Source organism: Staphylococcus sp. GDY8P196P (assembly GCF_017891705.1).
Classification (GTDB): Bacteria; Bacillota; Bacilli; order Staphylococcales; family Staphylococcaceae; genus Staphylococcus; species Staphylococcus ureilyticus.
The window spans coordinates 173015-403700 of the sequence record NZ_JAESJS010000003.1 but is presented as its reverse complement, the minus strand read 5'-3'; the positions used below and the strand labels follow the sequence as shown (position 1 = coordinate 403700).

208 protein-coding genes and 2 pseudogenes (2 of these 210 cut by a window edge) are annotated in these 230686 nt (G+C 32.4%); 71 read left to right on the top strand and 139 right to left on the bottom strand.

Annotated elements, in window-relative coordinates:
- Window positions 1-147: the start of an HlyD family secretion protein gene (locus KA814_RS01895; protein ID WP_046208531.1), read on the bottom strand. It extends 501 nt beyond the left edge of the window; the window shows 147 of its 648 coding nt (coding positions 1-147); its start codon is at window positions 145-147; its stop codon lies off the left edge, out of view.
- Window positions 148-273: 126 nt separating this feature from the next.
- Here KA814_RS01895 and KA814_RS01890 point away from each other — a divergent pair, with 126 nt between their 5' ends.
- Window positions 274-822, top strand: coding sequence for a TetR/AcrR family transcriptional regulator (locus tag KA814_RS01890; RefSeq protein ID WP_046208532.1), 549 nt, complete (start codon window positions 274-276; stop codon window positions 820-822).
- A gap of 361 nt (window positions 823-1183) precedes the next feature.
- Here the strand turns inward: KA814_RS01890 and KA814_RS01885 are convergent, their stop codons facing one another.
- The 3 genes from KA814_RS01885 to KA814_RS01875 form a co-directional block, all read right to left on the bottom strand.
- Window positions 1184-2386: a putative multidrug effflux MFS transporter TcaB gene (locus KA814_RS01885; RefSeq protein WP_107521820.1), complete on the bottom strand. Its 1203-nt coding sequence runs from the start codon at window positions 2384-2386 to the stop codon at window positions 1184-1186.
- Between the two features lie 268 nt (window positions 2387-2654).
- Window positions 2655-4040, bottom strand: a complete 1386-nt coding sequence (locus KA814_RS01880; protein WP_046208534.1) for a membrane-associated protein TcaA — start codon at window positions 4038-4040, stop codon at window positions 2655-2657.
- Window positions 4041-4405: 365 nt separating this feature from the next.
- Window positions 4406-4870 (bottom strand): MarR family transcriptional regulator TcaR, encoded by a 465-nt coding sequence (locus KA814_RS01875; RefSeq protein ID WP_019468867.1) that lies wholly within the window; start codon window positions 4868-4870, stop codon window positions 4406-4408.
- A 224-nt stretch (window positions 4871-5094) separates the two neighbouring features.
- Between KA814_RS01875 and KA814_RS01870 the strand changes: the two genes are divergently transcribed.
- On the top strand, window positions 5095-6066 hold the full coding sequence (locus KA814_RS01870) for a YdcF family protein (RefSeq protein WP_019468866.1): 972 nt from the start codon (window positions 5095-5097) through the stop codon (window positions 6064-6066).
- Between the two features lie 160 nt (window positions 6067-6226).
- On the opposite strand, the gene KA814_RS01865 is transcribed toward KA814_RS01870, so the two are convergent.
- Entirely contained in the window at window positions 6227-6895 is a 669-nt protein-coding gene (locus KA814_RS01865) for an ABC transporter ATP-binding protein (protein ID WP_019468865.1), read from the bottom strand.
- Window positions 6895-7947 carry an ABC transporter permease gene (locus tag KA814_RS01860; protein WP_064209335.1) on the bottom strand — a complete coding sequence of 351 codons (1053 nt, stop codon included), beginning with the start codon at window positions 7945-7947 and terminating at the stop codon, window positions 6895-6897. Before KA814_RS01860 ends, KA814_RS01865 begins: the two co-directional genes overlap by 1 nt.
- A gap of 155 nt (window positions 7948-8102) precedes the next feature.
- Here KA814_RS01860 and KA814_RS01855 point away from each other — a divergent pair, with 155 nt between their 5' ends.
- Both KA814_RS01855 and KA814_RS01850 read left to right on the top strand, forming a co-directional pair.
- Window positions 8103-8777, top strand: coding sequence for a response regulator transcription factor (locus KA814_RS01855; protein ID WP_019468863.1), 675 nt, complete (start codon window positions 8103-8105; stop codon window positions 8775-8777).
- Entirely contained in the window at window positions 8770-10134 is a 1365-nt protein-coding gene (locus KA814_RS01850) for a sensor histidine kinase (RefSeq protein WP_064209407.1), read from the top strand. The genes KA814_RS01855 and KA814_RS01850 overlap by 8 nt, the downstream gene beginning before the upstream one ends.
- 208 nt (window positions 10135-10342) lie before the next feature.
- On the opposite strand, the gene mqo is transcribed toward KA814_RS01850, so the two are convergent.
- On the bottom strand, window positions 10343-11821 hold the full coding sequence (gene mqo, locus KA814_RS01845) for a malate dehydrogenase (quinone) (protein WP_046208536.1): 1479 nt from the start codon (window positions 11819-11821) through the stop codon (window positions 10343-10345).
- Between the two features lie 393 nt (window positions 11822-12214).
- Between mqo and KA814_RS01840 the strand changes: the two genes are divergently transcribed.
- Window positions 12215-13366 (top strand): glycosyltransferase family 4 protein, encoded by a 1152-nt coding sequence (locus KA814_RS01840; RefSeq protein WP_064209334.1) that lies wholly within the window; start codon window positions 12215-12217, stop codon window positions 13364-13366.
- Window positions 13367-13488: 122 nt separating this feature from the next.
- On the opposite strand, the gene KA814_RS01835 is transcribed toward KA814_RS01840, so the two are convergent.
- Window positions 13489-15093, bottom strand: a complete 1605-nt coding sequence (locus tag KA814_RS01835) for an L-lactate permease (protein WP_019468859.1) — start codon at window positions 15091-15093, stop codon at window positions 13489-13491.
- 274 nt (window positions 15094-15367) lie between these two features.
- On the opposite strand from KA814_RS01835, the gene KA814_RS01830 reads away from it, so the two are divergent.
- On the top strand, window positions 15368-17071 hold the full coding sequence (locus tag KA814_RS01830) for a CDP-glycerol glycerophosphotransferase family protein (protein ID WP_210122651.1): 1704 nt from the start codon (window positions 15368-15370) through the stop codon (window positions 17069-17071).
- A 236-nt stretch (window positions 17072-17307) separates the two neighbouring features.
- Here KA814_RS01830 and KA814_RS01825 read toward each other — a convergent pair whose 3' ends face one another.
- Together KA814_RS01825 and KA814_RS01820 are read right to left on the bottom strand one after the other, a co-directional pair.
- Window positions 17308-18108: a hypothetical protein gene (locus tag KA814_RS01825; RefSeq protein ID WP_046208539.1), complete on the bottom strand. Its 801-nt coding sequence runs from the start codon at window positions 18106-18108 to the stop codon at window positions 17308-17310.
- 269 nt (window positions 18109-18377) lie between these two features.
- Window positions 18378-18896, bottom strand: a complete 519-nt coding sequence (locus KA814_RS01820; protein ID WP_064209332.1) for a GNAT family N-acetyltransferase — start codon at window positions 18894-18896, stop codon at window positions 18378-18380.
- A 255-nt stretch (window positions 18897-19151) separates the two neighbouring features.
- Here KA814_RS01820 and KA814_RS01815 point away from each other — a divergent pair, with 255 nt between their 5' ends.
- Both KA814_RS01815 and glcP read left to right on the top strand, forming a co-directional pair.
- The gene (locus KA814_RS01815; RefSeq protein WP_046208541.1) at window positions 19152-20141 is read left to right on the top strand and encodes an acrylyl-CoA reductase family protein; all 990 of its coding nucleotides are present in this window, start codon (window positions 19152-19154) and stop codon (window positions 20139-20141) included.
- A 215-nt stretch (window positions 20142-20356) separates the two neighbouring features.
- Window positions 20357-21721, top strand: coding sequence for a glucose transporter GlcP (glcP, locus tag KA814_RS01810; protein ID WP_176745319.1), 1365 nt, complete (start codon window positions 20357-20359; stop codon window positions 21719-21721).
- Window positions 21722-22036: 315 nt separating this feature from the next.
- Here the strand turns inward: glcP and KA814_RS01805 are convergent, their stop codons facing one another.
- From KA814_RS01805 to KA814_RS01765, 9 genes are all read right to left on the bottom strand, one after another.
- Complete coding sequence (locus tag KA814_RS01805; protein ID WP_064209331.1) at window positions 22037-22438, bottom strand: GNAT family N-acetyltransferase; 402 nt, start codon at window positions 22436-22438, stop codon at window positions 22037-22039.
- A 33-nt stretch (window positions 22439-22471) separates the two neighbouring features.
- Window positions 22472-23503: an NAD(P)/FAD-dependent oxidoreductase gene (locus tag KA814_RS01800; protein ID WP_064209330.1), complete on the bottom strand. Its 1032-nt coding sequence runs from the start codon at window positions 23501-23503 to the stop codon at window positions 22472-22474.
- Window positions 23504-23708: 205 nt separating this feature from the next.
- Window positions 23709-24122, bottom strand: a complete 414-nt coding sequence (locus tag KA814_RS01795) for a DUF2871 domain-containing protein (protein WP_019468851.1) — start codon at window positions 24120-24122, stop codon at window positions 23709-23711.
- A 119-nt stretch (window positions 24123-24241) separates the two neighbouring features.
- Complete coding sequence (locus KA814_RS01790) at window positions 24242-24826, bottom strand: YcnI family copper-binding membrane protein (RefSeq protein WP_019468850.1); 585 nt, start codon at window positions 24824-24826, stop codon at window positions 24242-24244.
- A gap of 11 nt (window positions 24827-24837) precedes the next feature.
- A complete protein-coding gene (locus KA814_RS01785; RefSeq protein WP_046207593.1) occupies window positions 24838-26094 on the bottom strand; it encodes a copper resistance CopC/CopD family protein in 1257 nt (418 codons plus the stop codon).
- A gap of 370 nt (window positions 26095-26464) precedes the next feature.
- On the bottom strand, window positions 26465-26908 hold the full coding sequence (rpiB, locus tag KA814_RS01780) for a ribose 5-phosphate isomerase B (protein WP_064209329.1): 444 nt from the start codon (window positions 26906-26908) through the stop codon (window positions 26465-26467).
- Between the two features lie 32 nt (window positions 26909-26940).
- Window positions 26941-27573, bottom strand: a complete 633-nt coding sequence (gene dhaL, locus KA814_RS01775; protein WP_064209328.1) for a dihydroxyacetone kinase subunit DhaL — start codon at window positions 27571-27573, stop codon at window positions 26941-26943.
- A gap of 12 nt (window positions 27574-27585) precedes the next feature.
- The gene (locus KA814_RS01770; protein ID WP_064209327.1) at window positions 27586-28584 is read right to left on the bottom strand and encodes a dihydroxyacetone kinase subunit DhaK; all 999 of its coding nucleotides are present in this window, start codon (window positions 28582-28584) and stop codon (window positions 27586-27588) included.
- Between the two features lie 48 nt (window positions 28585-28632).
- Window positions 28633-29715, bottom strand: coding sequence for an MDR/zinc-dependent alcohol dehydrogenase-like family protein (locus KA814_RS01765; RefSeq protein WP_064209326.1), 1083 nt, complete (start codon window positions 29713-29715; stop codon window positions 28633-28635).
- Window positions 29716-29889: 174 nt separating this feature from the next.
- On the opposite strand from KA814_RS01765, the gene KA814_RS01760 reads away from it, so the two are divergent.
- A complete protein-coding gene (locus KA814_RS01760) occupies window positions 29890-30651 on the top strand; it encodes a DeoR/GlpR family DNA-binding transcription regulator (RefSeq protein WP_019468844.1) in 762 nt (253 codons plus the stop codon).
- Window positions 30652-30746: 95 nt separating this feature from the next.
- Here the strand turns inward: KA814_RS01760 and KA814_RS01755 are convergent, their stop codons facing one another.
- The 4 genes from KA814_RS01755 to KA814_RS01740 form a co-directional block, all read right to left on the bottom strand.
- Window positions 30747-32219 carry a Na+/H+ antiporter NhaC family protein gene (locus KA814_RS01755; protein WP_040030123.1) on the bottom strand — a complete coding sequence of 491 codons (1473 nt, stop codon included), beginning with the start codon at window positions 32217-32219 and terminating at the stop codon, window positions 30747-30749.
- Between the two features lie 29 nt (window positions 32220-32248).
- Window positions 32249-33580 (bottom strand): LLM class flavin-dependent oxidoreductase, encoded by a 1332-nt coding sequence (locus tag KA814_RS01750; protein WP_064209325.1) that lies wholly within the window; start codon window positions 33578-33580, stop codon window positions 32249-32251.
- Complete coding sequence (locus KA814_RS01745) at window positions 33577-34593, bottom strand: MsnO8 family LLM class oxidoreductase (RefSeq protein WP_064209324.1); 1017 nt, start codon at window positions 34591-34593, stop codon at window positions 33577-33579. Before KA814_RS01745 ends, KA814_RS01750 begins: the two co-directional genes overlap by 4 nt.
- 339 nt (window positions 34594-34932) lie before the next feature.
- A complete protein-coding gene (locus tag KA814_RS01740; protein WP_046207587.1) occupies window positions 34933-36600 on the bottom strand; it encodes a Na/Pi cotransporter family protein in 1668 nt (555 codons plus the stop codon).
- A gap of 298 nt (window positions 36601-36898) precedes the next feature.
- Between KA814_RS01740 and KA814_RS01735 the strand changes: the two genes are divergently transcribed.
- Window positions 36899-37837, top strand: a complete 939-nt coding sequence (locus KA814_RS01735) for a magnesium transporter CorA family protein (RefSeq protein ID WP_046207586.1) — start codon at window positions 36899-36901, stop codon at window positions 37835-37837.
- Between the two features lie 347 nt (window positions 37838-38184).
- On the opposite strand, the gene KA814_RS01730 is transcribed toward KA814_RS01735, so the two are convergent.
- On the bottom strand, window positions 38185-38760 hold the full coding sequence (locus KA814_RS01730; RefSeq protein WP_064209323.1) for a peptidoglycan recognition protein family protein: 576 nt from the start codon (window positions 38758-38760) through the stop codon (window positions 38185-38187).
- 213 nt (window positions 38761-38973) lie between these two features.
- Between KA814_RS01730 and rsp the strand changes: the two genes are divergently transcribed.
- Window positions 38974-41073, top strand: coding sequence for an AraC family transcriptional regulator Rsp (rsp, locus tag KA814_RS01725; protein ID WP_210122650.1), 2100 nt, complete (start codon window positions 38974-38976; stop codon window positions 41071-41073).
- Between the two features lie 146 nt (window positions 41074-41219).
- Window positions 41220-41561 carry a DUF4889 domain-containing protein gene (locus KA814_RS01720; RefSeq protein ID WP_019468837.1) on the top strand — a complete coding sequence of 114 codons (342 nt, stop codon included), beginning with the start codon at window positions 41220-41222 and terminating at the stop codon, window positions 41559-41561.
- Between the two features lie 225 nt (window positions 41562-41786).
- Here the strand turns inward: KA814_RS01720 and KA814_RS01715 are convergent, their stop codons facing one another.
- The gene (locus KA814_RS01715; RefSeq protein ID WP_210122649.1) at window positions 41787-43061 is read right to left on the bottom strand and encodes a cation:dicarboxylate symporter family transporter; all 1275 of its coding nucleotides are present in this window, start codon (window positions 43059-43061) and stop codon (window positions 41787-41789) included.
- A gap of 475 nt (window positions 43062-43536) precedes the next feature.
- Window positions 43537-43893 carry a DUF3139 domain-containing protein gene (locus KA814_RS01710; RefSeq protein WP_019468835.1) on the bottom strand — a complete coding sequence of 119 codons (357 nt, stop codon included), beginning with the start codon at window positions 43891-43893 and terminating at the stop codon, window positions 43537-43539.
- 394 nt (window positions 43894-44287) lie between these two features.
- On the opposite strand from KA814_RS01710, the gene KA814_RS01705 reads away from it, so the two are divergent.
- From KA814_RS01705 to KA814_RS01695, 3 genes are all read left to right on the top strand, one after another.
- Window positions 44288-44728, top strand: coding sequence for a MarR family winged helix-turn-helix transcriptional regulator (locus tag KA814_RS01705; RefSeq protein ID WP_046207582.1), 441 nt, complete (start codon window positions 44288-44290; stop codon window positions 44726-44728).
- Window positions 44729-44955: 227 nt separating this feature from the next.
- Complete coding sequence (locus tag KA814_RS01700) at window positions 44956-45327, top strand: Hsp20 family protein (RefSeq protein WP_064209320.1); 372 nt, start codon at window positions 44956-44958, stop codon at window positions 45325-45327.
- 41 nt (window positions 45328-45368) lie between these two features.
- Window positions 45369-45800, top strand: a complete 432-nt coding sequence (locus KA814_RS01695; protein ID WP_019468832.1) for an Hsp20/alpha crystallin family protein — start codon at window positions 45369-45371, stop codon at window positions 45798-45800.
- A gap of 59 nt (window positions 45801-45859) precedes the next feature.
- On the opposite strand, the pseudogene KA814_RS01690 reads toward KA814_RS01695, so the two are convergent.
- The 12 genes and pseudogenes from KA814_RS01690 to KA814_RS01635 all read right to left on the bottom strand — a co-directional run.
- Window positions 45860-46054, bottom strand: a pseudogene (locus tag KA814_RS01690) (MFS transporter); the annotation flags it as partial.
- A 59-nt stretch (window positions 46055-46113) separates the two neighbouring features.
- A complete protein-coding gene (locus tag KA814_RS01685) occupies window positions 46114-46650 on the bottom strand; it encodes a GNAT family N-acetyltransferase (protein ID WP_064209319.1) in 537 nt (178 codons plus the stop codon).
- Between the two features lie 179 nt (window positions 46651-46829).
- Window positions 46830-47648 carry a formate/nitrite transporter family protein gene (locus KA814_RS01680; RefSeq protein WP_064209405.1) on the bottom strand — a complete coding sequence of 273 codons (819 nt, stop codon included), beginning with the start codon at window positions 47646-47648 and terminating at the stop codon, window positions 46830-46832.
- A 243-nt stretch (window positions 47649-47891) separates the two neighbouring features.
- Window positions 47892-48068 carry a hypothetical protein gene (locus KA814_RS01675; RefSeq protein WP_046207579.1) on the bottom strand — a complete coding sequence of 59 codons (177 nt, stop codon included), beginning with the start codon at window positions 48066-48068 and terminating at the stop codon, window positions 47892-47894.
- Between the two features lie 76 nt (window positions 48069-48144).
- Window positions 48145-48618: an SRPBCC family protein gene (locus KA814_RS01670; RefSeq protein WP_046207578.1), complete on the bottom strand. Its 474-nt coding sequence runs from the start codon at window positions 48616-48618 to the stop codon at window positions 48145-48147.
- 15 nt (window positions 48619-48633) lie between these two features.
- Window positions 48634-49212: a helix-hairpin-helix domain-containing protein gene (locus tag KA814_RS01665; RefSeq protein ID WP_037539911.1), complete on the bottom strand. Its 579-nt coding sequence runs from the start codon at window positions 49210-49212 to the stop codon at window positions 48634-48636.
- Window positions 49213-49336: 124 nt separating this feature from the next.
- Window positions 49337-49852: a YceI family protein gene (locus KA814_RS01660; RefSeq protein WP_019468826.1), complete on the bottom strand. Its 516-nt coding sequence runs from the start codon at window positions 49850-49852 to the stop codon at window positions 49337-49339.
- Between the two features lie 183 nt (window positions 49853-50035).
- A complete protein-coding gene (gene adcA / locus KA814_RS01655; protein WP_064209318.1) occupies window positions 50036-51574 on the bottom strand; it encodes a zinc ABC transporter substrate-binding lipoprotein AdcA in 1539 nt (512 codons plus the stop codon).
- Between the two features lie 215 nt (window positions 51575-51789).
- On the bottom strand, window positions 51790-52398 hold the full coding sequence (locus tag KA814_RS01650; RefSeq protein WP_064209317.1) for a DsbA family protein: 609 nt from the start codon (window positions 52396-52398) through the stop codon (window positions 51790-51792).
- Window positions 52399-52427: 29 nt separating this feature from the next.
- Window positions 52428-52796: a DUF4467 domain-containing protein gene (locus tag KA814_RS01645; RefSeq protein WP_019468823.1), complete on the bottom strand. Its 369-nt coding sequence runs from the start codon at window positions 52794-52796 to the stop codon at window positions 52428-52430.
- A gap of 238 nt (window positions 52797-53034) precedes the next feature.
- Window positions 53035-53364, bottom strand: coding sequence for an ASCH domain-containing protein (locus tag KA814_RS01640; protein WP_019468822.1), 330 nt, complete (start codon window positions 53362-53364; stop codon window positions 53035-53037).
- 119 nt (window positions 53365-53483) lie between these two features.
- Window positions 53484-54932, bottom strand: coding sequence for an MDR family MFS transporter (locus KA814_RS01635; RefSeq protein ID WP_019468821.1), 1449 nt, complete (start codon window positions 54930-54932; stop codon window positions 53484-53486).
- Between the two features lie 221 nt (window positions 54933-55153).
- Between KA814_RS01635 and KA814_RS01630 the strand changes: the two genes are divergently transcribed.
- Window positions 55154-55258, top strand: coding sequence for a putative metal homeostasis protein (locus KA814_RS01630; protein ID WP_017722768.1), 105 nt, complete (start codon window positions 55154-55156; stop codon window positions 55256-55258).
- Window positions 55259-55437: 179 nt separating this feature from the next.
- Here KA814_RS01630 and KA814_RS01625 read toward each other — a convergent pair whose 3' ends face one another.
- Window positions 55438-56124, bottom strand: a complete 687-nt coding sequence (locus KA814_RS01625; RefSeq protein WP_040030126.1) for a 2,3-diphosphoglycerate-dependent phosphoglycerate mutase — start codon at window positions 56122-56124, stop codon at window positions 55438-55440.
- Window positions 56125-56481: 357 nt separating this feature from the next.
- On the opposite strand from KA814_RS01625, the gene KA814_RS01620 reads away from it, so the two are divergent.
- Window positions 56482-56844, top strand: coding sequence for an aggregation-promoting factor C-terminal-like domain-containing protein (locus KA814_RS01620; protein ID WP_064209316.1), 363 nt, complete (start codon window positions 56482-56484; stop codon window positions 56842-56844).
- A gap of 340 nt (window positions 56845-57184) precedes the next feature.
- Here the strand turns inward: KA814_RS01620 and KA814_RS01615 are convergent, their stop codons facing one another.
- Both KA814_RS01615 and KA814_RS01610 read right to left on the bottom strand, forming a co-directional pair.
- Window positions 57185-58054: a cation diffusion facilitator family transporter gene (locus KA814_RS01615; protein ID WP_019468818.1), complete on the bottom strand. Its 870-nt coding sequence runs from the start codon at window positions 58052-58054 to the stop codon at window positions 57185-57187.
- A gap of 244 nt (window positions 58055-58298) precedes the next feature.
- The gene (locus tag KA814_RS01610) at window positions 58299-58679 is read right to left on the bottom strand and encodes a GtrA family protein (protein WP_019468817.1); all 381 of its coding nucleotides are present in this window, start codon (window positions 58677-58679) and stop codon (window positions 58299-58301) included.
- 257 nt (window positions 58680-58936) lie between these two features.
- Here KA814_RS01610 and KA814_RS01605 point away from each other — a divergent pair, with 257 nt between their 5' ends.
- On the top strand, window positions 58937-60142 hold the full coding sequence (locus KA814_RS01605; protein WP_064209315.1) for a putative multidrug effflux MFS transporter TcaB: 1206 nt from the start codon (window positions 58937-58939) through the stop codon (window positions 60140-60142).
- Window positions 60143-60434: 292 nt separating this feature from the next.
- On the opposite strand, the gene KA814_RS01600 is transcribed toward KA814_RS01605, so the two are convergent.
- Window positions 60435-60905, bottom strand: coding sequence for a GyrI-like domain-containing protein (locus KA814_RS01600; RefSeq protein WP_046207573.1), 471 nt, complete (start codon window positions 60903-60905; stop codon window positions 60435-60437).
- Window positions 60906-61069: 164 nt separating this feature from the next.
- Here KA814_RS01600 and KA814_RS01595 point away from each other — a divergent pair, with 164 nt between their 5' ends.
- Window positions 61070-61684 (top strand): C39 family peptidase, encoded by a 615-nt coding sequence (locus KA814_RS01595; protein WP_064209314.1) that lies wholly within the window; start codon window positions 61070-61072, stop codon window positions 61682-61684.
- On the opposite strand, the gene KA814_RS01590 is transcribed toward KA814_RS01595, so the two are convergent.
- The gene (locus KA814_RS01590; protein ID WP_046207572.1) at window positions 61685-62497 is read right to left on the bottom strand and encodes a metallophosphoesterase; all 813 of its coding nucleotides are present in this window, start codon (window positions 62495-62497) and stop codon (window positions 61685-61687) included.
- 236 nt (window positions 62498-62733) lie between these two features.
- On the opposite strand from KA814_RS01590, the gene yidC reads away from it, so the two are divergent.
- Both yidC and KA814_RS01580 read left to right on the top strand, forming a co-directional pair.
- On the top strand, window positions 62734-63534 hold the full coding sequence (gene yidC / locus KA814_RS01585) for a membrane protein insertase YidC (protein WP_019468812.1): 801 nt from the start codon (window positions 62734-62736) through the stop codon (window positions 63532-63534).
- 143 nt (window positions 63535-63677) lie between these two features.
- Complete coding sequence (locus KA814_RS01580; protein WP_046207571.1) at window positions 63678-64178, top strand: GNAT family N-acetyltransferase; 501 nt, start codon at window positions 63678-63680, stop codon at window positions 64176-64178.
- A gap of 119 nt (window positions 64179-64297) precedes the next feature.
- Here KA814_RS01580 and pcp read toward each other — a convergent pair whose 3' ends face one another.
- The 6 genes from pcp to KA814_RS01550 all read right to left on the bottom strand — a co-directional run bounded on the left by pcp (window position 64298) and on the right by KA814_RS01550 (window position 70666).
- Window positions 64298-64939: a pyroglutamyl-peptidase I gene (gene pcp / locus KA814_RS01575; protein WP_046207570.1), complete on the bottom strand. Its 642-nt coding sequence runs from the start codon at window positions 64937-64939 to the stop codon at window positions 64298-64300.
- 44 nt (window positions 64940-64983) lie between these two features.
- Window positions 64984-65910 carry a DUF979 domain-containing protein gene (locus tag KA814_RS01570; RefSeq protein WP_019468808.1) on the bottom strand — a complete coding sequence of 309 codons (927 nt, stop codon included), beginning with the start codon at window positions 65908-65910 and terminating at the stop codon, window positions 64984-64986.
- The gene (locus KA814_RS01565) at window positions 65903-66607 is read right to left on the bottom strand and encodes a DUF969 domain-containing protein (RefSeq protein WP_019468807.1); all 705 of its coding nucleotides are present in this window, start codon (window positions 66605-66607) and stop codon (window positions 65903-65905) included. The genes KA814_RS01570 and KA814_RS01565 overlap by 8 nt, the downstream gene beginning before the upstream one ends.
- Window positions 66608-66910: 303 nt before the next feature.
- Window positions 66911-67351 carry a DUF805 domain-containing protein gene (locus tag KA814_RS01560; protein ID WP_064209313.1) on the bottom strand — a complete coding sequence of 147 codons (441 nt, stop codon included), beginning with the start codon at window positions 67349-67351 and terminating at the stop codon, window positions 66911-66913.
- 98 nt (window positions 67352-67449) lie between these two features.
- Window positions 67450-69045: a M20/M25/M40 family metallo-hydrolase gene (locus KA814_RS01555; protein ID WP_174894783.1), complete on the bottom strand. Its 1596-nt coding sequence runs from the start codon at window positions 69043-69045 to the stop codon at window positions 67450-67452.
- A 229-nt stretch (window positions 69046-69274) separates the two neighbouring features.
- A complete protein-coding gene (locus tag KA814_RS01550; protein WP_064209311.1) occupies window positions 69275-70666 on the bottom strand; it encodes an MFS transporter in 1392 nt (463 codons plus the stop codon).
- 346 nt (window positions 70667-71012) lie between these two features.
- Here KA814_RS01550 and KA814_RS01545 point away from each other — a divergent pair, with 346 nt between their 5' ends.
- The 9 genes from KA814_RS01545 to KA814_RS01505 all read left to right on the top strand — a co-directional run bounded on the left by KA814_RS01545 (window position 71013) and on the right by KA814_RS01505 (window position 79451).
- A complete protein-coding gene (locus KA814_RS01545) occupies window positions 71013-72770 on the top strand; it encodes a sensor histidine kinase (protein ID WP_064209310.1) in 1758 nt (585 codons plus the stop codon).
- A complete protein-coding gene (locus KA814_RS01540; protein ID WP_064209309.1) occupies window positions 72767-73531 on the top strand; it encodes a response regulator transcription factor LytR in 765 nt (254 codons plus the stop codon). Before KA814_RS01545 ends, KA814_RS01540 begins: the two co-directional genes overlap by 4 nt.
- Window positions 73532-73651: 120 nt before the next feature.
- Entirely contained in the window at window positions 73652-74095 is a 444-nt protein-coding gene (lrgA, locus tag KA814_RS01535) for an antiholin-like murein hydrolase modulator LrgA (protein ID WP_064209308.1), read from the top strand.
- Window positions 74092-74793, top strand: coding sequence for an antiholin-like protein LrgB (gene lrgB, locus KA814_RS01530; RefSeq protein ID WP_019468801.1), 702 nt, complete (start codon window positions 74092-74094; stop codon window positions 74791-74793). The genes lrgA and lrgB overlap by 4 nt, the downstream gene beginning before the upstream one ends.
- A gap of 363 nt (window positions 74794-75156) precedes the next feature.
- Window positions 75157-75669 carry a DUF4242 domain-containing protein gene (locus KA814_RS01525; protein WP_064209307.1) on the top strand — a complete coding sequence of 171 codons (513 nt, stop codon included), beginning with the start codon at window positions 75157-75159 and terminating at the stop codon, window positions 75667-75669.
- Between the two features lie 250 nt (window positions 75670-75919).
- On the top strand, window positions 75920-76660 hold the full coding sequence (locus KA814_RS01520) for an ABC transporter ATP-binding protein (protein ID WP_064209306.1): 741 nt from the start codon (window positions 75920-75922) through the stop codon (window positions 76658-76660).
- A 13-nt stretch (window positions 76661-76673) separates the two neighbouring features.
- Window positions 76674-77633: an ABC transporter substrate-binding protein gene (locus KA814_RS01515; RefSeq protein WP_046207560.1), complete on the top strand. Its 960-nt coding sequence runs from the start codon at window positions 76674-76676 to the stop codon at window positions 77631-77633.
- A gap of 5 nt (window positions 77634-77638) precedes the next feature.
- Window positions 77639-78400 carry an ABC transporter permease gene (locus KA814_RS01510; RefSeq protein ID WP_046207559.1) on the top strand — a complete coding sequence of 254 codons (762 nt, stop codon included), beginning with the start codon at window positions 77639-77641 and terminating at the stop codon, window positions 78398-78400.
- A gap of 13 nt (window positions 78401-78413) precedes the next feature.
- Window positions 78414-79451, top strand: a complete 1038-nt coding sequence (locus tag KA814_RS01505; RefSeq protein ID WP_064209305.1) for an acyl-CoA dehydrogenase family protein — start codon at window positions 78414-78416, stop codon at window positions 79449-79451.
- A 199-nt stretch (window positions 79452-79650) separates the two neighbouring features.
- Here KA814_RS01505 and KA814_RS01500 read toward each other — a convergent pair whose 3' ends face one another.
- From KA814_RS01500 to KA814_RS01455, 10 genes are all read right to left on the bottom strand, one after another.
- Window positions 79651-80412, bottom strand: coding sequence for an alpha/beta hydrolase (locus KA814_RS01500; RefSeq protein WP_064209304.1), 762 nt, complete (start codon window positions 80410-80412; stop codon window positions 79651-79653).
- Window positions 80413-80427: 15 nt separating this feature from the next.
- Entirely contained in the window at window positions 80428-81120 is a 693-nt protein-coding gene (locus tag KA814_RS01495; RefSeq protein ID WP_064209303.1) for an ABC transporter permease, read from the bottom strand.
- Window positions 81120-82061, bottom strand: coding sequence for an osmoprotectant ABC transporter substrate-binding protein (locus KA814_RS01490; protein WP_064209302.1), 942 nt, complete (start codon window positions 82059-82061; stop codon window positions 81120-81122). Before KA814_RS01490 ends, KA814_RS01495 begins: the two co-directional genes overlap by 1 nt.
- 15 nt (window positions 82062-82076) lie before the next feature.
- Window positions 82077-82712, bottom strand: coding sequence for an ABC transporter permease (locus KA814_RS01485; RefSeq protein ID WP_019470115.1), 636 nt, complete (start codon window positions 82710-82712; stop codon window positions 82077-82079).
- Window positions 82712-83896: a betaine/proline/choline family ABC transporter ATP-binding protein gene (locus KA814_RS01480; protein ID WP_019470114.1), complete on the bottom strand. Its 1185-nt coding sequence runs from the start codon at window positions 83894-83896 to the stop codon at window positions 82712-82714. The genes KA814_RS01485 and KA814_RS01480 overlap by 1 nt, the downstream gene beginning before the upstream one ends.
- Before the next feature lie 289 nt (window positions 83897-84185).
- Window positions 84186-84653, bottom strand: coding sequence for a thioesterase family protein (locus KA814_RS01475; protein ID WP_064209301.1), 468 nt, complete (start codon window positions 84651-84653; stop codon window positions 84186-84188).
- Between the two features lie 12 nt (window positions 84654-84665).
- A complete protein-coding gene (locus KA814_RS01470; protein ID WP_019470112.1) occupies window positions 84666-85619 on the bottom strand; it encodes a 3-hydroxyacyl-CoA dehydrogenase NAD-binding domain-containing protein in 954 nt (317 codons plus the stop codon).
- Entirely contained in the window at window positions 85619-86506 is an 888-nt protein-coding gene (locus tag KA814_RS01465; RefSeq protein ID WP_064209300.1) for a beta-keto acid cleavage family enzyme, read from the bottom strand. Before KA814_RS01465 ends, KA814_RS01470 begins: the two co-directional genes overlap by 1 nt.
- Window positions 86507-86685: 179 nt before the next feature.
- Window positions 86686-87246 carry a TetR/AcrR family transcriptional regulator gene (locus KA814_RS01460; RefSeq protein WP_064209299.1) on the bottom strand — a complete coding sequence of 187 codons (561 nt, stop codon included), beginning with the start codon at window positions 87244-87246 and terminating at the stop codon, window positions 86686-86688.
- 235 nt (window positions 87247-87481) lie between these two features.
- Window positions 87482-88078, bottom strand: coding sequence for a YdeI/OmpD-associated family protein (locus tag KA814_RS01455; RefSeq protein WP_019470109.1), 597 nt, complete (start codon window positions 88076-88078; stop codon window positions 87482-87484).
- Between the two features lie 407 nt (window positions 88079-88485).
- Between KA814_RS01455 and KA814_RS01450 the strand changes: the two genes are divergently transcribed.
- Window positions 88486-89856, top strand: coding sequence for a CitMHS family transporter (locus tag KA814_RS01450; protein ID WP_046206812.1), 1371 nt, complete (start codon window positions 88486-88488; stop codon window positions 89854-89856).
- 152 nt (window positions 89857-90008) lie between these two features.
- Here the strand turns inward: KA814_RS01450 and KA814_RS01445 are convergent, their stop codons facing one another.
- The 4 genes from KA814_RS01445 to KA814_RS01430 all read right to left on the bottom strand — a co-directional run bounded on the left by KA814_RS01445 (window position 90009) and on the right by KA814_RS01430 (window position 93757).
- Window positions 90009-91190 (bottom strand): MFS transporter, encoded by a 1182-nt coding sequence (locus tag KA814_RS01445; protein ID WP_019470107.1) that lies wholly within the window; start codon window positions 91188-91190, stop codon window positions 90009-90011.
- Window positions 91191-91447: 257 nt separating this feature from the next.
- Window positions 91448-92221, bottom strand: coding sequence for an ABC transporter permease (locus KA814_RS01440; RefSeq protein ID WP_046206977.1), 774 nt, complete (start codon window positions 92219-92221; stop codon window positions 91448-91450).
- Window positions 92221-92868: an ABC transporter ATP-binding protein gene (locus KA814_RS01435; RefSeq protein ID WP_064209298.1), complete on the bottom strand. Its 648-nt coding sequence runs from the start codon at window positions 92866-92868 to the stop codon at window positions 92221-92223. Before KA814_RS01435 ends, KA814_RS01440 begins: the two co-directional genes overlap by 1 nt.
- 115 nt (window positions 92869-92983) lie before the next feature.
- Complete coding sequence (locus KA814_RS01430; RefSeq protein WP_046206809.1) at window positions 92984-93757, bottom strand: CPBP family intramembrane glutamic endopeptidase; 774 nt, start codon at window positions 93755-93757, stop codon at window positions 92984-92986.
- Between the two features lie 178 nt (window positions 93758-93935).
- Here KA814_RS01430 and KA814_RS01425 point away from each other — a divergent pair, with 178 nt between their 5' ends.
- Window positions 93936-95519 carry an FMN-binding glutamate synthase family protein gene (locus KA814_RS01425; RefSeq protein ID WP_210122648.1) on the top strand — a complete coding sequence of 528 codons (1584 nt, stop codon included), beginning with the start codon at window positions 93936-93938 and terminating at the stop codon, window positions 95517-95519.
- A gap of 144 nt (window positions 95520-95663) precedes the next feature.
- Here KA814_RS01425 and KA814_RS01420 read toward each other — a convergent pair whose 3' ends face one another.
- Window positions 95664-96179, bottom strand: coding sequence for a thioredoxin domain-containing protein (locus KA814_RS01420; RefSeq protein ID WP_019470102.1), 516 nt, complete (start codon window positions 96177-96179; stop codon window positions 95664-95666).
- Window positions 96180-96378: 199 nt separating this feature from the next.
- Here KA814_RS01420 and KA814_RS01415 point away from each other — a divergent pair, with 199 nt between their 5' ends.
- On the top strand, window positions 96379-97455 hold the full coding sequence (locus KA814_RS01415; protein ID WP_019470101.1) for a M42 family metallopeptidase: 1077 nt from the start codon (window positions 96379-96381) through the stop codon (window positions 97453-97455).
- A 115-nt stretch (window positions 97456-97570) separates the two neighbouring features.
- Here KA814_RS01415 and KA814_RS01410 read toward each other — a convergent pair whose 3' ends face one another.
- Entirely contained in the window at window positions 97571-98389 is an 819-nt protein-coding gene (locus KA814_RS01410; RefSeq protein WP_064209297.1) for an SDR family oxidoreductase, read from the bottom strand.
- 193 nt (window positions 98390-98582) lie between these two features.
- Between KA814_RS01410 and KA814_RS01405 the strand changes: the two genes are divergently transcribed.
- From KA814_RS01405 to hisIE, 13 genes are all read left to right on the top strand, one after another.
- Window positions 98583-100124, top strand: a complete 1542-nt coding sequence (locus tag KA814_RS01405; RefSeq protein WP_064209296.1) for an AbgT family transporter — start codon at window positions 98583-98585, stop codon at window positions 100122-100124.
- Between the two features lie 162 nt (window positions 100125-100286).
- On the top strand, window positions 100287-101816 hold the full coding sequence (ppx, locus tag KA814_RS01400) for an exopolyphosphatase (RefSeq protein ID WP_064209295.1): 1530 nt from the start codon (window positions 100287-100289) through the stop codon (window positions 101814-101816).
- Between the two features lie 67 nt (window positions 101817-101883).
- Complete coding sequence (locus tag KA814_RS01395; protein ID WP_019470097.1) at window positions 101884-104043, top strand: RNA degradosome polyphosphate kinase; 2160 nt, start codon at window positions 101884-101886, stop codon at window positions 104041-104043.
- Between the two features lie 438 nt (window positions 104044-104481).
- Window positions 104482-105780 (top strand): D-serine ammonia-lyase, encoded by a 1299-nt coding sequence (locus KA814_RS01390; protein ID WP_046206803.1) that lies wholly within the window; start codon window positions 104482-104484, stop codon window positions 105778-105780.
- Window positions 105781-106172: 392 nt separating this feature from the next.
- Window positions 106173-106988 carry an ATP phosphoribosyltransferase regulatory subunit gene (locus KA814_RS01385; protein ID WP_046206802.1) on the top strand — a complete coding sequence of 272 codons (816 nt, stop codon included), beginning with the start codon at window positions 106173-106175 and terminating at the stop codon, window positions 106986-106988.
- A gap of 16 nt (window positions 106989-107004) precedes the next feature.
- On the top strand, window positions 107005-107622 hold the full coding sequence (hisG, locus tag KA814_RS01380; protein ID WP_019470094.1) for an ATP phosphoribosyltransferase: 618 nt from the start codon (window positions 107005-107007) through the stop codon (window positions 107620-107622).
- Complete coding sequence (gene hisD / locus KA814_RS01375; protein WP_064209404.1) at window positions 107612-108874, top strand: histidinol dehydrogenase; 1263 nt, start codon at window positions 107612-107614, stop codon at window positions 108872-108874. The genes hisG and hisD overlap by 11 nt, the downstream gene beginning before the upstream one ends.
- Complete coding sequence (locus tag KA814_RS01370; RefSeq protein ID WP_210122647.1) at window positions 108867-109862, top strand: pyridoxal phosphate-dependent aminotransferase; 996 nt, start codon at window positions 108867-108869, stop codon at window positions 109860-109862. Before hisD ends, KA814_RS01370 begins: the two co-directional genes overlap by 8 nt.
- Entirely contained in the window at window positions 109849-110427 is a 579-nt protein-coding gene (gene hisB / locus KA814_RS01365; RefSeq protein ID WP_046206801.1) for an imidazoleglycerol-phosphate dehydratase HisB, read from the top strand. The genes KA814_RS01370 and hisB overlap by 14 nt, the downstream gene beginning before the upstream one ends.
- On the top strand, window positions 110424-110996 hold the full coding sequence (gene hisH, locus KA814_RS01360; RefSeq protein WP_019470090.1) for an imidazole glycerol phosphate synthase subunit HisH: 573 nt from the start codon (window positions 110424-110426) through the stop codon (window positions 110994-110996). The genes hisB and hisH overlap by 4 nt, the downstream gene beginning before the upstream one ends.
- Entirely contained in the window at window positions 110996-111700 is a 705-nt protein-coding gene (gene hisA, locus KA814_RS01355; protein WP_064209294.1) for a 1-(5-phosphoribosyl)-5-((5-phosphoribosylamino)methylideneamino)imidazole-4-carboxamide isomerase, read from the top strand. The genes hisH and hisA overlap by 1 nt, the downstream gene beginning before the upstream one ends.
- Window positions 111697-112455, top strand: a complete 759-nt coding sequence (gene hisF, locus KA814_RS01350; RefSeq protein WP_064209293.1) for an imidazole glycerol phosphate synthase subunit HisF — start codon at window positions 111697-111699, stop codon at window positions 112453-112455. The genes hisA and hisF overlap by 4 nt, the downstream gene beginning before the upstream one ends.
- Window positions 112452-113081, top strand: a complete 630-nt coding sequence (gene hisIE / locus KA814_RS01345) for a bifunctional phosphoribosyl-AMP cyclohydrolase/phosphoribosyl-ATP diphosphatase HisIE (RefSeq protein ID WP_064209292.1) — start codon at window positions 112452-112454, stop codon at window positions 113079-113081. Before hisF ends, hisIE begins: the two co-directional genes overlap by 4 nt.
- Before the next feature lie 129 nt (window positions 113082-113210).
- Here the strand turns inward: hisIE and KA814_RS01340 are convergent, their stop codons facing one another.
- Complete coding sequence (locus KA814_RS01340) at window positions 113211-113711, bottom strand: GNAT family N-acetyltransferase (protein ID WP_064209291.1); 501 nt, start codon at window positions 113709-113711, stop codon at window positions 113211-113213.
- A 73-nt stretch (window positions 113712-113784) separates the two neighbouring features.
- The gene (locus KA814_RS01335; protein ID WP_064209290.1) at window positions 113785-114492 is read right to left on the bottom strand and encodes an SDR family oxidoreductase; all 708 of its coding nucleotides are present in this window, start codon (window positions 114490-114492) and stop codon (window positions 113785-113787) included.
- A gap of 189 nt (window positions 114493-114681) precedes the next feature.
- Between KA814_RS01335 and KA814_RS01330 the strand changes: the two genes are divergently transcribed.
- The gene (locus tag KA814_RS01330; RefSeq protein ID WP_019470084.1) at window positions 114682-114951 is read left to right on the top strand and encodes a DUF1413 domain-containing protein; all 270 of its coding nucleotides are present in this window, start codon (window positions 114682-114684) and stop codon (window positions 114949-114951) included.
- 181 nt (window positions 114952-115132) lie between these two features.
- On the opposite strand, the gene KA814_RS01325 is transcribed toward KA814_RS01330, so the two are convergent.
- Both KA814_RS01325 and KA814_RS01320 read right to left on the bottom strand, forming a co-directional pair.
- A complete protein-coding gene (locus tag KA814_RS01325) occupies window positions 115133-115324 on the bottom strand; it encodes a hypothetical protein (protein WP_019470083.1) in 192 nt (63 codons plus the stop codon).
- Window positions 115325-115639: 315 nt separating this feature from the next.
- Entirely contained in the window at window positions 115640-116281 is a 642-nt protein-coding gene (locus KA814_RS01320) for a beta/alpha barrel domain-containing protein (protein ID WP_064209289.1), read from the bottom strand.
- 474 nt (window positions 116282-116755) lie between these two features.
- On the opposite strand from KA814_RS01320, the gene KA814_RS01315 reads away from it, so the two are divergent.
- Both KA814_RS01315 and KA814_RS01310 read left to right on the top strand, forming a co-directional pair.
- Entirely contained in the window at window positions 116756-117601 is an 846-nt protein-coding gene (locus KA814_RS01315; protein ID WP_064209288.1) for an HAD hydrolase-like protein, read from the top strand.
- A gap of 4 nt (window positions 117602-117605) precedes the next feature.
- The gene (locus KA814_RS01310; protein WP_064209287.1) at window positions 117606-119330 is read left to right on the top strand and encodes a glycoside hydrolase family 3 protein; all 1725 of its coding nucleotides are present in this window, start codon (window positions 117606-117608) and stop codon (window positions 119328-119330) included.
- A gap of 390 nt (window positions 119331-119720) precedes the next feature.
- Here the strand turns inward: KA814_RS01310 and uidA are convergent, their stop codons facing one another.
- From uidA to KA814_RS01260, 10 genes are all read right to left on the bottom strand, one after another.
- A complete protein-coding gene (gene uidA / locus KA814_RS01305; protein ID WP_064209286.1) occupies window positions 119721-121514 on the bottom strand; it encodes a beta-glucuronidase in 1794 nt (597 codons plus the stop codon).
- 36 nt (window positions 121515-121550) lie between these two features.
- Window positions 121551-122954 (bottom strand): MFS transporter, encoded by a 1404-nt coding sequence (locus KA814_RS01300; RefSeq protein WP_046206794.1) that lies wholly within the window; start codon window positions 122952-122954, stop codon window positions 121551-121553.
- A gap of 522 nt (window positions 122955-123476) precedes the next feature.
- Window positions 123477-124691, bottom strand: coding sequence for a helix-turn-helix domain-containing protein (locus KA814_RS01295; RefSeq protein WP_046206793.1), 1215 nt, complete (start codon window positions 124689-124691; stop codon window positions 123477-123479).
- 134 nt (window positions 124692-124825) lie between these two features.
- Window positions 124826-125896 carry a YkvI family membrane protein gene (locus tag KA814_RS01290; RefSeq protein ID WP_019470076.1) on the bottom strand — a complete coding sequence of 357 codons (1071 nt, stop codon included), beginning with the start codon at window positions 125894-125896 and terminating at the stop codon, window positions 124826-124828.
- 492 nt (window positions 125897-126388) lie between these two features.
- Window positions 126389-127747, bottom strand: a complete 1359-nt coding sequence (locus KA814_RS01285) for a gluconate:H+ symporter (RefSeq protein ID WP_019470075.1) — start codon at window positions 127745-127747, stop codon at window positions 126389-126391.
- A 192-nt stretch (window positions 127748-127939) separates the two neighbouring features.
- A complete protein-coding gene (gene gntK, locus KA814_RS01280) occupies window positions 127940-129490 on the bottom strand; it encodes a gluconokinase (protein WP_019470074.1) in 1551 nt (516 codons plus the stop codon).
- Between the two features lie 34 nt (window positions 129491-129524).
- Window positions 129525-130208: a GntR family transcriptional regulator gene (locus tag KA814_RS01275; protein ID WP_019470073.1), complete on the bottom strand. Its 684-nt coding sequence runs from the start codon at window positions 130206-130208 to the stop codon at window positions 129525-129527.
- 156 nt (window positions 130209-130364) lie between these two features.
- Complete coding sequence (locus KA814_RS01270; RefSeq protein ID WP_064209285.1) at window positions 130365-131090, bottom strand: MerR family transcriptional regulator; 726 nt, start codon at window positions 131088-131090, stop codon at window positions 130365-130367.
- Window positions 131091-131183: 93 nt separating this feature from the next.
- Window positions 131184-131879, bottom strand: a complete 696-nt coding sequence (locus KA814_RS01265; RefSeq protein ID WP_064209284.1) for a GTP pyrophosphokinase — start codon at window positions 131877-131879, stop codon at window positions 131184-131186.
- Between the two features lie 297 nt (window positions 131880-132176).
- A complete protein-coding gene (locus tag KA814_RS01260) occupies window positions 132177-132590 on the bottom strand; it encodes a DUF2188 domain-containing protein (RefSeq protein WP_019470070.1) in 414 nt (137 codons plus the stop codon).
- A 178-nt stretch (window positions 132591-132768) separates the two neighbouring features.
- On the opposite strand from KA814_RS01260, the gene KA814_RS01255 reads away from it, so the two are divergent.
- Together KA814_RS01255 and KA814_RS01250 are read left to right on the top strand one after the other, a co-directional pair.
- Window positions 132769-133947, top strand: coding sequence for a hypothetical protein (locus KA814_RS01255; protein WP_064209283.1), 1179 nt, complete (start codon window positions 132769-132771; stop codon window positions 133945-133947).
- Window positions 133928-135139 carry a hypothetical protein gene (locus KA814_RS01250; protein ID WP_064209282.1) on the top strand — a complete coding sequence of 404 codons (1212 nt, stop codon included), beginning with the start codon at window positions 133928-133930 and terminating at the stop codon, window positions 135137-135139. The genes KA814_RS01255 and KA814_RS01250 overlap by 20 nt, the downstream gene beginning before the upstream one ends.
- Window positions 135140-135282: 143 nt before the next feature.
- Here KA814_RS01250 and KA814_RS01245 read toward each other — a convergent pair whose 3' ends face one another.
- From KA814_RS01245 to KA814_RS01230, 4 genes are all read right to left on the bottom strand, one after another.
- On the bottom strand, window positions 135283-137199 hold the full coding sequence (locus KA814_RS01245; protein ID WP_107521710.1) for an FUSC family protein: 1917 nt from the start codon (window positions 137197-137199) through the stop codon (window positions 135283-135285).
- A gap of 434 nt (window positions 137200-137633) precedes the next feature.
- Window positions 137634-138332 (bottom strand): acetolactate decarboxylase, encoded by a 699-nt coding sequence (gene budA, locus KA814_RS01240; protein ID WP_064209281.1) that lies wholly within the window; start codon window positions 138330-138332, stop codon window positions 137634-137636.
- A 393-nt stretch (window positions 138333-138725) separates the two neighbouring features.
- On the bottom strand, window positions 138726-139010 hold the full coding sequence (locus KA814_RS01235) for a putative quinol monooxygenase (protein ID WP_046206786.1): 285 nt from the start codon (window positions 139008-139010) through the stop codon (window positions 138726-138728).
- 49 nt (window positions 139011-139059) lie between these two features.
- Window positions 139060-140337 (bottom strand): pyruvate MFS transporter, encoded by a 1278-nt coding sequence (locus tag KA814_RS01230; protein ID WP_046206974.1) that lies wholly within the window; start codon window positions 140335-140337, stop codon window positions 139060-139062.
- A 378-nt stretch (window positions 140338-140715) separates the two neighbouring features.
- On the opposite strand from KA814_RS01230, the gene uptA reads away from it, so the two are divergent.
- Window positions 140716-141327 (top strand): undecaprenyl phosphate transporter UptA, encoded by a 612-nt coding sequence (uptA, locus tag KA814_RS01225; protein ID WP_046206785.1) that lies wholly within the window; start codon window positions 140716-140718, stop codon window positions 141325-141327.
- Window positions 141328-141588: 261 nt separating this feature from the next.
- On the opposite strand, the gene putP is transcribed toward uptA, so the two are convergent.
- Window positions 141589-143130 (bottom strand): sodium/proline symporter PutP, encoded by a 1542-nt coding sequence (gene putP, locus KA814_RS01220; RefSeq protein ID WP_064209280.1) that lies wholly within the window; start codon window positions 143128-143130, stop codon window positions 141589-141591.
- Window positions 143131-143598: 468 nt separating this feature from the next.
- Here putP and KA814_RS01215 point away from each other — a divergent pair, with 468 nt between their 5' ends.
- Together KA814_RS01215 and KA814_RS01210 are read left to right on the top strand one after the other, a co-directional pair.
- Window positions 143599-145551: a fructose-bisphosphatase class III gene (locus tag KA814_RS01215; RefSeq protein WP_040029774.1), complete on the top strand. Its 1953-nt coding sequence runs from the start codon at window positions 143599-143601 to the stop codon at window positions 145549-145551.
- A 414-nt stretch (window positions 145552-145965) separates the two neighbouring features.
- Window positions 145966-147027: a YkvI family membrane protein gene (locus KA814_RS01210; RefSeq protein WP_064209278.1), complete on the top strand. Its 1062-nt coding sequence runs from the start codon at window positions 145966-145968 to the stop codon at window positions 147025-147027.
- A gap of 122 nt (window positions 147028-147149) precedes the next feature.
- On the opposite strand, the gene mhqD is transcribed toward KA814_RS01210, so the two are convergent.
- The 4 genes from mhqD to KA814_RS01190 form a co-directional block, all read right to left on the bottom strand.
- The gene (mhqD, locus tag KA814_RS01205) at window positions 147150-147746 is read right to left on the bottom strand and encodes a methylhydroquinone degradation carboxylesterase MhqD (RefSeq protein ID WP_064209277.1); all 597 of its coding nucleotides are present in this window, start codon (window positions 147744-147746) and stop codon (window positions 147150-147152) included.
- Between the two features lie 26 nt (window positions 147747-147772).
- A complete protein-coding gene (locus KA814_RS01200; RefSeq protein WP_064209276.1) occupies window positions 147773-148678 on the bottom strand; it encodes a VOC family protein in 906 nt (301 codons plus the stop codon).
- A 52-nt stretch (window positions 148679-148730) separates the two neighbouring features.
- Window positions 148731-149693: a ring-cleaving dioxygenase MhqE gene (mhqE, locus tag KA814_RS01195; RefSeq protein WP_019470059.1), complete on the bottom strand. Its 963-nt coding sequence runs from the start codon at window positions 149691-149693 to the stop codon at window positions 148731-148733.
- Window positions 149694-149760: 67 nt separating this feature from the next.
- Window positions 149761-150198 (bottom strand): MarR family winged helix-turn-helix transcriptional regulator, encoded by a 438-nt coding sequence (locus KA814_RS01190; RefSeq protein ID WP_046206973.1) that lies wholly within the window; start codon window positions 150196-150198, stop codon window positions 149761-149763.
- A 192-nt stretch (window positions 150199-150390) separates the two neighbouring features.
- On the opposite strand from KA814_RS01190, the gene aldA reads away from it, so the two are divergent.
- Complete coding sequence (gene aldA, locus KA814_RS01185; protein ID WP_064209275.1) at window positions 150391-151815, top strand: aldehyde dehydrogenase; 1425 nt, start codon at window positions 150391-150393, stop codon at window positions 151813-151815.
- 137 nt (window positions 151816-151952) lie between these two features.
- Here the strand turns inward: aldA and KA814_RS01180 are convergent, their stop codons facing one another.
- Window positions 151953-152924, bottom strand: coding sequence for a metal ABC transporter solute-binding protein, Zn/Mn family (locus tag KA814_RS01180; RefSeq protein WP_064209274.1), 972 nt, complete (start codon window positions 152922-152924; stop codon window positions 151953-151955).
- Between the two features lie 198 nt (window positions 152925-153122).
- On the opposite strand from KA814_RS01180, the gene KA814_RS01175 reads away from it, so the two are divergent.
- A complete protein-coding gene (locus tag KA814_RS01175; protein ID WP_019470056.1) occupies window positions 153123-153401 on the top strand; it encodes a GNAT family N-acetyltransferase in 279 nt (92 codons plus the stop codon).
- 310 nt (window positions 153402-153711) lie between these two features.
- On the opposite strand, the gene KA814_RS01170 is transcribed toward KA814_RS01175, so the two are convergent.
- On the bottom strand, window positions 153712-155475 hold the full coding sequence (locus tag KA814_RS01170; protein WP_064209273.1) for an ABC transporter ATP-binding protein: 1764 nt from the start codon (window positions 155473-155475) through the stop codon (window positions 153712-153714).
- A complete protein-coding gene (locus tag KA814_RS01165) occupies window positions 155468-157249 on the bottom strand; it encodes an ABC transporter ATP-binding protein (protein WP_210122646.1) in 1782 nt (593 codons plus the stop codon). The genes KA814_RS01170 and KA814_RS01165 overlap by 8 nt, the downstream gene beginning before the upstream one ends.
- 186 nt (window positions 157250-157435) lie before the next feature.
- Here KA814_RS01165 and KA814_RS01160 point away from each other — a divergent pair, with 186 nt between their 5' ends.
- Window positions 157436-158245, top strand: a complete 810-nt coding sequence (locus KA814_RS01160) for a VOC family protein (RefSeq protein ID WP_064209272.1) — start codon at window positions 157436-157438, stop codon at window positions 158243-158245.
- Between the two features lie 181 nt (window positions 158246-158426).
- Here the strand turns inward: KA814_RS01160 and KA814_RS01155 are convergent, their stop codons facing one another.
- The 4 genes from KA814_RS01155 to KA814_RS01140 all read right to left on the bottom strand — a co-directional run bounded on the left by KA814_RS01155 (window position 158427) and on the right by KA814_RS01140 (window position 162728).
- Window positions 158427-159086, bottom strand: coding sequence for an NAD(P)H-dependent oxidoreductase (locus KA814_RS01155; RefSeq protein ID WP_064209271.1), 660 nt, complete (start codon window positions 159084-159086; stop codon window positions 158427-158429).
- A 118-nt stretch (window positions 159087-159204) separates the two neighbouring features.
- Window positions 159205-160002 (bottom strand): Cof-type HAD-IIB family hydrolase, encoded by a 798-nt coding sequence (locus KA814_RS01150; protein ID WP_040029771.1) that lies wholly within the window; start codon window positions 160000-160002, stop codon window positions 159205-159207.
- A 274-nt stretch (window positions 160003-160276) separates the two neighbouring features.
- A complete protein-coding gene (locus KA814_RS01145; protein ID WP_064209270.1) occupies window positions 160277-161821 on the bottom strand; it encodes a sodium:solute symporter family protein in 1545 nt (514 codons plus the stop codon).
- 25 nt (window positions 161822-161846) lie between these two features.
- Window positions 161847-162728, bottom strand: coding sequence for an N-acetylneuraminate lyase (locus KA814_RS01140; RefSeq protein ID WP_064209269.1), 882 nt, complete (start codon window positions 162726-162728; stop codon window positions 161847-161849).
- A 225-nt stretch (window positions 162729-162953) separates the two neighbouring features.
- On the opposite strand from KA814_RS01140, the gene KA814_RS01135 reads away from it, so the two are divergent.
- The gene (locus tag KA814_RS01135) at window positions 162954-163826 is read left to right on the top strand and encodes an ROK family protein (RefSeq protein WP_064209268.1); all 873 of its coding nucleotides are present in this window, start codon (window positions 162954-162956) and stop codon (window positions 163824-163826) included.
- A 358-nt stretch (window positions 163827-164184) separates the two neighbouring features.
- Here KA814_RS01135 and KA814_RS01130 read toward each other — a convergent pair whose 3' ends face one another.
- Window positions 164185-164982 carry a MurR/RpiR family transcriptional regulator gene (locus tag KA814_RS01130; RefSeq protein ID WP_019470049.1) on the bottom strand — a complete coding sequence of 266 codons (798 nt, stop codon included), beginning with the start codon at window positions 164980-164982 and terminating at the stop codon, window positions 164185-164187.
- A gap of 165 nt (window positions 164983-165147) precedes the next feature.
- On the opposite strand from KA814_RS01130, the gene KA814_RS01125 reads away from it, so the two are divergent.
- On the top strand, window positions 165148-165816 hold the full coding sequence (locus KA814_RS01125) for an N-acetylmannosamine-6-phosphate 2-epimerase (RefSeq protein ID WP_019470048.1): 669 nt from the start codon (window positions 165148-165150) through the stop codon (window positions 165814-165816).
- A gap of 87 nt (window positions 165817-165903) precedes the next feature.
- Here the strand turns inward: KA814_RS01125 and srtA are convergent, their stop codons facing one another.
- Entirely contained in the window at window positions 165904-166503 is a 600-nt protein-coding gene (gene srtA / locus KA814_RS01120) for a class A sortase SrtA (RefSeq protein ID WP_019470047.1), read from the bottom strand.
- Between the two features lie 162 nt (window positions 166504-166665).
- On the opposite strand from srtA, the gene KA814_RS01115 reads away from it, so the two are divergent.
- Window positions 166666-167835, top strand: coding sequence for an ArgE/DapE family deacylase (locus tag KA814_RS01115; protein ID WP_064209267.1), 1170 nt, complete (start codon window positions 166666-166668; stop codon window positions 167833-167835).
- A gap of 257 nt (window positions 167836-168092) precedes the next feature.
- Here the strand turns inward: KA814_RS01115 and KA814_RS01110 are convergent, their stop codons facing one another.
- Window positions 168093-168767 (bottom strand): haloacid dehalogenase type II, encoded by a 675-nt coding sequence (locus tag KA814_RS01110; protein WP_064209266.1) that lies wholly within the window; start codon window positions 168765-168767, stop codon window positions 168093-168095.
- A 216-nt stretch (window positions 168768-168983) separates the two neighbouring features.
- Between KA814_RS01110 and KA814_RS01105 the strand changes: the two genes are divergently transcribed.
- Window positions 168984-169247 (top strand): hypothetical protein, encoded by a 264-nt coding sequence (locus tag KA814_RS01105; protein WP_019470044.1) that lies wholly within the window; start codon window positions 168984-168986, stop codon window positions 169245-169247.
- A 351-nt stretch (window positions 169248-169598) separates the two neighbouring features.
- On the opposite strand, the gene KA814_RS01100 is transcribed toward KA814_RS01105, so the two are convergent.
- The 4 genes from KA814_RS01100 to KA814_RS01085 all read right to left on the bottom strand — a co-directional run bounded on the left by KA814_RS01100 (window position 169599) and on the right by KA814_RS01085 (window position 174710).
- Window positions 169599-170669, bottom strand: a complete 1071-nt coding sequence (locus KA814_RS01100) for an NAD(P)-dependent alcohol dehydrogenase (protein ID WP_064209265.1) — start codon at window positions 170667-170669, stop codon at window positions 169599-169601.
- A gap of 19 nt (window positions 170670-170688) precedes the next feature.
- Window positions 170689-172173 carry a xylulokinase gene (gene xylB / locus KA814_RS01095; RefSeq protein ID WP_064209264.1) on the bottom strand — a complete coding sequence of 495 codons (1485 nt, stop codon included), beginning with the start codon at window positions 172171-172173 and terminating at the stop codon, window positions 170689-170691.
- Between the two features lie 16 nt (window positions 172174-172189).
- A complete protein-coding gene (locus KA814_RS01090) occupies window positions 172190-173485 on the bottom strand; it encodes an MFS transporter (protein ID WP_226857780.1) in 1296 nt (431 codons plus the stop codon).
- Window positions 173486-173684: 199 nt separating this feature from the next.
- Window positions 173685-174710, bottom strand: a complete 1026-nt coding sequence (locus tag KA814_RS01085; RefSeq protein ID WP_064209263.1) for a LacI family DNA-binding transcriptional regulator — start codon at window positions 174708-174710, stop codon at window positions 173685-173687.
- A 462-nt stretch (window positions 174711-175172) separates the two neighbouring features.
- Between KA814_RS01085 and KA814_RS01080 the strand changes: the two genes are divergently transcribed.
- Window positions 175173-177152, top strand: coding sequence for a helix-turn-helix domain-containing protein (locus tag KA814_RS01080; RefSeq protein ID WP_157947919.1), 1980 nt, complete (start codon window positions 175173-175175; stop codon window positions 177150-177152).
- 85 nt (window positions 177153-177237) lie between these two features.
- Here KA814_RS01080 and KA814_RS01075 read toward each other — a convergent pair whose 3' ends face one another.
- From KA814_RS01075 to KA814_RS01065, 3 genes are read right to left on the bottom strand one after another with little or no spacing between them, the layout of a single operon-like run.
- Complete coding sequence (locus KA814_RS01075; protein WP_064209261.1) at window positions 177238-178698, bottom strand: ABC transporter ATP-binding protein; 1461 nt, start codon at window positions 178696-178698, stop codon at window positions 177238-177240.
- 9 nt (window positions 178699-178707) lie between these two features.
- On the bottom strand, window positions 178708-179427 hold the full coding sequence (locus KA814_RS01070) for an energy-coupling factor transporter transmembrane component T (protein WP_046206766.1): 720 nt from the start codon (window positions 179425-179427) through the stop codon (window positions 178708-178710).
- Between the two features lies 1 nt (window position 179428).
- Window positions 179429-180013 (bottom strand): MptD family putative ECF transporter S component, encoded by a 585-nt coding sequence (locus tag KA814_RS01065; RefSeq protein WP_210122645.1) that lies wholly within the window; start codon window positions 180011-180013, stop codon window positions 179429-179431.
- Window positions 180014-180572: 559 nt separating this feature from the next.
- Between KA814_RS01065 and KA814_RS01060 the strand changes: the two genes are divergently transcribed.
- Both KA814_RS01060 and KA814_RS01055 read left to right on the top strand, forming a co-directional pair.
- A complete protein-coding gene (locus KA814_RS01060; protein WP_064209400.1) occupies window positions 180573-181910 on the top strand; it encodes an aspartate aminotransferase family protein in 1338 nt (445 codons plus the stop codon).
- Between the two features lie 17 nt (window positions 181911-181927).
- Window positions 181928-183016 carry a YkvI family membrane protein gene (locus tag KA814_RS01055; protein ID WP_064209260.1) on the top strand — a complete coding sequence of 363 codons (1089 nt, stop codon included), beginning with the start codon at window positions 181928-181930 and terminating at the stop codon, window positions 183014-183016.
- A gap of 82 nt (window positions 183017-183098) precedes the next feature.
- Here the strand turns inward: KA814_RS01055 and KA814_RS01050 are convergent, their stop codons facing one another.
- The 5 genes from KA814_RS01050 to pgsB are packed head-to-tail and all read right to left on the bottom strand — an operon-like array spanning window position 183099 to window position 187538.
- Entirely contained in the window at window positions 183099-184691 is a 1593-nt protein-coding gene (locus KA814_RS01050) for a gamma-glutamyltransferase (protein ID WP_046206763.1), read from the bottom strand.
- Window positions 184692-184693: 2 nt separating this feature from the next.
- Window positions 184694-184852, bottom strand: a complete 159-nt coding sequence (locus KA814_RS01045; RefSeq protein WP_019470031.1) for a hypothetical protein — start codon at window positions 184850-184852, stop codon at window positions 184694-184696.
- Complete coding sequence (locus KA814_RS01040) at window positions 184842-185912, bottom strand: CapA family protein (RefSeq protein WP_064209259.1); 1071 nt, start codon at window positions 185910-185912, stop codon at window positions 184842-184844. Before KA814_RS01040 ends, KA814_RS01045 begins: the two co-directional genes overlap by 11 nt.
- A 14-nt stretch (window positions 185913-185926) precedes the next feature.
- Window positions 185927-186379: a poly-gamma-glutamate biosynthesis protein PgsC gene (pgsC, locus tag KA814_RS01035; RefSeq protein WP_046206761.1), complete on the bottom strand. Its 453-nt coding sequence runs from the start codon at window positions 186377-186379 to the stop codon at window positions 185927-185929.
- 1 nt (window position 186380) lies between these two features.
- Complete coding sequence (pgsB, locus tag KA814_RS01030) at window positions 186381-187538, bottom strand: poly-gamma-glutamate synthase PgsB (RefSeq protein WP_046206760.1); 1158 nt, start codon at window positions 187536-187538, stop codon at window positions 186381-186383.
- A 425-nt stretch (window positions 187539-187963) separates the two neighbouring features.
- Between pgsB and KA814_RS01025 the strand changes: the two genes are divergently transcribed.
- From KA814_RS01025 to KA814_RS13815, 3 genes and pseudogenes are all read left to right on the top strand, one after another.
- Window positions 187964-188296 carry a hypothetical protein gene (locus tag KA814_RS01025; RefSeq protein WP_081254270.1) on the top strand — a complete coding sequence of 111 codons (333 nt, stop codon included), beginning with the start codon at window positions 187964-187966 and terminating at the stop codon, window positions 188294-188296.
- A gap of 142 nt (window positions 188297-188438) precedes the next feature.
- Complete coding sequence (locus KA814_RS01020) at window positions 188439-189596, top strand: ArgE/DapE family deacylase (RefSeq protein ID WP_064209257.1); 1158 nt, start codon at window positions 188439-188441, stop codon at window positions 189594-189596.
- A gap of 329 nt (window positions 189597-189925) precedes the next feature.
- Window positions 189926-190111 (top strand): annotated as a pseudogene (locus KA814_RS13815) (IS5/IS1182 family transposase); the annotation flags it as partial.
- Window positions 190112-190121: 10 nt separating this feature from the next.
- Here KA814_RS13815 and KA814_RS01015 read toward each other — a convergent pair.
- The 15 genes from KA814_RS01015 to KA814_RS00945 all read right to left on the bottom strand — a co-directional run bounded on the left by KA814_RS01015 (window position 190122) and on the right by KA814_RS00945 (window position 206598).
- Entirely contained in the window at window positions 190122-191090 is a 969-nt protein-coding gene (locus KA814_RS01015; protein ID WP_064209256.1) for an alpha/beta hydrolase fold domain-containing protein, read from the bottom strand.
- A gap of 104 nt (window positions 191091-191194) precedes the next feature.
- Window positions 191195-191716 carry a GNAT family N-acetyltransferase gene (locus tag KA814_RS01010; protein ID WP_046206756.1) on the bottom strand — a complete coding sequence of 174 codons (522 nt, stop codon included), beginning with the start codon at window positions 191714-191716 and terminating at the stop codon, window positions 191195-191197.
- 225 nt (window positions 191717-191941) lie between these two features.
- The gene (locus KA814_RS01005) at window positions 191942-192271 is read right to left on the bottom strand and encodes a thioredoxin family protein (RefSeq protein ID WP_064209255.1); all 330 of its coding nucleotides are present in this window, start codon (window positions 192269-192271) and stop codon (window positions 191942-191944) included.
- Between the two features lie 115 nt (window positions 192272-192386).
- Complete coding sequence (locus tag KA814_RS01000) at window positions 192387-193370, bottom strand: D-cysteine desulfhydrase family protein (RefSeq protein WP_064209254.1); 984 nt, start codon at window positions 193368-193370, stop codon at window positions 192387-192389.
- Window positions 193371-193398: 28 nt separating this feature from the next.
- On the bottom strand, window positions 193399-193914 hold the full coding sequence (locus KA814_RS00995; RefSeq protein ID WP_046206753.1) for a VOC family protein: 516 nt from the start codon (window positions 193912-193914) through the stop codon (window positions 193399-193401).
- A 139-nt stretch (window positions 193915-194053) separates the two neighbouring features.
- Window positions 194054-194623, bottom strand: coding sequence for a GNAT family N-acetyltransferase (locus tag KA814_RS00990; protein ID WP_064209253.1), 570 nt, complete (start codon window positions 194621-194623; stop codon window positions 194054-194056).
- A 184-nt stretch (window positions 194624-194807) separates the two neighbouring features.
- The gene (locus tag KA814_RS00985; protein WP_064209252.1) at window positions 194808-196202 is read right to left on the bottom strand and encodes a YfcC family protein; all 1395 of its coding nucleotides are present in this window, start codon (window positions 196200-196202) and stop codon (window positions 194808-194810) included.
- A 459-nt stretch (window positions 196203-196661) separates the two neighbouring features.
- Window positions 196662-198404, bottom strand: coding sequence for a pyruvate oxidase (locus tag KA814_RS00980; protein WP_046206750.1), 1743 nt, complete (start codon window positions 198402-198404; stop codon window positions 196662-196664).
- A gap of 81 nt (window positions 198405-198485) precedes the next feature.
- Window positions 198486-199172, bottom strand: a complete 687-nt coding sequence (locus KA814_RS00975) for an LrgB family protein (RefSeq protein WP_046206749.1) — start codon at window positions 199170-199172, stop codon at window positions 198486-198488.
- Window positions 199173-199559 (bottom strand): CidA/LrgA family protein, encoded by a 387-nt coding sequence (locus tag KA814_RS00970; RefSeq protein ID WP_046206748.1) that lies wholly within the window; start codon window positions 199557-199559, stop codon window positions 199173-199175.
- A 422-nt stretch (window positions 199560-199981) separates the two neighbouring features.
- Window positions 199982-200857, bottom strand: coding sequence for a cidABC operon transcriptional activator CidR (gene cidR / locus KA814_RS00965; protein WP_046206747.1), 876 nt, complete (start codon window positions 200855-200857; stop codon window positions 199982-199984).
- 246 nt (window positions 200858-201103) lie between these two features.
- Entirely contained in the window at window positions 201104-202564 is a 1461-nt protein-coding gene (gene nhaC, locus KA814_RS00960; RefSeq protein ID WP_081254269.1) for a Na+/H+ antiporter NhaC, read from the bottom strand.
- Window positions 202565-202992: 428 nt separating this feature from the next.
- Window positions 202993-203967 carry an SMP-30/gluconolactonase/LRE family protein gene (locus KA814_RS00955; protein WP_046206746.1) on the bottom strand — a complete coding sequence of 325 codons (975 nt, stop codon included), beginning with the start codon at window positions 203965-203967 and terminating at the stop codon, window positions 202993-202995.
- A gap of 196 nt (window positions 203968-204163) precedes the next feature.
- The gene (locus KA814_RS00950) at window positions 204164-205444 is read right to left on the bottom strand and encodes a hydroxymethylglutaryl-CoA reductase, degradative (RefSeq protein ID WP_046206745.1); all 1281 of its coding nucleotides are present in this window, start codon (window positions 205442-205444) and stop codon (window positions 204164-204166) included.
- On the bottom strand, window positions 205444-206598 hold the full coding sequence (locus KA814_RS00945) for a thiolase family protein (protein ID WP_064209250.1): 1155 nt from the start codon (window positions 206596-206598) through the stop codon (window positions 205444-205446). Before KA814_RS00945 ends, KA814_RS00950 begins: the two co-directional genes overlap by 1 nt.
- Window positions 206599-206700: 102 nt before the next feature.
- On the opposite strand from KA814_RS00945, the gene KA814_RS00940 reads away from it, so the two are divergent.
- Window positions 206701-207873: a hydroxymethylglutaryl-CoA synthase gene (locus KA814_RS00940; protein WP_210122644.1), complete on the top strand. Its 1173-nt coding sequence runs from the start codon at window positions 206701-206703 to the stop codon at window positions 207871-207873.
- Between the two features lie 236 nt (window positions 207874-208109).
- Here the strand turns inward: KA814_RS00940 and KA814_RS00935 are convergent, their stop codons facing one another.
- The 9 genes from KA814_RS00935 to KA814_RS00895 all read right to left on the bottom strand — a co-directional run bounded on the left by KA814_RS00935 (window position 208110) and on the right by KA814_RS00895 (window position 221934).
- Window positions 208110-209669 (bottom strand): BCCT family transporter, encoded by a 1560-nt coding sequence (locus KA814_RS00935; RefSeq protein WP_046206742.1) that lies wholly within the window; start codon window positions 209667-209669, stop codon window positions 208110-208112.
- Window positions 209670-209834: 165 nt separating this feature from the next.
- Complete coding sequence (locus KA814_RS00930; protein ID WP_046206741.1) at window positions 209835-210368, bottom strand: methylated-DNA--[protein]-cysteine S-methyltransferase; 534 nt, start codon at window positions 210366-210368, stop codon at window positions 209835-209837.
- Window positions 210369-210639: 271 nt separating this feature from the next.
- The gene (locus KA814_RS00925) at window positions 210640-212025 is read right to left on the bottom strand and encodes an MFS transporter (RefSeq protein ID WP_064209248.1); all 1386 of its coding nucleotides are present in this window, start codon (window positions 212023-212025) and stop codon (window positions 210640-210642) included.
- Window positions 212026-212239: 214 nt separating this feature from the next.
- Window positions 212240-212932 carry an alpha/beta hydrolase gene (locus tag KA814_RS00920; RefSeq protein WP_210122643.1) on the bottom strand — a complete coding sequence of 231 codons (693 nt, stop codon included), beginning with the start codon at window positions 212930-212932 and terminating at the stop codon, window positions 212240-212242.
- A 45-nt stretch (window positions 212933-212977) separates the two neighbouring features.
- Window positions 212978-213442 (bottom strand): hypothetical protein, encoded by a 465-nt coding sequence (locus KA814_RS00915; protein WP_064209246.1) that lies wholly within the window; start codon window positions 213440-213442, stop codon window positions 212978-212980.
- A gap of 329 nt (window positions 213443-213771) precedes the next feature.
- A complete protein-coding gene (locus tag KA814_RS00910; RefSeq protein ID WP_064209399.1) occupies window positions 213772-214947 on the bottom strand; it encodes a M20 family metallopeptidase in 1176 nt (391 codons plus the stop codon).
- A gap of 76 nt (window positions 214948-215023) precedes the next feature.
- Window positions 215024-216421, bottom strand: coding sequence for an MFS transporter (locus tag KA814_RS00905; protein WP_064209245.1), 1398 nt, complete (start codon window positions 216419-216421; stop codon window positions 215024-215026).
- A gap of 335 nt (window positions 216422-216756) precedes the next feature.
- On the bottom strand, window positions 216757-219039 hold the full coding sequence (gene aryK, locus KA814_RS00900; RefSeq protein WP_064209244.1) for a transcriptional regulator AryK: 2283 nt from the start codon (window positions 219037-219039) through the stop codon (window positions 216757-216759).
- A 357-nt stretch (window positions 219040-219396) separates the two neighbouring features.
- Window positions 219397-221934 (bottom strand): MMPL family transporter, encoded by a 2538-nt coding sequence (locus KA814_RS00895; RefSeq protein ID WP_064209243.1) that lies wholly within the window; start codon window positions 221932-221934, stop codon window positions 219397-219399.
- 148 nt (window positions 221935-222082) lie between these two features.
- Between KA814_RS00895 and KA814_RS00890 the strand changes: the two genes are divergently transcribed.
- Window positions 222083-222637: a TetR/AcrR family transcriptional regulator gene (locus KA814_RS00890; protein ID WP_064209242.1), complete on the top strand. Its 555-nt coding sequence runs from the start codon at window positions 222083-222085 to the stop codon at window positions 222635-222637.
- Between the two features lie 108 nt (window positions 222638-222745).
- On the opposite strand, the gene pruA is transcribed toward KA814_RS00890, so the two are convergent.
- Together pruA and KA814_RS00880 are read right to left on the bottom strand one after the other, a co-directional pair.
- Complete coding sequence (gene pruA / locus KA814_RS00885) at window positions 222746-224290, bottom strand: L-glutamate gamma-semialdehyde dehydrogenase (RefSeq protein WP_064209241.1); 1545 nt, start codon at window positions 224288-224290, stop codon at window positions 222746-222748.
- A gap of 343 nt (window positions 224291-224633) precedes the next feature.
- A complete protein-coding gene (locus tag KA814_RS00880; protein WP_064209240.1) occupies window positions 224634-225065 on the bottom strand; it encodes a DUF4064 domain-containing protein in 432 nt (143 codons plus the stop codon).
- A 172-nt stretch (window positions 225066-225237) separates the two neighbouring features.
- Here KA814_RS00880 and KA814_RS00875 point away from each other — a divergent pair, with 172 nt between their 5' ends.
- Window positions 225238-226932, top strand: a complete 1695-nt coding sequence (locus KA814_RS00875) for a BCCT family transporter (RefSeq protein ID WP_210122642.1) — start codon at window positions 225238-225240, stop codon at window positions 226930-226932.
- 224 nt (window positions 226933-227156) lie between these two features.
- Window positions 227157-227942 carry a putative hydro-lyase gene (locus KA814_RS00870; protein WP_064209238.1) on the top strand — a complete coding sequence of 262 codons (786 nt, stop codon included), beginning with the start codon at window positions 227157-227159 and terminating at the stop codon, window positions 227940-227942.
- A 190-nt stretch (window positions 227943-228132) separates the two neighbouring features.
- On the opposite strand, the gene KA814_RS00865 is transcribed toward KA814_RS00870, so the two are convergent.
- The 3 genes from KA814_RS00865 to KA814_RS00855 form a co-directional block, all read right to left on the bottom strand.
- On the bottom strand, window positions 228133-229149 hold the full coding sequence (locus KA814_RS00865; protein WP_064209237.1) for a PTS sugar transporter subunit IIC: 1017 nt from the start codon (window positions 229147-229149) through the stop codon (window positions 228133-228135).
- Window positions 229150-229526: 377 nt separating this feature from the next.
- Entirely contained in the window at window positions 229527-230099 is a 573-nt protein-coding gene (locus KA814_RS00860) for a sugar O-acetyltransferase (RefSeq protein ID WP_210122641.1), read from the bottom strand.
- Window positions 230100-230182: 83 nt separating this feature from the next.
- Window positions 230183-230686, bottom strand: partial view of a DUF819 family protein gene (locus KA814_RS00855; RefSeq protein ID WP_064209235.1) — the 3' end only. It continues 693 nt past the right edge of the window; the window shows 504 of its 1197 coding nt (coding positions 694-1197); its start codon lies off the right edge, out of view; its stop codon occupies window positions 230183-230185.

Sequence of the window (230686 nt, the reverse complement as noted above, 5' to 3'; positions counted from 1 at the left end):
AGCTGATATTTTAATTTGTTCTCCATCCACTTTAGCATTATCCGTACTTACAAAAGATGTTGCTTGATTATAAAAATGGAATCCTACGACACCAATAATTACAAGTACAACAATGGTAATGACATTGATTAATACCATTTTCTTCATAATACTTTCCTCCTATTTGCATTTAAAATTCACCTTGTATATTATAAAGAGATGAAATTTAAAAGTATACCGACACTTAAATAAAATGTGTTGGGTACGTTATTTATGTTCTATGAAGGAGTTATTATGAAACAAAATGCTAAACGTAAAATCATCCATAATATGATTGCATTACTAGAGCTACATCCGTTTGAAAATATAACTATCAAAATGTTATGTGCATATAGTGATATAAATAGGACAACTTTTTATGATTACTTCGTAGATAAATATGATCTTTTAGCTACAATACAGTCACACCATATTCAGAAATATAAAAAACTATTAGAAAATCTATATAAAAGTTCTGAAGAGATTGCAGATAATTATTCGAAACTATATCAGTTTTTCAAAATCATTTTACGCTATATTAAACGCCATTATGGCTATTTCCATGCTATTTTAGTCACATATCCTAATCGAGACTTGTTTTTTGAATATATGCATGCCACGCGTGATACCTATATTAAAATTTTGGATGACTATACCAGTGTTATAAATAAAAAACAATTTGTAATTTACGCACTAGGTGGCCAAATGGGTCTTGTTTATACTTGGATTAAAGAAGGATGCAATCAACCGGTAAATGATTTAGCTCAAATTTTATTAGCTAATACAATTAAGTTGAATCGTTAAGTCATTTCCTAATAAATGATCTAATTAAAAAGACTACTAAATTTCTACAAAATAATAGAAGTTTAATAGTCTTAGATTATTTCTAATTCAAATATATAGAACAGCTTGATACCTACCATGCAACATCATGTCAATGCTATACTTCACCTTGGTTTAGCAAAACTCTAGCCTTCGCCACTTCGAATCATTCCTGCAAAATAAATTAGCTTGGGATAAAAATCTAATTTGTTTAAAATGACATTATTGCTACATCCATAAATGTAAGCGCATGTTTAAATCAACTTAAAGTACTTGACTTGAAACACATGCACCAGCTACTTACCAAAATACTAAAAAGATTTTATTTCATCCTCTCTTAGGCTCACTTGCTTGTTCTAAATACAAAATAACTCATCACTTGCAACACTATGAGTAATATACCTGCAATTAGGATAATTGTGACATAAGGTACATAATTTTCTTCTCCCATTAAACCTACGAGAGGTGAAATCACCCCACCTAATAAGTATTGGATAAGTCCAAGTAAACTTGATGCGCTTCCATTACCCCCAGTACGTTCATCCATTGCTATAGAAAATCCCAGTGTTGCTACACCAGTAACCGGTGCAACAAGAATAATAAAACCAAAGCATAAAATCCATATTGACAAGTGATTTACTAAAGTAAACGTTACACTCAGAATTCCTACTAATTGAATCAATGTCAAAATTCGTAATAACATTTGCCTATTTATAAAATCAACCAACTTACCAGTCAATTGACTTGAAACAATCAGACTTATACCAACAACTGCAAACATAATACTAAATTGCTGTGGAGACATACCATAAATATGTTGAGTAATAAATGGAGAAGCTGAAATATAACTAAACAATATGATAAACGTAACCCCTTGAATCAACATTGGTAATACAAAACGTGGTGCTTCTAATAATTGTAAGAAATTCTTAAAAATACTTCCCATATGAGGGCTATCCCTATGTTCAATTGATAATGATTCTTCCACTTTAAACATTGTTCCAAAAAACATGAACATGCCAAATATGGTAAGTACGACAAACACCATATGCCAAGTTGAAAATGATAAGATCACACCACCTAAAGCGGGTGCTAATACAGGTGCGACGCCATTGACTAACATGAGTAAAGCTAAAAATTTCGTTAATTGTTTGCCACTGTATAAATCGCTTGATATTGCTCTAGAAATAACTGCGCCTGCGCCTCCACAAAAACCTTGCACAAATCTTAAAATGATCATCCACCAAATATTGTTTACAAAAATAATTCCTAAACTTGCTAATGTAAATAACAACATCGCAATCATAAGTGGTTGTTTACGTCCGATGGAATCAGAAATAGGACCAGTAAATAAATTCCCAATAGCTAAGCCAATCATAAATAAAGATAAAGTTAATTGTGCATTTGAAGTTGTCGTATTAAAATCAGTCTGAATTTGAGGTAAACCAGGTAAAAACATATCTATAGATAAAGCACCAATTGCAGTTAATGCACCTAGAATTAAAATAAAAATAAGTGATTGCTTTTGTTGTTGATTGTCTGACATCTTATAACTCCTTCAAATATTACTTAAAATACTCAATTCGACGATAACTACATTTAATTATGTATTTCTTACTGACTTATTACAATATTATGAATAAGCATTATTACCATTATAGCTTTAGCTCAAAAACAAAGAAAGCGTCAATTTCTACTAACTGTTATAGAAATTGACGCTTATACATGAGTCAGAATGAGTTTATTCTCAAATTGCTCTATTTTTCTACTACTACATTTATCAAAGTGATATTGACAAGCATTTCACTACATTACTATTCCGAATATTTCACTACCTTGAGATTACTGGCATCATCATCGCCTTCAAGTTGATAGTTCACTTCGCCATACTGTCCGTCTTCTTTGACGGTTTGAGCAGTAATATAAAATGTTTCACCTTGTCTCACAATTTCAGTGATTTGTGGCTGTGGTAAATAAAAAATAGCATTTTCTTTCACTTGATTTTTTGTAGACTTGTAGTTATTGCTATTCTTTTTCAGATAAGATGAAACTAAATTAAAATTACTTTGGCTATGCGCGTTATTCATTGCAGCAGTATAATTACCGAAAAAACGAACCACCTTATTTCTGAAACTATTTTCTTCTTTTTCTTTTTTATCAACATAATCTTGAATTTCATCACCATCAAAATTCAATGTTACATATGTTTTATCTTTCAAGTTATCCGTTTTAACAGTCGTTTCAGCTGATTTAAATGTCTTTTTCTTCGCTTCACCTTCGGCAGAAACTGTTAATTCTTGTGTTTTTGGATATGGTCCTATTTCTTTATTATTATTATAGTCATATGTTTTATCATTTACTTTCACTTTAACCGTATCTTTATCAATTTCTGATGCGCCTTTTAAATCTAAGACAATATAAGCTTCATTAAAATCTTCTGAAACGTCAACTGTTTCATGATTACTATTATTAAAATTAAATTTGAGTTCACCACTAAACTGTCCGTTAGCCATTTCCTTTTTAGACTCGATAACGTAATCACCTGGTATGAATTCACCAAGTACCGTCGTCTTATTCTTCTGTGCGTGAACAGTTCTTTGCTTATCATTTGCTTTAAATTTATATGTTGCATCGTACTTAGGCTTTACAATCGCTTCTTTTGTAGGTGCTGTAAAACTCATGTTATCAAATATCAAATAACGTCGCCCATTTTTACTGATACGCAAAACTTTTTCACCATTTTTGGCTGTTACAAAGTCTTCCTCACTCGTCTCATTATTATTTAAAGAAGCTATTTTTTGTTTAATATCTTTTGTATATTGTTTCATGCCAACTTCTTTTTTTATATATTTAATATAAGCTTTAGCCTCATTTTCATCCACACTATTATTTTGTGTGCTTAATAAGGTTGATAATTTTTGAGTATCATTATTATCTACAGCATTAATTAATATTTCCGATTGTGCTTCCGGAGAATTAAAATTTTTCAATAAGATAAATATAATCACCAGTAGAATAATGATAAAAGCTGCAATACCCCAGGGAATAATTTTCCTTGCTTTGTTATTAACAGTTTTTTTGTTTTCTTTTGAAGTTCGAGTCATTTTTTCGTTACTTGTCGACTCTATACGATAGCCACAATGACTACATCTTCGTTGTCCTATCCTTATATTTCCCCCACATTTAGGGCACTTTTGCATTTTATCACCACGCTCAGTCCTTATTTTTTACATTATCCCGTTATTTTAACATAATATATTTATAAACTATATGGCTTTATCAAGCCATTTCCACCAATTTTTTGTAGTTTTTTAATTAAGTGAAATTTATTTTTACGCTACCTTATTTCTATTATATGTATATAAATCAGTAAAAGATATACATCATTAGTCCAATGTCTTCTTATATCTTCTATGATTTTTTCTTTCATCTTATATAGCTTAAGCTTTTAATTATGCACTTCAAATGAATCATTTTAATTTGGGTACGTCATTCCGGTTGTTGAAGCATGATTTTAATTAAATGTATTTAGCTTTGCTTTTAAATACTTTCATTGCTTATACTATTAAATACTGTGCTTCAAATTGAAATTTTTTAATCTTTGGTCAATAATTTCTAAAACATAACGTGCTTGTTCGATTTGTTCATCAGACAAGTCGTGTAAAATATCACTAACAATCGTATTGATAATTTCCTTACTTTGTTTATTAAATTGTTTGCCTCTTTCTGTTAATTTAATATATTTTAATCTTTGATCTGTATTTTCTTCTGCTTTCTCCCATTGAACTACTTCTGCTTGTATTAATTTTTTGATTCTCCGGCTAACGGCAGCTTTATTTACGCCTTGTCTTTCAGTTATTTCAGTTAACGTCATGGTTTTTTCGTTTTCTAACATTAATATAACATTGGCCTGCTCTTTTGATACGTTATAGTCTTCTCTTAATTCTTTTAACAATTTAGCTAACAAAGTATTCACATCATTTATAAATTCACCCATAAAATCAATATGACTACTTAAATTTTTAACCATAACTTCTCGCACCTCTACTATTCTAGCTCACATAAGTAAACGTTATTTTTTTTATATTATGTTTATAATATCAATATTCGAGATGGTATAAAAGCAGAAATTTGTATTCACTGCGTTTTTTAATTGTTAAATCTAGCAAAATTACAAAATACAATACCATTAAAATTTGATTAATTTTAATAATTGCTCTACATTTAAAATATTATAAACTTTCGGGGTGAACCATGTATACGTTGTCTTTAATTATAAGTTTAATTATTTTATGTGGTTTTATTGCTATGATTAAAAATTTCAAATTCACTACTAATTTAACTTTTTTTGTAATTCAAATTATTTTAGGTTACTTTGTAATCATCTTACATGTAGGTAAGTTATCTTTGCCTATGCCACTCATATTCACTATGTTTGTTGGCGTGTTGTTAATACACATCAAACATCATCATTTATTTAAACATAGATTAAGCGCACTTTTTTTGCGCCGTTTGTATGCTATTGCATATAGAGTATTACTGTTTATGATTGCTTGTGCTTATATTAGTCTAATACCTGTAGGTATCAATGTGATTTTTTATTGGTTAGCTGCTATTGCATTTAGTGCATGTTTCACCTTCATTTGTTATGCGCTTTGCACATCTGCATTTTCAAATGTTACATACAAAGAAGACTTTGATGTCATATTGGTATTAGGCGCAGGTATTTTTACTGATCAAGTAACACCTATGCTAGCTAAAAGATTAAACAAAGCTATAGCATTACACCATTTAAATCCAAATGCTCGACTCATTGTAAGTGGTGGACAAGGTCCTGACGAACCAATTTCAGAGGCCTTGGCTATGTATCGATACTTAGTCCAAAGAAATATTAATCCTTCAATGATAGTACTTGAAGACCAGTCTACGAGCACTTTAGAAAACCTTAAATATACAAAAGTGCTCATTCAACAATTATATAGATATGAACCAAGTATCCTATGTGTCACAAGTCAATTTCATATTATGCGCGCTTTAAGGTTTGGACAAAAATTAAACCTCAACTTAAAAGGTGTCGGCAGTCATACACCTTATCATTTCTTTGAAATTGCATTAATTAGGGATTTTTTAGCAATCATGTACCAATATAAGCTTTTACTAACTTGTTACTTTGTAGTGTTATTTTGGGCAAGTATGATGGCGTTGTGGCATATTCCATCCATTTAAAGCCACTATACACAAAATAAATTGTGCATCCTTTTTACAATAGAACATAGTGTTTTCTTCATAGAAAAAGAGTGGGACAGAAGTCTAATTTTATTAAAAGATTTCTGTCCCACTCCATTGATTTAGGAATCATAATTATATTACGGTTCATTTAATTATACTATTGATCAACGATGACACCATCATCTAATTCGATGACTCTATCAGCATAATCAAATAGTCTTTTATCGTGCGTTATCATAATACCAATCATATTTTTACTTTGAATTTGATTTTTAATCATATCTATCACTTCTGTGGCACGTTCAGCGTCTAAACTTGCAGTTGGTTCGTCAGCTAAGATTATTTTCGGATGATTCATCAATGATCTCATGATGGCAACACGTTGCTTTTGTCCGCCTGAAAGTGTGTGTGGAAATACGTTTAGCTGTTCTGCTAAACCGATTTGTGTTAATAGTTTTTCTGATCTATCAGTGGCTTCTTTTTTAGACATACCTGCTTCTTTACCTATTGTTGTTAACTGATCTTTAACTTTTAAATAAGGTACTAAGTGTGAAGATTGAAATATAAAACCAATTTCATTAAGTCTTAGCTCAGAAGCTTTTTTATCACTATCATATAAATGCTCACCATTATATAATATTTCACCACCACTTTGTGACAATAGCCCACCTAAAATAGTTAAAAGCGTTGTTTTACCTGAGCCTGAAGCACCGTTTAAAATTACAAATTCTCCTTCATTCACTTCAAAATTAATCCCTTTTAAAACTTTAGTTTCGGAAGAACCTTTCCCAAAGGATTTTTTTATATCTTTAACTTGTAAACTCATTATTCTCCACCTCCGATAGCTTCAATAGGATCTACTTTAAATAATTTAATAAATGATAGTGCTGCGCCAACAATTGCAACAACGATGAAAATGCCTACGACTAATAATATATTCGCAACAGTTACGTGGAAAGGCATAGAAATTGGCATTATTAATGATAAACCACTAATTAATGCAACAGCAATTATCACTGCAACCATTGTAGTTATTAATATTTGTAATACTAAAGCACTTAGTAAATGTCTTGTCTTGATACCAATTGCTTTTAAAATACCGATTTCTGGAATTTTTTGTATCGTCATAACATAGAAGAATGCACTGAGAACTATAGCAGAAATGACAAACAAGCTAACTATCATCATATTAAGTGGTGCTTGTTCTGCTTGATAACTCGGTATTTCACTTGTGATATCGTCTTCCGTAAATACATCGATACCATTAATATCTTCTAATTTATTTATCTGTTTTTGTGACATATCTTGAATTGGATAAACGGTACTTACATTTTTATTCAATTTATCAAATCCACTATTATTCATCATAACCACTGAACTATGAGCATACATTGTGTCATCCAAAATACCTGATACTTTTAACGTTTCACCGTCTTTAATTTTAATGTTGTCTCCAACATCTACCCCACTTGCAGTTAATTTACTATTAATTGCAACTTCATTGTCTTTTTTAGGATAATGTCCTTCTGACAATTCTGGTTTTTCATTTTTCACTGTATTCGTCATAACAACATCTTCTTCATCTTTATCAATTTTCAAAGTTTGAGATGCTATTTTTAAAGGTGACTGTCCACTAATATCTTCAATTTTCTCTTGCTGTTCTGGTTTAATAATTGATTTTTCGATTTGTGGTGTTTTGTTATTTTGCATCACATATTTTTCTGACTTCATATTATCTAACATAGAAATATTCTCTCTTGCTAAACCTTGTGCCAAACCACTAATAAATAAAACCATAACACCTAATAACAATATAATTAACATGATTAATATATAACGAAATTTATAATATTTTATCTCTTGCCATGCCAATTTCATAGTGTTTCACTCCCTTTCAAGAACTTATATTTAAAGTTTAAGGTCTTTATATGAACTCAATATGAACTATGATTAACTTTTTAAATTATTTCCTATTTGTTAAGTTAAATTTTTCCATATATAATGTCTGTAAAATGATTAAGGAGATTTTGAGCATGACAACTTGTTTAATTGTCGATGATGACAGTAAAATTTTAGAATATGTTTCAAATTATATTTCACGAGAAGGACTAGATGTTGTGACACAATCAAGTGCTGAAAACGCACTGTCGTATTTAGATACACATCAGGTTGATATTGCTATCGTCGATGTAATGATGCCTGGCATGAGTGGTTTTGAACTATGTAAAGTTTTAAAAGAAGATTTTGAAATGCCTGTCATTATGTTAACAGCAAGAGACGCACTTAGTGATAAGGAACAAGCCTATTTAACTGGTACAGACGATTATGTTACTAAGCCATTTGAAGTAAAAGAGCTTATCTTTAGAATAAAAGCAGTATTAAAACGGTATAATATAAATGCTAATAATGAATTGAAAGTTGGAAATCTCACGCTCAATCAAGCTTATTTAGAACTTCAATCTTCTACTAAATCAATGAACTTACCAAATAAAGAGTTTCAACTCTTATTCTTACTTGCTTCACATCCAAAACAAGTATTTAACCGTGACGATTTGATTGAAAAAATTTGGGGCTTTGACTATGAAGGTGATGAACGGACTGTTGACGTACACATTAAGCGTTTGAGAAAGCGATTGTCAAAGTTAGGAGCTACGATTACGATTCATACAGTACGTGGCTTAGGATACAAGGTTGATGACAATGTTTAAATCACTATATTCACGTATTGCTATTTATACTGTCGTCATTTTACTATCGAGTGCATTGCTTAGTTTTCTATTAACTAACATTATTTATCACAATCATTTAAAAGAGAATAATGATGCAAAAATAATGAGAACATTAAAAGATGCTATTTCCTATGAAAAAGAATCTAAGATACAAATGCCAAAACCCTTTTTCAAACATCTTGGACAAATGAATTATCAAGTGATGACCGTCTCAGAAAATGGCAAAAAGGCTTATTATGGCACTGCATTTAGAAAAGATAATGTTGACTCTAAAAACATTAAATCTGTGTTAAATGGCCATGATTATCATGGGATAAGAAATTTGCCCTACAACCCTTTTATCACTGGTTTTTTTGAAAATACTACTCAAAATACTGTGGGTGTGCAATTTCAATCCAATGGTCAAAATTATGCTGTTTTTATGAGACCAGACATCGGAAAAACTTTTAGTGAATTTAGAATTTTCTTAGTCATATTAATTACACTCTTATTAGTCATCTCAATCATTTGGGTTATTTCTTCAACTTATATGATTATTAAACCGATACAACAGTTAAAACAAGCGACTGAAAGGTTAATGGAAGGCAATTTTGATGTACCGATAGACATTAAACGTAATGATGAATTTGGCACATTACAATATCGATTTGATAAAATGAGACTCTCTTTAAAACAAGTCGATGACATGAGACAGCACTTTGTTCAAAATGTTTCACATGAGATCAAAACACCATTAACACATATTCATCATTTACTTGATCAATTAAAATTCGCTAAAGACGCAACAGCTCGTGAACAATATATCGATGAAATATACCAAATTACAACACAGCTCAGTGAATTAACCAAAGAACTTTTATTATTATCAGAAATTGATAATGGCGAACATCTAGAATTAACTGACAACATCGAACTTAATAAACTGATTAAACAGATTATACGCCATGAACAATTTGCGACGAATGAAAAAGATTTGATCATTATGTCTGATTTAGCTAATGTATCTATAATTGGGAATGAGCGCTTACTAAACCAAGCTTTTCAAAACTTAATAACGAACGCGATCAAATATTCTGAACAAGGGGGTACAATTGACATTACACTCACACATGATACCGATCAAATTCGTTTTAATATCACTGATGATGGTCAAGGCATGTCACCAGAAACCCAATCTCGTCTATTTGAACGTTTCTATAAAGCAAGCAATCATGATAATAGCAATGGCTTAGGCTTAGCTATTGCGAAAGCAATTTTTGAATTACACAATGGTACAATTGAAGTAACAAGTACGAAATATGAAGGTACAACATTCACTGTTACCATCCATAAATAACAATATAACAAGTGAGCTGATACCTGTGAATTTTATGAATTAAAGCTCGTAATAGGTTACAATATTTTCTAGCAAACATAGACAATTAAAACCTTGAGATTTTAATTACAAAAAGAGCGCTAATCCTTTGCGGATTGGCGCTCTTATTTTGACTATGGTTATTTATCTCCTAAGCTTCTCATTTGTTAAAATGAGTGCACTATATCTATTAATTAATCTTTAAGTTTTTAGTTATTTCTTTATTAATTTGAGTGTATAGAGCTTCATTTTCCGATAATTTCATACCGAATGAAGGCACTATTTCTTTAACTTTTTCTTCCCAATTGTTAAATTCTTGTTTATAACAACGTTGAAGTACATCTAACATGATGTCAACAGCAGTTGAAGCACCTGGAGAGGCACCTAACAATGCTGCTAAAGAACCATCTTCAGAAGTAATGACTTCTGTACCAAATTGTAACGTGCCTTTTCCTTTATCTGTATCTTTAATGACTTGTACACGTTGTCCAGCAACCACAATTTCCCAGTTTTCGCTTTTTGCATTTGGCACAAATTGACGTAAATCTTCCATTCTCTCTTCATTTGATAATGTGAGTTGAGAAATTAAATATTTAGTTAAGTTCATTTCTTTAATTCCTGCCGATAGCATTGTAATAAGGTTGTTTGGTTTCACTGATTTTATTAAATCCATATTTGAACCAGTCTTTAAAAATTTAGGTGAAAAACCAGCAAATGGCCCAAACAATAATGTACGTTTGCCATCAATATAGCGTGTATCTAAATGTGGTACTGACATTGGTGGCGCACCAACAGCTGCTTTTCCATAAACTTTAGCAAGATGTTTTGATGTGATAGCCTCATCTCTACATACTAAGAACAGACCACTTACTGGGAATCCACCAATATGTTTAGATTCCTTGATACCTGTTTTTTGTAATAAAGGTAAACTAGCACCACCGGCACCAATAAACACAAAATCACTTTCCACTATTGTCACTTCATCCGTTTTCAAATCTTTCACTTTAACTTCCCAAGTGCCATCCTTACGTTGACTTAGGTTTTCTACTTCATGTTCGTAATTAAGTTCTACATGTTTATCTTCTAAATTTGAAAATAATTTTTTTGTTAACGCACTAAAATTCACATCTGTCCCCGTTTTATCATATGTAATAGCCATTGGTATATTGGATGTACGCCCTTCCATAATCAACGGTGCCCATTCAGAAATTTGCGCTTTGTCATCTGTAATTTCCATATTACTAAATAAAATATTTTTATTTAATCTTTCTACACGTCTTCTTAAAAAATCTACATTGCGTACACCCTGTACAAAACTCATATGCGGCACAGGCTTAATAAAGGCTTCAGGTTTTGATAATTGACCTTGCTTAACAAGATAATTCCAAAATTGCTTTGTAATTTGAAACTGTTCATTAATTTTAACAGCTTTAGAAATATCGATTGATCCATCTTTGTTTTCGTTTGTATAATTTAATTCGCATAATGCAGAATGCCCTGTTCCTGCATTATTCCACGCATTTGAACTTTCTTCTGCTGGTGTAGATAATCTTTCAAACATTTTAATATCTTTCTCAGGTGCAAGTTCTTTTAATAACGTTCCTAGTGTTGCGCTCATGATACCGCCGCCAATTAATATGACATCTGTTTTGCTATGTTGTTTACTCATAACAAACACAGTCCCCCTTTTATATATGTTTATAGACACGTTATCTTTATCTAGGAAAATCACAGCCATGATAAAGCGTTTTCTATAGTGAATAATTTAAATCTTAATCTACTATAATTATACTAAATGTTAAAAAAATAGCAGAATCTTTTGTCACACTTCTAATTATATACGTTATTGTCCTATGAAAAAAGGGCTTTCAGTAATTCTACTCAAATTATGTTAATACCTGTTAACTATAATAGCTATGAGACGACTTAAATTGCAATTAACATTAGACACTTAAAATCAAATTACATTGTGTCACACATAACATTCATTACTTTATCACTCTCTTAAATTTCATGCTATAATAAATTTTAATTTAATTCTTATACTTTTGGAGGTATTCCAATGAAATCTATCACTTTTTTTACGCATAATGTTTATGCTATGGGTGGTACTGTTAAATCTATTTCTCAATTAGCTAATGTTTTAGCCGAAAAAGGTCATAAGGTTGAAATCATTTCCGTTTTCAAGGGGGCTTCTAAACCTTATTTCAAACTACATAAATCTATTAAAGTTCGTGCTTTAACAGACTATCAGTTACATTTTTTAAATATTAAAGCTATATTTTTTAATAGAATCCGCAAATACACTCCGTTTTCTAGACCAAAATTAATTTCACAATATGAACCAGGTCTTTATCAGTTTTCACATTATATAGAAAAGAAAATGATTCAAGCAATACGTAATGTTTCCACTGATATGCTCATTGGTACACGTGCGAGTTTTAATATATTAATTGCTCACTATGGTCCACAAAATGTAGAGAAAATAGGTATGGAACATATGAATTTTGAAGCACATAACGATGCCCTACAACAAGAAATCTTAGATGCTTATCAATATTTAGACAAAATAACCACACTAACAGAAAGTGATAAAAGTAAATATGAATCTTTTGTTCAAACTCCTGTTTATGTCATACCCAACATTTTAAATGAGCCCCGTCTCTCAATATCAAAAGAAAAAATCATTACTGCCGCAGGACGACTAGAATACGAAAAAGGGTTCGACCTATTAATTCAAAGTATCATACCTATTCAACAAGAAGTCAGACGTTTTAAATATCAAATACACATCTATGGTGACGGAAAAGAGCATGAGCTTTTACAACAATTAGTCATAGAGCACCAACTAGCAGATATCGTAAAACTTTATGGTTCAACTCAGCAATTAAACGAAAAATTAGCTAAAAGTGATATTACAGTCGTCCCTTCTCGTAATGAAGGGTTCGGAATGGTAATTTTAGAAGCTATGAATCAAGGTAATGTCGTGGTTAGTTTTGATGGTAATGCAGGACCAGACGCTCTGATACAAAATAACGTCAATGGATACCTCGTATCGCATGGAAATGTAAAAGATCTTTCTAATAAACTACTCAGACTTATCAATCAGGAATTTAATAAACAATCCATCATAGAAAATGGGTATCAAACCGTCCAATTATTTTCATCAGATTCAGTCTACCATTACTTTCAAATGATGATTGCATCGAAATAAAAAAAGAAGCCAAACGGCTTCTTTTTTATTTCGATCTTTATATTTTATTACAATAAACTTAATCATCTGTAATATGCCATAATCACAGGCATCTTACTAACAACCATAACCACGATGATGCTTTAATGAATGATAAAGTTCAACATGAAAGTCCATAAACATATAAAGATAATAAATGCAAAACTATAGCGTAACGTCATTTTTAATAACTCTGATTCTTTACCTACTTGTTGTACAGATGCAGTTGCAATCGCAATGGATTGTGGTGAAATTAATTTCGCTGCTACACCACCTACTGTATTTGCAGATACAAGCAATGCACCGCTTGTACCAATATTATTAGCTACCGCTGACTGTATCGGAGCAAATAGTGTATTATTATTTGTCACAGAACCAGTTAAAAATACGCCAATCCAACCTAAGATAGGTGACAATAGCGGGAAGATTGATCCTGCTTTAGCAATACCTTCACCTAAAGCATTACTTAAACCTGCATAAGTCATCAATTTAGAAATAATTAAAATAATACAAATTGTAATAATAGGTAACCATAATTCTTTAAAAGTTAATTTTAATAAGCGTGTTGCATCAAGCATGTTCACTTGTTTTGACATTAATATAGTTATTAAAATTACTAATAAAATCGCTGTACCAGTTTGTCCAATGATATTGAGTGGTAATGTAATTGCCTTGTCAGCAATGTCACTATACGTACCTGGTAGTTGAATATTAAATACTAATGCGCTCAACGCACCATTAGGTGAGAACAACGCTTTAAATTGTGGTGCACTCCAAATCATAACTAATGCTGTTAAAATCACAAATGGACTCCATGCATATATTAAAGTTTTAAAATTATGTTTTACAATAGACTTAGGTTCTCCACTATCTTTCAACCTAAATATATTTTTAGGCTGATGTTTTTTAGAATATAAGGCTAACGCTAACATTGATACTAACGGTGGGATAATATCAGCTAGTTCTGGTCCAATAAACACCGTAATCAAAGCTTGTAATATCGTAAAAGTTCCACCAACAATAAGGATTGCTGGTAACGTTTCTTTAATACCTTTAAAACCGTCAATAATCCATACTAATAAAAATGGGATAAACATATTCATAATCGATAAAGTTAAAGCAGACATTTGAGAAACCGCAAATCCTGTAACATCACTTGGTAAACCAAGTGTATCAATCACTGTTACAGGCAAGCCAATTGCTCCAAATGCACCAGCTGAAGCATTAGCAATTAAACATAACATTGCAGCTTCTAAAGGTTTAAAGCCTAATTGAGTTAATAACAAGGCACATATGGCAATCGGCACACCAAAACCTGCTGCACCTTCTAAAAATCCATTAAACGCAAAACCTATGAGCAATAATTGAATACGATGATCTTGCGATACACTCGCAATACTATCTTGAATCTTATCAAATTGCCCAGTTTCATTTGTAACCTTATATAACAGCACTGCCATAATCACAATATAACCAATTGGAATGATGCCTTGGAAAAATCCTTCAATTGATGCACCTGTTGCGATATTCATAGGCAATTTGAATATCGTTATTGCAAGTATCAATGTAACTACTAATGTCGTAATTGACGCATATATCCCTTTCATTTTGAAAATGGTTAAGCATAATAAAAATAAAATGATAGGGATAGCGGCTACAATACTGGATAATAATACATTGTTAAAGGGGTTAATACTTTCTACAAACATTTATACTCACTTCCTATACTTAAATTAATTAATCATCTTCCATTTGTGAATTATTTCACATAAATTATAACATCTACTTTAAGTAAAATACAATAATTTTCAAAAAATTAATAGCCTAAAATTAAAGTTTTTTATTTTTCTAATAAACTCCAATTGAATATACATCATCTCAAACGCAATTCTTCAATCCTAATATGAATATTGAAGTTTCTTTTATCTATGACGTATTAAATGATAAAATAAGGATAATAATATTTAAATCGAGGGATTATAAATGATAAAGCAAATAGAAGTTTCAACGTGGGACCTTTTCGTAAAGGACCTTGAGAAAGCTACAGCACAAGGATATACTCACTTTGTATATATAGATCAAAATAGTGAAATTTATCAATCGATGTTAGACGCAGTTACACTAAAACCGGTCACTATCGTTGCAGATTATACAATCAATCAACAATATTTAAATGATTGCCGATATTTTGGTAAACCCGAAATCACTTTTAATGATTGGATGGATAATCTAAATCATTTTCCAAATATTATTTTCCATATAGAAACCACTCAAAAAATAATAAACAATTATACCATTAATAATATATTTGACTTAGCATTATTATCACTATTGCAAGATGATGTAGCAACAGATAGCCATGTCGTTTTCAATTTCAAACATGCTTTTACAACCAGTAGTGCTATATGGGATTATATTCAAGCATTCACGCCATTAAACACTACTAAATTCAATTTAAACAAATTAGCCTTTGAACATAAACACTCGATACCATTTAAAAATAGTGAAACACTAGCGCCTAATCACGACGACATTCGATTTACAGATAAAGTGCTTAAAAATACTAAATTCAAACTTCCACATTGGATTTATACTTTATTTCATCGTCATTACGAAAAAAAACATTATGAAAGCAGTTATATTTATAAGAAAGATAAATCGAAAGTTAAAAATCATATCGTCTTTTTAGGTTTTGATTATGGATTTCGAGGTAATTCTCGCTATTTATTTAATCATTTTGCAAAGTACTTTTCTAAATTACCTATATTTTTTATAACGAATGATGTAAATGGCCCTAATTTTATCGATCCAAATGACGCGAAATCAAAAAATCTAATAGAAACAGCAAGTGTGGTTATTTTAGAAAACGATATCCCTGATGATATCCAACCAAATGGTACAATTATACAACTATGGCATGGCACACCTATTAAAAAACTATTTTTAGATAGTCATGAACCTAATGAGAATCTCAATACCTATAATTATCGTGCACGCAAATATAATAAATGGTTGCAACAAGATTACTTCATCAGTGATTCCGGAGCCATTATGGAACATTTCAAGTCTGCGTTTCCCCAACAACACACACACTTATTAAATTGTGGGTATCCGAGAATTAGATATCTGTTAGATAAACAATCTGGTCAACCATATATCTCATTTATAAAAAAAGAATTAAAACTAGATCCTCAAAAACAAACATTACTTTATGTTCCTACATGGAAAGCAGCAAATGAAGCAACCGATTTGTTACCAATGAGTGATGGCTTATTGAATAAATATAATGTTATCTTTAAAGGACATATCAACGACCAATCTAACTATATACCTGAAAATGCTATCATTGCGCCATCACATATTGAAGTTCAAGATTTATTGTTAGTATCAGATACAGTATTAACAGATTATTCTTCACTTATTTTTGATGCACTTACGATTGATAAAACTGTCTGTCAATATACGCCTGACCATGAAAAATATGTGAGTGAACGCGGTGTTTATGAAGATGTTATGCATTCTCTTTCTACAGTTAGATATAGTGATTCAAAAGCGCTCTTAAATGATTTAATCAGTCACCAAATGAAAGATATACATGCTAATCCGTTTATAAATAAAGACAACCATGCCTTTGAAACGATTTCACATATTATTCAAAAGTCGATTAATTCCAATAAATTAAACTAATCATCACATATACAACCAACAATTTGTTATTCTAATTTAAATTCAAAGTTTTAAATTATGAATATTGGCTTTGGTGCTTTTATTTAAATATAAAATGCATTTAAAGGAATCATACTCGAACGATTCGCACATAAAGAAAATTTTACCAAAATAAAAAGTGGCAAGTTAGAAGTTAATGCTTTCTACTTGCCACTTTTTTATAATACGTATAAAAATCACGTTATTTTATGATGCTTTTATTGTTGGTAAGCTGGATCAACTACTCTAACAGTTCCTTGTTGGTCAACAGTTACAATTGAATAACTACCAGGTTGTGCTTGGTTTTGGAAGCTAAAGATATAGCTATAATTCCCTTCGCTTCCTTCAATAGCATAATCATTATAAGGATTTGATTGGCCATTTAACGCATTGACTTCAGCAGTTGCATTGTCTAAAGCGTTTTGGAAATTAGGCAATGACTGTAAAGCTGTTTGTGCGTCAGTGCTACCTGAAGTAATGTTTTGTGCGACTGGCACTGCATTTTGACCTTGATAAGGTGCCACATATTGAGAAGCACCACTGTTACCTGTGTTGCCCGCATTTGAATTACTTGCACTATTAGATGCTTGATCAGCATTACTATTTGCATTACTTGCTGTACTCTCATTGCTATCCGCATTGCTTGAATTGTTATCATTATTTGAATTATCGCTATTGCTATCACTGCCGTTGGAACCGTTAGTCGAACTATCATTGGCATTGTCACTGTTTCCAGAATTGCTGCTATCATCAGAGTTAGAACTAGAGTCTGAGTCAGAACTATTTTTATCAGCATCACTGTCTGATTTGTTGTCCGAATTACTATCTGAATCTTTATCGGAACTATCATTGTCCTTTTTGTCATCGCTCTTAGAATCTTTTGAGTCTTTTGATTTGTCATCGGAAGACTGTTTGTCTTTCGAACTATCGTCTTTACTACCGCCATTGTCATCACTACCATTAGAACAAGCAGCAAGTGCTAATGTAAGTGTAAGAAAACCTGCTAATAACTTCTTCATATAATAAGCCTCCTTAGTTGTGTCCTTCCCATTGCCTAATTTAAAATTATGTAATGTGTTTAATAATTAGGATAAATGAGAATTATTATGTTATTCACTATTATTATTAAAATAAACACCTTTTATCAAAACTTTTTTTGAAATAAATATAATTTTTACAAAAACTTAAAAAATAGAAACTTTAATTTAATATCTAGCTTTTGCAATAGGAATACAATGCGCCAAGATAATTGAACAGATTACAGGATAAATGACTTTTTCAAAAGCTGCTATATGGTTTTTTCCATTATTAAATCTGTATCTACCACGTTACCAGTATGAAATTCATGGGAACCTGTTATACGTAGGCCTTGTTTTTTATAAAAGTTTAATGCTTTTTCATTATATTCCCATACACCTAACCAAATTTTTGTTTTATACAACTCGCGTGCTTTTTTAATTGCAAAATCAAAAACATTTTTCCCTTTTCCTCCACCTTGTGATTGAGGTAAAAAGTATATTCTTTGAATTTCTAAGTAGGATTCACCCATTGCCTCAGTTTGTGCATCGTCTATATTTAATTTAAAATAACCTACAATTTCATTATTGCTGAGATAAAAATATGTGAATGAATGTTTATTATTCAATTCGTCTTTTAACGTTTCCACATTATATGCCTGTTTAAAATAGGTTTCAAAATCTTCCTGTGTATATCCACCTTCTTTGAATGTATGTTTAAATGTTGTAATACAAATTTCTCTTAACCGATGTACTTCCGATTGTTTTACCAATTCAATATTATCTGTCATACTGCATGCCCCCTTTTTGCCATCTTGTCAATTAGTATACTAAAATGTTAAATATGTTACTATACGACTTAATATATTTTTTTGACAACTTAAAGTATAGTCAAATGACATAAAGTTTACGATTGTTAAAATTAAAACGCTTACTTTTAAATCAGCGCTTTTACACTTATTGTGAAATTCACAATATCATGATAAAGTAGTTCTAGTTTTTTAATTGTTCATAAATATATATACATAAGGGAGTGCCATAAGGCAATGACGAAAACATTTAAAGCTTTTGTGGTCAATGAACAAGACGGCAAAGTAACAAGCGAATTTAAAGATATGACAATAGATGATCTTCCAGAAGGTGAAGTGTTGATTAAAACGAAATACTCTGGAATTAATTATAAAGATGCATTAGCTACATTAGACAATTCAAAAATTGTTAACAGTTATCCAATGGTGCCAGGCATCGATTTAGCAGGTGTGGTAGCTCACTCTGACACACATGCTTTTGAACCAGGAGATGAAGTCATCGTTACAGGGTACGGTTTAGGAACAGACCATTTCGGAGGTTTTAGTGAATATGTTCGCGTAAAAGAAGAATGGATTGTACCTTTACCTAAAGACCTCACACTTGAAGAAGCTATGATATATGGGACAGCAGGTTACACAGCTGGTTTAGCAATTGAAAAATTAGAGCATAATGGACTATCTGTAGAAAAAGATCAAGTGCTTGTAAGAGGTGCAACAGGTGGTGTAGGAACATTAGCGATTATGATGTTAAATGGCATTGGATATGATGTGATCGCTAGTACAGGTAAGACTGAAGCTACTGAAACACTTAAAACCATAGGTGCAAAAGATGTTATTTCTAGAATTGACAAAGAAGATAATAAACCTTTAGGTAAACGCACATGGCAAGCAGTCATCGATCCAGTTGGTGGTGACAGTTTTTCACAAATCATTAAGCAACTTAATTATAATGGTAGCGTTGCGCTCATTGGCATGACAGGAGGCGCTACATTCGATAGTTCAGTCTTTCCTTTCATATTAAGAGGTGTAAACGTTATAGGTATTGACTCTGTATATACAGAAATGAGACAACGGAAACATATTTGGCGTCGTCTATCAAAAGATTTAAAACCAGATCAATTACATGATATAAAACATAATATAAACTTTAAAGATATTAAAAACAGCATAGATGAAGTGCTTCAACATAATAATTCTGGTAGAATTGTTATCGAATTCGACGCATAAGATGATTTTATAAAACTCCGCACATCAAACAAAAATTGATGTGCGGAGTTTTATTTGATATCAACTTATATAACTATACATTTTTATTTAAACTACAAAAATATTACAATTCATATAAATATATATCAATAGATAAATTTATTATACTTTAACATTTACAATTAAAATATGAAAGCGTATACTTATTATTATTGAATATTATCAGGAGGGTTAATATGGGAATCAAAGTGAATAAAAAGCTCATCTTTTTCCTTGGTGCATTGGGAGGATTACTCTATGGTTATGACATGGGGGTTATATCAGGTGCACTGTTATTTATAAAAGATGACATACCGTTAAATAGTTTTACTGAAGGACTTGTCGTTGCATCGATGTTAGTCGGCGCTATCTTCGGCTCCGGTGCGAGTGGACCTATGTCTGATAGATTAGGTCGTAGACGTGTTGTATTTATTATCGCTATTATTTATATTGTCGGTGCATTAATTTTAGCCTTAGCACCATCAATGCCAGTATTAGTAATTGGTAGACTTGTTATCGGATTAGCTGTCGGTGGCTCAACAGCAATCGTACCAGTATATTTATCTGAAATGGCACCTACCGAACAACGTGGTTCGTTAAGTTCCTTAAACCAATTAATGATTACAATTGGTATTTTATCTTCATATTTAATTAACTATGCTTTCACTCCAATCGAAGGATGGAGATGGATGCTCGGTTTAGCAGTATTACCTTCACTCATTCTATTAATCGGTGTAGCATTTATGCCTGAAAGCCCTAGATGGCTACTTGAACACAGAAGTGAAAAAGCTGCTCGTGACGTTATGAAATTAACATTTAAAGAAAGCGAAATTGATAAAGAAATTGCTGATATGAAAGAAATAAATGCTATTTCTGAAAGCACTTGGAATGTATTAAAATCACCTTGGTTAAGACCAACATTGATCATTGGTAGTGTATTTGCTTTATTACAACAAATTATAGGTATTAACGCTATTATTTATTACGCACCAACGATATTTAGTAAAGCTGGTCTTGGAAATGCAACTTCTATATTAGGCACAGTTGGTATTGGTACCGTAAACGTCCTTATTACGATTGTAGCAATTATGATTATTGATAAAATAGATCGTAAGCGATTATTAGTCATCGGTAATATTGGTATGGTTGCTTCACTATTAATCATGGCAATATTAGTTTGGACAGTTGGTATCCAATCTTCTGCATGGATTATGGTTGCTTGTCTAACGCTTTTCATCATCTTCTTTGGTTTTACTTGGGGACCAGTACTTTGGGTTATGTTACCAGAATTATTCCCAATGCGTGCACGTGGTGCTGCAACAGGAATCGCTGCTTTAGTACTATCTATTGGTAGTTTACTAGTTGCGCAATTATTCCCTATTTTGACTGATGTTTTATCAGTAGAACAAGTTTTCTTAATCTTTGCAGCTATCGGTGTCTGTGCTTTAATCTTTGTTATTAAATACTTACCAGAAACACGCGGACGTAGTTTAGAAGAAATAGAAGCTGATTTAAGATCTAGAACAAATGCAACTGATGTCAATGTTAAAGAATCCAAATAAACATTACATTGCTAAAACAAAATTAATGTGAGTTTTTAGGGTATAAAACCTATGCTCAAAATAAGAGAGCTAATCCGTTCTGGATTAGCTCTCTTTGCATCTCGCAAATTAATCCGTATAGTTTTCTAAAAGATGGTTTGGTATCACTCACTCTGAATGTGAACGCGTTGTATTATCATTAAAAAATGATATCAATTAGCACAACATCACACACGTCAGATTCTATCTTTATGATAGAGCAATGGACATGTGTTTCATAGATAACTATCTTTAAACTACTGCTTCGCATTTAAACATTCTTCAACATATTTAAATTTAGTATTTGATATACATCCCACAAGAATGAGGTTCCGTAGTCGTAAATCCGAATTGTTCATACAATTGATCTGCAGGATAATCTGCCATTAAACTCACATAAGTACCATCTTCTGCAACAGATGATATATATTTCATAATATTAGTCATAACCTGTTTACCATAACCCTGACCTTGATAACGTGGTTCTACTGCTATGTCAATAATTTGAAAAGCAGTACCGCCATCTCCAATTACTCTGCCCATCGCTATTAATAAGTCATCATCATATATTGTAATGTCAAAGCATGCATTTGATATCCCTTTTTCTGTCGCCTTTTGTGATTTTTCACTTAACCCAGCTTTTTTTCTCATATTTCTATAATCTTGTACTGTTGGCGCTTCGTACTTTATTTTAACCATGTATTTTCATCCCCCAGACTGCTAAACCATGATTTATAAATATTTTTTCATCACTACTTTATTAGATTCTTTGAATGCATCATTATGACTCGATACATAACCTTCAGGAGCCGCTTCTGGTTCAACATAAAGCTTTGCTAGATTAGCTGCGTTTGCTGCGTCGCTAAAAGCACTCGCGATTAAGTGTGCTTTTGCTTCATGATAAATAATATCACCACAAGCGTATAGACCTTCAATACTCGTTGCAGTGTTACCAAACCCTTTAATATTATATTCACTATGCATATCAACTTGAGTTGTAGATTGTTCTAATAATGTATTTTCTCTATCGAATCCATGACTGACGATGACTTCGTCAAAAGCACGTACCTCTTGTTCCCCTGTTTCAATATTTTCCAATATCACTTGTTCTATACGCGACTGGGTAACGTCTCCTATTAATTGATAGATATGTGTGTTGGGTAACTTTTCTACTGACAATCCATCTAATATATTTTTCATTGCTTCATAACCCTTGATATCCGCTTTTCGATAAATTAATGTCACACTTTTAGCATAGCCACTTAAATCATTTGCCCAATCTAGAGCAGAGTTACCTGCCCCTGAAATCAATACGTTTTTGTTTTTAAAATGTTTTAAAGATTGCACAACATAATGTAAGTTTGTTAATTGATATCTTTCTGCTCCCTTGATATCAAGTTGTTTTGGATTAATGATGCCACCACCAATGGCGATAATAACAGATTTGGATTTATATATAATTCCTTTATTGGTCTCTACTTCAAAATGACGTTCAGCCAATTTCCTAATATCTATCACACGTTCCTCTAAATTTACTTTAGGATTAAAATGTAGTCCTTGATTAACAGTATCTTGTATAATTTCATAGCAAGGTTTCGGTGCCAATCCCCCGATATCCCAAATAATCTTTTCAGGATACACGTGCATTTTACCTCCTAGCTTATCTTGAATATCAATAATTCTTACATTCATCCCTCTTAATCCAGAATAAAAGCTCGCGAACAGACCGGCTGGTCCACCACCGATAATGATTACATCATCCATAATAATCCTCCTACATGTACTACTTATTAATACCTATTATCCTATTATTGATAATGCTTATCAATTAAAAAGGGTGACTTTTTAATAATTAATTACTTTATATGTATAATGGCTTTAAAATAAAATAAAAAGACGATCAAATTCGTATCGATCGTCTGCTATATCTATGATTGCTATATTTGTTTTAAAAATCTATTTAGAGAAATTATTTTTCTGATTTTTTGACAATGGCGTTTTTAAGCAAGAAGAATAATAAAATAAAACCAGCTGTAATCACTGTATGCCCCATTCCTGCATAGCCAGCAAATGATTCTGGAACTTTAAGTCCCATCACTTGGTAAGTGCCTTTCGTAAACATCATACCAATCGTTACCAATACACCTATATTATACACGATAAAGAACCAATTAAATAAATAATAACTACTCAAATTAAATACTTTTGTTACTGGTAATAAAATGAGATGCATAAACATTCCTAATATTAACGTATGCGTATGTACTACTACTAATTGTGTATCACCTGTAAAGTCATAAGCAAGTGTTAATTCACGATAATAAAAACCACTAAGCAATCCTAAGATTGTATAAATTAAAAAAGCGTATAATATTCTGCGCATTCAAAATCCTCCTTAAAAATTATTATAAAATAAATTTAATTAAAATACAGTGACAATTCACCAAACTTCACAAAAAAGCCAGTAATCAAAATCTGATTACTAGCTTAATCACTTATACTTTATCTTTCTTTACGAGACTTTTTAAAAATTGCTATGAGCGCTAAAATAATAGCTATGATAGATACAATCCATAAAGCGATAGAATCATTGCCCGATTGATTATTTTCAGAATCAACATCAGCTTTTTTGGATACTTTAGTCATAGGTGATGGTTTTTCTGCGTCTTCATCACCATTCCATTTTACAGTTTCTCCATCGTCATAAGTTTGATAAGCATCCCATTTAAATTCGCCTTCTTTATCAGGATTTGCTACTTGAATAGGTAAATCGACAAATTCATTGGGTCCAATACCTTTATCTTTAGCTGTCCAAGTGATTTTGGTAATATTACCATCGTCATCTTTAGTTAATTTATGATCAAATGTTTCCTGTGGTGCAACACCTACAACATTTACACCTTTGGGTACTTTCAACTCTATTTTTGTCGTGTTCGCTTCTTTTTCTACTGGAACTCTAACATCATATTTTTCATAAGAACCTGGTTCACTTGTGTCAGGATTCATAGTCACATGTGCATGAGCACTTTTGGAAAATACTAAAACAGTAAAACAAACTGCGATGGCTAAAATAAATTGTCTTTTCATCTTTTAAACTCCTATCCTGGGATATTTAATTGACTCATAATTACACCTGCTAATATGAGTAAAATACCTATACTTAGTTCTATGATTAATGCAAATCTATTTGTCTGACGATGCTTACCAAGCGCTCTAGTTGTTTGATAAAATCCTAACGTCATCATCACAAATGTTAGCAAAATCTTAATAAGTAATAAAACGCTCCACGTTTGAATATTTTTCCACAATGTTAAGACATTCGTTTGGTCAATTGACATAAGGACACCTGATATGACAATTAACATGACAGCGCTAATATTTACTTTTAATAAAAAAGGTCTCATTTGATTTACTGCAAATTGTTTTTTACCCAATACCATCACCACTAAGTATATCAAAGCGCCTAACCAAAATGAGATTCCAGTAATATGGATCACTCTGATAAAAATCGACCATATTGGTACAGATTGAGACCAAGCATGTCCAGACATACTAAGCGCAATTAATATTAGACTTGGAATGAATATATACCAACTTGTAGCCATATTTTTCAAAGTGAAAAGCAATAATAATATGATAACTGCAATCATTGTTAATATGAATGGTGTTTGCAATAAAGTTGCTTTTTGTAGACTTAACACATCTGACACAACATCAGAAGATAAAGTCATCATATAAATTAAAACTGTGATAACGGAAATCATGACCAACGTCAAAATGGTTGGCATCGTGTATGTTTTAAAATTTAAATGAGGTAAACTTTGTCTTTTAGCTAAGCGGTTGACAAAATAAAGGCCGGTAAGTGTAATCAATAATCCTTCTATTATAAAGCGCGTAACCCCAAACCAAAAATCTGCCTTTTCATAAAACGGTGGTGCTGTATCAATTCCATTTGCTGTCTGTTTTCCAACTGAAAATTCAAAACTATCATTGATCTCATGGCCATCTGCAGACATTGTATGCCATTTTATACTGTGCGTACCTTTATTTAAATTTTCAATAGGAAATGTCAATGTTTGAGAGGAACCTGTTGTACTTGGTTTTACTTCAGTCAATTCAGAACCATTGTCATCATAAATCTTTATGCTTGAATACTTTGAATGGACTGGTTCATTAAATTGTAATGTTATTTCTTTTGGCGCGTTTTCAACCACACTATTTTGTGCTGGAGTAACTTTTTCTAAAGTTGCATGTGCTGAAACTTGCTGAGAACAAGTAACTATCCCAATGATCAACGAAATTATAAATATAACATAAGAAAACTTATGAAGTTTAAATGTTAATTGCACTTTCATCCCCCTTTTTCAAAAAGTTTATATTATCAATGATATTAAATGAAATATATATTCACAATATAAATTTCATTTTGTCATTTTTTGGACAAATAATTATAAATTAAATATTATTGTTCAAATTAATTAGAAATAAAAGATTAGTTTTGTTACCATTAAAAATATTTATAATGTGTTGTTATAAAAATAAGTATTAAACTAATGCTAAATTTGTTTTTATTAGAAATGCTAAGTTACAAATTATGTATAAATTTAAATAGCAAAGGACTAATCCGTCGACTCTCACACGGACTAGTCCTTTGCTTTAATTATGCGCTTTAGGCCTCAACTTCTTATTCTTCAAGAATGATATGGTTTACATAAATATAACGCATTAAAATTCATCTTGTTCAACTTGCACAATTTTATCTACTTTACGTTGAGAACCGCCTTCCCAACTTACATTTAAGTATGCTTCAACATTTTTTTTAGCAACTTCTATACCAATAATTTGTGCACCCATAGTCAGTATTTGGGCATTGTTACTTAACTGTGCACGCTCTGCAGAATAGTAATCATGCGCCAAAGCAGCGCGTATGCCTTTTAATTTGTTGGCTGTTATCGCAACGCCAATGCCAGTTCCACAAATAAGAATACCACGTTCATTATCTCCTTGTTGGATGCTTTTACCAACTTTAGCAGCAACATCTGGATAATCCGTCTCTGCACAATGATAACAACCAAAATCTTCTACTTCATGGCCGAGTGTTTCTATATGCGTTTTCACTGCTTCTTTTAAGTCGTAACCATTGTGGTCTGCACCGATTGCTATTTTCATTCTAACTCCTCCTTATATACTTATCACTTCACTTATACATATGATTTAAATGTATTTAACATCAGATACGCTGACATCGCGCCAGGATCTACATGACCTTGCGAACGATAGCCTAATCGCTTAGAACGGCCTTTATTTGAAACAATATCCTTTGTACTTTCCATACCTTTTTTAGCCTCTAAAAGTGCAATCTCAAATGCTTCCTTGAAATTAATAGTTTGAGATTTAGATGTTTCTAATGAAAGATAGAATGGTTCAAGTGTATCAATCATCGTTTTATCACCTATTTCAGCTTTACCTCTTGCCTTAATTCCTTTACTGAATGCAATCCAAAATTGATATAAATCTGTATCATCTAATTCAGTTTTATTTTTCACTGCAACTGCTGACTTTAAAAAACCTGAAGCATATAAAGGACCTACAGATGACCCGACTGCATCCAAAAAGCTTTTACCAACAGCAACACTGATTTTTGCAATATCATCTTGTACTTGTAACTCGTTATGAATCGTACTTTTTACAGCTTGATAACCAATATTCATCGTCACACCATGATCACCATCACCTATTTTTCTATCTAATTCACATAAGTTATCTTTTTGTTCTTCAAACAACTCAGCTAATGCTAGGATGAATGATTTATATGTTTCACTTGTTAATGTCATTACAATTTCCTCCTAGACTTCTTTAAAATTTGGACAATCGACAGGATGATCTATACATGACTTTAAAGTCTCGTCCACCTTCATCAATGTTACTGAGAAGCCACCCATTTCCATTGATGTAATAAAATTACCAATATACGATTTGTACGTCTTTATATTATTTTCATTTAATATTGCATCAACTTCTTTATTGATAATATATAATTCCATTTGTGAGGTTGCACCCAACCCATTTACTAACACAACCACTTCATCATCTGATTGATAAAGACCTTCTTTCAAAATGTTTTTCATAATAACTTGGACGGTTTCTTTTGCTGTGCGAATCGTTGTTTTTTCAATGCCTGGTTCACCATGATGTCCTAATCCAATTTCCATCTCATTATCTTCAAGATCAAAACTTGGTTTTCCTGTTTGCGGTAAATAACAAGGACTTAACCCAATGCCCATCGAACGTGTATAATCATTTGCCAGTTGTGCAATACGACGTACTTCCTTCAAATCATAGCCAAAATCAGCAGCAGCACCTGCAGCTTTATAAACCAGTAATTCACCTGCTATGCCACGTCTCTCTTCAATTTCCTTCGCTGAAGCAACATCATCATTTCCTATTACTACTGCTGTTTCAATATCATCTTCGACTTCTGTCATTTCGCTGGCCATTTCAAAATTCATTAAATCTCCTGCATAATTTCCATAAATATATAACACACCATTGCCGTCATGAATTTCTCTAGTTACAGCTTGTATAGGAATTGGTGAGGGTGAAGCGAAAATATTACCTACTGCCACACCATCAGCCATACCTTGACCAACATATCCGATAAAAGCTGGCTCATGTCCTGATCCTCCACCAATTAAAACACTCACTTTACGATTAGGGTGTCGTTTTTTTCCAATTAATGCTCTTGGATGCAAGTTTGAACGTCTAATATATTTAGGATAAGCAATTAAATATCCGGCCATTAATTCTTCTATAACGTCATCAGGATGATTAATCATCTTTTTCATTTAAAGTCTCTCCTTTTAACTATCTATGTTATCTATCACTTTGCTGTTTTAAGGTACAAGCACAATTTTCAATGACTTATCTCCTTTTTTCATCAATTCAAAGCCTTCTTCAAAATCTTGCAGTGGCAATTGATGTGTTACTACGCCTTCAGTTGGATAATCACCATTTTGTATACCATTTATCACAAGCGGATAACAGTAAGGTCCTAAATGACTACCCATTAAATCTAGTTCTTTACGATCAGAAATGATGCTCCAATCAACAGTTACTGGATCCCCAAATACAGAAAATTCGACAAATCTTCCTAGTTTTCTAATTGCACTCAAACCCTGTTCAACAGATTTAGGATGTCCTGTCGCTTCAATGTAAGTATCACAACCATAGCCCTCAGTCATATCCTTAATTTCTTTTACTATGTCAACTTTTGCTGGATTCATTACAATGTCTGCACCAAACTGTTTCGCTAATTCTAAACGATCATCTTTCATATCTAGTACAACCAAAGTTTCAGCGCCAGATTTTTTAGCAGCTCCTATCATGCCAAGCCCCAGTGTTCCAGCACCAGATAATACAACGAAATCTCCTAATTTGATGTTTGCACGTTGCACTGCATGTAAACTACAAGCATATGGTTCAATTAGAATTGCTTTTTCTATAGGTAGATCTTCAGGAACTTTATAATTTATTGCTTCTTTAGTGAATTTCATGTATTCAGCCATACCGCCATTGACATTATTTTGGAAACCGTATAAATCGTGTTTTTCACACATCCAATACTCTCCACGTTTACAAAATCTACATTCCCAACAAGGTACAATCTGTTCAGAAATGACACGATCACCTATTTCAAAATCAGTCACATCTTCGCCTTTCTCAACAATACGTGCAATAAATTCGTGGCCCGGTATCATCGGTGCTTTAATATAAGAAGGTTGCGTTTCATCACCCCAAAAACTTGGTGCTCCGCCATACGCTTTAATATCTCCTGCACAAATACCACATGCTTCAACTTTCACTATAATTTCTTTTGAATTCTCAATTGTTGGCGTCTCTACTGTTTCATATTTATAATCCCCTGGCGCATATGCTACAACTGCATTCATTTTGTCTGGATAATTTTTATTTGTCATTTTCAACAACCCCTTCTCTTATTAGAAAACGCTTTCATTTATAACTATAATTCTAATATATATTTTCATTTCTTTCAAATATTTTTTCATTTATTTTCGTTTTGCTTTTGTTTTGTTATTTTTATAAAAAATTGTGTTAAACTAAATTATGAACATAAGGAGGTTGCGAATCATATGAAAATGTATGCAGATGAACGACGAGAGCACATATATACTTATATAAAGTCACATAAAAGAGCTACTGTAAAACAACTTTCAGATTACTTAAGCGTGACAGAAGCAACAGTTCGGAGCGATTTAAGGCTTTTAGAAAGTGAAAATAAGATTACACGTACACATGGCGGAGCAAAAGTAAATGATACGATGACTTCTAAATTAAACTTTTCTTACCGCTTAACACAAAAGCATCGTGAAAAACATAAAATAAGTGAGCATGCATTAAATAAAATCGAACCGCAACAATGCATACTCATCGACGCAAGTTCAACTACATATGAGCTTGCAAAATTAATATCTGAGACAACAATGGAACTTACGATTATTACAAATGGATTGGAAAATGCAGTACTCTTAAAAGAAAATCCTAACTTAACAGTGCTCGTAGTTGGAGGGTTTGTATCACAAGATTCAAATGCAATTACTGGAAACATTGATTCACAAATTTTAGAAATGTATCATATTGATTATTTCTTTTTATCTGCAAACGGTTTCACCTTAGAAAATGGTTTGACTGATTTTTCATTACCTGAAGTTCAACTCAAAAAGCAGATGGTTCAAGAAAGTGAAAAAGTAATTGCTCTGATAGACCACAGTAAATTTGATATTTCATCTACTTTATCATTTGCTAAAATCACTGATATTACTGAAGTTATTACTGATGAACCCCCCCAAAAAAAATGGCTACAAAACATGCCATTTAAGTTAACTGTTGTTTAATTTTAAAATTAACAATTTAAAAAGCTGTATCAATTAGAATAATTTAATACCTAATTGATACAGCTTTTTTTACTTAAAATAATTATCCAATCTTTTTATATACCACCTGACCATCCAACAGTAGTGAAGATATACAACACAATTGAACCTACGATGACCCAAATTAAAAACAATGGTGCCATAAATTTAAACCATGAACTAAAATTAGCTTTCGCAATAGCAATCGCACCTACTGTCGCACCCAATGTTGGCGTAATTAAATTACCTAATCCACCGCCAAAAGATAGTGAAGTTAACAGTATTTGGTCATTCACACCAAGTGTATGCGTAACTGGTTGTAATATTGGAACCATGACACTCATTAAACCTGAACCAGATGGTACTAAAAAATTAAATACTGTTGCTACTAAAAATATTAATATTGAAACGACACCGGCTGAAGAACCATCAAGTTGTGTCGTTAATCCGTTGACAATCGTACTTAAAATCTTACCTTTTTCTAGAATGACGCTGATTGTGTTTGCCATGATAATAGCAAAAGCAACCACTAGCATTGGTTTAGCTCCTGCTAGAAATCCATCCACCATTTCACTAGGCCGTTTACTTTTTATTAAGTAAGCAAGCACAAAACTAATACCAAAAACAGTAATGAATACACCATTTCCATATTTCTCAGTCCAACTTAACATGCCGTTACCTATTGCTAATACTATAGGTGTAAAAATCACTAATCCTACTACAACCAAATCTCTCCAATTAATTGTTCTATCTTTCAAATCAATTTCTGTATTTGTTGTTTGCACATTATTTTGTTGCCAAGATGTAGTATTCATCAAACTTTTATTTGGTGATTTAATAACCCTTCTCGCATACCAGATAACATATAATAAAGTGACCAATAAAAACACCGTATACATAATTGCTCTTCCACCATATCCTGAATATAAAGTGACTTCCGGATAAACGATTTGACCAATTTTAGCCATACCTGAAGGAGAAACTGAAAATGCCATATACAAAGGTAGGAAGGTCATGCCAAGGGCAATAATTGGATCTAATTTTAACCTATTCGCTAAAATGACACCGAGCGTAACAAAAACAATCATCTGATCGCCACCTACAAAAAAACCTATAAACGCCATTAAAGAAAATAATCCTATAATGAGTGGTAAAGCACCTGCGTGTTCAAATCTATATATCATATAATTAGTTAACTTTGTCACTGAGTCCAATTGCAACATACCTCCAATTGCCCCACCAACAAATAGCAATAAAGTTACAGTTTGAGCTGATTGTATACCCCCATTTAATATTAAGGTAATTGCATAAAACGGATTAACTGGATTTTGTGAAATAGCATGATAAGTTCCTTGTACAATTTCACCACTTTTTGTCGTGTCAAATTCACCAGCTGGAATGACATATGTCAGTAAACATGCAAACATCATCATCATCAACATCATTAATAACACGTGTGGCAATTGAAATTTTCTTTTTTCTTTTATTTTTAATTGGTCTTGTTCAACATCTGTTTGCGAATGATGTGAAGTTGCACTATATTCAGACATTCTATTTCACTCCTTAAAAATCATTTAAATTAGATATGCTCTACTTTTGTGTTTCGATATCGATTTTCTTTAAACGGAATACCAAGATGATCACGTAATGTACTACCTTCATAAGATTTCGAATAATAACCTTTTGTTTCTAATATAGGTAACACTTCTCTTAAAAATTCATCATATATTTCACCATAGACATGTGGTCCAAAGATAAAGCCATCTGCTGCACCTTGTTCAAACCATTCAATTATTAATGCTGCTACTTCTTCATAAGTGCCTGTAAATGGTGAACGTCTTACAGTTTCTTCTAGAGCAACTTCTCTTAACGTTAAATTTTGTGATTTCGCACGTTCAGCAATTGCATCAGTAGTTGCACGAAAACTATTTTTCCCTACGTCACCTAACTCTGGAAATGGTGCATCTAATTCGTATTGAGTAAAGTCATGGTGATCATAATATCTTCCCAAGTAGTCTAAAGCCTCTTCAATTGTTGCTAATGATTTAAGTTCATTTAATCGTCGCTCTACTTCGGCTTTATCTTTTCCAATGACTGGTGCTAGCATTGGATAGACTTTAACATGGTCGGGATTACGCTCAAATGCTTGGGCTTGTTTTTTAATACTGTCATAATTACTTTTAGCAATTTCAAGTGACTCACCAAGTGTAAAAACGGCATCAGCATATTTAGCTGCATATGCCTGTCCTTTAGGAGAAGCTCCTGCTTGGAATATAACAGGTTGTCCTTGTTCTGACCGACTTGCATTCAAAGGACCTTTAACTTGGAAATATTGACCTTTGTAATCTAAAGTATGCATTTTACTTTTATCAACATATTCACCATTTTCAACATCGAACGTAAACGCGTCATCTTCGTACGAATCCCATAATCCTTGTACAACTTGGATATGTTCTTCAGCAATATCATATCGAACATCATGTTCTGGATGATCTCCTTTACTATAATTGTCAGCACTCCCAGCTAAAGGCGAAGTTACCACATTCCAGCCTGCACGACCTTTACTAATGTTATCAATGGTTGAAAGTTGTCTGGCCACTGTGAACGGTTCACTATATGAAGTTGAAATCGTACCAACTAATCCAATTTGCTGCGTTATAGGAGCAAGAGCTGCTAAAAATGTTAAAGGTTCATGTCTATCTAAAAAATGTGGTATCGATTTTTCATTGATATATAATCCATCTGCTACAAAAACGAAACTGAAGCCAGCTTTTTCTGCTTTGCGAGCAATTTCAAGTTGAAATTCAAAATTTGTACTTGCATCACTTGGAACCTCACTTGATTTCCAAGCATGCATATGACTACCAGGACCGTTCAACATAATTCCAAAATCTATTTTTTTATTTGTCATTTTACCCCTGCTTTCAAAGTCGATTTTTTATATACACGCGCTAATTGCTCTACTGTTTTTAATCGTAATGAATGATTTTGAACGGGCATATGAAACATAAATTCATCAACTTCATCATCTATATTTAATTCATGAATCTGTTGTTTTATGGACTCAGCTGTACCATTAAATACCTCTATTTGTTGTGCTTCAATTTCAAATGTCCTTGAACTTTGCTTTTTAAAATCATCAATTTGGTGTTCACTTGATACCGTTAATTTTTGACCGTCATCAAAGTGTAAAACATAGTTTGTACGCCCTTCTTCAATTAATGCGTACTCCGCTTCGCTATTCGATACAACAGCTGCCAAGGCAACAATGATTCTCCCCTCAGGATAAAATGCTTTGTATGTACGAATGGCTTTTTGTAAAAGTTCATTATCAGAATTCAAAAAATATGCATAAATAAATGCTACTTTTTCTTCTGCTGCAAAACGCGCTGATCGTTCACTGCCACCTAAAAGAAAAACATGCGGCTTTTCAACCTCTTTATTACGAATCGTTGTTTTTAAATTTGAATATGGATTTTCTTTAGGAAAGTTTCCATTATTAAATTGATTTAATAGATGAAATTTATCATTGAATGATGTAGGTGAACTTTTGATATCTTCTTGTAATGCTTGTGTCGCTAGAGGAAAACCACCAGGTGCTTTACCTATACCTAAATCTACTCTTCCCGGAGCGATTTGGCTCATAAAATGAAACTGCTCAATCACTTTAAATGGACTATAATGCTGTAGCATAACCCCACCAGAACCAATGTTTATTCTACTTGTTTGGTTTAATAGATGTGTAACTAATATTTCAGGACTCGTACCAACGACTTCTTGTATATTATGATGCTCTGCAACAAAATATCTTGTATAATTCAGGTTTTCTGCTAATTGAGCGAGTTCAACTGTTCTCTTTATCCCGTCGCTAACTGCTTCATTATGATCTATCGGACTTTGATCAAGTATACTAATAGATGTCATAAACAATCCCCCAATCGATTTCTGAAAATTATATTAGTTTCAATCTTATGCTCACGGTAACATTTTGTCAAGTATCCTTATCGTTTTACTAAGGATTAAGAGAGGGATTGCTTTTGCCGTCTCGAGTATTCCATTTTTTACATACCATTTATCATTTTAATTGAAAATTGTTAACCAAGTACACTTTTCTCATAAAAAAAGAGCAGAGTAACATCACCCTTTAATAAAGTGATGTTATTCCGCTCTAATTTAAAAGACTAAGCATAAAATTTATTTCTGTTATGGCTTGCCTCATTATATGATATTAAATTTTGCATACATTGTGGTAAAAATTACTTTTTAATATGACCAACCCAAAGTATGTTCCACTTCATCATCCTCATGTTCAATATTATCTATATCAATCATAGATTCTGAAATGTTTCTAGAATGGTAACCAATACGCTCTAAGATAGCTATCATATCTAGATATAGCAAACCACCTTCTAAAGAACATTCTCCAGAACTTAAGCGCTTGATATGTTTCTTCCTAAGATCATGTTCTAATGTATACGAATCGTTACTCAAACGAACGATTTCATCTTTTTTAACTCTGTCATATACGTTAAACATATCAATTGTTTTTTCAAGTGACGCATCGACATGGTCATATAGTCTTTCAATACTTTGTTCTGCTTTTGCAGATATTTGAATTGATTCTGTTTCTTTTTTCTTTAAATCCAATAAATAAGCTTCTGTTAAACTTGCTACTTTAATAAACGTTCGATTAACATCGAATAACACAGACATTCTTTCTGCATCTTGTTTGGATATCTTCTTCTCAGAGATTTTTGTTAAATATTGTCTTACATTGTCATACATACTTTCCACAGCTGCATGCTTCTGAATTATATCTTTTTCTGTTTTATCATCATAGTTCTTAGCATATCTAAACATATCGAAAGTCATATGACCTATATTTTGAATTTCATCTTGAGCTTCTTGTAACGCGATGTTAGGAGCTCTGTTGATTAAATTTTTATCTAACATTCTTGGTTTATATTTTTCATTCAAGTCTTCGCCTGGTACTAACTTCGTCACAATCCATGCTAGGATGAAAATAAATGGCAATTGAATAATTGTGTTTGTTACATTGAACGTACCATGTGCAAATGCAATAACCATTTCAGGTTTTAAATTCATAATCCCTTGCATCCATTCAATAACTAATTGATAGAGAGGCATGATTATTAAGAAAATGATAGCGCCAATTACATTGAAGAGTACATGTACAGCTGCCACACGTTTTGCCGCCAACGAGCCTGCTAAACTGGCAAGTACTGCCGTGATTGTCGTACCAATATTATCGCCTAAAAGTACAGGAAGTGCACCGTGTAAACTAATTAAATCATTGGCAAAGAATCCTTGTAAAATACCAATTGTGGCACTTGAACTTTGGATAATTACTGTTAATAATGTACCTGCTACCACACCATATAATGGATTCGAAGACATATCTAACATAATTTGTTTAAAAGAGTCTAAATTTGCTAATGGTTTAACTGCACCACTCATAAGTTCTAAACCATAGAACAATGCACCAAAACCAAATAAAATCATACCCACATTTTTCACTTTACGTTTTTGAATAAAGAAAATTAGAAATGCACCAATTGCTAAAATTGGCAGCGAATACTCACCGATATCAATGCCTATAATAAATGCAGTAACTGTAGTACCAATATTCGCTCCCATAACTACTCCAATTGCCTGACGCATTGTCATAAAGCCTGCACTAACAAGACCTATAGTAATTACTGTTGTGCCCGAACTACTTTGAATTAATATCGTTACAATCATACCAGCCAAGACACCCATTAAAGGGTTACTTGTAAAAGTATTTAAAATGCTTCTTAATCTATCACCAGCTGCGGCTTGTAAACCGTCTCCCATTTGTTTAATACCATATAGAAAAATACCTAATCCACCAATAAAGGTAAAAATAATCTCCATTACAGAAGAATCCATCGTTACACCTCTTTAAAATATTTGTAAACTATGTGAAGTATAACTAATTTTTGTTAAGCTAATGTTAATTTATCATTAAAATTACATCGTATTTTCTCAACATTTCTGTAATCTTATTTCACCAATACATGCAAACCTTTCCAAATTCGTTAACCATGCAGATTTTACAATATGATACTTATAATATCCTTAAATTAATTCTTTTTATAAGTATTACAATTAAAATTGAAAGATACTTGTCAACCGCTCTAATCTTCGCTAATATAATTAAGAATTTAATGAAGGGAAGATTTGTATTGTGATTACTGCTTATAAACATACTCAAACACAAGAAATAATAACATCAACTTTAGACCATGATGCTTCATGGATCAATGTCGTTGACCCAAATTGGGAAGAAATAGAGCATTTAATAGATTTATACCATTTACCAGAAGATTTTATTAGAGACCCTCTAGATACTGAGGAAAGTTCTCGTGTTGAATACGATGAAGAAACAGGCTATTCCCTCATAATCCTTGATTTGCCAGTTGTTAATGATACAAATCTTAATGTGCTCTCGTTTATAACAATTCCTCTAGGTATTATTATTGGTAATAAAAAAATATTTACTGTATGTAATGTGGAGAACGAATTTCTAGAAAAATTTAGCCATCAAAATTTAAATTTACATTTTCATAGCCGATTCGCGCTCAATATATTATTAACGATCGCGAATCATTATAATAGAAACCTTAGATTATTAAATAAAACGAGATTACGTATAGAACGTGATTTAAAAAATAATGTTACAAACAAACAACTATATAATTTAATGGAAGTTGAAAAGAGTTTAGTTTATTTCTTAGCAGCATTAAAAGGTAATGAAACGATAGTAAAGAAACTTTTCAGATTACCTGCAATTAAACGATTTGAAGAAGATGAAGATTTGTTGGAAGATTTAGTCATAGAAAATAATCAAGCTTTAGAGACTACAAGATTATACACGGATATATTAGAAAGTATTACAACTTCATATGCATCACTACTTTCAAATGAAATGAATAATACGATGAAAACATTGACTTTATTTACTGTCTTTTTAACATTACCAACTTTAGTATTTAGCTTTTTCGGCATGAATGTTCCATTACCTATTGATGAACATAGCTATGTCTCTTGGGTTATCGTGATCGCTATTTCACTAATTATCGTTTCATGTGTAGGTGCATTTCTATGGCGAAAGCAAAAGTTTTGATATAGAGCAAACACACATTTAAAAATAACTAGATATAAAGCTTATGCTCAATATGAAAGATTCTATCATGTGTTATTGTACTGAATCTTGAAATTTGTACTTTGGTTTTCTGTAATATTCTAAAAGCTTGTTTCCTCAAAAATTTAGGAGACATGCCTTTTAAATTTATTTCACTTTTTTTATTAAAATTTATATATTGAGAATAGCTTGTCACATCAGGTTAATTTTCAAAAATAAAAACGTCAATTTCTATATGATTAGAATTGACGTTTTTAAATATTATAATCCAAACTATTTTTTGCTGATGGTAAAAATGAATATTAGCTGACTTTAATTTGATACTGGCCTTAACCTAAAGGCATAATATCTTCTTTAGTAATATCATCGTAATAATATTTTATTTTATAGATAAAATAATCTTTCAATCTATTCATGTTTTCCAATGTGCTTGAAGCTTGTTCCAAATGAATTAACCACGACCTTGCTGGACACTCAGTATCATAAAATTCTTTATGGATTCTTACTGTTTCTCTATTAACAGGCAATTGATATTTCTTTAAAATTGCAGCTGCTAGCCAAAAGCTAACCTCTTCTACCTTCATAAATGCACTATCTGTTAATATACCATTGATTTTAGACTGACATCTCTCGATACCAATATAATGCGTATTGGCAAATGTATTTCCGCAGTGCCATTCAGTATATTGTGTTGGATGAAACCAGTAACATGTGTCTTGGTCGATGTAGACGCTCGCCCATCCTTTTTCTAATTCGTTTTTTTCAATGCGCTTATTTAACCATGTAATGTAATTTTTGGCAGAATAATTTTCGGCATCATCGTGTAGAACGACACCTAAAATATCTTTTTTTCGTTCAGTGATTTTCTCTTCTATTTCATAATAATTTGAGTATATATGCTCCATTATTTCCCTTCTTTAATATTTAAATTTTTGCAGCATTAGTTCGTTTAATTGATTTATTTTAAAGTTAATGATGTGCACAATTTAATTTTATCGATTGAATTAGCGCTTGAAATAAGAAAATAGTTATATTTAATATATTAATATTCACAACTATTTATTATATAATGTAATTTAGTCAATATAACAATATGTTATCAGGAGTTGCTAGATAGAATGGAACATGCCACATTATGTATCCACGATTTTTTAACTACAGACACGCAACGTTGTATCAACCAAGTCATACTGTTATTTTCATTAAATAGTAAATTGAATATCAATATTAATGGTAAACAAACTTCGGTTGAAAACAATATCGCTATCATCAATCATAGTGATTTATTTTGTATAACTCACGCAGAACAACTTGTTGAACTAAAAATACCAATACAACAAATCATCCCGCTTAATCAATTATTTTTTAATTGTTATTATGATGCAAAAGCATTGCATGCTCAAGAATACTTGAAGTATTTAATACTAAACATGATTGAAAAATTAAATACTATGAATTCAATGGAATTACCTCAATTAACTGAGCTTATTTCTACCTTAGAGCAAGAAACTAAAAAATCAACTGATTATGTTTATATACCGACAATCCATTCTGAAAATGAACTTTTAAATAAAATATCAGATTATATTCAAAAGCACATTACACAACATATCATGTCCAAAGAAATTTCTTCAATTTTTTATATTTCTAGTTCATATATATCGATTTTATTTAAAAAATATTTAGGTATTAGCTTTAAACATTATGTAGTAAGTTTAAAAATTGCGCTTTCTCTTAATGAACTTATTAATAGTAACAAAACCATTTATCTTATTTCTGAAAATATGGGTTTCAATCATTATGCTAACTATACTCATCAATTCAAATATCATCTCAAGTTAACACCGCTTGCTTACAGAAAAAAGCTTAATATATTGCACAATAATCCTATTACGTTATTAACTACTGATATTAGCGGATATTCACACTATTTCAAAGCCTACTTAGATGACCATAATCAATCACTTGATAACGAAATTATCAATTTAGACCACTTAAAGTATAATGATTTGGCAAAACAACCTACCATCTTTATTCATATTGATAATCTAATGGATATAATTCAAACAAATTTAAATCAAAAACTTAATTTTAGTGACCTTACAAACTGCTATTTACTTATAAATAATGTGAGCAATCTAGCATCAGCTTCACTCAATTTAAATGGGATTGTCAATTTTATCGATGCTATTTTTTCTAACTGTATAGGCGTAGTTATTAGAATTAAATCCATGGAAGAATATAAAAAAATAGAACAAGTGATTTCCCAATTTTTAATATTCAAACCTAAATATCATGCTAATGGTAATATGTATAACTTTATGATTCTATTTGATTCAGAATACTTAAAGTTAAATGATATAAACAGATTGTACATTAAAGTCAGAAGTTTAAATATTAATATCAAATTAGCAATCAATATAGAAGGCGTGTTAACCCAAACTCAAAGCCTTAAACACACTTTCACACTCTTACATAGATTTAATTTTGACTTTAATTTTATTGATGTAGAACGTAGCGAATTACGTGTAATGTTATTAAAGCATAGCCATCAATTCGATAATGTATCAAGTTATAGTGATTATTATAATAAATTCGTCACACTTTCTAAGCTACAACCTAATAAATGTGTGTACTCAAAACTTACTAAAAATCACTTCACTCAATATAATCAAAAAGCGCCTTTAGGAATATCAGAAATTATGCAACATACAATACAATTGATTAAAAATGGTTCTGCTGTTGGCTATGAACTAATGAATAAATGTATATATGACGTTGCATTAATGAATCATCACGGCATATATGAACCCATTGTATATATAATGCAATTCTTAAAGCCATTTTATGGAAAAGCGATATTAATACAACCTAATTATTTAGTTGCAAAAGATAAACAATGTACACATTTACTATTATTTAATGCCAATACGCACACAACTTTAAACAAGCGAAAGTTTATATTAAAACAACAAACAATTATTTCAAAATTAATTTTATTTATACGTACGTTAAATAGAGAACATGGTTTTATAGATTATGCTTTACCTCCTATATTTAATGATATTTTCATTGAACAATCACTGTTAAAAAATATAGAACGTTCAAATATGCCGAAATCAGAATTACGACACACTACCTATCCACACACACCTATTGAGTTTGATATTGGTCGAGATGAGGTGAAATACATTCGCTTATCACCTACAAATAAATAATAGTGCAGCATAGACATGAAACTTTAAAAATAAGTACATATTAGCACAATTTAATTTAAAAGTTTTGTCATCGCTTATACTTCAATTGCATTATGCTAAAATATCAGATATAACTGAAGTAAAGATATATAAAGGAGAATCTAATTTTGAAAAATAAAATGTTTGCAATTATTATCAGTGCAGTAATGGTGATTGTAGCTATTGTCTTAGTTATTATGATGGTTTCTGGTGGTCAAAAAGAGACATACTTCGGCTACATGAAAAATAGTACAACTGCTGATAAAGTAGTGAGTGAAAAAGACCATGAAGTAGAGGAAAATGTAAAAATACCTTCTAAATCAGGATTTAATCCTAAAAAAGGTGATTTTGTAAAACTTATTAAATCTGAGGACGAAGACACTTATAGTAAAATGGAAGTCGTTGATCACGATGACATTCCGCATGGTCTAATGATGAAAATTCACGATATGGACATGAAAGGCATGTAAATAAGTAAAACCGCGTCACAAATCAGCCCCATAAGCATTTCTTAGAAGTGCTTATGGGGCTGTTTGTGCCTTAAATAACATTAATTTTGTTTAACCCATCACTTGTTTTCAAAAACATCCTACTGTTGTTGTTTTATAATTAACATAATATAACCGTAATTAACAAAAAAGCACTGAATAGATTTATTTTCTATTCAGTGCAAAATGTCAGAATTTTAATTTAGTTTATATCGATTTTAGATAGGCTTGACCCTTCTCTTTGTCATAAGCATTTTCCCATTTTGCAATAACAATGGTAGATAATGCGTTACCTAATACATTTACACAAGTTCGTACCATATCTAATAGTCTATCGACACCGATAATCAATGCCAGTCCTTCAGCTGGTAATCCCATTGTTGTCAATGTTGTAATAAGTACTACAATTGATACTCCTGGTACGCCCGCCATACCTTTTGAAGCAACCATCAAAGTAACCATTAACATGATTTGTTGGCCGATGGACATATCGATGCCATACATCTGAGCAACAAATAAGGCTGCTATTGATTGATATAATGCAGATCCATCAAGGTTAAATGTATATCCAATTGGTACTACAAATGAAGTAATATCTTTTGGAGAACCAAAGTTTTCCATTTTTTTCATTATTATTGGTAACACAGATTCAGAACTTGATGTTGAAAATGCTAATACTAGTTCATTTTTTAGTATTTTAATAATAGAGAAAATACTAATACCGCATAATCTAGCTACGATACTAAGTACAACAATAATAAAGAACATCATTGCACCGATAACCACTAATAGTAATTTTAATAATGGTATTAATGCTGAAGCACCAAAAGTCATAATTGTCGTACAAATAAATGCGAATACGCCAATAGGTGCTAATTTCAATATTTTATTAATCATCCAAAACACAGCTTCTAATGAACCACTTAAAACCGCTTTTACAGGTTCTGCTTTTTTACCAATTGCTGATAATGCAACACCAAAAAACACTGCAAAGAAAATGATTGGTAGTAATTCACCTGAAGTCAATGCCTCGAAAAGATTTTGAGGCACAATGTTTACAATTGTATCGATAAAGTGATTTCCATATGTAGATGATTCGGCAGCTTTTGCCGAGGATTCATATGTTGAAATATCACCTTTGGGTAATTTATCTGGATCTAAACCTTTCCCTGGTTTAAATATATTCGCAAAAAGTATACCTAGTCCTATAGCTATTGTTGTTATAATTTCAAAATATAAAATTGTTTTAAAACCGTAACGTCCCACTGTTTTAGATTCACCTACATTGGATATAGATAATACTAGTGAACAAAAAACAACTGGAATTACAATCATTTTTATTAAATTCAAGAAGACATCGCCAAAAGGCTTAATGTAATTTGCAATTTCATCGTGCCCATAAAGTAATAGGCCTACGATAACACCTAATACCAAAGCGATAATAACTTGCATTGGTAAACTGATTCTTCTTATAATTGCCATGATGTTTCTCCCCTTTTTCTGACATTGCTTAATTATATCAAAATAATTTTTATATAGATATAAATTTTTTCGGCAAAAAGAGTTGATATTACACTTAATTTTTATTTTTACTCATTTTATATATATATAAGTAACATAATTATTTTGACAAATATACAAAATTGGCGTTAAAGACTATGATATCACGCTATGATCGCTTACTAAAAGTTAGATATAATGATATAATCACAAATAAAACCACTACTCTTTTAGTCTATTTTTTATTTGAGTAACATAAGAAATCGGTATGATTTTTATATACATTTCACTTGAAATAGTGCTCAAAATGCTTATGTATTTTAATTTTTACTAAAGTAATCTATACGATAAAAGCATTTAATAAAAAATGGCTGATGCCATAAATAAATACGGTACCAGCCAACTTTATCTTGTTTTGCTTTAATCTATAAAATAATAACATCATTAAAATTAACTTTTAATCTTTAGGTTGATATTTTTCTTTAAAAGCATTATGTTTTGCGCCTTTGACATTTTTCTTAGTTTCTGGATCAAAACCTTGCACCAATATACCTTTATATGTACTAATCGGTTGAACGACATAAGTATGATCTGAATCATCTTTAAATTTAATTTCTTTATAATACAAACCTTTTTTAGCACTATATAATGTTTTCTCTGTTTGGATTTTATCAGTTAGATGAGTTTCATCTAAATAGTTATCAACTAACTCTAAATTTTTGTGACCTTGATAAGTTCTTAAACCAAAGAAAAAAATTACAGCCAAAATTAACGAAATAATTAATAGTCCTAGTATTTTCAAAAACGTCTTCATTATTTATCTCCTTTTAAGTAAAAACAATTATTATACATACTCCATTGTTAATCCTCATACTCTTAAATTCCTAGACTACTTATTAAAATTCATAATATTAATATTATGAACGATAACAAATAAATTATAAAGTATTATTACCTTTTGTAACAAAATGTTCTTAATTTTTCGCTTATGTATAACTGTATATATTATAAAATATACATATATTCTTTATTACTTTTTGAATAATCCGTTCAAGACAATTTCACCTAACTTTAATATGAATGAAATTAATAAAATAACTCAAATAACACTTTCACAACAGTATAAAAATATTATGAATAAAGACACAACTGTTCCTTGACAATGTACGTAGTTCATAATAAGGTTAAATTTCAAAAGGGGTGATTAAATGGAGGACAAATTAAGTTACTTAGAAGAACAACTGTGCTTTCTATTTTATGTTTCATCAAAAGAAATAATAAAAAAATATACTTCATATTTAAAAGAGTATGATTTAACATATACTGGTTATATTGTTATGCTCGCAATTAAAAAAAATGAAAAAATCAACATCAAAACACTTGGACAACGCGTTTATCTTGATTCAGGTACACTAACACCATTACTAAAAAAATTAGAAAAAAAAGGGTTTGTTAGTAGAACACGTGAGATTGATGATGAACGTAATTTACAAATTGCACTTACCGAACATGGTGCAAAAGTTCAAGATTCATTATCCGGTGTCTCTAGAAAAGTTTTTGGTGAATTTGATATGGATATCGATGAAGCCGTTCACTTAAAAGAGACACTACAAAATTTTGTGAATAAACATTTCACTAAAGAAATTTAATATATTAAGAGGCAAAGAAACGTTTAAAGTGTGTAGTTTATTTATGCTATTTTAAACTTAAACTTGCCTCTTTTTTATTTTTTCTAATTATACTTATGTTAACAATCATTGATACGCCATTTTTGATATGATCTTACATTTAGAATAATCAACGCTCATAGTTTGACTTTGACTTTCTTTGACTAATATATTATAATATAAATATAAGGTTAAAGGAGAGGTGAAAAATGATGCAAAACATTCAAAATCTTTCTACAGATAATCTAGAAAATTTATTAACCGAGCATCATGATTTTAACGTAGATGTATATGAATCAAGTGATGCATATCAAGTCATGGCTGAACTGCCAGGTTACAGTAAAGAAGATATAGATATTCAATTTGATGAAAAGACTTTAACAATCAGTGTTACAAATACTTCTACAACAACTCAAAACCAAGATAATTACTTGATTAAAGAGCGCAATTTTAATAATCAAAGTAGACAATTTATATTTAAAAATGTAGATGAACCTAATATTAAAGCAATGCTAAACGATGGTATATTAAATGTTACGTTACCTATTAACCATACAAAAAAACAAATTAATATTGATTAAATCGTAACAAAATAAATTTATTATATAAGGAGAGATGCTTTATGGCATTCAATATGAAACCATTCGATAATTCATTTTTCGATGCAAATCCTAGTGATTTATTCAGAGACTTTGGACGTCAATTTTTCGATCAATTTCCAGGAAGTAATAGCATTAAAACAGATGTCAAAGAACTTGAAGATGCTTACGTAGTAGAAGCAGAATTACCAGGTATGAAAAAAGAAAATATTAATCTTCAATTTGAAAATAATGTTTTAACAATAGAAGGTAAACAATCATTTGAAAATAATAAAGAAGATGAAAATGGACGCATGATTCATCAAGAACGCAGCTTTAGTGATGTAAAACGTCAATATCAATTTGATAATGTTGATGAAAATGGCATTAAAGCTGCTTACGAAAATGGCATGCTAAATGTGACGCTACCTAAAAAAGAGAAAAAAGAGTCTTCTTATAATATTCAAATTGATTAAACATTAAAAGCAACACTTCCTAAAAGTGAAGTGTTGCTTTTTTTATTAAATTTATAGTTTTAGTTTACATTTTTAACCATTCTCGACATTGTTGTTAATGCTATAATTCCAAAAATCGCTAGTAATAAAAACGCCAAATGACTGGAACCTGTAACTATTGTGACATAAGAAATAACAATCGGTGGGAAGAATCCCCCCAAACCGCCCATCATAGAAACAATACCATTTGCAGTACCTGCCTCTTTACTAAAATATAAAAATAGGGAATTCCCTTAACTAAAACCTAAAGGAATCCCCTACTACATATCATCACTTAAAATGGCGGTTGTCCTAATACTTCTTCATCAAAACGATCTGGAATTAATACTTTTCTCATAATAACGCCTAAATCACCATCGTCATTTTCATGTTCCGCATAAACTTCATAACCTCTTCTTTTGTATATATCTAATAGCCATGGATGTTTGCGTGCAGATGTACCCAATGTCACTGCTGGTACCTTAAGCGTATCTCTAAGGAAGGTTTCTTCAACGTATTTTAATAACTTTCCGCCCAATCCTTGACCATCATACGTAGGTTTTGTAGCAAACCACCATACAAACGGATAAATAGAAATACGTCGTTTTGCCTCCCAAGGATAACGTACAGTTATCGTTGAAATAATTTCCGTGTTATTTTCCAAGACAAAAGTCGTACCCGTTTGTAAATTTTTTTCGACCATTTCAACACTAGCGTTGACAGATGGCCAATCAATACCTAATTCTCTTAATGGTGTAAATGCTTCATGCATTAATTTTTGCAATGCTTCAGCATCATCTATTTCAGCAATTCTAATATTATAGTCAGACATTTTGTCACTCCTTAGCGTTTCTCTTAAAGCTTCATTTTATTAAATCTCAAACATTAATTTACAGTAATACAATATGGTTTCTTGATAAATGAGTCAATTTTTTTGTTTTATAGATAAAAAATAAAAGACAATACGATTTCATTAAAGAAACCGCATTGTCTTTCTACTTTATCTTAAAATCAACTGCGCAAACTATCGCGTTTACCGTTTAAATAAGCATAAACCAGCCCAACAAATATACCTCCACCAATATAATTACCTATAAAAGCAAAGACTATATTTTTTAAAACGTGTAGCCATGCGACAGCGTCAAAATTATAAAAAACCGTACCAGCATATAAACCTGCATTAAATACTACGTGTTCATAACCCATAAATACAAAGACAATAACACCACAGGCTATGAAGAAAGCTTTAGATAAACCATCTTTAAATTGAATTGATACGTAAATTCCAATATTTATGAAGAAATTACAGAAAATGGCTTTTACTAAAATGGCATACCATGTCGTATCTATGGTCTTTCCATCTACAAGCGTTGTTAAACTTGTCACCATTTCCGTTGTCATTATAGGCGTAAACTTCATTAGCCCAAATAATACAAAACCTCCAATAATATTAAAAAAGAAGCATACTAACATGATGAGTAAAGCCTTGTTCATACCGATAAGTTTATAATACCATCCAACTGTTAAATACATAAAATTACTCGTTAATAATTCTGAATGTGTTAGTACGATTAATACTAAGGCTAAACTGAATGAAATAGCGCCTATTAAGTTAATGAGTCCTTCATTTGCACCATCAAATTGTGTTTTTATTGCAAGCATGAAAACTGTTACAATGGCTAACAAAAATCCAGACATAATCGATTTTAATGCATAACGTCCAGGTGTTTGGTCAAACATTACATCCTTCATTTGAACTTGATTATTAATGTTCTTAATTGTTTCGCCTGACATATATGTATCTTTGATGGCTTTATTATTATCTATCAACATCGACACCCTTCCCCTTTAAAATATTTAGATTTCAAACTTACAGATTCATTGTATTATTTTTTATTCAAATTTAATAGACGTACTTCTATTTTACATAAAAAAACACCTCCGTATAAATTCTTATTAATGTGAATTCAACGAAAGTGTCTTTATTTCACTCCAAATATTAGAGACAGTTCATAACGAATTTGCGCTCATATTGGAGCGTGGATAGCTCTAACTTAATCGCGCTGCTTGCTGTTATTTTTTAAATTTTGTTAATATATGTAGGCCATAAGCAAAAATACCATAGCCTGTTAAAGTACGTAATAACCATTTGAATGTACTGCTACTTAAACATTTTTCATTTAACATCATAGCTGGTACAAGCGTACTTATCGTATATAACCCTAATACTTTTAAATAACGTTTATTCAATACACTCACCTCTTTTCACTTTTATTATAACTAAAAGCTAAAGTGTACAAGTGTTTCAATTCTTACATATCTATGACTATTTATTTTTTAAAAGTGTTTCTAAATTATCAAATGTGCTATTCATACCCGCTTCTACACCCATATCAAGTAATTGTTGTGCTGATTTAGGATCTGGTAGTTCTGCAGTGGATATAATACGTGTTGAATTCTCACCTTTCTGTTCTAATTGAATGACATTACGCATACTAGCCATATTTTTATCAATATTACCTTCTTTATCAGTAAAGTAATCGTTATAATCAATTAAATAAGGTGCTTTGACTTCATTATACTTTGTTAATGTATAACTTGTACCTTGATCAGTATATATTGCAAAAAACGCTTGACCTCCAGTCACAATATTAAATTCGAACACTTTTGTTGTTGCACCTTGAGGGTGAAACCATTGTTCAAATAAAGACTGCTCAGTATATGCGTCAAATATTTCTTCTGCAGTTGCTTCAAAATCTCTTTTAAATATAATTTTATTTTCATTTACTTCTATACTCACTTAAAACGCTCCTTTTTATTCATCATTCATAATTACATAAGATGTCACTGTTTTAATTTTGGCATTTTTACGATTGCTTTCAAACTCAATAAAATCCGCAAAGTAGACTGCTGTGCCATCACTATTTAACTGAGTACCATGCATTGCACCAAACTTTCCGTGTGTTAAATTATGCGTCACTTCTATTCTTTTAATATCTACTTTATGTGCTTCAATTTCATTGTGAAATTCATCTAAACTGTTCAATTCAAAAGCACCAGGCACTTGCCACTTGAAATTTGACACAACTGTTTGTGATAACTTATTCTTATCAGCTAATGCAGATCCAATTAGAAAATCTAACATGATTCGCCGTTTGGGTGCATTATCACACCCTAAATCTCCAACCATTTCAAATGGAAATTCTGAAGCCGCTTCATTTTTAAATGATAGTCCTGCTTCTGTTAACGCATTTTCTAATATGCTGATCGCTTTAGGTCCTACGCCATGAGTATCTAATATAGTAGTTCGTTCATATTTTGCTAATTCTTCTAAAGTATTTATACCGATCGAAGCTAACGCATTCGTTGCTGGACGACCAATTTTAGGTAACATTGTTGCCACTGAAATCCCCCTTTTTAATACTTTATACCCGCATAAAAAGATTTTAAATTTTATATAACAAAAAAAGATCCAAGACAAACATCAGTCTTGGACCTTTTTACTATAATTTTTGTTATTAATCTTCTAATGCAAATTCAAGGCTTACTTGGAAGTTTATATCCTTACCAATCATTACGCCACCAGTTTCAAGTGGTTGGTTAAATGTCACACCATATTTTTCACGGTTAATTGTGCCATTAGCGATGAATCCTGCTGTTGTAGCTCCATTTAATGGGTTTTTACTTTGACCTTCATATGATAATTCAAAAGTTTCTTCTTCAGTTACATCTTTAATTGTTAAATTACCAGTAACTGAATTTCCATCTACTTTTGTTACATCAAATTTAATTTCAGGGTAGTTTTCAACATCTAAGAAATCACCACTTTTTAAGTGATTATCACGATCACCAACGCGAGTGTCAATTGAATCTGCTTTGATTGTTAAACCACCTTTAATTGTACTTAAATCATTTAAATCTCCTTCAAGTGAAGCTTCGAATTCATTAAATCTACCTTTTATATTTGAAATCACCAGGTGTTTAACTGAAAATTCTACTACTGAATGTGCTGGATCAAAATTAAATTTTGTCATAAAAATTCATACCTCCAAATTATTAACTTTCTATTGATACATTTATTATATCAGGTATATTTTATATATCAATAGAAAAGCTCATATTTGTGTTTCTATGAAAAATATTCCCGTAAAACAAAATTTTACTCATTATCTATATAAATAATTAATTTCACTTAAATCCACACATTGATTTAGACTTTAATGTGCTAACATTTCTTTTTTAATTTGTGCTTTTGTTAATTCACTTGAGTAATATGTTGGCCAATTGTCTAATTCTTTTAATACTTTTTGTTTATTATCTCCCATAAATATATGGAAATGTTCTGCTTTTTTAGGTGCAATATTATGATCGCTAAATTGTACATATTTTGGTAAATCTTTATTATCGCCTACTCGTTTAAATGAATATCTGACACCTCTATTACCTTTTTCATATTTCAAAATATCTTTCCCATCGTATTTGTATTGGCCAGTTAAGGTCTTACCGTCTTTTTTAAAAGTAATCGTATCCTCCGTAATATTTATATTACTAATATTTGTCTTATATCCTTTTTGGTAATATGCTTTATATTCTTTTGCAGTCATTTGATTATCTTCTTTTGCTTTGTGTTTCATGACATCATCTAACGTGCCATCTTTTAAAAACGGATAAACTGATTGCCATTCTCCTTCATAATCAGTTAATTTTCTATCTTTTACTTGACTATCCTTAAAGTAGCCATCAGCAATTGCTTTTTCATGTTTATTATGTGCGTGTTCATCATCTGTTTTAACATTGTCATTTAATGCCATATCAAGATGTTTTATATTTTTTTCCATTAGGGATTGATATGTCAGTTTATTATCTTCTGCTTGTTCTTTTGATAATGACTCCATGTTATTAAACTTCAATGGTTTTGCTTTTGTTTCTTTGCGAATCGTATCTGTGACTTTATTAGAAACATTGGCTTCATACAAAATGTATTTTGCGCATGAATCATTAATCTCTTTCACAATTTTTGCTAATGCTTTTTGAGATGGATCTTCAGCATTCATGTTTTGTATACCTTTTTGTACAAATCCATATCTTTCTGAAAGATAACCAATAGATTCATGTGATATATATACGGTATTACCTTGCTTATCTTCAGTGATGTTTTGCATTTTTTGATCTATGCCCATCAAATCTTCTTTCAACTTATTATAGTTCTTTTCATAATAAGATTTGTGTTTAGGGTCTTGCTTTATTAATTTATCTTTGATCTCTTTTGCAAAGACTTGATTAAATTTTGGGTCTAACCATACATGAGGGTCATAGCCGCCATGATGATGTCCATGTTCATGATGGTGACCATGTTCTTCATGTTCTTCGTCGTGTTGATCAGTTAATAATTCGCTTTTATCAATTTTATCTCCTAACGATACCTTTTTATCATCCTTTTTAATTGTTGCTGCCACTTTTTTAGCAATAGGATCCAAATCGTCACCTGTATACAGGAACATATCTGCTTTACTCGCATTCATAATATCTTTTTGTGTTGGCTCATATGTATGTAAATCTGCACCAGTAGGATAAATAGATTTAACTGAAACATACTTTCCACCTATTTGATTGGCAAATGATTTTAATGGAAATACAGTAGTATTAATTTTTATTTTGTCATTATCTTTTGATTCGTTAGACTTTGTGGCACTACAAGCAGTAACGATGATCGCTAATATAATGACAAATGACAGTATGTATATTGACTTTTTCATTCTTATTCCTCCTTAGATAGTAATCATTACGATTTAAAATTATAACTGTACTTTTCAAGATATGCAATACATATTTTGATTTTTTTCGTAATTGTTTCGATTTAATAAGTTAGTCCTTCTTTTTCATATAAACTAAAAAAGCCCGTTCCTAAATGTTTTATAAAACGTTCAGGAACGGGCTTTTGATATTAAAGTTTAAATCTAAATTTTAATATTTAACTTTCTTCAAGTATTTTTTTATAGTTCTTATATTTATACGGGTCCTCTACTTTTTTACCTGCTACAAAAACTGTAGGTGCTGTTTCAATATGGTTTTCTTTATATTGTTTTTGATCTTGTTCGGCTGCTTTCCATGATTCACTATCTTTTGTTTTATAACTCGCTTTTATCTTTTCTTTTTTACCATTTGAAATTTCCAATAGATTTATTTGTTGATCAACGAGTTGTTCGGTAATCCATTTTTTTTCTGAGTTCGGTTGTTGCTTAAACATTAACTTTTGAAATTTTAAATATTGTTTAGGTGCATATTGCCTTACTGCATGACCTGCCCTTGAACCTATAATTGAATCTTTTCCTAAAAATGCCATATTAACAAATTGATAATCTACTTTTTTCGTATCAATATATTCTTTTTTTAATTTAGGCATAATATGTTCTTCTACTTTTTTACAATATGGGCACTTAAAATCACCATACTCAATAATTTTAATCTTTCCACCTTTTCCATATTTGTCATCTTGATGTACATTTTGATTGGCATTCGAACATGCGGAAACAAAAATGACTACTGCCATTAATAACAAACTTAACCAACATTTCTTCATTTGTTAAAAACACACCTTCTTATCTTGTTTTATTCTTCTAAGTTCATATTTTCTTCTTTATAATCCGCATCATGTGCATGTGAATATGATTTTGAATTAAAGTTTTTTAAGTAATGTGCTTTACCATCTGTTATTTTATATGTATAAAAATGAACTTCATCATCATCTTTTAATGGTTTATAAGCAATAGTCACATATTTACCTTTGTCATACACATAGATATTCGCATTCTTTTTTTCAAACTTAGATTCCACATCGCCATTTTGCTTATCAGCTAAAATCTTTTGTTGTTTTTTCTGTTGATGCACTGCTTTGTCAATCTCATCAGCATATTTCCCACTACTGCACCCAGCTATAATGATTATTGAAATGAACACCATCGTCATTAATTTTTTCATATTTACACTCCTAATATTACTTCTCATATCTAATATTATTTAACCATAAGTTTTATCTTACAACGAAAATCTTTGATGTGCTAGAACTATAACATTATTTTTATATTTATATAAAAACACTTCCGAAAAATTCATTCATAAATGAATTTAACGAAAGTGTCATATTTACCGTGAAAAATTAAATTTTCACCTATGGTACAACTTTATCCTAGCTATAACTCAATTAATTTCATTTTCATCATATTAGTGCCACTTTGATTGCTAATGCACCGTAATTAAGTTCATCTGTTTGTGAATAAATTTGATATATAGCCGCTAATTTTTGAGAAAGTTGATCATCTGCTTTCGCTCCAACTTCTTCATTTGTATATTGGTTCAACAGTGACTGAAACGAAGAAAACACTACAATTTCCTTAACTTGGACTGTTAATGTTTCTTCATTCATTAAATTTTGGAATACAATATAATCGCCGCTTTTAATTTCTTGTCTTTTTTCATCATTCAATCTAATTTCAATCGTTTTGACTTCGTTTTTCATTAATTGAAAAGGTTCATTATTTAAATGCATCGAGTGTTCTATAATCCATACGCTCCATTCATAATATTTATATTGATATCAAAGTATCATAATATTAATATCATTTACAAGACAATTTCGCTTAATGCATTACAATGTCGCAAATTTAATTATTCAGCATTTTTTTCTTCTAATTTAAGTTGTCTTTTGCTTTTTAACATAAACACACTGATTAAACTAATAATTGATATAATGACTGCAAACCAAAAGGCACCGTGATACCCACTTAGCAATGCTTGATGTTGAATTTCTGCTGTCATTTGTTTTTGGCTCATATCTTTAAACTCAGACATATTTGGTGTGTAGTTTTTAGCAACCTGACTCATAATTGTAATCAAACCTGCTGTACCAATTGATGCAGATATTTGTTGTATAGTATTTGTCATCGATGAACCATGGGCATTCATTTCTGGCGCTAATTGATTCATTGTATGTGTCATTAATGGCATTAAACCAAGTGCGATACCAATCATACGAATAGCATATACAGTAGCTAATATCGCTGATGAAGTATGTTCATCCATGATTACAAAATAAGAAGTTGTTACAACTACAATAAACATACCAATGAATGCTAATATTTTAGCACCATATTTTTCATAGAGTAAACCTGAAATCACTGACATAATCCCCATTACGATAGCTCCAGGTAATAAAATCAATCCTGATTGAAGTGCTGAGTCATTCATAATATTCTGCACAAACATCGGTAACACTGTTTCAGAACCAATCATTGAAATCATGGTAAAAGCCATTATGATAATACCTACGGCAAATTGACTATCTTTGAATACTGAAAAATCAAGCAGTGGATTTTCCAAACGTGTTTGACGAAATATAAAAGCAGCAACTAAAATAATGCCACCAATTACAGTAGTCAATACAATTGGATCGTTCCAGCCATCACGAGAAATTGAACTTGTACCGTATAGCAAACCACCAAAACCGAACACAGATAAGATTATTGATAAAATATCAATACGTGTCTTTCGATTAGTACCAACATTTTTGACGAATTTAAGTGCACCAATGAAAGTAAGTGCAGCTATTGGAGCAACGACATGGAATAATGAACGCCAATTTAAATACTCTACTAAATAACCAGACAGTGTCGGACCAATTGCTGGAGCTAAACCAATCACCAAACCAAAAGTCCCCATATATTTACCTCTTTCATGAGGTTCAAATACATCTAAGATCGTCGTCATCATCAGTGGCATCATGATACCAGAACCAAGTGCTTGAACAATTCTTGCACTTAATAAAACAGAAAAGTTTGGACTAAATCCTGCAATTAAAGTCCCGATAAAAAAGATAAATATTGCAGTTAAAAATACTTTTCTTGTTGAGTATCTTTGAATAATCATTGCTGACAATGGGATTATTACACCATTGGTCAATAAAAAGGCCGTAGTAAGCCACTGTACTTGTGTGTAATCTATTTTAAAATCTTTCATTATGCTTGGTAATGCTGTAGTTAATAAGGTTTCATTTAATAATCCAAAAAATCCACCACACAACATCATCAAAATCATTATAATTTTCGTCTTTTGATCCATTTTTGTACTCCTATTTTCTATTAATTTATCAACTCTTTTTAGTCGCATTTCTGCATTATACATATTTTAGTTTAATTTATCATTAAAAATACTTAAAATATTAGTTTTATTTTAATCTTTTATTTTGAGAGATTTAAAAAATAGTTATAAATCGTAATAATTACTATTTATATTTCAGGTTTTTTCTTACATAATATCTATAGATAAAGGAGGTCCTCACCATGAAATTAGATTTACAAACAGCACGTCGTAATTTAAATAGTCCTAATATTAAAACACGGAAACGTGCACGCAAAATTATCCAACAACATAAGCGAAATAAATAAAAATAGAAGTAACACTTCAAAACCAATGGTAATTTGTTTCTGGTTTTGTCGCATTACTTCTAAAATGTGGCTTGATTCCTGAAAATATACATTTATATACTTCAGGATCAGCCATTATTTTATTTAAACGATTCATTATCTATTTATGAGGTCTTTTTTTACTTACATTTATTGAAAAACTATAAGTAATATTTATTTATTACTTTTAAATCATCTGTTAAATCATAAATCAAAGGCGCTCCAGTTTTAATTTCATATCCTACAATATCTTCATCTGATACATCTTCTAAATACTTAATTAATGCACGTAATGAATTTCCATGTGCAGAAACAAGCACAGTTTTTCCATCTAATAACTGTTGTGAAATTTGGTCGTTCCAATAAGGAATCACCCTAATTAAAGTGTCTTTCAAACTTTCTGATTCAGGCATAACTCTTCTATCTAAATGTTCATATTTTCTATCATTTAAATAGTCTTTTCTTTGTTCTTCACTTTGTTCAGGTGGTGCTATGTCATATGAACGTCTCCATATATGTACTTGTTCTTCTCCAAATTTTTCTCTTGCTTTATCTTTGTTTAAACCTTGCAATCCACCATAATGACGCTCATTTAAGCGCCAAGATTTAATAACAGGAATAAATAACTGTTGAGATTCATCTAATAAGTGAAATGTAGTTTTAATGGCGCGTTGTAATAAAGACGTAAAGGCGATATCAATCTCTATACCCTGTTCTTTTAATTTTTTTCCCGACGTTACTGCCTCAGTTCTTCCCTGTTCTGATAAATCTACATCAGCCCAACCTGTAAATAGATTCTCAGCATTCCAAACACTTTGTCCATGTCTACATAAAATTAGTTTTGGCATAATATTCCTTCTTTCCATTGAATAAAATTATATTATCACCCGTTTTACAAAAATATTACAGTGATATACAGATATAAATCTTGTTACGACAATACTTATCTATAATTTCTCATGCCATACATTAAAATTATAACAATTTACACTTAATTTTGAAATGATTGTATTCATTTATTCATAAATGACTTTTTATTTTTATTTTACTGTAACCTGTCTATAAAAAAATGATGTTATAGTTGTAAACGTTGATAAACCGAGCAATACGACAGACAAAAATAAGCACTTTTAAAACAACTATGCAGATTAACAAATACAATTTGAAATTATTTAAAACAAACAATTATTAGGAGGATTTTTCAAATGAAAAAATTATTATTAGCTTCATTCGCATCAGTAACAATCGCTACTGCTGGTGTTGGTTTAACTTCAAATACATCTACAGCTGATGCTGCAGAAACTACTCATGCAAACAATGATGTATATAGTGAATTTATTGCTGCTGGTGGTACAAAAGCACTTTGGGATAACATTGTAATGCCAGAATCAAGCGGTAACCCAGATGCGGTGAATGAATTAGGATATAGAGGTTTAGGACAAACGAAGGAAGCTTGGGGTACTGGATCTGTAACTGAACAAACAAAAGGTATGATTCAATACGCTGAAGAACGTTATGGCTCAATTGATGCAGCAATTGAATTCCGTGCTGCAAATGGTTGGTGGTAAAACGAATTTTATGCATTTCTTCAATATGTAAAAAAATAAAGCCCCACTTCTCAATTTATTGAGTTAGTGGGGCTTATGCATGGGCTGAATCTCAGGTGTTCCTCTATATTTTTTTTAAATTCTAGTCATTCTTGCCAGGGTGGAGCAGTGAAATCTTTTTGATAAAAATAGATTTCTGTTCCACTCGTTTTTTTACTATAAAATAAGCTAATAAAATTTCAGTTTATACATCAATATTCATTAAATACCTTAATTCAGGTTATCCATTAGTAGTTTATTAACTTAATATGAATATAAGTCATGATAATAATCAAAATTATTTACTTTCTCGACATCTTAGTTACTGTATTGACTGTGGCTCAGGATGCACATAAACTGAAGAAATGCCTTTGCTATGCATATGTTGTTCTACTTTGTCGCAAATGTGATGTGCTTCCTCTAAAGACAAATCTGATTTTACTACAATCGTTACATCTACAAAAACACTACTACCGTGGTAACGACCTTTAATATTTTGTACTTCTATTACATCTTCAATTTCTAACACATAATTTTTATAAGCTTCTAATTCTTGCTCGTTAAAACCGTCACTTAATGTAAAAATTGATTCTTTAAAGATACCAAAACCAGTATATATTATAAGTAAGCCTAAAATAATGGCTAATATCGTATCAATGATTGGAAATCCAAATTGTGTAAATACTAAACCAATTGCAGTTCCTAAACTCACTAACGCATCCGACAAATTGTCCTTAGCTGCAGAATTCAGAGAACTACTTTGGGTATGATTAGCAATTCTTTGATTAATATAAAACACAGCTAGCATAATCAAACCACTAATGACACTGACATAAATATTTATAATATTAGGAGTATGATGTTCGTTTGTGAATAATTCAGGAACATTCTCTATAATGACTTGAATACCTACAAACATTATAATAAATGACACGAGTAATGATGATATATTTTCAGATTTCAAATGTCCATATGGATGGTTTTGGTCTGCAGGTTTAATAGAAATTTTCAACCCAATAATTACGGCCAAAGAAACAATAATATCTGTCATGTTATTTAAACTATCTGCTTTTACAGCTGCAGAATCATATAAATAACCTACAATAAATTTAGTCACTGATAATATGATATAGACGATTAAACTTAAAAAGGCACCTTTTTGTGCTGTTTCCAATTTTTCTTTTTGACTCATCTTACGTTCCACCTTCAGTATGATTGAATACTTATTATGACTCAATACAAACATATTTACAACGATTTTTATTCAAAAATTATTTAATATAAATAAACTAATTATTTTTTTAGCCAATCCTAATATTAATTATAAAATTGAGCAAAAATAAGAGACCAAGTTTGAAACAAATCATATTTTTGATTCCGAAACTTGATCTCATAAAAATAACTATATTTAAAATGTTGGTCTATTAATCATTTAACTAATCTCTCAAAATATATTTAGAGAGCACAAATGTTATAGGTATCGTAATGATAAGCCCTGCAAAAGGTGCTATCACAGATGATATACCAAACCATTGTACAAAAATGTACAATAATAAAGTTTGCATGCCCATATTGACAACTTGAGTTAATGGAAACTTTAGGAATTTACTCCAAGTTGGTGTCACTTTATAAACAAAGTAACAATTTAAATAATAAGAAATAACAAAACTAATGATAAATCCACTGATATGACTAACTAAATAATTCATTTCTAATAACTTCAATAAACAAAGATAGACAATGTAATAATTTAAAGTATTCATACCGCCTACAATCACAAATTTAATCACTTCATAGTGTGTTTTAGTCAAATTCATTTTTTACTCCTTAGTAAATTTCCATGTCTTTTTGAATAATTGCTATTAAAAACATATTATTAACGCGCTATATCTAGTATAATACTTTATCATATAAATGTATGTTTTGTATTATATTAATAACTACAACGAGCTCAATTAATATGCTCGTTTTTAAGTATACATGGTATTTAATATATTACTTCTATAAGTAGTTACAAAACGAGATAACATGTTTATAATTAAGCATTAGAGAGTATTTTAAAGGAGTTTCAAACATGGACAAGATTTCAAATCGTCAACTGCCAATTATGGTCATTATTGTGTTAGGTATCATGACTACATTTGGTCCTTTAACCATAGATATGTATGTGCCATCATTACCGAATGTGCAACATGACTTTAGTACATCTGTATCTCAAGCACAGCTTACTTTATCATTTGCAATGATTGGTCTTGCTATTGGACAATTTATATTTGGACCTTTGTCTGATACATACGGACGAAAAAAAGTTGCTTTATTTATCATTTCAATCTATGCGCTCGCTTCTTTACTGGCGGTTTTCACAGCTTCCATGGGTGTCTTACTCACTTTGCGACTAGTTCAAGGTTTAACTGGCGGAGGTGCAATAGTAATCGCCAAAGCTACTATGGGAGACCAGCATGAAGGAAAAGCATTAGCTAAAGGACTAGCAGCATTACTTGTAATTAATGGAATCATTACGATTATTGCGCCAATCATAGGTGGATACGCACTAACGATATCCAATTGGAAAGCAGTATTTGTAATTCTGACCATCGTAAGTGTTATTATTTTATTTTTGTCGATTCGCCATTTAGAAGAAACACATCAACCAAACAGAGCAAAACTTAATTTCAAAGTTATTTTTAAAGATTTTGCTCATTTGTTAAAAACGCCTGCATTTATTATTCCAATGATTTTACAAGGCTTAACGTACGTAATGTTATTTAGTTTTTCATCTGCGGCACCGTTTATTACACAAAAAATTTATGACATGACGCCTCAGCAATTTAGTTATTTGTTTGCTTTTAACGGCATTGGCCTTATTATTATGAGTCAACTTACAGCCTTACTTGTGGCATATATAAATCGCTACTTTTTGCTAATTATGTTAACAATCGTTCAAATAATTGGGGTTGTACTTATTATTGTGGTATTAACACTGCATTTACCATTATGGGTATTAATTATCGCATTCTTTTTAAATGTATGTCCTGTAACAGGTATCGGACCTTTAAGCTTTGCATTAGCAATGGAAGCGCGTACTGGTGGTAGTGGTAATGCTTCCAGTTTACTAGGTCTATTTCAATTTATACTTGGTGGTATCATGTCTCCATTAGTAGGATTACAAGGTGAATACAGTATCTTACCATATACGATTATTTTACTAATCACTGCAGTGCTAATCATTGGGTTAGAAATTGGGTTAAAGTCGTTTCTTATTAATAAGCATATAACATGAATTAAAGCTTAAAAAATACATTCAAAGCATTATCAACATTCACAATTAATTTAATAACATATGTATTGATTTGGAAAACTTAGGTTAAAAAATTAATATAGACGCCGCTAAATTCATGTTTCAACATGCCATTTAGTGGCGTCTTTTCTTTTGCTTGCTCAATATACCAATCTATAAAATACTATAAACACAATAAATGTCCAATTCTACTTGACTTGAAATAGAAATGGGCGATTACATGACACAATTGTGTTTATATTTCTAACATCGTTGATTTCAAACTTCTATTCTACTATTTGATTGGAAACCAAATTTCAGTAATATAGTCGTTTGAATGTAATTCACCTGGTTTATACAACTCAAAAAAAGGAGCGCTTCGCAATTCATAATCTAGAGTATGTAAGATTTTTCTATGAATGGTTTGCATTGCTTGTTTAATCGATTCTGGAACTGGACCTTTGGCATCAAATACTAAGTATCTGCCTTCTACTAATTCTACTTGTTCCCAATCACTTTGCGTTTCCTCATTTGTCACACCTATTAAATAATGCATTTCGCCATTTTCTTTAGGAAGACAAACACCTAATAACCCTTCGAGGTATTGATTACTTTGTGATATCAAGTGATTTTTGTAACCCATTGCTTCAAATTCCATCCAAAACTTAAAAATATTTTCTTGTGCTTTTTGTCCAGTTGCATATGCTCTTTTTACCCCTACAACTGGCACTGGAATGTCGGATAATGTTTCTATTCTATAATCCATTGTTTTCAACCCCTTTCGCACATTATAACCATTTTTATTAAAATATATCTAATATTAACTATGATTTAAGCATCTTTGTAGTCACTTAAATCGATATAGATATATAATAAAAGCAATCATCAATGTTAATAAATCTTTAATATTCGATACAGGAGTCTCTATCTATGAATAAAAAATTATTAGCCGTTAAACCAATTAGCCAATTGTTCCCGATACCTATGATTATGGGGTGCGAAGGCATAGCAAGTGCAATGATATTACAATTCAATAATCACAAAATACCAGCAACACATATCATGAAACACTGGCCGAAACACGCAAATAATCCATATAAAGGCTATGTAGGTCATCACTTATGGGTAAAATGGGGTGGTTATCATCAAACGATTTTCCCTACAGCCTTAGCACCCTATTTACAAACGTATGATAAACGTATTGTTAATAGTACTGGGAAATCACTGGCTTCATTATGTGACGTCATTGATAAAGGGCAACCTGTCATCATTTATCACACTGTTTTAGGTCAAAAGCCTTTTAGCAAAACATTTAAAATTGATAATGCACATCATCAATTGGTATCAAACATTCATGTTACCGTGCTGATTGGTTATGACGATAACCATTATTATTATATTGATCCATTATGGTCTAATTTATGGAAATCAATTATTATACCTGCTATTTTTCCGAATAAATATCAAATTATAAAAATTAACAAACAGAAATTAGAAAGCAGTTATAATGCTCCTGGACGTATGAGCATTCATTTACAAAAATGATTAATTAATTTCTATTTTGTGTAACGCATGGTTGATTTCCTGTTCTATATCTGGTGTACGCCATTCCCGTTGATAGCCTAAACACGGACAAATATATGTCACGTTGTTTTCTTCAAAAACATTTCGAAAATGAACATGGCCCATAATACTATATCTAATATCATATTGGGTATAAATTTCATCAAAATCCGAAGTACCTATAAATGCATTAAAATAATCAAATATTCTATGTGGCATTGGTACTGCGAATTTACGATGAGTCACGATGTGTGTCATTAATATAATTTTTTTATCTTTTACTTTTTCAATATCCTTCATCGCTTGTTTGGCCGCTATCATTGATAATTTTTGGTCTTCAATTTGCCAATCTATTTTCACTTTATCTTGCCAAGTAGCGCCATAATATTTCCTACGTGCAATGCGTTCCAAAGAGAATTTAGAGTGTGCATATGTATAGTCATACCAACCTGTATTACCTACAATCGCCCACGCTTCATTTATGACAAAAGGATCATCTATTAAGCAATTATCCATTTTGATATAAGTATCCAAGATTTCAGAAGAAGTCGCCCCAGTATCCGTTGACCAAAAATCATGATTTCCCGGTACAAACAGTACTTTTATCATTGTTTGTATCTCGATTTCCTTCACAAATGATTGCGTTAACTTATAATGATTTGAAACATCTCCAGCGATAAGTAATAATTCAATTTTTTGTTGCTTAATTACTGTAACTAATGCCTGTTCATAATCTTTGGGCGTTAGTTTATTATGTCTATCGATATGTAAATCTGAAATCATGCCTATTAACATATTTATCACATTCCTCTACTCGTTTAACAATTTCATTATGACACAACTTCACTTTATTCTTTAAATGTTCCGCTTGTATTCATATAAGTTTCGTTCAGCAAATCATTCTGTATATCAAACATACCTGTAAGTCATTCATTAAAATGTTTTTCGAAATTATTTAAATAATATTTAAAAATTGTATGCAATTGTGTTAAAGTTACATTGTTCAAAACCCGAGCAGGAGGAAATAACATATGAAGAAAAATTGGATTGTCTTAATGATGACGATGCTACCTTTACTTTTAACTGCTTGTGATTATTCAAAACAAGAGGATAGAAGTGGCTGGTTTTACTTTATTTTTGTAAAACCCATTGATATGTTTTTGCATGGATTGGGAAAGTTGTTTAACGACAATTATGGGTTAGCCATCATCATGATTGTACTGACCATACGCCTTATCTTAATGCCGTTTATGTTAATACAAGTTAAAAACATGCATCTGATCAGAGAAAAAACAAAGATAGTACAACCGCAAATTGATAACATCAAACAACGCGTAAGAGATGCGCAAACACAGGAGGAAAAACGTGAAGCTAATAGAGATTTGATGACCACTTATAAGCGTTATGACATTAATCCAATAAAAAGCGTTATCGGTTGTTTACCAATTTTAATACAGTTGCCCATATTATTTGGTTTAATCGTGACACTTAAATTTCCTAGCAGTGGTGGAATAGATCAATTCCCTCATTTTTTATGGTTCAATTTAACAAAACCTGATTTATGGATGTCATTAATTGCAGCTGCTATTTATTTCATACAACCTCTTGTAAATGCAATGCATTACCCTAAAAATCAACGCAAAACATATTATGTGATGATGATATTATCACCTATTTTTATAACTTACATATCTTTACATTCTGCAGCAGCACTTGGTTTGTATTGGACATTTAGTGGTTTGTTTTTAATTTTACAAATGCACTTTGCTCATTCATATTACAGTAAACAAGCAAAACAAGAAGCTTTAAAACTTGCGGATTCTCTCAATTAAACAAATATTGACTAAACAATGAGTCATGTTACTTTATTGAATTGTAAAATGCTTTCATTTACTTGTAATGAATTCAAAAATTTCTTTTACACATCATTAGATGCTATAATATTTACAATTTGATAAACAAAGGGGGAAGATGTATGGAGTTTACAATAAGAGCATTAACTGAAGCAGATAAGTATGGTAAAGCACTTGTCCACTATGAAAGTTGGTTGGAAACTTATGACCATTTATCTAAAAATAATTACTTAGAAAACCTAGACAAAGCTCAATTTATCAGAAAGTCTTATTTGCACAATGTTCCGACATTAGTTGCCCTCGTCGAAAACGAAGTAGTAGGTTTCATATCTTATGGCAAAACGGAATCCTCATCTTCTTCTGACGACTGGAGTGAAATCTTCGCACTTTATTTATTGGAAGATTATCAGCGTCATATGATTGGTTATGCACTTACACAACGTGCCTTGGAATTATCTTATCCTGACAATGTAACCCTATGGGTAGTTGAAGAAAATAAAAATGCAATTCATTTTTATGAGCAAGTTGGATTTAAGTTGAGCAATGATAAACAAGCTACTTATTTTGGAAAAACTTATTATGAAGTTCGTATGAATTATTCAAGAAATGAACACGATTATTAAAATAACAAGTTACGACTTTATTACTACATTGTTTTACGCACTAAAAAAAGCAATGACACCCGCTATCATCATAGTATGTGTCACTGCTTTTTTATTTTAATATATGTTCTAAAAATAATTTAATGCGTTTCACCTAAAGCAATTTTAATGTCCTCATCTGATTCTATAATCGCTTTGAGAGCAGCTTCCAAACCTTCTGCAATCGTTTGAATAGACATGGATGGTTTTTCAGGTTTGTCTGTGACTTGTTGAGGAATAAAAGGCACATGTATAAATCCAAATTTAATATTTGGAAATTGTGTTGCTTGTAAAAATCCAAGTTGATACAAAATATGATTACATACAAAAGTACCTGCTGTATTAGACAATCTCGCTGGTACCCCTGCAGACTTAATCGCCTCTGTCATACGTTTAACTGGTAAATTGGAAAAATATGCGGCATCGCCTGATGATTGAATAACTTCATCTATCGGCTGGTTACCTTCATTATCAGGTATACGCGCATCATCAATGTTTATACCTACACGTTCTGGCGTCAATTCAAATCTTCCACCTGCTTGTCCAATTGCCAATACAACATCATATTGTTCTTGTTTTAATTTATTAACTATAGTTTCTTTGCTTTTATTAAAAACTGTAGGTATTTCTATCTTATCAATCTGATGTGTTTCAATTTCATTTGGCAATAATTTAACAGCTTCCAATGCTGGATTAATCTCTTCTCCACCAAAAGGATCAAACCCTGTTACTAATATTTTCATCATTAACATCCCCTTTTCATTTTTTAATTTATACTTTTTACATTTTAAAACGCCCAAACATACATTAATCCTATATGCACCAAAATTAATATAAGTGCAATGGGCGCTTGCGCTTTAATCACGCCGAATTCTTGTTTCATTTCTAATAAAGCAACTGGTAAAGTATTAAAATTAGCTGCCATAGGTGTCAATAATGTACCACAAAATCCACCAGTCATAGCCAGTGCACCGGCTATAACAGGATCTCCACCTTGGGCGATAACAAATGGAATACCGATACTCGCTGTGATAACGGTAAATGCAGCAAATGCATTACCCATTAACATTGTAAAAAGCACCATGCCAATGACATATGCTGCCGCACCTATAAGATGATTGCCCTCTGGTAAAAAAGAGGATATGCCTTTGGAAATAACATCCCCCACACCACTCACTGTAAAAAGTACGCCTAATGCAGCCAAGAACTGTGGTAGTATACCAACTGTTCCAATTTGTTGGGTTAGACGGTCACTGTCGTAAAGTATATATTTACCATTTGGCTTAATAACAATATATGCAGCAAGTAACCCTAATATCGAAGAAACACCTAAACCTATTGCTCCTCCTAATGGTGTCCAATTAGAAACGATAATCGCAGCTATAGCTAAAACAATAGCGGGGATAAATAATTTATTTCCATATTTTTGTGAACCTAAATTTCCCTGTGCTTCGTTGACATCTATAATATTTTTAATAACCACTTGTTTACATAGCGTTAATATTCCCATAACTATGATAAATATGCCATTGATTACGTTAGGTATATAAGGACCGGCAATAAATAAAATAGCTAATAAAATCCAAAATAAAGCTGTACCATATTTTTTGCTATTTGTTGATGCTTTTAACACGCGATATGCCGTATAAAGTAATTGTAAACCAATTAATATGTAAAATAGTTCTAAAATTTGATTTAATGTATGCTCACTCATGTCTTTCCACCTGCTTTTTACCGTATTTCCGATCTAAATATTTATCAAATCTAATATTATTTATCCACACAATAAAAAAGACAATAACAGCTATAGGTAATGACGCTAATACAAGATCAATGGCATTCACTTTAATATCTAAAGACTGAAACGTACCAACCATTAACAATACACCTGCTGCCCCTACAAACAAATTTTGACCGAAGAAATTACCATAATTTTCCATCGCAGAAGTCTGCGCTTTAATCTTTTCGATATCCTTTTCGTCTACTTCATGTTCTTGCAAATGATAGCGTGTTCTTAACGCACCCTGTACCATTGGATTAATCAATGGACGTACAAACTGTGGATGTCCTCCGATACGTATTGATGCAACACCCGCTAATTCTCTAATGAATAAATAGATAGTCATCAATCGCCCACTCGTAACTTTATTCACCTTACCGATCATATTCGAGGCCTGCTTTTTTAAACCAAAACGCTCAATTAACCCCACCATAGGTAATGTTAAAATAAAAAGTGTAACTAAACGATTATCAACAAAAGCTTTTCCTAATGTTTCAAGAATAACGTACAAATTTAAACCTGATACAAGTCCCGTCGCTACAGCGGCGATTAAAATCACAGCAATCGTATCAATCTTGAATAAAAAACCAAGTACTATAATTAAAATTCCAATCAATTTTAACCATTCCATGTTATCTCCACCTTTCTTCTTTTATATTAAAGGTTTACTTTTTTTAATACAATGAATTTTCAGATAATTTTTATACCCTAACAACATAAACAAAAAAGTCCAAAACATCTTTTACATGTTTCAGACTTTTAATGACAACGGCTTATAAGCGATAAATTTTAATTTTTCATTTTTGGAAAATTACTTGAACATCTTTGTTAAAACACGTGTATTATACTTATTCCTCTACTACGACATTAAAGTTCGCCATAATTCATACATCTAAACACTTGCTATCTCATATCTTCATTCGCATTTAAAATGCTATAACCATTTTAAAGTGGCATCCGATTCATTACGAGAAGGTAGCAATGTTTCAATGATTAATAAAATCGTACATATCCATGCAATCACATTAAGTAAGATGGCTATGCTATTGATTTGAATCAAATCAAATGAAATGTTCATAATAATAGACACAGCTATAAGAATGATGGCAGAAGTTCTTCTTCTTCCTGCATCATAAAATCGTCGCAATGTAATAGCAAACATTGGTATAATCATTGCCAAAACAAAAATCCCAACCAATATTGACAGGATTGTAGCAACAATAAAAGCACCTGAAATAAAAGCAATAACACCAATAATAGCTACAATAAATATACTAACAATATGAATCAGCACTGGTGTCCAGAACTCTAATCTATTGGATTTACTTTGAAAATCTATATATTTTTTCCAAAAATCTTTATACGCCTCTATCATATTTGACACTCCATTTTTCAATTAAAGTTATTTAAACATTTATTATTCATAATAGCGTAATCGCACACCTTCTAACAAGTACTAGCTACATATCTAGTTTAAATATATGACTTAACTACTTTTTCTAGCACGACAGGTAATTCTATTAATGCGCTCTGCTTATGCAGACGCTCACTTAATTTATGAGCATCTTTGCCGATGGGTCCTATCAACAATGTAGGTGCACTGATGGCTTTTATTGATTCAAAAGGAATAGTGTATGTACGATTGAAATTTGGCGTATTTTGCTCATATATAACCATCTGTTCCATATCTCCATCAAACTTTAAATAACTCGTATCACTGATGCCATTAAAATAATATACTTGTTCACTACTACGCTGAAATTGTTCATTTAGTGTATGTTTCACTAATTCTATAGTTGAGGATACGTGCTTGTCGGATGAAGCATTAACAGCTGGATAATAAGGTGAAGCAAAAAAGGTCACTACAGCTGGCGCTATATTCTTACATATTTGCATCAGCTTATCTGCAACATGAATATTCTGTAAATGTAACTCTGACGTTTCTTGAAGTGTTTGATCTATAAGATTAGTGATTGCTTCTTCACCGTACTGTTTAACAGCATATTGCCTAAGTTGCTCATATGTCAGAACATTAATTTTTTTATCGAATTGGTAATCTTCTGTTTCTAATACAGATAGCCAATCCGATTCACAACGCTCAACAGCAGTGATAACCGTATTTATGAATTCTCTAAAAACATCTTTAGGTGTTTTGTTAAATAGAAAGAAGTTAAATAATCCTATGGTTTTGTATGGCGTTTGCACATCATATGTATCTTTAATATCTTTCATCATTAATGTTACAGGTACAGGTGTGGATTCATTTTCAAAATGTTCTTTTAGCTGTGTGTTATATTCTACCGCTTGTGTAATATAACTCATCATAAAGTTAGCACTCAAACCTTCAAGAGGCTGACCGACATGTGTTTCCTTTCCATAGCACAGTACTGCTGGCATGATTTTACCAATTGATCCTGAATATATATAATGTTTTTCATCTGAAGTAGCTTGCTGAAAAGTAGGTTCACTATTCAAATGTAATTGTATATCTAAATCGTAGTTAGCTTTTAATTCTGCTAATTTTTCTACCGCTTTTCTCATACCAGAAGAATTTACTTCCTCGTCTGGAACCGTAACTAAAATCAAATTAATATCCCATTGTTCAATGGATGCTAATTCAATTAAAGACATATGCAACATGAGACCTGCTTTCATATCCATAATCCCACGACCAAATAAGTAATCTTCACTAAGTAAGTCTTCTACAGCCCCTTTATCTAAATAATTTTGGTTTTCTAAAAAATACTGCTTTAATTTATCAGGATTACAAGCTAAATCATGAGCTAAACCAAATTCCGACACATCGACCGTATCATAATGACTAACAAGTACAATAGTTTTACCGGATTGGGAACCCTGATAAAAAGCAATTAATGCTTCTTTATCATCATCCGTTAGTATTTTTTGAATTTGATTGGGATTGGTCTTAAAATATTTAAGTTGAAATAACAATTGGTTTACCAGATTAGGGAATGTTTTCTCTCCTTGTGTATTCGTAATTGATTGGTGATTTACAAGTTGTTTTAGTAAAGTTAAACGATCTTGTTCATTTTGCCATAAAGTTTGCATCAATCCAGACCTACTTGTAAGCGTTTACTAAATTATAATATGATTTCCCAATGATAACCAATAATTTTACTGTACATTTCAAACTAATTTACGCATATGAGGTTTGTCTATATCCTAATTTTTTCATATATACTACTCTAAAAAATGCACCCTTCTATGCTTGATGCTTAATCTAGCATAGAGGATGCATTTCATTTTGTTATTTACTTCAAAAATCTTATTACCATAACTAATTATTAAATTGCTTTTTCGGAACTAATAACCATACAAATACAAATGCAATGATTGCTAATGCAGCATTAAACCACAGTCCATACATGGCACCAACATGAATATTGTCACGAGCTGACATAATCGTAAATATTGTCCCTGAAATAGCTACACCAAATGAGTTACCAAGTGAAGATGCCATTTTATATACACCAGACGCGACACCTACCTTATCTTCTGGCGCAGTAGTAACAGCTGTATCTGTTGAAGGTGTGGCATACATACCTAAGCCCACACCATAAATTAAGTAACCTAACACACAACTGATGACATAAACAGGTGTAGGTAAAAAGGTTAACGAGATTAATAGAATCCCTATCGCATTAAGCCCTGCACCTATAAGCATTGGTTTTTTAGGACCGATTTTCTGTAGGATTTTTTCTCCGACTCTAATCATGATTAAAACAGCTACTAAGTAAGTAATAGTCATCATACCAGATTGGAATGAGGTGAAATGTAATCCCGATTGAAAATAAGTATTCGCAACAATAAGCGTCCCTGCTACAGCATTTAGTAAAAAGTTTGACACTGTAGCACCACTGTATGCTTTATGTTTAAAAAGTTTAAAATCTATCAATGGGTTTTTAACTTTGTTTTCAAATAATATAAATACAATAATTGAAATGATGAATATCACAATTAACATCAAAATAAGCGGTGAAAAGAAACCATAATTTGAAGATTGTGTAATGATTAAATTGACACTCAGCATTGCAACTATTAATATAATTAGCCCTACAAAATCAAATTTGGCACGCTTTGATGCCTCAGTTTGAATGGCTTTCGTTTCTGGCGTGTGTTTGATTAAATACATAGACACTAAAGCTACTATTATCGAAATAATAAATATAGATCGCCATCCTACAAAGGTAGCCATGATGCCACCAAAAAACGAACAAATTCCAGTACCACCCCATGAACCGATAGACCAGTAACTTAACGCACGTTGTCGCCTTCTTCCAATATAGTATTCATTTATAATTGCTAATGTCGAAGGCATGATACATGCTGCAGACAGCCCTTGTATTGCTCTCCCAAGTACTAACAAAGGGACAAATCCTGGAATGATAATAAGTAATGATCCAAGAACGCTTAAAGTCAAACCGATATAAGTCATTTTGACCCTACCATATCGATCTGCAAGTCCTCCTGTACCTACAACAAACAAACCACATAATAATGCGGTTAAACTTACGGCTACGTTTATCGTTCCATAACTAGTTGTGAAAGATGCTTCTAATGCTGGAACGATATTAACGAGCGATTGAGCAAACAACCAAAATGTTATTACGCTTAAAAAAATACCTAAAAGAAGTCTGTTATCTCCTTCAAATGGTTGTTCTGATTCCATATTATTTTGCCTCCTAAATCCCCGTAAAACAACCATAATCATTATTAATGATTTAACTTGTCCAGCTCCAAAACATTTTCTCTTGTCTTATAATAATGATTACATGGTAAACATGACTTTTTAAAATTCAAAAATTTTTTAAAAAAGTCAATAAGATAAAAATAACATTTACTTCAATTTATTGCTAAAAAAAGAGCACACAAAGTGTATTAAGTAACTTTTTAATTATTCCACAAAATATATTGATAGCGTTTAAAAATTCTATTCTTTTCTATAAGAATAATTAATACATAATCAAAAATATGTATTATACTAGATAGACAAATTATCTATAAAGGTGTATGAGATGTTAAATTTATTTATTTTATTACTAGAACGTGTAGGTCTTATTATTATTATCGCTTATATATTAATGAATATTAATCACTTTAAAACAATGATGAATCAAAGAGATAAACGAAGTTCACAATGGCAGCTCATCATCATTTTCGGGTGTTTCTCTATGATTTCAAACTTCACAGGTATACAAATCAATGACAATGAAGTCGTTAATGGCAGTGTCTATAATCACTTAGATCCTGAGGCTTCTCTCGCAAATACGCGCGTACTTACCATAGGCGTTTCAGGGTTAATTGGAGGACCATTCGTCGCTATTTTTGTCGCAATAATTTCAGGCATTTATCGTGTTTATATTGGTGGTGCTGATGCTTATATTTATCTGATTTCATCTATATTTATTGCGCTAGTATCCGGTTATTTTGGTTATAGAGCAATGCGTGCACGTCAGTATCCTACCATAGTTAAAGGTACTATCATTGGAGGTACTACAGAAGTTATTCAAATGATTTGTATCTTAATCTTTTCTGATAATACGGAGCATGCTTGGTCACTAGTTAAATTAATTGCTTTACCTATGATTTCAATCAACTCAATCGGTACAGCAATTTTTTTATCAATTATATTATCGACAATCAAACAAGAAGAAGAAACACGTGCTATTCAAACACACGATGTTTTACAACTAGCAAATGAAACATTACCATTTTTCCGTTCAGGATTAAATGAGCATTCTGCCAAACAAGCAGCTACCATTATTTTAGATCTTATGCGTGTTTCGGCAGTCGCTATCACTAATCGTAAAGATATATTAACGCATGTAGGTGCAGCAAGTGATCATCATGTTGCCCAAAAACAAATCATTACCAATCTTTCAAAACAGGCAATACAAGCAGGTACTTTAAAAGAAGCATATTCAAGGGAAGATATTGGTTGCAATCATCCTGAATGCCCGCTTGAAGCAGCCATTGTCGTTCCATTAAGAGTCAAGAATGATGTTATTGGTACTTTAAAACTATATTTTACTAATAGGCACGATGTTTCTCATTCCGACAAACAGTTAGCATCTGGTCTTGCAGAGATATTTTCTAGTCAACTTGAATTAGGACAAGCTGAAACACAAAGCGCTTTAGTTAGAGATGCCGAAATCAAATCACTACAAGCACAAGTAAATCCGCACTTCTTTTTCAATGCCATTAACACAATTTCTGCCTTAGTCAGAATTGATAGTGAAAAAGCAAGAAAGTTACTGTTACAGCTCAGCCAATTTTTCCGCTCAAATTTACAAGGTGCACGTAACAATACGATTTCACTTGAAAAGGAATTGCAACAAGTTGAGGCTTATTTATCACTGGAACAAGCACGTTATCCAGATCGTTTTGATGTTTCATTCAATATTGAAGATTCATGTTATGGTGCACTTGTACCACCATTTGCAATACAAATACTTATAGAAAATGCCATCAAACATGCCTTTAAAAACCGTAAATATAACAATCGTATTATCGTAACCGCTTATAAAACAGCAGATGGATTATATATATCAGTTGAAGATAATGGTTCAGGAATCCCTGATGATAAAATTAATAATATAGGTAAAACACGTGTTTATTCTGATTTAGGCACAGGTAGCGCCTTAGAGAATTTAAATCACAGATTAGAGGGCTTATTTGGCATTACAGCTAAAATGCATATTCATTCCGGCAAAGAAGGTACCAACGTAAGTTATACTATTCCATTTTTCATAAGAGAGGACGAAAAACATTGAAAGCAATTATTGTAGATGATGAACCTTTAGCGCGTAACGAACTTCATTACTTATTAAATGAAATTCGTACGTTTGATGTAATTAATGAAGCAGAAAATGTTTCAGAAACATTAGAACTCTTACTTTATGATCGTTATGATGTAATTTTTTTAGATATTAATTTAATGGAAGAGAGTGGACTCGATTTAGCAAATAAAATTAACAAAATGCAAAACCCACCACATATTATTTTTGCTACGGCACATGATACTTTCGCCGTTAAAGCTTTTGAGCTAGATGCGACGGATTATATTTTAAAACCATTCGAACAAAAACGTATTGCACAGGCCATCCATAAAGTTGAAACAGCGCTCGATCACGATACTTATAAACAAGCAAATGATGTCAGCCAGCATCAAAATGATGCACACAAAGAAAATACGCCAACCTCACAAATGGTTTTACCTATTGAAGTAGATGAGCGTATTCATATCATTAATTTAGAAGATATTATTGCTATTTCTGTTAATAACGGTATTACTACGATCAACACCTTACAAGAAAATTATCATACAACTGAACCACTTAACCATTACGAAAAAAAAATTGGGGATCCTTTGTTTATGAGAATTCACCGTGCCACACTTGTTAATAAAGTACACATACAAACAATAGAACATTGGTTTAACTATACCTATCAACTTACGATGACAAATGCATTAAAATTCCAAGTCAGTCGCTCATATATGAAAACATTCAAGCAGAATATGGGCTTACTTTGAATGTCACATCGTAATTAATGCAACTCAGTATATACGTTTCGTAATTCACCTTTAAAACGACTAGTAGCAACCGTTTTCATATTATAATTAACTCAAGATTAATTCGGGAGGAAATACATTATGGAAACAAACAAAAAACAAGCTGAGAAGCAGCCTAGTCATTCAAAAACGTATAACTTTTTTCATCAAGTACTAGTGTTGGCAATCATCATGCTTTTATCAAATATTATCGAAAGTTTCATGCCTATTCCAATGCCAGCATCAGTGATAGGTCTAGTCTTATTATTTATCGCTTTATGTACAGGGATTGTTAAACTTGGGGAAGTTGAAAAAGTGGGTACGACGCTAACAAATAATATCGGTTTCTTATTTGTACCTGCAGGTATTTCAGTTATTAATTCTTTAGGCGTATTAAGCCAAAGTCCGATCTTGATTATATTGCTAATTATCATTTCTACAATCTTATTATTACTATGCACAGGATTTTTCTCACAAATGTTAATTACAAAATCATTTATACCTAAGAAAAGAAATCCTAAACAGTTAGCGGAGGAAAAATTATGATTGAACATTTAGGCATTAACACACCATATTTTGGAATTTTATTATCTATTATACCTTTTATCGTAGCAACGATATTATTCAAGAAGACGAATGGCTTCTTTTTATTTACACCATTATTTGTCAGCATGGTCTTCGGTATAGCATTTCTAAAGTTAACAGGTATAGATTATGCAAATTATAAAATCGGTGGCGACATCATCAATTTCTTTTTAGAACCTGCAACTATCTGTTTTGCGATTCCGTTATATAAAAGACGTGACGTGCTTAAGAAATATTGGAAACAGATCCTTGGTGGTATTGCTTTCGGAACGACAGCTGCTTTGGTATTTATCTATTTCATTGCAAGTGCTTTCCAATTTTCAAATGAAATCATTGCATCTATGTTACCACAAGGTGCTACCACTGCCATTGCTTTACCAGTATCAGCCGATATTGGTGGTATTAAAGAACTAACATCATTGGCAGTAATCTTAAATGGTGTCATTATTTATGCTTTAGGTTCCAAACTCATTAAATTATTTAACATTACAAACCCTATTGCTCGTGGGCTCGCACTTGGTACAAGTGGCCATTCATTAGGAGTGTCATCTGCACAAGAATTTGGTGAGACAGAAGCTTCAATGGCCTCTATTTCACTAGTAATCGTAGGTGTAATCGTAGTCGTTGTTGCACCAATTTTAGCAACAGTCTTACTATAATATCTAAAATCACAACGATAAAAAGTTAGAACATAAACAATGCTTGCTCAAGCTTAAGCGTCAATTTCTATGATAAATATAGAAGTTGACGTTTTCTTTAGTTTTATGAAACCTAAAATTTTCTCCCCCCGTTTTTTCTTATATTTAATACAGTTTAATTAAATATAAATGTTTATATCATTTTATATACGTTTTGAAATTTTTTAAAAATTAACGTTAGATGTTTCCCGAAAGATTTTACTTTACATAGAATATAATTTTTAACAATTATCAGAAAATTAAAATAACATCCTTTTATATCCTTGTATTTTGATAAGAATTATAGTACTATGCATTTATTATAAACATTGGAGGTTCTATTAAATGACATTATATTTACTCGAAGCAAATAATCTTGATTTCGCAAAGTCTAAAAAAGACTTAGAAGATAAAGCAGCAAAACTCACTACTGGTGATGTACCAACACTAATTGAAGTACAAGCAACAGAAGATTTAACACATGGCTATTTTATTGTAGAAGCGAACAGTGATACAGAAGCTAAACAATTTCTTGAAGATGCATCTATCAACATTAATTTAGTTAAAGAAGTGCGTTTAGTAGGTAAAGACTTAGAAGAAGTTAAAAAAGGTGATGCACACGTTGATTATCTTGTTACGTGGAACATCCCAGAAGGTATCACAATGGATCAATATTTAGCGCGTAAAAAGAAAAATTCTGTCCACTATGAAGAAGTCCCTGAAGTTCAATTCCAACGTACTTATGTATGTGAAGATATGTCAAAATGTATCTGCTTATATGATGCACCTGATGAAGACGCCGTTCGTCGTGCAAGAAAAGCTGTAGATACACCTATTGATGATATTGAAAAATTATAACTAAACTTTCTCTTTATATTTATAATTCCACAGGTTTAGTTAGCAAAAGTTATTTATAAGTATGTATCACTCGTCACACCATTGCTAGCTAACAATCTTATTTAAGCTAAAAATTGGGGTAAACTTATAAATAACCTAAACACTATTCAAGGAGCGGCAATATGAAATCAAATGATACATTTTAGATTTCTGCCGCTTTTTTTTTCATCAAAAAACATATTAATTAGATAGGAATAATAGAGGTGTTGCCATGATTCGCATTAATCACATCCAACATCAATTTGGAGACCATCGTGTTATCGATGATTTTAATTTAAATATTGAAAAAGGTAAAATAGTTACTTTTCTAGGTAAAAGTGGTTGTGGAAAGTCTACCATGTTAAACATTATAGGCGGATTTTTAACACCTTCGTCAGGTACTGTTAAAATTGAAGATCAATTAAAACAAAATCCATCACCTGATTGTTTAATGATTTTTCAGCATCATAATTTACTGCCGTGGAAAAACATTAATGACAACATTCGTTTAGGATTAAATCGCGAAATGAGTGATGATGAAATCAATAATTATTTAAAATATGTTGATTTAGATCATAAAGGAAAGACGTTTCCAGAGCAATTATCTGGAGGAATGAAACAACGCGTAGCACTTTGCCGTGCACAAGTCCATCAACCCAAAGTCATATTGATGGATGAACCATTAGGCGCACTGGATGCTTTTACACGTTATAAATTACAAGATCAACTTGTACAACTCCAAAAACAATCTACAGCTACGATTATATTAGTTACGCATGACATTGATGAAGCCATTTATCTTTCTGATTACATTATCTTACTCGGCGATGGCTGTAATATTATAAGCCAATATTCAATTGAACAACCACATCCGAGAAATAGAAATGATAGTTATTTATTAACTTTAAGAAATAATATTATGGAAAAATTCGCATTAAACCACCATCAAGCAGAACCTGAATATTACATATAAGGAGTTGTAACTATTGAAAAAAATAATCATCTTTCCAATAATTATGATCCTTATACTAAGTGCATGTAATAATCAATCTATACAGAAGAATAATCAACATAATCAACCGCAAAAGACTTTAAAAATTGGTTATTTGCCAATTACACATTCTGCTAACTTAATGATGACTCAAAAAGTAAAAGCACAAGCTAAACATAATGGTTATAAATTAAAATTAATTAAGTTTAATAATTGGCCAGATCTTATGGATGCATTAAATAGTGGGAGAATTGATGGCGCATCAACCTTAATAGAATTAGCTATGAAATCTAAACAAAAGGGTGCTGATATTAAAGCAGTTGCGCTAGGACACCACGAAGGTAACGTCATTATGGGACAAAAAGGTGAAACGGTAAACAATTTTAATAATGAGCATCAATATCGATTTGCCATCCCTCATCGTTATTCAACGCACTACTTATTATTGGAAGAAATGAGAAAACAATTAAATTTGAATGCTCAAACATTCAGTTATCATGAAATGGCTCCAGCAGAAATGCCAGCTGCCCTAAATGAACATAGAATTTCTGGATATTCTGTGGCCGAACCATTTGGCGCATTAGGAGAAAAGTTAGGCAAAGGAAAAACTTTAAAACATGGTAATGAAGTGATTCCCGATGCATACTGTTGTGCTTTAGTACTTAGAACTGACTTAATAAAAGATCAAAAACATGTTGCTCAAAGTTTTATATCTGATTATAAAAAAGCTGGATATCGAATGAATGATAAATCACAAAGTGTTGATATTATGTCTAAGCACTTTAAACAAGATCGAAAAGTGTTGGAACAATCCGCAGAATGGACATCATATGGCAATTTATCAATTAATGAAGATGGTTATCAAAAAATTACACAGTTGATTAACCAACATCAACTTTTCGAAACACCATCTTATAAATCATTCGTTGATCCAACATTGTATAAGGAGGCATAAGCAGCATGTCAGGTAATTTAATTAAAAAGCAAACTTTACCTATACTAACATTCATACTTTTCTTATTTATTTGGCAATGTGTCATTTGGATTGGAGATTATAAACCGATATTACTCCCAGGTCCTATCCTAGTAGCACAGAGCATTTGGCATTTTATTATTACCGGGGAAATATTTACCCATCTGGGCATCAGTTTATTTCGATTTTTTATTGGATTTAGTATCGCAATTTTAATTGGTGTCCCAACAGGTTTTATTTTAGGTCGAAGCACCTTATTGCACACTGCAATAGAGCCGTTATTTCAACTTATACGACCTATTTCACCTATAGCTTGGTCGCCATTTGTTGTTTTATGGTTTGGTATTGGTAGTTTACCAGCAATGGCTATCATCTTTATCGCTGCTTTTTTCCCGATTGTATTTAGTACGATTAAAGGCGTTAGGAATGTTGAGCCACAATACTTAAAAATTGCGTCAAATATGAATTTAAGTGGTTGGACGTTATATCGTAACATCTTATTCCCCGCTTCATTTAAACATATTATGGCTGGTATTCACATGGCAGTGGGAACAAGTTGGATTTTCTTAGTTTCAGGTGAAATGATTGGAGCCCAATCTGGACTAGGATTTTTAATCGTAGATGCGCGTAATATGTTAAATTTAGAAGATGTATTATCAGCGATCTTCTTTATTGGACTCTTTGGATTTTTGATAGATAGAATAATTAGTTATTTAGAAAAATTAATTTTAATCAGATTTGGAGAATAAAGGAGTAATTTATATGACTTTACAAAAACGTATTGAAACAGAATTAGATCCCTATGTTATTGAAATTGATGAAGGGAGTTATTACCCACGACCATTCATTCAAGGCTTATTTAGAGATGGCTATTTTTCTGAAAATGACTTAAAAAATAATCTAGAAGTCATTGAAGAAGTCTCAAAATCCTGCTTAACTACAGGTTTTTGTCTATGGTGTCAATTAGCATTTTCAACTTATTTACAACACGCAAATCAACCACATTTAAATAAAACTTTACAGCAACAGTTGTTAAATGGAGAAATTTTAGGAGCAACAGGTTTATCTAACCCTATGAAATCTTTTAACGATTTAGAATCATTCAATTTAACACATCATTATAATGACAACACATTAATTATTAATGGCAAATTACCTGCAATAAGTAATATTGCGTCTGATCATTATTTTGGAGCAATTTCTAAAGCAAATGATACAGATGAGTTAGTGATGTTTATTGTAAAAGCGAATCAAAAAGGTATAACTTTAGATGAAAAATCAAATTTCTTAGGTGTCAATGGGTCGGCTACATTTGCTATTGAAATGAAAAACGTAGAAATCCCTGAATCACAAATTATAACAAAAGAAGCAAAAAGTTTTGCTTCTGCCATTCGACCACAATTTGTAGCTTTACAAATTCCTATAGCGCTCGGTTCAATCAGAGCTTCGTTAGATTTAATTCATAAATTTTCTGACGCACAAAATGGCATCAATAAATATTTAGAATTCGATATCAATGCGTATGAAAACCAATATAAACAGATTAAAAACGCGTTTTATCATATTATTGAAAACGATGATTTAGACGATAATTTTGCTGAACTGATCAAAATTAAAAAAGAAGCTGGTTACCTATTATTAGAAGTAAATCAAGCTTCGATGGTAAACGGTGGTTCTAGAGCATATTCTCCACGTGCGCCACAAGCTCGTAAATTGAAAGAAGGTTTCTTTTTCGCTGCGCTTACACCTACGTTGAGACATTTAGGAAAATTAGAAGAAGAATACCGCACTACAGTTTAGTAAACGAGTATAGATGAAAAATGAAAATCATAGACACACGATGACGACATGAAAAATTCGACAATGATATAAAATGATCGTCTAATATAAAAATAAATGGCTAATCCCTATCATCATCAAGTGGATTAGCCATTTTGTATTTAAATTGATTTCGTCGTCTCGACTTTAAACGTTACTTAGTGATATGATTCACCATATATTACCCTTTTACTAACCAGTCTATAGCACGTTTGATAGCATAGTCCCAATAAGCATAATCATGCTCACCTGGCCCATCCTCAAAACAATATGAAATTTGCTTTTCATCTAGATATTTAATAAATTTTTTATTATCTTCATGTAGAGCATCTTCTGTACCACACATAATTAATAAATCTGGTATCTCTTTACCTTGTTGAATTGCCTGGTCAACTAAATAATATGGGTCCAAGTCATTACCTGTAGCATTTTTTGAAACACCTGCAATTGCTTCTCCAGAATAATCGTACCAATCATAATCCATGAACGTCTGAGCATCATATACTGCCGATAAGGGACAAGCCTTTGCAAATCGATGTCCCTCAGCTAATGCAAACTTGATTGTTCCGTAACCTCCCATGGAATGACCAGCGATAAAATTATCTTCTCTCTTTTGTGACAAAGGTAAAATTTGATGTGCATAATCAAGTACTTCTAGCACATAATCATAATACTTATGACCAAAAACCATATTACTATAACCACTGTGATCTGCATTAGGCATAATAACTGCAAGTTGATGCTCATTCGCATAGCGCTCTATACTTGTGTAACGCATATACGAAGTTTCATCACTAGACAAACCATGCAGTAATAATAGTGTTTTTAGTGATTTAGGCTGTGTACCTTTTTTGAAATAACTTTCATCCTCTGGAAGAATTACCATAAAATGATGATGCATACCTATTGTCTTTGAATTGTAATTAATCGATAATAGTGCCAATGATTTCACGACCTTCTATTCATTAATACTTTGCGGCTTAGTTTTACCTCTTTTTTCTGCTTTATGTGCAGGATCTAAACGTTTCTCCAATAATCTTAAACCGACATCTATAATAATAGCGATTAATGCGATTGGTATCGCACCAGCTAAGATAAACGTTGTACCATCTGTAGCGTTTGTTCCTCGGATAACGATGTCACCTAATGTAGGTGCACCAATAAATGAACCAACTGCTACAACACCAATTGCAACAACCAGTGCAATTCTTAATCCACCTAATATGACTGAGAGTGATAAAGGTAACTCAATCATTCTTAATACTTGATTTCGCGTCATACCCATTCCTTTACCAGCATCTTTAATATTCACATCAACACCCATTATACCTGTATAAGTATTTTTTATAATCGGTAATAGCGCATATAAAAATACCGTTACCACGACTGTAGTAGTACCTAATCCCATGACAAGCATGAGTATCGCTAACATTGCAATAACCGGAACGGTTTGAATAATATTCGCGATAGTAATAATAACACCAGAAAACTTACTATATCTTGCAATTATGATACCAATTGGAATACCAACAATAGATGCAAAGAGTACACCGTAAACAGACATTAATAAATGTTTTAAAAATAAATCCCAAAGGTAGCCATAGTTGACTGAATAATATTCTACTAATTGTTGTAATAAATTACCTTCCATTAGTTTTGACCACCTTTCTTATCATTTTCAAAATAATTATGTTTTTTTAAGAAGTTCTCAGCAACGACTGCTGGTTCTTGTCCTTCACCATCTGCTTGATAATTAAGTTTTTGCATTTCAGATGTCGAAACTTTTTTGTCTAGTTTATTGATGATTGGTTTTAACTCTGGATGTTTATCTAACAATTCATTCGTAGCAACCGCACTTGCATCATATGGTGGGAAAAATTGTTTATCATCCTTTAAAACTTTTAAGTCATATGCTGCAATACGTCCATCCGTTGAATAACCTACAGCTACATCTAAATTATTAGAGTTTAATGCATCATATACTAAACCAATTTGCATTGGTCTGATAGTATCAAATTTAAAACCATATTCTTTTGTAAATCCAGGATAACCGTCACCTTCACGGTTTAACCAAGAACTATCTACACCGAGTTTAAGTTCAGGATGTTTTTTCAAATCAGATACAGTTTCTAAATTATATTTTTCTGCTGTTTCCTTAGTGACCATAAATGCGTATGTGTTAGCAAAACCGTAAGAGTTAAAGAAGGTTTGGTCGAATTTTTTTTGGAAACCATCTTGAGTTGCTTTCATAGCTTTTTTAGGATCTTTAATTGGATCTTCATTTAAGGCACCAGTTAAATCAGTACCATTATATCTAGCACCTGACATATTCGCGTCACCATTTACTAACGCATTGTGTTGAATGGTACTTGATCCTAAATTATTAATTAAAGTGGGTTTAATTTCACCATTTGTATCGTGTTCTATTAACAGTCTCAACATATGAGACATAATTTGTGATTCACTTGTTGCAAGTGCTGTGATTTTAATATCTTGTTCTGAACTGTTGCTACCTAATCCTGGTAAACTACATCCAGATAAGACCGTCAGACACAACACAAGCACAATACAATATTGTTTCAATTTCTTCATAATGTCCTCCTTAAATTATCTGGATACTTTTAATCCCTTAGGTACAGCCCATCTTTCTACTAGTGACAGTAGGAAATCTACGATCAATGCTAAAGCAGTGACTAACACTGCTGCACTTACAATCATTAATGGGTCATACAAGTTTAATCCATTAAATACAAAATCACCTAAACCACCTGCGCCTACATAACTGGCTAAAGTTGCCCAACTAATTACGTAAACAGAAGATAAACGAATACCTCCTAGTATAAGCGGTAAGGCTAACGGTAATTCCACATCTTTCATTAATTGAAAACGTGTCATACCCATACTTGTGCCTGCTTCTTTAATGTTATCATCTATGTTTTGCACACCTAATACAGTATTATTTAAGATTGGCAATAATACATAAATAAATAAAGCTACAATTGCAGGTAATTTACCCACACCAAAGATTGGAATCATGACTGCTAACACTGCTAATGTTGGTATCGTTTGTAACACACCAGCAATAGTTAGCACAATATTAGATGTTCTTTTCATTTTTGATAATAAAATACCCAATGGTACAGCGATGACGATAGCAATTAACAAAGCGATGATTGAGATATAGAAATGTTCAACGGTTTTTGATATCAGTTGACCACCATACTGCTCTACAAAATCTTTCATTACTTATCAGCTCCTACATTATCGGGCTCAACAATAGCATTTTTTTGTGCACTAACATCTTCGTCTAACTCGCCCCAAATACTATCGTAAACGATGTCAACTAAGTTTGCTCTTGTAACTAGTCCAATCAATGTCTCTTCATCACTATCTACAACTGGTACATTTCTTACATTTCGTTTTAATATCGTACGCACCGTATCTTGTAATTTACTATCTACTCTTACTCTGTATATATCACGTTGCATTGTGTCAATGAGTTCTTTATGAGCTCGTAAACCTTGGTTAATATCTTCTATATCTAAATATCCAAGTAATCTATCATTATTACCTACGACAAATAATGTATCGACACGTCGATCTCTCATAACCTTAACCGCTTCATTTAATGAACTATCTGCATGTACAGTTACTGGTCGGATCATTGCATCTTTGACGGTTCTCATATTAGGTCTATCTTGAATCAATCTATTTTGACCAATAAAGTCACGTACGAAATCGTTTGCAGGATGTCGTAAAATATTATCTGGTGTATCATATTGAACGACTTTTCCTTCAGACATAATACAAATTTTATCTGCCAATTTAATCGCTTCATCCATATCATGTGTGACAAAAATAAATGTTTTACCTAATTTTTGTTGCAGTTCTTTAACCAAATCCTGTAATGTATCTCTCGTAATTGGATCTAACGCACCGAATGGCTCATCCATTAAAATAACATCTTGTTCAGCTGCTAAAGCACGCACAACACCAATACGTTGTTGCTGTCCTCCAGACAATTGTGAAGGATATCTATCTAAGTATTCTTCTGGTAAATCTACTAATTTTATCAATTCTTTAGCTTTTTTTTCTTTCTTTTCATCAGACCATTTTAATAATTTAGGTACTAAGACTATATTTTCTTTAATGGTCATATGAGGCATTAGACCAATTTGCTGAATCACATAACCAATTTTTCTACGTAATTCAACGGCGTTCATTTTGCGCACATTTTTACCATTGATTGCAATTTCGCCTTCTGTAGCCTCTATCATTCTATTTATCATTCTTAAAGCAGTAGTCTTCCCACTCCCACTCGTACCGATAAACGCTATAAATTCACCAGATTCGATTTCCAATGATATATTATCTACAGCTTTTTTTGTGCCACCATAGACTTTAGATAAGTTTTTTATACTTAACATGTGTTAATTCCTTTCTATATTTGTATTTTCATTTAACATTTCATTTATAAATATAGGGCTAACTGTGGATGTTATACAAATCCGAAAATAAGTAAAAACATGTAGCACAACTAGCCCTACTTTATTCATGTGTTGGTCAAAAATATCAATTTTGACTAATTTTTTTCATCCTATATCTATTAAGATAACTCAACAAATGAAAATAAACAATTTATAACCTTAAGTTTTGTTAATTAAACTATTGAAATTAATTATCAATTCAATAGCTCAAAACAATGTTTCAAAAATATTATTTTCGTTTTATGCCAATCAGTCGACCTAATTCTTTTGGCGCTTCATGAATTGTTCCAACTTTAGCATAATCATCTATAGCATTTTTTATTTGTTCAGGGAAAGCTGCAGGTCTGCCTATTGTAGTGTCCATGCCCATAAGCATTACTTCATATGTTGCACAACGGTTATTTTGAGCATCTACTAAAGTCATAAAAACGTGTAAACGCTTGGCATCATAATCATATAGACTTACGTTCACAGTAATGAGCTCAGCTACGCTTATTTCTTTTAAATACACTACATGATTTTCTAAAGTGAACACTGTATAATTCAATTTTTTAATTGTACTCACATCTAAGCCTAGTGATGCCAACCATGCATCTGTGGCATCACTAAATACTCGATTATATTCAGCATCATTCATGTGCTGATTATGATCGACCCAAATATCTTTAACAGTGGTTTGATATTGAAATTGAGTCATATGAACCTCCAATTATTTAATACCCTTTTTCATTGATGCAGTGTCTTCTGGCCAATATGCTTCAGCTAATTCTTTCACTTTAACTAGGAATTCATTACGCTTTTGATCTAATTCTGACATCGTTTGCCCTTGTGAAGCCGTTTCACAACCATTTACCACATTATCATATAAATCCTGAGTTAGTTCAGGCGCAATTAATTTTGTCCATGGTTTCTTCAGTGCTGGACCAAATTGTTTCAACATATGACGCATGCCGCCTTCTCCTCCAGCAAGATGGAATGTCATAAATGGTCCATACTGTGCATAACGTAAACCTGCTGCATGGGTAAATGCTTTATCTACTTCTTCAGTAGTTGCTATTCCTTCATTAACAATGTGTAATGATTCTCGCCATAGTGCCTCCATCAATCTATCTGCGATGTGTCCTTCAATTTCATGTCTGACATGTAGCACATCCATACCAATGCTTTCGTACACTTTTTCTGCTTCTACTGTGACAGCTTCAGTTGTTTCTTTACCAGGTACAATTTCAACTAATGGCAAAATGTATACTGGGTGAAACGGATGTGCAACAACCAAACGTTCAGGATGTTTTAAATTTTGTTGTAATTCTGAAGGCATAATGCCAGAAGTACTAGAACCAATAATGGCATCCTGACGTGCATAGGTATCGATTTCAGATAATACCTGTGCTTTTAGTTCTTCAATTTCTGGAACATTTTCTTGAATATGATCTGCATCTTTAACAGCCTCTTCTAAGCTTACCGTAAACGATAAATTCTCTAAAGACGCACCCTCTGCTAAACCTTGTTGCTCAGCATATGGCCAGTTTTGTTTCACTTGTTTTAACATGCTTTCATAAGCACCTTCACTGGGATCTGTCGCAATTACTTCGTGACCATGCGCTAAAATACGCGTAATCCAACCACTACCTATAACGCCCGTACCTACAACTGCAAATTTCATTATTTGCCTCCTTTAGGATCTCTAAGTTGGTATTGCTCACGCGCTTCAGCCGGTGTCATTGGCTCTATATCTAATGTTTTTAGTATTTCAACTGCACGTTCAACTAGTTGTTCATTTGAAGCTTTAACACCTTTTGATAAATACAAGTTATCTTCTAAACCTACGCGGACATTTCCACCACGTTTCGCCGCTTCTTCTACAGTAGGTAGTTGCATTCTCCCAATACCAAAAGCTGACCAATGCGCATTTTCAGGAATACGTGCTTTAAAATATTCAATTGTCTCTGCATCGTTTTCAGCACCCCATGGAATACCTAGACAGAATTGGAACATGGGTTCACCTTCAATGAGACCTTCATTAATTAATTGTTTTGCAAATGAAATATGCCCACTATCAAAGCATTCTAATTCAGGTTTTACACCTGCATCTTTTACTAATTGTGCTTGTTTTCTTAACCAATCAGCTGGGCTTAAGTAAACAGCGTCACCCATATTCACACTACCACAATCAAGTGTGCACATTTCTGGTAATAATGCGCCAATCGCTTCATGTCTTTCTTCAGGTGTTTGCATATCTGAACCTTCACCTGCTGTATATGGATCTTCTAGGTTAGGGATAAAATCTCCGCCACCACCTGAAGTAATATTAATAATAATATCTTCATCAGCTTCTCTTATTAATCTTACTGCTTCTTTAAAAAATTCAACATCATGGCTTATGCCGCCTGTTTCTGGGTCACGTGCATGAATGTGTGCAACAGTAGCCCCTGCTTTCGCACATTTAATTGCTGAATCTGCAATTTCCTGAGGTGTTACAGGAACACTTTTATTTTTTTCTACAGTATCTCCAGCACCTGTTAAAGCTGCTGTTAGCATAACTTTTTTCATATATAAACCTCCAACAGAGTTTTGATCACAGTTGATAGTGTACCAACCGGACGGTTTAGTTTCAACCCTTGCTACAGCTAAAAAAAGGGATAAGTGATGGTTTCTCATCACTTATCCCTATAGCATCAATACTTTCAACGAATCGAAAAATTTATTATTTTTTTATAATTTCAACTTTTTCATGCATCTTTTAATTCGATTTGCTTCTTTTCTGTATAAGATGTTAGTCGTTCTAAAACTTTTGCTCTCATTGTTTCATCAAGTGCGTCTAGTCCAAATATTTCCGATAACCATAAGCCGTCCACTGCCAAACGTATGATTGTTGCATCGACTTTATCAATGCCATCTTTTTCAATTTTTTCTTGCCAATCTTTATAGGTATCTTGTAGTGGTAATAATAAATTACTATTAATACCCTGTGCAGCCAGCATACCAGAAGTAATTGATGCATTTTCTGAACGGTGTTCTCTAGTAGCTTCAATAAATGCACGCAATAATTTGCCAACTTCTTGTGACTCATTTTTAACATGTTCATTCACATTATTTCGATACAACTCATCTGCATGATCCACAAGTCCTTGTATCAATGCGAATTTATTTTTAAAATGATACAGTAAACCACCTTTACTAACACCTGCTTTTTTAGCAACTGCATCAAGTGTTAAATACTCACTACCTTGCTCATTTACGATAGCCGCTGCTGCTTCTAATAGTTGAATACGTTTAGACACTCTTGCCATATCTACACCTTCTCTTACAAAATATTACTTGATTCATCTACTATATTTATATTTGAGCAAACTATAAACGATAAATGACAAAGTTGCAAGATTAATCTGGATTTTATAAACGACGCGATATCTATTTTTAAATAAATACGATGGTTTGGTTCAACCAAAATACGATTAAAAAATTTTGACAACCACGAACACTTTTTTGTCATTGAAGACTTAAGTCATGCTATAGCTTAATTGGTTACTTATCATTCATGCCTTTACCTTCTAAGATATGATTGATATACTTTTCAACTCTATTTTCCCTTGTTGAAGCACGTTTAGCTTGACCTATATAATACATATATTGACGTTGTCTTCCAGGCGTTAAATTATTAAATGCTTCTTTTAATTCTGACGAAGCTTCTAATTTATTTTTCAATTCCTCAGGCATATCGAATTCTTCTGTCGTTTTCATCGGTACTTTTTCACCCGACTTTTCTACTCTAATGGCTTCTTCTACATACCAAGCAATTTCATCTTTACGTTGTTCTATTTCGTCTAAACTTTCAAATCTCAACTGGCGAGCAGCTTGAACATTTTTCGTTTGTTGAATTAAAGTATGATATGGATCTTTCATAATGGCACCTTTTTCAAATAACAATGCACAATAATGTTTAAAATCTTGAATGATGACAACATTTTTATTGTCCAAAGTATAACAAGGATGCATCCATTTATAATCTTCTGTTAATTCTGTTTGATTGATTATATTTCTTAATACTTTAAAAGCATCTTGCCATTGATCTAAGCGTTCAATAAACGCATCTACTTTATCGTTTTTAATTGATTCATTCATAAAAAACCGCCTTTTATTTTAATTTTACTATAAATATATACATTTAATCCATACTATCTTTTATATCATGTTAACGTCTTATTTTCTAAGAATATAATACTTATTTATATCTTTAATAATTCAAAATATTTCTTCAAACCATTTTTAAATGTGCTCAATTTAGATAATCCTTTATTGATCTTCTTCACACTACTCTGGTACAAAACCTATATATTGTCATACTAATACAATTCAAAATACATTTGTTTTACTTATAATTTAATATAAGTAATATATATAAGTATTTATATATATTACTGATACACTTCGCTTTTCTCTGTTACACTTATAAATAATCACTTTTTAGAAGTGTGAACAATCATTGTTCAATTTTTTGTAAGCGCTTTAATATTTGGAGGGGATATTTTATGCAACAAGAGAGTGTTTGGCTAACAATTATGGGGCTAATTATTATTATTTCCATTGTTGGTTTACTAATTGCTAAACGTATTAGTCCAGTTGTAGGCATGATTTTAATACCGAGTGTAGGGGCACTCATATTAGGTTACAATATAGGTGATTTAGTAAAATTCTTTAATAGTGGTTTAGATCAAGTCATTAACGTCGTCATCATGTTTATTTTTGCAATTATTTTCTTCGGCATCATGAGTGACGCTGGCTTATTTAAACCATTGGTAAAGCGTTTAATTTTGCTTACTAGAGGTAATGTTGTAGTTGTTTGTATTGTAACTGCACTTATCGGAATATTCGCGCAACTCGATGGTGCTGGTGCCACAACATTTTTATTATCAATACCAGCATTATTGCCGTTGTATAAAGCACTAAATATGAATCGGTATCTACTACTTTTGTTACTCGGACTGAGTGCATCGATTATGAACATGGTGCCTTGGGGTGGTCCTATGGCTCGTACAGCTTCAGTAATTCATTTTAAGAATGTCAATGAATTATGGTATGGTGTTATACCTGTTCAAATTATCGGTTTTATTTTAGTTTTACTATTCGCTGTATTTTTAGGTTTTCGAGAAAAATCAATTATACAACGTAAAATCAATTCGGGAGAAGTAACTAATACACAAGATGTGGATATACATAAATTGGTTGAAATATACGAACAAGATCAAGATATTAAATTTCCAATTCGTGGTGTTGCCGTTACGAAACCTTGGATTAATTGGATTAACGTGATACTTACGCTCGCTATCATCGTAGTAATGCTAGCTAATATCGCTCCGCCTGAATTTGCATTTATGATTGGTGTTGCGATTGCTTTGATTATTAACTTCCCAAATGTAGACGAACAAATGAGTAGGCTTAAGGCTCATGCGCCAAATGCACTTATGATGGCTGCCGTGATTATTGCAGCGGGTATGTTTTTAGGTGTACTTAATGAAACTGGTATGCTTGAGGCAATAGCAGTAAGCTTCATCCACATTATACCGAATGCCGTAGGGCCATACTTACACATTATTGTCGGTATTTTCGGTGTACCACTAGATTTATTAACGAGTACGGATGCTTATTATTTCGCAATCTTACCTATTGTTGAACAGACAGCCGGTCAGTTTGGTGTGTCATCTGTGTCAACAGCATATGCAATGTTAATTGGAAATATTATCGGTACGTTTGTCAGTCCATTTTCACCTGCATTATGGTTAGCAATAGGGCTTGCAGAAGCAAATATGGGAACATATATAAAGTATGCGTTCTTTTGGATATGGGGTTTTGCCATCGTCATGTTAATTATCGCTATGTTAATCGGAGTCGTTACATTTTAAGTTCTAAACTGTGTGACTTTAGTAAAAACATTTGCACAAAAATTAAAAAAACAGGGTGTCGAACTGAAATTACATTTCAATGTTCCACGCCCTGTTTTATTTATATATAATTAAATTTTGCAGTCTTATATTACCATTAGCCCATGCTCAAATCATGATGCTTTATTGTATTTAGCGACATTTTTAAGGCTAATCACTAAAATAAATGCTACTAACGCAATTGCAGCTGAAAAATAAGTCGTTGCGTAGACATTTAAGTTCGATACTACTAATCCACCTACAATACCGCCGATACCGATACCTGCGTTTAAACTAGACATATTCCAGCTCATCACTTGGCTCGTATCACCCTCAACATGTTCTATAATGCCACTTTGCACAGCTGGATTCGTACTCCATTGCATGATATTCCAAATGAAAATAATCATGAGTAATAAACCTGTACCTGGTAAAAACATATTAAGAATAAGCATCATAACAATAAATACTGCTGTCGCAATAACCAACCAGCGTTTGCTCGTAAGTCTATCTGATAAAAAGCCACCCATTGATGTTCCGATTACACCTGCAATACCATTGATTAATAATGCAATAGAAACAAAGGATAGTTGATGCCCACCGGAAAGGATTAACGGATTAATATAAATAAACGTCACCGAGTTGGCTACTAATAATAAAAACGTGATACCTAAATATTTTGTAACTTCAACGGGTCTTAACACTTTAGAATAAGCGTTTGAACGATTTGAACCTGTCTCCATGTCAGTGTTTGACGATAGATGATCACTTAGCTTCGGTACATATATATACATTAGAATACCAACGAATAAACTAATAATCACAATAAATAAAAACGTATATCTCCAACCGACTAAATCACCAATGACTGTCCCGATTGGCACACCAAAAACATTTGCCCCACTAAAGCCGGAATACACAATACCAATCATTTTCCCTCGGTGTTGTGGCGCAGTTAATAACGCAGTTAAAGCTAATATTTTAACCACAATTAATGCTGCAGCTGCAGATGATAAGATACGTCCAATCACTAAAATAGAAAAATTAGGCGCAATCGCAATAATGATATTGCCTACAACAAATGTTAACAGTGCCCACAATAAAACCATTCGTGGTGAAAAACGATTTGTTAGCTTTACTAAAATAGGTCCTGCTACTGCAAAAGTAATGGCATATAAGGTAACTAATTGTCCAATGATTGCTTCAGAAACATGTAAATCACTACTCATCAAGTTCATAATACCTGCAACCATCATTTCAACCATTCCTACAATAAATATACTTAATATAAAGGTAAATATGCGCATAACTGACATAAATATCCTCCTCTCTTTAATCTGATTTCAAAAATTCTATAACTGCTACATTATAAACCATTCGTCAATATATATGAATACTTAGCAATACATGCTATTAAATTCATTTCAAAAAACAGGAAACGCAAGAAATATCAATAACCATTTTGATACTTCTTGACGTTTCCTGCTCATCTAAATTTAAAATTTCTCATCAAATAGATTTGATTTTAGTAATTGTCATCATGTTTATTATAACAAATATACATCAAAAACTTTTAGCGATTGTCTTTGGGGATATGTCGCGCAATTAATTGGTCTCGTTCATTAAAGAATTGACGATAACTCAAGTATGTTGCAATCAACGCTGACATAATTGTCGCTGTCGTATGAATAAATACTACTAAAAGTTGAAATTTAACAGCTTCCAATGGATCTACACCACCGATAATCAACCCTGTCATCATACCAGGAATCGAAACAATACCATACGTTTTCACTGAATCTATCGTTGGCACAATTGCCGTTTTGATACTTTCACGGATCGTTCCTTTGGAAGATAGTTTTGGATTAGCACCTAATGCCAATTTGGCTTCGATTTGACTCATTTCTTTAACGAATTCACGATCTAAATTTTGATACGCAAGATTAATAGCAATCAAACCATTACTTCCAAGCATGCCTGCAATTGGAATTACTTCATTAGGTTTGAATTCAATTGCGCCAGTGATCACAATACCGACTAATGGTAGCGCTACACCTATAAATATAGCAATAAAAGAAATCCAAAATACATGATGCATCACAGGTGAAGCTCTACTGATCGTGTTCCACGATGCATTAATAATGATGATCAATACAAACAAGAGCAACAACCATGTTTGGTTTACATCAAATATAAAATGAAGTAAATAACCTAAAATCACCAATTGAACAACTGCTCTTAAAGTTGCAACGAGTAAATCTTTAATTATGTGTAATTTTTCTTTATATGACACGATGATTGGAAAAAGTAGGAGTGTCGCAGTAAGTACTAAAGCAGTGGTACTCATCATAATTCCTCCTCCTTTTCAATTTGTCCATCCACAATTCTAATGCGCTTTTGGAAATGTCTCATACTTTGATCGTTACTATGTGTAATCCATAAAATTGTTGTACCTTCCTCCGCAAGCTTAAAGATTAAAGATTCAATTTTTTCACTGTTATGTACGTCTAAAGCACTTGTTGCTTCGTCTAATAATAATACTTTGGGTTTATACATTAGCTGTCTCGCAATCGTTACACGTTGCCGTTCCCCACCAGAAAGATGGTTTACGCTTGTATCAAAGTTATAATGACCTAACCCTACCGACTTCAAAAGTGCTTTAGCTCTTTTACGATTAAACTTATCATTTCTAATTTGAGCGGGGAAAGCTAAGTTATCACCAATAGTACTTTCAAACAAATCGCTTTCTTGTAATAAATAACTAATTTCCATTCTTAACTTTTCTGGACTAATATCTTCATATACTTGATTATTAAAATATAATTCCCCTTCTGTAGGACTTATCAAATTATTCATTAAGCGTAACAAAGTACTTTTACCACTTCCTGAAGGCCCAACAATCGCAATCGTTTCTCCTGCTTCGATTTTCAAATTAATGTTCTTGATAATTTCTCGGTTATCCACCTGGTATGAAACATTTCTAAGCTCTAACATTTTGAACCTCCTAGGTCATATATAGTTTATACCCTATTACGACTGTTTGATTTCCTATCATTGTAGCATTCAATCGTTTTATTCAAAACACAACATTAAATATCATACGCAAACATTATTTTAAAAATACAATCGCAATAAAAGATATTAAATTATTAAAAGCATGCAGTGATATGGATACTGCTAGGTTTTTCCCACTTTTCAAATATACAAATACTAGACCAATCGCAATAAAAATATAGCTTCCGATTTCAAATGGGGATGTAGCCCCTAATACATGAATACCAGCAAATAATATAACTGATAATACACTTGCAGCAGCATATGTAATTTTTTTACCTAATTCATGAATGATGAGATGCCTAAATAATAACTCTTCAATAATCGGCGTCAAAATAACAATATCTAAAAATAAAAATGGGAGCATCCAATTGTCTTGAAATAGTGCTTCTAAAATCAATTGATTCTGTGTTTCATGATATTGTAATGACTTCGGTAAAAAAGTCATAAGCCAATCATATAAATTATTCAACAAGAGCGTAGATATGTATGCTATAAAAATAAGCAAAATATATTTACGAACTGATTTTAACCTGTTGATCGCAATTGCTGTAATATTATCTTTAGTATGCATGCCATAAAAACTTAAGATGATACATATTTCAGCAATAACACCACCAAAAATCAGTATATTCATATCACTTAAACGATACTTACTACCAATATTAAAAATGTCATATGATACGATTAATATCAGCGTTAATATAAGTGGTATAAGGTAATTAGCAATGATGTATATAGGGATTAACCAAAAGTCTTTTTTAACAATTTTCTGATGCTGCCATATATGCTTTTTGGTTAATGGCGTTGCTGATGATTTGTCAGTCATATGTCACCTTCCTTGTAGCTGTTTAACAATAATATAACACAATATTTTATCATTATTATAAGTTGATTTACTTTTCTATTTGAAAATTACAATTAACCATTCTACCCCTTTACAGTGGAACACATTGTAAATTGCATAATTTATTGTATTATATAACTATATTAAGGGGGAATGTTACATGACTATTTTGACTATTTTACAGTTTATCGTCAACGTAATCATTGTCGTTTGTTTAATAAGCGTACTTGTTTTAGGGGCTGTATTGCTTTTTAAGGATAAACGACAAAAGCAACATAGCGTTTTACGCAATTATCCATTACTTGCACGTATTCGATATTTTGGTGAAAAAATAGGTCCAGAATTACGCCAATATTTATTTTTAGCAGATACCAAAGGCAAACCTTTTTCTCGTAATGATTACACCAATATTGTATTAGCTGGTAAATATAATTCAAGAATGACTAGTTTTGGTACACAAAAGGATTATGAAGATGGGTTTTACATTCAAAATACGATGTTTCCGTTGCAATCTAAAGAATTACATATTAATCAATCACCGTTGATTTCATCATTTATTTATACAATTGATAATGAACGACTCTTTAATCGTGACGAACATCGCACAAAAGCAGAGATAGATCCATTTTATTTAACAGATGAAGATGCCATTATTTTAGGTCCTGAACTGAAACATCCGTTCAAACTTAAAAGGCTTGTTGGTCAATCAGGAATGAGTTATGGCGCATTAGGAAGTCATGCAATCACGGCGCTATCCAAAGGATTAGGACAAGCTGGAACTTGGATGAATACAGGTGAAGGCGGTTTATCAAAACACCATTTATCGGGCGATGCAGATATCATCTTTCAAATAGGTCCAGGTTTATTTGGCGTACGAGATAAATCGGGAGAATTTGATATGAATGCTTTCCAAAGTTTAGCAAATGAAGATACGGTCAAAGCTTTTGAAATCAAGTTAGCACAAGGTGCAAAAACAAGAGGCGGCCATATGCAAGGTAATAAAGTCACACAAGAAATTGCTGATATTCGTAATGTTGAACCTTGGAGGACGATTAATTCCCCTAACCGTTTTGAATCTATAGATAATCCAACCGATTTATTAGACTGGGTTACACAATTACAAAAAGTAGGTCAAAAACCTGTTGGTTTTAAAATTGTAATCAGCAAAGTATCAGAAGTAGAAGCGCTCGCACAAACAATGTTTGAAACAAATCAGTTTCCGAATTTTATTACTATTGACGGCGGCGAAGGAGGCACTGGTGCAACATTTCAAGAATTGCAAGATGGCATAGGTTTACCTTTATTCACTGCTTTACCAATCTTAACAGGTGTACTCGAAAAGTATGGTATACGCAATCGAATTAAAGTATTTGCTTCAGGGAAACTTGTAACACCTGATAAAATTGCGATTGCATTAGGTCTAGGTGCTGATTTAGTCAACGTTGCAAGAGGTATGATGATTAGTGTCGGATGTATTATGAGTAGGCAGTGTCATATGAACACATGTCCTGTAGGTGTTGCAACAACAGATCCAAAACGTGAAAAGGGATTAATTATAGATGAAAAAAAATACCGCGTCACTAATTTTGTAACCAGCTTACATGAAGGCTTATTTAACATTGCTGCCGCTGTAGGTGTAACTTCCCCAACTCAGATATCGAAAGAACACATCATTATCAAAAAGAAAGACGGTAACATTCAATCCATACATGATTATAAATTAAACTTACTAAATCATAATTAACTTCAAAGATTAAAACAAACACCTTTGTTAAAAATAAGCTTCAACAACATTTCGAAGGATAAGATAAGCATACGTCTGGGACGAATCACTGATGTCCAGACGTATTTATTTTGCAAATAGATATTTAAGTCCGATGGTTCATTATCATATAAAGTGATTCAATTGCTTTGTTAGCTTAGATTCTATCGTTTCTTGTTGATCTTCCAATGGATTGAATTCAAATAAATTACCATTAATAAAAACGGTCGGAATGCCTTTAATTCCTCTTTCAAATGCTTCTTCATGAATCGCTAACGAACGATCGTCAGCTTCTTTATGAGGTGTGAGATTATATTCTTCTTCCATTTTGGCTTCAATTGTCGAAAAACTTACTTTCCATTGAGCTTGTGTTTGGTATAACTCACGAATAATATCTAAGGTTTCTTCAGGTCGTTGATAGTTTAAATATATATTTGCTATTGTTCCTTTTAATAAGCCTTGCTTCGTTTTATCAAAATGTTTAATTGTATGTTGAACCTTCCCTTGATCAATGAATGGCTTTAATACAGTGTCTGCAGCGAAAAAGAAGTTTTTACAGTATGGACAAGCTAAATTGATAAAAGACTCCACTTTAATCGGTGCTGATTCTGAGCCTATTGTTAAATAATTAATTTCTGTCATCGTCTATCCCTCCACTTTGTTTATAATTATATTGAATCATGGACAGGTATTGAATGCACACGTTTAGCCTTACAATAGCGTGCAACGTAAACTTCATCTAATGTTATGTAAATTAAATTAATAACACAAAGCTCAAACAATTAGCTTATATCAAAGTTCATGATAAAATGAATATAAATATTTGATTAGGGGGTATAACATGAACAATTCAATAAAATTACTAGAATCATTAACAAATGTTGACGGTATTGCAGGTCATGAAAAAGCAGTAAAAACACTTATGCGTGATTATTTGACGCCAGTAAGTGATGAAATTATTGAAGATAATCTGGGAGGTATTTTCGGTAAAAAAACGACCTCTACTGGTAATAAGACATTAATGGTGGCAGGTCATTTAGATGAAATTGGTTTTGTAGTTACTAAAATTGATAAAGATGGATTTTTAAAATTCACACCTATTGGTGGTTGGTGGAACCAAGTGATGTTATCTCAAAAAGTAACTGTCACAACTGATGAAGGCAAGAAAATCAGAGGTATTATTGGCTCCAAACCACCACATGCTTTATCACCCGAAGAACGTAAAAAAAATGTAGAAATAAAAGATATGTTCATTGATATTGGAGTTAAAAGTAAAAAAGAAGCTGAACAATTCGGCATTGAAATTGGCAATATGATCACACCATACAGTGAGTTTGAAACACTAGCTAATAGCAAGTATTTAACTGCCAAAGCTTTTGATAATCGTTATGGTTGCGCCCTTGCTGTAGACGTTTTAAACAACCTTAAACAAGAATCCATTGATATTAATTTAGTTTCAGGCGCTAACGTACAAGAAGAAGTAGGTCTTCGTGGCGCTAAAGTTGCAGCTAATAAGATTAAACCTGACTTAGCTCTTGCTGTCGATGTAGCTGTTGCCTATGATACACCAGGCATGTCTGGCCAAACTAGCGAGACAGCTATTGGACAAGGACCTGTAGTCATTATTATGGACGCTTCAAACATAGGTCATGTTGGTTTTACAAACCATATTAAAAAAATAGCTAAAGCACATAATATAGATATCCAGTTAGATTCTACACCTGGTGGCGGTACTGATGCTGGAAGTATTCATGTTGCCAATGAAGGTGTGCCTACGGTCTCTATTGGTGTCGCTCTACGTTATATGCATTCAAACGTCTCTGTATTGCATACAGATGACTATAAAAATTCGGTTGCCTTAGTCACTGAAATCGTTAAATCTTTAAACGACGATGCCGTAGATAACATCATTTGGTAAACCACTCAAACCTATAAAAAATAAAGCCGTAAACAAAGTGCTACCACTAATGTTTACGGCTTTTTGGTGCTTCTTAATAACTATTAAACTCAAATAATATCACTTTCACTCTAAATTATTCTGTAGAATCTTTCCAACGCGCATCACTCAACATTTCTCCTGGCCAAGTATATGCCGTCACACCACCATCAATTGTAATGGTTTCACCAGTTATAAAAGAACTGTCATCAGAAGCCAAGAAAGCAATGAGTTTACCTACTTCATCAGGTGTGCCCAAACGACCTAAAGGCGTAACCCACTTCTGATTTTCTCTAAATATTTTTCCTTGTTCATCTTCTTTAGTACCTGTTAATTTATCTACAAGTGGTGTTTCTATCGTACCTGGTGCGACTGCATTCGCTCTGATATGCTCACGTCCATATTCTATCGCTGTTGATCGAGTGAAATTGATGATACCTGCTTTTGCAGCATTATATGCTGAACGATTTAAATCTGCAGCATTTCCAGAAAATGACGCCATATTGATGATAGAGCCACCATTTGACATCATTAGTGGTAAAAAGAATTTAGTCATCAAAAATGTACCTCTTAAATCAACATTCATAATTCTATCAAACACATCGATTGGAAATTCATGAATACGTCCAGCGGCATTATCAATACCAGCATTATTACATAAAATATCAATATGATTATAATCTTCTTTAATAGATTGCGCAAGCCGTTCTACTGCATGTGCATCTGATACATCTACATTATATCCTGAAGCTTTATTACCGCCCTGGTTAATTACTTTTACTGTATCATGTACAGATGCAGAAATATCAATCGCTAAAACATGTGCCCCTTCTTTTGCCAATATTTGTGCAGAAGCAGATCCTATGCCAGTACTAGCGCCTGTTACCACAGCAATCTTATTTTCTAATCGTCTCATCTATGAACTTCCCCTTTCATTTCCCTACTGTTCAATATTAATTTATCTGTAATACATTTCCTTTTTAAATCAATTTTAAAACCTTTGTATAAAGCATTCATAGATGCCTTTTGCTTGGAAACATAAAATTTATCATACTCATTTCAAAATGAGTTTGTTATAATTTCGATAACTTATTGGGGAGGTAATAATAATGGGGTCAAATACGAGAGAAAAATCGACAATTATAAATAAATTTCTGAATATTGTAGAAAAAATTGGAAATAGATTACCTGATCCAAGTATATTGTTTTTTCTAATGTGTCTTGGGCTCGCAATCATTACATGGGTTGTTTCACTTTTTCATGTCACAGTAAAACATCCTGGAACAGGTAATACCATTGCCATCAAAAATATTTTAAGCAAAGATGGTATTGCTATGATTTTGAATGATGCGATCAAAAACTTTTCTGAGTTCCCTGCACTCGGTTTAGTATTATCAGTGATGCTTGGGGTAGGTATTGCTGAGAAAACAGGTTATTTTGATAAATTAATGGTACAAATTGTTCATAAAGCACCCAAGCAAATCATTGTGCCTGTAATAATACTTATAGGTATTATTGGCAATTCTGCAGGAGATGCTGCAACGATTGTTTTACCACCGTTAACAGCGATGGTCTTCATTAAATTAGGCTATCACCCTATTGCCGGGTTAGCGATGGCTTACGCATCAGCACTTGGTGGTTTTTCTGCGAATGTCATGATAGGAATGTCAGATGCATTGCTTTATGCCTTTACAGAACCAGCAACAAAGATTGTTTCTGATAAAATTGCAGTTAATGTAGCGATGAATTGGTACTTTATTGCAGCTAGTGTCGTTGTATTATTGCCAACAATTTATTGGGTTACAATGCGTTTTGTCATCCCCCGTTTAGGCTCATATGACGATACACAGTCTAATATTAAAGTGGATGATACTAATCAAGGATTAACACTTAAAGAAAGTAAGGCTGTGTTTTGGGCAAATATAAGCTTTTTCACTACACTTATTTTACTTATCATTATGGCAATACCACAAAATAGTTTCTTACGTAATGCCAAAACTGGTAGTTTATTGAATGATTCTCCTATTATTAATGGGGTTGGTTTAATTATTTTACTTATTTTTTTGGTGCCTGGTTTGGTGTACGGCATGTTAATGAAGGAATTTAAAAATTCTAAAGATTTAGGTAAGATGCTTGCTGATTCTATGGCTTCTATGGGGTCTTTTATTGTTATTGTCTTTTTTGCAGCACAATTACTGGCATTTTTAGAATGGAGTAATTTAGGTGTGATTGTAGCAGTACAAGGTGCTGAAGTACTTCAAGATCAAAACGGTATCGTCCTTATTTTAGGAGTGATTTTTTTAGGTGCGCTCATTAACTTATTAATCGGTAGTGCATCTGCTAAATGGGGAATTCTTGCTCCAATATTTATTCCAATGCTGATAATTGTAGGATTTCATCCTGCATTCACACAAATGTTGTATAGAATTGGAGATTCAATTAGTAACCCAATTACGCCAATGATGCCTTATTTGCCATTACTTTTATCTTATGCTCAAAAATATGATAAACACATGAAATTAGGCTCACTGTTATCTAGTTTAATGCCTTATACCATTATTCTAAGTATTGTATGGCCCATATTCATGATTATATGGTACTTACTTGGCTGGCCATTAGGCCCTGGAGGCCCTTTACACATCAATGATTAAGTCAAAAACAATATTAAATTTCAAACTATATAAAAATCATTACCATGAATTGAACAATATTCAATTGATATATCACAAATCATGCTATTTATTGTAATATTAAAGAGAAAAGTGGGTAAATAAATTTATAAACAACTATTTACCTCATATATACAGGAGGAGATTATGGAACGCATAGGATTAGTAGACATCGGATCAAATACAATAAGGTTAGTTATTTTTGAATTCGATACTAAAACAGGATTAAATGAAATTTTAAATATTAAAACGCCCGCACGCTTAAGTCAATATTTAACCGATGATTTAAAGATGAACCAAGATGGTATCGATGTGTTGACAACAACATTACACAGCTTTAAAAGCGTCGCTAATAAATTTGAAGTAAACGAATTACATCCTGTTGCGACAGCTGCTATTAGACAATCTACCAATCAAAAAGAAATCATCAAACACATTAAAAGCGAACTTGACATCAACATCAAAATTATTCCTGATCAAGAAGAAGCTTTTTATGGTTTTTATGCCATCACTCATACTACAGATGTAGAAGATGGTGTTTCTATCGATATTGGTGGTGGTTCTACAGAAGTCACTTTATTCAAAGATAAAACGATCATTGAAGCGCATAGTTTCCCATTTGGCGTTGTAACATTAAAACGAAAATTCTTCGAAGATAAAGATCATAATGATAAATCTGCAATTAAAGCAATGGAAAAATTTATAGCTAAGCAATTCGAACAGCTACCATGGTTACAAGACCAAAACATCGCTCTAGTCGGTATTGGTGGATCAGCTCGTAACGTAGCACGCATTCATCAGTCAGAACATTCTTATCCCATTGGTGGTGTTCATAACTACTCAATGACTGAAGAAGATATGGATGAGGTATATAAAATAATTAAAAAGAGTTCACGTGATGACTTAAAAGATATTGATGGATTAAGCAGAGACCGTATAGACATCATATTACCAGCAGTATCCGTATTCAAAACTTTATTCGAACAAATCAATGCAACCCACTTCACTTTCTCACGTAAAGGGCTACGTGAGGGCTATATAATGAAGTTGATATCCGAACGTCACCCACAAGAATTTAAAAAAGAAAATATTAGAAAAGATGCATTATATCATTTAGCTAATGAATATAGCATCGAAGAATCTAGTGCAAAACAACGCGTTAAATTGGCTCAATCATTGTTATCACAACTGATTGACTTAGATAAAATTCAAGTTACTAAAAAAGAGCAAGAACTTTTTGCGGAAGGTGCATATTTATATTATTTAGGAAGATTTATTGACGCAGATTCTAGTTCACCGCATACGTATTATATTATAGCGAATTCAATGATTGATGGTTTTCCACATGAAGATCGCGTCAAACTTGCAATGTTAGCAAGCTTTAAAAATAAATCTCTTTTAAAATTTTATAGCCAAGAGACCGCATGGCTACGTGGCAAAGAGTTGGATCATATTCAATTTTTAGGCGGTATTATTAAATTTGTAAATGCCCTAAATATATCACATACTAGCCCAGTGGAACGTGTGTCATTACAAGAAGAAGATGGTGCTTATACTTTGTATGTCCATTATATTGGTGAACCGATTGCTGAAGAATATCAATCACTTAGACAAAAAAAGCATATCGAGAAAATTTTAAAAGAAAATCTTTCTATCATCTTTACAAAATCTTAAAATTCATATGATAAATTGTACGTAGCAAAATATGTTAACAAGACTACAATAAGGTGGAATTAGAATTATGCAAAAGAAATTGGGAGAGAGAGATTTAAATTTACCACAATATTATAATAATAGAGAGCTCAGTTGGTTAGATTTTAATTATCGCGTATTACAAGAAGCTGAAGATAAAAACAATCCTTTATTGGAACAATTAAAATTTATTTCTATATTTAGCTCTAACTTGGATGAATTCTTTATGGTGCGTGTGGCCGGATTACAAGATCAAGTTAAAATGGGCTATGATAAACCTGAGAACAAAGCACAACTCACACCTAAAGAACAACTTGAGCAAATAAAAATAAAAAATAAAAAATATGTAGATTTACAGTATGCACGTTATAACGAATTAGTAGAACTGTTAAAACAACATCGTGTGGAAGTAACAAAACCTGAATCTTTACCAGAGTCTTTATTACCACAGTTAGAACGTGAATTTAAAACAGGTATCTTACCTACATTAACACCATTAGGTATCGATGCTTATCATCCTTTCCCAAAATTAAACAATAAAAGCTTGAATATATTTGTAGATATTGATACCGATGATGCAATTAATTCGGCTATTGTACAAATACCATCATTAATTCCAAGATTTTATACATTAAATCAAGGTCAAACTCAATACGTTGTAATGTTAGAAGATATTATCACTTATTATATTAATGAATTATTCACTGGCTATGAAGTGTTAAATACCTTCACCTTTAGAATTACACGTAATGCCGATCTAACCATCCATGAAGATGGTGCCGAAGATTTGTTAATTGAAATAGAACGCTTCTTAAAAGAGCGTAAACGCGGAACAGCAGTACGTTTAGAGATAGACGGAAGACAAGCAACTTATGAAGACGTTGTTTGGATTATCAATCAGTTGGAAGTTCATGATAATGATGTCTATTTTGTAGACGGTCCATTAGATTTAACACTGCTTTTCGATCTTGTAGACCATTTATCTAATAGTTTAAAACATTTAACATATAATAAATATCTACCACAACCACCTCAATCTTTGGGTAATGAAGACATTTTTGATTTATCATTAAAACGTGATATTTTCTTTCATCATCCCTATGAATCCTTTGAACCAATTGTAGATTTCATTCGTGATGCTGCAAATGATCCGAACACGATTGCTATTAAACAAACATTATATCGTGTAAGTAAAGATTCACCAATCATTAATAGTTTGAAAACAGCTGCAGAAAATGGTAAACAAGTAACTGTGCTCGTTGAATTAAAAGCACGTTTTGATGAAGAAAATAATGTTCACTGGGCAAGAATGTTAGAAGATGCAGGCTGTCATGTTATTTATGGTATGACATATTTGAAAACGCATAGTAAAATTTCGCTTGTGGTCAAACGCAACAATAACAAACTCACATCTTTCGTACATTTAGGTACTGGAAACTACAACGATAAAACAGCTAAGCTCTATACAGATATGGGCATTATCACAACAAATCAAGAAATAGCAGAAGATGCTATTAACTTCTTTAACTACCTCAGTGGATATACATTGAAACCAGAATATAATAAACTCATTGTAGCTCCATACGACATACGTGATGTATTCTTAGCTCGAATAGACAAAGAAATCAAATCACATCGTGAAAACGGTAATGGAAAAATTATGATGAAGATGAATTCATTAACAGATAAAGATATTATTCTTAAATTATTTGAAGCTTCTCGTGCTGGTGTCAAAGTTAAATTAATTATTCGCGGTATTTGTTGTTTAAAACCAGGCATCCCAGATGTCAGCGATAATATTGAAGTAGTAAGTATCGTTGGGCGTTTCCTTGAACACTCTCGTATCTATTACTTCCATAATAACGGTGATGAAAAAATTTACCTCTCTTCAGCAGATGCAATGACACGTAATATGATTAAGCGTGTAGAAATATTGTTCCCTGTCGAAGATAAAAAAATTGCTAAACGCTTATTAGATTATATGAATTTACAATTATCAGATAACCAAAAAGGTCGATATCAGGACGAACAAGGTTATTATCATTATATTCATAATAATTTATCACCATTAAATTCACAGGCTTATTTAATGAAAGAAGCGATGACATTTGGCCAAAAATTAAAAGAAGCTTCTACCCTGCCACAAGAAGTTCCTATACAACATAAAAATCGATGGTTTTCTAAACTAAAAGATACGTTTAAACGATGATAAAGAACCACTTCCCAACTTGTTGGGTTAGTGGTTCTTATGCTTTCGAACGGCAGAGAGAAAGTAAACTTATTCACTTCCCAACTTGTTGGGTTAGTGGTTCTTATGCTTTCGAGCAGCAAGTGAGAAAGTATACGTTATACACTTCCCAACTTGTTGGGTTAGTGGTTCTTATGCTTTCGAACAGCAGAGAGAAAGTAAACTTATTCACTTCCCAACTTGTTGGGTTAGTGGTTCTTATGCATGAGCTAAAGCTCAGGTAATCCTTATTGCGAAATCATCTTTATCGGTTTCGTATGATATCCTCTTATTAAATAATAAAAAATTCATCTCATTCTCAACTTATAGCATTTTGAAATATCAGTTATATAACATCTTATGTATCTAATTTTGCTATAATAAACACTAAATACTATTAACTTTTATGAGGTGTCACTTATGATAAATGTTGAAAAATTAAAAAGTAAATTTCCTTTAGTCAATGACATGCAACAATATAAACCGATATTTTGGAAAAATCCAAATTTTCGTAATGATGAAACATTCCCTTTTTCATTAGATGATATAGAAGATGCTGCAGCAAGGTTAGAACGTTTTAGTAGTTATATACGTAATGTTTTTCCTAAAACTGAAAAAGACCATGGTCTGATTGAATCCCCACTAAAAGCAATCCCTTTTATGCAACAAGCATTAGTTGACTCTGAACACCTTGAGCAAAGTGGTAAATTATGGCTTAAATGCGATAGTCATCTTGCTATTTCAGGCTCTATAAAGGCAAGAGGTGGTATATATGAAGTTCTAAAACTAGCTGAATCTATCGCTATAAAGGAATGTGGTTTAAAATATACAGATGATTACAAAATTTTATCCGAATCAAAATATAAAGCGTGCTTTCGTAAATATACCGTTGCTGTCGGTTCAACTGGTAACCTAGGTTTAAGTATTGGCATCATAAGTGCACAATTAGGCTTTCAAGTTATTGTACATATGTCTAGTGACGCGCGCCAATGGAAAAAGGACTTACTTCGGTCACGCGGTGTGAAAGTTGTTGAGCACCAATCTGATTATCAATATGCAGTTGCTGAAGGACGGAAGGCTGCAGAAAACGACCCTACTTGTCATTTCATAGACGATGAAGGTTCTGCTGATCTTTTCTTAGGTTATACAGTTGCTGCTTTACGGTTAAAAACACAACTTAGCAATGAAGGTATACAAGTAGATGCACAACATCCCCTTTTTGTTTATCTGCCTTGTGGTGTTGGTGGAGGTCCAGGTGGTGTTGCCTTTGGATTAAATCAAGTATTTGGCGATCATGTGTATTGTCTTTTTGCTGAACCTACACATGCACCATGCATGACATTAGGAATGATGACACAACTGCACAACCAAATAGCTGTAACAGATATTGGATTAGACGGCCGTACTGATGCAGATGGTCTTGCTGTTGCCAGACCTTCAAAACTCGTTGGTCATATAATGAATTCATTATTATATGGTGCTTTTACTGTAGAAGATCAACAAATGTACCGATATTTATATTTGCTTAGTCAAAAGGAACGTATATTTGTTGAACCCTCTGCAGCATCAGGGTTTGCAGGTTTAAAAGCAGTGTTGAAACATACCGACAAAACTCATTTTAATTTATCTAATGCCAATCATATTGTATGGGCAACTGGCGGTAATATGGTACCTAAGGAAGAAATGTTAAAATATGTGGCTCAAGGCAAACAATCATAAACGTCAACGATTTAGAAACATACCTGACAACAAACATTTAACTTTAAGTATACACCCCACTTTATGTTTTGCTCGATACCTTATCTAAAAAACGCATATATAATAACCTTGCTTCTTTTTCAATGATGGCATTAGGCTTGGTTAAAATTTATAATAAATATAATATGTTCGAAGTGGTATCGTCACACTTACTTTAACTCTAAAACCTAAAACAATATTTTAGGTTTTATTTTTTTATATAAATATAGATAAAAGCGTCTAAAGTCACGTTGCTAAGAATATTTTCTGAATATTTATTGAATTCTAAAATCAACTGTGTTAAAGTATGTTTTATCAATTCACTTTAGTTCGGTAGAGAAACAAAGTATTTAATAAAGGATGGTCATTATACTATGGATACGAAAGCACTTATTAATAACAAAGAATATGAATTATCATTTTTAAAACATTTTCAACAAGCGGATTTTAAACTTGTTGATTTTAGTTTTATAGAATCATTATCCTGGCAATCACTTACGCCTGATGATTTACAACAAATGACAGAGCGTAGCTTTTGGCAACATGACCATCATATTTTTGCTTTGCGCAATGATTTCACTGACCAATTATTGCGTTACTACAGTAATTATCAACCTGAACAACAACGTTTAGCTTATAGTGGTCCAATAGTCAGAAATAATGAAGTTTACACTCAATTAGGTATAGAACATTACAACCCAACTGTTACAGATATGCAAAACGATTTTAAAACGTTTTATAACTTTATTAAATATACGTTGAATGATGATATCGACTTTGTCATTTTAGGACATTATCAATTAATCGATTTATTATTAGCAGCTAGCGAACAAAGCCAATCGATATTAAATCTTATACAAGAGCGAAATATTTCAGAGTTAACTGCACAGTTAGGTCTTGCGCATCCTGTGGTACAGTTGCTCACTACAAAAACAACTGAACAACTTGATTTATTAACACAACTATTTCCGCATGACCATCGCACCATCCAGTCTTTACATCGGTGGGAACAATGGTTTAAATCACAAAATATTACTGAAATTCATCTTGATATAACCCCTAGACCACCACGTTCTTATTACAAAGGATCATTCATGAAATGTCATTTAAAAAATAATAAAACTCAGCGTCTCACTGGTGGATTTTATAAAGGGAAATTAGAAGGCTTTGGACTAGGTTTTATACTATAAACAAGGAGTGAAAATCATGCTTACTGTCGCATTGGCAAAAGGTAGATTACTTAAAAGTTTTATAAAGTATTTAAATGAAATAAGAGAAACTGAAATAGCATATGCACTTGAACAAAGAGAGCGTCAATTACTTATAACAGTTAATGATATACAATTTATTTTAGTCAAGGGTAGTGATGTACCGATATATGTTGAACAAGGCGTTGCAGATATTGGCATCGTCGGCAGCGATATTTTAGAAGAAGGTAATTATTTTATTAACAACTTACTGGATTTACCTTTTGGCGAATGTCACTTTTCACTTGCTGCTAAACCAGAAGCTTATCAATTTAAAAAAGTAGCTACTTCATATACCCAAACAGCACGTCAATATTTTGAAGCACAAGGTTTAGATGTTGAGCTTGTAAAACTATCAGGTTCAATTGAATTGGCATGTTTGGTAGATATGGTAGATGGCATTGTTGATATTGTTCAAACTGGTACTACTTTAAAGTCAAATGGCTTAGTTGAAAAAGAAAAGATTAAAAACATCAATGCTAAACTCATTACAAATAAGGCATCATATTTTAAAAAATCAACTGAAATTGATGATTTAATTAAAACTTTGGAGGTGACGCTCATTGATTACAAATAAAGAAACATTTATGAATAACTACCTGAACCAATCTGAACTAAACGAAGATTTATATCCAATCGTAAAAGAAATTTGTGATCAAGTGAAATTTCGAGGGGACGACGCCTTAAAGGAATACAATCTAAAACTAGACAAAGTAGAAGCATCACAATTATCAGTTTCTAAGGAAGACTTATTTACTGCTTATCAACGCATTGACTCATCTATACGGGAAGCTCTTGAACAAAGTCATGACAGAATTAAGGCATATCAAATGTCTATTAAACAAGAGCATCAGCAGGATAATTCAGAATGTTACGAATTATATCACCCGTTAGAGCGTGTCGGTGTCTATGTCCCAGGTGGTAAAGCTAGCTATCCCTCCACCGTGTTAATGACTGTAACACTTGCTAAAGTTGCTGGTGTTAAAAATATCGTCGTCGTTACTCCACCACAAATTGAAGGTATACCTGATATTGTACTTGCTGCCTGTTATATTGCTGGTGTTGATCAAGTTTACCAAGTTGGTGGCGCACAAAGTATTGCTGCTCTTGCGTATGGTACTGAGACAATTCCTAAAGTGGATAAAATTGTTGGACCTGGAAATCAATATGTTGCCTATGCCAAAAAATATTTATATGGGCAAGTTGGCATTGATCAGATTGCTGGTCCAAGTGAAATTGCACTAATCATTGATCGATCGGCTGACATAAATGCCATTACTTATGATGTATTTGCTCAAGCAGAACATGATGAACTCGCTAGAACATTTGTCATCAGCGAAGATAAAGACTTATTACAACAATTAGAAAATAATATTCAAAAAACTCTAAGACAAATCAAACGGCAACCTATTGTTGAAGCCAGTTTAAAACACAATCACTTCTTAATTTCAGTAGAAAACTTTACTGAAGCTTGCGATTTGATGAATCAAATTGCACCGGAACATGCATCTATACAAACACAATGTCCACATGACTATATCAACCATGTGAAATATGTAGGTGCACTCTTCTTAGGACATTATTCTCCAGAAGTTATCGGAGATTATATTGCTGGCCCAAGCCATGTACTACCTACAAATCAGACTGCTCGTTTTACCAATGGTCTATCTGTGAATGATTTCTTAACGAGACATTCTGTCATAGATTTATCACAACAAACATTTAAAAACATTGAACAATCCGCACGTAAATTAGCACATATTGAACACTTGTATAATCACGAACAATCCATAGAAATTCGAACAACAAAGGAGCCACACAATGATTAGAATTAATAAAAATGAAAGTCCACTTAAACCATTATCTAATGAACAACTTGCAACAATTATTCAACAGGCAGCATTTAACTTTTATCCTGATGATGAGTATGAGCGCTTCAAACGAGCTTATGCAGCTTTTCATAATATTTCTCCTGATCAAGTCATAGCAGGTAATGGTTCTGATGAGCTCATTCAAAAATTAATGTTAATCATGACAGAAGGACCGGCATTGACCTTAGATCCTGACTTTTTCATGTATCAAGCTTATGCTAATCAGGTAGCTCGACCTATTGAATTTGTACCAGCAAATTCAGATTTAACATTTGATTTAGAAATGATTTTAAAACGAATTGATGAAGTACAGCCTGCATTCTTTATTATGAGTAATCCACATAATCCATCTGGCTTACAATATAGTACGACATTTTTAATGGCTATTGCAGATAAGATGCAAACATTGGGTGGTTACTTTATCATTGATGAAGCTTACTTAGATTTTGGTGAATCTTATGATATTAAGATGCAACCTCATGTTATTCAAATGCGTACGCTCTCGAAAGCGTTTGGTATCGCTGGCTTAAGACTAGGTGTGCTCATCGGTACTAATGATACCATCAAACTCATCCAAAGCATTGAGCATCCGTATCCTTTGAATACAATTACGCTTCATATCGCGATTTATATGTTTGAAAATCAAACAATGACTCGCGCGTTTATAAAGCAACAACGACAGCTTGCCCGAAAATTAAAAGATATGTTTCATGAACTTGTTGACGATGTCATGGTAGTCTTCCCTTCTGCTACAAATTTCGTATTAACCAAAGGAGAAGCTGCGCAAAGTTTAGGTGCTTATATTAAAGACAATGGATTCCTTCCAAGATTATACGATGAACCAGAAATGTCTGACTATGTACGATACTCTATTGTTACAGATGAACAATTAGATCAATTATTTATACTTATTAAAAATTGGAGGTCGCAATATGATACTAAATAAAACACGTAATACAGCAGAAACACAATTAAGCATTTCTCTGGCTGATGACCACCGTGAAAGTAATATTCATACAGGCGTTGGGTTTTTGGATCATATGTTGACACTCTTTACTTTTCACAGCCAATTATCCTTATATATAGAAGCAAATGGAGATGTTCAAGTCGATGATCATCATGTGACAGAAGATATTGGTATTGTTCTTGGACAGTTACTGTTATCGATGGTAAAGGAACGTAAATATTTTCAACGTTACGGGGTTAGTTACATACCCATGGATGAAACACTTGCGCGTACAGTCGTAGATATTAGTGGACGACCTTATTTATCTTTTAATGCTCAATTCAGTAAAGAAAAAGTAGGTACATTTGATACTGAACTCGTTGAGGAATTTTTCAGAGCACTTGTTATCAACTCACGTCTAACAACGCATATTGACTTAATTCGCGGTGGAAACACACACCATGAAATAGAAAGTATATTTAAATCTTTTGCTCGTGCGCTTAAAGATGCATTAGTCTCAAATGACGCTAATATCACTCCTTCTTCTAAGGGTGTGATTGAATGATTGCAGTGATTGACTATGGTTTAGGAAATATTAAAAACATACAACGTGCGCTTAATCGTTTAGGTTTTAATGCAATTTTAACAGATCGTGTAGAGGATATTGAGGCAGCAGATACCCTTATATTACCTGGTGTAGGTCATTTTAAAGATGCTATGCAAGCGATTGAAAAACGGGGATTAAAGTCTATTTTACAAAATATATCACATAAACCGATCATCGGTATTTGTCTAGGTATGCAATTGCTTTATGAACACAGCGCAGAAGGTGATGTAGAAGGATTACAACTTTTCCCAGGAAATATCATACCTATTCAAACACCTTATCCGGTACCGCATTTAGGGTGGAATAATTTAATCAGCAATTATACAACATTAACGCAAGATGTATATTTTGTACATTCCTATCAAGCTGAAATGTCAGATCATGTTGTTGCTTATGCAGACTATGGCACGTTGATTCCTGCAATTGTTCAATATAAAAATTTTATAGGTATCCAATTCCATCCTGAAAAAAGTGGTGAAGATGGTTTAGCGATACTTAATCAAGCTCTGAAAGGTGGTTTCTTATAATGATCAATATTTGGCCAGCTATTGATTTAATTAATGCAACAAGTGTGAGACTGACTGAAGGAAAATATGATTCAGAAGAAAAAATGACGCGCAGTGCCGAAGATAGCGTCGTTTTTTATGACAAGTTCGACTGTGTAGATCGTATTCATATTGTAGATTTAATCGGTGCCAAGCAGCAAACATCTATTGAACAGGACTACATCAAACAATTAAGAAGCCTGACCAATAAACCTATGGAAGTTGGTGGCGGTATACGTAGTTATGAAACAATCAAAGCTTATTTTGCTGACGGTATAGACTATTGTATTATTGGGACAAAAGGCATTCAAGATACTGAATGGTTAGCCAAAATGTCTTATCAATATCCGTACAAACTCTATCTATCAGTAGATGCATATCAGCGTGAAATAAAAATAAACGGCTGGGAACAAGATGCACATCTAGACTTATTCGATTTGGTTCAGCAAATCGAATCGCTACCATTGGGAGGTATCATCTATACGGATATTTCTAAAGATGGTCGCATGGCTGGCCCAAACTTTGAAATAACAGCACAGCTTGTCAAAGCAACACAAAAACCTGTCATTGCTTCTGGGGGTATTCGTCATCAACAAGACTTAGAACAATTAGAAAAATTTGGTGTTCATGCAGCAATCGTTGGTAAAGCTGCTCACAACCCTGCATTTTGGGAGGGATTATCATGATTAAAAAAAGAATTATCCCCTGCCTAGATGTGAAAGATGGCCGCGTTGTCAAAGGCATACAATTTAAAGGGCTACGTGACCTTGGAAATCCTGTGGATTATGCACTTTATTACAACGAGCAAGGTGCAGATGAATTAGTCTTTTTAGATATCTCTCGAACTGAAGCAGGCCATGGACTTATGTTAGATGTTATTGAAGAAACTGCTGAAAAACTATTCATTCCACTTACAGTAGGAGGCGGCATTTCCACAATTGATGACATTTCCCAGTTGCTAAATCATGGTGCTGACAAGGTATCTCTAAACTCTAGCGCACTAAAGCACCCTGCTTTTATCCAAGAAGCCAGTGAAAAATTTGGAAGCCAATGTATTTGTATCGCTATAGATAGTAACTTTGATACAGAGTTAAATGATTATTATTGCTATACACATGGCGGAAAAAAACGTACAGATAAACGTGTCTATGACTGGGTTCAAGAAGTGGAGGCACTTGGCGCTGGCGAATTATTAATAACGAGCATGACACACGATGGAATGAAACAAGGCTTTGATGTTAAACATTTACATGAGATTGAACAACTTGTGCACATCCCTATTATTGCTTCTGGTGGTGGCGGCAATCCAGAGCATTTTGTAGATTTATTCAAACAAACAAATGTCTCGGCAGGATTAGCTGCTAGCATACTGCATGACAAAGAAACCACAGTGAATGAAATTAAACAATCAATGGCTCAAGGAGGTATTCCAATAAGATGACACAACAACCTGATTTTAGTAAAGGGCTTATTCCTGCCATACTACAAGATGTTCAGACAAAACAAGTGCTTATGCTTGGTTATATGAATGAAAATGCATACAACAAAACGTTAGCTGAGGGGAAGGTTTGTTTTTATTCACGTTCTAAAGACCGCTTATGGACCAAAGGAGAAACTTCTGGTCACACCCAAGTCGTTCAAAATGTACACCTAGACTGTGATCAAGACACCTTATTGATAGATGTAATTCCCAATGGACCAACTTGTCATACTGGGAGCCAGAGTTGTTTCAATACAACGGTTCCTTTCTATGTACAACAGCTCGAAGACACTGTATCTTCAAGTGCTAACTCTAATAAAGAAAATTCATACACACAATATTTATTGAATGAAGGTTTAGAAAAAATCACGAAGAAGTTTGGTGAAGAAGCTTTTGAAGTCGTAATCGGTGCTATGAAATCTAATCAAGAAGAAGTAACAAATGAAACTGCTGATTTAATGTATCATCTTTTTGTACTTTTACATGCATTGAACATCAAATTTGAAGATATTGAGAAAACTTTGTCAAAACGTCATCAAGTTTCCAATAACTTTAAAGGAGAAAGATCAGATATAAAAAATTGGTAAATTCGATTTACTGATTGCCTCATGATTTTTCATAATCAGTTAATTTCACTAATATATACTCATATATCAAACTATAGGCTAAAACAGATCATAACTGTTTTAGCCTATAGTTTTGAATTTATTAATTTTTTATACAAATAACACCATCAAATCTTCATCATAATACCGTTTGCCATCATAAAGTGCCTTTGGTTCAGTGCCATATTTCTGAAATCCTAATTTTTCATATAATTTAATAGCACTTTGGTTTTCCGTAAGAACCGATAAACTTATAGTTTTAACCACACCTTGTTCAGTGACAATATCTATCATTTTTTGAATTAGTTGTTGAGTAAATCCTTGTTTTCTATATTGTGGATCACAATATACACCGACTAAATTACCTCTGTGCATCACTTTTTCTAATATTTCTCGATAAAAAGTTGCATAACCGATTAATTTTCCATCGTCAAATACACCCATTGTAAAATGTCTTTCATTCGACCCTATCCTCTCTTCAAAACGTTCAATTGGTAAATGAAGCTCACGTTGATAAGTTGAAGCAAAACCTGTAGGATCAGTTTGTAGAGACTGTAAGCGCAATGAGCGATATGCTTCTACATCGCTTTTCTTAAGACATCTAAACTCCATGCTCTACCTACTTTCACATTATATTATCACTTTACTATTAACTGACTCAACATCGTAACATTAAAAATATATATTAGACTGGTCTGACAGTAATTTCATTTACATTTACATGTGAAGGTTGTTGTAATGCATAAACTACCGCTTCAGCAATATCTTTGGGTTCTAGCTTTTTACGTTCTCCCCAATCTGTCTGGCCACTTAAAGGCGTATCTACCATACCTGGCGATATGCTTGTCACTCGAACGCCAGTTTTAGCCAGCTCTTTTTCCAATCCTTGCGTAATCGTGTGCACTGCAGCTTTCGTTGCACTATATATTGTACTCATTTTCGTCACTTCAAAACCTGAGATAGAAGCAATGTTAATAATATGGCCACTAGATTGAGCTAAAAATGTTGGTATAACTGCATTAATGCCATATAGTGTCCCTTTCACATTTGTATCAATCATTGATTCCCAAGCCTTTACATTACCGTCCGTTACAGCAGAAGACATCATTTGACCCGCACTATTTACAAGTATATCCAAGCGACCGAATTGTTCTTTTGCATATGCTATTAAACGTTCAACTTCTTGTTGCTGTGTCACATCCACTATTAAATATTCAACCTTTGCATGATGTTCGTTTGAACGAATACGATTCACAACATCTTTCAGCTTTGTTTCATTACGACCAGTTAATAGTAATTGTATACCGTGACTTGATAGCACCTCTGCTATGCTAGCACCAATGCCACTACTAGCACCAGTGATGATTGCAACCTTGTTCTCTAATTTAACCATCGAATCTTCCTTTCATCAAACGTATTTTATATTTTATACCCTGTCCTCAAAGATTGTACCATGTGCCCTCCCCCTTGAAACAATGAGTTAGCTCATAAGCATGTGTACTTGTCATATACACTAAATCATTATAAAGTGGGTATATCATACATAACTCACTTATCTTTAAATAAATTAGGAGGATGATCCATGAACTTCACTGAAAGAATAAAAGAACTAAGAAATAATATTGATAGTACAAGTTTCGACTTTCGTTTTGAACAATTGTTTAATGAAGAAGAGTGGCTTGGACTATCGCTTAACCAGCGCCAGCAATATGAACGTGAATTCAGAAAATATGTCACCCAAAGTAATGTATTGCGTATTTCATATGCTTCACAAGATCACATTCGCATGCGTATGTATAATTCTATTTATAACTATAATGAAATCAAACATAACTTTAAATCTTATGTTTAATCATGATGAGAAAAGCCTACGTTACTGGATGAACAGTAACATAGGCTTTTCCACTTTGTAAGGGCTCTAAATAAATCATGAAAGGTGATACTAGGGAGAATAATATTCATGAAGTTTTACACACAAGATACGATGAAGTATATGTGTATAAACTTCAATGCTACTAGATGAATACAGTGTATTAATTACTTACTAGTAGCTTTTTTTCTAATCCATAGTTGTATAATTTTTCTGCATCAATATAAGCTATATAATCAATACTTCTGTATCCATCTTTAATGTCATTAATAATGCCTTGATTCACACCAGTATGTGTGTATATATCATAACTGCTTTCATTTGAAAAAATGACTTCTTCAATTACTTTTCTCATTTAATAATCACTCCGTATTTTTTCTTTCGTTAGGCATTGTTATCTTCTACACCCTTATCATAATCGATAACGTTAAGAATTTAAAGTGTTTTGTGATTAATTTCACAAAATAATCACTTTTAGTCCTTTTTAATATATTTCACACATTTTTAAATTGACAAATTGTTTAATTTTAAAAATGATTGATTTTAAAAATACGCATCATAGGTTAACGATAAAATTCCATTTATAGTACCTATTTCGTTAATATTGCGCTTAATCACGAAGCGTTAGTTATACCATTAGATAAATTGCTGTCATATTTTAGCTAATCATTTAGCTCAAACGCACTGAATTTAATTTTTCTACAAATGCATGTGTTTGATGAATAATCATATCTAAGTGGTTTTTTTGTGTCCCTTTAGTTAATGCATTACCAATACCGATAGCATAGGCACCACTTTTGTACCACTGCTCCATATTTTCTAATGACATGCCGCCATAAGGTATCATATGTATATTGGGGAAGATTTCACGAATGTTTTTCAAAAAAGGTACACCTAATATATTTGCAGGATACAACTTAATCACTGGTACTTCATACTGTATCGCTTTAGTTACTTCATCTTTCGAAACACATCTTGGCATGTAAGGTATTTGGTATACATTACAAATATGCGCTATTTGAACGTCTAAATGCGACGTTGCTATATAGCGAGCACCATTTATAATCGCTACACGTGCGGTTACAACATTTTGAACTGAACCTGCACCAATGATAATTGATTTACCAAATTTTTGGGTTAACGCTTTTATGGCCAATTCTGCATAGGGCGTGTTAGATGTTATTTCAATATTTTTCATACCACCCTCAATCATTTTTTCACTTTTCAATATAGCATCATCACAAGTAGATCCCTTAACTACTCCTACCAAGTAGTTTCGGTGTAATTGTTCCAAAGTCAGCAATTTATCCATTAGCGTCTGTCCTTTCCAATCCATTTTATTTCATTGTAATTTTTATCTAATTTTCGTCAATCGATGACTACGTAACCCTTTCATAGTAAGATTCATTATATTTTGTTAACAATTTGACCAATCATTAGTATCTATGTAGCATATTGATGTTTTATTTACAAAATGGATGCCATAGATGAGATATATCAAAAATAAAATGTACGCACCTTTGATCACGTACTTCTCTCAAAATAACCAATATTTTTATTAATAAAATAACTATTTTAGTAATAAAATGACATAAAACACCTACTTTGTGATTATAATCACAAAGTTATACGAAATGCGCTAGTTTTTTTCTATTATGAATGCTAACTTTAATATTATAAAGAAAGCGCTTTATTATATCCTTGAGTTTTGCTTACAACAGTATTTTAAAAGTAAGGCAATGGTATATGATAAAGCACATATTTTAACTTGAGAGGAACAGATTAAATGATTGATTCTTTATCACATTACAAACCTAGGTTTAAAAAATTAATTTGCGTTGATTCTGACGGATGTGCCATCGATTCTATGACTATCAAGCATGAGCGGGCATTTGGTCCAGCTATTGTTGAAGAATGGGATTTAGAAAATATAGAGTCCAAACTATTAAAGCGTTGGAATGATATAAATTTATATGAAATCACTAGAGGTATTAATCGCTTTAAAGGATTAGAACGCATGTTAAGTGAACTTGTTGAACAAGGGATTCATATTGAGGGATACGAGCATATTAAGCAGTGGGTGCAAACAACAGATGCTTTCTCTAATCCAGCACTCGAAAAAGCTATATCAAACAATCCGCAACAAAATGGATTACAAAAAGCATTATCATGGTCCCACCGTGTTAATGCAATTATCAAAACCTTACCAAGTATTGGACCATTTAAAAACGTACAAACGTCTCTACAAAATGCTTCAACTTTTGCCGATATCGCAATTGTGTCATCAGCAAATTTAGCGGCAGTAGAATATGAGTGGGAAACATACAAATTAACAGACTATTTAAGTGGCATGTTTGCACAAGAAGCAGGTACAAAAGAGCACTGTTTAGCGCACTTAAAACAATATTACAACTTAGAAGACATCATCATGTTAGGAGATGCCAAAGGAGACTTAGAAGCAGCAGAATCTCATGGTATGTACTTTTATCCAATACTAGCAGGTCATGAAGATCAATCGTGGCTAGACTTTAACAATAAATATTTAAAATTGTTTAAAGATGGTCATTTCAACCAATACACACATGACACTTTAAAACAAATATTTTTTAATAATTTTGAAGGAGAGAACTAACACTATGGTTAAAGTAGATTTGACAGCATCACCCTATCATTTAAATGACAATCAAATAGCATGGGTAGAAGAAACACTTGGTACATTAACAGACGAAGAAAAAATTGGTCAATTATTTTTTAACTTATTTTCTTTAGAAGGTGGCAAAAAATTTTTTGACGCAGACTTAACTAATAAAGATATACTTGAACGTTATCACATTGGTGGCGCTCGATATGAAGGTGGAAACAAAGAAGAAGTTCAAAACTTACTCAATGATTTACAAAGGCATACGAAAGTTCCAGTGCTTGTAGCAGCAAACTGTGATTCAGGAGGAAATGGTGCATGTAAAGATGGTACATATATCGCAAGTGCTGCTCAATGTGAAGCTGCCCAAGATACAAAAGTTTCATATAATGCTGGTCTCGTTTCAGCACGTGAATCCTCAGCACTTGGTGTACACATTAATTTCGATCCCTGTGTAGACATACTTAAGAATTGGCGCAATACAATCGTTAATACACGTGCATATGGCACAGATGCTGAAACAGTTATTAAATATTCAAGTGCATTTATTGACGGCTTTAATGCTGAACGCGATATGATTACATGTATCAAACACTTCCCTGGAGACGGTACGGAAGAGCGTGACCAGCACTTGGTGCTTGGAGTAAATGAACTATCTACCGAGGAATGGGACGACAGCTTCCGAAAAGTTTATCAACATCACATTGATCGCGGTGTACAGATGATAATGGCAGGACATATTGCACAACCTGCTTATTCAAAAAAATTAAATCCAAGTCTCGAAGATAAAGACATTTTACCTGCAACTCTTTCTTCTGAACTAATTACTGATTTACTAAAAGATGATATGAAATTTAATGGTTTAGTCGTTACTGATGCTAGCCATATGTTAGGTATGACTGCTTCTATGCGTCGCGAAGATTATGTTCCATTAGCCATTGCAGCTGGTTGTGATATGTTCTTGTTCTTCAATGATTTGGAAGAAGATTACCAATTTATGCTCAATGGTTATAAAAACGGGGTCATCACAGAAGAGAGATTAAATGATGCCGTAAGACGTATCTTAGGTTTAAAAGCACAACTCAATCTTCACATGAAACAAGAAGACGGTTCAATCATTCAACCTCAAGAAGCATTAGATATTATCGGTTGTACAGAACATTTAGAAATGCGCGCAGAAGCAGCTGATTTAGGCATAACACTTGTAAAAAACACTTTAAATCAATTACCTATCCGACCTGAAACACATAAAAATATTATGCTTTATGTGATCGAAGGCGAAAAAGATGGCATCTATAAATCAGCGAATAACGTCACAGATGATATTATAAAAGAACTCGAATCTCGTGGATTTAATGTGACATTAAATGATGGTTCAACACGTATTAAAGGTAAAACATTAGAATATCGTGAAAAAGTAGACGCTGCGTTAGTATTTGCAAATATTATCGGCTATGCTGCTGAAAATAACTATCGCATTAAATGGGGTACAGCCATGAGCAATGAAATACCATGGTATGTACATGAAGTACCAACCGTGTTTATTTCTACCAATTTCACGACTCACCTGCATGATGCAACAATGGTTAAAGCTTATATAAACGCTTATCATTCCAACAGAGAAAATATTAAACAAACCATTGATAAGATCATGGGAGAAAGTGAATTTAAAGGTCAATATAATGACTTAGTATGGACAGAAAAATGGCAAGCAAAATTATAAAAAAGCGAGTTATAATATCATGCTTAGGATATAATACCTATGCTTAAATTAAGGACTAATCTCTCACATTAAAATGAGATTAGTCCTTTTTATATTGAAATACTTTCGTATGGGTATAGCTAGAGTATGTTTGTTCGAACTGTATACATTCACGTATTTTATTATCTACAGCGTCAACACAGTACTCTTTTGTCTCCTTTTATAACGATCATAAAGCTAAACAAACTAATTTATACTAAAACTTACTAAACATACAAAATACATTTTATTATATATAATGCCGCTAAATCATATTATTCAATTTGATACCCCCTTTTCTATAAAACCAAAATAACCCTAAAGCTTGTTATAGGCTTTAGGGTGAATATACTTATAATTGTATTTAGTTGTTTATGATTTATAGCCAAAGTTAGGTATGTTTTCCCAACGTTTCTTGAAATAATGTGCAACTGCTTTAGGGCGACGTTCACGCGTGAATATTCCTTTTTTGTTTCCTTGGACACGGATAATATCTGCAGATGTTTCAAAATCTGCAAAATTCCATGTATGTTCACCAATAAATTGTGGATATTGATCAATGACTTCATGATTTGCTTCATAATAACGAATTTGGTACTCTTCCGTAAATAATTCATCATTTAGTGAATGTAATCCTGCTACTGTGTCCGCACCATATTCTGTAAACATAATTGGCTTATGCGGTTGTTTTTCACTCCAACCATCTAACTCAGTTCTTAAAGCTTCTTTAGCAGCTTCCAAGTCGCCTGTTTGTGTATACCATCCGTAATATCTGTTCAGACATAATACATCTACTAAATCTTGAACTTGGCAATTATCCGGCTGTGACATTAAAATGGTTACGATTGTTACAGGTCTGTTTTGTGGATCGCAAGAACGTGCTAAGTTGACCAAGGGCTCAAAATATTCTTTTGCGCCTTCTTCAGTTGAAGCTGGTTCATTAGCTATTGACCACATTACTACACATGCATGGTTTTTATCTCTATCAATCAAATCTTTGATAACAGATTCGTGTGCTTTTTTCGTTCCAATTTCTTTAAATGTATCTCTTGTAGACACACCATATAATACAGTGCTAAAGTTTAAATGCACGCCGACAGCAGTTGTTTCATCTATGACAACAATACCTTGTTCATCTGCCAATCGCATCATTTCTTCAGAATAAGGATAGTGTGACGTTCTAAATGAGTTACCGCCAATCCATTTAATCAGATTGAAATCCATAACGTTTGTTACTTCATTTAATCCTCGGCCATTATAATAGGTATCTTCATGCTTACCAAATCCTTTAAAATAAAACGGTTGATCATTGATTAAAAATTGCCCCTGTTTTACTTCCACAGATCGTATACCAAAACGCTCAGTATAACTATCTACAGCTTGGTTATTATCTACTAACGTTACTTCTAAATGATATAAGTAAGCATTCAAAGGTTGCCATAAATGCGGCTGTTCAACCTTGATAGAACCCTGTGCATCAGTCGTTTCTGCTACAACCTTTCCCGCTTCATCTATCAATTTAATTAAGATATCATCCACTGGTTCATTGATGGAAACATTATAATTTATATCTGCCACATTATTTTTAACTTCTGGAACAATTTCAATATCTTTTATAAATGTTTGTGGTGTTGTATAAATTTTAACGGGTCTATGCAAACCAGCATAATTGAAAAAGTCAAAATTAGGTTTATTTCTTTTAATCAAATTACCATCTTTGTCTGTGGTTTCGCTATAATTACCAACAGGTAAAGTCGTTTCGTCTAATATATTATTTACACAAACCGTTAAACGATGTTTTCCTGTAGAGAATTTTTGATTTAATTCCACTTCAAATGGTAGAAATCCTCCTTGATGTGATGTGACTTCTTGACCATCGATATAAACAGTTGCTTTATGTGTAGCTGAACCAAATCTCAACACAATACGTTCATCTGATAGTACATTAGGTATCGTAAACATTCTTTCATACCAAACGTTTCCTACATGATTACGTATGTTTGCAGTCACGCCTTGATCATTATATGAACCAGGTACTGCCATAACTAAATCAGTGTCCAAAGGTTTCGTTACATCTATTTGATCATAGTTCTCTTCTAATTTAAACTGCCAAACACCATTTAAGTCTATGATACTTCTCTGTTCATTTGTTACTGGATATAGCATATAAATGCTCCTCTCATAAAATTAAATACAAAATAGTTATAATTCCTCTCTAAGTGCTAGTTCTTTAACAATTTGTTTATGTTTCTGATCTGTTAATGGGTATGCAATGAAGAAAAGTATCACTGCAACTAAACAAATGACCGCGGGTACCACAAAGAATAATATTTTTAAACCGAATATTGTATCAGGCGTTTGTGCCGCATTAGGTACATAACCAATAATTGTTAATGCCATACCTGGTATAAAACCTGCTAAGCCTTGTGAAATTTTTCTAGTAAAACTATAACTTGCATAAATAATACCTTCAGATCTAAGTCCTGATTGCCATTGTCCGTATTCTACAACATCAGCTATAAACGCCCATGTCACCGTATTTGGAATAACTAAGAATAATTGTGCAATCGTGTTAAATATTAAGAAAAGTACAATTTGCTCTGAAAATAACGAAAAGTTCACAATTTGGAAAATAATAAAACCACTTACGCCTATGACTGCTGTCATTTTTTTACCTACTTTTTTACTTAAGAAAGTAGTTAGGAATAATGCTGGTATTAAAACAATAAAATTCAATGTACTTACAATTCCTATTAAATTATCAAAACCAAGTACATTTTTGTAATAATATAGTTGCGCACCTTGTTGTAAAAATAAAGCAGTAATCGTTAGCAATGTATAAATTGCTAAAATTATAAATGGTCTATTTTTCAGTAAATTAAAAAACGCTTTACGCCCTAAACCTTTTACTTGCGGACGTTCAATTGTATGACGCTCTTTAACCCCCTTATAACACAACATATGTAGTGTGACACCTGCAATTGCAAGTATTCCTACTGCAATCGGATAACCAATCGCATGATTCGGAAATAGACTTACTAACGGAATAATAACAATGCCTGAAATAAACATGGCACCTTGTGACCCTAAATTACGAAACACTGATAATTGTGTTCGATCATCCGCATTAATCGTCATTGAGGCAGACAATGAACCATAAGGTATATTCACGACAGAATAAGCAGCATTGAATAGTAAATATGTTCCAAATGCCCATATAATTTTACCTGTTTCACTGATATCAGGAGAAATAAAAGTTAAAACAGTCAATATTGCTAAAGGAACGCTCCCATATAAAATAAATGGTCTAAATTTTCCTCGCTTTGAAAAATTCTTCTGATTATCGACAAGAGTTCCTACACCCGTGTCTACAAATGCATCGAAAAATTTAGCAACTAAAAATACGAGACCACCAACGGCAGACGGAATTCCCAAAATATCTGTATAAAAAAGCAGTAAATAAATTTGCCCCATATCAAACATTAATCCGTTACCTAAATCCCCAAATCCATAAGCTAGTTTTTCTTTGAATTTTAATTTCGGTGATTCAATTTCGTTAAATTTTTTCAATTTCTTATTTGCCGGTTTTAATCTGGCTGTAACCATAAGGATTACCTCTTTCCACTATCGAAACAACATTTGTGCACCTCATCTTTGCAGTTTCATAGTCTGTTTTATTGAATGTGGCCATCAATCATAACTTTCCCCATAGAATTGAAAGCGTTTTCTTACGTACATAAAAATTTTTAACCCTCTAGAATAGATACGCTTATTATTTTCACGTGCATACACCCTTAACACTTTTTGATAGAGCTCTTACTTTTATTATATTTTTATAATGACAACAGTCAATAAAAAATAACAACGTTGTTAAAATTGTGTCTTACTTATCCATCTATGCTATTTTTTTTCAACTATTGCTAAAGTCTGTAATAACGCCAATCCAAATTGATACTATACTTTATTACATACAATTGCGCGGAAAATATTAAATTAGCTCTAAGTTTAATGTGAATTGGTGCTATTTTAATTATTTTCAGAGATAATTATGATTTTTTTGATATTTTCCTAATTTTTTTTACAATTTTTTTATTGAATATTTAATTTTCTGATTTTTCATTATATCTACTAATAAAATTCTTTATGTTCTGTCCGATATTTCAATGGTGTCTTGCCATATTGCTTTTTAAAACATTGTGCGAAATAACTTTGTTCCTTAAAACCAACATATTTTGCCACTTCGGCAACAGTCATTTTTGTCCGCGCTATTAAGTCACGCCCTTTTTTTATTCTTAGTGCTGTAATAAATTGTGATAAAGATTGATGACATTCCTGATTAAAAATTCTTGATAGATAACTAGGTGCCAAATTCACATAATTCGCTAATTCTTCTAAAGTTAAATTACTATCTAAGTTTCTTTCAATATATTGAATCACTTTACTTACTTTAGGGCTAAAGGCATTCGCTTTAATTTTCATAGCCCTTTCTGCATATTCCTTTACAATTGCATACGTTAATTCTTCCAATACTTCTACATCCAATGTCCGATCAATCATTGCAGCATATCGAGCGGATATTTCATCGATATGTATAAGACTTACACCCGCTTTTTCACCAGCTTTACGGCATAAAGTATTGATCAAATATGCTTTATATTGTTCATTTGATAGATCATCCTTCACTCGTCGTAAACCAGTCACAGACAAACTCATCTTTTTTAAAATCGTTAATGCTTCTTCGACATTTCCGTTTTCTACTGCAGTCAACAATTGATTTTCTAAATTATATCTATATTCTATTTCTTGTAATGTGTAATCACTTTGAAGCTTAGAATCAGCTAAAAATGTTTCATTTGCATGAAAACTGAAGTCAATTTCTACCGTTTCATAGACAATATTTCTTTTCTTCAAAAAACGAATTGCTAAACGACACATTTTTTGTGCTTTAACATGATGACATATTGGTATTTTAAGTAGATATTGTTTCAGTGTAGGCAGCTTAGAAATTTTAATATTTAAATTAAGTAACATTTCATTACATTGGCGCTCATTGGGTCGTTTATCCATATAAGGCCCAATAATATATATTTTTCTATATTTTTTAAATTTAAAAATCAAAAAGCTAACATTAAAACTATTTTTATAGTGATAAATTTTATTACTTTGCATATGCACAATAAAATGTTTCAACTCATTTCTATATTGTTTTTTGGTAGTATTCATAAAAGGTGTCTTAATATGGTTACTAATCTCCTTTATGTTGTCCATATCATAACCTTCTAACTGAATACCCAGCAATTGTATAGCATGCATTTGCAATATTTCTAGCGTTTCATTTTTCATAAAAAACACCCCATTCCTTATATTTTTATTATATCTAAATATTAAGGAATAGAGTATCAAATGAATAAAAAATATTTAATTTATTTTTAGTATTTTATATATTTAGTCATGTAAGGCTATTGATCACTCTGTGTCTATTGTTTCTTACCCAATTTTAATTTAAACGGCGCATAGAATAAGACAAAGATAAGTACCAAACCTAAATAACCGATTAATGGATAGAAGATTGCTACCAGATCTGTAAATCCGACAAAACTTAAGCAAAGTCCTACAAGGATTGTAATAGTATAAAATATCTTAAAACGTATAGAATCTACAACAGTGAAACGTGTTGCAAATGCATAAAACATACCTAGTCCTGTATTGAAAATCATACCAAATATCACGATTGCCATAATGATACCTAGAATTGGTGATATATGATTCACAATACCTAACATAGGCATTTCCATATTACCGACAATATTGATTTGTGTAAAAATTGCTAAATGACTTAAGACAATCATAGCACCCAATATCAGGCCACCTACTAAGCCTCCAATTGCTGCTACTTTTGAATTTTTTTCTGCTCCACCCATTACAATAGCCATTGAAGCACCTACTGCTGTATTAAATGAAGCATAATTAATACCTGCAACAAACCAATTAGGTAATGTCGAAGGTTTCGCATCTGAAATTGTATTTAATTCAGAAAATGGTACATTTGTAGTTAAGAAACTATAAATCGAAATAATTAATATAAAAATAATTAAAAACGGCGTAATATTGCCAATAACTTTAACTACACCTTCTACCTTTAACATTCCTGCAAGGATGATTAATACAGTCATTAATAATGTACCAACGAGCGATGGTACCCCAAATTGTTGATTTAAGTTTGACCCAGCACCTGCAATCATCACTACACCGACACCAAACAAAGTAAAGATAATGACTAAATCAATAATCCATCCCAATAATTTTCCAAATAATGATTTTCCAGTAATATTATGTATAACGACTTTATGTGAATCTGTATCAAACTTACTCCCTAACCAAACAAGCATCATCCCAACATAAGCAAACAACGCTGTGGTAATGATAGCACCCAAAGTGCCCAAAATACCAAAACTAGTAAAATATTGCAGCACTTCTTGTCCAGAAGCAAATCCAGCACCAACGATGACACCGATAAAAGCACTAGCAATCAGTAATATTCTTTTCATCATGTTACCCCCTTATTGAGTCTACTATATACAACTTAAATAAAATTTCAATTATAATAACTATGATTATTGTATATTTGGCATCTAAACTACTTAAAATTTCTACGATTACTCAATTTTATCATTTTATCCATAATTTATGTTGAAATACTTAAAAGACTAAGCAATTCATGCAATATAGCATTTGGAACATAAACCCTAGAAAAATAACATGAAGATGATTTAATTCAGTCCATCTGTGTGATTCATTGTTACTCATCAATACTACGACTTATTTATGTCTAAATTCACATTAAAATATTTTTAAAAATAAGGACTTATATTAACCCAAGTAGTAAATCAATGACCTAACTATAATTAAAATAATATTGAAAAAGGCAATTTCTATATGATTTCAATAGAAATTGCCTTTTTTCACTTGTTCAAGAACTTTATGTTCCAGACTCTATTTCGTAACACACACCCATTTATATGTGTTTTTATGTGATTTTATTATACAAAGATACTTAATATAAAAATAAAAACTAGTCCTGAAACAGAAATAACCGTTTCAAGTAATGACCAAGTTAGAAACGTTTCTTTAACAGTTAAACCAAAATATTCTTTAAACATCCAAAAGCCTGCGTCATTCACATGAGATAAGATAACACTACCTGCGCCAATTGCTAATACTACTAATGCAACATTCACGTCCGATGATTGTAGTAATGGCAATACAATGCCTGTTGATGAAATTGCGGCTACTGTAGATGAGCCTAAAGCAATTCTTAAAACGGCTGCAACTACCCATGCTAGTAATATAGGAGACATTTCAGTACCTTCAAACATTTTAGCTATTGTGTCACCAACACCACCATCTATCAGTACCTGTTTGAAAGTACCACCGCCGCCTATAATTAAAATCATCATTCCAATAGGATAGATTGCGTTTGATACAGAATCCATGATTTCAGCATTTTTTCTACCTTGTCTGACACCCATTGTTATAATTGCAAACAAAACGGCAATTAACATCGCTGTACCAGCAGTACCTATAAAGTAAATGAAGGATTCAAAGCCATTTGTCGCTTCTTCATTACCCGTCACTAACTGAACAATTGTAGAAAGTAACATAAGAATAACTGGTGAAATTGCAGTTAGTAAACTGATACCAAATCCAGGCATTTCAGACTCTGAAAATTCTTTTTGCGCACCTAAAGCTGAGATATCACCTTCGCGTTGATAAGCAGTTGGCGTAATTTTTTGTGCCACTTTATTAAATAATGGCCCTGCAATAATGGTAACAGGTATTGCTATAATTATACCGTAAAGTAACACATGACCTAAATTAGCTTGTAGTTCTTTAGCAATTACAACTGGTCCCGGATGTGGTGGTAAGAATCCATGTGTCACAGATAGTGCTACAACCATAGGAAGTCCAAGTTTTAATTGTGATACATTCGCGCGTTTTGCAATTGTAAATACTAATGGTATTAATAGTACTAATCCTACTTCAAAGAATAACGCTATACCTACAATAAAGGCTGCAATCAACATTGCCCATTGTACGTGTTTGTGTCCAAACTTTTTAATCAATGTATCGGCAATACGTGTAGCACCACCACCATCAGCCAATAGTTTACCTAAAATCGCACCTAAACCAAAAATTAGAGCAATATGTCCTAAAGTACTTCCCATACCATTTTCAATGGTTTCTATAATTTTATCTAACGGCATTCCGAGTAAAATAGCAGTGATAATAGATGTAATAATTAATGATATAAATGTATTTAACTTCAAGAAAATGATTAATGATAATAATACAACGATACCTATAACCACTGTAATTAATGGCCAAATTGTTTCAAACATAATTGTTCTCCCCTTTAACACTTAACATAATCGTTCATAATATCAAAAGGGCTTGCCCTCTCAATGATAACGCTTACTTAAATGTTTAAAATTTTAAATTTTTTAAACTGAATGAAATGATAGCCTTAAATGGAATTTACATATTTTTATTTATAGCTTATCATTCACTCAGTTTGTACCAATAAATCGTATCTACGATTTATCTTCAACCACATGTTCACGCTGAAACGTAGCGATTTCAGCATAGCGTTCTTCTAATGAGCGACTTAAATTGATGAAAATTGAAATGAGTTTTTGATAAACATTCACATTATCTTGATTTGGACGATGCTGATTTGTTGTACCCACCATTTCTTCAATAATAGAAAAATCTTCAATTTCACCAAGTGCCTTCATGCCAAGTACACAAGCGCCTAAACATGAGCTTTCATAACTCTCTGGGACGATTAAATTCGTATCAAAGATATCTGCCATCATTTGACGCCACACTTCACTTTTAGCAAACCCTCCCGTTGCTTTTATCGTGGACGGTGTTTCATTCATTACTTCGACTAATGCTAAATAAACTGTATAAAGGTTATAAAGAACGCCTTCTAACGCTGCTCGAATCATATGTTCTTTCTTGTGAGCTAGCGTTAAGCCAAAGAATGAACCTCGTGCATCTGCATTCCACAATGGTGCACGTTCACCTGCTAAATATGGATGGAATATCAACCCATCTGCGCCCGGTTTCACACGATTAGCAATTTTAGTCAGTACATCATAAGGGTCGACGCCTAAACGTTTTGCTGTTTCCACTTCACTCGCCAATAATTCGTCACGTAGCCATCGTAATACCACGCCTCCATTATTCACTGGTCCTCCAATGACATAATGATCTTCCGTCAAAACATAACAGAAAATTCTACCTTTATAATCTGTTCGTGGTTTATCTATTACTGTTCTTATGGCGCCAGAAGTTCCAATGGTTACAGCAACTTCACCTTTTTTAAACGCATTTACGCCTAAATTTGACAATACGCCATCACTAGCACCTACAACAATTGGCGTATTTTCGTCAATACCCATTAATGTTGCGTAACGACGTTTCATTCCTTTTAATATATGTGTTGTCGGTACAATTTCAGGCAATTGAGATTTACGAATGCCTAACAACGCTAATGCTTCTTGATCCCAATCTAAATTCTCTAAGTTAAACATGCCAGTAGATGAAGCCATCGATTGATCAATCACATAGGTTTCAAATAACTGATAAAAAATATATGTCTTAATGTCTGCAAACATCGCTGTTTGATTATATATTTCTTGTTGTTCGTGTTTCATCCAAAATATTTTAGATAGAGGTGACATTGGATGGATAGGCGTACCTGTTCTACTGTATATCGCGTCACCGTCATATTTGTCTTTAATCATTTCTGCATATTTTGTCGCACGATTATCTGCCCAAGTCAAATTCTCAGTTAATCGTTGATGACTTGCATTCATTGCAATCAAACTATGCATTTGAGCACTAAATGAAATTAATTTCAAATCATTTTTATGAACATTGGCTTCCCTCATAACATATTTAATCGTCATCAATACTGCATCAAATAACTCATCAGGATTTTCTTCTGACACCTCCACATTTGGTGTATGCAAAGGATAGCCAATATTATGTTTCATAATAAACTGCCCTTTTTCATCATAAAGCACTGCTTTTGTACTTGTCGTACCTATATCAACACCTATCATGTATTTCATAGTTTTTCCTCCTATTGTACCTCTTGTTTCACAATTACTCTTTCATCCAAAAACTATCTATATCTTCGCCAACATCATCAAAATTCAAATGAAATGCTTCTCTTAGTTTTGTTGCACTTTGCTTTGCAACCGCATCGATAAACACTTCATGATTATGATGAATTCGTTCAAAATCAACCGGATTTTCAGTCATACGTTTGCGCATGGATAACAAGATAAGCGCTTCCATCACTGGCTTCAAATTGTTCCAAAATGTTTTTAGATACTGATGTTTAGAAGCTAATATCGTCACTTCATGAAATTTCATATCGTGTTCTGTAAATGCCTCTGCGTCTTCAAATTTAACAGCAACTCTCATCATTTCTAGTTGTTTCCGCATTTCTTTAACAATTTGCTCATGATTATCTTTTTTTATCTTATTAAAAGCAAATGATTCTAGCATAATTCTTAAATCATACAGTTCTTTTTTTTCATTATCATTAAAAGGTAAAACGTAGGCACCCATTCGTTCTAAATGAATTAACTGATCTTGCTTTAATAATTTAAATGCATCTCTTACTGGAGAACGACTCACATTAAATTCATTGGCAATTTGGTTTTCAGTTAACAATGTGTCTGGTGTAATCATGCCATCAACAATTCTTAAACGTATTTCCGAAGCAATCATTTCACCTTTAGAAACACCTTCAAGCCATTGTTCTGGATAAATATATTCCAAACGACTTCACCTCTCCACTCAATCGATATACTTGTATACAAGTATAGTAATATACATTCCGTATAATTGCAAGCGCTTGCAATTATACGGAGCATCTCCAAATTCCATAAAAAATCGGCATATCAAGTTTTCACTCGACATACCGATTTTTTCATTTTAATGACTTCCTGTTTTTAACGTTGTTACACAATGATGTGTTTGGTAACAATGCGGGCATTGTAATTTTCTAGTTTTAGGTGTATGTGCAGCAAACATCCACGTCGACAATTTAGGTTTAAATATTTGTTGACAATTCGGACATAAATAACTCACACGTTGATATATCGCTTTTGTCATAATGCCAGCATAAATTACTAGAATAGGTAATGTTGATAAAAAAGGCATCCATTTTTTTAATAATACGCTAGCGATGATAGATGTATATTGTATTATGATCGCAGGACTCAGCTTATATAGCAGTGGCATGTATAACGTCATGCCACGCTGATTTTGAATGACATATTTATGTGTGTTAATCAATTTTTCAATAGGTGCTTGCGCATCTTCACTGATACTGCTTTCCAGTTGTTTCATTTGATAAGCAGTAAGTTTCAATTTTTCAATTTCTTCATTAATTTCAGTTTTCTTTTGATGTAACATAACTTTTACTGCTTGTAACTTTTTGTCGTCTGTTAGTAATATTTTTATGTCTTTCAATGAAAAACCTATCGATTTCAATATTAAGATAATTTCTAAATTTACTTTGCTTTGTTCGTCAAATAATCGTCTACCATTACTTGATGATGGCATCGATTGTAAGAGTCCTTTTTTATCATAATACTGAATCGTTCTTACTGTTACATTGCAATGCTTTGCTAGTTCTCCTGTTTGATATAGTGTCATAAAATAACCTCCTTGACGTTAATCATACATGGTGACCTAACGTAACGAGCAAGTGTAACATTCGTTTTTAGTGCATAATATTTGTTTAAGACTCTAATTCTCAAAAATTTCGGAATGAATATTTTGCATTTTACTTTCAACAGTTGTAATTTCATTGGCACATTGTTTTAAAATTTCTCTATAATCCTCTGTATTTTTATTATTTTTGTAACGTATTTTATGTTCTAAACTCGCCCACATATCCATACCTATTGTTCTAATTTGAATTTCTACTGGTACTTTTTCTACAGAATTCGCTAAAAACACCGGTATTGACACTACAATATGCAAACTTCTATAACCGTTATCTTTTGGATTCATAATATAATCTTTTCGTTTTAATAACTGAACATCCGCCTGTTTTAACAATAATTCTTCAATAACATAAATATCATCTATATAATTACAAACAACTCTTATACCTGCAATATCATAAATATATGCTTTCGCTGACGCTGTGTTGATTTGATATCCTTTTCGATCTAATTTTTTAATCAGACTTCTCATTTCCTTAACACGACGTTCCATGTGATGGATCGGATTATGTTTATACAATTGTTGAAAATGATCGTCTAAAATATCAAGTTTAGTGCTAATTTCTTTTAGTGCGGATGAATATAATTGCTCTAAAGCAACAAAATCAATGACCATTTCAAATGCTTCTTCATAATTATTTATATATGATAAACTCTCTTTAAATTCTTCTTTCAAATCATCCATATTCAACGTTGGTTTACGTTCAATGTACATAAATCGTACCTCCAATAATTCATCTCTTTCCAAACATTATAGCTAAATTTAAAGACTACTTGAAACAATACAGTGAATATTTATCAATGAATGGTTCGAGTCAGAGATTACTTGATATGTGAAAGGGCATTTTTCAGTTTCGGCTGTTTGAGCTCATAAAAATCCATAGCTGCCTATTGTTTGTTCTAAAGCCAACTACTTCAATTGACATGTTTTGTTTTTTTCACTTATACATACAAAAGTCTCTATTCTACTAAATCAAATACATTTTCAGCTTCGCCTTCACGTTTTTTCACACTATTCGTTCATTTTATGTTCAATAATCTGAGTCCTTCTATTATCTGCAATGTTACGTGCTCGCTTCATAGCATCTGCCTTTTTATCGAAGCTATCCGTAGCTTGTTTCGCACCATCAGACTTTATTTTCCACTCACTATTCTCATAATAGACATGAACATCTTTATGATTTAATTGTGGATTTACAGATTGATCACGTTCATGCACAGTGATTTTTTTATTTTTCAACGCTTTCAATTCATCTTCAGTCGCATTTTTGTACCAATCTTCAGCTTGTTTCGTAGCGATTGGAATCGCATTGTCCTCTTGATATCCATCTTTAAGCATTGCATTTCCAATGTCTATTGCTTTTTTTCTTTCCAAGTTTTCCATATTTTTCCAACTTTGTGGATAATCTTCCATCGTCCAAGGCATGTGATAAAACCTCCATATTCAAACTTATATTAATTCTCTTTTACCTCTTTTTTCCTTTAACAAACTAAATAAATGCATTAAAAATGATATAAATATTTAAGACAACTATGATTTGTTCATTAATTGAAAGGGAATGATGAGTAAGAATCAGTGTTAAATAAAAGGAGGTTTAACTAACATGAATCTATCCATTGGCTTAATCCCTTCTCCTGACATGCCTCATAAATTAATCAACAAAATTTATTCAGAGCTCCCAAAAGATTTCACAAAACATGTAGATAATGGCGTGGAATGGCAATTTGAAATACACGTTGCATCTATGATTGGGACTGCGGAACATATGGATAAAGTTTTGGATATTGCATCCAATATGAAACAACAAAAAAATTGGGATTATACAATTTGTATTACGGATTTACCTAATTTTTCTAAAAATAAAAGTGCATTATGTGATATTGATTTCGATACTAAAACAGCACTTTTATCATTACCAGCGTTGGGAAACTTTAAGTTAAAAGAGAAATTAAGACAGTGCTTAATATTTATTATTGAATATTTACATTCTTCTGGTAGAAACAAAAACACTTTAAACTTTAAACATTTTAAATTGACTCAATTTAAAGAAGTCATACCTAAGGATAATAATGAAAATTATAGATCCCGTATCATTGCCAAATCTACATTTTTAGGTTGGCTTCATTTGATTTGTGGCATGACTTTTGCCAATGAACCTTGGTCTGCCATTTTTGATTTTAAAAAAATCATATCTGTTTCATTTGCCACAGGAACTTATATAGCAATATTTTCTACACCTTGGGATATCAGTCTTGATTATAGTTATTGGCGGTATATTTTACTGATGTTACTATCTGTATTAGGCATGGTTGGTTGGCTAATTTATTCTTATAAATTATGGGAAAGACCTAGCGCTAATACACAAAAACTTTATCGCTTTATTTATAACATCACGACCTTCACAACCTTATTGACCATCACCTTTTTAAATTTTATAGTACTATATATCTTGTTATCTCTAAGTACAATATTATTTGTACCTCCCGAGTTGTTTTCAAATTGGACATCATTAAACAGTGAGCATCCAACTATTTTAAATTATATTAACTTAATTTGGTTTATTACGTCATTAGGTATACTCGCTGGCGCTATGGGATCCACTGTTGAAAATGCTGAAAAAATTAAACGTGTGACGTATTCTTTTAGACAATACTATAGATCTAAATCACTGGAACAAGAAGATGAAGATAGCTCTAGCGCATATGCAAAAGCTGATTACTACAAGGGCGAAAAACAATCACATCATGAGGAGGAGGGATTAAATGAACACAACAACGGCTAAAATAGGTATTATTGCTGCACCGGGCGTCACTGAGAAAGTAGCGCGTAATCTTGAAATTGATTTGCCCCACATCCTTAGTGAGCAATATGAGCATTCAGTTAAATGGGAAATCGATACAATTATTGATCCTTTGACTGGTTCAGCAGAAAGCGTCCAACAAATTTTCAGTAAAATTGCTGATTATCAAGAGCATAATCAATGGCATTTTACAATTGGACTCACTGACCTACCGATGATTGAACAACAAAAAGTAGTTGCCATTGATATCAATAGACAAAATGGTGCTAGTTTAATTTCTATCCCTGCTTATGGATGGCGTCCAATCAAAAAAAGAATTCAAAACTCTATATTGGCTATTCTAAAGGCAATAGATGAATTTAAGCATTCTGAAAAAATTAACAATAATCATGACGCTATGTCATTGATGAATGCGCAGTTTCCTTTATCAAATTTACAATCACGAACTGTTTACTTTGAAAATACTACCTCACAACATACGCAATATTACGTATCGTCCAAGTCTAAAGGTATTTTTCGTCTTGTTAGTGGTATGACATTTGCAAATAACCCATTTAACATGTTAAAAAGCTTAAGTAATGTTGTGGCAATCGCCTTCACTACAGGTGCCTTTGGAATCATTTTTACGACAATGTGGAATTTAAGCTTTGTATATTCTGAGTGGCGCTTGTTATTAATGATGCTTGTAGCAATTTTCGGTATGATGATTTGGATGATCATTGCACATAATTTATGGGAATCAAAAAAAGAGAGCATGAATAAGCAAATCACTACCTTATACAACTTAACTACAACGATGACTTTAACTGTTTCAGTTATTATTTATTACTTTATTTTGTTCTCACTCTTTTTGATTGCAAGTTTAATTGTGCTCCCCTCAGATTATTTAGGTCAAGCATTACAATTAAAAACATCTGCAGGTTTAACAACTTACATAAACTTAGCTTGGTTTGCTGCATCAATTTCGACTGTAGCTGGTGCAATAGGTGTTGGTCTAAATAATGAAGCACTCATACTTGAAAGTACTTACGGATATAGACAAAAACAGCGATACAAGCAATTGCATAAAGAACAACAACAACAAGAACAACAACAAAGAAAAGCACAAGAAGATATAAAGGAAAAAAGACAAGAAGAAGAAGAAAAAGCTAGAAAACAACAAGATTCCAACTAGATATCGGAAAATAGCAATGCTTATTAGAGCATTGTTATTTTTCCATATTTGTAAAGACTTCACAAAACACTTCATTAAATTTTAAATATAAAACAAGCCAATGTCATCGGATATTAACTGCCGTAACATTGGCTTGTTTTGCATTATTCATGAGGTAATTTATTTGCTTGTCTTGCATTTTGACAATTATGTTGAATACTCATTAAAGAAGTTCTAATGTGCATGTATTGTGGTAAAGTTGCCATTTCTTGAACATTGATATTAGAACCGATTTCAAAGTGTTTAGCAATGTTTTCAAATACTAACAAATACTCTCCCATGGTTTCATCATTAATATGGTAACGTTTTTCATTACTTAATGCCCTCGTCAGCATAAAGCTGATTTCTTCTAGTGCATATATACTAGGATAATAGTATTGTATAACCCTTTTATTACTAAATACTTCACCATTCGCACTATTATATATTTGTTTCATATTGTTTAGTTGAACACTTAAATGCAACATTTCTTTTTTATCTCGCTCTCTCGATGAGTATTTGTTGCTTGAAAATAAATAATGGAATAACACTGCTTCATTACGAGCTACTGTAGCAAGCGTGCCTGGTAACATTGAAGAAGCAGTCTTTCTACCTATGATCAGTAGCGAAACAACAGCAATAATAATACCAACAATCACATCAATAATTCGTGGAAGTGCTATTAAAATCGAGAGATGGTTCGATGCTAAACCATTTAATAATATAACTTGGATTGTGATAAATATAACTGCAAATGAATAATTTGCTCCAACGAATATTTCTGTTATACCTGCTGCAACCGCAAGGAGTAATATAGCGATAGGTACAGGTGGTGTAGACAATAGTATTAATGACAGTACAAGTACACCTATAATCGTACCGATACCTCTTGATCCAGCACGTTCAAAACTGTGTAATGTAGTTGAACCTAATAATACTGTATGCGTACTAAGTGGAATCCAATATGCTTTGTCAAAATCAAACATCAATGCGATAAAAATCGCAATTGCCATAATAACGATATAGCGTATAGTATTTCTAAAGACAAATGAATCTATTGTCAAATTCGTAACTAATCGATGACCATAAATAGGTACACGTATATCCACTTCGTGTTCCAATTGTGCATCATTTGCATTCATTATGGCATCAACTTTGAATATATTATCTACAAGTTTTTGATAAGCTTCATCAATATCAACTTGGCGAGTCCATGTTTTATTTGTCTTACCTTGCGTATATACTAAATTGATTACGTAGTCTACCATCAATTTAATATCTTGAGGTAAAGGCCGTACATTTTTTTCATTTAATTCCAGTAATTCTGAATGTATACCTTGTGCAATATTATGTAGCAATATTAAACGTTGGAATTGTGGTGACTTTTGAGATTTGGCAGAACTTGCAGTGATGAGTTGGTTATCAGTATTTCTAAAAGCAGTCACAGCAAATCGGGATGCTTTTGAAAATGCTTTTGGATCATCAAAATTATAAACTAATTGTTTTATAATATTATAATCATTTTTAATTGATTTAACTTCAGCTGATTCTTTTGAAAGTAAAATCACCACGATTACTACAAATGTTGCTAATAAACCTCCGATAAATACTGAAACACCTCTTATTAATGCTTCATCTGGAGCAACTGGTAAATTAATTGGCAAACTAAATGCCACAATAAAAAAAGTTGATGATGGTCCAGGAATGTTTAATGAACTAAATACATAATATGGTATTACTGCTACAATCAATAATAAAATACCAAATATGATGGGTTGATTGACGGTCAACGTGCCTAACATCATCGATAATGCAAATACTATTGAAGTAAAAAATACTGTACGAAGTTTAGACTTTGCCGTACCGCCAAACACATAAATATGTGCTAACGTACCTGTTGAAATTAATAGACCGATTGAAAAATAATCGACTAAATAACCAATCATTAATGGTAAAAACATTAGTATCGCTTGTCTAATACCTTTAGCAACATCGATTTTCATAGCATTAAATTTTGTGAGTGACTTTAAATATTTAATCAATGGCGATTCACCTCTCCTTTTTATTTTATTTTAACAATGATATTTCATCTGATTTGATGGCAAAACATAAAAAAGACGGGTTAGAAATCTAAAATTTATATTTCGATCTCATAGTCCCGTCCCCGTTAAGGTCATTTTGTTTTGTGAAAAACTTGTTATACATAGCTTTAAATATAAATACTTTGCTTTTATACAATATTAAAGATATTTTAATTTATCCTTCAGCTCACTTTATCAAATACATAAATCTACAACTGGGGAAGTACATTGCAAAATAGTTCATTTCACAAATTTTGGTTGAGAAATCAGATACATTTTAATTAACGATTACTAAACTATTTTAACACTTTTATTGGTTTCTGCTAGGGCATTTCCTACAAATCGTTATAATGAATATGTTTAATCATTACTATATTCTACTTTAACGAGTAATTTTATTCTGATTGTTTGATGTCTTCGTGCACTGTTGAATAATCAATATCAGATTCTAAAAATGTCGCGTTATTTACTGGGAAATGTTGTTCAAGTGTTTCAATATTACTTATTTCTACATCGCCATGATTCATTTCAAAATCCAATACATGTCCACCTATTGTTTTATCTCTATCTACAAAATGTAAATGGAAACCTCCGGCAGCTATGCCATGAAAAAGTGTTGGTGCATAAAAACCAACGATCGTACCTTCAATTTGATCATAATGAAACTCTGGTTGTTGTTTAGCCGATTCAATTAGTTTAGTATACGGTTTTTCTTGTTTTGGCATCATTCTAACATGTACATTTTCAAATTTCCCAGATATTTTAACCGCAAAAAATAAGTTTTCACTGGCAGCGTAGCTTTTAGTTTGATTTAATACATATTCAGAATCAGTAATATGTCTCACTTCAAAACTAACATCCGGTTGAAATGGTGTGACCGTAGAAAAAGGGGTCATTTCACTACCTTCTAGTTGTTTGAAATTACCATGTGCATCAGCATGATAAGCGACGCCATCTAATATAATAACTTCACCGTCTGATCCTGTTAACGTACCGATACCTAAATCACCATGTTTTAAAATTTCATTCATTTCCATAGTGCCATCTAATAATCCAGCCATCAATGTACCGAGCGTGCCATGTTGATATAGCATGATATTTTCTCTCCTTATATCAGTATCTTTTTTAAAGAATTTCACTATTCACAATAATTCACAACATATTATTATACAATATAATTGTGTTTTTCAATAACTTTGTGCTCACAAAGCATTAATGAAACATGAATATTTCTCGATATCAACCTTATATGCTTTACTTTAAAACTATGATAAAACACACTTTGATTTCATTTATAAATATCGATTCAAGCTATAAATAAACGTCAACTTCGTTTTACCAAGATGGCATCCATCCTAGGAAAATGTTCAGTTAATACGCTTCAATATTTCAAAAAATGAAAGCGCCCGTTTCTATTCAATTGAATTTGAAACGGGCGCTTATGCGTTAATCACAGATGTTTATCTTCTATACGCTTATGTTATTAATTATTTAATTGTAGCAACTTCTATTTTAGGCGCTTCAAGTAAATAAGTTTCTATTTCTTTAAAAAATGTTTGAAAATGTTCTGATTGATTATGTGCTTCTAAAGCAGCTTGATCTTTATATTTTTCTATAAAAGCAAAAGTTTGAGGTTCATTTGTATTTTCAAAGTGCGCATAATATAATGCACCTGCTTCTTGATTTGCTGCAATGACTAAGCGTTCAACCTCTGCTAAATAATTTTCTCTATGTTCTGATTTAATCTTCATTACTGCAGTTACTAAAATCATATATAACCTCCTGAGATAATCGCTCTTGCAAAGTTTGTTTATAAGAGTATTAAAGTTCTTCTTTTTCAATGATTAACGGTTGATCCGGTTTAACAAAAAACCACATAATTATTGCAAACACGACTGGGATAATAACTAATTCTAATGTCACTGTCCAACCAACAATATCAACCATCATACCTGCTAATAAAGGACTCAGCAATGCACCGATATTGCCCCATAAATTCATCCAGCCAGATACTGAACCAGAAAAATTACGTCCTAAATCTGTAGCTGCCGCCCAACTCATTCCTGTAGCAATTCCTATTCCGCCTAAACATAATGACAACCACAGCACATTTGCTACTAAATTGTTTGTTTGAATTGACATGAATAATGAGATACAAAATACCACAAAACCGATGATTGCAATGGACGCTCTCGCAACAAATCTTGATTTTCCATTTTGTAATAGCTTATCAGAGATTGCACCGCCACATAATATTAATAAGAACATAGCAATCCATGGTGCACCTGCTGCCCAAGCCATATCAGGGTCGGTTAATTTGACATTATATTGTTCCGTTAGATATGTAGGTAACCATATTAAGAATAGTGACACAACAAATTGTACAACAAAATATTGTGCAGCCAATGCATAAAAGCTAAATCTTCTTAAGAAGATATTCCACGGCGCGTTACTTTTTTCAGTTTTTATGATATCACGGTTTTCCATAATATATTTTTTTTCTGCTTCATTTACCATTTTATGTTGTTCCGGTAAATCTTTTGAAATAATAATCCATAATAATGCAATGACAATACCAATAGCACCAAAAATATAAAATACAGCTTGCCATCCAAACATATTAACGATAGCAATCGTAACTACAGGTGCAATCACTGGTCCAAAATATGAACCCGCTAACAATGCACTCGAAGCACGTCCTTTTTCACCTTTAGCAAACCAAAATGAGTTAAACACTGCATTCGAAGGATACATAGGTGCCTCACCTATACCAAATAAAAAACGTACAGCATATAATAAACCATGATTTTTAACAACACCAGTTAAAATCGTGAAAGCACTCCACCATACGAGCGCAATTGTTAACATTTTTTTAGAGCCAAATTTTTCTGCCAAAAAACCTGAAGGTACTTGCATCAACGCATACCCTAACGAGAAAAATGATGCTAATAAACCAAACTGTGTTTTCGTCAAATGTAAATCTTCCATCATAGGTCCTGCAATAATGGAAATATTTGATCTATCCATATAAGCAATTACACCTATAATGAAAAACGCAATAGCAAAATACCATCTTATATTTGTTCTTTTTTGTTCCATTTTTTTACCCACACTCTCTCCCTATTTCACTAGTCATCATATGACCTATTGTGTGCCTAGATATTACCACAATATGAAATCGCTTACAACTACTTTTTTCATTTTATGATAATACCTTATTCATTCTTATGAACAGCGTACACAGTTTATGTGACAGGTATTAACACCAGTTCTTTAAAAACCTAAATCTTCACTATAATATTAGTTGAAATAAGTTTTTCTTAAATCCCTCAGTGCATTGAAATTTTAAGGCAACAAATTTATTAATTATCTTTATATTACCTTAAATATGCATTACACATTAATTTAGATTATAATACAGAAGTAATTAAAAAATACCATCATGTTTGATTAAGAAAAGGAGCGACACTTATCGCCATGGAACAAATACTGACAAACTTTATAAATTCATGGGGTTATACTGCTATTGCAATATTAATCCTATTAGAAAATATATTACCTTTTATTCCATCTGAAATTATTTTGACATTTGCAGGACTGATGACAGTTAAATCTGATTTATCCATACCTTTACTTTTTATCATATCTACCATTTCATCGTTAATCGGTTTAATCATACTTTATTACATCAGTAGTATCGTCTCTGAAGCACGTTTATATCGTTTTGTTGATAAATATGGAAAATGGATCAAACTCAAAGGAAAAGATATTGCTCGCGCTAATGAATGGTTTAAAAAATACGGTGCTATTGCAGTCTTTCTTTGTCGCTTTATTCCTGTTTTACGCGTATTAATCACCATACCAGCAGGCATTAATAGAATGAATATTGTATTATTTACTATTCTTTCGTTAATAGGTACTACAATTTGGAACATTGCACTCATCTTCTTAGGTAGCATGTTGAGCAACAGTTTTGATACGTTAATGAATGGCTTACACACTTATTCATATATTATGTATGTCATCATCGCTATAGCTGTCGTATATCTCTTTATTCGTATCTACAAAAAGAATCGCACACATCAATAAGTGTACGCTTTGCTTTAGTTTAAAACTTTTTACGTCATTTGCTCGTATAACTGATATCTATCTTAGCAATCAGACAAAATCCGTAGGGTTTTTGTCTGATTTTTTTATAAAAAAAGACTAACTTCCCCCTTTGAAGTTAGTCTTTCACGATCTTTAATTTCTCCCTAAAATTTTGAACAGAAAATTTTCTATTACTTATGTGCGCTTTTAATATTTATATAATCAAAATACTACCCCTTTATCAAACTACAATGATAATGATTATTTATTACCTTTTACTATTTGACGAACTTCTTCTAAATCGCCTTCTACATCAATTTGAGGTTTCTTCGTCATTTTACTAACTAAAATGGTAACAATTAAACTTGTTAAAAATCCTGGAACAATCTCATACAAATTAAAGAAATCATTAATTTCACCTAATGGTTTAACAAAAGCAATCCAAACAATTACAACAATTGCACCTGAAATCATTCCGCTGACTGCACCAGTACGACTTAAACCTTTCCAATATAAACTCATTAATACAAGTGGTCCAAATGCAGCACCAAAACCTGCCCAAGCGTTACCTACAAGATTTAAAATTGTATCATTAGGTGACCATGCAATGATAATTGAAACAATTGCAACTAAAACAACTGACATACGTCCCACAAAAACAAATTCTTTTTCATGTTTTTTTGCTGCTTCCTCACCACGGAACAATTTATAAAAATCTTCAGTTAATGAACTTGATGTCACCAATAGTTGTGACGAAATCGTACTCATAATCGCTGCTAAAATAGCTGCAAGTAAGAAACCGCCCACAAGTGGATGGAACAATATTTGACCCATTAATATAAACAGTGTTTCTGGATCCTCAAGTGTTACACCACCACGATTGACAAATGTAATACCTACAAGACCTACACCAACTGCACCCAGTAAGCTAATTGCCATCCAACCTATACCAAAACGTCTTGCTGTCGGTAAATGTTTCACTGATTTAATAGACATAAAACGCACAATAATATGTGGTTGTCCAAAATAACCTAAGCCCCAAGCAAAGAATGATATGATACCAATAACCGTTGTACCCTTAAATAAATCAAGGTTTGTCGGTTTCAAATCTGCCGCTTGCGACAAAGTATCCAATCCACTTAATTGCATCATCGCTACTATTGGTACCATGACCATAGCAATTAACATGATTACCCCTTGGAAAAAGTCCGTTAACGACACGGCTAAATATCCGCCGAAGAAAGTATACGCAATTACAATAATAGCAACTAATAATAATCCAAAATGGTAGTTTAAACCAAAAGCACTATCAAATAATTTACCACCTGCAACCATTCCAGAATGAGTATACAGTGTAAAGAACACGACAATAATACCACCTGATATAATTTTAATCACATTTGATTGATCATCTAAACGATTTCTAAAGAAATCAGGTAATGTTATTGCATCTCCAGCTTTTTCTGTATACACACGTAATCGTGGGGCTACAACGAGATAATTTATGTATGCACCAATAGTCAGACCGATTGCCAACCATGCAGCTGATAACCCTGTCGTATAAACTTCACCGGGCAATCCCATAATCATCCAACCACTCATATCTGATGCTCCAGCAGATAATGCTGTAACATAAGGTCCTATGTTTCTACCACCTAACATATACTCACTGATATTACCTGTCGCTTGCTTATAGCCGTAATATCCAATGACTAATAGCACAACAAAATACGCACCAAGCATAATATATGTCTGCCAGTTTGGATTTACTTGACTCGATAACGATGCTCCCAAAGTAAACATAAAATAAACTCCCTTTGTATAATTTTGTTACATGCACTTATTATACAAAAGTTTAAAAATTTTTAAACCGCTATTTAAAAAATATTTTTTGCAAATACATTCCAAATCACCTTCAATACGCTCAAAACAATTGTTATCAAGCTATTTTTATCGCTTTAAATAATATGTGTATTTTTACAAATATAGGGTTAAATACTTATTTTTATAATTCAAAAAAATGTATGTTTCCTACAATATTTACATTTATATGAGAATTTGCTTATTTGAGTAACATCGTTATTTTTAACAATTTTACCGCTTTTTTGACAAAAAAATGAAGCCATTCCCATTAATTAAAAGATAGTATAAATAATGTAATCAATACTAGACACTCACCCCAAAAATAATGCTACAATATTACACATACAATGGAAACGTTTTATTAAATAGAATGAGTAACAAAACTACCTAATTGGAGTGACATAAATAATGCATGATGCAACAGAAAAAAGTGTAAAAGAAAAATATTTAGATTTATTATCTCAACAATTTAATAACAGAGAGGAATTAGCAACTGAAATTATAAATCTTGAGTCTATTTTAGAACTTCCAAAAGGTACGGAACATTTCGTCAGTGACCTACATGGAGAATTCCATGCATTTCAACATGTATTAAGAAATGGTTCAGGAAATGTTCGTTCTAAAATCAGTGATATATTTCAAGATACTTTGACACGCCAAGAAATAAATGAATTTTCGGCACTTGTATATTATCCAGAAGAAAAATTAAAATTAATTAAAAATAGTTTCACCTCAAAAGAGCGCTTAGATGAATGGTATATCACAACGATTAATCGTCTTATCAAATTAGTCACTTATGCTTCTTCTAAATATACACGAACAAAATTACGCAAAACTTTACCTAAAAATTATATTTTTATAATAGAAGAGCTGTTATATAAAAGTAATAAATATAATAATAAACATTCATATTATCAGACACTAATGAATCAAATTATTGAACTCGAACAATCAGATGATCTGATTATCGGTCTGTCCTTTACAATTCAACATCTCGTGGTGAACCATTTACACGTTGTAGGTGATATTTATGATCGTGGTCCAGAACCTGATAAAATCATGGACACCTTAATTGACTATCCTTCTGTTGATGTACAATGGGGAAATCATGATGTCTTGTGGATTGGTGCCTATGCTGGTTCTAAAGTGTGCTTAGCAAATTTACTCAGAATTTGTGCGCGTTATGATAACTTAGACATTATTGAAGATGCTTATGGTATTAATTTACGTCCATTATTAACACTTGCTGAAAAATACTATTCAGGTGACAATCCTGCTTTCAAACCTAAAAATGCTGAAGGACTGTCTCAATCCGAAATAGAACAAATCACTAAAATTCACCAAGCAATCGCAATCATCCAATTTAAACTAGAAGCACCTATCATTAAGCGTAGACCTAACTTTGAAATGGAAGAACGATTAGTGTTGGAAAGCATCGACTATGAAAATCATACAGCCACACTTTATGGTAAAACTTATGCTTTAGAACATACTTGTTTCCAAACAATTGATCCAAGCAACCCTAACGCATTAACTGAAGATGAACACGAAGTAATAGAAAAATTATTATTATCAGTGCAACAATCTGAAAAATTAAAACGTCACATGACATTTTTAATGCAAAAAGGGAAACTTTACCTTCCTTATAATGGCAATTTGCTAATTCATGGTTGTATTCCTGTGGATGAAAATGGAGAAATGGAATCTATGGTTATTGATGGTGAAAAATGCTATGGCAGAGATTTGCTCGACCATTTCGAATACTTTGTAAGAGAGGCATTTGACCATAAAGACATACATGATGATCTAGCAACGGATCTTGTTTGGTATCTATGGACAGGTAAGTATTCGTCCTTATTTGGAAAAAGAGCAATGACAACATTTGAACGTTATTTTATTAATGATAAATCAGCACATAAAGAAACTAAAAACCCTTATTACTATTTACGTGAAGACGTAAATATGTGCAAAAAAATGTTAAAAGATTTCGGTTTAGATCCAGAAGAAGGACATATAATCAATGGCCATACACCAGTTAAAGAAATTGACGGCGAAAACCCAATCAAAGCAAATGGTAAGATGATTGTCATCGACGGTGGATTTTCAAAAGCCTACCAATCTACAACTGGTATTGCCGGCTATACTTTACTCTATAATTCTTTTGGAATGCAGCTTGTAGCACACCAACACTTTAATTCTAAAAAACATGTCTTGCTCAATGGGGCTGACGAGCTTTCTATAAGACGCGTGGTAGACAAAGAGTTAAAACGTAAAAAAATACGTGATACTAATACTGGTAAAGATATACAAGAAAAAATTGATGTGTTAAAAGTATTGATGCATGACCGATTTGTCAACTAATTTTATCCATGACTTCTTCAAAAATGATAATGAAATGATGCCGTATTCAGTGACTAAAAGTTCAAAAAAACAACGCGGCGAATGCTACGTTGTTTCATAAAAATATAGAAAACGACACTATTTATAAACGCCGTTCTCTTAAATTGTAAACTTAATCAAAGCACCATTTTCTAGGCTGTTAATCCCTAAATTCCATGGGTATGCAGCCTAGTTTTTTTAGGTTCTGCCTTTATAAATATTTTCAATTTGTTTACTCAACCTTAGAGCTGTTCCGTTCTCTCAAAAAATACAAATGTATATATGATATGAACTTTATGATTTATTTCTCGTTTCGTTTAAGATAAAATAAATCATTGTGATGTTTATTAAATAAGTATGATTACCATATGTATGGCAAGAAAGGATTCCAATTATATGTCTAGTTTAAAAGAAAGTATCATCGTTGCTTTTGCGTTTGTAGGTGTTGTTGTGGGTGCCGGCTTTGCGACGGGCCAAGAAATTTTCCAATTTTTTACTAGCAATGGTAAATTTAGTGTTTTAGGCGTTATTATCACCGGATTTATCATTACCATAGCTGGTGTATTGGTATTAAATACAGGCTACCGATTGCGTTCACACAGCCATACTGAGCCCATAAAGTTTTACCTACCTCGAACAATTGCGACAATTTTTGATATGATTTTAACACTGTTTTTACTTACATTAGCTATGATAATGACAGCTGGTGGCGTTTCAACGATTCATGAAAATTTTGATATACCTTATGCTATTAGCGCTTTGATTTTAGTCATTATTATCTTGGCTACTTTATGCTTAAAATTTGATCGTTTAATCACTGTTTTAGGCATGGTTACACCATTTTTAATTATTATTGTATCAATAATTGCTATTTATTATTTCACTACTGGAAGTTTTGACTTTGATTCAGCGTCGCAATATGCCAATAGTGGCACACGTACAGATAAATGGTGGTGGTTTGATGCAATTAATTATGGCAGTTTGCAAGTTGCAGCTGCGTTTAGTTTTCTTTCTGTAATGGGGGGACGTATAAAATCTGAAAAGGCAACATATTTAGGTGGTATTTTAGGTGGCATGGTCATAACGTTTTTATTATTAATGTTAAACCTTGGTATGGTCACAGAATTTACAAAAATAACAAATGTAGCGTTACCGTCACTATTATTGGCAAAACAAATTTCACCTGTGATTGGTCATTTTATGGCCATTATCATGGTATTAGTGATTTATAATACAGTTGTGGGATTAATGTATGCATTTGCCTCTCGTTTCACAGAACCGTATAAACAAAATTATTATATTTTAATTATAATTATTGCAATTATTACATTTGCTACTACGTTTGTCGGTTTTATTGAGTTAATTGGAAAAGTATTTCCATTGATGGGACTCTTTGGTTTTATTTTGTTAATTCCTATATTAATCAAAGGTATCTTTTATAAATCACATTCATCATAACAAAAACCTCTAGACGAGAGTTTCAATATTATCATCATTCAATCATAATATTGAGTTGGTCTAGAGGTTTTTTATTTTGCTATCGCAGCACTTACATATCATTATTCTAATTAAATTGTTATTTATTCATCTTCTAATAATGATTGGCCTGCAATAATGCCTTCACGTGTCAACTCGTGACTATTCACCCATATTTGTTTAACTGTTGCGCCAGCTTGATTAAAGATATCAATCACATGTTGACTATCCTGAACAGAAACGATAGGGTCATTTTCACCCATTGATAATAATACCTTGGTATTGGATAAATCTTTGTCATTTACTGACTCTAAAGGATATAAAGGTGCGTAAAGTAGTGCTTTGTTAAATGAAATATCTGGGTGTAACATCATGCTTATCGCAATATTAGAACCATTAGAGAAGCCTACTGGTATAGCTTGGGTCAAATCAAAATGATACGTTTCAGCCGCTTCTTTTAAAAATTGTATTAAATTGTTTGTTCTATATTTCAAATCTTCAACATCATATTGTCCTTCACCATATCTCTTGAAGAAACGATTCATACCATTTTCCGAAACTTCTCCTCTTACACTTAGTACATTATAACTTGCATTTAATGCTTGTGCTAAAGGTAAAAGATCATGTTCATCTCCACCTGTGCCATGTAATAAAATAAAAGTTGGACCGTTTAAATCACCTTGTTTAAAAATGTGTTCCATTATTTATCATCTCCTTTTTAATATACTTATATTCGAATAGGTGGTAATAATTTCAATAATGCTTCTCTTTGTTCCTCATATTGTGGCGGTAACATAAGATGTGTACCCAAGTCTTCAAATCGTTCATCTATCGTAAATCCTGGTCCTTCAGTAGCAAACTCAAAAATAATGCCACCACGTTCTTTCATGTAAATAGCATTAAAATAATTGCGATCTTTCACTTCCGTTACATGATAGCCCTTGTCTTTCATTTTCATTTGCCAAGCTTTGTGTTCCTCATCATTAGGTACTGACCATGCAATATGATGCACGACACCAACACCCCATCGTACACGCACATCGGCAACTTCTTTTTGAACTATCACATGGTGTCGCCATTCTCCTTTAGTTTCAAGGTGAATATGACGCTTATTTTCATCTATTAGCTCTAACCCCATATCCTCATTTAATGTTCGTACTGTTTGATATGGCTCAATTGATAGCATGCTAACACCATGAAAACCTATAATATTTTCTCCACTATCGTACGTATGCGCTTCATCAGCTTCCACAAGTGCTAATGGTAACGCATGTGTATCTGAAAATTCGACCGTAGCTTTATTAAATAATTGTGTTCTCGCAGTTTCTATCCCATGTGATTGCAAATGTTTTTCCCAATCTTCTAATGATCCTTTAGGCACTCGAAATGCTATACGTTGAACCTGACCAGAACCGATACGTCCTTTATAATTGTTGGGCCAATTAAAAAATGTCAATATTGTTCCATTATCCACATTGCCATTCGCAAAATATAGATGGTACGTGGAAGGATCATCAAAATTCACTGTTTTCTTAATTAATTTTAAATTGAGTATATCTCTATAAAATTGAATATTCTCTTCTGGATTACCTACAATCGCCGAAATATGATGAATATGACTAATATCTTCCATAAAATAACTACCCTCTCACTTTTTAATATTAAGATTTAAGCAATCTCACAATTTAATGTGAACGTCTTGTATCAAATGGACGCACTTCTGATTCTATATAATCACGTTTTTCTTCTAAAAATGGTGGTAATGCAAGGCTTTCGCCCAATGTTTCATATGGTTCATCTCCCATAAATCCAGGTCCATCTGTAGAAACTTCAATCAAAATATGACCAATACGTGCATATAATGCTTCAAAATAAAATCTATCTACTAAGCCTGAGTTACCAATACCATACTGTTCATATTTTTCTAACCATTTAGATATTGCCTCATGATCTTTTAATCTGAATGAAACATGATGCACTTCACCATAACCTTGTCTTGCTTCTGGTCCAGTTGCATCTTTTCTTAAAAAGACTTGGCCACCATTACCACCTTCACCTACTTCTAATACTGCAACGTTTTCTTCTTCTATAATTGTTGTCATACCAAATATATCTTCTAAAATCTTTTTAAAGTCTTCAAAATAACTAACAGTTATTTCAATCGGGCCTAGACCATAAATCGCTTTATCTGTTGGTACTGGGCCTTCTTTCCATGGTTGACCAGCTGCCACACCTTTATTGTTTTCATCTGAGATTAATTGATAACTTTGTCCATCTGCTTCTTCAAAAGGCAATACCTTTTTACCAAATAATGTTTGAATGCCTTCATGTTTAATATTATATTCATTAAATCTTTGTTCATAATATGCTAACGCTGCATCATCAGGCACACGAAATGACGGACGTGTAATTGAATTTGTACCAGAATGCCCTTGAGGAACATTAGGAAAATCAAAAAATGTCATATCTGTACCTGGAGAACCAACATCATCTGCAAAGAATGTATGATAAGTATATATATCATCTTGGTTTACAGTCTTTTTCACAAGTCTCATTCCTAATACTTCAGTAAAAAATTTATAGTTTCGTTCAGCATCATCTGTGATTGCTGTTACATGGTGTATTCCTAATAATTGAGTGTTTGTCATAATAAAACTCCTTTTTCCATTATATTTATCTCGATTTCGAAGTAATTTTGAATAAAATTTTTAAGTGCTACGACTTATTGATAGGTTGAGCACTTAATTTTTTTAAAGCTTGTTGCAATGTTGCTAATTCTTCGTTTGACAATACTGAGAAAGTTGATTCTAACGTAGCTGCATGTTCTGGAAATATATCATTCATTAGTGCATGTCCTTCTTCTGTAATTGAAGCATTCGTTACGCGCTTATCTTGTATATTTCGAATTCTTACTACATATCCTTTTGCTTCTAACTTATCAACGACATATGTGATACTGCTACTCGCAATTAAAACTCTGTCACCAATACGTTGTATCGGCTGATCACCTTTATTATATAATAACTCTAAAACTGCAAACTCCGTTATATTCAAACCATAACGTTGAATATCATTTCTAACGATTTGTTCTAAATGATCTACGGTTCGATTTAAACCAATAAAGGTATTCAATGACTCTTTAGTACGATTCATTGCATCACCAACTTTCAATTTATTTCGATTTCGAGATAAATTATAATACCCTTTTGAACATAAGTCAACACATTAAGTATAAAAAATATACTAACATCCCATTACTTAACAAAACCAAAGTTTTATGATTATTTCTCAAACCGTTTCTTCTGCTCAAATAAGTGGTATATATCATAGTGTGGAGGTGTCGTAATGAATAAATTATTTATAAACAACCAATTTGTAGAAAGTGAGTCTAATGACACAATGAATGTCATTAATCCTGCGACAGAAGAAATCATAGACACAATTACATTTGCGACTAAAGACGAAGTAAATTCAGCTGTGGAAAAATCTAAACATGCACAATTAGAATGGGAAAAGGTCCCTCAACCAACACGTGCTGACCATGTAAAAATGCTAATTCCGTTATTAGAAGAACATAAAGAAAAAATTGCAAAATTATATGTTCAAGAACAAGGTAAAACACTCAATTCAGCAATCGGTGAAATAAACAAGGCAATACACTTTATAGATTATATGACAAGTCAAAGTATGAATAGCAAAGGTGAAGTGATTCAAAATAGTCGTGAAAATGAGACGATACAATTAACTAAAAAACCTATTGGTGTGACAGCAGGTATCGTACCATGGAATGCACCCATCATGGTATTAATGAGAAAGGTCATTCCTGCTATAATCTCAGGTTGTTCTGTAATAATAAAACCTAGTGAAGAAACATCATTAGTAACTTTAAAAATTGCAGAATTGTTCCGACAATCAACGATTCCTGCGGGTCTTATTCAAATTGTTCCTGGTAAAGGAGAAACGGTAGGTACGCAATTAGCAGAACATCCAGATATACAATTAATATCAATCACAGGTAGTATGCGCGCGGGTAAGTCCGTTTATGCCAAAAGTGCCCAAACGGTTAAAAAAGTTAATCTTGAACTTGGCGGTAATGCGCCTGTAATAGTGACACCAAATGCCAATTTAAATAAGGCAGTTGATTACATTGTGGCTGCTAGAATTAATAACGCAGGACAAGTATGTACTTGTCCTGAACGCATCTTTGTTCATCATGATATTCACGAAACTTTCATTAACAAACTAAAAGATAAAATGGAGACTTTAAATGTAGGCGATCCATTCGATGATCAAACTGATTTCGGTGCAATTATCAATCAAAAACAATTAGCAAGCATAGATGAAAAAGTTCAAAAGGCAATTCAAAATGGGGCTCAATTAATTACAGGTGGCAGCATCATAAATCGTTCTGGTTATTTTTATGAACCAACGATTTTAGACCAAGTTAATCCAGACGACGAAGCTTTTAAAGAAGAAATTTTCGGCCCTGTACTACCTATAATTAAATATTCTGATTTTGAAGCAGCTATTGAACACGCCAATCACACAAATGCCGGTTTATCATCTTATATATTTTCAGAAGATTTAAAAGAAGTAATGACAGCAACTGAACGTCTTAAATTTGGTGAGGTTTATGCAAATTGTGAAGCAGAAGAAGTTGTGAATGGATATCATGCTGGTTGGAGAGAGTCAGGTATTGGAGGCGCTGATGGTATTCGTGGGCTTGAAGAATATTATAATACAACAGTGTCTTACATCAGATATGATTAAAATGTTAATTATTGAAAAATACAAACATGTTGAAATGACTAAATGTATATTAAAAAACGATGATAGTACTTTCTATCACAAAATCAAAAGAGGTTGGGACAAATTTTTTGTCTCAACCTCTTATCTTTATATTAAAATTACTCATTAAGTGCTTTATTTAATGACTTCATATTTTCTTTCATTAAAGATTGATAAGATATTTGCTTATCCTCTATATCTTCTTTTGATAAGGTTGCCATATTATGAAATTTTAGCGGGGTTGTATTAGATTCTTTTTGAATAACATTTGTAACTTTAGATGTTATATTTTGTTCATATAATACATAAGGTTGTTTAGTTTTATTTATATTTTGAACGATATTCATGAGTTCACGTTGACTAGGTTCTTCATTATTCATGCCACTAACACCTTGCTGTTTAAAATGATAGCGATTTGCAAGATAACCTATAGAGTCATGAGAAATTATGGCTGTATCACGTTTAGGATGTTGTGTGATTCGCTTCATCTCATGATCAATTTCATTCATATCCTTTATCAAATGATTATAATTACGCGTGTAATACGTTTTGTGCTTAGGATCCTTCTCGATCAAATCATTTTTAATCACCTTAGCAAATTTTTTATTTAACACCGGATCTAGCCATACATGTGGATCTTCCCCCCCATGATTATGGCTTTCATGTGTTTCATGATGTTCATGTTCGTTATGATCGTCATGTGCTTCATGATTTGAAATTAAATCATGGTGATCAAGGTGTGCAGCAACAGGTAACTTCAAATTATTATTTTTAATTGAACTTGCAACTTTCTTGGCAACGGGATCCATTTCTTCATTCGAATAGATAAACAAGTCACTTTTAGCGATATTAATCATTTCTTTTTGTGTCGGTTCAAAAGAGTGCATATCTGCACCAGGTGGATAAATCGAATCAACTTCTACATATTTGCCTCCAATCTGATTAGTGAAACTTTGGAATGCAAAGGCTGTCGTATATATTTTTAATCTATTGTTCGAACTGACGTCTTTTTTCTCAGAATTTATATTTCCGCATGCACTTAACAATACGATGAATATACAGGTCAGAATAAGTAACATAATTTTTTTCAAAAAACGCCCCTCCAAATCGAAATTATTCCGTTAAAACTATAAACTTATTTTCACATTTTTTCAATGGTTTTTTATTATTCTTCAATTTTTACTAACATCATTTATGTTTGAAATATATGCTTAATTTTAAAATTTGTTTAACTTAAGGCAAAATGTGATATTAAATATATATGATGTTAATAACATGGAGGTGTTAGAATGGCGGAAATCAAACAAGGTACAAATAAATTTTATGTAGGCGATAACGAAGATAATCCACAAGCGGAGATTACATTTCAATCTCAAGGTGACAACCATATAATCATTGACCATACAGGTGTACCAGATGAACTTGGTGGTCAAGGTTTAGGTTCACAACTTGTAAAATCAGTAGTTGACTATGCACGTGATAACAATTTAAAAGTCTCCGCGACATGCCCTTTTGCTAAGTCAGTTATTGAGAAAAAACCAGAATTTCAAGATGTATATGCAGATTAATTAGGTGTCTACAACCTTTTCAAAGTCCAAAATAAATTTGGATATAAAACATCTTAAACTAAATCATCATTTTGAATGAGCCTGGGATGAATCAGTAGTCCCCCAGGCTCATTTGCTTTGTTTATTCTTTAAACCTACATTCGATTCTAATACATAACGAACGCACTTCCATAATTATAAAATATAGAGCTACCTCAATAGTTCTTTGACTGCACCCCTTTTATTTTGGCTTTTGATTGTTTAGTTTCATTTAAATTTTGTAATAACGTTAATTTCCATACTTCATTGATTTTGTTTAAAAATGGGTAATTTAACCATTTTGTAATGCATACATATTATAATAAATACCATTTTTTTTAATCAGCGTTTCATGTGTACCTTGCTCTACAATTTCTCCGTGATTTAATACAAGTATTTTATCTGCATCCTGAATCGTAGAAAGTCTGTGCGCAATGGCTAAAGTGGTTCTTCCCTTTCTCATTGTATTCAAAGATTGTTGTATTTGTTCCTCTGTTTCAGAATCAATGTTTGCTGTCGCTTCATCTAAAATAAGTATTTTAGGATTTGTAGCAATTGTTCTTGCAAATGCTATCAATTGTCGTTCGCCACTTGAAAATGAGCTTCCTTTTTCAATCACTCTATGTTGATACTGACCTGACAATTTTTCAATAAAATGATGCGCATGTACAAATTCTGCTGCAGCTTTTACTTGTTCAAATGTCATCGTTGGATGATACAGTTTAATATTTGATGCAACCGTACCATAAAATATAAATGCGTCTTGAAGCACTAGCCCTATTTTCTGTTTTAATTCTTGTTTAGGGATTGTTTTTATTGAATATCCATCCACATTAATGCTCCCTCGTTCAAATTCATAAAAACGCATAAACAAATTTATAATTGAACTCTTCCCAGAACCCGTATGACCAACAAGAGCTACCATTTCACCAGGATTAACGGTAAAATTAATATTTTTTAATACATCTGTCTTTCCGTCATAGCTAAAACTGACTTCTCTAAATTCAATCTTTCCTTCTTCAATTGTGTACGATGGTACAGGTTGTTGTTCAGGTTCGTATGTGTCATCATCAATTAAAGTAAATACCCTACTCGCTGAAACTAAAGCTTGTTGCAAAATATTTAAATTTTGACTCACTTGATTAATTGGTTCAAAAAACCGTTCCATATATTGAACAAATGCAAATACAACGCCAGCCGTAATGCCTGTCGTAAAGCTAATGATACCAAAATATCCCAAAATCATAACTACCGCAAAAATAGCTAGAGAACTTATTGCAGGTCTCAATAATAAACTATCAAGTTTCACAGTTTTTAACATATATTGATAATGTTCATCATTAATACGATTGAATTCACTGTTTAATCTTTTTTCTTGGTTAAACGCCTGTATTATCTTCATGCCTTCTATAGACTCTGCTAATTTTGTATTTAAATCGGACAATTTTTGTCTAGATTTTGCAAATAAAACAGCTGAGTATTTACGATAACTCGCAAGAATAAATATAATAACTGGTAAAAATATTAAAGATATTAAAGCCAATCTCATCTCTAAAATAAACATCATTATATAACTAGAAATCATCATAAAAAAGGCTATAAGAAATGTTGAAAATACGCCTATAATCATATCAACAATTGTCTCAGTGTCATTCGTTAACCTAGAGACTATACTACCACCTGATACCTTATCAAAATATTTCATTCCCAATTTACCTAATTTATTAAAAGCGTCAATTCTTAATTGTTGGATCACTTTAAAAGCAAGATATTGAAAAAGATATTGGCTTAAATACATTGTTACTGCACCTATTATTTGAATACTAATAAAGATAATCATCAGCCATATCATTGCTTGTTGGGGAAAAACGCGTGGCGTAAGATAATCATCAATAAATACTTTCACTAAGTAAGGCGTCAACATACTTGCAATCGTTGATATTGTTAACGTTAAAAATGCTAAAGCAATAGTTCCTTTATAAGGGGTCGTATACTTAAATAACCTAATCAAAGCCTGAGCTTGATCTTTTGCAGTTAAATTAACTTTCTCAGCCATTGGTATCGTCCCCTTTCGTTAAGTCATCTAAATTACGCGTGAGCTTTTGTTGTAAAGCTTGAGCTCGATATGTTTCGTAATACCATCCTTTTTGATTCATCAAAGTAGAATGTGTGCCCTTTTCCACAATCGTTCCTTTATCCATAACAATAATTTCATCCGCTTGTTTCACAGCACTCATCCGATGCGCAGTAATAATATTAGTTTTTCCTTTTCTTAGTTTTTTTAAATTGCTTAGTATCACTTCTTCGGTTTTGGCATCTACTGCAGAAAGGGAATCATCAAGTATTAATACCTCTGGGTCTATTAATAGCGCTCTCGCAATGGAAATTCTTTGTTTTTGTCCTCCTGACAATGATACGCCTCTTTCACCTACCACTGTTTGATATTGATCAGGAAAAGATAATATATCTTCATGAATATCACTTGCTTGACTTGCTGCAAATATTTGATTATCACCTATTTTTTCATTACTAAATGCAATATTATTACGAATTGAAGTTGAAAATAAAAAGTGTTCCTGTGGTAAATATCCAAACTGATTTCTCAAAAGCTGTACATTATAATCTCGAATAGGATGCTCACCATATGTGATTTCATGCGTTTCTTTTGTATCATACTCTCTAAGTAGCAATCTAATCAGCGTACTTTTCCCTGAACCAGTTCTTCCAACGATGCCCACAGTAGTACCCTCCCTAACTTCAAAATGTACATTATAGATACCTTCTTTCGAATCACCCGGGAAATTAAATTCCTTAATATTAAACTCAATATTTCCAAAGGGTCTAGTGTTAAGTTTATAATCTGTATCTATATCATTAGGGGTATTTTCTATTTCTTCAATTCGTTCATATGATGCCTTTGCCCTTTGAACGATATTAAAAAATAGTCCTAGTGCTAGTAATGGCCAAACGAGCATCCCTAAATATGTCGTGAACGTAATCAGTTGACCAAGTGTGATTGTATTATTAAAAACCAATTTTGCACCAAATACGATTGATAAAAAGTAACTCATTCCTATCACTAATGTGATTGTAGGATCAAATAATGCATCAATTTTCGAAACTTTTAAATTTTTATCAACTACATCATCACTTAAATCTTTAAAATCTTGTTGGTCACTCGCTTCATAACCGAATGTCTTAGTTACTTTGATACCAGCAACACTTTCTTGAGTCTTATCGTTCAATCTACTAAACGCTGCTTGTGCTTTTTTAAATCCTTTACTAAGTAACGATCCATAAAAATTTGTTAACAATACCATAAAAGGTAGTGGTATCATTGCAATCAATGTTAATTTCCAGCTTACTGTTACAGCCATTGTAATCACCACTGTTCCACCAGTTATCAAAGAATCTGCAATCATCAATATTCCAGCCCCCGCGGCATTTTGCACTGCTCTTATATCATTAGTTGCATGTGCCATTAAATCACCAGTTCTTCGATTTTGATAAAAGATAGCACTCATAACTGTATACTTTTTATATAAATATGTTCTTAATATTTGCCCCAACTTTTGACTAGTTCCAAATATTGATAATCTCCATATATACCTTAATACATAAGTTAAAATTGCTACCAATACTAATACCAAAAGATAAATTATTAATAGTTTAGGCGTTAATTTGTTTCCCACCATATCGTCAATAGTCTTACCTATAATCTGTGGAGGTAAAATTTCAATTAAAGCAATTAAAAATAATGTACTCAATCCAACAAGATAACTGCCTTTATGTTGTTTGAAAAACCATCCCAATTTCCAAAAAACTTGCATACGCTCACCCCACTCCATCCTCCAAATTGTCCATGTTCACATATTACCATATGTTGTTAAATGTAAATATAGAAGTGATATTAAACTTTATGTAATTCTACGTCATGAGACACTTAAATTGACTTGGTATACTTTTTATATTAATTTATATCTATAACTCATAACCGAATATAAAGGAGCAAGGCGATGACTTTTCACGATAAATCAGCAATTCAAGTAACAAATATCACCTTAAACATTAAAAATTTACAAACGATGTTGAATTTTTATTCACATATTTTAGGACTTAAAGTGGTATCAACAAATGATACTTCTGCAGTTTTGCAAGTAGGTTTGAGCGGCCATACAATTACGTTATGTGAAATACCAGAGGGACGTCAGCCTACTTTAAGTGAAGCAGGACTATTTCACGTAGCATTTCTACTGCCCGACCGCAAAGACTTAGCTAATTTCTTATTTCATATTTCGCAATCAAACATTCCGGTTGGTGGTGGAGATCATCTAGTAAGTGAAGCTTTATACCTTAATGATCCAGAAGGTAATGGCATTGAAGTTTATTATGACAGACCTAAGTCTGTATGGTTGTGGGAAAATGATAAAGTGAAAATGGATACGTTACAAGTAGATACGAATGATTTACTTAATCAAAGAACAAAGATGGGCTGGGATGAAATGCCAAATAATGCGAAGATTGGACATTTGCATTTGAAAACATCCGACTTAACCATCGCTCAACATTTTTACATTGAGCAACTAGGTCTCCAGCATATTTCTAACTTCCCGCAAGCTCTATTTATGTCATCTAAATATTATCATCACCATATTGCAGTAAATACTTGGCAATCACGCTTACCTAGAGTTGAAAATGATACAAGCTATGGATTAGCCCATATCGATATTTATAAACCAAGTATCGATACTGAAGAAACTTTTTTTATAGATGGTTTAAGTATTAGATTACACAATAATATGTCATTAATTGCTGATAAAACTTAAAAACATTGACATCACACGCCATCAGTATAATAATCCAACTCACTTTTAAAGTTCATAAAACAAAGAAAACGTCAATTTCTGTAATGACAACAGAAATTGACGTTTATAATTCAATACATTGTATGAATGAATTGGCTTTCTTTTTTATGAATTTTAAATATTTGAGTCCTCGTAACGCTTATTATTCAACCCACTCTACTACATGTGATTGAGGTTGACGTACTTTTTCTTTTGCTGCGTTTTCTCTATAACCAAATGCAACCATTACAGATGGTGCAAAATGCGCTTCATCCATCAAACCTTCATCACTTAAAAATTGCGTAACAGCATCTAAATCAAATCCTTCCATAGGGCAAGAATCAATATTTAATAATGCTGCACTCGTCATCATATTACCTAGTGCAATATATGTTTGTTTTTTAGCCCACTCCAACAATGTCTGCGCACTATCATTAATATGGAAACTTGTTTGGAAATTATCAAATTTTTCTTCTGTAGCAGGTATACTGTCTTCGCTATATTGTTTAATGTCTCGAATCATATGTTGTACAAATGGTGATTTAGAAGTTACGTTTTTTCGCGCTAATAAAATTACAAAGTGGCTTGCTGTCTCTAACTGCCCTTTTGCACCCCAACTTATTTCTTTTAACTTATTTCTAATTTCAGAATTTTGTACTACGATAAATTTCCACGGTTCTAATCCTAGAGAACTTGGAGACAATCTACCCGCTTCTAAGATTGTGTTAAATTCACTTTCACTTATCTTTTTATCTGAATCAAACCTTTTTGTTGCATGTCTAAAATTAAACGCATTTATAATTGTCTGTTGCATATCATTCATTTCTTGTTTGCCTTCCTTTCCATTTGTAGCTTATATTTTTTAGTATAGAATAGGTTGTTAGACGGATGAAAGTAATATGTTTAAGCGTAATACTGCCAAAATTTTAAATATTAATTTTTCATTTTAGTACTTTATCTTCAATAATTGATAAAACACCTTGTTTATCATTTGACGGTGCTACATACTTTGCAATTTCGAATAAGGTTTCATCTTCACAATTTTCCATTACATAACTATGTGTTGCTAATTGCAGCATATCTAAATCATTATTTGCATCTCCAAAAGCCATGAGTTCATCTTCCGTTAGTCCCCATTTTTTTAATAATCTTGCTAACGCATTGCCTTTGGTCATACCAGGTAGAATGATATCGATACTATCTCGACCACTCGATACAAGTGATAAATCTTGTGAAAAGCGATTTGACAAATCTTCATCAAGTGTTGGATGTGTTGTTCTATCTATATTTAAGGCTATTTTTACATATGCATCTTCTGGTAAATTTTGCAAAGATGCTATTTCTTTTAATTGTCGATAATAAAAATGTGCATCTTTTTTAAATGATTGTGCATTATTCTTTAATATGTAAGCACTTTTTACGCCACAAACAATTATTTCATTGATACCACGCGTGATGTTTAAGTAATTAACAATATTATGGAAAACATCTTTTTCAAACGCTTGATAATCATACAACGTATTGTCTTCATAAATAACCGCACCGTTTTCCGCAACAAAAAACATAGCTTTATCTCCAAAAATAGATTTTAATTTTGCGTATTGATTACCACTTGCTGCTATAAATTTAATATTTTCATTTTTTAATTGTTGAAAGATACGATTAAACCTTTCTTGATCATATTGTTTTTTTGAATCCAAAAATGTACCATCCATATCTACTGCGATTGCTTTTATCATACTTTTCATCCCCTCGAATACTCTGCTTATATCTGTAATTCATTATATCCATAATTTTCGAGGAATTAAAATGAATCACATATTTTATGCTGTAAATAACATGGTTTTCAAAGATTAAAAAAAGAGGCAGAATAGAGCGCATATACACAATATGCTTCATTCTACCTGCCTTTAATAGCTTATTCATTTTCTCAAAAATATTTTGAGATAAACAGAAGTAAATCGTTTTATAACTATTCAACGCATCATTTATTATACCTAACTACATAAAGCTTTAGACTTCTTGATTGTCTTCTTTCATACGGACTATAGAGACATAATTAGATTTTTCTTTAATATCATAGATGGTTAAACCAGTAATGTCTTTTTGTTTGCCTGGCACAATAATACTTATGATATAAGAGAAAACAAAGGCTACTATAAACGAAATAATTGATACATAAAATGGAGAATTGCCGCCACCCATACCATTAAAGATATAAGCAAAAATAATTCCAAAAATTAATCCCATCAGCACACCGAATGTATTCGTACGCCGTGTGAATATACCAACCGCAAACACACCAGCCAATGGCACACCCACTAATCCAGTAATTAACAAGAAAAGATCCCAAAGATCATTAGAATCTGCTGCAATTAGATATATAGACATGCCGAATCCAAATAAACCTGAAAGAATAATCATCCATCTCGCAAATCCTACTTCGCTTTTTTCATTTTTCTTGCCGAAGAATCTGTGCTTAATATCAACAGAAATACAAGCTGAAATTGAATTTAAACTTGAAGAAATGGTTGATTGTGCCGCTGCAAATATGGCCGCTATCAATAATCCAGCAACAAATGGTGGCATTTCAGTAAGTATAAAGTATGGTACTACAGATGAAGTATTAAAATCTTTAGGCAATGCACTTTCATGACTATAAAATGAGTACATCATTGTTCCCATACCATAGAATAAGGGCGCTGATATTAAAGCTAATAATCCGTTGGTCCATAAAGACTTTTTAGTTTCTGATATAGAATCTGATGCTTGATAACGTTGTACCACATCTTGACTTGCTGTGTATTGATGCAAGTTATTAAAAATGTTTCCTAAAAATATGATAGGAATTGCTGCGGCGGCAGTATTAAATTTCCAGTTATCAGCACTAATGATTTTATTATGTTCCAGTGCATCACTGACAACGGTGCCCATTCCCCCTTGAATGTGGACGACACCTAAAATAATAATTGCTGCTGCCCCACCTAATAGAATGACACCTTGAATGAAATCACTCCATACTACACCTTCGAAACCTCCAAGAAATGTATAAAGAATACATAAGATACCAACCAAACTTGCCACAACATAAGGGTTCATATCTGACACAGATGTAATCGCTAATGTAGGTAAATAAATGACAATGGCTACTCTCCCAATATGGAATAATACAAATAGTAATGAACCAATAACACGAATACTAGGTCCAAAACGTGCCTCTAAATATTCATACGCAGATGTCACTTTTAATTTTTTAAAAAATGGTACATAAAAGTAAATAAGTAAAGGAATAATTGCTACAATCGCAATATTACCTGCAATATATGACCAGTCTGTTAAAAATGCTTTTTCTGGGGTAGACATAAAAGTAATCGCACTCAAAGTCGTTGCATAGATAGAGAACCCTACTGCCCATGAAGGCAAACGACCACTAGCCGTAAAGAAACTATCTGTACTTTGGCTTGCGCGTTTGGTAAAATATGCTCCGACTAAAAGCATAACTAAAAGGTAAATAACTACTGCTATCCAGTTCCATGTACCAAAACCTACTTGTTCCATTTAATTCATCCCCTTATACGGTAACCTACAAATCGTATTTGTTAATTAATGTTTCTAATTTAGCTCTGTTATTTTCATTGAATGGTTTAAATGGGCGTTTCGGTAAACCTCCGTCAATGCCACGTGTCGCTAAAATTTCTTTTAATGTAGAATAAATGCCCATAGACAACACATTTTCAATTATGTCGTTAGTATCATGCTGAATTTGATATGCTTCATCAATTTGACCGCTTTTAGCTTTTTCAAAAATTTGTCTTGCGCGTCTACCATTCACGTTATAAGTAGATCCAATTGCGCCATCCACACCAGAAATAGCTGCTTGCACTAACATTTCATCAAAACCTGAAAGTATTAATTTATCTGGATACGCTTTTCGAATACGTTCTAATAGGAAAAAATTAGGAGCTGTATATTTTACGCCAACCACTTTTTCATGATTAAATAATTCACCAAATTGTTCTATAGAAATGTTAACGCCAGTTAAGTCTGGAATTGCATAAATAATTAAATTATTTTGTGTCGCTTCAATTAATTCAAAATAGTAATCTTTGATTTCTTCAAATGAAAATGGATAATAGAACGGTGTAACTGCTGAAATCGCATCATATCCTAATTCAGTTGCATATTTACCTAACTCTATTGCTTCGTTTAAATCTAACGACCCAACTTGAGCAATCAATTTTACATTTTCATTAACCGCCTCTTTCGCAACTTTAAAAACTTGTTTCTTTTGTTCTTTATTTAATAAGAAGTTTTCACCTGAACTGCCGTTAACATAAAGTCCATCTAAGCCTTCAGTTTCAATGGCATTTTGAGCAATTTGCGCCAATCCTTTCTCTTTAACCTGACCATCTTCATCAAATGGTACTAATAATGCTGCATATAAACCTTTTAAATTCTCTTCCATCGTATAACCCTCCATCTATATATTTAAGTTATTATTCAAAATCATTTATATAACTGTATAATGCTTTAAAAAATATCTTTTATTTATTCTATTTACAGTTCAAATTGTAAACGCTATCATAGAGTGTGGCAATAGAATTTTGAAAAAATACATCATTTCGAAACAATATAAGTGAAAACTTTTTTCAACATCGATTTTCTTTTAAAAATTAAGGAGGATTTGTTTATGCATCCATATAAGATTGCTATTGATATTGGAGGGACAGAAATTAAAGCAGCTGTAGTTGATCAATCATTAAATTTTATAGAATATATCAAAACACCTACCCCTAACAACATAGATACATTTATTAAGGATAAAATTTATAACATTGTAATGACGTTTCAAAAATCTTATCAAATATCCCCACTTTATGTCGGCATTTCTAGCGCAGGCGTTATAGACGAACGCCGTGGCATAGTTGAATACGCTGGTCCAACCATACCCAATTACGTAAATACTGACTTCAAGTGTTTGCTTAAACCATTAAATGCTCAGGTGAACGTATTTAACGATGTCAATGCAGCTTTGTTAGGGGAATTGGTTTTCCATGATTACAGCGAACAAAATATTTTTTGCTTAACACTGGGTACAGGAATTGGGGGCGCTTTTTATAATAAATATTCCCAACTATACAACGGGGAACGAAATCGTGCTAATGAAATTGGTTATTTACTTTTTGATAGACAAACAAACAAAACATTTGAACAACGTGCCTCAACAACTGCCTTAAAAACACTCATGTTAGAAAAAGGATTTATTTATCAAGACAATGTACCAAAATTATTTGAACTCGCAGATCAACAAGATAATCTTGCATTATCTATACTCAATCAATGGAGTGATTCAATCGCAGAAGGTATCGCTCAAATACAGATTATTTATGATCCCGGTTTAATTCTGATCGGTGGCGGTGTTTCTTCACAAGGACAAAATTTATTAAAATACATCGTACCTAAAGTCGAACATTACTTACCTGAGCAATACGGTCATGCTCATATACAAACAACGCGTACACAGAATCATGCTGCACTTTATGGCGCAGTCTCTAAATTTTAAAACAGCTATTGACGACGTTATGCTGTTATAGCCATGAAAATTACGTCCTTTATGTACCAAAACCATCAAAAATCCTACTATCAAAGAAATATTGATATTAAGCCAATTTTTCGTTTATGCAGGTATTTACTGTTGCACACGAAGAAAGCGGTCATAAATAAACACAATTAAGCGAGCACAGCACTTACTTGTTTCTTCATACTTTGAAATATATCCACCATATTAATGTCCATGGACTACAAAAGCGCCAAATTCTATATAATCTCAATAGAATTTGGCGCTTTTGTTTTAATCAAGGATACTTATATGCCTAACGAACCTCGTAACATTTATTTACGTGTTTACGTTCACAATGACTCTATTCATTTAACACTACTTTTTTCGTATGTTGATATACATTATGCATATATGTATCATCTAATAATAAGTAACTGACAATATCTATTAAAAACAATGTTGCGATTTGAGTATTAATAAATTGTGTGTCTTTATTTCTAGATTGATCAGTTGTTATGAGCACTAAATCTGCACACTCAGTAATTGGACTTCCTTCATAATTCGTTATAACTACGACATAAGCCCCGCGTTCATGTGCTACTTTGGCTGCAGCTATAAGCTCTGTAGTTTCACCACTATTTGAAATCGCTACAAATGTATCTGATGCTGATAACAAAGAAGCAAATATTTTCATTTGATGAGCATCTGTAGACACATTCCCTTTCAAACCCATTCTCATCATACGATAGTAAAATTCTGTAGCTGATAATCCAGAACTACCAAGACCTGCATAAATGATTTGTCTACTTCGAATAATTTGGTTAACAAAGCTTTGAATTTTTTCATCAGAAATAAATTCTCCTGTTTGCTGAATAATATTTTGATGATATTTATGAATACGTTGAATTAAAGGACTATTTTCTATTACTCTTTCCGACATTTCTTGCTGTAAATTAAATTTCAAATCTTGAAAGTTCTCATAATCTAATTTATTACTAAATCTTGTAATCGTTGCAGGCGAAGTACCAATCGCATATGCTAATGAATTAATTGTTGAAAATGTGTCGTCAAAGTCATTGTTTTGAATATACGCTACGATTTGTTTATCTGTTTTAGTAAATAAATGATGGTAACGTTGCACGCGATTTTCAAATTTCATATTATCTATCCTCCCATCCCAATCATAGCTATAGTATAAATGAAAATGTTTTTCATAACAATGAAATATATTGATTATTATTTTCTTGGTGTTATATTAAAAATATAAATCTATTAGATAATAAAGTATTTTATTAAATCTACTAAAGTTACGGAGTGTATTATTATGTTACCACAAGGATTAATTGTCTCATGTCAAGCCTTGGAAAATGAGCCGTTACATTCATCTTTTATCATGTCAAAAATGGCTTTAGCTGCATATGAAGGTGGTGCTGTTGGCATTAGAGCAAACTCTAAAGAAGACATTATAGCGATAAAACAAGAGGTGAATTTACCTATCATCGGTATTGTCAAAAGAGACTATGCAAATTCCGATGTTTTTATAACCGCAACACGTAAAGAAGTCGATGAATTACTAGAAAGTAAATGTGAAGTTATTGCCTTAGATGCTACAAAGCAGGAACGTCCTGAAGAATCATTACAAGAACTTGTTTCTTATATACGTCAGCAAGCACCAAATATAGAAATTATGGCTGATATCTCTACACTTGAAGAAGCACAATATGCTGATAAATTAGGTTTTGATTACATAGGAACGACCCTTCGAGGCTATACTGCTTATACTAAAGGACATATTTTGTATGAAGATAACTTCAAATTTTTAAAAGATGTGATTTCACATGTTCATGCAAAAGTTATAGCTGAAGGAAATGTCATCACACCTGAAATGTTTAAACAAGTTACAGCCTTAAATGTTCATTGTACAGTCGTCGGAGGTGCGATTACACGCCCTAAAGAAATCACCAAAAGATTTATTCAAGCAATTGAAAATTAACATTTAAAAAAGCCCGTATTCAAACCCATGTTTTTACTTGGTAATGAATACGGACTTTTTATATGATTTTTTATTTAACGGTGCATGTTATAGTGCTTCGGCAATAAATATTTTTCTATCTTCCCACTCACCTGTTTGTTCATTGTAATTATCACATGTAATTAATGTTAGTTGCTTCTTATTCGATGCTTGTTCGTCCAACACTTCAACTTCATCTGGTTTCACATCATAAATTTTAGTAATCTGATACGTTCTTCGCTCATCTCCAACTTTAAAATAAACTTTGCTTCCCTTTTTCGTTTCAGGTAACCTAGAAAATTGATAATCCGAATGACCCGTTAATGTATGACCTGCAATTGCGATATTTTGATCCTCTAATGATTCGTTTGATTCCACAAAACTTACGCCTCTATCTAATTGTTTCGGCGTGGCCGGGCCAGGATAAACAGGTGTTTTAATATCTGCATCAGGAATTGATAAATAACCTGCCATCTTTGTCTTATCTTTAGGTATTTCTACTTTCTTTTTTTCAGAAGTTTTAGATTGTTGGTCATAATGTTCTATTTTATTTTCATTGTCTTTTTGAGTAAAATAATTATCAATCTTTGGTTTCATAAATAAATAAATTGCTATTATAATGAGTGCCACACCAATTAATGTGACAAGTCTACTTCCCCATTTTTTCATGTCACGCATGCTCCTTTGTCTAAATCAAACGATTCATTATAAGTATAGCACAACTCATTATCTAACAAAGCATATTTTTTTTGCATTAATCCTTTTATAGTTTTAAAAATTAATAATGTGGTAGATACTAAAGTATTCAATATATATAAAGGATGTGTTTGTATGTCAGTATTTTCTAATGATGAGCGTGTAAAGATATTGTCTGACATTGTTGAAATTCAATCTGTGAACGAAAAAGAACTTGATGTCGCACATTATTTACAAGATTTATTTAATAAATACGGAATTCAAACCAAAATCGAAAAACTGGAAGGCGAAAACACAAGAGCTAACTTAGTTGCAGAAATTGGTAACGGAAAACCTGTGGTTGGTATTTCAGGGCATATGGACGTTGTCACTACAGGTGATGAAAATTTATGGAATTATGACCCATTTAAGCTTACAGAGGATAATCAAGGAAGATTACACGGACGTGGCTCTGCAGATATGAAATCAGGACTAGCCGCTTTAGCAATTAGTTTAATAGAAATTAAAGAAGCAGGTACATTAAATCAAGGTACTATCAGATTTATGGCGACTGCAGGAGAAGAAGTAACGAGTGACGGCGCTGCATTATTACATGAAAAAGGCTATATGGATGACGTCGAAGCCCTATTAATCGCAGAGCCTTCACAAGATGGCATTGTTTATACACATAAAGGTACCATGGATATTCAAGTGATATCCAAAGGTAAATCTTCACACAGCTCAATGCCTGAATTAGGTTATAATGCGATTAATCCATTGGTCGATTTTATTCATTATTTAAATAAAGCGTATAACAAAGTTGATATTAAAAGTGAGTTGCTCGGTACGCCAACAATGAATTCAACAATCATATCCGGTGGTGACCAAGTCAATTCTATACCAGCGTATGCTGAGTCACTGTTTAACATGCGTACCATACCAGATTATGATAATAATAAATTTGAGGCGTTATTTAACAGTATAAAAGATCAAGTTAACCAAGAAAGTGACGCTGATATAACTGTTAACCCTTATGTAAACCGCGATCCTGTATATACTAAGGGAGATAATACATTCTTAAAATTAGCTAAATCTTTAGGTGATTCCTATTTTGATAGAAATCTGGATGTGACTTCTTCTACTGCAACTACAGATGCATCATATTTAATGAAAGATAAAGATGAAAGTTTCTCATTTGTAATGTATGGCCCAGGTGAGACTGGACAAGCACATCAAGTTGATGAATATGTTTATAAAGATGCTTATCTAACTTTTATAGATTTATATAGCCAGTTATTACCACAATATTTAAATACGGCTAAATAAAATCACTAAGCACGTGATATAACACGCTTACAATCACTAAACAAAGCTTAATACAGAAACTGCGTACTCTATAAATGGCTAATCCATACGAAGTGGATTAGCCATTTTGTATTTAACATTTTCAATTTTACCATCATATATTTGACTAGAGTAAATTGTATAAACATTCAAAACTAACATCCATTTTTTCATTCAAATTACTATGATGATTTTTCACTTTTAATGACTGTAAATACTCTCTGGACAATCTTAAATGTTTATTTATTCATCTCTAACCAATTAATTAATTCATTTAAATTGTTAACTGTTATTGTAGGATTTTGTCCATTATAATCAAAATGTCCATTTTGTCTATTCACCCAAGCTGTATCAAAACCGAAATTGGTTGCTCCCGTTACATCCCAAGAATTAGAAGAAACAAATAATATCTCTTCTCTTTTCAGATGATGATATTTCAAAATCAATGCATAACTTGCAGGGCTGGGTTTATATTGTTTAATTTCATTAACGCTCATAACTGTATTAATATTTTCCCCTAACTCAGAATTATCAATCAATGGTCTAAGCATGTTATCATTTCCATTAGATAGTATACCAACATCGATATTCATATTATTAAGTTGCGCGAGTATTTTAGGTACTTCGTAAAAATACTCTAAATTTAAAAAAGCATCAAACAACCTGTTTATATCTTCACGATCATATTGTATTTTGTGTTCATCCATTGTATAACGTAAAGCTTCTTTCGTTAACTCATCAAAGGAAATATATCTTTGCATAATTTGTTTTAAAAACATGTGATTTAATTGCGTTTTTCTCCACATCTTTGAAATTGATGTTGCTTGTTCATCATCAAATTGCGTCATACCTTTTTTTAAAGAGGACATGTCAAAAAGTGTTCCATAAACATCAAAAATAATTGCTTTATACATTTTAAACCTCCTATTCAAAACACACATTTACTTATTCTTTATCACATTTCAACAAAGTCAAACAGTTTATTATCATTTTTATTTTTATGTAAATTGATAAGGACAATTGAAAAGATATTCACTCTATCGTTTATTAATTTTTTGTAAATTTCTTTAAATATAGCTTTATTATACTACAAATCGGTTATAGAACAGTAAGAAGGGAGGCTGGTTGTTATGAGAAGGATGTTTCTATTAGATTTACTAAACCTCTTTTTTATCGCCGTAGGTTACATGTTGATGATTACTTTGATTTTACTTTCTTTTGACTTCTTACAAATAAAAACAACCGGTTCAGTATTTTTAGAATCATTAAGTTCAGTTACTATTTTCCAATTTTTCAGCAATCCTATTTTTAACGGATTATTCACTTTATTTTTAATTGTATCTTCCCTAATATTTCTGTACAAAGCATTTGAACTTTATCAAAAAAATAAGTAATTATCATTGCTCTTCAATTAATTCAAAGCTTAATTTTATTTCACTACAAATAAGCACCTATTTTTTATTTATAACGCATATCATTTATTTATTTTAAATTTTTTGAATTTTATATTGTAACAATACATTTTAAGATATATAATATTCTAAGAGAATGTTTCGTGCTATATCTCTAGGCTTTTATTGCCATCTATCATCATAGTTATATTCCATTCCCAGAATTAAACTTTATGCACCCATTAACACTAATGGTATCGCACTGCATTCTCAACAAATGTGCTAAAGTTGCTCATTTGAAAAGAGATCTAAAATCACTTTCAGGCAGTGATTTTAGATCTTCTTATAATACTATTACTTTAATTTCCCATTAGGATAAACCATAACTTTTAATGATCCGCTTTTATTGGTTCTTGCTCTTTCCATTGCCTCTTGTGCATCTTCCAAATCATATGAATCGGTAAACATTGTATTTAAATTAGCTGCAGTTGAAGATAACATCTCAAGGCCCATTGGATAAGTATTGGCATATCTAAAGATACCTACGACATTAATTTCATGGTTAGCGATAAAAGGTATATTTAACTCAATATTTTCTTGTTGTGGCAAGCCAACTATTGCTAAAGTTCCGCCATTGTTCAAGACCGCTAGTGCATTTTGTAAGGCTGTTGGATTACCTGCAGTTTCAAAAGCATAATCTACACCGTTATGATTTGTTATTTCATTGATACAGGTAATAACATCTTCTTCTTTAATATTTATAACATGTGTTGCACCAAGTTCTAATGCCTCATCCAATCTTATTTGTTCAAGATCTGACACTATAATTCTTGTAGCACCAAAAGCTTTTGCTGCTACAACAGCCATCAAACCAACTGGGCCCATACCCATTATTACTACCGTGGAACCTGGTTGAACGTTTGCACGTTTACATGCTTGTACGCCAACTGAAAATGGTTCATTTAATGTTGCTTCTTCATATGATAGTGCATCAGGAATATGGAATAAAAATCCTTCAGGATGACTTATATATTGACTAAAAGCACCATCAATAGGAGGCGTAGCTAAAAACTTAACATCAGGACATAAGTTATATTTACCAGCTTTACAGTATTCGCACTCTCCACAGGGAACTCCAGGTTCAATAGCAACTCTATCCCCGGGTTTAAAATGTGTTACTTTTGAGCCGATATCAGCAACGATCCCTGAACATTCATGTCCTAAAATCAATGGTTTTTCAACAACAAATTCCCCTACACGACCGTGTTCATAATAATGAACATCCGATCCACAAACACCTACCGCCATCACTTTTACTAAAACATCTGTAGGTCCTAATTTAGGAACGTCTACTTCTTTAAGTTCCATCTCAAATGGTTTATTTAATAATGAAATGTTCATAGTTTCTGGAATATTATTATTCATTTTAAATTCCTCCTAATAGTTAATTAATATTTAATAAGTTTTCTGTTATCGTTTTGGTCTGAGCGTATATATTCTTATAAATTTCAAAATACTGTTTATATTTTTTATGATTTTCTATATTTGGTTTATATGTCTCTCCTAGCGCTATAAATGTTTCAGCACATGCTTGCATTGTATTAAACCAACCTAATCCATATGCAGCTAACATGGCTGCTCCTACACCTGGACCTTCTTCATATTTCAATGCAGTGACCTGAGTATTGAAAATATCTGCTTGCATTTGTAACCAAAAACTACTTCTAGCGCCACCACCAATCGAAATAATTTCATCAATATGCCTACCGTTTTCTCTCATATATACAATGGATTCATATAGTGAATAAGTAATGCCTTCCACTGTAGCTCGTGCAAAATCCGCTTCTTCTGTATTACTATTTATCCCAATGAAACTTCCTCTAATATATGCATCACCATGTGGTGTTCGCTCACCTTGAATGTATGGTGAAAACAACAAACCATTTGCTCCAATAGTAGATTTCTCAGCAAAATTCAAGATTTCATCAAATGAATATGCTTTAAAAAGCTTTTCTTTGAGCCAATTTAAACTATGACCTGCACTTAATGTGACACCCATTGCATACGACATATTAGGCATGGCATGTTTAAAGAAGTGAATGTTATGTCCATAATCTACTTGATTATTTGTAGTACACGATAAAATCACACCTGAAGTTCCTATACTACATAACGTTTGACCTTCATTAATAACACCTGAACCTAAAGCGCCACATGCATTATCTGCACCACCAGCAAAAACAGTAATATCTTCTTTAATGTTTAGTTCTTTTTTAACTATTTCTGTAACATTACCTACATAACTATGCGACTGTACTAACGGTGGGTATATATCACCAAGTTCCAACTTGTCCCCAATTTCTTTTTCCCAGTCATTTGTTTTTGGATTGAAAAGAAGCGTACCTGCTGCATCACTATATTCCATAGCAATATGACCTGTTAGTCGATAGCGTACATAATCTTTAGGTAACAAAAACACTTCTAATTGTTGCCAATAATTTGGTTCGTTCTGTTTCATCCATAAAAGTTTAGGTAATGTAAAACCTTCAAGTATAGGATTATTTAAAAGTGTCTTCCCAAATTTGTTTTCTAATTCCTCGCATTGTTTAGTAGTTCTAGTGTCATTCCATAGTATTGCATTTCTAATAGGTTGGTATGTTTTATCCAGTGGTACTAAACCATGCATTTGTCCAGAAAACGAAAGGGCGTTAATACGTTTATTTGTCATTGTTTCTGTATTTATTAACTTTTTTATACCTTCTTTTACTGCCTCCACCCATGATTCAGGATCTTGTTCACTGTAGCCAATATATGGCTGACTCAATTTCAAAGGAATACTTGATTGTTCAATAACATGACCGCTTTTATTCACAGCAATAATTTTCACTGAACTCGTACCTATGTCTATACCAAGTACAACCTGTTCCAATTTACATCTTCCTTTCTTAATAATTTTCAATTTGTGCATTTAATGCTTCAACTTTATCGTCCCCAATGCCTGGTTGATGAACTTTAATATAATAAGTGATTGCTGCACCTACGAAATAACAAATAGCAAAAGCCCATACGACGCCAACTTCGTTGAATAACGGTAATATAAGCGTGGCAATTAATGGTGCAATAAAATTACTCAATCCAGCAGCAAGATTATGTGAAGAAAGTGTAGCACCAATATGATCAGGCTCTAAAGCTGTAAAAATTGCAAAAATAGGTACAAATGCTGATTGTGTAATACCGAATAATACTGCACATAAAATTGCAATTGCAAACACATCACCACTAAGTATTGGTAAATAATAAAATAATAATGTCGTGATGCCACAACCGATACAACCAAATAACATCACTTGACGTTTCCAACCAATTTTATCAGCAATAATACCCCAAACTACATCACCAACGATACACGTCACATGCATTGTTCCCCATGTCCATAACCATTGTTGCATTGAAAATCCAATAGTTTCCGTGAATAATACTGGAAAGATAATAACTAGCCCAAACAAAGATAATTGATTAATGATGCGTACGATAAAGACTTTAATAATTTCTGGATTCTTATAAACTACGCCGATATCTTTTAATACTTTAGTATATCTTTGTTTAACCGAAAGCGTTATATTCGGCTTTACATCCCGTTTTCCTACAACGATAAATGCAATTAAACCTCCTATAAAAATCCATATTAATGACATCCATAGTGTTCCATTAAAACCTATAAATGGAATAGTGAAACTAGGTAAATAAGTACCAATTACCCCCATTCCAACTGAGAACATTGCCCAAAACCAACCAATTGCTGTGGCTAATCTTGCTTTATCAGTGATATAGGTTACCCATACTAAGAAACCATACAAAAACAAAGGATAACCTAATCCTCTAATACCATATAACACTAACATCATAGGCAAATTTTCCATTCCTATTCCAAACACTAAAAAAAGCACGTGGAAAATTAACCATATTATTGTTCCTAAAGCCATTATTTTCCTAGGACCGTAAACATCAGATAAAACAGCCGCTAACCAAGAACCCACAACTACCATCACGCCATATACAGTAAACACTAAGGAAGCTTGACCACTAGAAAAACCGATATCAACAATATTTTTTGATAAAAATGCCTGTTCGATCCCATCTCCTGTCATAAAAATAAATATAGCTATAAGTGCAATAAAAATAATTTTCGGGATTCCCATCCATGTTTTTGGACTATCTTTAGAAATTGTAATGTTATTCAAAATATTTCCCCCTTATTTAAAAATATAACTAAAATAAACTTAAACGTTTAAGTTTTAGCGATTAAGTTAACGGGATTAAAATCAAATGATTTCAAAAACCCGTCTTGTTTAAACAATTCATATTACAATATCTACTCCAATGTATATAATCATAACAACAATCAACAAGTATCAGACTTGGAATACATTTTAGTTTTTATCATAATGACTTATCTTTTATAAATGAACAAGATTCACGTATGATTAGTTTTGTATTTAGTTCAATCGAAGAGACATTTTCCCCTTGAATTAGATGATTGATCATTTCGCCTGCGACACGACCTATCTCTTTTGTAGGTTGTGAAATGACAGATAATTTTGGAGTATAAATTTCATTCCAGTAACTATCATCAAAACCAATGATAATCATATCTTGAGAAATTTTTTTGCCTCTTTCTTTTATTGCTTGTAAAGCACCTAATAACAATAAATGATTAGTTGCCACAACAGCTTGAACCTGTTTGTTAATTAATGATTTAGTCGCATGATACCCACTGTCAATTTGTGCATCCGTACCCAATTGCTGATTGCTATAATAAATGAGTTGCTCATCTAACTTAATATTATTTTTTTTCAACGCTTGTTCATATCCAGATTTCCGTTCTGACGTTGTGCTTATATCAGGATTCGCTAACAGTAACCCTATATTTTTACAGGTACTATCAATAATTCTCTGAGTTGCATCAAACGCTGCTTTCTTGTTATCCACGCTTATAGAAGGTAAATATGTACCATCTACTTTCCTATCTATAGTCAAGATAGGTGTTTGGCTCCACTCTTTCTTAAATTTTAATTTAGACTTCACTGGAACTAATATAATAGCGCTTACATTTTGCGCGATAAATGTTTCTATCAACGCTTGTTGTCTTAACTCGTTTTCCTCAGACGACACAACAGCTACATGCAATTGATGTTTTTGACATTCGTTGTTTAATTCTGTCAGTATCTCAGTAAAAAAAGGATTTTGATCAGGTACAATAAAAACAATTAAATTAGACTGCCCTGTTTTTAAACTTCTTGCAAATTGATTCGGTTCATAATGCAATTTATCAATTGCATCTAATACTTTCTGCCTCGTCTTTTTACCTAATTCAGTACTTTTGTTATTCAATACATTGGAAACGGTCGCAATTGATACCCCAGCAACTTTTGCTACATCATGAAGTGTAGGTTTATTTTTTTCCATGCCACTCACCTTAAACGTTTAAGTTATTTGCTTCGACTTATTCATGTCAGCTAGATTCATTATATATATTCACCACAATAAATGCAAGCGCTATCATAAATATTGAGATTTTTTCATTTTCAAGTAAATTAAATAGAAACCTATCATTTTATTACTTCAAAAGGCATTTTATTTTCCAAAATAGTGATTTTTCTATCTATACTCATATCCAAAATACGAATTATTAATTCTTAATATCATTTTAACAAACTTTATTTGTAACCTAACTATTTTGTCTGTGTCGGTTGTACAATAACGTTAATCATTTAATTGTGAGTGTAACAAAATAAAGTAAAGGTGATCTTTGTGATAAGCTCTCTATCAATAAAAAATCATTATATGACTGAGTTGGCAAGATGCATAAATGAAATTATTATTTTAATTCCTATAAATAAATCATGTAAAATAAATTTAAATGGATCGATGATAACTATTGATCACGCTTGTATAATCAATAATGCAGACCTTTATCAATATATCGATATTGATAATTTAATAGAACTTAAGATTCCATTACCTTTATTTATAGAAAAAGATAAATCCATCGCTAATGCTTTGTTTGATATCAAACAAATTAAATATATAGAGCAATTTCGAAACTTAGTTTTGCAAAAATTACAGAATCATATTCAAAATAGAAAATGTATGCATCTTTATATATCTAATATTATTGAGTTTTTACTTAAAGAAGCAAAAGTTGATTTAGACGATCAATATCTACCTATTTTGTATACTAAACACCCTCTGGTTCAACGTTTGACTCAATACATACATAAACACATCAATGAACCTTTAACTACAAAACAAGTATCTAATGCTTTTTATATATCACAATCATATATATCTATTTTATTTTCCAAAATATTAAATATGAACTTCAAACAATATACAAGTTCTCTTAAAATTGCATTATCTTTATTTGATTTATTAGAGAAAGAACAAAGCATTTACGACGTCGCATTAAAATATAGTTTCACTAATGTTAGTACATATTCTAAAAATTTCAAATTCTATATAAAGATGCCGCCAAAATTCTATATTCATCAATTCAGAAAAAATGATTTAAATTCACTATACCAAGTTTCGTTAAGCACTCCCAACTTAAGCAAGACTATCAACAAATTATATAATTTTTCTCATAATCAACATATTTCGTCTAATCAAATCGTCTTGAATAAACTGAAGTATACTCAGAAATTTAATATGACACGTACTTTTATCACGTTTAATGATTTACATAAGTTAATCTCATTTAATCAATCTACTTTTTCAATTAATATGCTATCGCTAATTTCAAAACCAAATTTAATTTTACTTCACACTAATTTCGATGATTTAAACAAATTAGACCATCACAATGTATTTGCAGCAATCAAACAATTGCTTATCAAAGGTTTTGAAATAACTTTGAAAGTTGATAATCCATCCTTTTCACAATCAATTGATTACCAAATTATAAAACTATTGACTTCATTAACGCTGCTTAATGAACATATTTCAAATGTTAGTTTACTTATTGAAACAAACCATAAAACATTTAAAAATGACCAAAGATTAATTGATAACTTTAAACAACAGTTCCCCACTATAAAATGTGCGGTTAATGTTGGACATATCTTGGAAAACAGTGGAAACTTTTCAAGATTTCAAAAAAATATTAGTTCATTAAATGCTGATTTTTATTTCATTGATACAGATTGGTATTTACTAAAAAACATTATATCAAGAAACTGGTTCAACGCTGATAATGCTTTTGATACCCATCAGACCATTATGTTATTTTTAAACCAATTACATCCAACTATTGCCAAAAAAGTGGTTTTTAATAATCTCACACATTCCAATTTAAAACATTATTATAAAGATATGTCCATTTCGCCACATATCTTACTGATGCATTTGCTAATTGATTTTCAAACATTAATTGGTGGCTTTGCATTTCCATATTTTTCTGAAGATGATGAACAATTTATGCTGATTAATCATAATTGTAGTACCATGCCAATCGTTCACGTTTTCAGTTTATTAAAACCTTTTTTAAATTTGCATATTGCTAAATTCCCTTATGGTTTAATTGGTAAATCTAAACATCATTTTCACATGCTATTATTTAATAGTTTAAACTATTCAACACCAACATCTGACCTAATTGCAAATATTGTTCATAATTACATCACTGATTTTCCAGTTTACACACGAGTGCTTAACGAAAATCATGGTATCATTTCACATTTGATTCCCAATAACCTGGACTTAAGCGCTATTGATTCCAAAATTCTCGAACAAATCAACAAGGCTAATACTCCACTTTCTAAGTTAACGATGCATAGTTATCATAATTTACTAACTATTACAGTTACAAAATCAGAAATAAAATATATCATGTTTCCGATTAATTCTTGATTTATCAAAAATACATTAAAAACATGACAAACGAGATAGATATCAATAATATCTATCTCGTTTAATTATTTACATCTTGTATTTTTCAAATGATATTAAAAAATGATTGTAAACATTCAATTGTATCGTTGTTAATTTCATATTGCTTTTTTACTTTTCCTTTTTCTAAATGAAGCACTTCATCTGCACAAGCGAGTAACATTTCATAATCATGAGTTATAACTAATACTGTGTGTCCTTCATTTGCCAATTGGTTAATAATTGTACTCATTTCCCGCATATGGTGACCATCTAAACCGCTAGAAGGTTCATCAAAAATCAATATATCCCTTTTCGTTTCTACTGCACTAGCAATAGCTAAACGCTGCTTCTCACCTCCAGACAGTGACAAAGGATGTCTGTCTAGATGTTCAGAAATACTATAGTTTTGCAAACACCGCTTAATTGTCTCATCATTTAAAGTTGGATTACTTAACCTCAGTTCTTCTTCCACACTTTCAGCAAATAATTGATTGTTAACATCTTGAAATACCAAATAAGCTTCTGCAAGACTTTGTTGTGGTGTTACCCACTTTTCTCCAGTATTAATAGTCCCTTTAAATTTTTTCTCGACTCCAGTTAGACAGCGCGCAAATGTTGATTTACCTGAACCATTATGGCCAATAATCGCTGTCACTTTTCCCTTACTGATACTGATATCATCTATATCTAAAGCTAATTTTTGCCTTCTCTTATATCTAAAATAGTAATTTTGTAAACTTAAGTAACCCACTTTATTATTCACTTTAGTTTTTACTTGCAATTGTTCTAAATGAATAGCTCTTAATCCTAGCTTTGCTAATTGTTTATTTGATAACTTATTAAATTGTTCATTTTCATAAATTGCACTTATTTTTCCGTCATCCATTATCATAAAACGGTCAGCTATTTTAGTTAAATAGTGTAATCGATGTTCAGCAATAATAATTGTTTTACCTTCCGCTTTCCAAGTTTCGATCATTTGTTGTAACTTTAACATTGTATTAAAATCTAAATTTGACGATGGCTCGTCCAAAATAGTCAATTCGTGACCATATACTTGAATAGCACTGCAAGCTAGCAATTGCTTTTCACCGCCAGACAAATTAAATATATCCCTATCTAAAAGGTGTTTAAAATTAAACTGTTCAGCGGTTTCTTTGATTCGTGTCATAATCCGACTAGCTGATACACCATAATTTTCAAGTTCAAATGCCAGTTCACTTGTCGTATTCAAACAAAAAAATTGTGATCTTGGATTTTGGAAAACTGAACCACTTTGCTGTGTTAACTCATAAACATCTTGTTGCTGTGCATCTTTATGATTTATTAAAATTTGACCTTCTATCTGTCCTTTATAAAAATTAGGAATAATACCATTTAGCAATCTTGTTAAAGTTGTTTTTCCACAACCTGAAGTTCCTGTTAAACAAATAACCTCACCATCATCAATAGTAAGGTTAATATTATTTAATATTTTACTTTTGCTTTCATCGTATTTAAAAGATACGTCTTTAAATTGAATCATATCCTACCCTCACATTACATAATAAATGATACAAAGGAACAGTATTAACACTAACAACAACCAATCTAACCAACGTATTTTAAGCGAAATGATTGATGTACGTCTATGCGTTAAATTCAACCCACGTGTAATTGAAGCAATAGTTAATTCGTTACCAATTTTCACAACACTGTTTAGTAATGGAACAACTCGATATTCAACATATTGTATTGGATGTATAAAAGCAATTTTCAAAGATATACCTCTCATCTTCATAGCATCCTTTATAGCAGCCGATTCTTCTCTAATTGTCGGTAAAAACCTAAACATAACGGCAATTGGAATCGTGATTTTTCTAGACAATTTCATTCGTTCTAAACCTGTTATTAGCACTTCAATTTGTGTGGTTTTAAATATATAATAGCCCATTGCGAGGGATGGTAAAAAACGTGTTATGATGCCTGCCGGTACAAAAATTAACAATGTAGCAACTTGGTTACCATCAATCGTTACAAACGCTTCTCCATACCACGCCATCACAGTTAATATCAAGATGACTAGCCCTATAGTATATTTTTTAATACATAATAATAATAATGCTGGCACAAGTATGATTACTGCCCTTAAATACACTTCAACACCTGTAACGCCGCCTGTTAATGCAACGAGTGATATCATCAAGATAAGCGCAATTTTAATTCTAGGATCTAAATTTAGTAAGTGGCTTTGTGGGATCGTTTGACTATACATGTTAAATCATACCTGTACGTTTGAAATGTTTTTTTAAAATTAATTTTGCTATATAAACGCCGATCCATGCACCAATGATTGTAGTAATAATAATAACTGGTATCATTTCTACAGAAAATAAAGTGGCGACCGTTTGCTCATATTCAATACCGTATTTATCTTGAATAAAGGATAAATATGAATTTCTCATAAAGTAAAATGGTATAAATGAACCAATGGGCCAAAAGGAAAAGAGAATGTACCCTAAACAATTGTGTTTCCAACTTTTATAACGTTTCATAGCCATTAAGCCATCAGCTAGTAATATCACAGGAATACTAAATACCAACGCAATCCATGGATGTCCCATAATAGCTAAAATAAGACTTACAATCGTTCCGCATATTGTCAATGCACCAAATTTTTGAACTTTTGATATTAGTAATATAATAGGTATGCCACCTACTAAACCAACCATTGCCGGAAGCAATAACATGAATATAGGTATAATACCTAAAATGCCAGGAGGTGCTATAAAAATAAAATATATAGCCGTAAAGAGTCCTATATTTATTAAATCTTTAACTTCTATCTTACTATTATTCATCTAAAACTCCCTCTTTACATATAACGATAAATATTATTAATACAAGTAAACATAACTATGCTATAACATTAGTGTAGACTCAAGATACTATAATTGAAAACAATTATCAATTACATCGAATTGTATCGCTCATATCATTTATATTATAAACGAAAAACTTCTCAAAACCTAACTATCCATTTCATCGTTTTATATATTTCATCTTCCCTATGTTTTGCTCAATTATCAATACATCATTTCTATAAAATTTTAATAAATGCATATTTTGTCTTCATACAACGCATTACGCAAGATTATATGTGTCATATTACAAATTTTAAGTGTTATTCAACTTTAAATTTTCAGAATATATTTACAATTCCGAATTTTCTTAGTATATTCATACGTATCACCATCTCATTATATTTAAGAATATTAATGAAATTATATAAAACATATTTAATAACACCTCACTCTTTAAAAAACGGGATATGAAGTTAAAGGTGCGAATTGAATTTGTATAACTTTTAAACCAATTTATATTGAGTAATACATGGGAGGAATGATATTTATGGACAGAATGGAAAAAGCCACTCAATTAATCAATGAAGATAGTCAGTATTTTGCTAAACCAGGACGAATAAAATATTATCCATTAGCTATTTCTCATGGTTATGGTGCAACACTTGTTGATATGGACGGCAATACATATATCGATTTACTTGCTAGTGCTAGCTCACAAAATGTAGGGCATGCACCCCAACCAGTGTCAGATGCTATTAAATCACAAGTAGATAAATTCATACACTATACGCCTGCTTATATGTATCATGAGCCTTTAGTTAAACTTGCTAAGAAACTCTGTGAAATCGCACCAGGAAACTACGAAAAACGTGTTCTTTTCGGACTTTCTGGTTCAGATGCAAATGACGGTATCGTAAAACTTGCAAGAGCATATACAGGAAGACCTTATATCATCAGTTTCGTGAATGCTTACCACGGATCTACTTATGGGTCATTATCGATGTCCGCAATAAGCCTAAACATGAGAAAAAAATATGGTCCAATGTTGCCAGGCTTTTATCATATTCCATTCCCTGATAGCTACAGAGGCATGTTTGGTAGTCCAAACGCTAACACCGTTGATGAATACCTCGCGCCACTTAAAGAAATGTTTGAAAAGTATGTACCTGCTGATGAAGTAGCTTGTATCGTTATTGAAACAATACAAGGTGACGGGGGATTATTAGAGCCAATAGATGGCTACTTTGAAGCTTTACAAGATTTATGCAAGACACATGGCATTTTATTAGCAGTGGATGATATCCAACAAGGTCTTGGTCGAACTGGCGAATGGAGTTCAGTTTCACATTATCATATTGAACCGGATTTGATTACCTTTGGAAAATCATTAGCAGGTGGACTACCTATGTCTGCAATTATAGGACGTGCTGAAATCATGGACACATTAGAAGCGCCAGCACATTTGTTTACAACAGGAGCTAACCCAGTAAGCTGTGAAGCGGCCTTGGCTACAATTGGTATGATTGAGGATGAGCATTTACTTCAAGCGAGTACAGAAAAAGGTGAATATGTACGCAAACGCATGGATACGTGGATCGAACGATTCGAAGCAGTTGGGGACGTCAGAGGCAAAGGATTGTCGATAGGTATTGATATCGTTGCTGATAAAGATAGTAAAACACGTGATGCGGAAGCGGCATTAAAAGTTTGTAATCGCTGTTTTGATAATGGCGTTGTGATTATTGCAGTAGCTGGAAACGTACTCCGTTTCCAACCTCCATTAGTCATAACGTATAACCAACTTGATACGGCATTAAATGTCTTAGAATCTGCAATTGAAGATTTAGCATCTGGAAAATTAGATAATTACGACATTGCTGGTCAAGGTTGGTAAAATTGGGGGAATCAATGATGCAACAACAAATTAAACTCACAAATATTATAAAACTTAGCGGTGCTTACATCGCTTATCTCATAGGATCTGGTTTTGCAACAGGACAAGAAGTGATGCAATTTTTTGCTTCCTTTGGCATGTATGGTATATTCGGAGCTTTAGTTAGCGCATTATTGTTCTGTTTACTTGGTTCAACTTTAATGATGAAGGGATTTGATCTTCAATTAAAACAACCTGGCAAAATATTTAAGTATTATTGTGGCAATATCATTGGAACAATGATTGAATACTTTACAATTATTTTTATTTTTAGCATTGTTGTCATCATGATTGCTGGTACAGGAGCTGTAGTTTCAGAGCAATTCCATCTTCCCAATCTAGTTGGTGTACTAGGTATGGGCATTATTGCAATGATTACAGTGATTTTAGGTTTAAAAAAATTGGTTGATATTATTGGTACTGTAGGTCCGATTATCGTCATCTTAACAATAGGTATTTGTCTAATTGTCTTTTTCTCAAATATCGGTAATTTATCTAATATGCTCTATTTACCAGAAAGCGCTAAAAATTTACAACCAACAACACATTGGTGGCAAGCTGGCGGTTTATTTTTCTGTTATAACATCTTAGCAGGAAGTATTTTCTTTTCACAGCTTGGTCAACAATCTAATAGTAGAAAAGAAGCAGGCATTACAGGTATTGTTGGTGGCTCTGTGTTGATGTTAACTGTGGTTGTAATGATTATTGCACTATTAGTGCATTCTGATCATGTATTTGAATTAGAGGTTCCTGTACTTTATTTAGGTAATACGATTGCGCCATTGATAGCATTTATATTTTCAGTATGTATTTTATTAGGCATTTATTCTACAACTGCACCAATGTATTGGTTAGTTAAAAATGAATTTATGAAAATTTTTCCAGCAAAACTTAGCGTGCCTGTTACAGTTGTGTTAGGTGTTATTTTTATTATTTGTGGTACTTTACCTTTTGGAGAATTAGTTTCCATTATATACCCATTTGTAGGTTACATAGGTGCAATTGTTGTAGTTATTATCTTTGCGCGTACGTTATATAATAATTTCTCAAATAAGCACAGTACATGAATGATAGAAATTAAAACTCAATAAAAAAGTCCAAGACATCATTTGATGCCTTGGACTTTTTTTATACATTTTTTTAAAAAATCTACCTGTTACCCACATCATGACCGATTTCTACTGTTTTATCATTTTTATTATATAGTGCAGCTTGTACACTACCAAAGTTAGGGTCATTACGTTTTTCTTCAATTTCAAATCCTAAACTTTTGAAAATGTCTATATCTTGCTGATCTGTGGCATTTTCGTAAAAGATTTTTCCTCCATCGTTATAAAAACGTGGTTTATCAATAGAATCTTGTAGTGTGCCATCGCTACGTAAGTAATCAATAATAACCTCATTGAGCGTAGTCGGAATTTTGTTACCACCTGGCGTTCCTATACCCATGTAATAATCAGGTCCAACTACGATGCTCGGTGAAGTAAATGAGCGTGGTTGCTTATGCTTAGCACCATAGTTTGGACTAGATGGATTAGAAGAGAAGTTACTTAATGAATTATTCATATAGAATCCTTCTTTTACATACTCCCCTGAACCAAAGAAGCTTGCTAACGTATTCGTTGTACTTGTCAACTGTCCATCTTTATCAACAACCACAAAGTGTGTTGTGCTCGTATTATCGATGTTATTTGTATTGAAATTACTTTCAAAATTAATTTCATTTAATCTACCTAACAGGTAATCTTGAGAAAGATATTCATCATAGTCTTCATCTTGTCCATTTACAATATCCCTATTTCGGTACATCAAGTCTCTAGATTTTAAAATACCAGTGATATAATCCAAACGATCACCTTGAGCTGCTTGATTATTAGTAGCTTCATCAATTTCTAAACCTTGTAGCATCAGTGATCCTCCTAAAGGATTAGATGCAGCATAAACTTTATTATTTAAATAGTCTGTACTTACTGGCTCTTTTTTCTCTGTTTTATAACTTTGGAAATCTTTTTCTGTCAGTTTGTCATCCGTTTGCTTAGTGATACTTTTACCAACTTTATCGTAGAAATAATTAGGCCCGTTATCTCTAATCCCTTTTAATGTTTTAGCTAAAGCTGGTTGCTTAATGACATCACCTTCTCTTTTGGTTTGCTCTCCTTCAAAGAAAGGTGAATCTCTATCTACATCTGAACCATATAGTTTCAAACTTCTTTCTAATTCTGAATCAACTTCAAAGCCTTCTTCAGCTAAAGGAATAACATAGTTCATGATTTTCTTTCTATCCATTTTTCCTGCCTCTTTATGAGCGTCTTCAAGACCTCGAACGAAACCTGGAACACCAATTTTATCTTTTTGCTTGTAATTAAAAGAAGAAATATCTTTATACTGCCATTGTTTTGGTGCAACATTTTCTTGACCATCGTAAGCCAGCATCGCACCTCCGCCGCCTAGGCCAGAAGAGTGTGGTTCAGTGACAGCAAGGGCATATGACACTCCGATTGACGCGTCAACTGCGTTACCACCATCTTTCAATATTTTTTCTCCAACACGTGTAGCAATCGGATTATTTGAAGCTACACCGTAATTTTTATCCGATATGTCTTGTTGATGATCCGCAATTTTATTTTCATATAAATCATCTTTATCATAATTATCCTTTTTTGTAATCATATAAAATGCAAAGGATATGATAATAGTAAGGAGTAATATTACGATGAGCGTTTTTTTATTATAAATACTCATAGCTAAGCTCCTTTAGATAAATATTGATGGTGTGAAGATTTAAGTTCATTTTGTTCATAACGGTCTAAACCTTCGTTCGCTCTAGCGAATACAATTAGTAAGAATATTATCAACACAACTGCAATTATTGTAATACTTACCCAATGATCTTTAATGTTCATACGTATAACCTCCATTCTCTTTTTTAAGATTTATATTGTCACCTTTAATATTATTTAATAATTTTGTTTCTTCAATTTTGTTAGGTGTAGATTTAGTCAATTTACCGCCCACTGATTTGATAGGCGTAATCATGAATTTAGAATTTTTACCGTTCCAATTCTGTTGTACAGCTAAACCTTGTTTATTTTTTGATAAAAAACCTTCTGAAGTTACATTACCTAAACTATAAAAAATGCTGGCATCTTTATAATTTTCAATTTCCTGAACAACTGTGTTATGTCCGACGATGACATCAGCACCTGCATCTACGAGTGAGTGTGCATACTGTTTTTGCCTTGTTGTTACTGACCTTTCATCGGTTATACCCCAGTCCACATTAACGACTACATAATCATTTTTTTCTTTCAATTTTTTTATTAATGGAACATAAATATTAGGTTCCAAGCTGATGGATGTAGTGTTTTTTAAAGGATCTGTGTAATCAGACTCAACGTCTGTAAAGGAAACATTAGCTACTTTTTTACCTTTTACTGTTTGTTGTACTGTTTTACTGTTGATAGGATTAGAACCATTACCAGTTAAAAAATTATATCCATTTTGTGCCTCAACAGCTTTACTAAAATCTCTTGCTGTAATGTTATCAGTAACTTGATTTATAATATTTAAACTTTTAATATTTAAGCTTTTTAAAAACATTACATTTTCTAAATTTTTATTAATATTTGTTTTTCTATCATCTGAAAACTTGGTTAAATTCAAGCTTGCTGTAGAATAATCACTATCTTTTAACATGTTTTCGACAGCACTAAAAGTATCATTAATATTGTTTTTTCTTGTATGATTGTTTAATTCCACATTACCTAGATATGTTAGCTTAATTTCATCTTTTCCTTTATTCATAGCTTTAACAGGTTCAAAATCCTGTTGCTTTAATACAAATACTAACAAAATGATCGCTATAATTAATATCAAGCCGGTATATATGGAATTCCTTCTTTTATGGCGCTTTGTCCACTTCAAAACACGCTCATCGATAGAAAATCGTTTAGATTGCTTCATATATCTGCTCCTTACTAATTAATAAAGCTATAAAAGAATAAGACAATGTATGTAATACATGTTAATAACATACACGTAGATAAAGTTATTACGACACCTTGTTTTTGTATAGTATTTGCGATGATACCTGGTATTACAACACCAATACCGGACATTTCTACCATCTCAAATGGCGTTAATGGATAAATTAAATCAAATATAAATTTTAAAACCATTCCAGTTAATATCATTGCAGCAAATTTCCTACGCCCATAAAGAATAACAAAGCGGCTAATACCATGGTTCACAATAAAATATGTAATGCAACTAATGATTAGTACAGATAGCAGCATGATTGGTTGATCGAAAATCAGCGCTAGATATCCTGGAACAACTAATCCAGCAGGACTAATGCCGAATTTTTCGGCAAATATGAGGCTTAAAACAATCCCCACGAATAATGAAAAATATAACTCTGAACCTATCATATTAATGTATCCCTTCTATATATTGTGCGATTTCTTTTCCTGGTCCATGAATATTACCAACACAGAATATCAAAGCATTATGTGATTCTGCATAAAGCGCACGTTCAACTTCACTTATATTTTTACCTTCAAAATTCAAATATTTTTTATCGGGTAATTCTCTCATCACTTCCGATACCATTTGGGTACTTTTTCCAGTACAAATTAATGTATCGAACGGTACATCTTTTATGAAATTTTCTACAAATTGTCGGGTTCTATCTACCCTATCTGAGCGACAATTTAAAATTATAACAATTCTTTGATATGGGTAATTATATGATTCTACTTTATTTAAAATTGCTTTAGTAGATTGTGGCTCATTTGCTGCAAAGGCATTCACATAGACATTCGTTGTATTGTTTGCATTAAAGTATTTAACTTCAACAGCACCTACATCTGGTGGTGCGTTTAACATACCTCTTAAGGCAGTGTCTCTGTCGATGCCTAATGCTTCAGCAACTCCCATTGCAATTGCTACATTATCCGGAAAGACAATATATCCAAATTCTCGTAAATATGATTCTGGTACTTCTTCTTTATCGACTACAATTAATTTTGTTTTACGCCGTTTAGCTACTTTAGCAAAAAATTTAGTATAGTCGTCCTTCATTACCACGAGATGTCCTTTATATGGAATCGTTGCTGTAAATGCTTGAGCAACTTCGTCTAAAGTTGGTCCTAACACATCCATATGGTCTTCCATCACATTAACAATGACACCAATGTTCGCTTTCACTAAATCTTTTTGGAATGTAATTTGATAGTCTGGATTAACTGCCATACACTCATTGACTAATGCGTTAGCTCTTTGTTTCACAACTTTTCTGACGATATCTCGTTGTTCGCCGATATTTGCACCCTGAGGTTTCCTATATACTGGATATTCTCTTGGTGTAAACCAGTACATCATACGTGCATCTGTACCAGTTGTTTTACCAATCACGCGGTATTTATCTTCCCGCAAAATACTGTAAATCAAGCGTGTAATCGTTGATTTACCTCTAATACCATTTATATTAATACGTATAGGAATCTTTTCTAATCTGTCAGAATGTCTTCGTTTCTCGACAATTCCTAACCATAGAATAACGCCTACACAAATTATGATTAGTAGCAAACTCTGTCCCTCTTTTCATCAGCGTATTTATTAATTACATGCTAAAATCATTAATTTAGCAAAAAAACATTACAAAAATGATCTTAAATTTATAATCTAATCATTATACCTTTCAATAATGACATGCTACCACGTAGTTGTTGATTTTATATAAAGTCTATAAATTAACTGTTAATTGAATGTAAATACACATTTACATTTAATGTAAAATTATATTAAAGATTATATTAAATACTTTCATATCAACGATAATGCTTTTTCTTCAGTTAAAAATTTTAAGCAAAAAATAATATAAAAATTTTTCATCAATTACTAATTAAAGTTAAAAATACGAAATATAATATTTACTTGAAATTTACACATTATTAAAATTCGAATGTTATCTTAAGGGTGAAAGGAATTAAAGATATTCTAGGAGGATGGACATGAGCAAACCTGTAAAGTTAACTTTTTCACTCTATCTCATTATTGTTGCGCTTATAACTTGTGGTTATTTAATCATGATTTTAGTAGGCAGTTTCCAAGGCAATGATATGCGTGGTGCAGTACTTGATACAGATAATACGAGACATATTGAAAATGTAGATGAGACTAACAACACCACAAAATCTTCCGAACCATCTACTTCATCTACACAAGAAAATCGTTCTACCCCTAAACATTTGCAATCTAAACACATAGGTCAACCAACAATCAACCAATATAAAACGATAAAAACATGGTCTTTAGATAATGACGCATCTAAAAACCATGTTTAATTTTTGTAACTTATTTTTGACAATTTGTTCAAATTCTCATTATTATGCCTTTTTACGAAGGGGTTTAATTTCAAACAGTCTGAATTTTCAGATATAATTATGGTGTTAGTTTTCTTATTATATCTGAAATGGGGTTTTTATTATGAGTAAGTTTACTGATCAAGAGAAAATTCAAATCTTAGAAGACTTGATTAGCATTAAATCCGTTAATAACAATGAAATCGAAGTTTGTGAATATCTGCAAAAGTTATTAGCAGAACATGACATAAATTCCGACATCATTAAAATTAACGACAGTCGTGCAAACTTAGTGGCTGAAATCGGTAAAGATGGCCCAATATTGGGCATTTCTGGTCATATGGATGTTGTTTCTGCTGGTGATGAAAGTAAATGGACATATGATCCATTCAAACTTACTGAAGTTGATGGCAAACTGTATGGTCGTGGTTCAGCTGATATGAAATCAGGTTTAGCAGCATTAGTCATCAGTATGATAGATATTCATGATCAAAACTTATTACAACATGGGAAAATTCGTTTATTGGCAACTGCTGGTGAAGAAATTGTAGGTGAAGGTGCAAAAACTTTTCAAGATAAAGGATACATGAATGATGTCGATGCACTTGTGATTGCTGAGCCTTCTCAAGATCGAATTATCTATGCACACAAAGGCTCTATGGACATTCGTGTCACTTCCCGTGGTAAAGCTTCACATAGTTCTATGCCACAGCTAGGTTTCAATGCAATTTCACCATTAGTAAAATTTGTTTATAAAGCTGATGAAGGCTTTGAAAAATTCACTAAAAGCAATGATTTGTTAGGCAATGCAATTATGAATGCCACAATTTTCAACGGTGGTAACCAGGTAAATTCAATTCCAGAACATGCTGAATCTGAATTTAATATTCGTACAATCCCTGAGCATGATAACGAACAATTCATCTCATATTTCAATGAAATCTTAAAGCAAGTCGAAACTGAACAAACGGATATTGATATTGACACATACATGTCTAGACCACCTGTTTATACTACAGGAGAAAATAAATTGACTGAACTTGCTGTTGAAATGGGAGAAAAATATTTAAATACTACATTACCAACTGAAGCTTCACCTGGTGTTACCGACGCGTCTGATTTACTGGTAGACAAAGATGAAAACTTTTCATTTATTATGTATGGTCCCGGTGCTGTTAACCAAGCACACCAAGTAGATGAGCATGTGGAAAAAGATGTATATCTAACATTTGTTGATTTATTTACAGATTTCTTCTCTACTTATTTAAATAACTCAAAATAAGCATGATTATAAATCGGCCATCATTACGCTTTTGATATAATCTTATAAAAACATAATAGAATTTGGTACATAAATCCTAGAAAAAAACACGCAGATGAATTGATTTAAATCAATTCATCTGCGTGCTTTTTTGTTACTCAATACTTCGTATTATTGGCTCGCTCTTTTATGGGGACAGCTTCAGCCTGTCGTCTTCAACTTATCCTGTTCCCTCAAGCATCTCGCTAAAATACAACGCATCCATATGTAATTTTACATTAAAACACTTAAAAACAAGTCACTTTGATAATTTAATAAACACTAACTATACTAAATTATCAAGGTAACTTATGTATAATGGTTATAACATGGCTCAACATACACTACCAATGGAAGCTTCAGTACTTATTCCTACAAATAATATATCAAAGACATGTGAATGAAATTGTTGAAAAACCTCTAAATATATATTCAATGAATTCAAACCTCATCGTGGTATTTTATCATATCAACCCAAAATGTTTACCGTGTTAATATGTGATTATGTTAGTCTATAATCTTTTTTAACTTTTTGATAAATTGTGCTCTTTCAGGAATTGGGAAAATAGGATGAATATGAAATAGTTGGTATCCTGGGATAAAGTTATGGTGAATACCTTGAGCATTTAACATTCGCGATAGCTTAACAGCATCTGGATAAAGTGTTTCTTTGGTACCTATTGAAATAGTCATTCTTCCTAATCCATTGAATGTTCCATATATTGGCGATACTCTCCAATCCGTTAATGACAGTTTGTCAGCCCATAAGCTAATTAAATATTTGCTTCCTGCAACACCTAACATAGGATCAATTTTTTCATAGCTATGAATTTCTGGATGACTAAATGTACCATCCAGCACAGGTGAAATCATCACAATATCACTTGGCTGTGGTAAGTCCAACGTTCTCAAATATTGTGCGAAAGATAATGCTATTTGACCTCCAGCCGAATCGCCCATAATAACAATACGCTCAGAACTCATCTTTTGATCTAATTCATATCTATAAATTTCTTCTAGTAATTCGAAAGTTTCCTTATAAGTTGCGTGTGGAATTTTTGGATATATTGGCATGATTACTTTTGCGTCAAATGCTGTTGCCAACATATCTATATATTCGAAATGATATGGCAGCGGATCTTGGAACCATGCACCACCATGAATGTATATCACTACTTTTTGTTGATGATCTTCTCTATCATTCACAACATAATTGGTTATATCGTGCAATTTTTTAGTATAAACGGCATTGTCAAAGTTATAATCCGTGCCTGCATACTCGCCTTGCGTTTGTGCTTTTACAGACGCAAGCGCCTTTTGTGCGTTTATTTTCTTTTCAAATGGCTGTTTCATCTTTGTCGCTCTAATCATTATTTCATACAAAAAGCTTTGATAACTACGTTTTTCTATAAGCTTGGCAAATAAGTATGAAGCTATCACGCTAACACTTGCAAAGGTTAATATTTTTTTTAGCATCTTATACTACCTCCAATAAACGATTGATTTATGACTAGAAGATTAAGCTCAATTATTAGATAGGTCACTCAAAATATTAATATGTATTGATAACTTATATTAAGTTAACGTTCGAGTATAGCTGAATCTATTGAAAATGATTGATTTATCATCATTGACATATATAGTTCATCATAAAAATGATGATCCATATAAATAGATTCATGTTTAATACCTTCAATTTTAAAGCCTAATTTTTCATAAAATTTAACTGCCGGAGTATTGGTTGTAATGACCGTTAATTCAAGTCTTCTTAACCCTTTCCGCTCTGCCCACTTTATTGTTTCTTGAAACATCTTTGTAGCTAATCCTTGATGATGTTGTTCATTTAACACGCCTGTCACGATGTAACCGATATGTTTAATTTTAGCTAACCTACTAATATGTACAGATAAATATCCTAAGATATCATTTTCATCTGTTTTAACACCAATATAAAAATTATGTTTAATATCATCAACCAGGCTATCTTTATTAAAACTTCTTTCATCAGGTAAATAAAGCATGTATTGTGTCTCTTGATCAATCTTTTTCATGCAAGTATACAGCGCTTCAGCTTCATTCGGACATATTCTTTCTATGCGCATAAATACTCCTCCTCAATTCAATAGATTAATCTTATCATACATTATTTTTATTATATATGATACTTGTGTTTTAATTTACCTCTTTTTTATTTTAGGCAATTTATTTTTAAATATAATCCTTTTAAATTGAAACATCCTATTATTAGTATTACTTTTATGTTAATACACTAACAACAGGATGTCTAAGCACTTATAATATACAATTTTTATCTATTTCACTTTCACTTATGATTTTAAACTTTCATGCATCATGGATAATTGGTGTTCTAACTGTTGCATATCAATAAATCTCCCTTGGCGATGCATTTCTTTACCGTTGAGAAAGATTAAATCAACTGGTACCGTAAATATTGATAATTCACCAGCAATTGCTTCTACATTACTTTGATTAATCACGCCTAACGGTATGTCTGGAAATTCGCCCATCAAGTCTTCAATTTGTGGCAATACCGCGTGACAAACACTACAATTTTCTCTCATTACGTGAACGACTACGAGCGGATATTTGTTAATAAATGAATGATATTCATCCATAGAAGTTAATGTTTGCGTCATTTAGAACACCCTCCTTAATTATAAAGTGTTTAATATTATGCACTATATACAGTCTTTTTAGCAATTTATTTGCTTTAGACTACAAAAAGTTATCATAATCCTCAATCTCAATTTATTATAAATTATTATCGAAATGTGGCAGCAATTGTTGAATACGTGTTCTTGTTTCTTCTGTATAACCTTGTAAACCACCCGTATGAATAAACAAAATTGCTTGTTGATCATCATATTTTCCTGCTTGAATTTCTTTAACCATACCTCTAAAAGCTTTCCCTGTATAAGTTGGGTCTAATACAATACCTTCTAGTTGTGCAATGTCAATATAAAATGCTAATTCTTCATCTGTTGCTTGCGCATAACCTAATCCAATATAACAGTCGTTAATGGTGATTGTATCGAATGTGTCTATGCTTTCATCTAAATGATTAATGATTGTTTGCACTTTATTTTTAAAGGTCGCTGCACTTTCATTGACTGCATAGCCAATTATCTTAGTATCAATTTTATTACTGTGCTTACCAAACCATAAACCAGCATATGTGCCACCTGAACCTACGGCGACATTAATAGAGTCAAAATGACAACCTAATTCGGCTTCTTGTCTTAAAATTTCTTCAAAGGCATTGATATAACCATGCGTGCCTATCCAATCTGATGCACCCGTTGGTATCATAAAAGGTGTTTTATTTTTGCCTTCTAGTGTATGTCTCAATTGAGTCATCGCTATTTCTCTAGACTGATTGTCGTCGATCACATGTATATGTGCGCCAAACATAGCGTCTAAAAATAAATTACCTTCAAAAGCTTTCATGGTGCCTTTTAGTACGAGATGACATTCAATTTGATACTTTGCACATAGTGCTGCTGTTGCTCTAGCATGATTAGATGTGATTGCACCGGTTGTAATAATCGTATCATATCCATGATCAATTACATATTGTATCGTATACTCTAACTTTCTTACTTTATTCCCTGATATTTCTGTGCCAGTATAATCATCTCTTTTAATATAAATTTCTTTGCCTAAACGTTGACTTAAGTGCTCTAACTTATGAATAGGTGTGGGTAAGTTGGCGACATCTAATTTTTTGCTTAACATTAGTTTTGACCTCCTGTGTCAATATTTCTTACACGTCTGGAATAAATACGCTTGCCTCGCTATCTTTAGGATAGTAATAACCATTTGGTATTGTTTGTAATTCAATCAAACTTCCCCATGGTGTTTTCACATATACAGTACGATTACCATCTGTATCTTCATATTTTGTATTACTATGAGGTTCAGAGATAGGTCGTCCCCCAGCTTGTTTAATTTTATTAAGCGATGTTTCAAAGTCATCCACGTAAAACGAAATATGTGTATAACCAATATCTTGTAAATTTACGGCGCTTTTTTGGTTGGCTTGTACAAATTCAAACATCTCTATATTAGGACCATCATTAAACACCATCATTCTTTTTTTTACAATTTCAGCGCCATTCTCCAATCCTAATACATGTTCAACAAATTGACCTCCTCTAGGTTCATCCATTTTAGTTTGGCTATCATAAGCAATACGACCACCTAAACCTTCCTTGAAGAAAGCTGTTGCTATTTCAATATCAGGTACAGTTAAACCAATATGATTAATGCCTCTAGCCATCAAGTCCGTAACCCCCTTTTTATCATCTTTTTGTCAGCGTATTGCCAAAGTAAATATGGGTCATTTCAATCATTTAACAATTGCTTGAGTATTGGATACACCAGATACAATTAAGCATGCTTGATATAGACAATCAATCTTACGTTGAATTATTTTCTGCCAAATCATAATGATCTCTTAATAAAATATAGCGATTCATATCTTGAAAATTTTCACCATCATTCATGTCTTGAACGTCAGTAGCGACAAAATGAAAACCTGCATTTTCAGCAACTTTATTGCTAGCAATATTTCGCACATCAGCAATAATCGTGAGTTTATTCAGTCCTAAAATTTTAAATGCATAGCCACATATAAATGCAACACTTTCTGTCACAATTCGTTTACCTGTATAGCCTTTCGCCAGCCAGTAACCTATTTCTGCTTTGCTGTTTTTTAAATCTATTTTATGTAAATCTATTGTGCCAATCAATTTATCTTCGTAATAGATTAGAAATAATTGACCTTTACTTTCAGCTTGATGTTGTATCATCATTTTTAAATATGATTTTTCTGCATCTACAGTGAGATCCTCTGTAATAAAATCTAAAAATCGAGATAAATGCGCGAAATTTTCTTGAATGGTTTCAAATAATGCCTCGGCCATTTTAAGATCTGGCGGTCTCAATGTAATTTTTGGCAGTATTTCTATAAATGGTCTATATTGCATTGCCTCACCTTCTTTACTAGTGTCTTATCTCATATCTTATTTGTAATTTCTGAATATTTCAACATTTTAATAATTAATAATATAAAAATAGGCGTATATCCAATATTCAATTCATACTTTAATATCAGATACTACGCCTAACAACATAAATTTCAACTTAATTGTATAACTTAATCCATATTGATTAATAACCTATCATCAGGGCTATTGACATACCAATGCAACATATAATGACCCACACTAAAATTAATTTCCAAGCAAATTTTAGCCACTGTGTATAGGATATCTTTCCAACAGCTAAAGCACCCATTAAAATTGCAGAAGTTGGAAATAAGACGTTACTGATTGAATCACCATATTGGAATGCAAGTACAGTAATTTGTCTATTGATATGTAACAAGTCGGAAATTGGCACCATGAGTGGCATAGTAGTTAATGCTTGTCCAGAACCTGATGGTATAAAGAAATTTAAAAAGAATTGTAAGATAAACATCGCGATAATTACTGCCGACGAAGGGACATCTGTAAGCAAAGTAGTCATACCATGGACGATGGTATCTATTACCTGCCCATCTTCTAAAATAACAATAATACCTTTAGCAAAACCAACAATCATTGCGCCAAATAAAATATCTTTCATACCTTCTATCATAGCTTCAAAAGTCCCATTGATGCCCAATCCACCAATGACACCTGCAAGTAAACCTGCTAATAAGAAATTAGCACTCATTTCGTTAAAGGACCAACCATAATTAAAAATACCAAACACATTTAATATAATCGCTGCAACAATGAGTAATAAACCTACTTTTTGTCGCTTTGTAAAGCGTGGTGTATCCATCGTTGCCGTTGACTGTCCTTCAGCTTGTTCCAGTTCGTAAACAATACTTTTCGACATATCTTGTTTCACTTTACGTGCATATATCATTACTGTTGTTATAGCTGCCAATAAAATAAAAATATAAATAATCGAACGCAGTCCCCATCCTGAAAATAGTGGCAACTCCGCTACAGATTGCGCGACACCAACAGTAAATGGATTTAACATACCACCAATAAAACCACTTGCTGCTCCAAGTATAACCATTGCAGCTCCTGTCAACGCATCATATCCTAATGTTCTCGCTATAATAATCCCAATAGGAACAAAGATAATTGTTTCTTCTGCTAATCCAATTGAAAATCCTAATATAGAAAATATCGTCATAGTCAAAGGAATCATCAATACTTTATAAGAACCTAGTGTGCTCATAGCTTTATTCACACCATTTTCAAAGGCTCCTGTTTTATGAACAATACCGAATGCGCCACCTACTAAGAAAATGTAAAATACAATTTCTCCTCCACTCAATAACCCTTCCGGAATCGCCCGAAATATATCAAAAAACGAAACGCCATGTTGTGATACTTCTTGATATGAACCTGATATAACCAATGTTTGTCCGTCTTTTTTTTCACGTGCATATTCCCCTGCTGGTATTAAATATGTGAGGAGACTTGCTACAACAATGATAAATAACAACAATGCATATGTATGCGGCGTTTTAAATGTCATCCTTTTGAAAATTGATTTGAACATTTTAAATATCCCCCATTAAATTGTTTTTAATTGAAAAATACTGTGACTTAAAACTGACCTGATAAATCAATTTAATAAATAACTATTATAATAATACACTTTATAGATATTATGCTGAATTTTCAATCTATTTTTAAATATCTTAAATTAAATCATCAAATCATCTTTTTGAAAAAGTTTTAAAAAGTGTATTATTAATCTCTTGATAATTAAAATATTGTGATTTTGTCCGTGCATGCTTGCCTGGGAATATGATTCGAGCCTGTAGTCTCTCACTCATATCTTTTCCCTAGGCGTCAGCACGCTACAAAATCACTTTGTATTTATTAAAATCCGGCCGCAACTTGATACAAAACTTTACAAAGCAAAAAACGCCAATTCCTATCATATTTCAATAGGAATTGGCGTTTAATCTTAGTCTGAGAAATTAAAGTCTCTGAATCTTTTATTTATAATGATTTAGAAGAAACGTTTGACAGCTGTTGACATTGGTGGAATTTCATCTAAATCTAATTTTTTATCTTCTGTAATAGATCTGTATGCCCATTTACCATAGTTAATAGCTTCATCTTTTACAATTTTACCAGGTAATGGTGCAGCATTTGGATCAACATAAACATTGACAATTGTTGGTCTATCTTGAGCCATTGCTTCTTCTACGACTTCATCAATTCTATTTGGATCTTTAAGTGTATAACCAACACCACCACAACTTTCAGCAAATTGCGCTAAGTCTATGTCAGTGAAGTTAATTGCATATTCTAACTCTCCAGCAGCTTGTTGTTCATATTTAATAAATGATAATTCTTGGTTGTTTAAAACAAATATAGTCATTGGTAAATCATATTGAACTGCTGTTGCAAAGTCTTGCATTACCATTTCAAATGCACCGTCGCCTGCTATACCAACTACTTGACGATTAGGATAAGCACGTTTTGCTGCCAATGCACCTGGTAGCGCACAGCCCATCGTACCTAACCAACTAGAAACGATAAACTTATTATTCACTGTTAGATCTAAATAACGTGTTGACCAAACAGTAGATGTACCGACATCGATTGAGAAAATCGCGTCATCTGTTTTTACTTGGTTGATTGCATCCATTAGACGTTCTGGACGAATTGGTGAACTTTCATCTGCTTTATCTTTATCCATCCAAGAATCCCAAGTCGCTTTTCTTTCTAATGTTTTATTTAAGAAGTCACGATTTTTCACATGTTTAGCACTATCTGTTAATTGTTGCAATGCTAATTTGCTATCACCAATAATACCAGCATTTACGTCAAAACGATGACCAATATTTTCTGGATTTGTATCGATTTGAATTGCTTTGATATTTTTCTTAGGTAAATAGTCAACATAAGGATAGTTTGTACCTACCATTATTAGTAAATCAGCATCTTGAATCGTTTGATAAGATACTTTAGTACCAATTTTACCTAAGTTACCTAAATTATATGGGTGTGCATCAGCTAAGATACCTTTTGCTGGTAAAGTAATGATTGAAGGAATTTTAACCGCTTCAATAAATTCTTTCACTTCATCTTTAGCATGTTTAGCACCAGTACCAATAATCATAACTGGACGTTTACTTTTGTTGATCAACTTAGTAGCTTTTTTGATGCTACGTGGTTTTGGTGCAATACGTGCTGGTGGCGCAGTGTCCACTGGTGTATTTGTTGTATCTTTCACTTTGTTTGTCAATAGGTTATTTGGCAGAATTAAAACTGCAACACCTTTTTTCTCATAAGCTGTACGAATAGCTTCATTAACAATACCAAATATATCTTTATCATTTTCAGAGATTTGACGATTATAGACTGCCACATCGTCTACCATTTTACTGATATCTGTTTCTTGGAATGCTTTTGTTCCTAGTGCTGTACTATCTGTTTGTCCTGCTAAAATAAGTTGAGGCACATTGTCCATTTTGGCATCATACATACCATTAAGTAAATGAACGACACCTGGTCCACCGATACTTAATGCAACACCAATTTTACCAGTTAATTTTGTATGACTGGCAGCTGCTAAACTTGCTACTTCTTCATGACGCACATGAACAAATTCAATATTATCTCTTTCAGTTCTTAAACTATCTACTACTGCATCTATAGAATCTCCTGGAATACCATATAAATGATCTATTTCCCATGCTTGTAATGCTTTTACTAATGCTTCATTTGCTTTAATTTTTGCCATTGTAAAAATTGCTCCTTCCAAATTTTAACGATTTATTTATTATCCCTTAAAATAGTTAATACTGTGCTTTAACACTATTGCTTAATATAAAAAGATTATGAGTATCGGGAGAACGATTGAACTTAATAATGCAGTCAAAATCATTCCAATTGAACTAAACGCGCCTGCTTCTAAATCAATATCAAGTGCTTGAGCTGTACCAAAAGCATGTGATGCATTACCAAAAGTTAGGCCTTTTGCAATAGAAGTTTTAAATCTTCCGAACTTAATCAAATATGCACCTAAAATGCTCCCGATTAAACCAGTTGCAACGATAAATAACACTGCTATGGCATCAACACCACCCATTTGGTGAGATACCTGAATACCTACTGCAGCTGTAATTGATCTTGGCAACATCGTAACAATAACTTCTTTTGAATAACCAAACATTTTTAATATGACATAAACAAATGCAAAGTTCAAAATTACTGCTGTAATTACACTGCTAAATATAATTTTACCATTAGCTAATATTTTATGACGATTTTGATATAGTGGATATGCTAATGTTACAACTGTACAATTTAATAGTTGGTGTATCCACTTACCACCGACCATGTACTGTTGATAATCTAAGTTAAATAATAATAATACAACGATAATTCCAATCGATGATATAAGGGCAGGGTTTAAAAATGGGCTTCGGTATTGAAATTGTAATTTTTTTGCTCCAACGTACATACAAACTGTCAATAGTATCATTAACAATGCTTTTAGAAGTACCATCTAATCTTGACCATTCCCGTATTGTTCAGCTTTAACCATTTTTTCAGCAATAAAGCCTGAAATTAAAGCAACACAACATGTGCCTAGAACAATCATGATAAAGAATAAAACAAAATTAATATTAATCATACTAGCGACATCCATAATACCTACGACAGATGGAACAAAGAAAAATACCATGGTAGCTAAGAAAAATTTAGAGCCTTCTTCTACCCATTTTGTCGGAATAATTTTAAATTGCAGTAATAAGAAAAATAAAATTAATCCAACAATACTGCCTGCAATCGGAATATCAAAAATCATTTGAATTTTATTACCAATAAAAGTAATACCCATAATAATTAATGCTTGAAACATAATTTTGACAATCTTTAGCGCTACCTGCAATACTCATCACCCTTTTTAATACTTTTGAACTGCTGACTTTTAACTACTTTTTTGATTACATGACTAAGTATAACGCGCCATTAAATATAATAAAAATATTGTTTTTTCATAATACCTATTACTATTTTCTATGAAAGCGATTTTACATATTCCAAATAGCTATAACCTATTAATTTGATCGACTATTTTTCGATGTATCTTTTCAAATGACTTTTTAAGTATCGGTTTTTACAGCTAAAAAATAGCGGGAATAGGTTTGAAAACAAAACATTCTTTTGATTCCCAAACTACTCCCACAAATATACGGATTATTTAACATCATGATTAACATTTACACGATTATTAACGCATTATTGAGCTAATCATTCTATTCAAATGTTGCTCATACCCTTAGATAAGTACGTAGCGCCTATCTACTTCTTTTATAAACGTTGCTTCATAAAATCTATCCACTGTCTGGTTGCATAACTTAAATATTTATCTCGTTTCCATATCACACCTAATTCCCAACTCATGCCTGGATCTTCAAGTGTTATATTTTTAAAGTCACTGTCTAATAAACCTACGATATTTTCCGGTAAAATACTGACACCTAGATGAGCATTTAACAGATTTTCAATAAAGTTCCATTGTGAAATCTTAGATATTGTATTAGGTATATAACCGGCATTCTTTGCTGCTTCAATAATTTTATCATTCAAGTAAAAATCTTCATTAAAAAGGATAAAGTCTTCGTCTTTTAACATGCTCATTTTCACTTGTTGATATTGCGCAAGACGATGTTCTTTATTCAAAACTAATTTCAACTCTTCTTGATATAACGGCAACGAATGGAAAATAGACTGGTCTACTGGTAAAGTTGTAATACCGATGTCAATTTCATCATTAATTAATTGATGTTCAATCATTTTGCCACCATTTTCCACTAAATTATAAGTTACATTAGGATATTGTTGATGGAATTCACCTAAAATATGTATAAATTTATTCATATTCATGACTGCAGACAAACCAATACTAATATGACCTGTTTCCAAACCTAGTAGACTATTAATTTCTTTAGGTAGATCTTTGTATAAAGATAGGATTTCTTTACTTTTATGATAAAAAACTGAGCCAGCATCTGTTAGTACAAGTTGGCGTTTACTTCGATCAAACAGTGGCATATCCAATTCTTTTTCAATGTCTTTGATCGCTTTACTTATTGTTGGTTGGGCGATATATAATGATTTAGATGCATTTGTCATACCATGTTGATTTACGACTTCCACAAAATACTTCATATGTTTAATATCCATATATATGCTCCTCTATATTAAACTTCAATTTGTATATCCTAGTATACGGTTAAATAACTTTTTTTCAATCTTTTAAATCAATTCATCATTTGGAACATTAGCATGATTAGTACGTTGACAAGCCAAAGTAACTTGAGTGATCAAATTTTTGTGCTAAATTTCACTATAAAAGGAGAAAACAAGTAAGTTTCACTTGTTTTCTCCTCTGTTTAGATTAAATGGTTAATTTTTATAAAATTCAAAAAATTAAGCTAAGTTTGTATTATCTGTATGCGCCTTATCTGAATCTTTTAATTTAATTATTTTAAACCCAATGTAGCCAAAAATGACTGAAATTATAGGAACAGTGTAATTCACAATAGCAAATGGTGCATATTCCATTACCGATACGCCTAGCGTTGATGCAATAAATACGCCACACGTGTTCCAAGGAACGAATACTGACGTCAACGTTCCACCATCTTCTAATGCCCTAGATAAGTTTTTAGGATGTAAACCCTTGTCTTTAAAAGCACTCGCATACATTCTAGAAGGTACAATGATAGATATGTATTGTTCTGAACATGTAAAATTAGTACCAATACAAGAAACAATGACTGATGCAATCAATGAACCAGTTGTTCTCGCTACTTTTAAAATCACTGAAATCAATGCAGATAACATGCCTGAGTATTCCAGCACACCACCAAAAGTCATCGCTACTAAGGTCAATGAAATCGTATAAAACATTGATTCTAATCCGCCTCGATTAAATAATTCATCTACAAGTTTATTACCTGATTCAATCGTATATCCTGTTTGCAAAGCTGTCAGCGCTTCTGTTATTGTTCCACCTTGCACAAAAATTTGAGCAAAAAAACCAAATATAATACCGACGCAAATGGCTGGTATCGCTGGGACTTTGAACGTGACCAATACAATAACTACTAAAGGTACTAACAGCAACCATGGTGAAATTACAAAATTATCTTGCATAGTGCTAAGAATTGCATCGATGCGTTTCGTATCAAAATTTTTATTGCCATACTGCATACCAATAAAGAAAAATGCAATTAATGCAATAATTACTGCCGGAATAGTTGTATAGAACATATGCTTAATATGTTCAAATAATTCAACGCCAGATAAGCCTGAAGCAAGATTTGTTGTATCCGATAATGGGCTCATCTTATCCCCAAAATAAGCACCACAAATGACTGCACCAGCAACCATACCAGGAGAAATCCCCATACTAACTCCAATCCCCATTGAAGCTACACCAACAGTCGCCATTGTAGACCAACTACTTCCAATCGCTAACGCTACAACACCACATAATATAACTACAACTGCTAAAAAATACCGCGGATCTATTAATTGTAGTCCATAATATATCATCGTTGCTACAACACCACTACCAATCCATGAACCAATAACTAAACCTACAAGTATAATAATAACAATCGCTGGCAACGCATGCCGTATACCCTTGTACATCATTTCTTCTACTTCACTAAATTCATAACCATGTAGCATTGTCACAATAATCGCTACCGCAGTACCTATCATTAATGGTATATGAGGTTCTTTTTCTAATACCGCCACAGTTATTAACATAGTAATAATCATAATTGACAATGTAACAACTGCCGACGTAACTCCTAACGGCTTCTTTAAATCCTGTTTTTCATCATTATCCTTATCTTTTGACTTTAAAATAGCAAACACCTACCTTTGTTAATTTATATCATACTTAAAAATGTATGCGCTTTCAATAGTGTATTTATAAATTTTTAATGAATTTTATCTCAATTAATTTATTGTTATACTTAAAATTAACAAAGCACCTCGCCTTACGATCGTGTTTATAAACTTCAATTAACAATTTAATGCTATGATTTCTACATAATTAATATATAAAAACTACTAACAAAGGTAGTGTATACTGAAAAAGCCTGGGACGACGTTGATTCGTCCCAGACTTTCATATTGTCAGTCATTAAGTTAGTAGGAGTTAAACATGTACTTTAGCTCAGTTAATCACTTTATGCTTTGTTTAATGCCTGTTGTTCTTGTCGCGATGAGACGACGAAACCTTTTTAAGAAATCGAGATTCCTGTCCCACTCAATGACTTAAAACGCTTTTTTATCTTACTTTAATGAAACTGGTAGCTATGATGACCTTTTGCAAATCCCTTTGCTGTATAAATCCAAGAACCGCCACCTTGTTCAATATCATTGGCACAAATCACTAATTGATCCGTACCTGGAATAAATGCAGGATGTGTTGAACGAAGCATATGCCCTTGATCGCGTCCTGGTATTAAAATTTGTCCAATAGGATAACCTTTTTTATTAAACACTAACACTCTGCCTTGTCCGTACATTGCAACATATAAATTATCATCACTGTCTATACAACATGAATCTGGCCCTTCATGGCCAGTAAAATGATAAGGTATAGAAGCGCCAAATGGTGCAATGGTCACGCCATCTTCTAGTAAATCAATGCGATGTAATCGATTCGCATTTGTTTCAGTTACCCATAGTGTTTTTTCGTCAGTACTTAAAGCTATGCCATTAGCAACTGCTAAATTTTGAATCACAGGCGTTATGGATTTATAATCTGGCGCAACATAATATACACCGCCTTTAGGATTTGTAGAGTATCCTCTAAAATCAGTGAAATAAAATCCACCTTTACTATCAAACACTAAATCGTCCACACAGTATTCTGTATCAATGTCTGACACAATCGTTTCTTCTGCTTTTCCTTCAGCATTAACCGCAAACACGCCACCCGAACGTTCGAAATCACCCAAATAACAAATAAATAGTCTTCCATCTTTATGGATTTTAACAGCTGCAGGATTTTCTTTATGTGATTTAAAAAGCTGAGTGACTTTTTTGTCTGGTAAAGTCACGTGAAAGATAGTTCCACCAAATACTTCACAAAGTGTTAAATCTCCATTTCTATTAAAGCATAACCCTTCTAATTGTAATCCTTCATCTGAAATTTCCAGCCACGGTTCTGCAGTAATTGTTTGTAGGCTTTGTTCCGATGCTAAAAGTGGCACCACAGAATGATTCGTGTGATCATATGATAATGCCGGTATATTATTGCCCATCATATTCCCTCATTTCTTTTAATCTTTTCATTTATATTATATTGAACTCAAATCCCAAAATAAAATATTTATAGTTTAATTCACAATGATTGATTGTACAAAAAGACGGAGTAATGAAAACAATGTATCATCACTCCGCCTTTCATATAAAATGTTTTAAAGACACGATTACACCTATTATAAAAACATCATTTAATTACTAATGTGCTTCTCTCATTTGATTGAGAATTTGTTCTGCCATAGCCGCATTTGCGCTCGGCTTTTCTTTTAACAATTCAGCGACTTTCGTAATTTCGTCACCTTGAGCACCTACGACAATTGCTAATGATTTATATTGTAAACTCATATGACCTTTTTGAATACCTTCTGAAACAAGTGCACGACATGCAGCGAAGTTCTGAGCTAAACCAACTGCAGCTACAACATGACCAAGTTCTTGTGCCGAGTCAACTTTCATTAAATCTAAGGCAGCACGTGCAATAGGTAATACACGTGTCCCTCCACCAACTGTTGCCAATGTCATTGGAACCTCAATCGTACCAACTAATTTTTGACGTGATGCATCATATTGCCAAGTAGCTATGCCTCGATACTGTCCATCTTTACTCGCATAAGCATGAGCACTGGCTTCAGCGCCGCGTGTATCATTACCTGTAGCTAAGACAACTGCGTGAATACCATTCATAACACCTTTGTTATGTGTTGCTGCACGATGAATATCTACTTGCGCTAACACAGATGCCCTTTCCATTCTATGTGCTACTTTGGCCCCGTCACGTCCATCTTTCGATAGTGATTGGACATCTATCTCGCCTTGTACTTTAACCACAGAAGCAGTGGCATGGTTAGAAAGAATACTCATCAATATATCTACATCTTCAATTTCTGTTTTTAAATATGCAGAAATCCCCTCTAATATTGTATTTAACATGTTAGCGCCCATTGCATCTTTCGTATCTACAAATACTTTGAGTGATACGAACTGTGCTTCAGGAAAAGTATCTATTTCAACTCGACGATAACCGCCACCTCTTTTAATAATACTGGGATAAGACTCATCTGCAATTTGCTTAATTTTTGGTTCAAGATTTTTAATATTTTGAGATAAGCGTTGGGTATCCTTTACGTTATCAAAAACAATTTGTCCAATCATTAACCGCTCACTAGCGATGACATGAAAACCTCCTGTTTCATTAACTAATTTTGCACCATAGCTTGCAGCTGCAACAACAGAAGGTTCTTCAACCATCATTGGAACAACATATGATTTGTCATCTACAATAATTTCAGGTAGTAATCCGACAGGTAATGCACCTTGACCGATCACATTTTCAATTAAACTGTTAGCTATTTCTTCTGGAATTAAAGGATGTGTTAATAACATATCCTGATTTTCTTTATTCAACCAACCATATTCGACTAGACAGTTTAACTTTTCTTCACGTGATAAATGACGAAAATCTTTGCCTAATGGTAACATCATGCATCCCCCTTTTCTACATATAATGCAATACCTAAACCGCCACCAATACATGCAGTTGCAATACCATTTTGTTTATTTTCTTGCGATAAGATATTCACTAAAGTTGTCACCAACCGCGTTCCACTCGCACCTATAGGATGACCTATAGCAATAGCACCACCGTATAAGTTAAGCTTATCAGGATGTATCCCCAAATTATTTTTAACCGGTATACTTTGAGCAGCAAATGCTTCTGTCATTTCTACAACTTCAATATCATTTATATCTTTCTTAGCTTTTGCTAATAATTCCGTCACTGCATGGTACGGTGCGTACCCCATATAGGCAGGATCACAGCCAATTTCCGCGTGTTCACCTAATGTTGCAATAATTTCAAATCCTTCTTGTTTTGCATAATCTACATCCATCAAAATAATTGTTGATGCGCCATCGTTGATACTTGAAGCATTCCCTCCTGTGACAGTACCATCTTCTTTAAATATTGTTTTTAATGTGCTTAATTTTTCAACACTGCTATTTCCACGAATACCTTCATCTGCTGTCATTAATTGGCCTTCACTATCTGTTAAGGGAACAATTTCATTATCAAATTTACCTGAGCTGGAAGCTTGTGCCGCTTTATGTTGCGAGTCATTCGCAAATTCATCTTGTTGTGCTCGTGTAACATTATATTTTTCTGCTATTTTCTCTGCAGTAATGCCCATTGGTACATTTAGAAATGCATCAGTTAAACCGTCATGCATAAAACTTTCTACTGGCGCTGCATCTTCATTAAGTAATATTTGGGGAGCATTGGTCATACTTTCAATGCCGCCTACTGCTACTACTTTTGCTTCACCTAATTGAATTTGTTGTTTGCCTAATATAATCGATTTCAATCCTGAACCACAGACTTCATTAATAGTCATCGCAGGTGTAGTATTAGGTACACCTGCGTTGATACTAACTTGTCGCGCAGGATTTTGACCATTTCCAGCTTGAAGTACATTGCCATAAATGACCTGCTCTATCATTTCAGGTTTGAGATTAATTGCTGACATTGCAGCTTCTAACGATTTTGTACCTAATTCTACTGCAGTATAATTACTTAATTTTCCTCTGAATTTTCCTATAGGTGTCCGCTTGGCACTTACGATTGCTATTTTTTTCATTATTATTCTCCTTCTGAACATGTGGTAAATCATTGTATTTTATACATGTGATTTGATATGATACAATTGCTTATTTATTAAAGAAAGGTGTCGATACACTTTATGACAGTTGGTATTGATCAAATCAATTTTTATGTTCCAAATTTTTATGTAGACATGGCTAAACTTGCCGAATCTCGTCAAGTTGACCCAAATAAATTTCTTATTGGTATTGGGCAAAATGAAATGGCAGTCAGCCCAATGAGTCAAGATATTGTATCTATGGGTGCCAATGCTGCCAAAGAAATCATCTCTGAAGATGATAAAAAACAAATTAGCATGGTTATTGTTGCAACTGAATCTGCTATAGATTCTGCTAAAGCATCTGCAGTTCAAATACATAATCTTTTAGGTATTCAACCATTCGCACGTTGTATTGAAATGAAAGAAGCTTGCTACGCTGCCACGCCTGCAATTCAATTAGCGAAAGATTATATAGCTAGCCGTCCCAATGAAAAAGTTTTAGTTATTGCTAGTGACACTGCGCGCTACGGCCTAGAATCTGGCGGTGAGCCAACGCAAGGTGCAGGTGCAGTTGCTATGATGATAACACAAAACCCACGTATTCTTGAACTAAATGATGACGCAGTTGCATTTACAGAAGATGTATACGATTTTTGGCGTCCAAGTGGACAACCGTATCCACTTGTGGATGGTGCATTATCAAAAGATGCCTATATCCACTCATTTCAAGAAAGTTGGAATGAATATGCACGTAGATATAATACTACACTAGATACATTTAAATCATTATGTTTCCACGTGCCATTTACTAAAATGGGTAAAAAAGCACTTGATTCTATCTTAACTGAAGATATCAACACAGAAACTAAAGAACGATTAACTTCTGGATATGACGCGGCAACTTATTACAACCGTTATGTAGGTAATATTTATACTGGGTCATTGTACTTAAGCTTGATTTCATTATTAGAAACACATACCGAATTAAACGCTGGTGATACAATTGGTCTATTCAGCTATGGTTCAGGCTCTGTTGGTGAATTCTTTAGCGGTAAATTAATGGAAGGTTATCAAGATGCGCTTGATATAGAAAAACATAAAAATCTATTAAATCATCGTACAGAAATCTCTGTTGACACATATGAAACATTTTTCAAACGTTTCGACAACCTTGAATTTGACCATGATGTTGAACTAGCAAATGAAACAAAAGATATTTTCTATCTCGAAAGTATCAATGATCATATTCGTAATTATAATACATTAAATTAAGTTTCAATTCACTTAATCTTATCTCACTTTATTCAGAATGATTAATGACATAAAAATGTCTATATCTGAATAACTTTATCTAACATCAAAGATTATTTATAAACCCGTAAATGAATTTTTAATATTCACTTACGGGTCTTTTTATATAAAAGAAAGAGGATGCCTTTTACTTCACTTACATAAAGGCATCCTCTTTTATCATATTAAAGTCACTATGTTGAAATTTCCTATAAGAATTAATCACGATTTGTTTCGTTTAAATCTTGTGTTTCAATCTCTCTTTTGGGTTGTAACGATAACCCTAAATATTTACGCTCTTCATTTCCATCTTTATATAAGGAAATCATCATTAATATAACGACAAAACTAAACGGTAAAGCAGAAATAATTGCCGCTGATTGTAATGCATCTAGTCCAGTATCACCACCAGCTAATAATAATACGTAAGCGATAGCTGCTAATGCAAGTCCCCATACAATTTTGATAAATCCTGAAGGATTCAAAGTACCATATGCAGTTTGCATACCTAGAACAAAGGTTGCAGAGTCTGCAGAAGTGATAAAGAATGAAGCAATTAATGCTAACGCAATAATTGATAATACAAAACCAAATGGTAACTCATTAAAAATACCGAACAATTGCGTTTCTGGTGGCATTTTAAATATCTCGCTATGAGCTTGTCCAACATCTATGCCAGTTACACCAAAAGCACTAAACCAAATAATACTAATCACAACGGGTACGCCTAATACGGCAATTACAAATTCGCGAATACTACGACCTTTTGAGATTCTCGCAATAAATATACCCACGAATGGACTCCAACTCATCCACCAGCCCCAATAATAAATCGTCCAACTTTTCAACCACTCAGCTTTTTGTTCATTTAATGGTGCTACATCTAAACTATTAAAAATCAGTGAATTAAGGTAATCACCAGTACCGCTTGTCATCATATTTAATATCAATACGGTTGGTCCTACAATAAAGATAACAATAAGCAACAATGCTGCTAAAAACATATTTAAATTACTTAAATATTGGATACCTTTACTCAAGCCACTCCATGCACTATATAAAAATAATACGGTAACTACAGCAATAATAATTCCTTGAACAACAGAGTTATTCGGCACACCAAATAAATAATTTAAACCACCGTTTATCTGTATTGCCCCTACACCTAAAGAAACCGCAACACCAATAATAGTTGCAAATACCGCTAAAACATCAACAATGACACCAATTGGGCCATCTACTCTATCGCCCAACACTGGTCTTAGCGTTCTAGAAATTAAGCCATTTTCTCCTTTACGAAATTGAGAATATGCCAAACCTAATGCCACTACGCCATAAACTGCCCAAGGATGAAATCCATAATCAATAAATGAAGACCTAAAGGCTTGTGCCATCGCTTCTTTCGTTTCAGGATCTGCTGTTGGCGGTGCTAAATAATGTGATATCGGTTCTGAAGAACCATAAAACACTAAACCTATGCCCATACCTGCACTGAATAACATCGCTAACCAAGATACTGTATGAAATTCCGGTTTATCTGTCGGTTTGCCTAATTTCAATTTTCCAATAGGACTGAATACTAAAAATACACAAAAACCTAAAATTACTGTATACAGTAACATATAATACCAACCAAACGTTTTCGTCACCCAAGAAGAAATAACACCAGTAATTTCTCCAAATTTAGCTGGAAAAATAGCTCCAATAACTACTAATAAGCCTACGACTAGTGCTGAATAAATAAACACACTAGAAAACGACTTTTTTGTATTATCCAAATTTTCCACCCCTCTAATAATAATAAAAAAGACGTTTTATAGGATAACACACTGAGCAAGAGAAACAACTTTATATTTTCAGAAAATTTTATTGATAAAAAATACAAAATGTATAAGATAATAATATTTATTTACAATAATTTTCAGTCATGCGCAAATTTACGCTTAAGGTTTCGTACTATATTTTGGTCTGTAAAGCGGTTGCATATCTACTTTTTCCAATTTCAACAACTCTATTTTTGTATCAATGCCACCACCGTATCCAGTAAGACTGCCGTTTTTTCCAACGACTCTATGACATGGAATTATAATAGAAATCGGATTTGTACCAACCGCACCACCAACTGCTTGTGAAGACATATTTGGCTTATTTCTTTTAATACCTATTTCTTTAGCAATTTCACCATAAGTAACAGTCTCTCCATATGGTATTTTCAATAAAACATCCCAAACTTGCTCTCTAAATTCGGTTCCTATAGGTTTCAGTGCAAAATCAATTTTCGGGTTATTTCCTGAAAAATATTTATCGAGCCAACTAATAACTTTTTCAAAAACTGGTAATTCCGCTTCTGTTAATGCCTCGTCATAATTTGATTCGAAATCATCGTGTTTCGGTAACCACAAGCCTGTAATTGCTTCACCATCTGACGTAAGTGCAATCCGACCAATCGGTGACTCATAATATGTTTTATAGTGCATCATACCACTTCTTTCTAGTATATTTTGTGATTATCATAATCCTTTTATATTTTAATGTAAAATAGATACAGTTGATACAAGTCATGATAGAAAAACACGGTAATCGCGCTTTAAGTCATTGTGTAGCAACAAGATTAGTTATACTTATTAACAACATTTTGTCATGATATATATTCCTCATAATCACTCCATTTCACATGTTTAGTAAAAAAAGGCGTGGAACGAATCATAATATCAGACTCAACCTAGCGATTAATAAACGAAATACCCTTCACTGACTCACTTTCCGTGTTGGTATAACAAGTGCACTTGCTAATACACCACATAATACTAAACAAGTCCCCATGATAAAACCTACACCCGCTGCAATGTGTATGCTATGACCACTTTGAATTATACCAGTAAAAATAGAAGTCATAATTGCTATACCGAATGCACCGCCTAATGTAGATCCCATTTTAAAAATCCCTGAAGCAACACCTACTTTTTCCGGTGGAGTCGTAGAAACCGCCGTACTTAAAGCTGGTGTCGCAAATAATCCTGTACCGCCACCAAAACATATAGCACCAATTAGCGCTACAACAACATAAAGCGTAGTATCAAAAAATGTCAAACTGAACATTAATACACCTAAGCCAGTAAATATTGGGCCAATAATCATTGCGCGTTTTGCACCAAATCTTTTAATACTCTTCTCACCTAAGCGAATGACTAGCAATAATGAAATTAAATAAGGTAAAGTTAACAATCCTGCTTGGAAAGCTGTTAATTTCAAGCCGGATTGTACGTACATATTTAATAAAGCAATCACACCTACACCGGTATTCAATAAAAAGTTAGCTAAAACGGCACCAATATAAGGCCTATTTTTAAATAAATCTAAATCGATAAACGGCACCTTTTTGACACGTTCTACTTTGAAAAATATGTATATACAAATTAAAAATATGACAAATAAGATTACTGTTACAGCATTTAACCAACCTATTTTATAGCCTTGCGTGATGACAAAACTAATGCTACCAATCATAATAATAAAAATGATTAAACCGATATAATCAAACGGGCTCGTTTCTGCTTTATTAATCCGACTTTCTGGTAATTTACGCAGTAAAACTAAAGCTACGATTGATAATATGATCGATAATATAAAAATAGACTGCCAAAAAATAAATGTAGCCAGTGCTCCTGCAAAAAAGGAAGATAACCCAGTACCACCAAATGCACCGATTGACCAAAAACTGAGTGCTTTTTGTCTATCATCACCGTCAAAAAAATCATTCACTATAGAAATTGTGGCTGGCATGATAATCGCTGCAGAAAGTCCCTGTACAATACGACCAAGTAGTAGCATTACAACATTTCCTGAAACAATCAACATCAAAGAACCAACAATACTTAACACTAAAGCAATTCTCGTCAATTTCACTTTACCAAATTTATCTGATATATTCCCAGCTACTACCATAAATACACCTGTTACAAATGAGGTTAGACTCACTGAAATATTTACGATATCCGGACTCGCATCAAAAGTAGTTTGTATTTTAGGTCCAATATTTAAAAATGCTTGGGCAAATAACCAGTATGTTAATATAGATAAAACAATGCCAGTTAATAACTTACTACCTGAAACTTTTTCTATTTTCACTGTCATAAAAACATCCCCTATTTCAATGTTAATAACGATATATTCATTCATGTATTTTACAAATCTGAAAATTGCAATCAGTGATAATACAATTTATAAAAATACATATAACTAAAATATTACCATTGTTTTATTGAAAAGGGGGTTATTGACCGCAGATTATTATGAATTTTCTGATAATTTAAACTAAATACTTAATTTTTTCCTAAAATTGACAATATCAAAATAATTTCTTAATTGCTTTAGCAAAATAGCTTTTAAAATACAATACATTGTGTTTACCGTTCCTATTAGTAGTATAATAAAATATTGCTTTGTCAGAAAACAGTAATTCACTTAATATATCTACAGCGAATTCTGTTCGAACAAACATCTCTTGTTTCATGCTAAATTGTTGTTGTCCTTCGAGCGCTCCGACATACCAATAAATTTGTTTGTCATCTTTAATAACGGTTTGTTGTTTCATAAACTGTACAAATCCTGGGTACCATACAGAAGGTGATATTAATATGTAGCTGCCAAAATTTTCTGGACTTTTAAATAATGTATACAAAGCAAGTAATCCACCTAGTGAAGCGCCAGCTATACAGATATCTTCGTTTCTTTGTGATATATTAAAACATTTTCTTAAATAAGGAAGCAAATGCTTAGTCATCCATAAAATATAAGTATCCGCTTCCCCTTTATAATGAACCCCATCTACAACCGTTTCCCATGGGCTATAATCCTGATTTCTATTGTTGGACTGTACTCCAACCAATATCATATCTCGCTCAATATCTTTAAATAACTCGTCTCCATCTTGCATTAATATAAGTGAATAACCACTTTCTTTTGCTTCATCGTATGCTTTGGGCAATTTCACAAAAATATCATGTTGTTGAAAATGAATTTTAAATGTTCCAATATTCATTTTAATCACCACTTTCTCAGCAGTTCAAATACACATAGATTTTAACTAAGAAAAATTAAATAAGTTTATTTTATTTTTCTTAGCATATTCTAATGCTAAAATTTCTAAAATATTGATAAAAGCTAAATTATCTTTAACCTTAATGTATTGAAACTTTAAATTTTTTTCACTTGCCTTAATATTTTTCATTTCTGCTTCATCTAAACCATGATGCGCTAAATACGCTTTTCTAAATTTTGCAGTACCAGCGTCTGAAGCTGAATTAAATTGGCCTAATTTATCAGATAAATCTTTTTGTGTAAATTTAAAACCAGTCATAAATCCACCAGCTTGCCCAACAAATATTGGTTTTTTATTTTCAAAAATTACAAAAACACCTTTTTGTTCTGCGACTTTACTTCTACTTTCATTATCAAAACTCAGTGCGTTTGCTTTATCATACTTAAATAATTTCTTTAATTGCTTTTGATAATCATCTAACAGGGCGTTTATTTTTTTCTCGCCATTCAATGTAATCATTCCTTTCTTTTTTTCAATTTACATATACACTAAATGACCTAATATTAAACCTTTTGTTATCATGATCACTTTTTTAATTAGCGAAAAACCTCATTAGTTATTTAATGTAATTTTATTTTTGTCCTATATCAACGTGTGATTTATACAACAAAAAAACAGGTGTATACGTATGGTTGGTTTATCAAGTAATAAACCTCGTATGCGCCTGTTTTTTATTTATAAATATTAATTAGGTTTATAACACTAATCAATATTCTACTATCGTAAATCATGTATTCTACTGCAATAGAAATGTATGGTAGCTTTCATAATTAATTGTATTATTTAAGATAATTTAATACTGTTAGTCCTACTGCTTCTGCAGAAACTCGCATTGAACTTTCACTGATATTAAATTTAGGATGATGGTGGGGATGGATTTCACCATTTTCTGGTGCAGCACCAGCATAAATAAATGTGCCTGGAATTGTTTTTGCATAGTAAGCAAAATCTTCTGAAGGCGGTTGTGGTTCACATCTTTCAACATTTTTAATGGCATCAGTATCCGCTTCTTTTATTGTGTCTACAACAAATTTTGTAAACTCAGGATCATTGTACAATGCTGGGTAATCATCATGGTAGTCTAATTCACATTTGACACCAAACATCGCTTCCAATCCATCTGACAAACGCGTCACTTCTTTTTTAATTGTGTTTTTAGTATCATCTGTTAACGCACGTACGTCACCTTCTATTTCAACACTATCTTTAATCACATTGAATTGTCCTTTACCATCAAATGAACCTATGGTAACAACACCTGTTTCAAATGGATTTAAGCGTCTGGAAACAACGGTCTGTAAAGCATTTACAAAATATGCACCTGCTACAATACTATCATTTGCTGTATGTGGAGAAGAGCCATGTCCGCCTTGACCATTGACTTTAAGCTTAAAGAAGTCACGCCCAGTTTGTACATTTCCTTCTCGATAATAGATATTACCTGCAGGCATATGACTCATGACGTGAACACCTAGTACGTGATCAACACCATCTAAAACACCATCTTTAATCATTGACTGAGCACCACCAGGAGGTACTTCTTCGGCAGGTTGATGTATAACAACCACTTTACCATTAAATTGGTCTTTCATTTCAATAAGTGTCTCTGCAAGAATCAACATATATGCAGTATGTGCATCATGCCCACATGCGTGCATCACACCATCATTTTTAGAAGAAAATGCTAGACCCGTATCTTCTTGAATTGGTAAAGCATCGAAGTCAGCACGAATTGCGATTGTCTTACCTGGTTTACCGCTATCTATAATAACTTTCAAACCATTTGGTCCTACATTCGTTTCAACCTTACAATCTTTACCTTCATAAAACGACTCTATATACTTAGGTGTTTCTTTTTCACAAAATGATAGTTCTGGGTGTTGATGTAAGTATCGACGTATCTCAATCATACGTGCTTCTTTTTCTTTCAATTTTTCAATCAGTTGTTTCATGATAATCATTCCTCCAATGAAATATACGATACCTTAATGTCATTATATACTTTTCAAATGACAACGTTGTAATATTGAATTATGCTTTATTTTGTTTCTTAAATGATGGCACAGCTAAAAGAATAATAACGAATGAAAGCAATGCCATTAATACATTTAGCCATAAACCAGCCATCGCTCCAAATTTCACATTTGTAGCTTCTGTAACAACGCCATATAATGCTCCTGATAAAGCTATACCAAACGCACCACCTAATGAGGAAGCCATTTTATAAATACCCGAAGCTACACCAACTTTATCTTCAGGAGAATTAGATATCGCCATATCTGTAGAAGGTGTCGCATAAAAACCTAATCCTAATCCATATAGTAAATAACCTATGATACATACTACGACATATAGTGCGCTTGGCAAAAATGTAAATGATATTAAAATAATACCAACCATATTAAATGTTGTACCTAACAACATCGGTTTTTTAGCACCCACTTTTTGTAAAACTTTTTCACCGACTCTAATCATCAACAATACAGTAACCAAATATGTAATCGATAAAAGTCCTGTTTGGAATGCGTTGAAACCTATACCTTTTTGAACGAATGTATTGGCTACCAGCAAGGCACCTGCAACACCATTAAGTAAGAAATTGGATAATGTCGCGCCTGTATAAGCTTTATTTTTAAATAATTTAAAATCAATTAATGGATTATGCTTTTTGTTTTCAACTATGACAAAAGCTATAGTTGTGATAATAAATACAATAAGCAATCCTATTATTATAGGTGAAAGCATGCCAAATGTACCACTTTGCGTAATCACGACATTAATACTTAACATCATAACTACAAAAAGAATTAGCCCAGTAAAGTCAAATTTCAAGTTTGTTGTACTATCAGATTTCGTTTCCGGTGTCCCTTTTATTAATAACATTGCAATTAGTGCAACAATGATAGATAAAATAAAAATCCATCTCCAACCAATAAAAGTTGAAACCATACCACCGAATAAGGATGCTAAACCTGAGCCACCCCATGAACCAATCGACCAATAACTCAGTGCACGCTGTCTATCCTTACCTTCAAAATATGTCTTCATAATTGCTAAAGTTGAAGGCATGATTGCTGCTGCTGATAAACCTTGAATTACCCTTCCTATGATAAGTAGTATTGGTAGATTACTAATTATAATCAATAAAGAACCAATGATACTTAACCATAAACCAAAATATGTTATTCTCACACGTCCTACTTTATCCGCTAGACTTCCTGCACCAACAACAAACATCCCTGAGAATAATGCTGTAATACTAACAGCAATACTGATTGTACCAATATTACTATTAAATGATTGTTGTAACGTAGGAACTACGTTTAATAAAGATTGCGCAAATAACCAAAAAGTGACAACCCCTAATACAATACCTAATATTAATTTGTTGTCACCTTGATAACTCTTCGTATTTCCCTGTTGCGTCATTTGTTCATCCTCCTAAAATATTTTTAAAATGACAAATAGGGAAGATTAGCTTAGTTGGAAAATGTACTTATCTCTCGACATTTTCAATAAATCAATAAATGATACTTGCTATCCTCTCTATAAAATATAGTAGTCGGATATATTTTGCTAAAATATATAATAATTGTGGTTTTAGTATCGATTATTTTCTAAATAGCATTTGTGGTTTTAAATGACAAAAATGGACTATGCTATTTTTGTCATTTTGCATTTAACATTAAACAAATTTGATGACCATTTTATCGTCAAACATACTACTCAGCGAATCATATTGTATTTTTTCTCTATAAATATAATTAAAAGTATTTTTTAAATTCAATTATCTGTATGGCGTTGGTTTGTAATTTCAAATGATAAGATATCGTATCTACGACATCAACTTCACTGACATCTAATTTAGGGTAAGAGATTCTATTCACATAATTAATTGTTTCTATATCCATACCATGTTGTGTATTGTACTGTTGCCAAACTTGATAAAGCGCACCATTATTTTTATCTAGTGTTAAATGTTTTATCTTATATGATCCAGTAGTAGCATTTAATATATTGAGTTGATACTCTTTATGACTTAAATAATCTGTTTGTTCATTCGTCATATAATATGGATTGTAATGTTCTGCATCCCATATTACGATTTGAAAATGATCACTCTGTCCTACAACCATACAGTCTTCATTTTTAAAAAGTACTTGATTAAATAATTTTTTAAAAAACATACTTGTAAAAAATGCAGGTCTTTTTCCATCAAACTGATGATATAAATCAATACCATTTAATTCAGAAGTAACCTCATTTGAATTATATTGATGGTGTAATTCGTGATTGAGCCAATAGCCAATTGCGTTAATTTGATGATTCATATCAATCAATTGCTCAAATATGATACCTGCTCTAAAATATTCACCATTTGTAAGGCTTGTATTACCTGTTAAAGTGTTCCAATTAAGTAAGACAATTGAAACATCTTTTCCTTTTATATTAAATCGTTCAGTGATCTTATTATACTGTTCTATGATATGTCTTTTAGCTAAATCATACTGTTGACTTTCAATTGATTTGAAATTAATAATATCATTTTGGTTTGCGCTAAACGCTATACTATCAACATTTTCACTGGAACTATCCAAGATTTGTTGGGCAGTTGTCACTTCATTAATATCAGTGATATCCGTATTAAGTATAATCTGAGTATGTTCAAAGTATTCCTTAAATAACATTATTATTTTTAATAGCATATTGGCTTTTTTGCCCTTCAAGTAAATGACTAATTTGAATTGTTGTCTATTCGGCACAGTATTATAAATATGCTCTAATAAAAATCTTAATTCTTTTGTATATTCCGCAAATTGGGATGGTAATGTTGGAGGATCAATTTCAATTCCTAAACCTATGTGATGTTCAAATAAAAAACTTAAGCATTCATCTACTTTCATATAAGGATGCATAGTAGGAATGAGTTCATCACTTTCAATAACTTTATGATCAATGTAGCCTTTTAAAATAGGATCTTTAATCAAAACATGATCCAAGCCTAAAAATTGTTGCACTTCTATCAGTTGTTTTCTGTATCTTTGAAGACGCAATGTATCAAAACTACCAATTTGAATCACATGGTTATAATCTGATAAATCGTATGTTTGATCGTAATTCAATGTAATATCAATAACTTTTTGATTATAGGGGGATTGGATCATAGTACCTAGCGTTTGTTGTATATAAGAATTTAAATAGTATAGATACATTTGATAGTTTTCTGACTCAGTGGGTTTATCGGCGGTGCTCACTATATCTTCTACCTGATATTTTTTTCTATATTGCGAAGGCGTTAATGCTGTGTCTAATTTAAAATATTTCAACAGCATATTAGAGTTACTAAAGCCATTTTTAAAAGCAATTTGAGTGATAGCATCATCTGTTTGTATTAAGTCATTTTTACAATGTTCAATTCTAATATGGTTAACATAGTGATTGAAACCGATACCCATATGTTTTGTAAATAATTTAGACAAATATGTGTGACTTAAATGCACCTTTTCAGCTACTTCACTTAATGTGATTGGTTTGGTGAAATTTCTTTCAATATATTTACATACAAATGCTAGACGATGATCATTGACATGATGTTCATGATTTATATTTTCATAAGCTGGCAAATATCTAACAATCATAAACATTAAGTCAATTAACAGTTGTTCCATATATAATCTATAAAATTTACCTTTTCGAATATAGACGACACCTATCTTAGCCACAACATTCAGAATTTGTTGATAAATGACGTTTTGCAATGTCTGGGAATTTAAAATATATACTTTATCATTATAATCACTGATATATTGTTTTAAATACGATGCTTTCAAATGAATAGCGGTATATAAAGTGTCATCCTCCTCAATCAGTCGATAACGCTCTCGATGATTGATAATAAAAACATCACCTGCTTGAAATTTATGAATACTAGTCCCACTGACAAATTTTAATTTATTTTTTAATACGAGAACGATACGTACACCATCATTAAAATTAAATACTGAATTATTGCTTGGATTAAATTCGATATCATAAAATTTTTCCATAACACACCTCTTTATTAAAATATATTTTAATAAAATAAGTGCATATTTGCTATTTTGATTTTAATTTGTCGTTAATTGGACAAAAATCTACCTATCTTCAAATAAAGTCTCTGATTTTGTTGACGGTCATTTATGTGCTTAATATATCTTGCTAATTTATGGATATGCTAAAACGATGTTAAAGTGTGTTAAACTGGTATGCTTTAACACTTCAAGTGAAGTAGGTACAGAATCGAACGATACTCCAACAGACTTTTAAAAAAACTTTAGCTCTAGGAATATTATAAATAAAAAAAATACTAATCCGTACACAACGGATTAGTATTTTTCTGGGAACAGTGTTAATTCCCGGAATTTTTACTTTTTATTAATTGTTTTTTCAATTAGTTCATTTAAATGTCGAATGTTTTCACTTTGTTGTGCTAATAGCTTAACAATTTCATCATCTTCACGGCCACGCGTATTTTCGTTTTTATTCTCTACGTGTGTAGCGAAGGATGTTGATTGTTCACTATCATTTTGCGACTGTGCTAAATCTTTTTTATATGATTTTAAAGCTTCATATAAAAATGCACGTTGCGTTGTTTGTTGTGCAATTTCGTTATATAACATTTTCGTTTTTTGATCCACAGGTATTGTATTATTTTCTTCATTATATGTGTTTTGTTGTTTGCGGATGCTAAATGTACGATCATAGCTATCATTACCTGCAGACTGATTGATATGTGCATAATTAGATGCTGGCATCTCACCCTGTAAGGCATGCCCTTCAATATCTACATGTGGTAATATTCGATTTAACCATGCAGGCATATACCAAGATGCTTTGCCAAATAATTGTGTCAATGCAGGAATCAGTAATAAACGTACGATAAATGCATCAAACAATATACCAAAGGCAAGTGATAATCCCATAGATTTAATCATCACATCATCTTGGAAGACGAATGCAATAAACACACTAAACATTATAAGTGCTGCAGCAACAACGACTGGACCACTTTCTTTAATACCTACTTTTATCGCGTGCTCATTATTACCTGTTTTACTATACTCTTCATGAATACGGGACATAAGGAATACTTCGTAATCCATCGCCAAACCAAAGAGCAAGCCAATTGTAATAACTGGTAAGAATGCTAGTAATGGTCCCGTTGTATCTACGCCAAACAGTTCAGACATAAATCCTTCTTGCATTATTAAAGTCGTAAAGCCTAATGTTGCCACTAAAGAAAGGACGAAACCTAGAACTGCTTTTAGTGGAATAATGATAGAACGGAAGACAACCATTAATAGTACGAACGCTAATGCTACGATTACGCCAGCAAATAATGGGATAGCTTCATTTAGTTTTTGCGACATATCTATATTAATTACACTTTGTCCAGATACTTCAGTTTTGAAGTTATATTTGTCTCTCGCATCATCATTATAATCTCTCAAATCATGAACTAAATCATTGGTAGATTTAGCATTTGGACCTTTATCAGGAATTACCGCTACTAATGCATAATCTTTATTTTTGCTTAATTGTGGCGGTGCAACCATTTTCACATTATCCATATCTTTAATATCTTTGCTCAAGCTTTGTAAGTCTTTTTGCAACGCTTCAGGATTATCATTTTGATCTTTCACATTGACAAGCATTGCAATTTGACCATTATATCCTTCTCCAAACTTATCAGATACAATATCATATGCTTTTTTCTGAGTTGTATCCGCTGGTTTCATACCATCATCAGGTATACCTAAACGCATATCATTAATCGGTATAGCAGCTACAACTAAGATAATAAGTCCAATAAGCACTGCTGCAAGTGGTTTTCCAACTACAAATTTGGACCATTTCGTATCTACATCTCCCTCAAACTCAGTTTTCGTTTGTTTAGGATGAATTTGCTTATGGAAAATACTAATCAATGCTGGTAATAAAGTTAATGCACTAATCACTGCGACAAATACACTAATTGCAGAAGCGAAGCCCATTACGGCTAGGAAATCTATACCAACAAGTGATAATCCACAAACAGCAATAATGACTGTAACACCTGCAAAGATGACTGCACTACCTGCAGTTCCTACAGCTAAACCTATTGCTTTAATATGATTTGGTTCGCTTTTAACAATTTGACGATATCTAAATAAAATAAATAGTGCATAATCGATACCTACTGCTAAACCAATCATAACCGCTAATGTTAAAGTAACATTTGGAATATCAAATGCATACGTCAATAACGATATGATACCTACACCCGTGCCTAAACCAAGTAAAGCACTAATGATTGGCATACCTGCTGCAATAAACGATCCAAACGTAATTAGAAGTACAACAAATGCGACAATCACTCCGATTAATTCAGAAGAACCGCCAATTTCAGTCGATTCCATACCTGTACCCATCAGTTCTACTTGTACATTATGCTCATCTTCTAATTTTTCAACTTGGTCTTTCACTTTATCTTTTGAATCTTCTTTTAATGACGTTGCAGACACATCATAATTAATATCTGCGATGGCTGTCGATTTATCCTCACTGATTTGTTTATTGTCATAAGGGTCTGAGATATTTTTAATATCTCCATCATCATCTTTAATATCTTTCAATGTATCTTTGATATCTTTAGTCATATCTTGCTTCACTATGCCATTATCTGAATCACTTTTAAAGACTGCTCTAATTTGAGCTTTCTCACTGTCTTGCCCAAATTCGTCTTCTATTTTGTCATTCGTATCTAATGACTGTAAGCCATTCATAGTTATATCATTATCAAACTTAGGTGAACTTATTGTAAGCGGTATAATAATTGCTGCAAGAATAATCACCCAAGCAACAACACTCCACCATTTGTGCTTTGCAACAAATGAACCTAATTTGTATAAAAATTTCGCCAAACTATTGCCTCCTTAATTAATCAACGTTATAGTTTATACATATACTGTAGATTATTTCTATTGACATCTTATAATGATTTACCCTATTTAAAAAAGAACTAAATATCCAATTCCGTATATTTAAACTACAGATTAGGAGAATTGTAGAATGAATGAAAAAGATTTGCGTGTAATCAAAACAAAACGGGCATTATCTCAAAGCTTATATGTACTATTAGAAAAATATGCGTTTTCAACTATTTCTGTTAATCAAATTTGCAATGAAGCGTTAGTTCATCGTACAACCTTCTATAAGCATTTCTATGATAAATACGATTTACTTATTTATTTAATGACTTACTTAACTCAAGATTACTTTTCCACAGATATTAAAGATCGTATCAATAACCCTTTTACTAGCATGGAACAATCCGTCACACACATTGACGATTTTAGTAAAATAAAGCATAAACAAGAAGACGATAAAGAATTTGAACGTACAGTTGAAAATCATTTTATCCGTATACTGCAAAATGATATTAAAGCAAACGAACACCGTATAACGGTTGACCAAAGCGTTCCAATAGATTTAGTATTTTATGTTTACGGTGCGACTTTATACGGTTTTATGGAATGGATGCGTGAACATAATAGTAATATGTCGTATGAAGCCATTGATGCACTTTTTCATAAAATGATTAATATTCAAGTTAATGATGAATAAAAAGAAGCACTCAGATGAATTGAATAAATCATCTGAGTGCTATTTTTCTGGGATTTATCCCAGAGTCTTTATTTTACTAGAAATGTTATCCTAGCCGATTGTTAACAATTAAAACATTTCTGAAACAACTTTTTGTTCTAAGAAATGTAATAGATAATCTGGGCTACCTGTTTTTGCATCTGTACCAGACATTTTGAAACCACCAAAAGGATGATAACCAACAACCGCTGCAGTACAACCGCGGTTTAGGTATAAGTTACCAACGTCATATTCTTTAACAGCTTCAATCCAGTTTTCGCGATTATTAGTAATAACTGCACCTGTTAATCCATAATCTGTGTCATTAGCGATTTCTAATAACTCATTAAAATCTTTTCCTTTTACAAAACCAACAACAGGCCCAAAGATTTCTTCTTGCATGATTTGATCGCTTGATTTAAGTCCAGAGAAAATCGTAGGTTCAACAAAGTAACCAGTAGCACCATCTGTACCGCCACCTTGTTCTAACTTACCTTCTTTTTTACCAATTTCGATATAATTTTTAATTTTATCAAATTGTTTTTGGTTAATAACTGGTCCCATTGAAGTGTTATTTTCTGTATTTCCTAAAGTTAAATCTTGTGTAAGTTTAACTGCTTTTTCTAATACTTCATCATATACATCTTGATGAACAATCGCACGTGAACAAGCAGAACATTTTTGACCTGAGAAGCCAAACGCTGATGAAACAATAGATTCTGCTGCCAAGTCTGTATCGATCTCTTTGTCAACAACAATCGCATCTTTACCGCCCATCTCAGCGATAACACGTTTTAAAAATTGCTGTCCTTCTTGAACTTTTGCGGCTCTTTCAAAGATTCGTGTACCTGTTGCGCGTGAACCTGTAAACGTAACAAAGTGCGTATGAACACTATCAACAAGATAATCGCCAATTTCTTTTGGATCACCTGGTACAAAATTCACAACACCTTTTGGTAAACCTGCTTCTTCTAATACTTCCATTAATTTATACGCTGTTAACGGGGTATCTTCTGCAGGTTTTAAAAGAACTGTATTACCAGCAACAACTGGCGCTAAAGTAGTACCCGCCATAATTGCAAATGGGAAGTTCCATGGTGGGATTGTTACCCCAGTACCAATTGGTTTATAAAAATATTTATTGTGTTCGCCTTCTCTATCTAATACTGGTTTACCGTCTGCTAATTCCATCATTGATCTAGCATAATATTCGATAAAATCAATACCTTCAGCTGCGTCACCAACTGCTTCATCCCATGGTTTACCAGCTTCATACACCATCACTGCTGATATTTCTTCTTTGCGTCGTCTAATAATAGCTGCAACTCTAATTAAAAATTCAGCACGATCTCTGTGCGTCCAACGTTTCCAAGATTTATAAGCTTCATTAGCTGCATCAAAAGCTTTATCTACTTCTTTTGTTGTAGCTTTTGATACTTCAGCAATAACTTCAGAAGTGTTCGCAGGATTGATAGACTGAAATGTATCCTTAGTAAAAATTTTCTCCCCATTAATCACTAACGGAAGTTTTTGATTTAATTCACCTTTAACTTTCTTTAATGCTTCTTTGAATGATTCGACATTGTTATTATCAGTAAAGTCAATGCCTGGTTCATTTGTATAGTTGACAACCATTTTTTCTACCCCCATGTAAGTTTGTAAATAGAAAACTAAAATGGAAAAATTCCATTCTTATTTTCATTGTATAGGTATCACACAACAAATGCAATCGCTTACAATAACTTTTATAAAAATAAATCGTATTTTATGTCTAACTTTTACTTTTAAAAACTGTATTGCGCTTGATTTATATCGTTCAAGTGATTTCAAAAAACACTTTCTTTAAATTTTTTACATTTATGAACTTAAAGAAAGTGTTTAATTCGTATAATGTCACATTAAAATTGTTACAACGTCCATTCAATTCAACCATCGTTGAATAATGACATTTATCAAGTCAACAAACAATATTTAATTTTTATGTACTTTTTTGACTTTTATTATATTTATGTGGTTTTTTAACTAACAGTATGATGCCTGCAATTAGCCATAACAATGCTGTAAATATATTTAATGTAAACACACAGACAATTGCAAGTAATATAAATACAACACCTGCAGTTTTTGGTATCTTCTTGATTAATAAAACAAATATTAATGCTAAGATTGTCGTTACAATAACTAAGCCTAAAGCAACGATAAATAATTGACTAATACTATCTAATAATTGTGATGTTTCTGTTTGAGTTAAATTATCGCTAATAGCATCTTGATTTTTAAAAGAACCCATTAATGAACGTTTAAAACTCCGATCGTTTAAAAATGGTGCAGCAATAGCCATTAAAAAAATCAGTACAAATTGTATGAAAATTCCTAGCCAAATTAGTACTTTTTCCAAAGTACGTTTCATATGCAACCTCCTTTGCAATTTATAATTTTTCATATGTTCTATACCCACAAAAATATGAATCATGCAACGTCATCCATATTATAATATTCGCTAGCATTTTCAATGAATAGTGTCATTGTATTAGGGTAATTTCTTAATATAAATGAAAACAAAGGGATGATTTAACACTATTATGAGTGACAAAAATGCACACGACAGAAAGAAGAAACATAGAAATCTTGTTTATATGATATCTGTTGCAATTATTGTACTTATAACATTAATTGCAGGTATTTTCCCTAAAAGTTTTGGTAATCACGCACAACAAGTCTACGATTATATAGCAAATAGTTTTGGATGGCTGTTTTTAGTAATTATTTTTATTTTAGATATATTTTTAATTGCGTTAGCCATTTCACGTTATGGTCGCTTTAAATTGGGTGATGATAATGAAGCTCCTGAATTTTCTATGATGTCTTGGATTGGGATGCTCTTTTCTGCAGGTTTGGGTGTCGGCATTGTATTTTGGGGTGTAGCAGAACCATTAACGCATTATTTACACTCTCCATTTCCTGGAAAAACGCCAGACGCTTCATCAGAATCAGCGCGTGTTGCTATGGGCTATACTTTTTTTCATTGGGGTATTTCTCAATGGTCTATCTTCGCAATTGCCGGTTTAACAGTGGCGTACTTCCAATTTAGAAAAAAACGTGATGGTCTCATTTCAACGGCGATGGAACCTGTATTTGGTGAATCTTATAAACGACCATATCGAAATGTGATAGATGTATTAGCCATTATAGCTACAGTAATGGGGATTGCCACATCTATTGGTTTAGGTATTATGCAAATTAGTGGTGGTCTACAACATGTCTTTAACGTTCCTAACAATAATGTTACCAAAATATCAATCACTATTTTAATGGTAGGTATTTTTTTAACATCAGCGATTACTGGTTTAAATAGAGGTGTAAAATGGTTAAGTAATATCAATATTGGCTTAGGCGCAATATTACTTATCTTCATGTTTATTTTTGGTGATTTTAAATTTATTTTAGAATCTTATACATTAGCAATCGGTGATTATCTACGTCATTTCATTGAATATAGTTTACGCATCAGCCCATATACAGGCGATAACAGTTGGATACAACAATGGACTGTTTTCTATTGGGCATGGGTTATATCTTGGTCACCATTTATTGGTGGTTTCGTAGCTCGTGTCTCTCGCGGTAGAACGATTAGAAAATTTGTTATTGGTGTATTAATTATCCCACCTTTAATTTCATTTACTTGGATAGCTGGATTTGGTGGTACAGCTGTTAAAATAGCATTGAATGGTAACGACAATATCGCTAATATTGTCGACAAGGATTATACTGTTGCTCTTTTTGAATTATTATCCAAATTTCCTATCGCTGACATCACAAGTGCATTAGCAATCGCACTTATCTTTATATTTATTATTACAAGTGCTGATTCTACTACACATATTGTTGCGGGTATGGCAACTGGTGGTATTGCTAATCCTAAAATCAAACATAAAATTATTTGGGGCATATTAATTGGTGCTATATCTGTTTCTATGACAATTGCAGGTGGTTTAACGAGTTTACAAACTGCCTCAGTTGTAACAGGTCTACCATTTTCAATTATTTTATTACTCATGATTTTTTCTCTAATGCGTGCATTGAGAAGAGAACCAACGGAACACTTTAAAATGACCTACATCAATGATGATAAAGATTATTCTATACCACTAGAAGAACGCGAAACAAATCATTTAGAAACCGATGAGGATTCCCCGATAGAAGAAAATGAACCAAGTAATCATAACGATAATGGCAAAAACCATGATAATAAAGATACCAAAAACAAAGATGATTAATCTATCATACTGTTTAAACTCATCCAGCTGACCCAATAAATTACCATTGTTTAATTGAGTATTAAATATCACAAACGGACATCGTATTGAAATCCAAATGTACTTTAATTTCAATACGATGTCTATTTATATTTTCCAAAAGATTCTGAACATTTTATACAACTTATATGCTACTTTTTGCTAAAATGTAGCTAAGACGTTAAATTTAAGGGGATGAACACTTAATGAATTTACAAAACCAACACCCAAGTATATTAAGAAAAATGATTAGTAAAAATGAACTTACAGGTCATACAAGCGGAATGGCTAAAGGTTATGTCCAAGCTAATGTGGTCATATTACCCTCTATTTATGCATATGATTTTTTAAAATTCTGTTTCAGAAATCCAAAAACATGCCCACTTTTAGATGTTTCAGAAATTGGTTCAACCTCTTTTCCTACTTATGGTAAAGAAGCTAACATCACAAATGAAGTAGCACAATATAAAGTATACCGTTATGGCGAATTAGTAGAATCTCCTACTGACATATCTCATTTATTTAATGATGACATGGTCAGTTTTTTGATTGGCTGCAGCTTCACTTTTGAGCATGCTTTGTTGGAGGCGGGTCTACCAATACGTCACATTGAAGAAGAACATAATGTTCCAATGTACATAACAAATATTCCAGCCGCACCAAGTGGCCATTTCTCAGGAAATATCACTGTTAGTATGAGACCGATGACTATGCAACAAGCTATAAAAGCAACAGAAATTACGACACACTTTAAAAATGTTCATGGTACGCCAATACATATAGGAAATCCATCAACAATTGGCATCGAAAACATAACAAATCCTGATTTTGGCGAACCTGTCACGATTAAAGAAAATGAAGTACCAGTATTTTGGGGCTGTGGTGTTACGCCTCAATCTGTTGCGTTAGATGCTAAACCAGAATTGATGATTACACATGCACCAGGACATATGTTTATCACTGACGTCCCAGATAGTCAGTTAAGCGATTAATTTCACATGATACACATTTTTACACACTAAATTTAATGATGGAAATTTAAAAAGCAGCATGATAGCATCCACAAATACTAAATGGCTGCTATATGCTGCTTTTCATTTTTATAATGGTTTTTATGATCAGTATGAAACACGGTTGACTATTTTAAGATTAACATTTACATCATTTACTTATAACGTAGCATTATCGTGCTTCTATCTCTTCTTTCGAAACGACTGGATAATTTTTAAACCAAACTGAACATACATATCCTACGATTAAACCTATAACACCTACAATGGCGCCATAAATAATTATTTTTATCGGGTTATTGAAACCGAACATAACAAGAAAACCTGCGAGCGGGGTAGCTGTACCTGTCGCATCATTAATCATACCTGATGATGCTATCACCGCACCTGCTAAAGCACCACCAATAAAGTTAGCGGTATAGACGGGTACTGGATTGGCTGACACAACATCTGCTTGTGATAATGGTTCAATACAAACTGCAATTCTAGATTTACGATCTCCTAGTTTAAGTTTATTAAACATCGTACCGTTAATGAAAGATGATGCAAATGAAACCATGGCTGCAATTGCCATTGGCATCCCAGTTAAACCTAATAACGCAGTCAATGCCATGGAACTTAATGGTGCCGTTCCAACAACTGTAATGACGCCACCAAGTATAAGACCCATAATAATCGGGTTAATTTCTGTGGAACTTTGAATAATATCCCCAATTTTCAATAATGAATTATTTACTAATGGCGTAATTACAGTAGCTACTAATCTTGCTAGTGGCGCTATAATCAAAATACCCACTATTAAATCTACGCCGTCCGGCACTTTATGTTCTGCAAACTTCATTAAATAACCAATTGCATAACCAGCAACAAATCCTGGTATTAAATCTAAACCGCCACAAGCTGCTGCAATCACTAAAGCATACACAGGCGAAACCCCGATTGCTAAAGCTACCAAACCTGCAGCTGCCACACCGCCAAGTCCACCAGCAGCATCACCAAGATCTCCTAAAAATTTAATACCAAACAGATCTCCACCAACATACTTATGAAAAGCTTCCACTAAAAATGTTGCTATCGCTGCATTAGCTAATGCTCCCATTGCACGCATGCCATTAGGAGCACGATATGTAAATAATGTAAATAACACTAGTACAACGATTAAAAACAAGGTCCCTATTAAAATATCCATGAATCATTCTCCTCTTTCTTTGAACTGCTCACACAATAAATTTGTGCAATAAATCGTTCAATCCTTTCTAAATATGGATGGCAAAGCTACTTGCAAAAAATAAATATTAAAATATTTGAAAATCACAAAATATAAACTTTTCAATTTCCATATTTATATATTCTAACATAATTTTTTATTATATTCCGAACAATTTTATTAATTTCTAATTAAGCTCCGCGGAACATTTTTTAAAACAAATTTAATTTATTTTAAAATTTCACGCAATAATATTTTATTTATCCTGTTGAAAAATAAAAAAGAGTCGTAACATGATCCGTTGCAAACGTTGAATCATGTCACTAACTCCTATCGAAAAAATTCAATATTTAATATCATCATGTCGATGCGTTGTTTTCAATCGTTTTTATTGGTTTTGCCGGAGAGCCAACTGCAACTACATTCTCAGGAATATCCTTAGATACAACACTTCCCGCACCAATTACTGAGCCATCACCTATTGTTACTCCTGGTAAGACTATGACATTTGCGCCAATCCATACATCATCTCCTATATGTATGGGTAACGCTTGTTCCAATCCTTGATTTCTATCTTGATATGCTAATGGATGTATCGCAGTGTAAAATCCACATTTTGGTCCAATAAACACATGATTGCCCACAAAAATTTTACCACCATCCATAAAATAACAATCATGATTGATAAACACCTGTTCACCTAAAAAAAGGTTATAACCATAATCGACATAAAATGGACTTAATAATTCCAAATTATTTGGTTCAGCATGTAACAATGCCTTCAAAATAGTTTGACGCTTTGCTTTATTGCTAGGTTTCGTTTGATTTAATTCAAAGCATAAGTCTTTAGCTATATTTCTTTCTTTATCCAAATTTTCATTGTAATTTGCGTCATACCATTGTCCACCTAACATTTTTTCTTTTTCCCTCATATTACATCCCTCACTCATCTATAATAATTCACCAGATTAACTATATCATCGCGTCATGATATTTCTAAATAATTGTCTTACCACTATGCAATATAAGATAACCATTGATACATTAATGTACCTGCATAATTGCCAATCACATAACCTAATGTACCTACAATTAATATAGGTCCGACTAAATCAGTCCAACCTTTACCAATAGCTAATGCAGCTGCAGTAGTAGGACCTCCAGCAGTTGCATTACTTGCAAGTAATATCTCTTCAATGTTGAATTTCAATAATTTTCCTAACAACAAGCTCAAACCCAAGTTAAATATTAAAATTATCATAACAAAAATAAATAACAACGGTGCCGTTTTTACAATCGTAACAAACGAGGCTGGTGTACCTATGACAACAAAGAAAATATAAATTAAGAATGTTCCAATTTCAGAGGCACCTGCTAATTTTTCAAAGAAGTCTCCCCAAATTGCAACGATGACAAGTGTTAAAGTTGTAAGTAAGAGATAGAAATCCCCAAAAAATGACACAAGTATAGTTAAGAGCAAATTACTTTGAGGTACAACATGTTGTATTAATTCAGAAAG

What these genes read in the sequence shown, in the direction of transcription:
- KA814_RS01890 (WP_046208532.1), top strand. Translation starts at nt 274, where the DNA reads ATGAAACAAAATGCTAAACGTAAAATCATCCATAATATGATTGCATTA.
- KA814_RS01885 (WP_107521820.1), bottom strand. Translation starts at nt 2,386, where the DNA reads ATGTCAGACAATCAACAACAAAAGCAATCACTTATTTTTATTTTAATT.
- KA814_RS01880 (WP_046208534.1), bottom strand. Translation starts at nt 4,040, where the DNA reads ATGCAAAAGTGCCCTAAATGTGGGGGAAATATAAGGATAGGACAACGA.
- KA814_RS01875 (WP_019468867.1), bottom strand. Translation starts at nt 4,870, where the DNA reads ATGGTTAAAAATTTAAGTAGTCATATTGATTTTATGGGTGAATTTATA.
- KA814_RS01870 (WP_019468866.1), top strand. Translation starts at nt 5,095, where the DNA reads ATGTATACGTTGTCTTTAATTATAAGTTTAATTATTTTATGTGGTTTT.
- KA814_RS01865 (WP_019468865.1), bottom strand. Translation starts at nt 6,895, where the DNA reads ATGAGTTTACAAGTTAAAGATATAAAAAAATCCTTTGGGAAAGGTTCT.
- KA814_RS01860 (WP_064209335.1), bottom strand. Translation starts at nt 7,947, where the DNA reads ATGAAATTGGCATGGCAAGAGATAAAATATTATAAATTTCGTTATATA.
- KA814_RS01855 (WP_019468863.1), top strand. Translation starts at nt 8,103, where the DNA reads ATGACAACTTGTTTAATTGTCGATGATGACAGTAAAATTTTAGAATAT.
- KA814_RS01850 (WP_064209407.1), top strand. Translation starts at nt 8,770, where the DNA reads ATGTTTAAATCACTATATTCACGTATTGCTATTTATACTGTCGTCATT.
- mqo (WP_046208536.1), bottom strand. Translation starts at nt 11,821, where the DNA reads ATGAGTAAACAACATAGCAAAACAGATGTCATATTAATTGGCGGCGGT.
- KA814_RS01840 (WP_064209334.1), top strand. Translation starts at nt 12,215, where the DNA reads ATGAAATCTATCACTTTTTTTACGCATAATGTTTATGCTATGGGTGGT.
- KA814_RS01835 (WP_019468859.1), bottom strand. Translation starts at nt 15,093, where the DNA reads ATGTTTGTAGAAAGTATTAACCCCTTTAACAATGTATTATTATCCAGT.
- KA814_RS01830 (WP_210122651.1), top strand. Translation starts at nt 15,368, where the DNA reads ATGATAAAGCAAATAGAAGTTTCAACGTGGGACCTTTTCGTAAAGGAC.
- KA814_RS01825 (WP_046208539.1), bottom strand. Translation starts at nt 18,108, where the DNA reads ATGAAGAAGTTATTAGCAGGTTTTCTTACACTTACATTAGCACTTGCT.
- KA814_RS01820 (WP_064209332.1), bottom strand. Translation starts at nt 18,896, where the DNA reads ATGACAGATAATATTGAATTGGTAAAACAATCGGAAGTACATCGGTTA.
- KA814_RS01815 (WP_046208541.1), top strand. Translation starts at nt 19,152, where the DNA reads ATGACGAAAACATTTAAAGCTTTTGTGGTCAATGAACAAGACGGCAAA.
- glcP (WP_176745319.1), top strand. Translation starts at nt 20,357, where the DNA reads ATGGGAATCAAAGTGAATAAAAAGCTCATCTTTTTCCTTGGTGCATTG.
- KA814_RS01805 (WP_064209331.1), bottom strand. Translation starts at nt 22,438, where the DNA reads ATGGTTAAAATAAAGTACGAAGCGCCAACAGTACAAGATTATAGAAAT.
- KA814_RS01800 (WP_064209330.1), bottom strand. Translation starts at nt 23,503, where the DNA reads ATGGATGATGTAATCATTATCGGTGGTGGACCAGCCGGTCTGTTCGCG.
- KA814_RS01795 (WP_019468851.1), bottom strand. Translation starts at nt 24,122, where the DNA reads ATGCGCAGAATATTATACGCTTTTTTAATTTATACAATCTTAGGATTG.
- KA814_RS01790 (WP_019468850.1), bottom strand. Translation starts at nt 24,826, where the DNA reads ATGAAAAGACAATTTATTTTAGCCATCGCAGTTTGTTTTACTGTTTTA.
- KA814_RS01785 (WP_046207593.1), bottom strand. Translation starts at nt 26,094, where the DNA reads ATGAAAGTGCAATTAACATTTAAACTTCATAAGTTTTCTTATGTTATA.
- rpiB (WP_064209329.1), bottom strand. Translation starts at nt 26,908, where the DNA reads ATGAAAATAGCAATCGGTGCAGACCACAATGGTTACGACTTAAAAGAA.
- dhaL (WP_064209328.1), bottom strand. Translation starts at nt 27,573, where the DNA reads ATGACATTAACAAGTGAAACATATAAATCATTCATCCTAGCATTAGCT.
- KA814_RS01770 (WP_064209327.1), bottom strand. Translation starts at nt 28,584, where the DNA reads ATGAAAAAGATGATTAATCATCCTGATGACGTTATAGAAGAATTAATG.
- KA814_RS01765 (WP_064209326.1), bottom strand. Translation starts at nt 29,715, where the DNA reads ATGACAAATAAAAATTATCCAGACAAAATGAATGCAGTTGTAGCATAT.
- KA814_RS01760 (WP_019468844.1), top strand. Translation starts at nt 29,890, where the DNA reads ATGAAAATGTATGCAGATGAACGACGAGAGCACATATATACTTATATA.
- KA814_RS01755 (WP_040030123.1), bottom strand. Translation starts at nt 32,219, where the DNA reads ATGTCTGAATATAGTGCAACTTCACATCATTCGCAAACAGATGTTGAA.
- KA814_RS01750 (WP_064209325.1), bottom strand. Translation starts at nt 33,580, where the DNA reads ATGACAAATAAAAAAATAGATTTTGGAATTATGTTGAACGGTCCTGGT.
- KA814_RS01745 (WP_064209324.1), bottom strand. Translation starts at nt 34,593, where the DNA reads ATGACATCTATTAGTATACTTGATCAAAGTCCGATAGATCATAATGAA.
- KA814_RS01740 (WP_046207587.1), bottom strand. Translation starts at nt 36,600, where the DNA reads ATGGATTCTTCTGTAATGGAGATTATTTTTACCTTTATTGGTGGATTA.
- KA814_RS01730 (WP_064209323.1), bottom strand. Translation starts at nt 38,760, where the DNA reads ATGGAGCATATATACTCAAATTATTATGAAATAGAAGAGAAAATCACT.
- rsp (WP_210122650.1), top strand. Translation starts at nt 38,974, where the DNA reads ATGGAACATGCCACATTATGTATCCACGATTTTTTAACTACAGACACG.
- KA814_RS01715 (WP_210122649.1), bottom strand. Translation starts at nt 43,061, where the DNA reads ATGGCAATTATAAGAAGAATCAGTTTACCAATGCAAGTTATTATCGCT.
- KA814_RS01710 (WP_019468835.1), bottom strand. Translation starts at nt 43,893, where the DNA reads ATGAAGACGTTTTTGAAAATACTAGGACTATTAATTATTTCGTTAATT.
- KA814_RS01705 (WP_046207582.1), top strand. Translation starts at nt 44,288, where the DNA reads ATGGAGGACAAATTAAGTTACTTAGAAGAACAACTGTGCTTTCTATTT.
- KA814_RS01700 (WP_064209320.1), top strand. Translation starts at nt 44,956, where the DNA reads ATGATGCAAAACATTCAAAATCTTTCTACAGATAATCTAGAAAATTTA.
- KA814_RS01695 (WP_019468832.1), top strand. Translation starts at nt 45,369, where the DNA reads ATGGCATTCAATATGAAACCATTCGATAATTCATTTTTCGATGCAAAT.
- KA814_RS01685 (WP_064209319.1), bottom strand. Translation starts at nt 46,650, where the DNA reads ATGTCTGACTATAATATTAGAATTGCTGAAATAGATGATGCTGAAGCA.
- KA814_RS01665 (WP_037539911.1), bottom strand. Translation starts at nt 49,212, where the DNA reads ATGTTACCTAAAATTGGTCGTCCAGCAACGAATGCGTTAGCTTCGATC.
- KA814_RS01660 (WP_019468826.1), bottom strand. Translation starts at nt 49,852, where the DNA reads ATGACAAAATTTAATTTTGATCCAGCACATTCAGTAGTAGAATTTTCA.
- adcA (WP_064209318.1), bottom strand. Translation starts at nt 51,574, where the DNA reads ATGAAAAAGTCAATATACATACTGTCATTTGTCATTATATTAGCGATC.
- KA814_RS01650 (WP_064209317.1), bottom strand. Translation starts at nt 52,398, where the DNA reads ATGAAGAAATGTTGGTTAAGTTTGTTATTAATGGCAGTAGTCATTTTT.
- KA814_RS01645 (WP_019468823.1), bottom strand. Translation starts at nt 52,796, where the DNA reads ATGAAAAAATTAATGACGATGGTGTTCATTTCAATAATCATTATAGCT.
- KA814_RS01640 (WP_019468822.1), bottom strand. Translation starts at nt 53,364, where the DNA reads ATGCATTTAAATAATGAACCTTTTCAATTAATGAAAAACGAAGTCAAA.
- KA814_RS01635 (WP_019468821.1), bottom strand. Translation starts at nt 54,932, where the DNA reads ATGGATCAAAAGACGAAAATTATAATGATTTTGATGATGTTGTGTGGT.
- KA814_RS01630 (WP_017722768.1), top strand. Translation starts at nt 55,154, where the DNA reads ATGAAATTAGATTTACAAACAGCACGTCGTAATTTAAATAGTCCTAAT.
- KA814_RS01625 (WP_040030126.1), bottom strand. Translation starts at nt 56,124, where the DNA reads ATGCCAAAACTAATTTTATGTAGACATGGACAAAGTGTTTGGAATGCT.
- KA814_RS01620 (WP_064209316.1), top strand. Translation starts at nt 56,482, where the DNA reads ATGAAAAAATTATTATTAGCTTCATTCGCATCAGTAACAATCGCTACT.
- KA814_RS01615 (WP_019468818.1), bottom strand. Translation starts at nt 58,054, where the DNA reads ATGAGTCAAAAAGAAAAATTGGAAACAGCACAAAAAGGTGCCTTTTTA.
- KA814_RS01610 (WP_019468817.1), bottom strand. Translation starts at nt 58,679, where the DNA reads ATGAATTTGACTAAAACACACTATGAAGTGATTAAATTTGTGATTGTA.
- KA814_RS01605 (WP_064209315.1), top strand. Translation starts at nt 58,937, where the DNA reads ATGGACAAGATTTCAAATCGTCAACTGCCAATTATGGTCATTATTGTG.
- KA814_RS01600 (WP_046207573.1), bottom strand. Translation starts at nt 60,905, where the DNA reads ATGGATTATAGAATAGAAACATTATCCGACATTCCAGTGCCAGTTGTA.
- KA814_RS01595 (WP_064209314.1), top strand. Translation starts at nt 61,070, where the DNA reads ATGAATAAAAAATTATTAGCCGTTAAACCAATTAGCCAATTGTTCCCG.
- KA814_RS01590 (WP_046207572.1), bottom strand. Translation starts at nt 62,497, where the DNA reads ATGTTAATAGGCATGATTTCAGATTTACATATCGATAGACATAATAAA.
- yidC (WP_019468812.1), top strand. Translation starts at nt 62,734, where the DNA reads ATGAAGAAAAATTGGATTGTCTTAATGATGACGATGCTACCTTTACTT.
- KA814_RS01580 (WP_046207571.1), top strand. Translation starts at nt 63,678, where the DNA reads ATGGAGTTTACAATAAGAGCATTAACTGAAGCAGATAAGTATGGTAAA.
- pcp (WP_046207570.1), bottom strand. Translation starts at nt 64,939, where the DNA reads ATGAAAATATTAGTAACAGGGTTTGATCCTTTTGGTGGAGAAGAGATT.
- KA814_RS01570 (WP_019468808.1), bottom strand. Translation starts at nt 65,910, where the DNA reads ATGAGTGAGCATACATTAAATCAAATTTTAGAACTATTTTACATATTA.
- KA814_RS01565 (WP_019468807.1), bottom strand. Translation starts at nt 66,607, where the DNA reads ATGGAATGGTTAAAATTGATTGGAATTTTAATTATAGTACTTGGTTTT.
- KA814_RS01560 (WP_064209313.1), bottom strand. Translation starts at nt 67,351, where the DNA reads ATGATAGAGGCGTATAAAGATTTTTGGAAAAAATATATAGATTTTCAA.
- KA814_RS01555 (WP_174894783.1), bottom strand. Translation starts at nt 69,045, where the DNA reads ATGCAAACTTTATGGCAAAATGAACAAGATCGTTTAACTTTACTAAAA.
- KA814_RS01550 (WP_064209311.1), bottom strand. Translation starts at nt 70,666, where the DNA reads ATGGAATCAGAACAACCATTTGAAGGAGATAACAGACTTCTTTTAGGT.
- KA814_RS01545 (WP_064209310.1), top strand. Translation starts at nt 71,013, where the DNA reads ATGTTAAATTTATTTATTTTATTACTAGAACGTGTAGGTCTTATTATT.
- lrgA (WP_064209308.1), top strand. Translation starts at nt 73,652, where the DNA reads ATGGAAACAAACAAAAAACAAGCTGAGAAGCAGCCTAGTCATTCAAAA.
- lrgB (WP_019468801.1), top strand. Translation starts at nt 74,092, where the DNA reads ATGATTGAACATTTAGGCATTAACACACCATATTTTGGAATTTTATTA.
- KA814_RS01525 (WP_064209307.1), top strand. Translation starts at nt 75,157, where the DNA reads ATGACATTATATTTACTCGAAGCAAATAATCTTGATTTCGCAAAGTCT.
- KA814_RS01520 (WP_064209306.1), top strand. Translation starts at nt 75,920, where the DNA reads ATGATTCGCATTAATCACATCCAACATCAATTTGGAGACCATCGTGTT.
- KA814_RS01510 (WP_046207559.1), top strand. Translation starts at nt 77,639, where the DNA reads ATGTCAGGTAATTTAATTAAAAAGCAAACTTTACCTATACTAACATTC.
- KA814_RS01505 (WP_064209305.1), top strand. Translation starts at nt 78,414, where the DNA reads ATGACTTTACAAAAACGTATTGAAACAGAATTAGATCCCTATGTTATT.
- KA814_RS01495 (WP_064209303.1), bottom strand. Translation starts at nt 81,120, where the DNA reads ATGGAAGGTAATTTATTACAACAATTAGTAGAATATTATTCAGTCAAC.
- KA814_RS01490 (WP_064209302.1), bottom strand. Translation starts at nt 82,061, where the DNA reads ATGAAGAAATTGAAACAATATTGTATTGTGCTTGTGTTGTGTCTGACG.
- KA814_RS01485 (WP_019470115.1), bottom strand. Translation starts at nt 82,712, where the DNA reads ATGAAAGATTTTGTAGAGCAGTATGGTGGTCAACTGATATCAAAAACC.
- KA814_RS01480 (WP_019470114.1), bottom strand. Translation starts at nt 83,896, where the DNA reads ATGTTAAGTATAAAAAACTTATCTAAAGTCTATGGTGGCACAAAAAAA.
- KA814_RS01475 (WP_064209301.1), bottom strand. Translation starts at nt 84,653, where the DNA reads ATGACTCAATTTCAATATCAAACCACTGTTAAAGATATTTGGGTCGAT.
- KA814_RS01470 (WP_019470112.1), bottom strand. Translation starts at nt 85,619, where the DNA reads ATGAAATTTGCAGTTGTAGGTACGGGCGTTATAGGTAGTGGTTGGATT.
- KA814_RS01465 (WP_064209300.1), bottom strand. Translation starts at nt 86,506, where the DNA reads ATGAAAAAAGTTATGCTAACAGCAGCTTTAACAGGTGCTGGAGATACT.
- KA814_RS01460 (WP_064209299.1), bottom strand. Translation starts at nt 87,246, where the DNA reads ATGGCAAGAGTGTCTAAACGTATTCAACTATTAGAAGCAGCAGCGGCT.
- KA814_RS01455 (WP_019470109.1), bottom strand. Translation starts at nt 88,078, where the DNA reads ATGAATGAATCAATTAAAAACGATAAAGTAGATGCGTTTATTGAACGC.
- KA814_RS01450 (WP_046206812.1), top strand. Translation starts at nt 88,486, where the DNA reads ATGCAACAAGAGAGTGTTTGGCTAACAATTATGGGGCTAATTATTATT.
- KA814_RS01445 (WP_019470107.1), bottom strand. Translation starts at nt 91,190, where the DNA reads ATGTCAGTTATGCGCATATTTACCTTTATATTAAGTATATTTATTGTA.
- KA814_RS01440 (WP_046206977.1), bottom strand. Translation starts at nt 92,221, where the DNA reads ATGAGTACCACTGCTTTAGTACTTACTGCGACACTCCTACTTTTTCCA.
- KA814_RS01435 (WP_064209298.1), bottom strand. Translation starts at nt 92,868, where the DNA reads ATGTTAGAGCTTAGAAATGTTTCATACCAGGTGGATAACCGAGAAATT.
- KA814_RS01430 (WP_046206809.1), bottom strand. Translation starts at nt 93,757, where the DNA reads ATGACTGACAAATCATCAGCAACGCCATTAACCAAAAAGCATATATGG.
- KA814_RS01425 (WP_210122648.1), top strand. Translation starts at nt 93,936, where the DNA reads ATGACTATTTTGACTATTTTACAGTTTATCGTCAACGTAATCATTGTC.
- KA814_RS01420 (WP_019470102.1), bottom strand. Translation starts at nt 96,179, where the DNA reads ATGACAGAAATTAATTATTTAACAATAGGCTCAGAATCAGCACCGATT.
- KA814_RS01415 (WP_019470101.1), top strand. Translation starts at nt 96,379, where the DNA reads ATGAACAATTCAATAAAATTACTAGAATCATTAACAAATGTTGACGGT.
- KA814_RS01410 (WP_064209297.1), bottom strand. Translation starts at nt 98,389, where the DNA reads ATGAGACGATTAGAAAATAAGATTGCTGTGGTAACAGGCGCTAGTACT.
- KA814_RS01405 (WP_064209296.1), top strand. Translation starts at nt 98,583, where the DNA reads ATGGGGTCAAATACGAGAGAAAAATCGACAATTATAAATAAATTTCTG.
- KA814_RS01395 (WP_019470097.1), top strand. Translation starts at nt 101,884, where the DNA reads ATGCAAAAGAAATTGGGAGAGAGAGATTTAAATTTACCACAATATTAT.
- KA814_RS01390 (WP_046206803.1), top strand. Translation starts at nt 104,482, where the DNA reads ATGATAAATGTTGAAAAATTAAAAAGTAAATTTCCTTTAGTCAATGAC.
- KA814_RS01385 (WP_046206802.1), top strand. Translation starts at nt 106,173, where the DNA reads ATGGATACGAAAGCACTTATTAATAACAAAGAATATGAATTATCATTT.
- hisG (WP_019470094.1), top strand. Translation starts at nt 107,005, where the DNA reads ATGCTTACTGTCGCATTGGCAAAAGGTAGATTACTTAAAAGTTTTATA.
- KA814_RS01370 (WP_210122647.1), top strand. Translation starts at nt 108,867, where the DNA reads ATGATTAGAATTAATAAAAATGAAAGTCCACTTAAACCATTATCTAAT.
- hisB (WP_046206801.1), top strand. Translation starts at nt 109,849, where the DNA reads ATGATACTAAATAAAACACGTAATACAGCAGAAACACAATTAAGCATT.
- hisH (WP_019470090.1), top strand. Translation starts at nt 110,424, where the DNA reads ATGATTGCAGTGATTGACTATGGTTTAGGAAATATTAAAAACATACAA.
- hisA (WP_064209294.1), top strand. Translation starts at nt 110,996, where the DNA reads ATGATCAATATTTGGCCAGCTATTGATTTAATTAATGCAACAAGTGTG.
- hisF (WP_064209293.1), top strand. Translation starts at nt 111,697, where the DNA reads ATGATTAAAAAAAGAATTATCCCCTGCCTAGATGTGAAAGATGGCCGC.
- hisIE (WP_064209292.1), top strand. Translation starts at nt 112,452, where the DNA reads ATGACACAACAACCTGATTTTAGTAAAGGGCTTATTCCTGCCATACTA.
- KA814_RS01340 (WP_064209291.1), bottom strand. Translation starts at nt 113,711, where the DNA reads ATGGAGTTTAGATGTCTTAAGAAAAGCGATGTAGAAGCATATCGCTCA.
- KA814_RS01335 (WP_064209290.1), bottom strand. Translation starts at nt 114,492, where the DNA reads ATGGTTAAATTAGAGAACAAGGTTGCAATCATCACTGGTGCTAGTAGT.
- KA814_RS01330 (WP_019470084.1), top strand. Translation starts at nt 114,682, where the DNA reads ATGAACTTCACTGAAAGAATAAAAGAACTAAGAAATAATATTGATAGT.
- KA814_RS01325 (WP_019470083.1), bottom strand. Translation starts at nt 115,324, where the DNA reads ATGAGAAAAGTAATTGAAGAAGTCATTTTTTCAAATGAAAGCAGTTAT.
- KA814_RS01320 (WP_064209289.1), bottom strand. Translation starts at nt 116,281, where the DNA reads ATGGATAAATTGCTGACTTTGGAACAATTACACCGAAACTACTTGGTA.
- KA814_RS01315 (WP_064209288.1), top strand. Translation starts at nt 116,756, where the DNA reads ATGATTGATTCTTTATCACATTACAAACCTAGGTTTAAAAAATTAATT.
- KA814_RS01310 (WP_064209287.1), top strand. Translation starts at nt 117,606, where the DNA reads ATGGTTAAAGTAGATTTGACAGCATCACCCTATCATTTAAATGACAAT.
- uidA (WP_064209286.1), bottom strand. Translation starts at nt 121,514, where the DNA reads ATGCTATATCCAGTAACAAATGAACAGAGAAGTATCATAGACTTAAAT.
- KA814_RS01300 (WP_046206794.1), bottom strand. Translation starts at nt 122,954, where the DNA reads ATGGTTACAGCCAGATTAAAACCGGCAAATAAGAAATTGAAAAAATTT.
- KA814_RS01295 (WP_046206793.1), bottom strand. Translation starts at nt 124,691, where the DNA reads ATGAAAAATGAAACGCTAGAAATATTGCAAATGCATGCTATACAATTG.
- KA814_RS01290 (WP_019470076.1), bottom strand. Translation starts at nt 125,896, where the DNA reads ATGAAAAGAATATTACTGATTGCTAGTGCTTTTATCGGTGTCATCGTT.
- KA814_RS01285 (WP_019470075.1), bottom strand. Translation starts at nt 127,747, where the DNA reads ATGTTTGAAACAATTTGGCCATTAATTACAGTGGTTATAGGTATCGTT.
- gntK (WP_019470074.1), bottom strand. Translation starts at nt 129,490, where the DNA reads ATGAAATACATGATAGGTGTTGATATAGGTACGACAAGTACAAAAGCA.
- KA814_RS01270 (WP_064209285.1), bottom strand. Translation starts at nt 131,090, where the DNA reads ATGACACTATATCAAACAGGAGAACTAGCAAAGCATTGCAATGTAACA.
- KA814_RS01265 (WP_064209284.1), bottom strand. Translation starts at nt 131,879, where the DNA reads ATGTACATTGAACGTAAACCAACGTTGAATATGGATGATTTGAAAGAA.
- KA814_RS01260 (WP_019470070.1), bottom strand. Translation starts at nt 132,590, where the DNA reads ATGCCTTGGACGATGGAAGATTATCCACAAAGTTGGAAAAATATGGAA.
- KA814_RS01255 (WP_064209283.1), top strand. Translation starts at nt 132,769, where the DNA reads ATGAATCTATCCATTGGCTTAATCCCTTCTCCTGACATGCCTCATAAA.
- KA814_RS01250 (WP_064209282.1), top strand. Translation starts at nt 133,928, where the DNA reads ATGAACACAACAACGGCTAAAATAGGTATTATTGCTGCACCGGGCGTC.
- budA (WP_064209281.1), bottom strand. Translation starts at nt 138,332, where the DNA reads ATGCTATATCAACATGGCACGCTCGGTACATTGATGGCTGGATTATTA.
- KA814_RS01235 (WP_046206786.1), bottom strand. Translation starts at nt 139,010, where the DNA reads ATGATTTTAGTAACTGCAGTAATGAAGATTAAATCAGAACATAGAGAA.
- KA814_RS01230 (WP_046206974.1), bottom strand. Translation starts at nt 140,337, where the DNA reads ATGGAACAAAAAAGAACAAATATAAGATGGTATTTTGCTATTGCGTTT.
- uptA (WP_046206785.1), top strand. Translation starts at nt 140,716, where the DNA reads ATGGAACAAATACTGACAAACTTTATAAATTCATGGGGTTATACTGCT.
- putP (WP_064209280.1), bottom strand. Translation starts at nt 143,130, where the DNA reads ATGTTTACTTTGGGAGCATCGTTATCGAGTCAAGTAAATCCAAACTGG.
- KA814_RS01215 (WP_040029774.1), top strand. Translation starts at nt 143,599, where the DNA reads ATGCATGATGCAACAGAAAAAAGTGTAAAAGAAAAATATTTAGATTTA.
- KA814_RS01210 (WP_064209278.1), top strand. Translation starts at nt 145,966, where the DNA reads ATGTCTAGTTTAAAAGAAAGTATCATCGTTGCTTTTGCGTTTGTAGGT.
- mhqD (WP_064209277.1), bottom strand. Translation starts at nt 147,746, where the DNA reads ATGGAACACATTTTTAAACAAGGTGATTTAAACGGTCCAACTTTTATT.
- KA814_RS01200 (WP_064209276.1), bottom strand. Translation starts at nt 148,678, where the DNA reads ATGGAAGATATTAGTCATATTCATCATATTTCGGCGATTGTAGGTAAT.
- mhqE (WP_019470059.1), bottom strand. Translation starts at nt 149,693, where the DNA reads ATGACAAACACTCAATTATTAGGAATACACCATGTAACAGCAATCACA.
- KA814_RS01190 (WP_046206973.1), bottom strand. Translation starts at nt 150,198, where the DNA reads ATGAATCGTACTAAAGAGTCATTGAATACCTTTATTGGTTTAAATCGA.
- aldA (WP_064209275.1), top strand. Translation starts at nt 150,391, where the DNA reads ATGAATAAATTATTTATAAACAACCAATTTGTAGAAAGTGAGTCTAAT.
- KA814_RS01175 (WP_019470056.1), top strand. Translation starts at nt 153,123, where the DNA reads ATGGCGGAAATCAAACAAGGTACAAATAAATTTTATGTAGGCGATAAC.
- KA814_RS01170 (WP_064209273.1), bottom strand. Translation starts at nt 155,475, where the DNA reads ATGGCTGAGAAAGTTAATTTAACTGCAAAAGATCAAGCTCAGGCTTTG.
- KA814_RS01165 (WP_210122646.1), bottom strand. Translation starts at nt 157,249, where the DNA reads ATGCAAGTTTTTTGGAAATTGGGATGGTTTTTCAAACAACATAAAGGC.
- KA814_RS01160 (WP_064209272.1), top strand. Translation starts at nt 157,436, where the DNA reads ATGACTTTTCACGATAAATCAGCAATTCAAGTAACAAATATCACCTTA.
- KA814_RS01155 (WP_064209271.1), bottom strand. Translation starts at nt 159,086, where the DNA reads ATGAATGATATGCAACAGACAATTATAAATGCGTTTAATTTTAGACAT.
- KA814_RS01150 (WP_040029771.1), bottom strand. Translation starts at nt 160,002, where the DNA reads ATGATAAAAGCAATCGCAGTAGATATGGATGGTACATTTTTGGATTCA.
- KA814_RS01145 (WP_064209270.1), bottom strand. Translation starts at nt 161,821, where the DNA reads ATGGAACAAGTAGGTTTTGGTACATGGAACTGGATAGCAGTAGTTATT.
- KA814_RS01140 (WP_064209269.1), bottom strand. Translation starts at nt 162,728, where the DNA reads ATGGAAGAGAATTTAAAAGGTTTATATGCAGCATTATTAGTACCATTT.
- KA814_RS01135 (WP_064209268.1), top strand. Translation starts at nt 162,954, where the DNA reads ATGCATCCATATAAGATTGCTATTGATATTGGAGGGACAGAAATTAAA.
- KA814_RS01130 (WP_019470049.1), bottom strand. Translation starts at nt 164,982, where the DNA reads ATGAAATTTGAAAATCGCGTGCAACGTTACCATCATTTATTTACTAAA.
- KA814_RS01125 (WP_019470048.1), top strand. Translation starts at nt 165,148, where the DNA reads ATGTTACCACAAGGATTAATTGTCTCATGTCAAGCCTTGGAAAATGAG.
- srtA (WP_019470047.1), bottom strand. Translation starts at nt 166,503, where the DNA reads ATGAAAAAATGGGGAAGTAGACTTGTCACATTAATTGGTGTGGCACTC.
- KA814_RS01115 (WP_064209267.1), top strand. Translation starts at nt 166,666, where the DNA reads ATGTCAGTATTTTCTAATGATGAGCGTGTAAAGATATTGTCTGACATT.
- KA814_RS01110 (WP_064209266.1), bottom strand. Translation starts at nt 168,767, where the DNA reads ATGTATAAAGCAATTATTTTTGATGTTTATGGAACACTTTTTGACATG.
- KA814_RS01105 (WP_019470044.1), top strand. Translation starts at nt 168,984, where the DNA reads ATGAGAAGGATGTTTCTATTAGATTTACTAAACCTCTTTTTTATCGCC.
- KA814_RS01100 (WP_064209265.1), bottom strand. Translation starts at nt 170,669, where the DNA reads ATGAATAATAATATTCCAGAAACTATGAACATTTCATTATTAAATAAA.
- KA814_RS01085 (WP_064209263.1), bottom strand. Translation starts at nt 174,710, where the DNA reads ATGGAAAAAAATAAACCTACACTTCATGATGTAGCAAAAGTTGCTGGG.
- KA814_RS01080 (WP_157947919.1), top strand. Translation starts at nt 175,173, where the DNA reads ATGATAACTATTGATCACGCTTGTATAATCAATAATGCAGACCTTTAT.
- KA814_RS01075 (WP_064209261.1), bottom strand. Translation starts at nt 178,698, where the DNA reads ATGATTCAATTTAAAGACGTATCTTTTAAATACGATGAAAGCAAAAGT.
- KA814_RS01070 (WP_046206766.1), bottom strand. Translation starts at nt 179,427, where the DNA reads ATGTATAGTCAAACGATCCCACAAAGCCACTTACTAAATTTAGATCCT.
- KA814_RS01065 (WP_210122645.1), bottom strand. Translation starts at nt 180,013, where the DNA reads ATGAATAATAGTAAGATAGAAGTTAAAGATTTAATAAATATAGGACTC.
- KA814_RS01060 (WP_064209400.1), top strand. Translation starts at nt 180,573, where the DNA reads ATGGAAAAAGCCACTCAATTAATCAATGAAGATAGTCAGTATTTTGCT.
- KA814_RS01055 (WP_064209260.1), top strand. Translation starts at nt 181,928, where the DNA reads ATGCAACAACAAATTAAACTCACAAATATTATAAAACTTAGCGGTGCT.
- KA814_RS01050 (WP_046206763.1), bottom strand. Translation starts at nt 184,691, where the DNA reads ATGAGTATTTATAATAAAAAAACGCTCATCGTAATATTACTCCTTACT.
- KA814_RS01045 (WP_019470031.1), bottom strand. Translation starts at nt 184,852, where the DNA reads ATGAACATTAAAGATCATTGGGTAAGTATTACAATAATTGCAGTTGTG.
- KA814_RS01040 (WP_064209259.1), bottom strand. Translation starts at nt 185,912, where the DNA reads ATGAAGCAATCTAAACGATTTTCTATCGATGAGCGTGTTTTGAAGTGG.
- pgsC (WP_046206761.1), bottom strand. Translation starts at nt 186,379, where the DNA reads ATGATAGGTTCAGAGTTATATTTTTCATTATTCGTGGGGATTGTTTTA.
- KA814_RS01025 (WP_081254270.1), top strand. Translation starts at nt 187,964, where the DNA reads ATGAGCAAACCTGTAAAGTTAACTTTTTCACTCTATCTCATTATTGTT.
- KA814_RS01020 (WP_064209257.1), top strand. Translation starts at nt 188,439, where the DNA reads ATGAGTAAGTTTACTGATCAAGAGAAAATTCAAATCTTAGAAGACTTG.
- KA814_RS01015 (WP_064209256.1), bottom strand. Translation starts at nt 191,090, where the DNA reads ATGCTAAAAAAAATATTAACCTTTGCAAGTGTTAGCGTGATAGCTTCA.
- KA814_RS01010 (WP_046206756.1), bottom strand. Translation starts at nt 191,716, where the DNA reads ATGCGCATAGAAAGAATATGTCCGAATGAAGCTGAAGCGCTGTATACT.
- KA814_RS01005 (WP_064209255.1), bottom strand. Translation starts at nt 192,271, where the DNA reads ATGACGCAAACATTAACTTCTATGGATGAATATCATTCATTTATTAAC.
- KA814_RS01000 (WP_064209254.1), bottom strand. Translation starts at nt 193,370, where the DNA reads ATGTTAAGCAAAAAATTAGATGTCGCCAACTTACCCACACCTATTCAT.
- KA814_RS00995 (WP_046206753.1), bottom strand. Translation starts at nt 193,914, where the DNA reads ATGGCTAGAGGCATTAATCATATTGGTTTAACTGTACCTGATATTGAA.
- KA814_RS00990 (WP_064209253.1), bottom strand. Translation starts at nt 194,623, where the DNA reads ATGCAATATAGACCATTTATAGAAATACTGCCAAAAATTACATTGAGA.
- KA814_RS00985 (WP_064209252.1), bottom strand. Translation starts at nt 196,202, where the DNA reads ATGTTCAAATCAATTTTCAAAAGGATGACATTTAAAACGCCGCATACA.
- KA814_RS00980 (WP_046206750.1), bottom strand. Translation starts at nt 198,404, where the DNA reads ATGGCAAAAATTAAAGCAAATGAAGCATTAGTAAAAGCATTACAAGCA.
- KA814_RS00975 (WP_046206749.1), bottom strand. Translation starts at nt 199,172, where the DNA reads ATGGTACTTCTAAAAGCATTGTTAATGATACTATTGACAGTTTGTATG.
- cidR (WP_046206747.1), bottom strand. Translation starts at nt 200,857, where the DNA reads ATGGATATTAAACATATGAAGTATTTTGTGGAAGTCGTAAATCAACAT.
- KA814_RS00955 (WP_046206746.1), bottom strand. Translation starts at nt 203,967, where the DNA reads ATGATGGGCAATAATATACCGGCATTATCATATGATCACACGAATCAT.
- KA814_RS00950 (WP_046206745.1), bottom strand. Translation starts at nt 205,444, where the DNA reads ATGTTACCATTAGGCAAAGATTTTCGTCATTTATCACGTGAAGAAAAG.
- KA814_RS00945 (WP_064209250.1), bottom strand. Translation starts at nt 206,598, where the DNA reads ATGAAAAAAATAGCAATCGTAAGTGCCAAGCGGACACCTATAGGAAAA.
- KA814_RS00940 (WP_210122644.1), top strand. Translation starts at nt 206,701, where the DNA reads ATGACAGTTGGTATTGATCAAATCAATTTTTATGTTCCAAATTTTTAT.
- KA814_RS00930 (WP_046206741.1), bottom strand. Translation starts at nt 210,368, where the DNA reads ATGCACTATAAAACATATTATGAGTCACCGATTGGTCGGATTGCACTT.
- KA814_RS00925 (WP_064209248.1), bottom strand. Translation starts at nt 212,025, where the DNA reads ATGACAGTGAAAATAGAAAAAGTTTCAGGTAGTAAGTTATTAACTGGC.
- KA814_RS00920 (WP_210122643.1), bottom strand. Translation starts at nt 212,932, where the DNA reads ATGAATATTGGAACATTTAAAATTCATTTTCAACAACATGATATTTTT.
- KA814_RS00905 (WP_064209245.1), bottom strand. Translation starts at nt 216,421, where the DNA reads ATGACGCAACAGGGAAATACGAAGAGTTATCAAGGTGACAACAAATTA.
- aryK (WP_064209244.1), bottom strand. Translation starts at nt 219,039, where the DNA reads ATGGAAAAATTTTATGATATCGAATTTAATCCAAGCAATAATTCAGTA.
- KA814_RS00890 (WP_064209242.1), top strand. Translation starts at nt 222,083, where the DNA reads ATGAATGAAAAAGATTTGCGTGTAATCAAAACAAAACGGGCATTATCT.
- pruA (WP_064209241.1), bottom strand. Translation starts at nt 224,290, where the DNA reads ATGGTTGTCAACTATACAAATGAACCAGGCATTGACTTTACTGATAAT.
- KA814_RS00880 (WP_064209240.1), bottom strand. Translation starts at nt 225,065, where the DNA reads ATGAAACGTACTTTGGAAAAAGTACTAATTTGGCTAGGAATTTTCATA.
- KA814_RS00875 (WP_210122642.1), top strand. Translation starts at nt 225,238, where the DNA reads ATGAGTGACAAAAATGCACACGACAGAAAGAAGAAACATAGAAATCTT.
- KA814_RS00870 (WP_064209238.1), top strand. Translation starts at nt 227,157, where the DNA reads ATGAATTTACAAAACCAACACCCAAGTATATTAAGAAAAATGATTAGT.
- KA814_RS00865 (WP_064209237.1), bottom strand. Translation starts at nt 229,149, where the DNA reads ATGGATATTTTAATAGGGACCTTGTTTTTAATCGTTGTACTAGTGTTA.
- KA814_RS00860 (WP_210122641.1), bottom strand. Translation starts at nt 230,099, where the DNA reads ATGAGGGAAAAAGAAAAAATGTTAGGTGGACAATGGTATGACGCAAAT.